This is a genomic window from Emticicia fluvialis, assembly GCF_024793945.1.
Taxonomy (GTDB): domain Bacteria; phylum Bacteroidota; class Bacteroidia; order Cytophagales; family Spirosomataceae; genus Emticicia; species Emticicia fluvialis.
Genome location: NZ_JANUSD010000014.1, coordinates 1 through 164,356 on the forward strand (window position 1 = coordinate 1; position 164,356 = coordinate 164,356).

The following is a 164,356-nucleotide window of genomic DNA, read 5'->3' on the forward strand; positions in this document are numbered from 1 at the left end:
ATCTTCATCTTCTCTTTGTGTTGCACCTCTAAGATAACACTTTTTAGAGGAACAAAGAAAAATCCCCGCGTCTTTTTTGACCGGGGATTCCTATTTTTTAGACCTTTTTAGACAGCCTCTTTTATTGTGTCAGGTTATTACGTTCTGTTTCCGGTTTACTTTACCAGTTCACCACTCAGGCGCAACAGTTGCAGTTCAGAAATCTTGATGTTAAACCGGGCATTGGTAAGGCGGTTTAAAGAGGTATTCAGGCTGCGTTGAGCTTCGTTTATTTCAAGAATGGTTGAGCCCCCCAATTTAAATTTCTCCAACGATATTTTCATGTTTTCATCAGCCACCTGATTATACTCTTCTTCCAGTTTCAGAATCTCCTTGTCAGTCTGGTATTGATTATAGGCTCTTATTAAATCGTTTTCCATTTGCACTATCCAATCCTGTTCCTGTGTTTTGGCAATTTCTGTATTAATCTTGGCTGTCTGTATCTGCCGGCGAACAATCTGACCGTTGAAAATATTCCAGGTTAAGCCTATACCGGTATTTAAACCGTAGTTCTGGTTATACAAAAACAAACCTGCATTGGTTTTGCTCAGTGAGTATCCCAGAGACGAATTAAGCGTTACGCGGGGTAACTTGAACGATTCTGCCTCTCTTTGCTGGATGATAGTAATATCTGTTGATTTTCTCAAAGCCTGCAAGTTTTTATTGGCTGTACGGGCTCTGCTTCTGAGTTCTTCCTGCGACGGGTCAAAAGTAAGTTCTACAACCTCCTGCACGTCAAAGTTCAGGTTTGGGTCTCTGGCCAGCAGGTTGTTCAGAGCAACCTTCGCATTTCTCATGTCTGTTTTAGCCTGTATTAACAAGCTGGTCTGTGTGCCTATATCAGTTTTAGACTGCAGATAATCCAGTTTAGAACCCTTACCGAATTCCCAGCGTTGCTGTGTAATGTTCAGGCGCTCTTCATAATACTTAATAATAGTTTCAAGAAAACGCACCGTTTGTTTCTGGCGCATTATTTCATAATAAGCTGCCATTACATTAGCCATTGTGTTTTCCATGGCAATGCGCGTCTGAATCTGGCTTAACTGGTTCTGGTTCTTCAGCCGGTCATAGATGGCATACATGCGTTTGCCGTCATAAAGTGTCCATGTAAAGGCCACGTTGGCAGAAGGCGTAAGGTTGGTACCAAAACGGTTGGTTTCACTACCGTTGGCCAGTTTCTGTTTAACTTCGTTAAAGGCAGTACCTGCATTGGTGTTTAGGTCTACTCTGGGTAGCATACCTGCATTGCCTTTAAAAACCTGTGTTTCTGCTGCTTTTTGTTGTAAAGCTGCAATTTTAACATCAAAGTTTTTTTCCAGCGCCAGGCTTACGGCGTTTTCCAGTGTCAGTACTTCCTGTGCAATTGATGATTGGGCAACGAATAATAGAAGAATAATAAAATTTTTCACGTTGTTATATTTTATCTGAGTTTCATTGGTTCAGGTTAAGTATTGGCTAATGAAACTATGGTAATGATGCTTCTGAAATTTAATGCTGGCCTCAGCCATTCATTAATAAATAGGCAATTGAATCTTAATAGTTGAAAATGGTTAGCCGGGGGGCTTACCCCCGGCTAATATCAAGCTACTTCATGTTCAGACTCGTAAGCGATTTTTTCAATCTGTTTCATGCGTTCGTAGTTTTTAGAACGCGACAAGAATGAATAGATGGCCGGAATTACATATAAAGTAAGAACCAGCGAGAACAACAGACCGCCCATAATAACAATACCCATCGACATCCGGCTTCTACCGGCGGCGCCCAATGCAAATGCAATTGGTGCAGCGCCCAGCACGGTGGCAAAGGTGGTCATCAGAATAGGGCGGAAACGCATGGCCGCTGCTTCAATAACGGCTTCTTTTATGCCCATGCCCTTTTCGCGTAGCTGATTGGCAAATTCTACAATCAGGATACCGTTTTTGGTTACAAGACCTATGAGCATAATCATACCAATCTGGCTGAAAATATTCAATGTCTGGTTAAAATACCACAAAGAGAACATTGCACCGGCCACGGCAAGTGGTACGGTAAGCATAATAATGAAAGGGTCAACGAAACTTTCAAATTGGGCAGCAAGAATCAGATAAACCAAAACAAGCGCAAGAATGAAGGTATATAATGTGTTGGATGAGCTTTCGGCGAAGTCACGGGATGAACCTGAAAGCGCTGTTCTGATTGATTCATCATTCAGCCGGTCTCTGATAGCATCCATTGCTTTAATACCGTCACCGATGGTTTTACCAGGCGCAAGGCCCGCAGAAACAGTGGCACTCATATACCGGTTAAAGTGGTATAATTGTGGCGGGCTGCTTTGCTCTTCTGTTTTAATGATGTTATCCAGCTGAATCATTTCACCCAGATTATTCTTTACGAAAGTACTCTTCAAATCAAGAGGTTCGTCACGATTGGCGCGGTCAAACTGACCAATAACCTGATACTGGCGGCCGTTCATGGTAAAGTACCCGAAACGCTGCCCTGCAAAAGACAATTGCATATTTTGCGCCACATCAGATACCGAAATGCCCATGCTTTTGGCTTTCTCGCGGTCAATGGTTACTTCCAGCTCTGGTTTATTAAATTTCAGGTTCATGTCAGACACCACAAAAGTAGGGTCTTTAGATACCTCATCCATAAACTTAGGCATGTATTCGCGCAGTTTCCCAAAATCAGGCGCCTGAATTACATATTGCACCGGCAACCCTCCGCGGGCATCAACCGAAATGGTTTGTTGCTGAATAGCAAAAGACCTGGCATCAGGCATACCTTTCAGCTTTTTGGTTACAAAATCTACTATTTCTTGCTGCGAGCGTTTCCTGTCTTTTTTGTCTTTCAATGCCACGCGTACCATACCTGTATTAGGTGAACCAGAACCCGAAAAGCCGGGTGCTGTAATGGTCATAATCCCTTTCGCTTCCGGAATAGAATCCTGCAACATTTTACCCATTTTCAACATGTAGTTGTCCATGTATTCAAAAGAAGAGCCTTCGGGGGCTGTGGCAGAAATACGGAACCAGTTGCGGTCGTCAAGTGGCGCCAACTCCTGCTGAATGTCTTTGCCGAAGAACCAGATAATCCCCATCGTTGCGAACAGAATAGGCACAGCCAGCCAACGCATTTTCATAAAGCCTTTCAGGCGTTCACGATAACTGTTAATCATGTTCTCAAAAAACGGCTCTGTTTTTTCATAAAACCACGAGCGTTTGTGGTCTTTTCTTACCAGATAAGCATTAAGCATCGGGGTAAGTGTTAAAGACACAAAGGCGGATATCAGAACCGCCGAGGCAAGCACAATACCAAATTCACGGAACAGCTTACCTACAAAACCCTGCATGAAAATAACCGGTAAGAATACCGACGCAAGCGTAATGGAAGTAGAGATAACGGCAAATATGATTTCATTAGACCCCTTAATGGCGGCCTCAACGGGTTTCATGCCTTCTTCAATCTTCTTATAGATGTTTTCAGTTACAACAATACCATCGTCAACCACAAGACCGGTTGCCAGTACGATAGCCAGTAGCGTTAGCACATTAACCGAGTAACCCAGCAGATACATCACGAAGAATGTACCTATCAATGAAACAGGTATGTCTATCAATGGTCTTACGGCAATAATCCAGTCGCGGAAGAAAAGGAAAATGATAATCACAACCAGCACAATGGCAATAATCAGGGTTTCGCCTACCTCTTCCACCGAGTTTTCTATGAAAACGGTATTGTCAAGCAATACGTCCATTTTATAATCTTTGGGCAGGTCGCGCTTAATTTCCTCTACTCTTTTCTTGATTTCTTTTGAAATCTCCAGGTAGTTAGAACCCGGCTGAGGGACAATAGCCAGACCAATCATCGGGATTCCGTTGAGGCGAAGAATCGTTTCTTCGTTCTCCGGCCCAAGCTGAATGGTGCCAATATCTTTAAAGCGGATGATTTTATCGCCAATTGTTTTTACAATCAGATTTTCAAAGTCAGTTTCGTTTTTAAAACGTCCAACTGTTTTTACGGTTAGTTCGGTGTTGTCACCTGCCAGCTTACCGCTAGGCAGCTCTACGTTTTCGCGGTCAAGCGCCTGCTTTACATCCTGGGTGGTTACACCCTGCGACGCCATACGGGTTGGGTCCATCCAAAGGCGCATGGCATATTTTTTCTGCCCCCATATCATTACCGAGCTAACACCTTGAATAGTTTGCAGACGTTGAGCTACCACGTTTTCGGCCATGTCACTCACCTCCAGGTGGGTACGGGCTTCACTCTGAAGCAACATACTCATGATAGGGTCTGAGTTGGCATCGGCTTTAGATACAACCGGAGGGGCATCAATATCTTGTGGTAACTGGCGCACAGCACCCGATACCTTGTCGCGTACGTCGTTGGCAGCACGTTCCATGTCTACGCCAAGCTCAAACTCAACCGTAATCTGGCTTGAGCCGACGTTTGAAGAAGAGCTGATAGATTTGATACCCTCAACGCTGTTCAGCGCTTTTTCAAGGGGTTCGGTAATCTGAGACTCAATGATATCTGCATTGGCTCCGGCATAGGCAGTTCTGACCGACACCACCGGCGGGTCAATAGACGGGTACTCACGTACACCCAGATAAGTATAACCAATAACACCAAATAAGATAATGATGAGGTTCATCACTATGGCTAAAACCGGGCGTTTAATGGATATGGTTGATATAGACATATTTTTACGAATTTCAATTCAATGCTAAAAACCTTATTTTACAACCTGTTTTACTTTTACAGGAGCATCTTTTTTCAATGCCATTATACCACTCACAATCAGCGAGTCTCCGGGTACCAGTCCGCTCGTAATCTGAATACTTTTGTCGGTACGCAAGCCTGTTTCAACCATTTTTTCGGTCACTTTTCCATCTTGCATTACATATACCTTTTTACCTTTCAGAATAGGAATGATGGCTTCTGTTGGAACCATAATTGCTTGCGATATATCAAGGTCTACGGTTACTTTTACAAACATACCGGGTATAAGTCTGTCGTTAGGGTTCTGAGCAATGGCTCTAACTTTCAGCGTGCGCAGGTTCGGGTCAATTTTAGGGTCAATGGCATTAATAGTGGCAGTGTAAATCTGGCTTTGCCCTTCTACTTCAAACTTAACCGCTGAGCCTAGCCTTAACTGAGTTGAGTATTTTTCAGGAACAGCAAAATCAATTTTTACCGGATTGGTCTGTACCAGTGTGGCAAGGCTGATACTTGGCGTTACATAAGCACCAAGGCTGACATTTTTGAAACTTATTTTACCTGCAAACGGGGCTTTAAGAACTGTTTTGTCCAGGCTGGTTTCTATAAATTCCTTATCGGCAGCAAGGGTATTCAAGGTGTTAGAAGTAATTTCATACTCCTCGCGGCTGATCGCATTAATTTCAAGTAATTTTTTCTGGCGGGCATCGGTTTGTTTAGCCAGCTCAATCTGGTAGTTTAGTTTCTTCAACTGTGCCTGTAAGTCGTTATCTCTTATTTTGGCAATTGTTTGCCCTGCGGCAACGCGGCCACCTTCTTTAATGGTAAGAGAAACGATTCTGCCAGATGCCTCGGGCATTAGCTGTACTTCTTCGTTTGGAAACACCGTACCCGGCGACGTAACGGCGTTGTCAAGCTGTGCAAAACCTGTTACAAAAATATTTACGGCTGTTGCAGGGCCACCACCACCGGGGCCTTTGGCACCTCCTTTGTCACCCCCTTTGCCGGCGCCACCGCCACCACCGGGCCCCCCGGCCATTTTATCATCAGGTTTGCTGAATAAGAAAATTTTGCCTAGCACTAAAACTACAATAATTGCAACAATGGTAAGTATGGTACGCATAGAACGCATTTTAAGATTTTTCTTTTTAGAGAGAGTTAGTAAATAAAAGGTATAAGTATTTAATAAACGGCTAGCGTATGTAAAAGGTTATGGATTATATTAATATGCCCAACTGAATTTCAACGCTATAATTCACGAAGTTAAATGATAAATGTCATTGTCTGATTAAATAAACGACAAATTAGTCTAATTTGACGACTATTCATTGAAAAACGTATCATAAGCATAAATGCCCGGTTTTAAGCATAAAATCAGTATTAAGAGAACATAAATAAATGCTTAAATTTAAAACTGAAAGGTGGCTTTTGAATAGCTTTTTTCAACCGGCAGATTTATTGGCCTGTAAGCCCCTTTATGTGGTTTTTGGCAGGCTACACTATAAAATACCGTATGGCCATTTCGTAACCTTTCAAGCCCAGGCCGCAAATCATGCCTTTGCATCGGCTGGTAAGGTAAGAATGATGCCTAAATGCCTCGCGGGCATGTATATTAGAGATGTGCACCTCTACTGCCGGGGTTTTAATGGCCGATAGGGCGTCGGCAATGGCAACTGATGTATGCGTGTAAGCGCCTGCATTGATAATGAGGCCATCAAATGCTACCTGACCATAGCCGGCTTCATGAATTTTGTCAATAATGCTGCCTTCGTGGTTAGACTGATAATAATGAAGTTCAATATCAGGAAATAACTGCTTTAGTTCGGCTAGATAATCCTCAAAAGTCTGGCTTCCATAAATATGTGGCTCTCTTTTACCAAGCAGATTCAGGTTGGGTCCGTTAATTATAATTATTTTCTTCATCAGAAAAACAATTGAATAGATGATTGAGTATTTTTATGGCAAGTTACGAAAACCATTCGTGTTTACTGTATAAAAATTACGGTTTTGAATTGGCCCATCTATATTCAACATTTTAAGAATTACCTTCGGCTGGAGCGGTCTATGTCCGAAAACTCCATTGAAGCCTACTTAAGAGATGTTGAAAAACTAAGCCAGTTTGCCGCCATGACCGACCATAATCCGGGTCCGGAGCAAATCAACGATCAGGATATTTCTGATTTTCTGGCCTACATCAATCAATTCGGGCTTACGGCCACTTCTCAGGCGCGCATTTTATCTGGTATCAAATCTTTCTACAAATATCTGGCGCTTGAAAACCTCATCAAAACAGACCCCACCCAGTTAATTGAAGGCCCTAAAACCGGCAGGAAACTTCCAGACACGCTGTCGTTTCCTGAAATTGAGCAAATGCTGGGCATAATTGATATGTCTACGAATGAAGGCACCCGAAACAGGGCAATTCTGGAAGTGCTATATAGTTGCGGCGTGAGGGTGTCTGAACTGGTTGATTTGAAACTAACCAATTGTTACTTTGATATTGGTTTTGTGCGTGTAATTGGTAAGGGCAATAAAATGAGACTGGTACCCATTGGGCGAGACGCCGTTAAGTTTACCAATATTTATCTTGAAACGGTAAGGAATCATCTGGATATCAAGCCTGACGCACAGGATGTGGTTTTTCTAAATCGGCGGGGACGGCCTTTAACTCGGGTAATGATTTTTCTGATAATAAAAGAACTGGCCGAACGTGCAGGTATTCATAAAAGTATTTCGCCACATACTTTCAGGCATTCTTTTGCTACGCATCTCATTGAGGGCGGGGCAGACCTCCGCGCCGTGCAGGAAATGCTGGGGCATGAGTCAATTACTACCACCGAGATATATACACACCTCGACAGAGCGTTTTTGCAAGAAACCCTACGGAGTTATCACCCCCGGGAGGATTTGCACCCCAAACAATAAGAAATGATTAAATCCGTAAAACAGATGAATATGAACCAACACAAAATTGTTACCCTTACAGCCAGCCCCGCTGTTGACAAAAGCACCAAATTCGCCGGCCTGGTGGCCGAGCAAAAAATAAGATGTGAAGCGCCACAGTATGACGCAGGCGGCGGAGGTATTAATGTGTCAAAGGCCATTAACCGGCTGGGTGGCAATAGCCTGGCCGTTTTTACTGCGGGCGGGGCCTCAGGCGATATGCTACAGGAATTGATAAAGCATGAAGGTATTGATTGCCATATTGTAAAAACCGCCAGCGAAACCCGTGAAAATTTTATTGCAGTAGATACCAACACCAATGCACAATATAGATTTGGCATGCCTGCACCAATGGTTACAGAAGCCGAAACGGCGGCATTATTAAAAGCCATTGAGGCTCTGAAACCCGATTATCTGGTGGCCAGCGGCAGCCTTCCGGCAGGGGTTGATAACGATTTCTACGAAAAAGTAGCAGCTATTGCAAAAAAAACCAACTCAAGGCTGGTAGCAGATACGTCTGGCATACCTTTAGAAAAAGCCATTGAAGAAGGCGTTTATCTGTTAAAACCGAACCTGAGCGAGCTTGCCAGGCTCGTAAAAACTGATAAACTGGAAATTAATGAGGTAGATGACGCAGCCACAGAAATTATAGCCAAAGGAAAATGTGAAATTGTGGTGGTGTCGCTGGGGCCGCAGGGGGCTATTCTGGTTACTGCTGATACCTGCAGGCACGTGCCTGCGCCATCTGTTCAGAAAAGAAGTACCGTAGGTGCCGGCGACAGCATGGTTGGGGGTATGGTATGGGCTTTGTCTGAGGGTAAAAGTGTAATAGAAATGTTGCTTTGGGGTGTAGCCTGTGGGTCGGCGGCTACTATGAACGATGGCACCCAACTGTTTAAAAAAGAAGACGCAAATAAATTATATAACTGGTTAGTAACTTATGAAAAAAAATATCAGACTCGCCATCATTAGTATGTTGCTTATGGCTAATCAGGCCTTCGGACAGCTCATGCACTCGCATAACGATTACGAACATGCAAGACCGTTTTATGATGCCTATGACCTGGGGTTTGACTCAATTGAGGCCGATTTGTATCTGAAAGACGGAGACCTGTATGTGGCCCATGACTGGAAAAACATTGCAGAAGACCGCACTTTCAAAGCTTTGTATCTGGAGCCCCTTCTGGCACGGATAAAAGCCAACAAAGGCTATGCCTACCCGGATAAGAAAAAGCTTTATCTGCTGCTGGATCTGAAAAAAGATGGCAGGTTGATAATGGCAGAACTGGAAAAACTGCTGAAACCACATAGAAAAGAACTGAAACACGTACAGATTACCATAAGTGGCGACATGCCCAAGCCGGAAGAATTTGAGCAGTACGACAAACTTTTTTACTTTGACGGCCGCAAAACAACGGTTTATTCTGATAAAGCCTACAAACGTGTAGACATGGTGAGCGCCAGCTTTACAGATTTTGGCAAGTACTGGCCCGGTAAGCAGGAGATGCCCGAAGAAACCTACCAGAAAATAAGTGAGTTTGTGATGTTTAACCATGCGAGAGGAAAAAGGGTAAGGTTATGGGGTACTGCCAATACATTGCTGACGTTTGAGACATTAAAAAAACTAGGTGTTGACTTTATCGGTACTGATGATTTGCAGTTACTGAATAATTTTGTATTAAAATAAGATTTTATTTCATTACTTTTGTATGCTGAAACACCAGGCGCTGGTAAGCTGCCCGGTTTTTTAGTTTAGCCTGATTGCTGGCTTTGAGTGAATAAGGGTTCAACCGGAGAGTTTTTCAACTTCTTCCGTTTCTGCTTGCTTATTCTTAAGCGATAAAACTATAAACTGTTAAAGATTATTAATTGCTAAACTTGAGTTAAGAATATTTAAACTACAGGTAAAGACATCATGCTTAACCGAATTCTACCCAGAATTTGATCGGTTACATGTTGCCCTATCTCAGCCCAAAATGATTACTAATGTCCGTTTTTACCAAACAGTTTAACATTCTGGTTGTTGAGGATAACCCGGATGACGTTTTCCGTGTAGAAAAATATCTTTCTGACGGCGTACTTAATAATCAGGTCTTTTATGTCAGAAGCCTGGCTGAAATGAAAGTTCAGCTGCTGGCAAGCAAACCCTTTGATATTATTCTGTTTGTTGTAGATGCCAATTGCTATAATGCTGAAGAAAGGCTGCAAGAGGCCCTGAGCTCGTCTATGGACCTGCCCGTTATCATTATCAGCGATTCGGTCGATAAAAACTTTAGTATCAGAAGCCTTTCTATGGGTGCCGCCGATTTTCTATTCAGACCCGAACTGAGCGCTTCGCTTCTTTACAAAAGCATTCTTTACAGCCTTGAACGCAAAAAAAATCTCATCTCACTCAGGGAGTCAGAAAAACGTTACAAAGAATTGTTTCATCTGAACCCGGTACCTATGTGGGTATATGAAATTAATTCATTTCAGTTTCTGGATGTAAACCAGGCGGCCATTGATTATTACGGGTATTCTAAAGAAGAGTTTCTGAAAATGAATATTCTTGACATCCGCCCTAAAGTAAACATACCAGAAGTAATTGCGCTCATAAACGACTTTAAGAATGAAGGGAAGCGGCTTAAGCGGATTACCCGACACCTGAAAAAGAACGGAGAGATTATTCATGTTGAAATTGCAGGTAACATGATTGATTTCTCGGGCAGAAAAGCAAGATTAGTGTTGTCGACAGACATAACAGAAAAGCTGAAAGCCGAAAACGCACTGCGTATCAGCGAACAACGTTTCAGGGCATTGGTACAGGAAGGTGCCGACCTGATGACAATTATTGACAACGACTTTACTTTTCAGTACGTAAGCCCTAATCATGAATCTATACTGGGCTATTCACCTGATACCTTAATACACCAGAATGCCTTCAGCTTTATACATCCTGATGATGCCCCCAGGGTTTCAGCCGCAGCTAAGGGGCTTAGGCTGCAAGGCAGCATTACAATTGCGCCTTACCGGGTTATGCATACCAATGGTAGCTGGGTCTGGATGGAAACCACCATTACTAATCTGCTGAAAGACCACACGGTGCGAGGAATTGTTTCCAATTCGAGAGACGTAGGAAAAAGACTGGAATATGAGCGAATGCTTCGCGAGTCTAACGAGCGTTATGCGGCTGTGGCTCAGGCAACAAGCGATGCCATCTGGGATTATGATTTACGGGTGAAACGTACTTTTGTTTCGGGCGACGGCTACCTGAAGTTATTCGGGTATCCGGTAGTAAATGATTACCTGGAAGCCAATTTCTGGGAAGACCACATACATCCTGATGATGCCTGCCGAGTGAAGAAGGAAATTGAGGTGGCTTTAACCGGAAAAAATGAGCAGTTTGCTGTTGAGTATCGTTTTCAACGTGCCGACGGCGACTACGTGTATGTATTAGAGAGGGCATTTGTTATTTACGAGCAAGACCAACCCATACGTATATACGGTGCCAAACAAGATATAACCAGCAGAAAGTACCACGAAACCATGCTGGAAATAGAGCGGGAAATTTTTGAGATTAATGCCACCGGAGACGTGCCATTTGAGCGCATTCTTGAAAAACTGACTGTTGAGATTGAGCGTCTTATTACCGGTGCCATTTGCTCTGTAGTAATGCTGGACGAAGAAAACAGAATCAACAAAGTTGCGGGTAGCTCTGTTCCTGCAGAATTCTCAAAGGCGATAGACGGGCTGGCCATCGGGCCACGTACAGGCTCGTGCGGTACTGCCATGTGGCGCGGCGAAAAAGTAATTGTTACAGATATTGAAACCGATGTACTTTGGGAAGATTTTCGGGTGCTGGCTGCTGCATTTAACTTTAAAGCGTGCTGGTCGGTGCCATGTAAAAAAAGCAATGGGGTGGTGTCAGGCAGTTTTGCTACTTACTATACTACCCCAAAGTCTCCGAAAGACCACGAAGTTAAATTCATTGAGAGAGCAGCCAACCTTGTAGGTATTTTGCTCGACAACCGCGAGGCCGGTGAAAAGCTGAGGAGGTCTAAAGAGAGATATGATATTGTGATGAAAGCCACCAGCGATACCATCTGGGATATGGACCTTACCAGAAACCGCATCACCTATAACAAAGGGATTAACAAGGTTTTTGGATACCCGCCAGAATATGTTCAGGTAAATGATGCCCGCCTGTGGTGGGAACAAACCGTACACCAGGAAGACAAGAAGAAAGTATATGATTTTCTTAATAATGTATTTGAAAAAAAACAATCAAACATAAAGTTAGAGTACCGTTTCCGCTGTGCCGACGGCTCATATAAATATGTATATGACCGCGGTTTTATTATGTTAGACGAAGAGAAGAACCCTGTAAGAATCATTGGCGCTATGCAGGATATAACCCGCCAGAAAGAAGAAGAAAACCGGTTGAGGCAATTGGAGTCTGTTATTACAAACACAAAAGATGCGGTTCTCATTGCCAATACAATTGGTAACGACAGCGCCAACCCAATTATAATATATGTAAACGATGCCTGCGCTCTGATGACAGGCCACACACCCGGCGAACTGATTGGTCAACCCCTGCTGGCTTTTTTGAGGCAGAGCCCAAGCGTAGCAGAGTTAAGCAAATTGGAAGAGGCATTTATTAAATGTGAACACTGTGAGGTTGAGCTGAAAAACCAAAGAAAAAACGGTGAAGATTTCTGGATGAATGTATCTGTGGCACCGGTGGCAGACCCCGGCGGAAGGTTTACCCACTGGATTTCTATACAGCGAGACATAACCGATAGAAAACAGCGGGAGCTTGAAAAAGAGCAGTTAATAAAGGAATTGAACCAAAGCAATGAAGATTTAAAACACTTTTCATATATAACTTCTCATAATTTTAAGGCACCTTTGTCAAATCTTATCGGATTTCTTAATATTGTTGACGAAATGTCTATCGATAACCCTGTATTGTTACAGATTATTCAGGGTTTCAGGGTTTCAACACATTTGCTGAATGATACCATCAGCGATCTTATTGATATTCTGGTTATCAGAGACAACGGTTCAATCGAGATTGGCCATGTGCGGTTCGATAAGATTATGAAAAAGGTATTAACACAACTGAATTATCAGGTGGAAGAATCAGAAGCAGAAATTACTACTGACTTCAGCATGGCACCCGCAGTGGTGTTCAACGATACTTACCTTGAAAGCATTTTGATGAATCTGACCACCAATGCAATCAGATATCGGTCATACTCCCGAAAAGTAAAAATAAACATTAAGACAAAATATGAAGGAGATTTTGTTATTTTGACTTTCGAAGACAATGGAATTGGTATTGACATGAAGCGACACCGTGAAAAAATGTTTGGTTTGTACCAGCGGTTTCATGACCGGCCCGATAGTAAAGGCATGGGTTTGTACCTGGTTAAATCACAACTTGAAGCATTGGGTGGCGCTATTGATGTTGAAAGCAAAATTGATTGCGGTACCATGTTTATTTTAAAATTTAAAGTTAGGTATGATAAACAAGCTACTTTGCATTGATGATGACATGACCACATTGATGCTCATTAAAATGGTGACTGAGAAATCAGCTTTTACGAAAGAGGTGATTACAGCATTAAGTGGTAAAGAAGCTCTTGACTACTATAAAACGCTGCTTGATAAGCCCGAAGAAGACACCTCAGACTACCCGAGCCTGGTCTTTCTTGATGTAAATATGCCTGTTATGAGCGGTTGGGAGTATCTTGATGAATTTGTGGCGGAGCTATACCCCAGGTTCCCGGATACGAAAGTAGTTATTTTGTCGTCGTCTACTAATCCTTTCGATAAAGAAAAAGCCAAGCAATATCCAATCATTATTGGTTATATATCTAAGCCTATCACCACCGACCTCCTCAGAAAACTGGTTAAGAAATAAGCATTATTTGTTAAATTTGCGGTGTTAATATCTGCCGGGTATGGGCAACCACCAAATTTATTCAGCAAATGATTGTCTTTTCTTCTATATCAGCCATACAGTCTTTCTTAAAAAATCAGCAAAAAGCTGGTAAAACAATTGGCTTTGTGCCAACCATGGGGGCGCTTCATACAGGTCATATCTCTTTGATTGAGGCTTCGAAACAAGAAAACAACCTGACGGTCTGTAGTATTTTTGTGAACCCCACACAATTTAATAATGCCGATGACCTTAAGAAATATCCGCGCACACTTGAGGCAGATAATGAGATGCTTGAGGCAGCAGGATGCGATGTTGTATTTGCTCCATCGGCCGATGAAATGTATCCGGTCTTACCTCAGATGAAGTTTGACTTTGGTATTCTGGAAACAGTAATGGAAGGCAAATTCCGTCCCGGTCATTTTAATGGCGTAGGAATAGTGGTTTCCAAACTTTTTAATATAGTAAAGCCAGATAAAGCCTATTTCGGGCTGAAAGACCTGCAACAAGTAGCGGTTATCAGAAGAATGGTAGCAGATTTGAGTTTCGACCTCGAGATTGTTCCCTGTGCAACACTTCGTGAGGCAGACGGTCTGGCTATGTCATCCAGAAACAGACGGCTGTCAGCCGAAGGCCGTCAATTAGCACCCAACATTTACAAGGCCTTGCAGTTGGCTAAAGAAAAACTTCAAGAAGGCGCATCTTCGTCAGAAACTCAGTACACCATTGACATTTTTTTTAAAACTATACCGGCCATTGAGCCTGAGTATTTTGAAATTGCTGATTTTGATACACTTGAACCAATAAGCCAGGCAGGCGAACCAGGAAAAACAGCCGTTTGTGTGGCGGCTTTTCTGGATGGAGTAAGGCTGATTGACAATATCGTGTTCTGATTCCAAAGACAATCAGTCTTCCGGAAACGGCACAAAAACAAAACCGGCAAATTCGTTTTCAATCACAAAAAGGCAACAGTATTCCTCAGGGTTTTTATAGTTTTCTTTAAACAACTCTACCGATTCTTCACCAATTAGATTGCGTTGCACAAATTCATCAAGAAATGAGGCTTTGTAATCAAACTGGGTCTTGAAGTCTCCCCGGCCAAAAAGTAACTGACCTACTTCAACAGGTGTGCGGGTTACTACAAAAACTGGGTGTTCAGAAAACCCACGTTTACGAATCTGATAAGATGCTTCTTTCAGGTGATCGGCCACAATGATAAAATCTTCTGAAATCTTACCCATTATTTTTTTGTCTAATTCGGGCGAATTAGCGTCGTCAAGTATTGTATTTTCGTTTGAATGGTTAATCATGTCTTTTTTTAACTGATTGATTGAACGGTTGCACTGATAAACAAAACTGCCTTTACCAACAATCTTTTACATTCTGGCCGCAATTAGCAGGCCAAGGTCTTTATAGCGCAGGTTAAACCTTTGCGCCAGCGGAAGGTTGGTAAGGCTGCCTTTGTAGCTATATACCCCTTTGGTAAACCATTGTTTGGCAAAAATCATTTCTTCAATGCCGCCTACTTTGCCTGTTTTAAGTAAAAAAGGTGTAAAAACATTGCTCAGGGCAATGCTGGCCGTATGCGCCACACGAGATGCAATGTTGGGTACACAATAATGTGTTACACCGTATTTCTGGAATGTAGGCTGCTTATGAGTTGTCATTTCTGAGGTTTCAAAACAACCGCCCTGGTCAATAGATACATCAATAATAATAGAGTTTTTTTTCATGGCCGAAACCATTTCTTCTGTTACAACTACCGGAGCTATGCCGTCTTCGGCGCGCATGGCGCCAATTACCACGTCAGCGCCCGACAATTCGGCACCCAGTGTTTCAGAATCAATAATAGAAGTGTAAATCTGTTGCCCAATGGTATATTTTATTCTTTGCAGTCTGTAAATGTGCTGGTCGAAAACCTTTATTTCTGCCCCAAGTGCATAAGCGGCACGTGCGGCATATTCGCCAACGGTGCCTGCCCCGAGTATAACCACCTTGGTAGGCGGCACGCCGGTAATACCACCCAGAATAATGCCTCTTCCGTTGTGTACGCTGCTTAGTAATTCTGCCGCAACCAGCATTACTGTGTTTCCGGCAATTTCGCTCATGGCCCTTATAATGGGCAAGCCGCCAACTTTGTCCTGAATTAGCTCAAAAGCAATACCGGTTATTTTTTTCTCATTCAGTCGTTCAAAATATTTCCTGTCAAGATTGGGTACATTCAATGCCGATATTACCGTCTGGTCTGTTTTCAGATACTCGGTTTCTTTTTCGGTAAGCGGCTCTATTTTAAGTATAATATTGGCCTCAAAAACTTCCGCCTGCGAGTAGACAATTCTGGCTCCGGCTTCGCTGTACTCGTTGTCGGTAAACTTGGCGGCATCGCCAGCGCCACTTTCCAGAATTACCTCATGGCCATTTCTTACAAGCAGGCTTACGGCATCGGGGGTAAGGGCAATGCGGCTTTCCTGCAGCGATGTCTCCCTTGGCAGGCCAATAAATAGGCTTTTATCTCCCTTTTTTATCATCTCGGGCGACTCCTGCGTGTAAAGCACCGATTGCCTTGCTAGTTCAGAAACAGATTGGCCTGTCATAGGTTAGTTATTATTTAGTTTGCTACGTTGTATTAATTCAACCACAAATTTCGGCTTTTTTCATCAATAACCGATAGCCGTATTGTATAACAATTTTCAGGCAGAAGAGATTCTACTTTTTCGGCCCATTCAAGCAGGCATATATTGCCCGAATCTAAATATTCTTCCACCCCGAAATCAAGCGCTTCCGATTCCTGTTTAAGTCGGTAGAAATCAAAGTGGTAAACGGTGTTACCTGTGGCAGTGAGGTATTCATTTACAATTGAGAAAGTAGGGCTTTGTACAGCCCCTGAAATGCCCATTCTGCCTGCTATAGCCTTAATGAGTGTGGTTTTACCGGCGCCCATTTCGCCTTCAAATATCCAGATAGTCCTTCCGTTTGCCTTGGCAATAATGGTGTCGGCAGTGTGGTCCAGATCATGAATGGTATATGTCATAAATTTAATACCCGTTAAGTAATCAATGCAAAAATCGCATAAATCCATGAAATATTCCAATCGGTTGGTATTTAATAAATTTCTGAAAGAAAATTTACTTTTTCTGGCTTCAAAAAATGTTTTTATGTTGTTTTTTGATGAACTTTGTTACACGAAAACTACGCCCCCGTGTGGTTATCCTTTCACTTTTTCCCAATTCCTTTTTTTGTAAGTTTTTTTTATGTTTCAGGACCGCAAGCAGGTAATCCTAGGCGTTTTCTTTGCTATTTGTGCTGTTTACCTGTCAAGGTTGTTATATCTGCAGGTGATAGACAAAACCTACCATTCGGTAGGGTCAACAAATGCCATCAGAAAAGAATGGCAGGTGCCTGTTCGCGGACAGATCTATGACCGTAACGGTAATTTGCTGGTGGCTAATGAAGACGTCTACGATATGTATGTGGTGCCGGGCAAAGTAAAAAAACTGGATACTTCTATGTTTTGTGCTTTGCTGGGTATAACCAAAAACTACATAGACAGCACCATGGCAGCGGCCCGGTCATATTCGCGCAACAGGGCGTCGTTGTTTCTACGGCAATTGTCTAAAGAAGATTACGCGAGGGTGTCTGATGCCATGCTTAATTTTCCGGGGTTTTCGTTTGAGTTGTCTTTTTTCCGGACCTATCCGGCGCATACGATGGCCAATGCCTTAGGGTATATTGGCGAAATAAGTAAAATGGCTTATGAGAATCAGGAAGTGGAGTATTACAGGCGTGGAGACTATGTGGGCATAACCGGCCTTGAAAAACAATATGAATTGGAATTGAGAGGAAGGCGAGGTGTAAAATTTACGATGATGAACGTAAAAGGAGAATTTAAAGGCTCTTATGCTGATGGCAAGTATGATACACTGGCTGTAATTGGTAAAAATTTATACACGTCTATTGATATAGAGGTACAGCAACTGGCCGATAGCCTTTTTAATGGTAAAACCGGCTGCGCTGTTGCCATTGAGCCATCAACAGGCGAGATTCTGGCTATGGGTTCTTACCCTTACTACGACCCCAACATACTGTCTGGAAAACAGTTTGCCAGAAATTTTAAAGAATTATACAGGAATCCGGACAAACCACTGAACGACCGTGTGGCAACCGGTTTTTTCAGGCCCGGCTCTACGTTTAAGCTTGTGCAGGCACTGGTAGCCCTGCAAATGGGAGCCATCAGTCCGTCAACCGCCTTTCCGCTAGGTGGCGCGCCGGTAAAATGCCATCCGCATGCCGGTTCACCCAACGACTTGCACAATGCTGTCCGGTTTTCATGTAATCCTTACTTTTATCATGTATTCCGCAAGACCATGGCCATGGGTACCGAGACCAACCCTTTCAGAGAAGCGCCGGTAATGCTTAGTAAATGGCAACAAATGGTGGCCAGATTCGGTTACGGAAGCAAACTGGGCATAGACCTGCCAACCGAATCAAGCGGTTTGCTGCCGGGTATAAAATATTATGACAAACGTTATGGTGCGCATCAGTGGAAATTCTCAAATATTTACTCTTTAAGCATAGGTGAAGGAGAAGTATCTGTAAATATGCTGAAAATGGCTAACTTAGCAGCCACAATTGCTAACCGGGGCTATTGGATAACCCCGCACCTTGTAAATGGAGTAGGGCAGCAGGCTAAAGGGGTGAATACGGCGCTGAAAGAGGTGCATAAAACAGATATTGACCCGAAGCACTTTGAAGCCATTATTGGGGGTATGCAGGATGCCGTAGAGCGCGGAACTGTATCTGGTGGCGCAGGAATTGTGCCGGGTATAGCAATATGTGGCAAAACAGGTACTTCTCAGAATAAAAAAGGGAAGGATAATTCGGTTTTTATAGCGTTTGCACCAAGAGAGAATCCTAAAATTGCCATTGCGGTAATGGTGCAGAATGCCGGTGCCGGAGGCTCTGTTGCTGCGCCGATTGCCACGTTGCTGATTGAGAAATACCTGAAAAGGAAAGTGGAACGTCAGGAACTAAAAGAAAGGATGGTTAACCTGTCAATAAAAACAGTTGAGGCCATGGCTGCCAGGAAGCAGGCCGGTGTACCGACAAAAACAAATAACCATGCGTTGGCATTGGCAGCGCAGCCCAAGCATTAAAATAATTACTAAGAAATTTTACAGCACCTAATAAATAATCAGCTAAGCATAATTAGAAAACATGGCACGTGACATTGACATCAGAGAAGGAATTGACTGGACAACCATCTGGCTTTATATAGCCCTGGTTTTTTTTGGCTGGCTGAACATCTACGCAGCGGTATATAACCCTGAAAACCCTATTGAAATTATTTCGTTATCACACAATGCAGGCAGGCAGCTGATATTTATTGGTACATCATTTTTTCTGATTCTCATCGTATTGTTTATAGATTATAAATTCTATGACTCCTTCGCCTATATATTTTATGGGTTTATTATTCTTGTTCTCATTGCCACCATATTTCTGGCCACTGAAATTAAGGGTTCTAAATCGTGGATTAAGATAGGCACCTTTTCGCTTCAACCCGCCGAAATATCCAAAGTTATTACGGCATTGGCTTTATCCCGGTTTCTGAGTACCCAGAACGTGAACATCACCCGTTTTAAAGATGCCCTGGTGGCTGCTGTAATAGTGCTGCTGCCGCCCATAATTATTATTTTACAAAAGGAAACCGGCTCGGCGCTTACTTTTGCTGCTTTTATAGCTGTTTTTTATCGCGAAGGCCTACCGGGTATCTATCCGGCATTGGGTATATCGCTGGCAATTTTGTTTGTGCTTACACTGTTTTTCTCTAAATTATACATCATACTGGGTATTGCGGTGCTTTGTGGGTTATTCTGGTATTTTTTCCTGAAACGCTACGAACGCACCACCCAGAATATCTTCAGGCTTGTGGCCGTGTTTGCCATAGGCTCAATATTTGTATTCAGTACCGATTTCTTTATAACCAAAGTGTTGAAACCACATCAGCAAAAGCGTATTCAGATATTGGTGAACCCGGACTCGGACCCGTTGGGTGATGGCTGGAACGTAACACAATCAAGAATTGCCATTAGTTCTGGTGGGTTAATTGGCAAAGGGTATTTACAGGGTACTCAAACCAAGTTTGATTTTGTACCTGAGCAGTCAACTGACTTTATTTTCTGTACCGTAGGCGAGGAGTGGGGCTTTCTGGGTAGTTTAATTGTAATACTGATTTTTGCAGCATTGCTTAACCGTATTATTAATCTGGCTGAAAAGCAACGAAGCAAATTTGCCAGGATTTACGGCTACTGCGTGGCCTCAATTCTGTTTTTTCACTTGCTGGTTAATATCGGTATGACCATCGGCCTGATGCCCGTTATTGGTATTCCGTTGCCTTTCTTAAGCTATGGGGGGTCGTCGCTTTGGTCGTTTACCATTCTTTTATTTATCTTCTTAAAGCTGGACGCCCACCGGAGCTACAGAGTATAAAAGTAAAAGGGCGAGTTAGTCGCCCTTTTGGTATATCCTTACGTAGTCTACTTCGTAGGTAATCAGGTCTTTTTGGGGTTTGCCGCCATTGCCGCCCAGTGCCTGGTTAAGCAACAGGTAATGTTCTTGCAAAAAGCCGTTGCTGCCGTCGGCATTAATTGTTTCGGTAAGCAAAGTGGTGTTGAGTAGCTCATCATCCAGATAAAGGCGGATGGCGTCTTTGTCCCAATCCATGCGCCAGATATGAAATTTCTTCACCCAGTCTTTATCTCTGGCGGTGAATTTCGCCAGCGGTATTTTCTCTTCATCCCATTTGGCCACATAAGGTTTGTCGGTTCCCCAGGCTACATTGGCCAGTATGGTTGGTATTCCTTTTACCCTATAAAACTCCATCAGGTCAACTTCACCGTTTGATGGCCAGGGTTTGCTGATGCCCAGGGTCCAGATGGCAGGCCATGAACCCAAAGAAGAGTCTATACGTGCTCTCACTTCAACTCTTCCAAATTGCCATTGTTTCAAGCCACGGGTCTGGATACTGGCAGAGGTATATTCAGAGTAGGCTCTGTTTTTTCGCCAATCAGTGCTGCCTGACTCATAGTTCGGGTTTTTGACAGCCTCTTTACGGCCTTCAATTAGCAGCACCCCATTTTTTATTGAGGCGTTGTCTGGCTGGTACCATTGTGTTTCCTGATTCCTCACAAACCCTTTTTCGTATTGCCAGTAATTAGGGTCTGGCTTGCCATTGCTGTTGAACTCATCATGCCAGATGAGTTTCATACCTGCTATTGCTTTGGGTTTGGTGTTGTCTGGCTTGTAAGCTGAAATACTTTGTGCATTTACACCAAAATGCGACAAGACAATGCCTGCCATAACCAATGATTTTTTCATAAGATACTGATGAGTGAATTTTGGGCAAAGTTCTCATCTTTTATTCAGAAAATCAGTAAGCGCCATTAAAATAATATTTCTGTTCCGGTGGGTTTAGAAGACGTTGAGCCTGGCACCTATAAACCCTCTGATACGTTGCATGGGGGCATAGTTATAGCTGGGGTCAAACTGTTCGCTGAAAGGAGCATCAGCTCTGAAAATCGGGTGCTGAGGTATAAAATTGGTTAAGTTTTTTAAACCCCCGTATAGTTGTAAACCGTTTTTCAGGCGTTTGGTCAGTTGTATGTTATGCAGCCCGAACCAGGGGGAGTATTCGGGGCGGGTGTCGCCGTATTCCCGAACCACCGGCAGGCGCATAGGGCTGTAAAGATTGCCGGTTAAATCTATTGTTAGCTGTGCTTTTTCTAAGGCATAGCTTAATGAATAATTGCCCGTAAAGTTGGGCGTCTGAATCTGATTGATTTTAGTGCCGTCTTTTTCAATCCGGTACACATCCATCAGCGTTGCGCCAATAAATGCTTTAATGCCTGAGGTAAAGGCGAATTCGCCATTCAGTGCTATTCCTTTAGAAATACCATGCCCTTTCAGGTTGTCGTACACTACCAACTCCGGGTCCTGGTCGTAATCGGCAATGATTTTATTGGCAAAATAGGTATAGAAGGTATTGAACTGAATATTACCATAACCGTTACTTAAGGCAAAGAATTTATGGTAGTCGAGGTTAGCATTGTAAGAGCGTTCAGGTTTTAGTTCATTTTTTATCACTACTTTGCGTGAGCCTGTCAGAGCGGCGTGGTCTTCTGAAAAGAGATTTACCACGCGGTAGCCATTACCAAGGCTTAATCTGAAAATATTGTCTTTGTCGGGCGTAAACTTCCAGTTGAAACGGGGTGAGAAAATGCCGCCATGTTTTGAGTTATAGTCGTAGCGCAGGCCAACCAGCATTTTGTTTTTGGCGCCAGCCGTAATTTCGTCTTGCACAAATATACCCGGCAGCCATATTTTATCTGGCGCATTGCCAATGCCAGGTGTCTGGGTAATTACGGTGTTGTCATCATAAAACGTATTTCGGAGCGTTGCTCCGAACAGTGCGTCATGGTTTTTGTGCAGTTTTTTGTCCCAAAGCAATTGCCCGAAAGCTATTTTTTGCACGGCTACATAGGCGGTTGTTCCATATACCGAGTTCTGGTCGTGCTGATTGATGGAGAAATTAAGCGTAACTTTTTCTTTGTCGAACGGCAGCTGATAATTACCCAGCAGCTCCCAGCGTTTAGTAAAGATAGACTCGCCGTAAACTTCACTGCCGCCTCTGTTTATTCTCTGCCACTGCATTTCTCCGCCAAATCGGTCTTCATACACATAGCGGGCAGCCAGATTAAAAGCCCTGTTTTGCGGTCTTTGAAATGACCACTTGTTGAATAACGATACTCTGTTCTGGAGCGTAACATCGGTAAAATTATCCTGATTGATATCTACTCTGTTGCCAAATACAAAATAGTTGCCGGAAAACAGCGTTGTAGCATTGCCGACTTTTGCCTTGATGCCGGCATCGAAATTGTTTTCCAGGTAACTGGTCGTGTTCCAGTCGAAACTCAGTTTAGGTGCCTTTGTCGGATTTTTGGTTATAACATTAATTAACCCACCAACTGCCTCAGAACCATAAAGGGTAGAGGCGGGGCCTTTCATTACCTCAATGCGTTCAACAATGGAATTGGGGATACCACTGAGCCCATAAACTGTTGACAAGGCCGAAACAATGGGCATGCCATCTATCAGCACCATTGTATAGGGACCTTCCATGCCATTGATATGGATGTCCCCGGTGTTGCAAACATTACAATTCAGTTGCGGACGAACCCCATTGACCATCGAAAGTGATTCAAATAGACTAGGTGTAGGGTTTTTTCTGAAAAACGTAGGATTCAGTATCTGTATCGGTGCCGGAGAATCATTTATGCCGGTTTCTTTCATAGTTCCGGTTACTACTACTTCATTCAGTTGTGCGTTTTCTTCTTCAATTTCAATTAGCAGATTCACGGCTTTATCGGCAGGTACATTAACGGTCAGTGTCTTTGTTTTATATCCAACACTTGATACCAGCAGCGTTTGTTTGCCCATTGGGGCATTCAATATTACAAATTTGCCATCTTCATTGGCCTGGGCGCCTACGGTTGTACGGGCTATGGTTATGCTGGCAAAACTCACAGGCTTGTCTTTAGATACCACAGTACCTCTTATTTCGCCTGCCATAACAGGTGTAATCCAGCAAAAAAGTGAATAAAAAATAAGTATATAAAAAAATCTCATATTGTTCTAATCAAAAATTTCAAAATTACATAATTCAAAATTAGAACTATAAAATTAAATTTCAAAATATTGCTAAATATATATTTAGATTAAGCTAAATATGTAACAATGTTGCAAGAATGAAAAATTGAATTTTTTGACCAACAAAAAAGCCACCCCGGCAGAGGTGGCTTTAAAAAATAAAATATTTATTGTCAGGCTGTAATCTTGACTGTTCCGCCAGATTGCGCTGCTTTATAAATTGCTTCAACTACAATTATATCTCTCAACCCTTCTTCGCCGGGGGCAATCAGTTTTGTGCCATTCATTAAGGCAAGGCAATCTTCGTCTAACTGTTTGGCCTGCTGGCTTTTGATGGGGTAATCTATTACTCCGCCCGAATGGCTGCCTTTATTACCATTATAGGCAGAGAAAGGCTCCATTTTCAACCAGCCCTTGTCATAATTTACCTGCAGGTAGTTCATCTGAATGCCAAAGCTGGTATGGCAGGCTGCAACGGCTCCACTCGGAAACTGCAATTGAAACAGCATGGTTTCTTCAACCTCTTTGTAGATTTCAGGCCTATGCACAATAGCCTGCGCCGAAACACTGATGGGCTCTTCGCCGGTTGCCAGTCTGGCACCTTGCAAGGCATAAACGCCCATATCTGGCATACAGCCTCCGCCAAGGGCTTTCTGCTGTTTCCAATGGGTGGTACGGCCGTCTACATAGCCTGCGCCGCAGGCAATCATGCGTGGCTTACCATATATTTTTTCACGGCCAATGCGCATAAACTCCTGGGTGTTGGGGTCATGCTGGCAGCGGTAGCCTATAGCCAGGCTCACTTTATTATCCTGGCAGGCTTTTATCATTGCTTTGCAGTCGGCAACGCTGGTTGCCATGGGTTTTTCGCAAAACACGTGTTTACCCGCTTTGGCGGCGCGTACTACGTATTCGCGGTGCATACTAGGGGGCAGTACCACATAAACTACGTCAATATCCGGGTTATTGGCTATTGAATCGAAGTTCTGATAATTATAAATGTTTTTATCAGGTATGTTGTATTTCTTTTTCCATTGTTCTGCTTTGGCAGGGGTTCCGGTTACGATTCCGGCCAGATAACATTTTTCGGTTATCTGTAAAGCCGGTGCCAGCAGGTCGGTGCTATAATAACCCAGACCCACCAGGGCAATGCCCAGTTTGTCTTTTTTAGGAGCCGTACCGGCCAGCAAAGTATGCGGCGAAAACAAGGTGGCCGCTCCACCTACAGCTAAAGATTTGATTGCGTCTCGACGGGTAAACATAGTTTTTGAGCGTTAAGATGAATACTGAAATTTTAATGGAATACACCGCAGTTATACACCTGCTGCGTATTAATATCGATCATAAAATCTTCTGATTCTACCGGTTACCTGGTCATAAATGGGTTTGGTAAACTCAATAAACAATTGTTGGGGTGGCGGTGGCATCAACTCGCGGCGTTCAGCCAATGCCCTTTCGGCGGGTGTCAGGGCGCGCTCATCTCCATTAAAGGTCGCCCATTCATTTACCCAGTTATATTCTCCCGGAATCTCCTCTCGTAACAATACTTTGTTGGTCTGAAAATCGAAAATTTCTAAAGCCAGTAAACCTCTTGAGCGCACCACCTTACGAGCGCGCGTAAGTTGTGCCGTTACTTTTCCGTAAACCGGTACTTTCTTGCCGTTAATGGTAGCTTCACCGGTTTTTACGCTGTCTTTGCTGGTAACGGTGGCACGGTCGTTGGTCAGGTTGGTTTCCCCAACTACAAAATCTACAATTTCAAGCCTTACTACCTGGTCTAGTTTGAGTTGCATTTTGGTGGCTTCATCAGGCGAGTAAAACTGCACAAAGCGGTTCATGCGTCTGTTGGTTCTTACAAATTCCTCAATTTTGTCCTGAAAATACTCATTACTGTATTGAAACAGGCGAGAGTTGATTTTCGGTTGCTCCAGCACTATATGGTAAGAGGCGGCATTCAGGGCGTCGTCCATGCGTTGCCCTGCATCTTTATAGTTGGGCGCATAAGTGGTAATGCGTTCCAGATGATTGTAAGCAGCTCTGGCTGCTTCGCGGCTCATTGGGCGGCTGTTTAATAAATCTGTTGCAAGGGCATAGCGTTCTGCTGCGGCTTTTTCACGGGCGCTTTGTTCCTCGCTGAAATAACTTTGCGGATTCACCAGTCTGCGGCATGCGGTGCAGCGGTCTATGGCGCGTTGCATGTCATTAAGCCTGATGTAGTAATTGAGCACCACTTCCCACCTGAACTGCTGGTTGGCCGCTTTGGTGCGTTCTATATCTCTTAAAAATTCTTGTTGCGCATGCCTGTAGGCTTCCGGCAATACAGCAGAAGCTTTTTTGTTATCTGTATCTTTTGATAATTTTTCTGTTGCCTGAAACACAGCCTCATAATAATTGCCCTGCTCTAATGCTTTTGTGCCACTTCTGGTACATGCGGTCAGCACAAAAAAAGAAATAGCTGTAATGAAATAAATAATGGTTCTCATTAAAAATCGGTTGATTCAAAGGTATTTATAATACGTGTGCAATATACACTTTTTCTTTACTTAAAGTTTTAGGTGCGCCCTAAAACAAAAAAAACGGGATGCATGAAAATCACGCATCACGTCTGGTCTCTATTGTGTTTTGTTTTTAGTTTTTCAATTCTGCCAGCGACTGCCCCTTTATTTTCTCCTGCAGTTTCAATATTCCACCAATCAGGGCTTCTGGCCTGGGTGGGCAGCCGGGTACGTACACATCTACCGGTATAACTCTGTCGACGCCTTTTACTACATGATACCCGTGTTCCCAATACGGACCACCGCAATTAGAGCAGCTACCCATTGATATTACATATTTAGGGTCGGGCATTTGTTCATACAAACGGCTGATGCGGTCGGCCATTTTGAAGGTTACCGTTCCTGAAATAATCATGAGGTCTGACTGACGGGGAGAGTTGCGGGGAAAAACCCCGAATCGCTCCAGATCATAACTTGAGGCATAGGTGGCCATCATTTCAATGGCACAACAGGCCAGGCCGAAACCCATAGGCCATATTGAATTGGCCCTTGCCCAGTTGGCCAGTTCATCAATCGACGTAAGTATTACTTCACTCTCGCCGGTTTTAATATGCGCGTCTTTTTCAAGCGATTCGAAATTCATTTTTCTTCGTACTTTTTATTCACGTTTTCGTACATGCTCATTGGTACCTTGCTGTCTATTCTGGGTTCTTTCATCTCAGGGCGTACCCATTCAAGATGGCCTTTTGCCCAAACATAAGCAAGCCCTAAAGCAAGCACTGCAATGAAAATAACCATTTCTGCTAAAGTAAACCATCCCCACTGTCCGTTTGTCTGTTCAATCAGTTCTTTATTACCAAAAACTGTAGCCCATGGAAACAGGAAAACCAATTCTACATCGAACAAAATGAAAATCAAAGCCACTACGTAGTATCTGACATTGAAGCGGATATTGGCATTGCCAATAGGGTCTTCGCCTGACTCGTAGGTCATCAGTTTCTCAACCGTTGGTCTTTTGGGTCGAAGCAACCTTGAAATGCCAAAAACCAGCATTACTGCCAGTGCCGCAAATATAAATGACAGCAGAATTATGCCGAAATCAGATAGCATAAGCTTAGTTTTCTAGCTGGCGGTAGGCCATAATGCCACCAATAACATTATGAACATCTTCAAAGCCTTGCGCAATCAGAAACGCTTTAGCCTTGCCACTGCGGGCGCCGCTGCGGCATTGCAGATAAATCGGCTGGCCTTTCAGGGCTTCCAGTTCTGCAATTCTTTCGGGTATTTCACCCAGCGGAATCAGTTGGCCGCCCAGGTTATCGTCTTCGTATTCATAATCTTCACGAACATCAATCAGGTTGATGGCTTGGCCACCTTCAAGCAGCTCTTTCAGTTGCCCGGCGGTAATGTCATAATTCTTGTCCATTGGTATTTCTTTATTTCGGATTTTACAAAAATAAGGATTGTTGCTAAATGCAAAACTACAATTGCTACAATTAAATTCTATCTGGTAAGAAATTTGAAAAAAAACAGGCTTAATGCAGTTATAAATCAGGTAGTTTAGCCTTTTACGAATAAAAAAGCAGACCTGCAATGCATACAGGTCTGCTTTGTATTTACGGGCAAGAATGGTACTGTTAATTAGGGATTACCGAATTAGGGTCCATTCCGGCTACTTCTACGTCTATTACATCACCTATACGGATTTTATTTCCTTCAGAGGCCGGCCGCTGTTTCACAATGGTGCCATCTGGCGTGCCATCAACCGGGCCAACATAATGAATGGTAATGTTCAGATTCTGGCCCGAAACCAATATTTCGGCCTCGTCTGCCAGCATACCTATCAGATTGGGTACTTCAACCATCTGGTCGCCCAGGCCATCGCCTACCACCAGTACTACCTTAGAGCCTTTAGGTACGGCATCGCCAGGTTTTACTTCTCTGCCGTTTACTTTTATTTTCAGTACCGAATTGCCTTCCAGCGCGGGTATGTATTCAGGGTTTCCGGCTATCAGCCCATTGCTCAGTAACTGGTTTTTAGCACTTGATAAAGACCTGTTGATGATATCTGGTATTTTAACCATTGGCGCCGTTTCTGACACAATGGTAAGGTATATTTTACGGCCTTCTTTTACGCTTGAACCCGCCTTCGGAAACTGCGTCAGTATAGTCAGCGGTTTGGCTCCTGCCACAAAAGTACAGTCGCTTACTTCGTATTCCAGGTCACGGTCATCAAGCGATTTCTCCATTTCTTCCAGGCTCATTCCTTTCAGTTCAGGCACGGTAATAGACTGCCCGTGGTTGGTGCTCCAGGGCAGATACAGAAAGAAAAAGCTAAAGAAAAGTATCAGACAAATTGCAATGATGATACCAATATGCGTGAAAATATCTGCACGTGAACTTGTACTAAATTTTGCCATTTGTATAGGTTTGCATTCAGGATTCTACTCCGGAAACGATTGTCGTTCTTATAGAATCAATGCAAAAAAAAGGGATTTATTGGAAAATGCAAAGACTTTTTATTTTATGCCGCCTGTCCAGTTTTTCAATGGCTTTTGTAATACCAGAATGATACCGCCAACAATCAAACAGAACCACACGATGCTCATGAACATCTGCGGCATTTGCTGTACGTTTTCTTCGTCAAAGCCACCTGCAAACAAGCCTGCAAATAAATTTCCTAAGGCAGTGGCTACAAACCAGATGCCCATCAGCTGGCTTAAATACTGTTTTGGAGCCAGCTTGGTGTATGCACTTAAGCCAACGGGGCTGAGGCAAAGCTCGCCAATGGTGTGAAACACATAGGTAAAAGTAAGCACAAAGGCAGAGGCTTTCAGGCCCTGAACGGCAACTTTGGCGCCTATAACCATTACATAGTAACCTACTGCCACCAGAAATAGCGCAATGGCAAATTTAACAAGCAGTGGCGGGTTGGCTTTGCGTTTTTCAAGAAAAACCCAGATACCGCCTACCATTGGTGCAAAAAGCAGTATAAAGAAAGCGTTGAAGTTCTGAAACCAACTGGATGGCATACCGAATGGTAATTCGGAGTAACGGTCGGCAAAAATCTGTAATGATGAGCCTTGTTGCTCAAAACCTGCCCAGAATAAAACTGCTCCCCAGAAAAGAATAAACAGAATAACCACTCTTTTCATTTCTATTTTTGAGAGGCCTGACGCAAACAGCAGATTTGCAAAGTAAACCAGTACAACAGCCACGCATATTACACCCATTGAGGTGGCAACGCCCTTTTTGCTATCCCAGGCAAAGGTACCGTTTAGCTGCATGGCTATAATAAATATTACCAGAGCTGCCAGTAGAATCCAGCTAAGGGGTTGTAGTTTAACCGGGGCTCCGGTTTCGGTAGTGGTTTTGGCAACTTTCGGATACAACCCTTTGTCTTGCAGGTATCTGGTAGCAAAAACGCGGTAGTTAATCAAGCCCAGAAACATGGCTACCGCTGCTGCTCCGAAACCATAATGCCAGCCAACTTTTTGTCCGAGATACCCAACGATGGTAATGCCCAGAAAAGACCCCAGGTTAATACCCATATAGAAAATAGAAAAGGCGGCATCTCGCACGGCGCCACCTTCGGGGTAAAGTTCACTAACAATAGAACTGATATTGGGTTTTAAAAGCCCGGTGCCAATAGCAACCAGAGCCAGACCTAAAAAAAACACGGCTTGTGAAGACGGGAACGCCAATACAATATGCCCCAGCATAATGGTTATGCCACCATACCATATTGCTTTGCGCTGGCCCAGCACGTTATCTGCCAGCCACCCGCCGGGTAACGAAAGTAAATAAACCGAAAAAGTGTATAAGCCATAAGTGGCGCCGCCTTCGCCCTCGTTCAGTCCCAGGCCGCCGCTGGTTTTGTCTAATAAAAAAAGTAGAAGAATGGCGCGCATTCCGTAATAAGAAAAACGCTCCCACATTTCGGTAAAGAATAATACAAACAACCCGCGGGGGTGCCCGAATAAAGTTTTATCGTTCATTAAGTTTAGAGTTTAGATGTGTTGTCAGTTGATGAATCAAGTTTAATTAATCCGCAAATTTATGGTAAGTAACGCACAATTTAGAAAATTTTATCTATACCGGTTCAAAAATCTTCTGCTAAAGGGGTAAGAGGGTTCATTCTTTAGACAATTGTAATGATGCGGGGCGGTTGCTTATGTGCCTGGCGGATTAGCGAAACAGACCGGGTATTAAGTGAAATGTATTATAGCGAAATTTCGCTGCTTTTACTTGTTTCGCATTAAGTATTTTTTTATTTTTGTGTGCTGGTACTTCTATTTGTGGGTTTGAACGCCAAAATGAGAGGATGATAACTAGGTATCGGCAGATGTTTAAGGTTTAATTTTGCTTAGAATAAAAGAATAAGAAAGGCCCTGCCAATGGCGGGGCTATTTTTTTAGCCAATTTATATGTAATAACACATAATTAATCTACACATTTTAGTTTTACATCGCCGATTATGTATATTGGCAATTGTATTTGCCGACAACGACAAAAAACAATTAACAAAAAAGCTCAATAACTGTTCTGTTATCAAATCAATCTAAACTTTATTCTGACCATGATTAAATCTTTCATTGTATTGCACGCGTTTCTATTGGGAGTGTGGGGTTTGTTCTTTTTCGGAAATACCGAAAAAACCACACCTGCTTCAGAAATTACAATATGCCATACCGCCCCGGAAAATGGCATGAAACAATTTGCGCTCGACCCCGCTTTTCAGGCTCTGCATCCTGCACCACTGGCTATTAATTATCAGGCAACCGGTACTGACATTACCTTTCAGACACCTGATGGCAAAGAAGCCCGTGGCTATTTAATTAAAGCTAAAGGCAAAAGCAACAAATGGTTGCTGGTGTATCAGGAGTGGTGGGGCCTGAACGACTACATCAAGCGCCAGTCAGACACCTACTACAAAGACCTGGGCGAAGACGTAAACGTATTGGCATTGGATATGTACGATGGCAAAGTTACTGCCAACCCACAAGAGGCGGGCAAGTTTATGTCTGAAACCAACGAGGCACGTCTGGAAGCCATCATGAAAGGTGGGATAGCGTTTGCTGGCAAAAATGCAAAAATTGCCAATGTTGGCTGGTGTTTTGGAGGCAGTTTGTCTTTGCAGTCGGCACTTTTGGGCGGTAAGCAAACGGTGGGCTCGGTAATGTATTACGGCATGCCTGTAAGAGACGTAGAAAAACTGAAAACCCTGAACAGCGATGTGCTGGGTTTGTTTGCTACCGAAACCCGTATCTCTAAAGAAGTAATTGAAGAGTTTGCTGCCAACATGAAAACCGCCGGTAAAACCCTTACTTACAAAATCTTTAACGGCGTGCACGGATTTGCCAACCCAAGTAACCCCAAGTATGACGAGGCCCTTGCCAAAGAAGCCTATGGCATGTCTTTAGCTTACCTTAAAAAGAAATTTTAATCTGGCGGGCACCTGATAAGTGCCCGTTTTTATTTAAATTCCGCCGTTTTTTAATCTTTACGACTCTAAACTATTATAAGCCTATGAAGTTGCTTGTTCCTGTCTTGTTTATCATTATCGGCATTTCGTCTTTTGTTACCATTGGTACCACCTCAAAAAAAGACAGTGAAGCCATTGTATGGAAAGATACATTGATGGCCGATCGCGAGAAATACCTGAAAGCCTACAAAGATTCTATCCGTGGCAAAGAAAATGTTGCGGCAGACTCGGTTTTTAAAAATATCAAGGTGCTGAAAGGGAAATCGGCCGAGCAGGTACTAAGTATCATGAACAGCTGGGGCCATGCTTTGGGTGTTACCTGCAAGTTTTGCCATGATTTGAACGACTTTGCCTCTGAAAAACCACGCCATTTTAATCAGACCCGCGAAATGTTTGACATGACCAACCGCCTGAACCGTGAGATACTGGCCAGCCTGAAGACCTTCCGCCAGCCGGTGGTAATGGGTTGTATATCTTGCCACAACGAGATGAAAGAACCCCCGCACGATGGCCCGAAAGTACAAGGTAATGGTGCAAGACCACGGCCGGGTAACTGATTTTCCTGAGCCTTTAAGTTATATTACCCTGTGTTTGCTTAGGCAGGCACAGGATTTTTTTTGTTTATTTGAAAAAAAACTATCGAAATAGTTTTGAAACTAAATTATTAGTTATACATTTGTTTCAGAGAAAGCCGAAAAAACATAATCAATTAGAAAATACGATGGAACTCAGAGAATTGACTCGTGCGGAAGAGGAAGTAATGCAAATATTATGGAATCGCGAACCCGCCTTTGTAAAAGATATTCTGGAAGAATTTCCTGAGCCTCGCCCGGCATACAACACGGTGTCAACCATTGTGCGTATTCTGGAGCAGAAGGGTTTTATTGGCCACAAGGCCTATGGTAAAACCCACGAGTATTACTCATTGGTAAGCAAAGAAGAATATAAATCTTTTGCCACCGGAAAACTGATGGAGGGATATTTTGAAAATTCGGTAGAAGAAATGTTCTCGTTTTTTGTGAGAGAAAAAAAGATTGATGTGAAAGAAGCAGACGAGATACTGAAACTGATTGAGAAAATGAAAAAGCATTAAGCCTCCTCAACCCGAAACAATATAAAAAACGGTAAAAAAATAGTGTTTATGTATAACTTTTAACGTGGCATTATATGAGCGTACTTATCTACCTTCTGAAAGTCAATCTGGTATTGGCAGCTTTTTTTGCTTTTTATTGGGTTTTTCTTCGTAGAAATACCTTTTTTCAGGCTAATAGATTTTATCTGTTATTATCAGTGCTGGCGTCTTTCATGATGCCCGTTCTGAAGGTCAGACATACCTATAATTTTGATGCCCCTTTACCACATACGCTTAACGAAATACCGACCGAATCACTAAAGGCGGTGGTATATCAGCCGGTTTTTCAGACAGCCCGAACCTTTACTTTTAACTGGATGGACCTGGTTACTGTGTTTTATCTGGTTGGGGCAGCCTATTTTTGTCTCAGGTTTATTGTGGCGCTGGTGAGTGTTTATATACTTCTACGCGAAAGCGAGCCTATAGGCAAGCCTGAAACCCGCAGCGGACAAAATTACTGGCTTTTGCGTACCAATAAATCTTATTCGTCATACTCGTTTTTTAATTTTCTGATTCTCAACCGTGACGACGTTTTTTATAACCGTGGCATTATTACAGACCACGAAGAGGTACATATTAGCCAGGGCCATAGCTGGGACATCTTCTTTATCGAAATCGCCCAGATTTTCTGCTGGTTTAATCCTATTCTGATACTTTATAAAAATTCGCTTCGTAAACTGCATGAGTTTCTGGCCGACAGCATAGTGGAAGGAGAAGAAAAAGTACCTTATGCCCAGTTTCTGTTCGAGTATAATTTCAGAGTGAATGCCAGTAACCTGGGCAATGATTTTTTCAGGGATTCGCTGCTGAAAGAGCGGATTCAGATGATGATGAAGGAGCGTAGCCCCATTTGGTTAGCCGGTAAGTATATTTTTTTAATTCCGCTGATTGTGTGCATGGGTTATTTTGTGGTGGCACAAGATGTAAGAAGAGTAAAAGATTCTGACCTGACCCCGGCAGAGTTCAAAGGTGGTAACAAAGCCTTTGAAAACTACATTGCCACAGAGTTTAAATATCCGGAAGGACCGTCTAAGGAAGGTGACATTTATGCGTCTTTTACGGTAGGCACCGATGGCGAGATAACCAATGTAGTGGTTGATAAAGGCATCAGGGCAGATTACAACGGCAGGGTTGGCAGCATATTGAAAGGCATGCCATACTGGATTCCGGCCGTAAAAAGAAAACAGGTGGTAGAGTCGAGAGTTTTTATGAGGTTAACCCTAGGTAAGCATAATAAAATTGTGGTAACCCAGACCAACGAAAACGCAACCCGGAAAAGTCAGGCTTTAACGGCTGAATGAGGGGCGCCTGGTGAAAGGCAATAACAGTATTTAAATATTAACAAATGTTCAACTATACAAATTTTATGAAAAAGCTATTTTTTATTTTAACTCTTGGCGTATTTTCTGCCACAGGTCTTTCTGCCCAAACCCAAAAGAATGAACCCCTTGCGCAGGTAGAACAAGTTGCCGAATACCCCGGAGGAATGAAAGGTCTGTTAGCGTTTGTGGGCACCCATCTTAAATATCCTAAAGCCGCTCGCGACAAGAATATTCAGGGGAAAGTGTTTATTAAATTAATTGTGGAAGAAGACGGAAGAATCAGCGAAACCGAGATTGTTAAAAGTCTGGGTTATGGTTGCGACGAAGAAGTTACCCGCGTGGTGAAGGCCATGCCCCGGTGGACACCCGGCCGCAACGGTAATACGGCTGTCCGTTCTTCTCTTGTTTTGCCAATTATGTTTGCATTAGGAGAAAAAACATCAAAATAATGGATTTTTTATTTTATCTGGTTCAGGTTAATCTGTACTTTATTCTCTTTTACGGTTTTTATCGCCTAATACTTTTTGGCGAAACATTCCATAACCTGAACCGGTTCTATCTGGTTTTATCAGCGCTGTTATCATTCGGCATTCCGCTTTGGTACTCCGAATATGTGCAGTCGTGGTTTATAACCAGAGAAATCAATTTGGTTTTTTATAACTTGTACAACCCCTCAGTGATTGGTATTCATCCGGCTGACGGAATAAATTTTACATGGGGCGATGTACTAAAGATACTCTATATTGCCGGTATCAGTCTTTTTACGGTAAGGCTATTGGTAACACTCATGCAGCTGATAGTTGTGCTGCGTAACAAGGATTTTGAGAAATTTACGGCGTTTTCGTTTTTTGGCTACAGCTTTGTTGACGAAACCCTGAAAAAACGAGATACCATTCTGGCGCATGAACACGTACACATGCAGCAGCTTCATTCGGCCGATGTAATGCTTTTTGAGATTATCGCTATTCTGAACTGGTTCAACCCTGTGGTGTACTTATATAAAAGAGATATTAAGCATATACACGAGTTTATTGCTGATGAGATTGCGTCTCTAAGCGAATCATCAAAGGCCGACTACGCCCTGCTGCTTTTTACGCAAGAGTTTGGCTTGCAGCCCGATTACCTCACCAATCGTTTTTTTACGCACTCAACGCTAAAACGCCGGATACAGATGCTTAGTAAGCCACGCTCTCGCAAGATTATGTTGTTGAAATACGGTATGTCTGTGCCTTTGTTTATTCTTATGCTTGTGTTGTCTTCGGCTACTATTGCCAAAAATGAAATGCTTGAAATTGTAGAAGTAAATTTCTCGGGTCTTAAAAATAGCAGTGTAAACTTAAACCCACTGGCAACGCCTCAGATAGTTATTACAGAAACCAAAAATATAGAAGTGAGCGGCAAGGTAATTTCAAAGTCAGGCGGCGTGGGGTTACCCGGTGTAAGTGTTTTGGTTGTTAACGCCAGCCACGGAACCATTACCGATGCAGAGGGGAAATACAGAATCAACGTGGCTGAAAACGATACACTACAGTTTAGTATGGCAGGTTTTGAAACAGTGGTTGTGCCTGTAGCAGCTAAAAATGTAATTGATGTTGTATTGAAAGAAAAAGCTCTTGCCAATATTGCCCTTGCAGAAGTAGAAATAAGTAAGCCCCAAACAACCACAGTTTTAACCTATGACCAGATTTTTGATGTTGTAGATGAGCATCCTGAATATCCCGGTGGTTTAAAAGCCATGTATGAGTTTATATCTGGTAATCTCCGTTATCCTATTGAAGCCCAGCGCAAGAATGTTTCCGGTAAAGTTTTTATTAAATTTGTGGTGCATACTGATGGCACCATCAGCGACTTTAAAGTGCTGAAAGGCGTTGGCTATGGTTGTGAAGAAGAGGCAATCAGGGTGATATCGCAAATGCCCCGCTGGAAACCCGGCAAAGTAAATGGCAAACCTGTTAATGTAATATTTACCATGCCAATTAGTTTTGTAACTGAGGCAAAGCCGGATATGAAAATGGTGTTTAGTTTACCAGCCAGAGACAATTCAGGCCAACTGAAGTTAAGCGGGCTTGAATCAGACAAAGATGTTTTGTTTGTTCTGGATGGCAAAGTAACAAATAAAGACGAACTGGCCAGAATAAACCACAATGATATAAGCGAAATAAGTGTTTTAAAAGACCAGCTGGCCATAAACAGTTACGGTAAGCGCGCAAAAGATGGTGCCGTAATTATACACACCATAGGTTATGCCGAACTGAAAAAGTAATGGCTTATTGATTATCTTCTCTGGTTTGCAGGTGTTCCTGGTGTTTCCAAAGTTCCTGAAAAATTGTGCTGTGCTCTTTCAGGTGGGTAAAAGTTCCTTCGTCTGCAATGCGGCCATTCTGTAAAATATATACGTAGTCAAACCTGGTAAGCAGGTGAAGGCGGTGTAATGACGACAAAACGGCCTTGTCTTTGAATTCCTTAAATAGTTTGTTATAAATCTGCACTTCTGTTTTGGGGTCAACGCTACTGGTTGGCTCGTCTAGCAGCACTATTTCGCTCAGACGCGCCGCCAGCACACCCCGAGCCAGTGCCAGCCGCTGTTTTTGTCCGCCAGACAGGTTCACACCTTTTTCCTGAATGCTAGATTCCAACCCCCGGGGCAGTTGCTGAATTACTTCCTTAAAGTGGGCCGTTTCACTTACCTTCATTATTTCTTCGGTTTCAAACGGCAGCCCCAGCGTAATGTTATAGGCAATGGTATTCTCAAAAATTTCCGGTTCTTGCGGAAACAGCGTAATGGTATCAGAAATTATAGCCAGCGAATCAGTTTCCACCCCGTCAACAGAAACCTTTACATCGGGTTCTGAGTCATACAATCCTCTCAGCAATTTCAGCAAGGTACTTTTACCGCTGCCGCTTTCACCAATAAAAGCTATCTTTTTGCCTCGCTCAATGCTGATATTCAGATTATGCAGGCTGTGAGCAACTTTGTTGGCTTCGTAAACTTCATTATGAGAGAAATTAAGGCCTTCAATTGTTATTTTTTTCCAGTCGGCTGGTAATGAGTTTTCGTCATCCGGCCTATGGTGTGTTGTATAGGCCGCACCTATGGTTCGGGCGGTCTGTACATCGGTGTTATACTGCACAATGTTGGTGTATTGCCAGGCTACATCATGAAAAACGCTGGTAAACTGAATAACATAGCCTAATAAAGTTACCAAACCGCCAATATAAAAAGGCTGGCCGGGTGTATAGTGCTGGTAAACGTACCCCACTGCAATAACGCAGTAAATGAGCGTTACCAGTGTGTCGGCCACAAACCATTTCCACTCGTTGATACGTACATTGCGCCTGAATGGAGGCAGTACTTCAAAAACCTTTTTCATCAGGCTGTTTTCCATTCGTTTTTCAAGGCGCAGGGTAATAACGGTAATAATATTGGAAAGACTATCAAAAAGTGTCGACGATACCACGTGCTCTTTCTCATTGGTTTCGTCAAGCGCTTTAATGAATGGTTTGTCAAATTTAAAAATTACCCAGATAGTGATAATACCCAACAGAACCCCGACACCCCCAAAAAGCGGAGAAAAGTAAAGCATGGCGCCAAAAGAAAACACAAACTTGAATATGGCATGCAGAAACATGAATCCATCCTGAAAGAAGTGTTTCAGGGCATCGTATGCTTTTCTGATTCGGCTAATGGTAGAGCCACTGTGGTTGTCCTGGTGCCAGCGGATAGGTAAATGCAGGGTCTGGTGGTAGAGTTCTTCCAGAAAATTACGGCTCAGGCTAAAGGCCAGGTCTCGCTCCATAATGCGGGCGGGCCCATGAAAACTCCACTCCAACAGTTTCAAAAACAAAAACAACCCGGCATACAACAAAACGTTGTTCCATATTTTAGAGCTGTCTTTCTGAATACTGTCAATAAACCAACCGTATAGCAGTGGGTTAAGCGCATTCATTACATTGGCCATTACAAAAAGGCTATATATGAAAACGTACTTTTTCTTTTCCTGACGGGCGTACTTCCAGGCGGTGCGCAGAAGTGATATATAGGGATTGTTCATGGGGTAATTCTAAACAACTGCAAAGGACGCTATTTTTTAGCTATTTTTATTTCAAAAGCGCTTTTTATTGAGCAAAACGTGCTTAATAAAGCATTTTTTGTTTTTAAGCGTTATCATTGCAATTCTATTCTGATTGAAACGCCCATGTCTAAAGTATTACGTATCGACTCGTTCGTCAGGCTCGATTTCACAGCCGCCAATACCGACTTAGCCACCCTTGATCTGGTAAATACAGCCGGTTTTTCTGATTATGTTTTCAACCGTATTTATGCGGCCGGAGCACAAATGGGAATAGGCGGTTATATGGAAAACCGGGTTATTTACCGGCGCAGCAGCCATTTTATGAAGTCTGGTGAGGTGCCAAGAAATATACATCTGGGGGTAGACCTTTGGGCTAAAGCCGGTACCCCTGTTTATGCGCCACTAAATGGCCAGGTGCACAGCTTTAAAAATAATGCCGGGTTTGGCGACTACGGGCCGACGATTATTCTGGAACATGAATATGAGGGTAAGCCATTGTTTACACTCTACGGGCATCTTTCTTTAAGCTCGTTAGAAAATCTTTATGAAGGTAAGCCCATAACTGCTGATGAAAAGATTGGCGAAATAGGTAATTACCCTGATAACGGCGATTGGCCGCCACATTTGCATTTTCAGGTGATGACAGATATGGTGGGGCATAGTGGAGATTTCCCCGGGGTGTGTGCTGAAGAAGACAAAGCGAAGTATGCAGCAATATGTTTAAACCCTAATTTTTTATTGGGGTTGTAACTGGTTTAAGAATACAAAAAATATTCCGTAGGGATAATATATCAGTAGAAATATCAATATTGGTAACAAAAAAAGTCCCGCAGGGACGGTATATTAATATACCATCCCTACGGGATATTAAACAACTCGTTAATGCTCGTTTTTCTACTTATATGGTATCCCTACGGGATATCAAAAACTCGTTAATCTTCCTTTTTCTACTGCTATAGCATCCCTAATTGGATATTCAATTCAAGTAATATAGGTATTGAATCCATCTTAACCTTTATAAAATATCCATTTACCAATTTCTTTAAATGTTGGTTTTTTGCCAAACATCAGAATACCTACACGGTAAATACGGCCAGCCAGCCAGGTGGTGCCAATAAAGCCCGCGCTCAGAATAACCATTGACAGGATGATCTGCCAGGTTGGTACGCCGAATGGTATACGAACCATCATAATAATTGGTGAGGTGAACGGAATCATGGAGGTCCAGAATGCCAGGGCTCCATCAGGTTCACGTATTACAAACTGGGCTATGGCAATAGAGAATATAATAGGCATGGTAATAGGGAACATAAACTGCTGGACGTCCGTCTCGCTATCTACTGCCGAACCGATAGCGCCAAACAAAGCACTGTACATGAGGTATCCGCCCAGGAAGTAGAAAATAAAACAAACCAGAATTGTAACCCAGGGAAGCGTTTGAATGGCATTCATTATTTTTACATAAGGGCTGCCACCGTTTGTTTCTTTTACAACCTGTTTTTCTATTTCTTGTGCCTGTGGCATCTTTTTAACCTGTTCCAGACGTTGTTCGGGCGAGGCTGAAAACTTCTCGCCGAACAATGAAGTTACAGCGGTTGTGATGGCAAACGTGAGCAGAATCCAGAGTGCAAACTGAGTAAGACCCACCAGCGCCACACCTATAATTTTACCCATCATCAATTCAAATGGTTTAATAGAAGAGATTATCACCTCAACAATACGGCTGGTTTTTTCTTCCATTACGCTACGCATTACCTGCACTCCAAAAATAAAAACGGTAATGTATATCAAAAAGGCACAAACATAGCCAATTACAGTTGCAGCCACCGAGCTGTTGCTTTTTTCTCCCTCGGCACTCAGGCTGATGGTCTCGCTGCTTACGTTCATTTTGGCATCTTCCAGCACTTTTTGCGTAATACCGGCTTCGGTTAGTTTAATCGTTTCTATTTCACGCTCAATATTCTTTTCAATACCCCTTTGCAGCTCAATTGAAAGACTCTTTTCTGAAAAAATCTTTACGCCCTTGGGGTTAGTCATGATGTCGTTGGGTATAAAAACAAGGGCATCATAGCCACTTTTGGCAAAGCTTTTTTTTGCATTTTCCAGCGCCTCTGCCGAAAAGGTATAATTCAGTTCTTCTGAATTCTTAAATTTTTCTTTGAACAGATTGCTCTGGTCAATTACCTCAATTTTTTTAAGGCTGATTGACGACATGGCCGTCCAGCCGATAATGCCGTAGAAGGCGGCTATCAACAGCGGGCCAAGGATGGTCATAACAATGAATGACTTCTTGCGGACTCTTGTCAGGTATTCTCTTTTCAGAACCAGGAAAATATTCTTCATAGTTGTTTGTGCTTTTTGATTTAAAACAAAATCGGCCAGATGGTTTATTGCGGAATCTCGTTCACGGCAGCAATGAAGATATCGTTCATGCTTGGTATGTTCTCGCCAAAGGTGCGCAGTTCTACGTTGTCTATCAGTTGTCTTACCAGCTTGTTAACAGGTACTTCAGGTTTTAGTTTTAACGTAGACTTCTTGTAGTTGTCTTCAATGGTCTGTGTCTCTAAAACTTCAAAGTCTTCAAACAGATTGGTAAGGTCGCCCGTATACTCAACATTATACGTATGGGTTTTAAACTGTTCTTTGATTTCTTTCTTGGGCCCGTCTAAAACCTTGTGCGATTTATTGATAAGCGCTACGTTGTCGCAGAGTTCTTCAACCGATTCCATGCGGTGAGTTGAAAATATAATGGTAGTGCCTTTCTTTTTCAGTTCAAGAATCTCGTCTTTTATGAGATTGGCGTTGATGGGGTCAAAACCGGAGAAAGGTTCGTCGAGAATAATCAACTGCGGTTCGTGCAGCACAGTAGCCACAAACTGAATTTTCTGCTGCATACCTTTTGAGAGGTCTTCTACGTTTTTTGTCCACCAGGTCTTGATGTCAAACTTAATGAACCACTCTTTCAGCTTTTCCATGGCGTGCTTTTCAGACAAACCCTTAAGCTGTGCCAGATACAGCAGTTGCTCGCCGACTTTCATTTTTTTGTAAAGCCCGCGTTCTTCCGGCAGGTACCCGATTTGCTTGATGTGTTCAGGATGGAGTTTCTGTCCGTCAAACAACACATACCCTTCGTCGGGAGCAGTAATCTGATTAATAATACGTATCAGTGAGGTCTTTCCGGCTCCGTTGGGCCCTAGCAAGCCAAAGATTACGCCTTTCGGAACATTAATGCTTACATCGTTGAGAGCCGTGTGCTGGGCATAGCGTTTCACAACATTGTGTACTTCTAAAATGTTATTCACGGTTGGTTTATTTGGTTTAGTGGCTCAAAAATAATGGTCAATTCAAAAGTAATAAAGAAATATATATAAATGGACTTATTCATTCATGAAAGGCACAAAAAATAAAGAATCCAATAAGAATTCTTAATGGATTCAGACGTAAGGCATAATTGAAAACCCTTCTGTACTTATTTATAATAACTGCGTATCTGAAAAAGCAGATACCCGAAAAACAAAAAACTGAGAATGGCCTCAATAAATTGCAGATAGAATAAATCTGCAGCCAGAGAAAACAGAAAAGCATAATAGTTGTAAACCCAGCCCTGACGCTGCCTTTTAAACATACCGCTAAGCGATAACAGATTGCAAATAAGGCCAAGGCAAACAAACAGCATGGCTAATGAGGCCAGCAAATGAGCAGAGAAAGCGCTGAAAAGGCTGCCAATGGAATTAAGGCCTATACTGATAATATAGATGGGTATCATAAGCACAAGCAGCCACGGAATAACCTTTACCAGAAAGTCTTTCCCGGTAGCAGGCATCTGAAATGAGATAGATTGTGTAAACAGCGGCAGCAATTCTTTTTCAAGCGGTTTGTCGGCAGGTATCAGATTCATAATAATTGATAAGTTTTATGTGGATATACACATCTTTAACAAGCATGCGCCTGGCTTTGTTGTAATTGCTTCGGCTTAAATACATAAATAACCATGCTTTTTTACTAAATGGTTAAGTATCTAAAAAACCTTTTCGGTTTGTTTGATTATTTGCATCAGAATTTAGTTATTTGTTGGGTTTTCGGCGAAATATTTAAATATGGAAGAAAAAAATAGAAAACGCCTTGACAGGCAATTTTTGACAGACGCAGCAGCAAAAATCAGCGATTCCTGGGGATGGTTGTTAGATCAGGTTTATCGTTTATTGAGCAAAATATTTGGTGAAAAACGAATTGAATGGGTTGTAGCTACTTTTTATAAAGTAATTGATGACCTGAAAAGCGCGTTTCAGTCAAAATTTGACCAGGAGGGTCAGTACTTTTTGGTTATCAAGCGTATTTATAAAATTACGGCCCGAGTTGTGCTGTTTGTGCTGTTTTACTGGTTCTGTATTGAAACCAATTTTTTGTGGTTGTGTGGCGGTATGCCCAGTATAGAGCAGCTGACTAACCCCAAAATTGCGCAGTCTTCTACTATTTATTCAAGCGATGGCGTTGAACTCGGCAAATTCTACACCGAAAACCGGCAGACAGTTGATAGCGCACAGATGTCGCCTTGGTTGTTTAAAGCCCTTATTGCCACCGAAGACAAACGTTTTTTTGAACACTCAGGTATCGACTTACGGTCGATGGGCGGTGTAGCCGTTGGTATCTTTAGCGGTGGCGAGCGTGGGGGTGGTAGTACGGTATCACAGCAATTGGCCAAAAACCTATATAATACACGCCGCAGCGAAATGCGCGGTTTGCTGTATTATGTGCCTGTGTTGCGCACCATTGTGTACAAAACCAAAGAGTGGTTTACGGCCATAAGGCTTGAAAGACGATTTACGAAAGGAGAAATTCTGACGATGTATCTGAATACTGTCGACTACGGAAATAATGCTTATGGTATCAGAACTGCCGCCCGTACGTATTTCAGTAAAGAGCCGGATAAGCTTACAGCCGAAGAAGCAGCCGTGCTGGTGGGGCTGCAAAAAGGTACTACTTTGTATAACCCGATCAGAAATCCAAAAAATGCTTTAAAACGCCGCAATACGGTTTTGCAGTTAATGGCCAATAACGGAGCATTAAGTAAGAAAGAAGCCGACGAACTGAGCAAAACAGATATTAAGCTGGTGGTAGACACAGAAATTGATGCCGACAGCCGTGGGAATTATTTTAAAACCGCCCTTGCCAGATATATTGAAAACTGGGCCAAAAATAATGAAATAGACCTGGATTTGTACAAAGATGGCCTGAAGATATATACCACTATTGACTCACGCATGCAAGACTACGCCGAAAATGCGGTCTCTAGCCACATGCGTCGTTTACAAAAGATTTTTGATACTGAGTGGAAAGGTAAAAACCCCTGGATATATGAGAACGGGCAGGAGATTCCGGGTTATATAGATACGGTAGCCAAACGAACACCAATTTACAAACGTCTGGTTCAGAAATTCGGTAATAATGCCGACTCGATTCATTACTATATGTATGAAAAGAAAAAAATGACCAAGGTTTTTGTGTGGGGTAAAGAGGGTGCGTCAGAAGAAGATATGCTCATGAGCCCTATTGACTCAATTGTGCACTATAAACGGTTTTTACAGACTGGCATGATGGCCATGGACCCTTACAATGGTTATATTAAAGCCTGGGTTGGTGGCATAGATTATAATTATTTTAAATATGACCACGTTCGGCAGGGGCGTCGCCAGCCGGGGTCAACCTTTAAGCCATTTGTGTATGTATCGGCCATTGATGGGCCGCTGAATCTGTCGCCTTGCGATAGACGCATTGATGAACCGTTTAAAAAAGAATGGATTGAAAAAGGCGAACCCAAAACCTGGGCTCCCAGAAATGCGGACGGCGTGTTTACTTATGCCAGTATGACTCTGCGACGAGCGATGGCCAAGTCAATTAACTCAATAGCCGCCAAACTTACCGACGAAGTAAAACCATCAACGGTGGTTTCTTACGCCCGCAAGCTGGGTATTACCACCCCGCTAGACCCTGTGGCCTCTATCGGGCTTGGGTCGTCAGACGTGTCATTATATGAACTGGTTGCTGCCTATGGTGTTTTTGCCAACGGCGGCGAATACGTTGAGCCTACCCTGGTAGCTAAAATAGAAGATGCAAAGGGCAAGGTTATCTTTGAAACCGAAATAAAGAAACGTGAGGTAATAAGCCCGGAGTCAGGATTTCTGATGCAATATATGCTACGCGGTGGTATAGAAGAGCCGGGGGGAACATCGCAGGGCTTATGGGAATACAGCAGTGCCTTGTTTGCCAACGGCGGGCAGGCAGGCGGAAAAACCGGAACAACCTCTAACTATTCAGACGCCTGGTATATGGGCTTTACCAAAGACCTGGTTTGCGGCGTGTGGGTAGGAGGCGACGACCGAAGTATCCATTTCCGTTCGCGTATGGGTGAGGGCTCTCGTTCTGCGCTTCCTATTTTCGGTAAGTTTATGCAAAGCGTTTATACCGACAGAAAACTGGGGTATGTGCCGGGGCCATTTCCAAAACCAAGAGTAACAATCAACAAGAAATATCAGAATTGCGGAGGTGATATTGGCGGTATTCTGGAGTCTGATTCTTTAGATATCAACCCCGACACAACCAACACCATTCAGCAGGATGTGATTACGTTTCCGCCTAAAGATACCACCAAAAATAATTAAGCGGTGGTATCTTGATTATTTTAATAATTTTATTGGTTTTGTTACAACTATTGAGAGAAATTAGGAGTCTTTAAGATAAAAAGCTAAAAATCTCAATAACTATGGAAACAAATCTACACAAAAATGCCTCAATAAAACTGGCAGGAAAAAAGAAGGTAAATCCGGCACAGGTTCTTTACCTGAAAGCAGATGTAAACTATACAGAAGTGTTTTTGCAGGACGGCGAAAAACTGCTGGTGTCAAAAACGCTGAAAGAACTGGAAAAGCGTTTCAGTTGCTATGATTTTTTCCGCACCCATAAATCGTACATGGTTAATTTAAACTTTGTAACGGGTTACCAGATACACGAAGGGCTGCTGGTGAAACTACAGGAAGACCACCAGGTGAGCCTTTCGCGCCGCAGAAAAGAAATTTTTCTGGATACAGTTTCTAAATTTATGAAAGCCGGCTGATTAACTGGTGTGGTCTGATACAATAAGCCATTTTCCTTTGATTTTTTTCATTATCAGCGTAAAATAACCTTCTGCATCTCCTTTCTCAGGGCGTGTAAGATGAAATTTGCCCAACACCCAGCAGGTTGTGGGTGAGTAAAACTCAGTTTTCTGAATATCAAACTTCAGTTTACCCATGGTAGCCAGGTCGGGGTATGTTTTGTTATAGCGCTCCAGCGTTGCTTTCCAGCCATATATTACCCCGTTTTTTCCGATAAACATCAGCGAGTCAGACTTCCAGTAATCTTCCATAAAAGCCCTGATGTCTCCTTTGTTCCAGTTTTCATTCTGGCGGCTCAGCACCTTTAAAACTTCCTGACGATTTTTTTGATTTTGTGCCGATACCTGTAACGACAGTAGAAGGCAAAACAGAGCTGCAATAATTGTTTTCATACCTTTGGTTGAGTAGTTTTTATAATGTTAGATACTTGGCAGACATTTTGCTGCCCTTGTTACTATATTTGCACTAAAATATAAATTTATTTTAATAATTGTGAACAGGCAGGAAATCTGGTTTGTGGTTAACCCGTTTTCGGGTAGGGTGAAGAACCATCAGAAGGTGGTGAATCTGATTGAAAGCCTTTTAGATAAACAAAGATATAAGCACCGTATTATTGAGACCCGTGCGGCTGGTCATGCTACCGATATAGCTGCCGAAGCTGCTGCTAAGGAGGTGCCCTATATAGTGGCTATGGGAGGCGACGGCACCGTGAACGAAACCGCAAAGGCATTGGTTGGCAGCTCATCAGCCCTGGGTATTTTGCCTATGGGTTCTGGTAATGGGCTGGCTCGGGAGTTGCGCATTTCAATGAATGCCGCAAAAGCTATTCAGCAATTGAATAATGCTTCTTTAAGAGCCATTGACACCTGCTATGCCAACGAAATGCCATTTTTTTGCACGGCCGGGCTGGGCTTTGATGCCCAATGCGCTTATGTATTTGCCGGAATGAAAGGCAGGGGGTTGATGAATTATGTAAAAGCGGGGTTTAGCGAGTTCTGGTCTTATAAGCCAGTGGCCTGCCATTTTGGAGGAAATGAATATGAGGTGTTCAGTATCACTTTCGGTAATGCCAGGCAATTTGGCAATAACGCATATATAGCCCCCATTGCACAAATAGACGACGGTTTTATTGACTGCACCCTCATTAACCCTATGCCTTTGTGGGGGGTGCCGGGCATGGTAAACAGCTTGTTCAATCAAACCATACATGAGTCGGCCTTTACTGAAAGCTACCGTAGCACCTTGTTCAGGTTAAAAGGTAAAGACCGATTACTGATTCATTTTGACGGAGAACCCCGCCAACTGGGAACAGACGAATTAACGATATCTATTAAGCAGAAAAGTCTGCTGGTAATGACATGAAAAACAAGAAACAAAGAGAAGGGGTGGTGTACTCGACAGACCCTGACTTTACCTTTAACTTTGGCGAAGATGAAGAGCCGGAGACACTGGCACCGCAACAACAGAATCTGAAAATCTGGCTTGACAGAAAAGGCGGTAATAAAGTAGTAAGCCGGATAGATGGCGTGATAGCCAAAGATGATGACCTGCAAGCCTTAAAAAAGAAGCTACAGAATCTTTGTGGCAGCGGTGGTACGGCCAAAGACGGAGAAATTCTGATTCAGGGAGACCACCGGGATAAAATTCTGGCCTTTTTGTTGAAAGAGGGTTATAAAGCTAAAAAAGCAGGGGGCTGAACCCAGGCAATGGTTTTACTTGGTCGCCTGTTTTTATTCTTCCGCCTTTTACTACCATACAGGTTATGCCGCCGTGGCCTCTCATGGCATTGTACCCGCCGGTTCCCAGGGCTTCTTCCATCTGGCTGCAGGGATGGCAATAGCCTGTCATTTGCAGAATTGCTTCGCCAATCTGAAAAGCGGCATCGTTAAAGGCCAGCAGATTAATGCCCGATACCACAATGTTTCGGCGCAGCAGAGCCGGGTCAATGCGCTCTTTTTGCAGCAATCCGGCTACGGCGTTTATGTGTTCGGCCTGTATCAGCGTTACCTGTCTCTTGCGCGACGTCCCCCTGTATCTGTCGCCCACAATGCCCTGTTTTTCCGTTACTTCAATGCTGTCTGCAACTACCAGTGGTTTTCTGGAAGTAGGCCCGGGACGATAGCTAATCCATTCAACTTTGCCATGATGGGCAAAAGTCTGAATCAGTTTTTTAATTTCCATTGGCTAATATCAGGTATTTCTTTCTTAAAGCGATGGGGTCTTGAAATCTCCGGTTTCGTATGCCCTGCAAAAACTCTTCAGGTCGCACTCACCGCATTTGGGTGTTCTTGCAATGCAAATGTACCGGCCATGCAGAATAAGCCAGTGGTGGGCAACGGCAATTTTTTCTTCCGGCAGATACTTGACCAGTTCTTTTTCAACCATTAAAGGCGTTTTGGAGGTTTTAGGTACCAGCCCTAACCGGTGCGACACCCTGAACACGTGCGTGTCAACCGCTATTGCAGGTTGGTTATAAATAACCGACACAATTACATTGGCTGTTTTGCGCCCCACGCCCGGCATTTTTTGCAGGGCTTCAATGGTATTGGGTACTTCAGAGTTAAACTCGTTTACCAATATACGCGCCATACCTACCAGATGCTTACTTTTGTTGTTAGGGTAGCTTACGGTTCTGATGTACTCAAACACTTCGTCTGCTGTTGAAACGGCAAGGCTCTCAGGTGTAGGGTATCGCTCAAACAACCTGGGGGTTATCATATTAATACGTTTGTCGGTACATTGGGCAGATAGTATAACGGCTACCAGTAATTCATAAGGGTTGCTGTAATGCAGTTCGGTTTCGGCCGTCGGGTAATGTTCTGTAAAGTAAGAAACCAGCGCTTTATAGCGTTCTTTTGTTCTCATTCTATCAATTCAATTTATAAACAAAGGCCTAAAATAGATAAGAAAAGGCAAAAATCCTCTATTTTAGTTTTTTGCGGCGGTTTCTCTGGAAATCCTCCAGTACAAAACCACCCAACCCGTTCAGGTTACTGTAATAAGCCCTGCCATTATTTACCTCGGTAAACTGTTGCACAAACTGTTTAAGGTAGGGGTCTGAGGCGATCATAAAAGTAGTAACCGGAATATCCATCCGGCGAGCCTGTGCGGCCAGGGTAAGGGTTTTGTTTACAATTTTGCGGTCAAGGCCAAAGCTGTTTTTGTAGTATTTAATTCCCTCTTTCAGGCAGGTAGGTTTGCCGTCGGTAATCATAAACACCTGCTTGTTTTTGGTTTTTCTGCGGCGCAGCAAATCCATGGCCAGTTCAAGGCCTGCAACGGTGTTGGTATGATACGGGCCTACTTCCAGGTACGGTATATCTTTCAGCTGTATCTGCCAGGCATCGTTGCCAAATACTAAAATATCAAGGGTATCTTTTGGATATTTGGTTCTGATTAACTCCGCCAATGCCAGCGCTACTTTTTTGGCAGGGGTAATGCGGTCTTCACCATAAAGAATCATAGAGTGAGAAATATCTATCATCAAAACGGTTGAGGTCTGTATTTTCGACTCCCTGTCTACCACTTCCAGGTCGCTTTCCAGCAACATAAAATCATCAATGCCACTATTAATCTGCGCGTTTTTAAGAGATTCTGTCATGCTGATTTGCTCAAGCGAATCGCCGAACTGAAATGCTCTTACATCGCTGCTCATCTCGTCGCCTGTGCCGGTGTAGGGGGTATGATGGCTGCCGCTCGACTTTGTTCTTTTCAGTTTGCCGAAAATCTCTTCTAAAGACTGCTTCCTTATTCCCTGCTCGCTTTTAGCTGTCATGCGGTATTGCTGCCCTTCCTGATTCTCTTCTGTTATGTAACCTTTTTGTTTCAGGTCTTCAATAAAATCAGCCATACCGTATGTGTCGTCAGTTAGTTGATACTGGCGGTCCAGGTCGCTCATATAACTTAGCGCCTGGCTAACGTCTCCGGCGGTTATTAGCAGCAATTGCTGAAAAATATTGAGCAGCTGCTCAAATTTGGTATTGCCCTTCATATCGGGCTTAAATTCTGAAAAACGGAAACCGGGCATGGCAATCTGAATGGGTTAAGATACTCTATTGGTAATAACGTTTTTTACCTGCTGAAAGTTTGGCAGAACAAACAATCATCAATTTTAAGAACTATTAAGAGTGGGCTTGTCTAAAATCCGAAGATTTGCCGTAAATTGCATCGATTTTATAGTAATTGGCGGCACATGAGCTTAAAAAAGATATACTCCACTGTTTTATTGACTTTTTTCTACGGCCTTTGCCATGCTCAAATCCTGGATGATTCAACCAGGCAGATTTACGGCCTGAAAACCACCCGCTTTGTACTGGAAGAAGATATCCTTAATAACCGTAAGACATACTATAATCCTGATTCAACGGTTGAGGGTTTCCATTTGTCTTTCGACAGGAATCTGCGTAGCGGCTGGCTGTATCAGGACCTGGGCCTGATTGGCTCCGCCATTAAACCCTTGTATTTTCAGCCGGCAGAAGAAATTGGCAAGCAACTGGGTTTTAATACCTACGGCTTTTATGCCTTTGATGCCCGCAAGGCCAAATATTACAATACCAAGTCGCCTTATACTAACATGCACTACGCGCAGTCGGGCGGGGGAATGCTCTACCTTGATTTCACGCATTCGCAGAATATAAAGCCCAGGCTAAATGCTACTTTTGATGTTAAACGCCTTACTACCTCTAAACAATACGGAGCCCCCACCTCCCGTGAAGACAGGCTGGTAGATAGCTGGGCTGCCCTGGTAAGTGTTAATTATGAGTCAAAAGATGGCAGGTACACCGTTTTAGGCTCTTACAACCATTTTAATCATGCACCAGTTGAGCAGGGAGGCATAAAGCCGCTTGTAGACAGCATAGGCTATGTAGAGGTTGGAGACCTGGGTAATTACCGGAGTTACCTGCCCAGAATAACCAGCGGCGTAGCCCGCGACTGGCGCAACGAATTTCATATTTATCAGCAATACCAGCTTTCAAATGGGTTTCAGGTGTATCATACCATTGATTACCAGCATCGAACCGATTATTATCATGATTACAGTTTCAAAGCTGATACCATTAATAAACGTACCTATTACCGACAATTACTGCCAACCAATGCAGATGCCCTCAGTGCTATTAAAGACACCCTGGCTTTAGCATTAAGATACAGGCTGATAGAAAACAAGGTCGGCATCAAGGGCATTTATCGTGGGTTTTCATACCGGCTGCATTTGCGACACCGGCTATACAATCTGACGTCTGATTTTAACGATAATCTGAATGGGTATGCCACTTTCAGGCACAAATACAACCATGAGATAATTACAGGTGCGTGGGCGAATTACTTTTTTCCTGACAGCCTGAAACGTGCCTATGCTGAAATTGAGTTTGGTAATGTGCAAAGCAACCTGAATGTACGTATCAAGTCAGAATATATCGGCCCTCGTTTGAAGGCCGGCGTAACTATTCTTTCTATACCTGCTACCATTCTGGATGAATATCTCATTAATAACGACGGAAACTGGTACAGGGCCAGCAGCACTGCCTTAAGCACCGGTTCAACCCGGCTTTTAAATCAGAATTCCTCCAACTTCTATGCTTCCACTGCCATCGGGTCTAAAAGATTAACGGTGTCGCCGGCGGCCTATTTATCTTTGGTAGATAACTACCTGTATTATGACAAAAACGCGCAGGTGCAGCAACTGTCGGCGCCTGTATATATAGCCAGAGCAGGCCTTGGACTGGAGTACCGCTGGAAACGGTTAACCATTGCCAACCAGATTTACCTGGCTGCTACCGATAAAAAAGATATTGTGCGTATGCCTGTTATTGCCAACAATACCACCATTACGCACGACTTTGTTTATGCCAAAAAACTGCATATCAATCTGGGTGCGGATATTTATTATCGTTCGGCGTATCTGGCAGACAACTACATGCCTCTTAACCGTCAGTTTTACCTGCAGGATGCCGCCACCGGACGAAAAGCCTGGGGGTATCCGGTAGTAGACTTGTTCGCCAATCTTAAAATAAGTAAGGTTCGCGTTTTTCTTAAGTTTGCTCATGCCAATCAGGGTTTCCCGGCACAGGGATATTTTGTGGGGTCGGTGTATCCTGGTATGAGACGCACTTTCTTTTTAGGCGCCAACTGGCCTTTGTTCGACTAAAAACTGCTATTTACCCTGTTTATTAAGAGCTTAAGAGTGAAATCGTATTTGATTTATTTATTTTTAGCTAAGAAACTGTTCAATTAAAGAATTTGTATCTTTGCATACTTTAAAACCTAAACTCTTGATTCATGGTGTTTTGGCAGTATTTACTACCGATTCTCTTTTTCTCGGCTGTTGTTGTCCAACTCGTTTTCATTCTTGGGGTGTTTACACGTCTGGCTTCACACGTTGATACAGAACCCGAAACTAATGAAATCGGCAAACCCGGTGTGTCAATTGTTGTAGCTGCCTGGAACGAACTGGAGAATCTGAAAGAATTACTGCCATTGCTTGAAGCACAAGAGTATCCGGACTTTGAGGTGATTGTGGCCGATGACCGCTCTCATGACGGTACTTACGACTATCTGCTTTTCAATGAGGGGGTGTATTCAAAAGTTAATTTTGTAAGAATTGAGTCTTTGCCTTCGCACTTTACAGCCAAGAAATTTGCTGTAACGATGGGTATCAAGAAGGCATCGAAAGAAATAATTCTGCTGACAGATGCCGACTGCCGCCCAACCAGCAACCGCTGGATTGATCTGATGGTGGCACAAATGACAGGTGATAAAAAAATTGTACTTGGGTTTTCTCCTTACAGTTACGACAGCTCAGGACTTAATTCGCTTATTCGTTACGAGACTTTTCAGACCGCCCTTCAATACCTTTCTTTTGCCCTTGCCGGAATACCCTACATGGGTGTTGGCAGAAACCTGATGTACAGAAAAGATTTATTCTGGGCAAGTAACGGGTTTGCGAGCCATCATGGCTTATTAAGCGGCGATGACGATTTGTTTGTAAATGAGGTGTCTGACAAACGGAATGTTGCCGTTTGTGTAAGCGAAGAAGCCCAGATGGTTTCGGAGCCTAAAAAGACATGGAGTTCGTGGATTCAACAAAAGCGCAGGCACTTATCAGTTGGCAAACGCTATAAGCTCAGAGATAAACTATTACTTGGCCTCATAGCTATGAGCCACATGCTTTGCTGGTTTATGCTTGTGCCTGTAATATTGCTTAAGCCTGATTGGTTTGTAGCGCCTGAGTGGTCTAGAATACCCGCAGAATGGCTTGAAAAATATAATTATCAGGACTTTTACCTTTTTTCTGACTGGATGCGCCTGATAGCCGGAGTGTTTTTTTACTGGTTATTGGTTAGATGGATTGTGCTGGCCAGAATAAATAAAAAGCTCAGTTACACCATCCGCTCATTTAAGATACCATATTATGACTTGCTATACGCGGTATATTATTTAATCTTCGGTGTTGTTACTGTTTTCTCGAACCCTAAAAAAATTAAGTGGAGATAAGAAAACTTTTTCTAATTGCCTTTTGCCATGCCCTCAGACATAACTTTAATAACCAGATATTTTCCTAAAATCACTGACTCTCAAAGAGCTCAGTTTGAACAATTACAGGACCTATACACTTTCTGGAACAGCCAGATAAATGTAATATCGAGACAAGACATTGAAAACCTGTACGAAAAACACATTCTGCATTCGCTGGGCATTGCCAAAGTGATTCAGTTTAAGCCCGGTACCGAAATTCTGGATGTTGGTACAGGAGGAGGCTTTCCGGGTATTCCTTTGGCTATTTTATTCCCTGACTGCCAGTTTCATCTGGTAGATTCAATCGGGAAAAAAATAAAAGTGGTTACCGAGGTAGCCGCGGCACTGGGCCTGAAAAATCTGACAGCCCAGCACGAAAGAGCCGAAAACGTGGCCAGCGATTTTGATTTTATTGTAAGCAGAGCTGTAACAAGGCTTAAACCCTTTTATGGCTGGGTGCAGAACAAAGTAACCCGAAACCAGTTTAATGAATTAAGAAACGGGATTTTGTACCTGAAAGGGGGAGACCTTGATGAAGAGCTGGCAGAGTTTGGTGGTAAATATAAGCTCTATAACTTGTCTGATTATTTTGAGGAAGAGTTTTTTGAAACCAAAAAAGTAGTTTACGTGCCGTTTTAAACCGGGTGTCTGGCTACTATTTAAACGATCCAATACCATGAATGAACGCTTTACGGCCAGTAGTTTTAGAAACCCTTTGCTGCCTGACGAAGTTGTTTTCAGCGAAAAGGGGGTTACTTTTAAGGAAAAAAAGGTTCTTAGCAGCAGCGAGAGTTTTGTTTTTTATAACGACATAGCCGGTGTTGAGATTGACTCAGGCGTGTTTTTTGCAACTATCAGAATTAAAGCCCGTGCCAGAGAGCAGGAAATTATTGTAGAGAACTTTACAAAAGATGATGCCCGCACCATTAAAGAACTGATTGTGGCGCGCGCATTTAACTAAGCAACATATACATGCTCAATTTAGGTGTTAAAAATACTTTAAGGATTCTGAGAGGTACAAGTGTAGGAATGTATCTGGGAGATAAGGACGGCAACGATGTTTTGCTTCCGAAAAAATATATTCCGGATGATGTGATTGTGGGCGATGACATTGAGGTGTTTATTTATAAGGATTCTGAAGATCGTATTATTGCCACTACACTTGAGCCCAAAGTAAAACTCAACGAATTTGCCTATTTACAGGTAATGGCTGTTACAGGCATCGGGGCATTTCTGGACTGGGGTCTTGAAAAAGACCTGTTTGTGCCCTTTAAAGAGCAGAATAGAAAGCTGGAGGTAGGCGACTGGAGCGCCGTTTATGTTTATCTGGATGAAGACACCGAAAGACTGGTGGGTTCGTGTAAGGTAAACCGGTTTTTTGAAAAAGAAAACATTGAACTGGAAGAAGGGCAGGAAGTAGACCTGCTGGTTTTTGAAGAAACCAACCTGGGCCTGAATGTGGTTATTAACCAGAAATACAAAGGCCTTATTTATGAAAATGAGGTTTTTCAGCGTATAAAACTGGGTAGTAAGGTGAAAGGCTTTATTAAGCAGCTAAGAGAAGACAGCCGTATTGATGTAAGCCTGCAAAAACAAGGGTATGCCAACGTAGAACCCAATGCAGAGCGGATTTTGGAAAAGTTGAAAGCCAGCGACGGGTTTCTGGACCTGACAGACAAGAGCGATGCCAACTATGTGATGTATCAGCTTGAGATGAGCAAGAAAACCTTTAAAAAAGCAATAGGAAGCCTGTATAAACAACGATTAATTAGAATAGAAGAAGACGGTATTTATCTGGTCTGAAATTAAAATTGACTATATGAAACAGATTATTTTTACTGAGAAAGCGCCCGCTGCCATAGGGCCATACAGCCAGGCAGTGCTGGCAGGAGACACCTTGTATATGTCGGGGCAGATAGCCCTTGAGCTGGCAGCAGCAGGAGACGTGCGTGCAGAAGCTGCAAAGATTATGGAGAACATCGGGCATATTCTGGCAGAAGCCGGAATGGACTACACGAATATAGTAAAATCAAGCATTTTTCTTAAGAATATGGACGATTTCGCCGTTATCAATGAAGTCTACGGCAGCTACTTTAAGGCAGATCCGCCAGCCAGAGAAACGGTGCAGGTGGCCCGTTTACCTAAAGATGTAAACGTTGAAATATCAGTTATTGCAGTCAGGTAAAATTTAATAATTTTTTCATTTGAGGGTAACTGCTATTATATTGGCAGGCATTCGGGTGATAACGGTATGGTTTGTTTCAAAGGCTTGAAACAATTCCCAACCGTAAAATAATTTTCGCCGGTAACAATTAGACTTAAATCAATAAATTATTATATATTTACGTCAAAGAAAATCCTCCCATTTATACTAAAACTAAAATAGTTTGGCTATGAGAAAAAATTACTTTCTATCTCTATTATTGTTGATGTTTGCTTTTTGGAACGTTGAGGCAAAAGGTAGAGAATTTTCAGGAAGTGCTCCTGCGGTTGCCGATTCAGTAAATCCTTTGAATACTTCAACTAATTTGGTTAAGACATTTGTACCTGGTTCGGGGTCTCAACTGGATGTGGGTTGGAAAACAAATAATACTGAATCTGTTAAGTATCAGATTGCTTTCTCAACCGACGGCGTGAACTTTAACTATTTCACAACTGAGGCTTTCACAACGTATGGTGCCTACCATTTTAATGGTCTTATCCCCAATAAGAAATACTGGTTTTCAGTACGTGCAGCCAAAGATACACTGTATGCGCACACACGCTTTGCTACCTGTGCAACAGATTCTATCCGTACGGGTGTACCGAACGACAGCCTTCACAGATATTCTTGCTGGTCGCCGCTTTTTGCAGTAACCACCATGCAGGAATTACCAGTAGCGCCGAGCATAGTAGGTGTAGCCGATGGCTGGACACAAACTACTGCAACCATTGTTTTCAAGGATGTTTCTGATAACGAAAACAAGTTTATCATTAAACGTAGTATGAATGACGGCCCATGGACTGACGTGGCCTTTATAAATACCCCTGATAGTACAGGTAAAGAATATAATGTTACCTATGTTGATAATACCTTAATGCAAAATTCCAAAGTCCAGTATCAGGTAGCATCCTGGAATAGAACAGGGTTTTCACCTACTGCAACTTTCGGACCGGTTTTCTTTACATTGCCTTATCCTCCGCAAGCTCCAATTCTGTTGATTTCGCCCTATCAGACTTTGAATGAGGTTCGTCTTGAATGGACAAACCGCGATCCAATCGTTTGGGATTTCCAGGTTGAACGTTCAGTAAATAATACAGATTGGTCTATTATTGCCACCGGTGTGCCCTTTTACGCACCTTTCTATAATGACCTTGATGCATGGGAAGGTACCACTTATTACTACCGTGTAAGAGGCAGAAACAGAGGTGGATTAGGTGAGGCTTCAATTCCATTGAAAGTTACTACCCCGGCGAGAGTGGGTCCTCCTGCGCCGCTAGGTCTGAAAGGTAAAAGCATTACGCCTAACAGAGTAGATTTAACCTGGAAAAACCCAACGTTTGGTCCTTATGAAATACCAAAACAAATTATGGTGTATCGTTCGGCAACAGGTGCTGGTGAAGGTTATACTCAATTAGCTACTCTTGCGCCATCAGATACTTCATATACAGATAACACTACTTTACCTAAAGTAACTTACTGGTATAAAGTAATGGCATCTAATGATCAGGGCCCATCACCTTATTCAAATATAGTATCTCTATTAACCTTAGGACCTCCAACGGCGCCATCAGGTTTAGAGTCTGAAAAGAGCGTTGATAATCTTGGTTACAATAATATAAAAGTTAAATGGGTTGATAATTCAAACGATGAAGAATTCTTCGTTCTTGAAAGAGCTCAAGATAACACCTTTACTATTGACCTTACCATTATGAAGGTACTTGCCAATAAAACTGATGTACTGAGTATACCGATTGAAGAAGGTGTAACTTATTATTTCAGAGTAAAGTCTACCAACCAATATGGTGAATCAAGTTATTCAAGTGTTTCTTCTGTAGAAACAGTTTATACCATGGCACCAAACAAACCTTACGCTTTGAAAGCAACTGCCAGCTCTGCTACTAAAGTAGCTTTGAAATGGGGTGATGACTCAAACAAAGAAGAGAACTTTGTTGTGGAGCGTTCGGTAGATGGTACTGCGTTTACTGGTTTAGTTACACTGGGCCGTAATACTACTACCTTTACTGACTCAACAGTAACTGCCAATAAGAAATTCTGGTACCGTGTGAAAGCCGTTAACAATAAAGGTAACTCAGACTATTCAGATGTGGCCTCTGTAACAACACCGGCAGCTTCTGCAGCTGTAGTAGCCGTGGCGGCGGTGTCAACAAGTACTGCTGACAACTGGGTGGTTTATCCTAACCCAACTAATGACGCGGTTAAATTGGTTATACCTGAAGCTATGCAGAATAACGCTGTTGTGATAACGGTAATTGATAAAATGAACAGAGAAGTTATTAAAACCAAGATTGATGCCCGTCAGAAAGAGCATATCCTTGATTTGAGTAACTTTGTAGAGGGTACTTATACAATCAGTATCCGTACTGCCGATAAACAGGTTACGAAACGTGTTTATAAGTACTGAGAATATTAAATGGGAATATAAAATTAAAGCCGGGCTTCTGAGAAGTCCGGCTTTAATTTTATGTTTATGTTTCAGATTCCTGATTCAATAAATAAATGTCTGTGAATTAAATCATCAGATGGCCTTTGAAAATGTTTTGTTTAGTGGCTGGCCCGCACTGCTGATGTACTTATCAAAAACAGTGCATACGTTTCTGATAAACGTTTTGCCTTCTGCAGTTACTTTAACTTTATTATCTTCTAAAAGTATAATGCCATCGTTTTTCAATGCCAGCAATTGTTCTATCTGGTGTTGGTCTAAATCATCGAACGAAAACTCAGTTTCAAAGCGGCACATCAGGTTTTGTATGTAGTTTCTCCAGAGCATATCTTCATCTGTCTGAATGTGGCCTCTGAGCAATGGAAAAATGTTGTTTTTTGTCAGATGTATGTACTCATCAAGACTTTTGGTGTTTTGCGAAAGGGCTGTCCAGCTATCACTGATGGCTGATACGCCCAGGCCCAACATGCATTTAGACTGTGTGGTCGTATAACCCATAAAGTTGCGGTTAAGTAAACCTTCTTCTCCGGCTTTAAAAAGCGAGTCGCTTGGCAGGGCAAAGTGATCCATGCCTATTTCGTGGTAGCCGTTTTCTTCAAAGATGGCACGGCCCAGTTCATATAGCTGGCGTTTAGTTGTAGCGCTGGGCAGGTTGTTTTCATCAAAACCTCTCTGGCCGTTACCTTTTAACCAGGGCACATGGGCGTATGAGTATAAAGAAAGGCGGTCTGGGGCAAGCTCCAGGGTTTTTCTGATGGTTTTTTCAAACTGCTCTACATTTTGAAAAGGAAGGCCAAAAACGAGGTCATGGCTGATAGAGGTATAGCCTATCTTGCGAGCCAGTTCGGTTACTTTCTTTACGTTTTCGAATGGTTGCAGGCGGTTAATAGCTACCTGTACGGTGTGGTCGTAGTCTTGCACACCGAAACTAACCCTCCGGAAACCTAAATCATACAAGGTTTGCAGGTGGGTTTCGCTGGTATTGTTGGGGTGGCCTTCAAAACTGAATTCTGCCGTTGGGCTTACTTTAGAACCCGATAAGATGCCTTCAATGAGTTCTTTCAGGTTTTCGGCAGAGAAAAAGCTGGGTGTACCACCGCCCAGGTGAATTTCTTCAATGAGAGGTGCTTCTCTCAGCAGATTGCGGTACAGGTTCCATTCTTTCAGAACGGCCTCAATATAAGGAACCTCAAACTGATGATTGAGCGTAATGCGTTTATGGCAGGCACAAAAAGTGCATAGGCTTTCGCAAAATGGAAGATGAATATATAGACTTAGTTTCTTCTGATTTTTATAGCTTTTTATGAAGCTTTCTTTCCATTGGGCTTCGGTAAAATTGCTGTTGTCCCAATAAGGAACTGTCGGATAACTGGTATATCGCGGTGCAGAAGTGTTGTATTTTTCAATAAGTGCTGACTGTATCATCTCATCTTTTTTTTGTAAACAAAGGTAGATGCCTTACAAAAAAAGAAATATGATAGCGGTCATATTTGCTAGTTTCTGAGTTTTTTTAGTTTTTCGGGATTAACAATCGTTATTTTGCCTGATTCAATTTCTACCAGTTTCTCGTCTTTAAAGTCAGACAAGGTGCGAATGGCCGTTTCCAGAGAGGTTCCTGCGGCGCTGGCCAGGTCTTCACGGCTGATTTTCATAGACGCCTGGTTGTCTGGAAAAAACTTGAGCAATGCCTCAGAAACACGTTTACGCACCGAATTATAGGCCAGTTTTAACAAGCTGCTTTCGTTGTCTTTGATGTTTTTTGAGAGCAGCTGAATAAACTTCTGTGCCACCTGCGGGTTTTGTAATAAAAGGTTGTTAAAGTCTTTTTTGGGTATCAGGCAAATTTCTGAGTCTTCCAGGGTTTCAATGGTATCGGTAAAATTGGTTTCCTGAATCAGGTCAACGTAACCAACAAAGTCGCCGGGATGGTAGAGGTTTACAATAAACTCTTTGCCATCATCATTAGTTTTAAAGGCTTTCAGCTTGCCTTTCAGTACATAATACAGATAAAGGGGGAAGTCTCCCTCTCTGTAAATTTCAGTTTTTTTCTTAAAGTATCTTATCTCGCGGTTTTCAGTCAGTTTCTTTAACTCCTGTTCCCCGTTGGCATCGGCAATGAGCTGGTCAAGGCCGGTTATATCCTGCGCGTATTGCTTTTTAGATAATTCTTTTTTTCTGAGGCGGCTTTCAATGGCGCTAAGCAGTTCTACATCGTCAAAAGGTTTAGTGATGTAGTCATCGGCGCCCATATCCATTCCTTTTCGTAAATCAGAGCGTTCTGCTTTGGCAGTAAGAAAAATAAACGGTATTGAGGCTGTTTTTTCTTGCTTTGATAGTAAATGCAAAACACCGTAGCCATCAAGCACAGGCATCATGATATCGCAAATAATCAGGTCTGGTTGTTCTTTTATGGCAATGTCAACCCCAACTTTTCCATTCTCGGCTGTCAGAACTTCATATCCGTCCAGTTCAAGTATTTCAGATGTGTTTTCTCTTATTTCAGCGTTGTCTTCAATTAATAATATTTTTTTCATAGCTTTTCGCTTATAATTGTCTTGGTAGGGTAATAACAAATTCAGTGCCTTTGTTTTCCTGGCTTGAGTAATCAATTTTTCCTTTTAACAGATTTACGTACTGATTCACGATGCTGAGGCCTAAGCCAGTACCCTGTATTTCGCCGGCGTTGCTCATTCTGTAAAACCGCTCAAACAGGTGTTTTTTCTCAGCCTCCGGTATACCAATGCCTTCATCTTGTACCCGAAGCGTTACGCTGTTTTCGTCCAGGCGTACGCTTACAAACACTTGTGCGCCCTCAGGCGAAAACTTGATGGCGTTAGAAACAAGGTTTATTAAAATGTTTTTGATGATCTTGGGGTCGATTCTTACCTGGTGCGAGTCGTCTCCTGAAATGCAGTCGTACAATATCTTTTGCCCTTTTTTTGCAATGCCCTGCATCTGCTGGCAAATTTCGTCAATCAGCTCGCTGATGTCAAATGTTTCAGGCGATACAATTACTTTGCCTTCTTCCAGTTTATTGAGCGATAGAAAATCATTCAGAATTTCGGTCAGCATTCGTACCGACGATTTGATGCGACTAATGTGCTTGTCGCGTTTTTCGTTCTCGTCAAGGTCGGCGTATTTTTCAACCAGTGATAATGACGACAAAACTGTAGCCAATGGTGTGCGGAATTCATGAGAGGCAAGTGTAATAAACCTGGATTTCATCAGGTTCAGTTCCTGCTCGCGCTTTAGTGCTTTATCAAGTTCATCTTTGGTTTTTTCCAGTTTCTGAATGGCCTCTTTTAATACAAGCGTGCGTTCTTCCACCTCCACTTCCAGTTCGTTTTTATAAGAAACCAATCTGTTTTCGGCTTTTTTACGAATGGTAATGTCAATAACAAAGGCTATCACATACGCGCCTTTGCTGTTGTGATAAGGGCTGAGGCTGATTTCAACCGGAAACTCACTGCCATCTTTACGGCGGGCGTACAAATCCATGCCGCTGCCCATCGAGCGCGCATGTGGATGCTCGTTAAATGCTCTGCGGTGTTCGGTATGGGTATGGCGGAATCTGCCGGGAATCAGATCTTCAATAGACAGGTTCTCCAGTTCTTCAGGCTCGTACCCAAACATTGCCGCACCGCTTGGGTTTACTCTTACAATTTTCCCTTGCTTATCCGCTATTAAAATTCCTTCAGTGGCAAACAAGAAAATAGCCTCCGACTGGTGTAATATATCCATTTCCGCAACTGTTGACCTCGTACCTGGGTTGTTTTTCATCAGCAAAGAAGAGAAGTTTTGTAAGCTAAAAATATGACAAATATCAGTTTTCTGAAACCGCCCAAATGTTTTTTTTTTGAGTTTATCATAGCTACTTATGATGAAACTCATATTCAATGGCCCGAAAAATATAGAATTTTGTTGCAATGAAACTATCCAGATTCCGCATTATGAAAACTATACTACTGGCTACCGATTTTTCAAGGGCAGGCAATAAGGCTGCACATCTGGCTGCAAATATAGCAATAAAGCAGCAGGCGCGCCTGGTATTGTTTCATGCATACCGTTTTTTGAATACCTATGATGATAATTACGGGCTGCCTATTGATGAAGTGAAAAGAATTAGTGCCAAAAAACTGAGTGATTTAAAAAAAAGAGTGATGGCCAGGGTTAATCAGCCACTAGAAATAGAGGTTTGTTACAGGCACGGTTCTGTAATTGATACCATTAAAACCGCAACTAAAGAATTTGAAGTTGACCTGATTGTGATGAGTAGCGTGGGGGACTCTCCGCTTGGCGCTGGTTTTTTTGGTAGTGCGGCCACCGAAATGATTGATTCATTGAAAATACCAATGCTGGTTTTACCGCCCAACTACACAATTAAGCATTTTGAAAATGCCGTGATGGGGGTTGACCTGAGCAAACCCATAGATGCCGCCGTATTAGGAAAAGCTATTTATTTTTTAAGAGACCTTGACACCGTGGTTGATGTAATTTATGTAGCCCCCAATACACCGGCATTACCAATAGAAGATATTAAAAAAGCAGAATTAAGCTTGCGTGAGTTACTGAAGAATGTGCCGCATACGTTTCAGACAGTGACTGGTAAAAATCAGGTTGAGACCATTAACAGTTTTGTTAAAAGCAGAAATGCTCAACTTTTGATTACGTTTCCGAAGCATCATGGGTTTCTTGAGAAGATTTTCTTTGCAGGTAATACCCGTCGACTGGTTTTTGATGCCGAGGTTCCGGTTTTGGCAATACAGTAAATTTAACGCTGAAAAATACTATACATGAAGATTGTTGTTGATAAGGAAATGTCAGTTAATCAGTTAGCAAGGGCATTTAACGAAATTTACCCTTTTCTGAAGATAGAGGTGTATCATAGAGGAAATGAAATGAGCACTGACGCCTTCCATACTCTGAACGATATCTCAAGCCTGAAGAATCCTTCGGTGTTTATTATATCACCGAATATGACAATTGAGCAGATTGAAGAGTATTTCTGGGAAAAACTAGGGTTACAGATTAGTGTTTTCAGGAAAGTGGGAAACTCCTGGATACATACCGCATTTACTAACAAATGGACACTTGAACGCCAGAATGATATTGGACGCAATATCTACAGTTCTATTGTGTAGGTAAACACTTTTACCTGCCAATAGAACTGCCAGCAATGGTATTTTATACATGTGCAATTGTTTATGTACTGCCTTAAAGATTTATCTGCCACTATTTTACTTTTCTCTTTAAAGTAATAAAGAATTTACCCGAAAAGTGTGATTTTTCGGTTTTTTTTCTTTTAAATTTCCGTTGCTGCGTAGTTTTTAATACGATTAACAGAATCAATAAGTTTTAGGTGTTTATTCTATCTGGCTTTCAGATACTCCAGCCTTTTGGTGGCATCAGACCTGTACTGCTTTACGGTGTCTGACGACAACAGGTATTTATTATAGAACTCAACAGCGTGGTTTTTGTCGTTTTTCCAGTCGTAAGTTCGGGCCATTAAAAAAAGCAGGTAGGGGCGGTCATCGAACAGATAAGCGTTATTATAGGCATCAATGGCTTCACTATAGTTTTTCTCTTTCTCGTTTATATAGCCCAGGGTATAATAATAATCGGCTATGTTTTCTGATACACCCATGGCAATGGCTTTTTCGAAATGTATTTTGGCTTTGGCCATATTGTTTTCTTTCATATAGGCAAGCCCCAGAAAATAGTCTATCCCTTCTTCCGGCTCGCCTTTTTGCGTGTATTTTTCTAATACTTCTATGCATTGTCTGGTGCTGTCGGTTCGGTAATAGGCAAAGCCCAGCATGCGTTGATAAGCAAGGCTGGAGTCTCCCAGAGCCATCAGGGTTCGAATGGCCGGAATCACCTCCTGAAACTTCATCTCTTTATATAGCGCTTTAACTTTCAGCTGATGCAAAGGCAGGTAGGCAGAATCATACTTCAGGTGTCTTTCTACCAGATTAAGACAATTTTTGGTCATGTTTCTGCGCATATATACTTTGCCCAGTTCGTTTGCGCAATCAAGGTCGTTCAACGAAATGGCTTTGCGAAGTAAAACCATGGCCAGCGAATCGTTCCCTAGTTTAGTGTAAACCACCCCCAGTAGTTTGAGGTACGTAGCATTGGTTGAATCTACCTTTAACAGCTTAGTGTAATAGGTTTTTGCTTTCTTGTAATTGCCAGTGCTTTCGGCATTATTAGCAATCTGAAATAAGGCTGTACGATTGCTGGAATCGGCAACCAGCACTTTTCCGTAGAAGGTATCGCTTTGTTTGTAATCGCCGGTTTTTGCATAGCAAAAGCCTTTTTCAAGCAGGCAGGGTTGGGTATTACAGCCAGCCAGCATCTGAATGGCCTCGCCGAAACGGTAATCATTCATAAGTGCTTTGGCTTTGCTGAGTGTATTGTCGGCAGTGGTTTGGGCCAAAGTTTGGCCGTAAAAAAGAATAACAAAAAGATAAATGAAGTTTTTCATGATTGCTTTAAAATTATGAGTGAATAGATTTCAGGCAAAAAATTAATTGTTCAGGAGCTTATCAAACATCCGCTTCACTTCAGGGTCAGATGGCCTTGGGGCATTGTCAGATATTATCTGTGCATGGGCATCAATGAGAAGATATCGGGGAATAGAGCTGATATTGAATCTTTTGGCAATTGCCGAAGCATTGCCGCTTGGCAATAGATAAGATTCGCCTGGGGCAATGCCCAATTGTTGCATAGCGTTGCTCCAGGCGTTAGGGTCTTCATCGGTTGAGATATAAACAAAACCAATGTCTTTCTGCGCATATTCTGCTTTCAGTTTATGCGAGGCCGGCATTTCTGCCCGGCATGGCCCACACCAGCTGGCCCAGAAATCTACATAGTAAAAGCGCTTACCCGATTTTTTGAAAATGTCGTTCAATTCGCCCGCTTCATACTTACCGTTTAGCAAGGGCAGGTTGTTTCCTATTTGTTGAGTGGTTTTATAAAAAGGCAGGAGGTTATCAGTTGCAAAAGAACGAATGAATGGATTTTGGGCAATTGATGCCAGTTTTTCTGCAATACGAAGATTAATAGATTTATCGGTGTTCTGTTTATTAAGGTTGATGATGTCTAGCAGAACAGCCTCAAGCGTAGGACCTGATAAGGTGTTCAGGGCAATTTCTGCCATTTTCTTATAATCAGTTCCGGTTTTTTCAAGGTCTTGGCCAGACTTAAGCAATACGTAACTCAGCACAGCGGCCCGATAGCTGGATTCATAGAAGAACTGGTCGCTGCTAATGAAGTTATTCTCGAACGCGGCTGTTATTTCCTTGTTTTGCGGTAATCGCTTTTGTTCGTATGGCGAAAAGTAAGGTGCAGCAAGGGTAACGAGGTAATCGTTCAGAAAAAGGGCTTTCAGGTATTGGTAATAGGTGTCTCGTATTGGTTTTCGGCTTCTGTATTCATTTAAAAAAGCTATTCTTTTGTTGTAATTGGCTTCAAGCTGTTTGTATCTGGCTATTCCTGAAATTTTGACAGGTATTTGCATAACGGCGAATCCCTCAAACTGGCCACATATTTTTTCGAACTCGTTGAAAAAATCAAGTTCGTTGTTTCTGGTGCTGTCAGAAAGACTTCTGATGTAAGTTACATTGTCTTTGTTTTTAGATAGATAGAGTTTTTCGCCGGGGTATATTACAAAAGATAGCTGACGCCCGAACCGGTACTTTTTGTCGGTGTCGTTTGATATCAATCTAATTGGGTAAGGTTCTTTAATTACCAGGGTTTCGGTTTTATTTTCATTGAGTTCTAAAACCTTATAGCCACCAAAATTGCCGTTGTATTGCACAAAAATGGGCGTATGTGCTTTCTTTTTGTCGACTATTATAATGGTTGAGTCTTGTTTGGCGTAAACAGTTGCGCATAAACCCATAAAAAATGAAAGAAACCGGAAGTGAGTTTTCATAAAAGTTAGTTTTGAACATTGTTAGTTTATGGAATGGTATAGTAAGTTGAACTAACCTACTCTGCCGAATAGGCGTACAATAGCCTGAAGACTAATAAGGCATTAAAATAGATAAGTATAAAAGTGCCAACAGGCCGCTCCGTCAATTTTTACTTTGGCTAAGCCATCATAAAATGTTTGTGCTGTAAAAATGCAGGCAGGCAAAGGCTGCGACCAAAGCCGGTAAAGCAGCCAGAAAAAAGTTTAAGGTTTTTCATGTGTTGAATGGTTTAAAAACCAGTAATAAGTTTAATTGAACATTAGTACTACAAAAATAATGTTTTCTACCGTTTAGCAAAATTTCTGGATTCAGATTTTGAATCGGCTTCTAAAAAAAATGATATCTATCAGTTTTTTTATTGGCGTTTGGTCATAATTGTGGTTTGGAACGATACCTAATTTTGGGCTTTAAAATAACCACAATTCTTAATGGCAATCTTAATTTTTTTCCTGGCCCACTGGTACCTATCATTGTTTTCACAAACTTTCTTTTTACACCGCTATGCTGCCCACCAGATGTTTACGATGACGAAGGGTTGGGAGAGGTTTTTCTACGTGGTTACGTATGTAACACAGGGGTCGTCGTTTCTCAGCCCTAAAGCTTACGGTATTATGCACCGCCTGCACCATGCTTATGCCGACACCGAGCAAGACCCGCATTCGCCGAGCTACTCAGATAACTTGTTTCACATGATGTGGAAAACCAAAAATTACTATAACGATATTCTGAACGACAAAGCCAACATTGAGCCCAAGTTTAAGAAAGGTGTACCTAACTGGATGTTTATGGAGCGCCTGGGTGACGCCTGGGTGTCGAGAATAGGCTGGGGGGTATTGTATACCTTGTTTTATATGTATTTTGCAACCAGTGCCTGGGAGTATCTGTTGTTGCCGATCCATTACCTGATGGGCCCGGTGCACGGGGTTATTATTAACTGGTTTGCACATAAATATGGCTACACCAACTTTAAGGTGAACGACACCGCAAGAAATCTGTTGCCCTTTGATTTTCTGATGATGGGCGAATCTTACCACAACAACCATCATAAATTGGGCGGTAGGGCGAACTTCGGCGTAAAATGGCATGAGTTTGACCCTACGTACCCAATTATTCTGCTGCTGAACAAACTTAAAATTGTGAAGCTGAAACTGAACAACGACCTGAACTATATGTAGTCTGATAAACGATACAGCTATGACACTGAACGAAACAAAAACAACGTGCTACCATTGTGGTGAAGATTGTGCCGACAGCCCGATTGTGTTGGAAGACAAACACTTTTGTTGTCATGGCTGTAAAACAGTTTATGAGATACTGCAAGACAATAATCTTTGTTCTTATTATGACCTTAACCAGCATGCCGGGGTTAGCCTGAAAGCGGCTAACTTTAAGGGCAGGTTTGATTATCTGGCCGACGACAAAATTCAGGCGCAATTGCTTGATTTCAGCAGCGAGACCATTCATAAGGTTACACTTTTTGTTCCGGCCATTCATTGCAGTTCTTGCGTATGGTTGTTAGAAAACTTCAACAAAATTCAGGACGGGGTATTTACAGCCCGGCTCAATTTTCTGAAAAAGGAGCTGTCGCTTAGCTATGACCCAGCCAAAGTAAGCCTGAAAACCATAGTGGAACTACTGGCAACACTGGGGTATGAGCCACTGATAAACCTGCAAAGCGCTGAGCATCAGCCCGGGCAAAACCGTGTGCAACGCCGCCTGATTATGCAGATAGGGGTGGTGGGCTTTTGCATGGGTAATATCATGCTGTTGAGTTTTCCGGAGTATTTCCGGCTTGATTTAAACAACCTGGTGGATGCCACGTATCAGAGGTTTTTTCTGTATCTCAACTTTCTGTTATCGTTGCCGGTGTTTTTCTTTGGGGCTTCAGATTACCTGAAAGGTGCCATTGTGTCTATCAAAGAGAATATCCGGAACAAAACCCATGTGTTAAGCGTAGATATTCCTATTGCGCTGGGTATTACCGCCTTGTTTGTACGCAGTAGTTTCGAGACCTTCGTTAACCATTCAGCAGGGTATTGGGATAGCCTCGCCGGGCTGGTTTTTTTCCTGCTTACCGGCAAATGGGTTCAACAGGTAACTTATAACTACCTGTCTTTTGAACGAAACTACAAATCGTATTTCCCGCTGGCGGTTAAAGTAAACGGAGGTTATAAAAACGTAACTGAGGTTCAGAAAGGCGATGTACTGGAGATTCACCATCAGGAGCTGATTCCGGCCGATACGCTGTTGCTGTCGGGGCGAGCCTACGTTGATTATAGTTTTGTAACGGGGGAATCGGAACCGATAAAAAAAGAGAAAGGCGAATTGATATATGCAGGTGGCCGACTGATTGGCGAAAAGGTAACACTGGCCGTGCAAAAGAAGGTGTCGCAAAGCTACCTGACCGAATTATGGAACAACGAGGCCTTTAAAAAAGAAAAAAAGACACCTGCTACAGATCTGGCCAATGCCTTTAGTAAATATTTTACCTATACCACTTTACTGATTGCGCTTGTAACAGGCATTTACTGGTATAATGTACAGCCCGATATTGTTTGGAAAAGCGTAACCGCTGTGCTGATGGTGGCCTGCCCATGTGCCCTGACACTATCAATGCCATTTACCATGAACACCACCATGGGTATTTTTGGGCGCAATAAGTTTTTTGTTAAAAATCAGAATGTAATTCAACTGCTTACAGAGATTAATGAGGTGGTGTTTGACAAAACCGGAACCCTTACCGAAAACAAAAACGGGCAGCTGCACTTTGAAGACGGCCAACTTACCGAAGAAGAAAAAGGGTGGGTTAGCCAGCTAACGGCACAGTCGGTGCACCCGCTGAGCAAAATGATAAGCCGCCACCTGGGTGCAGGAAGCAGCGAAATCAGCTATTTTAATGAAATAAAAGGCATGGGTATTGAAGGGGCAGTAGCCGGTAATTTTATAAGGCTGGGTAATGCAGAGTTTTTAGGTTTGCATACCCATACCCTGCGCACCGGGCAGGTAAATGTAGAGATTAATAAGGAGTACCGGGGGTATTTTACCATCAAAGCCAATTATAGAAAAAACTGGCGCGAAGTGTTGACCCGGTTGAAATCTGGCTTTAAGCTCGCTTTATTATCGGGCGATAACGATGAAGAGAAAGAAAGCCTGAGCCCTTATTTTGATAAAAACCGCTTGCTGTTTAATCAGAAACCACAGGATAAACTTGATTTTATAAGAATAGAGCAGGAGACTGGCCGCCACGTGCTAATGATTGGCGACGGCCTGAACGACGCCGGAGCCTTGCGCCAAAGTAATGTGGGCATTGCCATGAGCGAAGACGTTCAGGCGTTTTCGCCGGCTTGTGATGCCATTCTGGATGCCACAAAGTTTGACAGGCTGACCGACTTTCTCCGTTTTAGTAAAACGGCGCTTAATATTGTAAAAGCCAGCTTTGTGTTGTCGCTGGTCTATAATTTTATAGGTATTGGCTGGGCGGTTTCGGGGCAATTATCACCAGTAATGGCGGCAATATTTATGCCCTTAAGCTCGCTTTCTGTAGTATTGTTTGCCGTAGGCATGACCTACCTCTTTGCACGCATCAAAAAACTGATTTAAAATGGCTGTTATTATATTTCTGGTTGTGGCGGCCCTGCTGGTAGCGGGCGGCTTCTTGTTCTCGTTTATCTGGGCTACTAACGATGGCCAGTTTGACGACACCTATACGCCCTCGGTAAGGATTTTGTTTGATGAAGAAAAACCTGCCGAAAATCATAAAGTTTGATGAGGCACAATAGATTTTGGTTGGCAGCGCTTACCTAGTTTTGCTTATCAATTTAACCTGTCTATGAAAACAAAAGTACATAGAAACCTGATTGCGTACGTTCGTAAATCTATTGTGTTTGTCCTTGAGTCCGGGGCGTTAGCCGGTGTTATATTGTTGGTGATTCTATTCTTTGTTGCCCGTAATTGTGAGGCGCAGGTTGATTTTGCGGGGATTCCGGAAACAGAGAAATTCATAAACAATAAAGCACAGATAACCGTGAAAAACGTAAAGTACGTGCAACGGGAAGATGACATTGACTGCACCTGGAAAACGTCTCACGCAGTGCTGGACGGAATGCTTGACATCCGCACGCAGGATTTCCTGAACGATTGGTTGTCTGGTATGACAGCCTTCGGAAATTGTGAAGGAGACAAAGAATGCTATGATTTTGAGCTGTATCATTATTTCTATAAATCAACCCGGGTGAGCTACCTGAAGAACGATTTTCTGGGTTTTTATCTGCATGAGGGTAACTGCAAAACTGAAAGAAGTTATTGTCTTGAAAATCAGGACTGGGAGATATATGACCTGAGAGGCAAGCGTTTTTTGCAGGAAAGCGATATCATTAATCAGGATGAAAAATCGCAGAAGATATTTTATAGCCTGATTGAAAACCGGGTAAAAAAACTAAAGCAGAATCTGGTGAGCGACTGGAAAGCCTATACCAGACAGATAGGTCTTGATAAAAATATGCTGGTGGTGTATCTGAACAACGATATGATGAATAACACCAGAGGTGTGCTACTGAAATTCAGAATAGAAGAAATTGAAAAAGTATTAGTGCCTTGCTTTGCAAACCGCCTCAATAACCGCGGATGCGAAAAAATAACAGAAGCCCCGGGCATTACGCAACAATTTATAAAAAATTAAAAAACTGTCAGTTTTGTTAAGGTTTAAGGCAGTTTTTTAATTTGCTAGGGTAAAGTATTTAGGTTCAAATGCTGAAAAAAGACAGGTTTTGCCTGTCTTTTTTTTCTGACATCAATCATGTTTGTACCTATATACGCTCATAAAAAAATGATGATGGCTGATATAGCTTTGTTTCGTTAAAATAAATTTCAACCATCATGAAAAAAGTACTTCTTCCGACCGATTTCTCGAAAGCTTCAGAAAAGGCCATACGATACGCCATTCAATTGTTTGGCGATACCCCCTGCGAGTTTACGCTGATGCATGCTTACGATACTTTTCCGACAGGAGGGTCTCCTGAAATTGCGTATTCAATGATAGAAGAGTTGTTCTCCCGTGCCAAAGAAGAAATCCTGGAGCATCTGGAAGAAGTAAAACAATGGGATACCCGCAAGATACATACATTTAAAACAGATTTGATGCCAACATCGCCGGGTAGTGCCATTCAGGTGCTTAACCAGAAAAATCAGTATGATTTTGTAGTGGTAGGCGCTACAGGCAAGGGTAATGACATTCTATTTGGCAGTACTGCTACCGATGTGGTAAGAAACGTAATGACCAATTCTATTGTAGTACCCGTTAAATCTGAAATAAGACCAGTAAGAAATGTGGTGCTTGCGGTTGACTACAAACCGGTTCAGTCTTTTCATGAGCTGGATGAACTGAAAGCGTTGCTGATTAACAATAACGCTACGCTTACTTTATTGAATGTATTGAAAGAAAACCAGGTTCCGACAGATATAAACAGCCTTACCAGATACGAATACCATGATTATTTTAAAGGCGTGAATCTGGTGGATTATCAGATAATAGGTGATACGGCTGAGGAAGGAATAATTGAGTATCTGAATAACCACGAGGCAGATATGCTGGTAATGGTTACACGCCGCCATACATTTTTTGATGTGCTGTTTAACCGTTCAGTTACCCGCCGGTTTGCCTATAACCCAACTATACCTTTGTTTAGCATTTATGACGAAGCGAACGTTACAGTGCCAGAACATGAAGTAGTTACTTTTTAAAATATGGCAGGGTCAGCGCAATCAGTCCGGCCATTCTGGTAAAATAAAGCCCGGCTTAGCCTTGATATCAGCCAGAAAAGGCCCCTTTGTCTGCTAAAGGCAAAGGGGCTTTTGCTAAAAACCTGCCAGCGGAGAAGCCCTTTCAAAAAAAGATATTCTATAAATAAAACAGACCATTTTCAGGTCTGAAAATCTACCTGAATCATTCAAATATTTAAACACACCAGACAATGAAAAAGTACTCAGAACTAAGCCATAGTCATTTTCAGAACAGGATATGGCGCAATGAACTGGAAATGATGCAAAAGGAAACAGATTTTTTTCTGACCGTAGTACAGGAAATTGACACCCTTGACAACAAAGAGCTCAATAACAGGCAGGAGTGGTTCATAAACCAGTTTCATCATTTCGAAAGGCTTATTAAACAGTTATCGACCGAACTGACTGACATTGAAAAGGGGTTGGCTGTGGGCGTACAGGAAGATAACATTCTTGATAAAGAGCAAAGGCTGGACCAGAGCTATTTCAGAGAAAGGATGGATTATTTTGAGCAGGACTACCGCAGCGTGAAAGCCAGATTCAGGGCTTTTATTGCTAATTCAGATACCGAAGGCATTGATTAGGCCGGGAAATACTACCCCGCCTGAATTATGATTAATGTCATGTTTTCTTAAAGCCTATGTCATGTTTTCAGCATAGTGCCGAAAGTAATTTTACGCCATCAAAGTTTCTAAACTTAATTTTACTATGCAGCATATTACGCAGCCCGAGTCAGTTGGGACATTAGAACGATTTGAATATGATAATAAAATCGTCAAAGCCTTTCTTGTTGTAACGGTCATTTTTGGTTTGGTTGGCATGTTAGCCGGCTTAACCCTGGCTGTACAACTCTTTTGGCCTGGAGCCAATTTTGAAACCCCCCACGTTACCTTTGGGCGGTTAAGACCTTTACACACCAATGCCATTATTTTTGCCTTTGTAGGTAATGCCATGTTTGCAGGTATTTACTACTCTATGCCCAGGCTGCTTAAAACCGCCATGTTCAGCAAGGCGCTATCGTGGATACACTTCTGGGGCTGGCAGCTTATTATTCTGGCAGCGGCTATTACGCTTCCTCTTGGTATAACAACCAGTAAAGAATACGCCGAGCTGGAATGGCCAATAGACATTGCCATTGCTTTAATATGGGTAGTATTTGCCATTAATATGTTTGGCACTATTATACGCCGCCGCGAGCGCCACATGTATGTAGCTGTTTGGTTTTACATAGCCACTGTGGTTACGGTTGCTTTGCTACACATTGTAAACTCTTTTGAGTTGCCAATTTCATTAACCAAAAGCTATTCGCTATACGCCGGTGTGCAAGATGCCCTGGTACAATGGTGGTACGGCCACAACGCGGTTGCGTTCTTCCTCACCACGCCTTATCTGGGTTTAATGTACTACTTCCTGCCTAAGGCAGCCAACAGACCCGTATATTCATATAAGTTATCAATTATCCACTTCTGGTCGCTCATATTTATTTATATCTGGGCGGGGCCTCACCACTTGTTGTACTCTTCATTGCCAGACTGGGCACAAAGCCTTGGTACGGTGTTCTCAATTATGCTTATTGCTCCATCATGGGGTGGTATGCTTAATGGTCTGCTAACCTTGCGCGGCGCCTGGGACAAAGTTCGTGAAGACCCTGTTCTTAAATTCTTTGTGGTAGCAGTAACTGCCTATGGTATGGCTACTTTTGAAGGCCCGATGTTGTCTTTGAAAAACGTGAATGCTATTTCGCACTTTACAGACTGGACCATCGCCCACGTGCACGTTGGTGCCCTTGGCTGGAACGGTTTCATGATATTCGGTATCCTTTATTATCTGATACCACGTATGTATAAAACCCAGCTTTACTCTAAAGGATTAACCAATACGCACTTCTGGTTAGGTACATTAGGTATTATATTCTATGCGTTGCCTATGTACTGGGCGGGTTTCACACAAAGTTTAATGTGGAAAGAGTTTACACAAGATGGGTTCCTTGCTTACCCTAACTTCCTTGAAACCGTTACACAGATTGTGCCTCTTTATATGATCAGAGCCGTGGGTGGTACCATGTATCTGATTGGTACCCTGGTAATGATATATAACCTGATTCAGACAGCCAAACAAGGAACTTTTGTTGCGGTAGAATACGGCGAGGCACCAGCGCTTGAAAAACACGTAAAAGTTATAGGTGGCGGCTGGCACTCAGTTTTAGAGCGTAAACCGGTTGTTTTTACAGCTTTGGCAATTATAGCCGTGGCTATTGGCGGGGTGGTAGAGTTTGTGCCTACTGCGCTGATTGACTCTAACGTACCTACTATTGCGGCAGTGAAACCTTACACACCGCTTGAACTGGAAGGCCGCGATATCTACATCAAAGAAGGTTGTGTGGGCTGTCACTCGCAGATGGTTCGTCCGTTCCGTTCAGAAACCGAGCGCTACGGCGAGTACTCTAAAGCCGGTGAGTTTGTGTATGACCACCCGTTCCTGTGGGGTTCTAAACGTACCGGTCCTGACTTGCACCGTGTTGGTAAAAAATACCCCGACAGCTGGCACTATAACCACATGATGGACCCCACCACTATGTCGCCCGGTTCAATTATGCCTCCGTACCCGTGGTTGCTTGAAAACGATTACGATAAAGAGATGATTCCGGCAAAAATTAAAGCCATGCGTACCCTGGGTGTGCCGTATCCGGAAGGTTATGAAAACATTGCGGTTGCTGATGCAGAAAAACAAGCTGCAGAAATTGCGAAGCGTCTGGCTGATGCCAAAATTAAAACAAGCGGCGATAAGGAAATAGTAGCCCTGATTGCTTATCTGCAGAGACTAGGTACTGATATTAAACAATAATTATTTACGACCATGTTTAAACATTATTTCGAACAAATAGACGGCGTGAGCATCTACCCGGTTTTTTCTCTGCTTGTTTTCTTTTTCTTTTTTCTGGGTCTTGGCTGGTATGTCATAAAACTTGATAAAAAGAAACAAAGCTACATAGAGAAGCTGCCATTAGATTAACCGGCTCAGAGCCAAATATCCAGGTTTAAAGAAAATTAAAATATACTCATTTATGGGAACATTCATTAAATCAGGCGATGAACTCATTCAACTCCTGGTGCTTATTATACTGATTCTTACAGCTATCGTTCTGCTGGTTGTGGTTTTAAATATGTATCGGGTTATCAGCAGGATTATCGCCGAAAAAGAAGGCCGTACTATTGAAACTTTCAGTTTTCAGAAATGGTGGCAAAGAGAGGCTGGCACGGCCATTCCGTTAGAAAAAGAAGAGTCTATCATGCTTGGCCATAACTATGACGGCATTCAGGAGCTCGACAACCACCTGCCACCGTGGTGGGTTAAGTTATTCTATATTACCATTGTGTTTGCCGTTGTGTATTTAGGTTTGTATCATATCTGGAACATCACGCCTTTGCAGGAAGAAGAGTATCAGATAGCAATGGATGAGGCCAAGAAAGAGGTAGAACTGTATCAGTCTAAAATGGCTAATACCATTGACGAGAAATCGGTTAAACTGTTGAAAGACGACAAAACCCTTAGCCAGGGTAAACAGATTTTTACCTCAAAATGCGCCGCTTGCCACGGGCAGGCAGGTGAAGGCGGTGTAGGGCCAAACCTTACTGACGAATACTGGCTGCATGGTGGTACTATTAATGATGTTTTTAAAACCGTTAAATACGGTGTACCTGAAAAGGGTATGATTGCCTGGCAGGCAACCATGAAACCCGCAGAGATACAAGAGGTAAGTAACTACATTTTGTCTATACAAGGTACTAATCCGCCTAATGCAAAGGCACCTCAGGGAGAAAAAGCCTCAGCCGGGGCTGATTCAACCGCAACTAAGTAACAAACATTTCGGATGGTGGCTGGCAGTAAAATTCCGGCCGCCATCAGAAAGAAATAAATATCCGGAACAGTGAGCAATTTAGATTTTATAGATGAGGCCTACCGTGACAGCATTGCCACCGTAGACAGTGAGGGGAAGAGAATTTGGGTGTTTCCGAAAAAACCGAGTGGTAAGTATCATAATTACCGGATACTGACAACCATTGTTTTTCTGACGCTTTTTTTTGCGGGCCCATTTGTGAAAATCAACGGACAGCCCCTATTGATGATTAATGTGTTTGAGCGGAAATTTGTGTTGTTCGGCCAGTTGTTTCTGCCACAAGACTCTGTTATTTTTAGCGTGGGTCTGATTACGTTCTTTATTTTTATTACCTTGTTTACGGTAGTTTATGGCCGGTTCTGGTGTGGCTGGGCCTGCCCTCAGACAGTTTTTATGGAAATGGTTTTCCGTAAAATTGAATACTGGATTGAAGGAGACCGCAAACAGCAGCTGGCACTGAGCAAAGCGCCCTGGACAACCGAAAAGATTCTGAAAAAGGGCGCCAAAAGGTTAATATATCTGCTTATATCTATTTTGATAGCCCATACCACTATGGCGTATCTGATAGGTTTAGATGCAACGGTTGGCATCATTTCGCAGTCGCCGGCAAATCATTTACCCGGATTTATCGGTCTTTTAGCTTTTACAGCGGTGTTTTATTATGTTTTTGCCAAATTAAGAGAGCAGGTTTGTGTGGCTATTTGCCCTTACGGCCGTTTGCAGGGGGTGTTAATGGGGCGCAATACCATTAATATTATTTATGACTGGGTGCGCGGCGAACCCCGTGGTAAACTGAATAAGCACGAGCCAGCCAACCAGGTAGCCGCGCCTAAAGGAGACTGCATAGATTGCAAATTATGTGTTCAGGTATGCCCAACGGGAATTGATATCAGAAACGGGTCTCAACTGGAGTGTATTAATTGCACCGCCTGTATTGACGTTTGCGATGACGTAATGACCAAGATAAACAAACCCACAGGTTTGATAAAATACGGGTCGGCAGAAAGTGTCGAAAAACGCATTCCATATAAGATGTCGCCACGGGCTTATGCTTATTCGGTAGTTTTATTGTTGCTGGTTGGGGTAGAGGTGTTTCTGCTGATGAGCCGCTCGGTTATTGAAACCACCATTATGCGTGTGCCGGGGCAAATGTATCAGGAGCAGGCCAATAACAAAATCAGTAACCTGTATAACGCCCAGATTGTGAATAAAAGTAATGAAGACCTGGTAGTAACCTTAAAAGTGGGCGACAACGCAGGGAACATCAGATTGATAGACGGCAAAAAAAGTATCAGAATAAAAAAAGAAGGCAAGGCTGATGTGGTTTTCTTTCTGGATATGAACAAAGCCGATATTAAAAAAATAAAAACCAGTCTTGAAATTGAAGTTTGGGAAGGAGAAGAAAAACTGGAGACCATCAAGACTAATTTTTTGGGATTCAAAGATAATTGAGTGATTGGGCGAATGAGTGATTTAAGGTATCCGGAAGAGGGTTGTCAATGTTATTGGTAAATAATCATGAAGGGAATCAAAAAAACATTGAGTCAGTTAAATCGACAGTTCAAAATTTAAGAAATAGGAGCTATAATCGCTCAATTGCTTTAATACATTAGTTCATAAAATAATATACCATGAATTTTGGACATAAAATCGGAATATTCTACGGGTTGTTTGTAGTCTTTATGATTACAATGGTGGTGCTTTGTGTGCAGCAGAAAGATATTTCGCTGGTGAGCAACGACTACTACAAAAAAGAAATTGCGTATCAGGATGAGATTATCAAGCAACGGAATGTGGCGCAGCTGGCGGCCCCTGTAGTGATAAGTTACACTGGCGAAAAACAACAGGTGAGTATCAGTTTTCCTGAAGAGTTGAAAGGGGCAACAGGTACGGTACAGTTCTATCGTCCGTCTGATGCCAAAAAAGATTATTCGCTTGCCCTGAGCATCAATGAAAATACGGTACAGAGCATTCCGGTGAATCAGCTGGCTAAAGGACTTTGGGTTGTAAAGCTGGAATGGCAAAAAGCCGGAAGGGCTTATCTGAAAGAAGAGAAAATAGTTTTATAAGATGTTGTATTCTGCATTGATGATAGGGTTTGCCGGAAGTTTGCACTGCATGGGTATGTGCGGCCCTATTTCCATGCTTTTGCCCGGCGATAAATCCAGACGCGGAAGGTATATTCTGGGCAGGCTCATTTACAATGCCGGACGCATTTTAACCTACAGCCTGCTGGGGCTGCTGGTTGGCTTTGCCGGAGAACAGGTGGCATTGCTGGCCTCACAAAAAACATTATTTGTGGTAGTAGGATGCCTGATATTGCTGGCGTTTATTCTGCCTGCCCGCTGGACCAAATCAATAGACGTATTACCTTATGTAAGCCGTTTCAATAACTTTATCAAGTCTTCACTGTCTGCTTTCTACAAAAGACATTCTTTGTTTTCGCAGTTTATTTTCGGGGTTCTCAATGGCCTGTTACCTTGCGGGCTGGTTTATGCCGCACTGAGTGGGGCTTTTCTGATGAGTGAGGCCTGGGAGAGTGTGCTGTTTATGGCATTGTTCGGGTTGGGTACTCTACCCATGATGCTCGGCTTTGCTTTTTTGGGTAATGGTATCCGTAAATATGTCAGTTTTCAGCCTAAGGCTGTTTATAGATTCTCTTATATTGCACTGGCCGTTTGGCTCATCTTCAAAGGTGTTAATTTATCTTCAAATCACTTAACCGGGCATGACGCACACGGCATTTCGGTTTGCAGAGGTAAATAAGGAAATTACCCGGCTACCTCGCTCTTCAGATACTGCTTTTTATATTCCAGTGGTGTAGTGCCTTTCACTTTTCTGAAATGCCTGTAGAAATTAGAAAGGTTATTAAAGCCGCTGTCAAAGCATATTATCTCAATGCTCAGCTTATTTTCTATTAATGCCCGGCAGGCATGGCTTACTCTTACTTCCGTCAGAAAATCGTTATAAGTTTTGTGGGTCATTAATTTAAAGTATCTGCAAAACGAGGTGGTGCTCAGGTTGGCTATAGCGGCTATGTCTTCCAGGCTGATGTCTTTGGCATAATTGGCCAGTGTATAACTGCATACATTATTAAGCCTGACGGTTTCCATTTCGTTCGACTGGTAAAAGGCATTGGCGGCGGTTATCATCTCCAACTCGTCAGACTCTGTCAGCAATTCAAGAACAGATAACAGAATCACCAGCCTTTGCAAAGGGCCGGCAGTAACGGCACCTTCCATCAGGGTTTTCAGACGCTGTGCTGTATTACCTTTAATAAGCAGGCCTTGCTTGGCTTTTTCGTACAGTTTCCGGATGGCATAGGCTTCATTTAAGTTCAGGAAGTCGCCCCCCAGGCAATCGGGCATAAACTGCATTACTATGGCCTCTACCTGCAAATCTGCATTACCCTGAAAATACTCTTTATTGCAGCGCCAGGTATGGGGCAGATTCTCTCCCAGTAGCAATACCTCGCCCGATGAAAAATTACTTACGTTGTCGCCAATAAACCGAACCCCTTCACCCTTTATTACATAATGAAGCTCAAGTTCGGGATGATAATGCCATATAGAACCGAAGTTAGGTTTTATGTCGTGTCTGATACTGAACGAATGCCCTGTGTTGGTGGGTACTTTATGAAAATGAGGTTTCATCGACTAAAAAACTAAATGCTAATATTGTACAATGATTGGGAAAGAGTATATAAAAAACCTGTATTTTTATCTTCTATCTTTGTAAAGTTAAATAAAATATTTGTCAGATTATAAAAAACAGCCATTGGCTTAAAAATCAATGTATGTTTTTATCATAATACTGAAAAGTGTACAAATTAGCCTATTGCATCTTTCAACCCTAACTCATGAATATTTCCAAGCTTCCTGTAATTGACCTGCTTATCATTTTTGGCTATCTGGTCGGAATGGTAGTGATAGGTATTTATTTCTCACGAAAAAACAAAGACGCCGACCAGTTTACCACGGCCTCGGGCAAAATACCGGGCTGGGCCATTGGTCTTTCTATCTATGCCACATTCCTGAGCAGTAATACTTTTCTGGGTGTGCCGGGCAAGGCATTTGGCAGTAACTGGAACTCGTTCGTTTTTAGTCTTTCTATGCCCGTAGCTGCCTGGGTGGCAGCTCGTTTCTTTGTGCCTTTTTACAGAAACACCGGAGAGGTATCAGCCTACACCCATCTTGAAAATCGGTTTGGAGCCTGGGCCAGAACCTACGCCGTTGTCTGTTTCCTGCTTACGCAGCTGGCTCGTATGGGTTCTATTTTCTTTGGCATTGCGCTTAGCTTGCAGGCACTTACCGGTTATTCAATGGAAAGCGTCATGGTAGTGGTGGGTATCTGTATCATTATTTATACCGTAATGGGGGGTATGGAGGCCGTTATCTGGACAGAAGTGGTGCAGGGCATTATAAAGACCATCGGAGCGCTTATTATTCTGGCGCTGATAATTAAAGGTATGCCGGGTGGTGTAAGTAAGATAATTGAAATTGGCCAGGCAGACGGCAAGTTCAGCCTGGGTAGTTTTGCACCTGATTTTACGCAGTCTACTTTCTGGGTTGTATTGTTATATGGATTTTTCATGAACCTTAACAACTTCGGGATGGACCAAAACTATGTGCAACGTTATCATACAACGTCATCTATCAAAGAGGCTACACGTTCTATCTGGTTGTGTGTGTATCTGTACCTGCCTGTTTCGCTTATATTTTTTGTAATTGGCTCTTGTTTATATGCGTATTATCAGGCCAACCCCGATATGCTTAATCAGGTGCGTATGCAAGTAGCAACCGAACGCCTGCCGGGGGGCAGTGCCGAGGCCATCAAACAGTTAGCGGCCTCATTGTCACCAGCCGATTTCGGCGACAAGGTTATGCCACATTTTATGGTCAACAAAATACCGGCTGGTCTGGTAGGTCTTATTGTGGCGGCCATTATGTCGGCAGCTATGAGTACCATCAGTTCGGGTATGAATGCCTCAGCCACCGTTTTTTCAGTTGATATTTATCAGCGTTACATCAAGTCAGACTTAACCTCTAAGCAGTCACTCAGATTGCTATACATTGCCACTACGGTTTTTGGCCTTTTAGGTATGTTTACGGGCGTGGCCATGATAGGCGTAAAAAGTGTGCTTGACATCTGGTGGATGCTATCGGGTATTTTTGCCGGAGGTATGCTGGGTCTTTTTCTGCTGGGTATGATAGCCCGCAAAGCTAAAAATGCAGAAGCAGTAATTGCAACCATTGTTGGTATTCTGGTAATATGCTGGATGACCTTCTCTAAACAGATACCAGACCAATACGCCGCCTTGCGTAGTCCGTTTCATCAGAATATGATTATGATTGTGGGTACACTAAGTATCTTCCTGACTGGCCTGCTCTTAAGCAGGCTAAAAAAAGCAAATGATTAACCTCTCAATTTTGAATAATTTATAACATTATGTTGTCTTCCACCAATACTTTGCCACAGGGTTTTATACCTGTAATGCTAACGCCGTTTACAGATTCAGGAGCTGTTGACTATGATGGGCTGAAAGTCCTGACAGAATATTACATCAATGCCGGTTCGGCCGGTTTGTTTGCCAACTGTTTGTCGAGCGAGATGTATGAGTTGACGGAAGAAGAGCGGCTGGCTGTTACAAGCCAGGTTGTAAAACAGGCCGCGGGTGTTATTCCGGTTGTAGCTACAGGCACGCTGGGTGGTACTATTGCCGAGCAGGCCGAATTTGTTAAGAAAATTTATGCCACAGGCGTGCAGGCTGTTATTGTTATTACAAGCCTGATTGCAGAGGCAGACGAGTCGGACGAAGTATTTTTGGAGCGCATCGAAGAGCTGATGAGTCTTACCCCTGGTATTCCGTTGGGCTTTTATGAATGCCCTGTACCCTACAAACGCCTGATAAGCGCCGAAATACTGGCCAGATTGCTGCCAACCGGGCGTTTGATTTATCATAAAGATACCTGCCTTGATGCTGTAGAGGTAAAACGCAGAATTGATGCGGGCCAGGGCTATAATTTTGGTTTGTATGATGCCTACATGGTAAATGCCAGGTCTTCTTTGCAGGCTGGTGCGGCCGGACTGTCGTGTATACAGGGTAATATTTTCCCCGAATTGATAGTTTGGTTCTGCAAACATTTTAACGACGAAACCCGCGTTGCAGAGGTAGAAAAAGTACAGCAGTTTTTTAATGACTCTATGGATATAGTGCATTCGGCTTATCCTACAATTGCCAAATACAGCCTGGTAAAAAGAGGCTTTCCGATATCAACCTATACCCGCCGCGATGTTGGTGTGCTGACAGACACCCTGAAAGCTGGTATGGACGACCTGCTGGTTACCATTGATAACCTGCAGAAAGAACTAGGGATAACCCCCGCCTACCTAAATGCAGTGGCTTTAGCTTAGAATTTTTTTTTCTTTAGTAATTGTTTCATACGCAGAATCTCCGGCAAATATCTGTCGGAGATTTTTTTGTTACTATCTTCCGGTATAGCAACTATATGCCTTCTATTGGTAACGAAAGCAGGGTTTATTGTGTTAAGCCTATTAGAAAACAGAATACAATAATGCTAAAATTAGGAATACTTGATCAGTCGATAGTACCCACTGGCAAAACCGCTGTTGATGCTATTGAAGAAACCATAGCCACAGTAAAACTTGCCGAAAGGCTGGGGTATAGCCGCTTTTGGGTGTCAGAACACCATAATTCAACTTTTATTGCCGGCTCTACGCCAGAGATACTGATGGTAAAACTGGCCGATGTAACACAACATATCAGAATAGGGTCGGGGGGTGTAATGCTGCCCAACCACAGCGCACTAAAGGTAGCCGAGAATTTCAGAATGCTTGAAACTCTTTTCCCGGGGCGAATTGACCTGGGTATTGGCCGTGCACCCGGCGGCGACAGAATAACGGCTGCCTTGTTGAATCCGTCTAATGATTTTAGTGAAGAGAGCTATTTAAAACAGCTGGAATACCTGCAAAGGTTTTTTACTGATACCGCCGCCACCAAATATGGCCCTCTGCTGGCTGTTCCGCAGGCGCCAACTATTCCGGCCCAATGGGTGCTTAGCTCAAGCGGGGGCAGTAGTAAAATAGCAGCCCGGTTTGGTATGGGGCTGGCCGTAGCCCGATTCATCAACGGTTTTGCTCAGCCAGATATAGTTGAGGTGTATAAAAAGAACTTTGAGGCGTCGTCGCAGATGGCAAAGCCGCAAGCCTTGCTTTCTATTTCGGTGCTTTGCGGCGAAACCGAAGAGCAGGCACACGATATGCGCAAGTTTATTGATTATGTGCTGGTACAATTTGAACAGGGCAGGTTTGATAACTTTGGAGACGAAAACTATATCAGAAAGTACCAGTTTACACTGGCAGAGCAGGAGCGTATCCATCGTAACCGTGGCAGGGTTATTTCTGGTACTAAAGATGAGGTAAAAGAAAAACTTCTGGCACTTGCCAGCGACTTTGGGGTAGATGAGGTAATTGTTTCTACAATGGCCAACAATACAAGCAGCAGACGCCGCTCTTTTGAATTGCTGGCCGAGGCTTTTGACCTGAAACCCGGCGAATAATTGTAACCCGGCCAGTGGGGGACACCCCTGGCACGGTTGTCGTATGATTAACAATGGCGCGGTAGTAGTATTAAGGTTTACAAAGGTGCGGTTTTATTAGTATTTCATTAAAATTGGAATCTGATTGCGGTTAACTAAAGTTTACTGATTAAATTGTGCCTGATAACATTTTGCTACTACCTGCCTGAAATCGAATGTCGTACGTACAAAAATTACCTATTATGTCCTCTAAATTTTTTCGGGTAGCGTTTATCATTATTGGTGTGCTTGTATTGCTTCTGGCTGGAGTAGGCCTGCTGGCCTATTTAAATCAGGATAAAATTTTTGACCGCCTTAAGTCTGCTGCCAATGAAAAAATAGACGGCACCCTTGAGATACGGAGTTTTAAATTTACTCCGTTCAATAATGGTGTAGGGTTCACCTTCTCGTTAATGGGTGTAAAACTGAGCGACAAAGATTTCGCAAAGCATAAAACACCTCTGATTGATGCCGGTACTATCAGCATAACTTTAAAAACCACAGCGCTTTTACAAGGGAAGGCAGAAATACATGCCCTTAAGTTTACCAACGGCAGCCTCAATATTTTCAGACGAAAAGACGGTACAACCAATCTTGCTGTTTTTGCAAATCAATCCGGAAACAAACCCAATCAGAATAAGAAAGAAGATAACCAGATGCTGGAGCAATTGGATGAAATCGTGTTCCGCGATTTCCACGTGCAGTACATTGATTCGCTTCAGGATAAATCTTTTAATGTTGATTTCCATGATTTTGTAAACAAAATTGATTTTGATAAGGGAATATGGAATGTGAAATCACGTGGGAATACTTACTTCAAAGGGTTGGTTTTTAACAAAGAGAGGGGTGGTTTTCTGACAGACCAGGAAGTGGAACTGAAACTGGATGTTGCTTACAGGCAGCAGGAGAAACAACTGGTTATTAATCCGTCGGAGATTGAAACGGCAACCAGAGACAAGATTCAGCTATCGGGCATGTTTGATTTCAGCGAGAGCGCCCGTACTATACAGCTTGATTTTTCAACCAATAAACTCCGGCTTGCCAATGCCAGAAAACTGCTGACAAGGCATTTGTCGAATGTTCTTGAAAAAATAAAAATTGACCCCATCGTAACTGCCGATGTTCACCTGAAAGGCAAACTGGGCGAACGGATACCTAAAGTTGATATCAATTTTGATGCGCGCTCGTTTCAGTATCAACTGCGTGTAGGTTTGCTCAGAGACTTAAGCACGCAGGGTATTTTTACCAACCATTACGACGATAAACTGCCTGCAAATGATGATAACACCCGCATTACGGGCAACAATATCAGAGGTATGTTTGAAACCGTACCTCTGGAAGCAAAATTGGTAATTACGAATCTGGATCAGGCTCTTGCCGAAATTGAGTGTACATTGAAGGCTGACCCTGATGCGCTGAATGGCCTGCTAGACCCAGACCGCTACAAAGTAAAGGATGGGCTGGCTGTTATGAAAATGAATTATAAAGGGAATATAAAGACGCTATTTGACGAAAAAAAACGTAAAATTAACGGGCTGTTGTTTGGTAATGTATCATTACAGAATCTGGCAATTACGTATCTTCCCAAGAAAATCAGTATACAGCAAATAAGAGGAGATGTGGCCTTTACAGGCGAAGAAGTTCGGATACCCAACATACAAGTGTTTGACGGCCGCAACAAACTGTTTATTAATGGCGATATCGTGGGGCTGGTTCCTTATCTTTATCTGGATAATTACCCGTTAAAAGCACGGGTAAATATAAATATACCCGACTGGGAGCTTAACTGGCTGAAGGTGCTCTTAAACCTGGATAACAACAAACCCAAACGCAGCAGTGATAGTAAATTTACATTGTCTGGGTTTCTTGACAATGCCATTGATAACATAGAGGTTGATGCCACGCTTCAGGCCGGCCGCTTTAAATACAACCGCCTCATGGCCCAAAATCTGAAAGGGAAAGTAACGCTCAGTTCTAATAAAATAAACCTGAACAGCTTTTCTATGAATGCCTTTGGCGGAACGTTTCAGATATCAGGCGATATCAATAATTTACGTGCCAATGGAAGGCCCATGCAATTGAATGTAAACGCAAGTGTAGATAATACAGACGTGAAGTCGGTGTTTTCTTCTTTCAATAATTTTGGGCAGTACACCATAACAGACAGAAACCTTCAGGGTAAACTAACCAGCAGGTTTAAATTCAGTGCATTGCTGAAAAACGACGCGTCGCTGGTGTCTAATTCGGTACGAGGTGTTTTGTCTGTTGATTTACGTGATGCCGAAATTATTGATTTTGACCCTTTTCTGAAAATGAAACGCTTGGTTTTCAGAAATCGTCAGCTTGAACATGTGCAGTTTGCTCCTATTGTGCATGAGTTTACCATAAACGGGCAGGAAGTGGAAGTGAAAAAAATGCAGATAGAAAGCAATGTAATTACTTTCTTTATGGACGGCGTTTATAGCCTGGGTAATAAGACCGACCTCAATATACAGATACCGTTCAGTAATCTGCGGAAGCGAGACAGCACCTACCAGTTTCGTGAATATGACCCCAACGTAGGTTCAAACATCTACCTGAAAGCTATTGACGAAAATGGTAAGGTGAATCTCAAACTAATGTTTAAAAGACCAAGAAAGCTGCCTTTTAGAGCTTTCCGGTAAATATCTGTTTAGCGTTACCGATTAATCTGTTAAAGGCAATGGTTTTGCCGTCGTGCGAAATAACCAGATTGGTTGGTGAGGGTGCCGATGGTTTGGTAAGCAGCTGGTATCGTTTTTCAAATGATTCGCTGCCGGTTTTACACTCAACAATGCTGCCGTTCCAGACGTAAAAAAGACTCTTGCCAGACGGATGCCAACGCACATAGCCCTCAACGGGGCTGTCATGATGCGTAACCTGTGTCAGGTTTTTACCGTAGGGGTCAATGGTAAATATTTGTAGAATACCCCTGGTGTCTTTAGCAAGAAAAGCCAGCGACTGGCCATCTGGTGCGCTGCGCACAATACCTACGCAACCTGGTTGCGCAGTATTGGCGGTAAATGTCAGTCTTCTCTGCACGGTGCCTTCAGGCGGTGCAGGCATGGCTGTTTCTGTACCTGCCAGCGGGCCTGAGTTTCCTTCTTTCGTAATATCGTCCGGTATGTCTACAATAAAAACTTCATCTACTTTTTTGCCGTTTTTATCAATCACCGAGCCAATAAAAGCACGCGCCATTTGTGGGCTGCCGTCGGGTTTTTTATAGCCGTTTGTACCTACCCAGCTATCACCTGCCGCATGGCTTATTTCATCAGTGCCGGGTTTGGGTTCCGGTGTTACTTTAACTACCAGCGCACTGAACCATTCGCCAGATACATTATCACCTTTACTATCTTTTTCAACCTTTACCGCACCAATTCGTTTAGAAACACCAATGGTACGCAGGTTATGCTTTTGGCCGGTTGAATCTTCCAACGCTTTCAGTACGGCATCGTTGTAAGTGTAGCCAATCCACTGGCCGTCGCCACTCCATTCGTGGCGGTGGGTACCGCCACGCAGGGCTCCTTTGGTGTAAGGGGCTGTAATGTCGCGCGCGTCCATAAAAATGGGTTTTCCGGGTTGGTCTGTATTGATAATTACTCCGGTGCGCCGCCATTGCTGATACGGATTGGCTTCAGTTACGCTCATCAGGCCATGAATAAAAACCACGGCGTTTTCTACAGGCGAGTAGCTTACCGCCCCTGCACCCGGGCCCCATGCCTGATTGTTGGGCAATTGGTAAACAATGTTTTTTTCACCCGTTGAAATATTTACTTTTTCAATGCGGCCAGAAGCCGCAATGCCGCCTTCATCGGTTCGGGTATCGTACACCAGCCATTCGTTATCCGGTGAGAAATTATCGTTGTTGTCTAAATCGTGATGATACGCCAGGTCATTCGTAATTTGTTTCTCTTCCAGATATTCCATAGTTGTGCAAGCTGATAAAATTGATACAATAAAGGTCAAAAGTAAATATTTCATTGGGTTTGCTGTTAATTTTTGGTCCGAATTACTTCGTCGTAGCCGGTGCGCTTATTACGCCAAGATATCTGCCCATCCAGTAAGGCAGTAACCAGATGTCTCCGGCACTATGCTCTGACGTACCGTTGCCACCACGGCGGTCAAGGTTGAAAGTATTACCATTGTGGCGTTGAATCGGGCCTTCGTCAGGTGGTAGCACTTCTTTAATGGTCTGGTTACGGAAATTAGGCGCTACTTTCTCAATATCCTTACGGTGGCTGTTCATAATTACCCAGTCTATCATATCAAGCGGATACTCTCTTAAATACCAGGCTGCTTCGTTCAGGTCAAAATTCTTAACGCCTGTTAACGCCGTAAAAATATTCCATGCGCCTTCTTTTTCAGGACGTTCTGCCTGCCAGTGGTCAAGAATTGCTTTTTTGTAGGCGGCTTTCAGTGTGTCATTTAATGCATAGCGGTATAAACCCCAGTAGCCAACAAAATACATTTCATCGTCTGAGTGATTCCAGCCGTCTGACATGTGCTTGCTATGTTCATCGGCATCTGCAGGCGCTTTACCGATGATGCTCATGGGGCGCATCAGGTTTTCGTAGTACCCGTATTTATTCATCAGCTCAAAAGCCTTTTGTTTATATTTCTCCTTTTTAGTGAAGTGATACGCCGTTTGCAACATAGCTACGATGTTCGAAGAATTCAGTTTTCTGTCGCCCACATTTATCGGGAAAGCATTCACATATTCAGGATTCCAGCGGCCCCATTGTGTTGGTTTACCGTTGTAGTCAATCATATACATATTATTTTTGATGATATGGCTCATCATGGTATCTATCAGGGTAATGGCACGTTTTTTAAGAGTTGGCTCCTGAATCAGCTCTGCCATTGCACCATAAGCAAATATATGACCGATGGCCTCGTCACTACTGGTAGTTGCTTTCCAGTCCCACTCAGGGTCAGCTGAATGCTGCCAGCGCTCAGGGTCTGATAATTGTTCGATATACCCTCTTCTTTCAAAAGAACGTGACGGGAAACCCGGAATGCCGTTAACGGTAAATAAACGCTCCATGGCATCTAACGACTCCACGCAGTTTTGCAGTGCTTCAGGGTCTTTGGTTACCGCATATCTGAAAACTTCACCGCCCAGATACATGGATGTCCACAAGCCGTCGTTGTCTGAGTCAGACAGATAACCGGTACTTAAGTTGCCTTTTTGCATATTGCTGAGAGAGGCATTGAAACCATTGCGGATATGGCGGCTGCGCACTTGTTTGTCGAAATAAACGGCTTTATCTTGCAAGGTCATTTTCTTAAAACAAATCTGGCCTAAACCGGCAGTAGTAAGTATCAGAGCCGAGTTTTCTGGGCCTTCAGCAATGTTGGTAACTTCGTTGCCCGGCAACCAGCGTTCGCCGTTGTAGTAATCAAATTTGCCATCGGCACGAGAAGCAAACGCACCATTAACTGTACCAAACCAGAATTTGTCGCCGATAGCCTTCACTGCTGTAATTTCGGTAACCGGCAGTTTCTGATTTTTAGCGCCTGTTTGTTTTTTGGTGGCAGCATCTAAGGTAATAATGCCGTCGGTTGTACCAATGATTACTTTTTTGCCGTCGGTATCGAAAGCCGTAAAGCCTGCGCCATCAAATACTTTGGTTAGCTTGGCGCCCGATAGGGTTGATAAAGATTTTTTACCCAGAATCCAGTAGGTATCGGTACCTGCCTGATAGCGTAGTGCAACTACGTCGTCTCCGGCCAGTGTGCCTTTCCAGATACTTTTTGAATCTTTTACAAGTTGCAGCGACTTGCCGTCTGAAACCAGAAATGCAAAGTCTTTGCCACCTACAAACAATCTGGCACCGCCTAGCTCATGTTTGTTGAACAATTTACCTGCCCAGGCATTGCTTAGTACAGATTTGTCGTCCAGCAACACAAACTGATTCTCATAACTGCCCAAACCTTTCAGGTTTTTGTGGCCGATAGTGCGGTAAGTTTTATCTGCTTCCAGTGAGCCAGGATACAGGAATTGACCGTCGTGCGGGATAAGGAGGCCTTCAGATGAAAAAATTTTGATAGCTCCGTTTCTGTCGGCGGCTACATCCATCAGTTTTGTATTGGCAGATTTTGCATAAAACTTAATGGCATAGTCTTGCATAAAAGGCTTGTCGGCGTACACGGGCTGTGTTTTGGCTGTGGTTTTTTGTGCAAAGGATGCAAACCCCGCCAAAGCCAAACCAATGAAAACGTAAGATGATAATCTCATAAGAATGTAAGGTAATTGATTAGTATTTTGTGTGAAACGGAAATTTACTTGATTTTCTGTGGGTCTACCACGGCATATTTAATTGATTTTTGTTTGCTTTCCGGATGATACGAATAAGTGAGGTGCAGTAGCCCGTCTTTGGTTTGTATCATAGATGGGTAGGAGTATCCACCGTCATTCTTTGGGTCGTGGTCTTCCATTTTTATTTTCCATTTCCAGGTTTTGCCTTCATCGTCTGACAGATACAGGCTTAGCTTGTATCGGCCATCATCAATATCGTTTCCTAAAAATGCCCAGCGGCCGTCGTTCAAAACCAGTAGTTCTACGCTGGCTGTGTTGGGTATATCTGTTTTAACAGAGGCCGACCAGCTTTCGCCTTTATCGGTCGACTCGCTGATGTGCACACGTGTGGGGCCGTCGCCGCTGTCGCGCATGTAGGCAACCAGATTCCCGTTTTTCTTTTGTACAACGGCAGGTTGTATAGGGCCACGGCCAACCAGTGGTAAGCCCGGGTGCCAGGTTGTGCCGTTGTCGTTAGAGATTGCCATCATTGACATATTGTAACCGTCTGAATACAAAGGCAGTACAATGCGTCCGCCGGGCATTAACAATGGTTTAATGCGGGTCATCCAGCCTATGCTGCGTTTGGTGGCATCAGTAGCGGCTTTAATGATCATGTCGTCATATTTTGGGGCATAACCGGCCCAGCCTGCGTGGGTTTCAGGCATGTTTTTGAAACGGCTGGCCACTTCTTTGGCAAAGTCGTCGCCGGGTTTCAGCAGAATGTTATCCTGCCAGTTCCAGACCGGAGCGCCGGGTTTGCTGTAATCGGTAGAGGTTCTGACTCTCAGAATGGATTGTTCCCACTGATTGGCCTGCACGGCTATCCATACCAGAAAAAGTTTGTTTTCCTGATTAAGAAAAACAACCGGGTTGCAGTCGGGTATGTTGGGGGTATCGGCCATCAGAAAAGGTTCGCTCCAGGTTTTTTCACCTTTGCGTAATCTGGCTCCCATAATTTTTACGTCGTCGGCTGTGCGTTCTCCACTTCCCTGAAACCATACTGCCAGAAAGTCGCCGTTAGGCAGGCTTACAATGCTGCTGCCATGCACGTGCTGTGGTTGTACAGGAAATATAATACCCGCATGCAATATGGCCGGATGCTGTGCGATAGCCTGCCAGCTGCTGATAGATAATAATAAAAGTAATGTTAGTGTTTTTTTCATTAAGGCGTTATCAGTTTTTTTATTGGTAGAGACGCATTGCAATGCGTCTTATCGTAGAATTGGGGTATCAACTAATGTGATTTGCAATTCAAATGGCTGAATAATGATTTTATTGTTCGCATCTGCCCCTGAAGCCGCATGCAATGCGGCTCTACGTGTTTGCTGTGTTATTTTACCTTCTTACGTCTCTCGGCCAACTCGCGGAAGGTAGTCAGAATAATGCCTTCTTTTTCAATGTAGGCTTTTAGTTCCGGATTCATCATTGAAAGCATATCGGCATATCGTGAGCCGCCTGAACCGCTGATGTACCGAAATGCGTCTGTTATATCGCTACTGTGTACAATCAGCATGGCTACGCCGGGCTGCATGTTTTTCAGGGTTTCTATAAATTTCTGAGCTTTATATTTGCCCCATGCTTCGGCAGTTATGTTGCTGCCTTCCGGTTTCCAGTCGCCACTAATGGTGTGCAGGTCGTCAAGTACAGGTAAACCGGCTTTCCATATCATTTCACCAACGGCTTTGGTTTGTTTTACAAGCGCCGGTACTGGTAACTGCATGCCTTCTTTCCATTGCCCTTTGGCTTTCAGGTTTTTAATGACCGGCGCGTTGAGGCATTCAATGAGTAGTTTATTATTGCCACCCGGGAACATAACCGGAATGCCGTTTTCAATACCTACTTTAATGTATCTTTCCAGAAACGGCTGATGCGCAAAGAGAGTACCCATGTGCGAGTCCAGGTGTGTTGGCTTTAAGCCTATTTTGTGGGCACGCGCCAGCTGCGCTCTGATTTCTTTTTCTACCTCATCGGCCGAAGCATTTTTTACTACCTGCTCAACTGTATGCCACATGCAGGCTTCTTCGTCTACAAGGCCGGGTGCGTGTTCGAAACCGGCAACCGGAGCCCAGCGGTAGTCTTTCCATTCAGAGGTAAGGGTGAGGTGCAAGCCTGCATCCAGGTTCGGGTTTTTCTTCTGAATATAGTTTTTAATGAAGCTGGGCGCCCAGGGGCAGGGCATCATAATACTGCATGAAGTTGCCACGCCTTGTTCAATTGATTTAATAGCGCCCTGGTTAGATGAGTACGACATACCGCAGTCGTCCACATGGAAAATCACAACTTTTTTACCTTTCGGGAAACCCAGTTTTTCGGCGTATGTTTCCTGTGCCTGTGCAAAAGCGGCAGAGGCTAAAAACAGGCCTGCCAGGAGGGTTGATTTGAGCTTTATCATTTATATGGTAATTTATTTATTGAATCATGTTAGTGTACCGGCCCATCCAGTAGGGTAGTAGCCAGAAAACGGGTTCTCTTTCCACTTGAGGGTCTCCGCCACGGGCATCAAAAGGGTTTTTGTCCCACCGGACGGTTTTTCTGATACTGGCAGGTGGTAGTTCAGAAACCTGCAGTTCATCAAGCACTATGTTTCTTACCAGTTGTATGTCTTCCCGTTTGGTGTGGTCAATGTGCCAGTCTACCAAATCAAGCGGAGTATCTTTCAGGAAATCAACCGAATTGGTTACTTCTTGTTTTTTGCCTCTTGAATAACAGTAAATAAAGTTAATAAGCGGATTATGGTCTGCCTTACGGATCTCAAACCAATGGTCAATGTGTTTTTCATAAAAAGCCAGCCGCTCAGGGTCGGTTTCGCATTTTAAAAGTATGGGGTAAAGATATGCCTGAAGGATGGCGTCAAAATAGATAAACCATGCTCTGTTCTGGTTGGGTACCTGCGCCATGTTTTCGAGGTAATGCTCTTCATTAATCAGCCTCAGGTATTGTTGCTGATACTTTTCATTGTTGGTAATATGATGCGCAAATTTAAGAAAAGCCAGCATCTCCATCGAATTCTGGTTTCTGTCGGGTGCCCATTCAGGGTCACGGTTCAGTTGATCCGGCGACCAGACCGACCAGCGGGTTGGTTTGCCATCTATGTCAATAAAGTTAAAATTATGCTTGATAAGATAGTCTACAATGCGTGATACGTGCTGCCGGACGATGGCTTTTTCGGCCTCGTCGGCCACTAATTCATAGTAGAAAAAGTAACCAAACATGTGCCCGCACATTTCGTCGCTGCTGGTGTCGCCTTTCCAGAGCCATTTCCCATCTTTTGATTTGCGCCAGCGCACTTCAACCGGTTTAAAGCGAGGTTCTTTTACCAGTTCGTCTGCCAGTTGGCGCGGTGTAAAAGTACGGTTGCCGTCATGCAATGTACTCCAGCTGGCCGGAACAACGGTACGTGCAAAAAAACCTTCGGTATCTGTTACTTCCTGTAGCAGTTTCAGGAAACCAAAGGCCTTGCGGGCGTTTTCTTTTGCTTCCGGACTTTTGGTAACGGCATACCTGAAAGATTCCATGGCTAAATAATTGCCTGTGTATTCGCCATCATTGTCATCATCTTCCGGTTGCCATGTTGTGGTGTCTCCGGGTATGCGCAGATGCGCCTGCCCGGCTATCCAGGGGGCACGGATGTGGCGTTTCATAAGCACATCCATAAAGTAATCGTTTTTCTGCGCCAATGTCATTTGTCGGCGTTTAATGGCGCTTACCCCTTTTGCAGTAGCTACCCAGGCGTTGCCTTGGGCATCAAAGGCAATGTCATTCACGTGGTCATCCAGCAACCATCTGCGACTGAAAAGCATTGAATATGAACTGTAGGGCGTTGAGGTATGTGGCTGATAACGAACCAGGCCTTGTTCTGTACCCACCCACAAAGTGCCATTAGGCGCTTTTGCTACACAGGTAACAAATACGGTAGGTAAGCCTTGTTTCGGAGTTATTTCTCTGATTTTTTTATCAGCCTGAATAATACTCACTCCGCCTAAACCTCCTGCCCATAGGTGCTGATTGCTATCAATGGCTATACCTTTGATGTAGCCGCTGATAACATCTTCTTTATTGCGGAAGACCCTTGTTTCGTGGTTGTTAGTATGGTATAAACCCACATCGCTGGCAATCCACAAACCGCCTTTATTATCTGAAATAACGTCTCTTACAGAACGCGGAAGCTGATAGCCTTCTTTATCGGATTGTGGTTTTTTAAATGCCTGTCCGTCAAATAGCCAGATGCCATGTGGCCCTAAGGCATAAACGCCTTCTTTGGCTGTACAAATAGCAGAAACGGGAGGGTTTACTCCTTGCAGTTTTTCGAGTTGGTTATTTTTAAAGCGATATATGCCATTCCAGGTGCCTAACCATACTGTTCCTTCATTATCAGTATTTACGGCAAAAGCAGGACCTTTGTCAGTTGCGTTTTGAATGGATGCCCAGTTCGATTCATTGGCTTTTTTCATAAAAATGCCTGAGGCTGTGGCTACCCAAACATTATTTGCTTTGTCGATAACTATGCTTCTTACGTTATTTTCTTCGGCATTTTCACTGATGGGATATGCCTCGTGGTATTCTTGCCAGAAAGGAGCGTCTTTATAAGTAGCGGCAGATTCGTGCTGTTCAGTAGATTTGCAGGCATACATAAAAAAGGTGATGGTTAATCCCAAAAAAGAGAAAAACCATAGTTTTTTGTATGTGCTGAACAATCCTCTGGTTGTCATGTGCTTGTCTACTTTATAAGTAATGTAAATACTTTCAATTTTTATTCACTAATTCATCATTCACTCATTCGCCATTCATTATTTCGTCAACGAATATGGCACGGCGTCTTTCCCAACTCCCCAGCCTTTGTTAGGTGTTGCGCCCATTTCAAAAACCAGTTCTCCGCCTGCTGTAATTTCAGACTGGTCAATAAAGCAACGGTTGAAAGGTTTGCCATTTAGTGTGGCCGATTGTATGTATTTATTGTTAGTGCTATTGTTATTGGCCTTAATGGTAAACTTCTTGTTATCTTTTACATTGATTTCAACGGCATCAAACAAGGGGCTACCAATGGCATACTGGCTGCTGCCAGGTGTAACCGGATAAATACCCATACTGCTGAGCACATACCAGGACGACAACGAGCCCATGTCTTCATTACCACTTAAACCACCCGGGCCGGTGCGATAAAATTTCTGCATGATTTCACGCGTTCTGGCCTGTGTTTTCCAGGGTGCAGAGGCGTAATTATATAAGTAAGCCACATGGTGCGACGGCTGATTGCCATGCACATACTGGCCGATGGTACCCACTACACCCACATATTTTGGTTCGCTGATGGATGCATCCATTTCAAAAAAGGTATCCAGACGTTTATTAAAGGCTTCATTGCCGCCCATCAGGTTAATCAGCCCTTTTACATCATGTTGTACCGACCAGAGGTACTGCCAGGCATTAGATTCGGTATAATGGCGGTTAGGGCGGCGGCCTACCAGTAGTGGGTCAAAATATTTATAGTAACTGTGTTCTCCTACGGTTACTATTTCTTGTTCATTAGTGCCTTTTTCTGGCAGCCAAGAGCCGTTTTTCAGACGCGGGCGCATGAATTGCGTGGTGGTATCATATACATTGCGGTAGTTCTGGGCACGTTTGTAAAACAAGGCTGCATCTTCTTTTTTACCCAGGGCATCAGCCAGTTGGGCAATACACCAGTCGTTGTAGGCCAGTTCAAGCGTGTTCGGTACTGATTCTGTTACTACGTCGCATGGAGCATAGCCCAAACTCATGTATTGTGCAAGACCTGATCGGCCATTAGAGGCAGGCAATGGAGCCGGTGGGGCTTCAAGCGCCTTTTTACGCATGGCATTGTAAAGCCCTTCAATATCCCAGTCGCGGTATCCTTTTTTATAAGCATCAACAATAACCGGCACCAGGTGGTCGCCTACCATGCCTTGCCCGAAAACGTTTCTGAAATGCTGGGCCGGTAACCAGCCATATTCAGTTGTTTTGGCTGCTATTGATTTCACGAGGTCGTTTACGTGGTCAGGTGCAATAATGGTAAGTAAAGGATGCTGGCTGCGGTAAGTGTCCCAGCACGAGAAATTCGGGTAGAAATCGTAGCCTTTGGCAGTATGCACCTTTTTGTCCATTCCCATATATTGTCCGTCGGCATCCTGCCCGGTATATTGCGCCAGCAAGCTACGGTAAACTGCTGTATAAAATACCTGTTTTTTGGCGGCGTCAGTAGTTGTTACCGATACCTTTTTCAGTTCGTTGTTCCAGGCCTGGTACGCATTTTCTTTCACCTGGTTGAAATCCCAGTGAGGCAATTCGGTTTGCAGGTTATTGCGCGCGCCTTCAAGGCTCACAAATGAAATACCCACTTTTACCAGTATCTGTTCAGCTTCTTTGGTTGCATAGCTGACAAAAACCCCAACATTGCGGCCTTTTTCTTCATTTTTGTATGGCCAGAAACCCGCTGACGACTCAGGCGTGTTGTAGTCAGCATCCCAGGTGCCGTAGTAATCAAATGGCCGGCTGAATTTGGCTACAAAATAGACCATTGTACCGTTGGCATCTTTATAACCTTCAATGGTGCTGTCGCTTACTATTTTTAGGGCAGATAAACCACTTTTATCATCGTTGCCTATTTCATGGCCCAGGTCCAGCAATATGTTGGAGCGCCTGGCTTTCGGGAAAGTATAACGGTGCATGCCTACATGCTTGGTGGTAGTTAGTTCTGCTTTGATGTTCTCATCTTTCAGCACCACGCTATAATAGCCCGGCACGGCTTTTTCGTCATCCTTATTATATCTTGACCTGTAGCCTGCATCGGGGTTTTCTTTGGTGCCGGGGCTGGTTTGAATTTTGTCTTTAACGGTGGGCATCAGCAGGATATCTCCGCCGGAGTTCATGCCCACACCGCTGAAATGCGTATGGCTGAAACCAACAATAGAGCTGTCGGAGTAACTGTATCCGCTGCTGTAGGTCCAGCCCTGGGTATCGTGGTCGGGGCTTAGCTGTACCATTCCGTAAGGCACAACTGCACCGGGGAAAGTATGCCCAAAATAATCGGTGCCAATGAACGGGTCAACCATGTCGGCGGGTTCTTCTTTGCGCGCACATGATTGGGTAACCCAAATCAAAATCAGGCCTAATGCAAAAAGGTTAAATCGGAATTGGCGGTTTGGGGTTGAATATTTATATAGACACTTGTTCATACTTTCAGCAGGGCTCAGATTGGTTATGATGTACAGTGTAAGTACTTCAATACTGTGTTTCAAGACTATTGCCCGAAGAAAAAAAACAATAATCAGGGCTTTTTTGAGTTGGTACAAAACATACCTTATAGCGTATTAATAATCAGAACTGTAAAGAAATGAAAACCATGCATTTGTTATTAGCTTTTTTGTGTCTGGTAAGTGTGGCTCCGGTGCAAGCCGGAAGCAAAAGCCATTCAGCGCAGGATTCCACCTATAAGCAGTATGTGGATCTGCGTTACGGGCCAGCAGAAGGAACCGCAAACCTGTTGGATCTGTATCTGCCCAAAAATAATTCATCAACCACAAAACTGATTGTTTATGTGCACGGTGGTTCCTGGAAATGGGGCAGTAAAAACGATTTCCCGAAATTGCTTGTCGGCACACTTACCGCCAAAGGCTATGGAGTAGTGGCTTTAAATTACAGATTGTTAAAAGAGGGGAGTAACCGTTTCCCTGCGCAAATGGAAGATTTAACAAACGCATTTGCTTTTCTTACCGTTAAAGCTGGCCAATATGGGTTTAATGGCCGTGAGTTTGCTTTGCTGGGTGTAAGCGCAGGGGCGCATTTATCATTATTATATACCTATAAGCACGACAAAGACAGGCAGATTAAAACCGTTATTGATATAGTTGGCCCGACCGACCTGACGGATGCGGATTTCAGGAAGGGCAAGAACAGCGGAGATATAATAAACCAGTTTTTAGGTAATGCCAACCCCGATGCTCCTGTGGCCGTTGAGGCAAGTCCGATTCTTCAAATAAATAAAGATAATGCTGTGCCTGTAATTATTTTTCATGGTGAAAGCGATGAACTGGTGCCGGTGCAACAGGCAAAAGCTTTGCACAAAAAATATCAGGATTTAGGAGGGCAGTCGCAATTGGTGCTGTATCCTGGCGAAACCCACGAAATGCGGAAAAGCCTTTTTGATGTTTACACAAAGCTGGCGGTTTGGTTGCAGCGTGTTTTTCCTGCCAGGTAAACTATACTATTAACAGTGAAACTCTGTGTTTTAGCTCTGAACAACTCAATGGTATAAAACTTGTTTAGAACCTTTTCGCGGAGAATCACTGAGTTTTGCACGGAGTTTCACCGGGTGACTAAGTTGTATTACTCTTTTAACCGATTAAATTTCTTCATCGCAGCCTTTAGCTTGTCATGCGGAATGGCGAAGTATTTGTTTCCGTTGATTCCCTCCATGTCTTCGGCTGCTATCAGGGCATTGATGATGGCCTCTTCTGTGGCCTCAACGGTAGCTTTAAAAAGAGGGTCCAGATGTCCTTTTGGTATCACCTTCCATTGCTCTTCCGTATTATCCTTATTATATATAGGCGAAGCCGTTGAAAAAGCCAGGAAAATTTCTCCTGAACCGTGGTGCGAGTAAGTGCCTGTACGGGCTATGCCGTGTGTTACCCGTTTGGCCAGTAATTTAAGCTGGCCGGCCAGCAAAGGCGCATCAGTGGCCACTATGGCAATAATAGAACCATCCTTTCTTTTGTCGCGGTTGAGTATGGGCATAAAATCCTGTATTTCTTTACCTATAGGTACACCTGCTACGGTCAGTTCGTCTCTTCTACCAAAGTTGGCCTGTACAAAAACTCCCAGGGTGTATTGTCTGGATGCAATCGTAAAAACCCTTGATGCCGTTCCGCTGCCCCCTTTAAAACTGTAAAGCGCCATGCCGGTGCCGCCACCCACGTTGCCTTCTGCCAGGCTGCCTGTTTTGGCGTTGTCGAGTGCCTCCCAGACGTGTTCTTTTTTTACGTGCAGGCCGTTGATGTCGTTCAGTATACCATCATACGTTTCACCCACTACGGGTAGCCCAAAAGAATAGTCAACAAAATCTCCTTTCGAAAATCTTTTAAAGCACCATTCGCCTATGGCGTCTTTTACTATACCCACACTGTTGGTGTTGGTAATGCCTATAGGGCCATAACCCAGGCCAAAGTCTTCGATAGAGGGCAGGCCGGTAAGTTCGCCATCGCCATTCAAAGAAAACCATGCGGCAGGATAACCCGCATCTGTTTTACCTTTGGGTAGTATTACGGTTACTCCGGTACGAACAGGCCCTTTCCCTGTTTGCAGTTCGCCTTTTCCGGTTATAAGTGTTTTGTAGCCTACTTCTACACCTGGCACGTCGGTAATGGCATTAAAGGCACCCGGGTTACCATTAAATGGTATGCCTAATTGGCGGGCACGGGGTTTCTGTGCTGCAATGGGCAGGCTTAATAAAATAAAGGCAAAAAGTAGTTTACTCATCGGGGTTAATGTTTAGCGGCAATAAAGATAGCAGAAATGTTGAGGCTCTGAAAAAAAACGCAAATTGAGGATGTGCGACGACGCAATTTTATAAAACTGTTAATAAAATATAGCCCAATTTTAGCGTAAAGTTAATAAATAGAGGCCTTGCGCTTTTTGAGGATTATTTTACGTAATATGCGAATATAATGTTACGAAATCCTTGTACATTTATTTCATAATTATTCAGCCATACAATTTCAGAATGTCTCAGCAGCTTTTGAACTGCCGGTTCAGGAGTCAGAATAAGAATTAATCAACAATTTTTTTGCTTGTATTTTAGAATTTTGCGTTAGCACGGAGCAGCAAAAATACGGCTTTTTCTGATTGGTATTATTGGACGAATAATTTGCATTTATTAATGTTTCTTTTTTTACCTGAAATTACAATCTATCCTAACTTTAGCTAACATTATGGAAGCACTCGATCACATAATTATGAAAGTCGCGGCCGGAGACAGCAAGGCTTTTACTAAATTATATAATCACTATAAAGAGCCGGGCATCCGGTTTTCTATGGCCATTATAAAAGATGAGGAAGAGGCAGAAAATATGTTACACGAAGTTTTTATCAAGATTTGGAACCGCCGTGAGCAGATTAATCCGGAGCTGAACTTCAACTCTTACATTTTCACCTGCCTGCGAAACATGGCTTTTGACTACCTTAAAAAAATGGAGCGCAACCAGTTGCTTCAGCATCAGTATATGCAAATGATGGCCGATGACCACGGGAGCGATACTGACGCCGAAGAGGCCAAGATAGTTTTGCTCCGCAATGCAATGAACAGCCTTCCCGCTAAACGAAAGATGATTCTGAAGCTGAACGTAGAAGACGGTAAATCTTATCAGGAGATTGCTGAAATGATGCGTATATCAAAAAATACAGTTAAAAATCAGCTTGTGAAAGCCAAACAGTTTTTGCGCGGTAGCATTGATATGACATTGGCACTTTAGTATATCCACCTTCTTCATAATTAAAAATTTAATAATTTAAACAGAATAGTACATTTCACCACTTGATGAGTAATTCAGTAAAAACTAATTAAAACTTGAGTTACAATTCAATCTTCACTTAAAAAACACATATTATGAAGTTAAACTTTACTCTCCGAAGCATGCTTAGGGGTTTGGTTCTTTATGGATTCCTGTTGGGGGTATGTGCTCCGGCGGTTTGGGCACAAACCCGGGTCGTAACAGGTAAGGTAACCGCCAAAGAAGACGGTACGGCCATGCCCGGTGTTAACATTGCATTAAAAGGAACCCAGCGCGGAACAAGCTCTAATGCCAATGGTACTTACTCTATTGAAGTAAGCGGTAGCAATGCAGTTCTGGTTTTCTCGTTCGTGGGTTATCAGGCCATTGATGTGCCTGTGGGCAACAGAAGTACAGTAGATGTAGCGCTTGAACTTAGCTCTGAAAGCCTGAAAGAGGTGGTAGTTACCGCCCTTGGTATCAAACGCGAAGAGAAATCGCTTGGTTACTCAATAGGTAAGGTAGATGGCAAAGACCTGGGCCGTATCTCAAACGAAAACGTTTTGAACGCCATGGCCGGTAAAGTGGCCGGTGTGGCTATTAATGCCACTGGTGGTACGGGTTCGTCTGTGAGTATGGTTATCAGAGGTGCCAAGTCTTTGAGCAACGACAACCAGCCACTATTTGTAATTGACGGTGTACCTATCATTAACACCCTTAACAACGTAAGCCAGATTGGTGGCGACAACCGTGTTGACTACGGTAACGCAATATCTGACTTAAACCCTGACAACGTAGAGAGCGTGTCTATCCTGAAAGGGCCAAGTGCAGCTGCGCTGTATGGTTCAAGAGCGGGTAATGGTGTGGTGCTTATTACAACCAAGAACGGTTCAAAAGCTAAGAAACTGACAGTTAACCTTACTACCAATACCGTTTTTGACCAACCGTACCGTTTCCTTGATTTCCACCACAAATTTGCTACGGGTATCCTTCCTTTCACGCCAGACAAAAACCCGTATCCGGGTGGTATCCTTCAGATTGAGGAAGGTGGCGCAGGCGGTGTAGGCCCAGAGCTTGACAAAGGTTACAAGGCTATTCAATGGAACAGCCCTAAAGATGCCAATGGCAAGTCTATTCCGACCGAACTGGTTTCTCACCCTAACAACGTAAGAGATTTCGTTCAAACAGGTATTACAACTACCAATGGTATTTCAATCTCTAACAGTAATGATTTTATTAACTACCGTGTGGCGTATTCAAATATGACCAACCGTGGTATCATTCCTGGTTCAGACTTATTTAAAAACTCATTGGCGGTTGCTACTTCAATGAAGTTAAGCAATAAATTAAGATTAAGCACTAACATCGATTTGAGCCGTAACAACTCTAACAACCGCCCTGCCGGTGAAAGAGGCTCCAACCCATTGCAATGGGCGTATGCGTTATCTCCTCATATTGATATCAACGAGCTGAAAGACTACTGGGTGCCGGGTCAGGAAGGTCTGCAACAAAAATCGCAGTCGGCCAAAAACTTCAATAACCCATGGTTCCTAGCTCATGAAGTGAAAAACGCTTTTGAAAGAAATCGTTTGTTCGGAAACATGAAAGCTGATTACCAGATTACTCCTGAGTTGAGTTTGATGGCCAGATATTCATTAGACAGCTATGGTGAAAACCGTGAAACCAAAATTGCTAACAGCTACACAGCTGAGCCTCGCGGTGCTTATGGTATCAACAACCTTAGACGTTTTGAAAGTAATGCTGACTTTTTGGCTACATATAACAAAAATGTAAACGACCTTTCGTTAACATTCTCTGCCGGTGGTAACGTTCGTAACACCAAGTACTCAGACGTAGTCAACCAAAGCCGCAACGGTACCGGCCTTATTATTCCGGGCTTGTTTACGCTTCAGAATATTGCTCCTGCAAACTTATTGTACACCAGCTATTATTCAAAAAAGATGGTGTATAGCCTTTACGGTACTGCAACTGTTGGTTTCAAAGACCTTGTATTTGTTGACCTGACAGGTAGAAATGACTGGTCAAGTACCTTGCCTTCTGCAAACCGTTCTTATTTCTACCCTGCTGCTTCGGTGAGCTTATTGGCCAACGAATTGTTTGCCAACTCGTCGCCAAACCTGAATATGTTGAAACTGAGAGCCGGTGTAGCACAGGTAGGTAATGACACCAACCCTTATGCCTTGCTAAACACTTTGGGTAGTAACGAAGCATGGAATGGTATCACCCGTTTGTCTAAATCAGGTACTATCCTGTTACCAGACCTGAAACCAGAGATTGCTACTTCTTATGACCTGGGTGTTGACCTGACCATGTTTAAAAACAAATTGCGTGTTTCGGGTACTTACTACATGGTTGAGAACAGAAACCAGATTATACCAACCAAATTGCCTCCGTCGTCTGGTTATACGTCTAAAAACATCAACGCTGGTTTGTTAGTTAGTAGAGGTACCGAAATTACTGTGGGTGGCACGCCACTTGAAAGAAACGGCTGGAGATTGGATCTGACAGCTAACTTCTACAGAAACAGAACAGTTATTAAAGAATTGTCGCCGGGTATTGACTTCTATACCTTGTGGACAGATGCTAAAGGTGGTGCCTGGACATACGTAGGTGAAACCGTTGGTGATATTTATGACTCAGAACTTGTTACAGTAAAAGACAAATCGTCTCCATACTACGGATATCCGATTCTTGATTCTGACGGTTCATGGCAGGCAGTAAGTGCCAGCAACAGCCGTAACAAAATCGGTAACTTCAACCCTGATTTCATCCTTGGTCTTCAAACTTCATTGAGCTACAAAAACTTTAGCCTGAACATGACGTTCGACTGGAGACAAGGTGGCGACTTTGTTTCGCAAACGTATCGTTATGCTGAATCTGACCTTAAATCACAACGTTTCCTTGATAACCTGATTAACCCTAACGGTTTATCTGGCCAGGCGCTTCGCGACTACCTGGTTAACAACGACCTTGTGCGTGTAGTAGGTAACAAATTCAACATTGTGGGTGGTCCTACTGCCGAGTATGGTGGTTTTCCTTTCACTTACGGTGGCAATACCTACCCTTATGGTGTGTTTAACCCTGGTGTAATTGCACAGTATGACGAGTCTGGCAAAGTAGTAGGTTACACAGAAAACCTGGGTGGCCCTGGTACCAAAATTATTCCTTACGGCGACAACTACCCTTGGGATTTCACAAGAGCTGCCATGTTTGATGCATCGTTTATCAAATTAAGAGAAGTGTCTTTGGGCTATGAGCTTCCATCTGGCTTTGTAAAAAGATTAGGTCTGCAAAGTGCCAATGTATCAGTTTACAGCCGTAACATCATGCTTTGGACAGCCGCGAAAATCGGTGTAGACCCAGAGATGGCGTACCAGCCACAAGCTAGTGCACAGGCAGGTACTCAATTCAAACAAGGTATAGAAAGATATAACGTAATGCCTTGGGTTATGCCGGTAGGCTTTAAGTTAGGGTTGACTTTCTAAAAAACTTAAACTCTGAAATCAATGAAAACCAGTTACAAAAAAATAATAGCATTAGTCTTTCTTTTTACGGGCTTCTTTTCGTGCGAAGATTTGACAGAAGTAAACAAAAACCCCAACGGGGTGCAGCCTGATTTGGTAAACCCTAACCTGGTATTGCCAACGGTGCTTACAGAAGCCGCAAAAATTTATGTTAACCTTGGGTATCAGGATATCGCCGGTGTGGTTCAACACACGCAAAAAGATGCCTGGTCGTCTGGTCATAATGATTATGACTGGGGTGGTAACCAAAGCTGGAGTGCCTACTACGACATACTACGCAACAACCAGTTGGTGTATGACCGCGCCGTAGCGCTTAACCTGGAGTATCATCAGGGTGTGGCACTGGTAATGAAGTCGTTCATGTTTGGCTTAATTACCGACTTGTGGGGTGATGCACCTTATACCTCTGCCCTAAAAGGTGAGTTAGGTAAAACAGAAGATATTCTTCCTTCGTATGATAGCCAGGAGGCTATTTACACAGGTATTCTGGCCGATTTGGAAAAAGCCAATACCTTGTTGTCGAAAACCAAAGCTGAGTACTCAAGCATAGTTGATAACGTTGACGTTTATTATGGCGGAGACCCAACCAAATGGAGAAAATTTGCCAATTCGCTTGCTCTACGTTATTATATGCGTATCTCATCAAAAAAACCAGATGTAGCTAAAGCGGGTATCGAGAAAATTGCAGGTAATGCAAGCCAGTACCCAATCATTACATCTAACTCTGACGATGCCACTATGGGCTTCCCTGGTACCAGTGATGCAACCTCTTGGCCTGCCAACACCGTTTATGATGTGAGTGGAAGTAACTACCGCCGTATTAAAATGGCTGCTACATTGGTAGAGTCATTGCAGGCAAAGAAAGATCCTCGTCTGGCTGTATGGGCTAATAAAGTTGAGATTCCGTTGGTGGTTGATGCAAGCTTACCTGCAGGAACCGATAAAATTGAAGGTGGTAAAAGATATTTGTCACCGGATAAAGTTGGTAATACGCTTATTGACACCGATCCTGATTATGTAGGTATACCTACCAGTTTCTCAGCATTGCCGTCTGCTTATAACCTGAACCCGACACCGGGCCAGACATCGTTCAACCCACATGTTTCGTTCCTGAACGATATCTATAAAGCAGCAACAGGCTCTTTGTTGAAAGCACGTTTGATTTCTGCAGCGGAAGTAAACTTTATATTGGCTGAGGCCGCATTGAAAGGCTGGTCGGCAGGTGATGCAAAATCACGTTACGAAGCAGGTGTAAAAGCTTCATTAGCTACCTGGGGTGTAAGTGGTGCTGCCACTACTTACCTTACCAATGCAGGTGTTGCCTACGACGGTACTTTGAAACAGGTATTAGAACAAAAATGGATTGCCAGCTGGACAGCCGCTACAGAAGCATGGTTTGATTTCAGAAGAACAGGCTTCCCGGCTCTTAAACCAGGCCCGGCAGCTAAACGCCAGGCAATGCCTTTAAGATTCTACTACATGCAGGACGAATTGAATATTAATAAAGCCAATGCCAATGCTGCACTTGACAGACTTGAAACTACAAGTTTTTCTCAGGCAGACGGTAAAAACAGTGCGTGGTCAAAACCATGGGTTGTTCAGGGAACAGGTAAACCCTGGTAATTATAGATTGTTTTGAAAAGAAGTGGATTAGGGGTGGTTTTTTATAACCGCCTCTAATTTTTAATTATTTAACACAAACCTCTCAGATATGCATAGTATCAGAAAAAATGTGGTAAAGGCTCTTTGTTTTTTTATTTGCAGTAATACTTTCCATACGGCTTTTTCACAGACACACAAGCATCCACACGACCACGCGAGGTCGTTGAATATGGACGTAAAAGTCCTTTTTCCTTCTGCCACGCCAGACAGAATTATCCTGAATCTGACAGCAACGCCTGAAACCTCAGTAGCAGTAAACTGGCGCACAGATTCAACCATTAACAAAGGCGAAATACAGTTTGCCCAGGCTACAGATGGTACGCAGTTTCAGAAAAACATCCGCACCATTAATGCCATTTCAGAAAATCTGAAAGTTAAATACCCGAACGAACCCGAAATAAATGCTTATTACCACTCGGGCGTTATTGAAAACCTTCAACCGGGTGCCTTGTATGTTTACCGGGTTGGTTATGACAAGCACTGGTCAGAGTGGTTTCAGATGCGTATGCCTGGTAATAAGCCCGGCAGGCCGCTCTCGTTTCTTTATTTTGGCGATGCCCAGAATGACGTAAAGTCGCAATGGTCTCGTGTTATCAGAGAAGCCTACAAAACCATGCCTGAGGTATCGTTTATGTTGCATGCCGGAGACCTGATAAACCGCCACGACCACGATGTTGAGTGGGGTGAATGGTTCTATGCGGGTTCTTATATTCATGCTACCGTACCTAGTGTAATGACACCCGGTAACCACGAATATGGCAAAGGGAAACTGTCGCCGCAATGGAGACCCCAGTTTAACCTGCCTGTTAATGGCCCGAAAGGCCTGGAAGAAACCTGCTATGAAGTAAATTATTCAGACCTGAAGGTGATTTCGCTGAACGCCGAAGAAATTGATGAGTCGGAACACTTTGCTAATGCACAGGCCAAATGGCTTGATTCGGTACTTACCAATAATCCTCGTAAATGGACCGCCATTACCTTGCACTATCCGTTTTATTCAACCAAGCCTAACCGCGATAACATTGAGCTGCGCAAGCGTTTCAAACCCATTATTGACAAACATAAAGTTGATATTGTATTGCAAGGCCACGACCACGCCTACGGACGCGGCGTAATAAGTAATTCGGTAAACGGACAGGGCAATAAAAATCAGGCATCAGGAACGGTGTATGTGGTTTCGGTTTCAGGGCCAAAGATGTATGATATATCTAACGACCCCTGGATGAACCGCAAAGCCAGCAATACACAGTTGTTTCAGATATTAACAGTTGAGGGTAACTCGCTTTTATATAAAGCCTTTACCGCAACCGGAGAGCTTTACGATTCTTTTGAATTGAAAAAACAACCCGGCAAACCCAATGTACTGGTTAATAAAATTCCGAAAACACCAGAGAAGAACTAACCCAAGAAGTGATGTTAAAAACAGGGGATAGGCCATTGGCTTATCCTTTTTTTATTTCAGAAAAGTAAGCGTTTTGTCAAAAAATATATGCCGGTTAATAGCCTTTTTAAATAGCAGGGTAGTATATTGAATGGTTTGTTATCAGAGCTGGAAAATATTGTAAATCAGCCTGATACTCACCGCCCGAAAGAACTTAATGCCTATGATTAACATGAAAAAAATTGCCATCTGTTCAACCCTTTTTATAATTTGTTTTTTAAGTTTATCTGCAGCCATTGGGCAGACCCTGAAAGTGGGCGCTGCTCTGCGGGTAATTACCCCCAACCCTTTGTTGCCGGTGTCGGGTGGTATTGGTACACCAAAACCGAGTACCCAGAAAAAAGGTGATTTATATGCGCGTGTCATGGTGTTTGAAAAAGGAACAACCCGCATTGCCATAGTAAACGTTGACAACCTGGGCTGGAGCTCTATTTTGGGTAATAAATCACGCGCTTTAATTAAGGGCATACCTGCTGAAAACATTCTCATTGGCGCAACTCACACACATAGTGCGCCTGATGCCTATGCTTTTCCGGATGCATCCGGAAAATCTTATGCTGATTTGAAATACCTGGACTGGTGCGTGCAGCAAATAGCAGATGCCGTAAATGAGGCCATCAGCAAGCTGGAACCCGCCTCATTAAAAATAGCGGTTGACGAGGCCAAAGGTAAAATTGCTTATAATTATTATGCACCGGCTTTATATGACCCACGATGTGGCGTAATACAGGCCATTGCTACCACCGGCAGCCGGCAAGGCAAAGCCATAGCGACCTTGGTGAATTATGCAGTTCACCCCGAAGTGATAGGCTCAGGTAGGGGTATCCTGAGCCCTGACCTTTGTGGCCCTCTTTATGACCGTATTGAGGCCAAAGCCGGGGGCATTGCTTTGTTTATGAATGGCGCACAGGGGGGAATGGTAACTGCAGATACCCGCCTGGAATATGGCAAGGAAGGCGAGGGCCAGAAGGAAGCCAACACCTGGGACGAATGCATAAGAATAGGAGAGTTGCTGGCAGATGAAGCACTACGCATTGTTGATAAGGCGGCTGTATTGCCTAATCCTGATATTTACTGCGTGGCCAGGAAAATTGAGTTTCCTGTCGATTCTCAGATGATGAGGTTTATTCTGAAAAACTCTCCATTGAAGTTTACATTTGAAAAAGAAAACATAGTAAGTACACAGTTGAACCTGCTCAATATTGGCCCTGCGCAGATACTGACTATACCCGGTGAGGCCCTGCCTAATATTGGTTATTATGTAAAACGCAATATGAATACCCGGCTTCCGTTTTTGTTCGGGCTTACCAACGACGCCTTCGGTTATATGCTTACCAAGGTTGATTTCAACAGTTTTAAAAGATATGAATACGTGAGCCGCACCAGCCTGGGCGAAATGACCGCCGAAATTTATATGGAGCAGGCCATTAAATTAGTAAAAGAAAGTCCAAAACCTCAATAAATATATTAACAGGAATTTAAACAAGCTCTAAAAACCTAAAATATGAAAAGCACCTTTCTGAAATTTGTTACTCTTTTTACTCTTGCTGTTGTAACTACCGCAGGTGTGTACGCTCAGGGTTCTGTTACCCCCGAAACTGCCTTGAAAAGCTATGTGAATAATGGCGACAAAACCTATAAGTGGGAAGTAAAAGACTCACTTACCAAAGACAACGTTACTATGTATAATCTGGTGTTGACGTCACAGACCTGGAGAAAAATTACCTGGCGACACCAGTTGACTATTTTTGTACCAAAAGTAAAGCAATATGATGGTGCCCTGTTGTTTATTACAGGTGGCTCAAATAAAGACGAGCAACCCAACTGGTCGAAAGACGACAGATTGTGGCCGTCGTTATCAGCAACTGCCGAAAAAACCAAAGCCATTGTGGCTTTGATAAAGCAGGTGCCTAACCAACCTTTGTATGGCGACCTGACCGAAGACGCACTGATATCTTATACCCTGCATAATTTCAAAAAAGACAACGATTACACCTGGCCATTGTTGTTTCCGATGGTGAAGTCGGCTGTTAAGGCAATGGACGCCGTTCAGGAATTTGCCAGGAAAAACAATAACTTTGCAGTAAATCGCTTTGTGATTTCGGGGGCTTCGAAACGCGGATGGACTACCTGGTTGTCTAGCGCTATTGAAGACAAACGCGTTGTAGGTATAGGCCCAATGGTAATTGATATGCTGAATATGCCTGCCACACTCGACTACCAGTTTAAATCTTATGGCGAATACAGTATCCAGATTGAAGATTACACCAAGCTGGGTATTCCGCAAAGTACAGATTCAAAAGAAGGCAGAGCGCTTACAACCATGATAGACCCTTACTCGTATCGTAAGAAACTGACCATACCAAAAATTATCTTTATTGGTACGAACGATGAATACTGGACGGTAGACGCTATCAAACATTATTATGACCAGATTCCGGGTAAGAACATGATTCATTATACGCCAAATGCAGGGCATGACCTGGCCGGTGGCAAACAGGCTTTTGAATCACTTACTGCCTTTTTTGGTCTTACATTAATGAACAAGGAGTATCCGGCAAGCACCTGGACCACCACCAACGGTAAAGAGGGCGTAGAACTTTCAATTAACGCTTTGCAAACAGACCTGGTTGGTGCAACGGTATGGTACACAACGTCGTCAGACCTTGATTTTCGTAATAATCTGTGGCAAAGCCACAACCTGAAACTGGCCAAAGAACCGGTTATTAAAGCAACCCTTCCTTATGCCAAAAAAGGTTATGCTGCTTATTATGTAGACTTAAAGTACAAAGACCCCAACGGGGGCACTTATACGGTTAGTACCAGAGTGTTTCTGGTAGATAGCAGCAAAGTGTTATAATAAGCATGAAGATTAAATGGGTACATAGTATAAAGCCCCTTCCTTAATTAGGAAGGGGCCATTTCACCGGTCATTAACTGCCGGAGGGAACGCAGGTAAACAAAATTGAAGTACCTTAAATAATCGCAAAATCATTTTCAACCGTCAGATGTAGGTATGGAGCGTTCACGTCCGGAATACTTAATGGATAGATTACTAAACAGTAAACTCACACAACCGGAGTTGGAAGAACTACTGGCGGGTATTGGTGAACACGAGATGTCGCCCGAGTATTCTGTTATTCTTGAGCGGTTTTTTAATCAACTTCTGAAAGATTCCCACACGCTTCAAATCATTGATTCTGAAAAAGACACAGAAATTTCTTCATGAAATCATCGTTATTAATTCTGTCTTTGTCGCTTAGCCTGTCAGTTAGCGCCAAAGATTTTTCATTAACTCACAAGACAGGCAATGCGCAGTCTGACTCATCAAAAATTCTGAAAGAAAAATACCAGTTGCACCTTTCAGCACACAGGGGTAACTCGGCTCTGGCACCAGAAAACACCCTGGCGAGTTTTAAAGCCGTAATGGAAATGGGAGTAGATTACATAGAAATTGATGTAAGAACCACCAAAGACGGCCAACTGGCTATTCTGCATGACGGAACACTGAACCGCACCACCAATGGTACCGGACCCATGAAGAATTATACACTCGACGAATTAAAGCAGCTTTCGGCAGGTAAAGGCTGGAAAGAAGCGTTTAAAGATGAGCGTATACCAACACTTACCGAAACCGCTGCTTTAGTGGCGCAGTGGAACAAGGCACATAAGCACAAAACCCATTTGTACGTTGATTGCAAAGACGTAGCACCTGAGCCTTTGGTAAAAGAACTAAAAGCCTATAATTTATTAAAGGATGCGGTATTTTATGGGTCAGACGATTTCCTGCTGGCACTAAAGACGGTGTATCCGAAAGCTAAACTGATGCCCTCTCTTGATAAACCGGAGGAGATTGCAGATAAAGTTGCAAAACTGAAACCCTATGCCTTTGATGTTCGCTGGACAACCCTGAACGAAACCTTGGTAGCAGAAATACACAAGCATGGTGTAAAGGTCTTCTCTGATGTGCTGGGTTTGTTAGATACCCCTGCCAACTACAAAAAAGCCACAGCTATGAAAGTAGACCTGATTCAGACTGACTACGTCCGTAAGGTTTACAAAACCCTGTTAGAAAACAATTAATTAAATTTCGGCCGGCTCTGGTTTCTTCCAATTAAAATTAGTACCAGGCCGGCTGCCACGCATACCAGATGCAAAGGGTGAAGCATTTCAATCATAATTACCTGAATGGTAATCCAGGTGCAAAGAATAACTCCCTGAACCCAAACTGCCCAGGCGAATTTCCGGGGGTTGGCTAACATACCCACAAAAGCAATTAAACTAGGCAGCCCGTTAAAAACAAGCAGGCCTAAACCGGGTATCAGAAAGTCCTGAAAGGGGCTTTGCTCTAAAAGGCTAACCCATATCCGCATACTGCTTCCGTCCGGGCGGGTAATTAATTTCCACCCGCCATAGATGGCGCCAAGGCCGTTAAGCAATAATAGTATCGAGGCTATAGTACTCTGAAAAGCTTTCATAACTTCTTTTTTCAAATTTGCCTGAAGGCATTTGAAAACGTTATGAGTAAGCTCAGACCTGTACCTGATAATAAGTAGAATTTAAGAATCTATCGTAGGCCGTCAAGGGCAAATAAAAATTCTGAAGAGTTAACCAGTGTATGCACCAGCGCTGCATAAAAAACATTTCGGGTTTTCAGATAAGTATATCCATAAAACCAGCCCGCAATACTTGCCAGCCCTACAAAAATAATTGAACCGGCATGAAAATGCACCAGCCCGAAAAAAATGCTGGTTATAGCCAGCGCAGTATAAGTGCCTTGTGATGTTTTACCCGATTTCTCAATCAGATAAGCCGCTACAAACAGTAAGCCGGTAATCAACAAGGGTAGCCAGAACAGGCTTTTGTCCATCAGATACCCCGTTAAAAATGCCAGCGCGGCAAAAAGCACCAGACTCCATTGCCAGAATGGTCTCCAGTTTTTATACTGCCCTATTTTCTTTGCCAGCATATTCTGTATCAATCCTCTGAAAAACAATTCTTCAAACAAAGCTGTGCCTAAAAAAACGCGTATCATGTTTCTGAGCCCCTGGGCAAAACCTTCTTCTGCGAACGCCTCTGCACCTGATAAATTCAGGAAACCCGAAGCATAGGCAATGAGCCATACCAAACCCAGAAAACCCAGCCAGCATACCAGGGCTATGCCCAGTGCTCGCCATTGAAAAACCGGATAAAAGCCAATGTCTTTTATGCCCCTTACAATGCCAAATGCATAAAACGCCAGCAACATAATTACCAGCTTATAAACAGAGCTGAAACCATTGCCATGCACTGGCAGGCTGGTATTGCTTTTAAAAGATATAGAAACCGACGGTATAAGCAACAGAAGCAGAAATACAAAATCAGACCAGACGATATAAGTCTTTTTAAATGCCAGAAAACCAAGAACAGGAAATAACGCAAAAAAAGGAAACAGCGCTGCTGAACCCTCAAGCGGTGAACCGCCATGATAAATGATGTAAATGTATAGCAGGGCAATCAGACAGTTCGGAAACAGCAGGGTTTTTTCGGTGCCAGCCTTCAAATCGGTGGTAAGTTGTGCAGCTACGCCCTCGTTTCCCAAAGTAAACAGCAGCAGGTGCAGCAGCACAAAACACACGCTTGCCATCAGCAATTCGTTCAGGGGTTGGTCTTTGTTGAAATACAAAAACAGCGCGAACAAAATGCCCGTAATAATAAACCCTGAACGAATATGCTGAATATAATTTTTCATTTTTATTTGGCAGTTTCTTCAACTACTTCTTCTCCAAATCTTTTGTGGGCTCCTTTCAGTTCATCATGCGAGCTTTTGGCAATAAATGCCAGCACGGCAATAAATAAGGCCACCCATACCATTTTAACAGCCCATTTACTGCCGTCAATGTTTCTGTTGCTGAACGTCGGCTGTGTTTTGCCTATCAGCAGTATAATGGCTATCAGGTTAAGGGTGTATAAATATTGCTCAACGCGGTAAGTACTAAAAAACGCACCTGTAATTATATAGCTGAACACAATATAAATGCCCAGATAAACCACAAAAAAGGTTTGAATTTCTTTGTAAGTATAGGTAACCGAAGCAGGCCTGTGGTTATAGTACTGATAAAAGCTGAACACCGCCAGAATCAACACCAATACAAGACCGCTCCATTCGGTAACGGCAAATAGCGGGCTGCCATCTATTATACCAATCTCAATCAGGGTTGCATAAATGCGTTTGGTGTCAAAATTCTGTTGCCAGACGGTAAACGGAATAATGAGTGAGAGCATCAGTATCGGAAAAAACTGATTGGCTTTCTTTTGTTGTGGTTCTGATGTCTCCCATTTAGAAGTAAGTGTTCCGTATGCCATGCCTAGCCCGCCGAAGAAACCCAGGGTGTATTCCATCACATTCCAGAAATTAAATTTAATGCCAGAAACCCCGCCTAAAACCTGAAAGAAATTACCGAGTGCAAACCCAAACCCACCGCCTAAACCAGAAAAAACAGCCACTCTGATGGCCGAGGTCTGCTGGTGGCGAATCATAAACCAGGTAAGCGCAACAGCCATACCAAAGCACACCGCCCACATTTCAGAGCGCGGTGGAGTCATAAACCACTCAAACTCATAAATCATGAAGTAGTAAAACATAATTCCGCCTACCACCATTTCAATAGTCAGGTTTACCCATTTAACTGGGTTTTTGGCGGTACTCGATAACGACAGCCCGAACAGCCCGCCACCGATGTATCCATAAAGGCCACCTATAACAAAAAGCATCATGAGGCCGTAATAGGTGTTTATAAAATCAGAAGCTCTGCCATAGCCTACTACTATGCCGTAGCTCATAATACCACCAATACCCCAACCGAGGGCACCTGCCAGGGTGGCACTAAATACTTTGCTGTACCAGTCGCCTCTTTTGGCTACCATTATCAGGCTCAGGCATCCGATACCTCCGGCCCAGGCGGCGCCATGCTCATGCCCGAACTGCCCACGGATAGCCCAGGCTGTTCCGAGCGATAGGGCAACAACCAGCATGCTGAAATATAATTGTCTGTCTTTCATTTGTTTAGGTTAATATTGAAGGTTGTACAGAATTCTTTTACTATACGATACAAGCCATTGAAAAGACTATTACAGACCATATATTTTGCATGGCAATAGTCCGAAACCTAATTTTACAAGTATAAATCAGAAAGTAAATCAAGCACAAACAATATGAATAAAAGATGGAGTTTGCTTTTGGGTATGCTGGGCAGCGTCTGGTTGGCCGGTTGCAGCCCTAAAGTAAAAGTGGAAGAAAGAACACTGACCGACAACTGGTCTATTGCCTCAACCAAAGAGACTGCTGCCGATGCCAAAAGTGTGTCGGAGCAATTAATAAACCCCGATAAGTGGGTGAAAGCCACCGTGCCCACCACGGTTTTAGGTGCATTGGTAGAAGCCGGCGTTTATAAAGACCCTTTTATGGGCAAAAACCTGGAAAACATACCCCGTGCACCTTTCGAAAACCCCTGGTGGTTTAGAAATACATTTACTATTGACGACCTGGACACCGCAGAAGAACAACTGGCCTTGCATGTAGATGGTGTAAACTATCGTGCCAATTTCTGGCTGAATGGGGTGAAGATAGCATCGCAGGATACCCTTTTCGGCGCTTTTCGTCAGTTTGAAATTGACATCACCAAAGCAGCCAAAGATGGCGAGAATACCCTTCTGGTAGAGGTGTTTCCGCCTAAAGTAAGAAATTTCTACATGGGTTTTGTTGACTGGGCGCCTACACCACCCGACCATTATATGGGTATTTACCGCGATATAAGGCTGAGACGCTCAGGCAAGGTATCTATGAACGCCACATTTGTTGCCCCAGACCTTGACCCTAAAGATTTAAGCAAAGCCAGCCTTACGGTAAGCACAGAGTTAACCAACCATACCAACGACGCTAAAACGGTAGAAGTAACCGGTACGATTGAGAACATCAGTTTCAGCAAAAGTGTAAAGCTGGCCCCTAAAGAGCGCAAAGAAGTGAGGTTCAGCGCGGCTGATACCAAAGAACTGCTCATTAAAAACCCTAAACTCTGGTGGCCTAACGGGCTGGGTAACCCTGATTTGTATACACTGAATATGGAAGTGAAAGAGCAGGGCAAATTATCAGACAAGCAATCGACCAGATTTGGTATCAGAAAGATAGAAACCTACCTGAACGATAAAAACGTGCGGGGCTATAAAGTGAACGGCCGTGAAGTATTGATTAAAAGTGCTGGATGGGTAGACGATTTGTTTTTGCGTTACATGCCTGAAAAGGATGCAGCGCAGATACGATACGTGAAAGAAATGAACCTGAACTCGCTCAGATTTGAGGGCGTATGGGGGAATAACCATCATATATATGATTTGTGTGACGAAAACGGTATTTTGTTGATGGTGGGCTGGAGCTGCCAGTGGGAATGGCCTGATTACCTGGGGCTGGAATTGAAAATAAAACCCGGCGATGAAAACTTGCCGATTAACGAAGGAGTAGATTTGTATTCGGTAAAACTTACACCTGATGAAGAAACGTTGTTGTCAAACTACCTGCGCGACCAGGTGAAGTGGCTGCGTAATCACCCAAGTATTTTTACATGGGCAGGCGGTAGCGATGCCATGCCGAAACCTTCGCTTGAAAAACGTTACCATGAAACCCTGAAACAATATGACCCTACACGTCCGTTCTTGATTTCGTCGGGCGAGTTTACCAGTACCATTACCGGTAAATCGGGTATGAAAATGAATGGCCCTTACGAATACGTGCCACCGGTTTACTGGTTTGAAGATAAAAAGCTGGGTGGGGCATTCGGGTTTAATAGCGAAACAGGCCCCGGGCCACAGGTGCCGCCTGTAAGCAGTATTAAAAAGATGATACCAACGGCTGATTTATGGCCACCGGATAACAAGATGTGGAACTACCACTCTGGTCGTAAAGATTTTAATACAATTGGTGTTTACCTAAACGCCATGAACAAACGATATGGCGCACCTGCTAATCTGGACGAACTGGCTCTGAAAGCGCAGGTAATGAATTATGAAGCCATAAGGCCTATGTTTGAAGCCTTTGTAATTAACCGCCCTGTGGCAACGGGTGTGGTGCAGTGGATGCTTAACTCGCCCTGGCCAGAGTTTTACTGGCAGTTGTACGACTACTACCTGATGCCAACCGGCGCTTATTATGGTACCAAAAAGGCCTCTCAGCCGGTTAACATCATTTACGATTACTATAATCATACGGTGCATCTGAGTAATGATACCCGCACAGCTTTAGATGGCGTATCTGCCGAAATCAGATTGTTCAATAAAGATTCAAAACAGGTATTTGCTAAGACAGAAAAGGTAGCAATGGGCGAAAACTCGACCAGAAAATGGTTGAATGTACCAGAACTGACCGGAAAGAACGAAGTGTTTTTCCTTGACCTGAAATTGAAAAACAGTAAGGGTGAGGTAATTGCAGATAATTTCTACTGGCTTGCCTCACAGAAAGACCAGTTAGACTGGTCGAAGTACTTCTGGTTCTATACGCCTCAGAAACAATATGCTGACTTTAATCCATTAAATACCTTGCCGAAAGTTCAGCTGACAGCCGAGAAGACTGTAAAAGAACTGAAAGACGGAGAATTTGAAGTAACGCTTAAATTGACTAATGCCACAGATAAGCTGGCTTTCTTTACAGAAGCAGAACTGACCGATGGCAAAGAGGCGGTTACACCCGTTTTCTGGTCAGACAATTACGTGTCTGTTCCTCCAAAAGAGAGCAAAACTATTACTGTGAAATACAATAAAAAAGACCTGAAAGGCGGTAACCCGGTTATAAAAATACAAGGTTACAACCTGTCTAAATCAATCACCCTTTAAAACTTATGAATCGTCCATCTATTCGCCTTTTTACTTTTTTGTGGCTGCTTTGTGTGGCAGCCACAGCCCAGACCATCACCATTAAGAATGCAGGTATTGCCGCTTCGGGTTCTATCCCGTCGCCGGTACGCGAAACCACCCTGCGAATGCTTACCGAAGAAATTCAGAAGCGCACATCTATTGCTTTAAAGCCGATAGCAGCGTTACCTAAAAACAACGAATATGCCATTGCATTGGTCTTGTCGGGCGATAAAACCTGGCAAGGCAGAGCCATTCCGGTTGGGGCAGACAAAAACGGACCGGAGTTTAAGCCTGAAGGTTTCAGGGTTGTATCTGAACTGACCGACAAAGGAGGTATCTTGTGGGTAATAGGCGCCGACGCCCGTGGTGTATTGTTTGGGTCTGGCTGGGTGTTGCGCAAGGGCATATTTGCCCCTAAAAGCATTCAGTTGCAACAAAAAATTAATGTGGCGTCTTCACCGTCCTACCCAATCAGAGGGCATCAGCTGGGGTACAGACACACTGCCAATTCTTACGATGCCTGGACAGTGGCACAGTTTGAGCAGTATATCAGAGAACTGGCCATTTTTGGTTCTAATGCCGTTGAGGGTATTCCGTTTCATGAAGACGAAAACCCAAGCCCGCACTTCAAGATATCTGCCGCCGAAATGCGCGTCAAAATAAGTGAGATTTGTAAAGCCTATGACCAGGATTACTGGGTATGGACTCCCGTTACCTTTGATTTGCATGATACCCAGAAACGCACAGCTGAACTGAAAATGCACGAGACATTCTATAAAGAATGCCCAAGGCTTGATCATATTTTTGTACCGGGCGGAGACCCCGGCGATAACCACCCGAGAGAAGTTTTGCCTTTTCTGAAAGAACTGCACGAACGCCTGGTAAAATACCATCCCAAAGCTAAAATATGGCTTTCGTTGCAAGGCTTTAGTGTAGAGCAGGTAGATTATTTTTATCAGTATCTGAAAGACAAGAAACCAACCTGGTTGCAGGGGGTGGTATCTGGCCCGGGCAGCCCGTCTATGGCAGAAACCCGCTACCGCCTGCCCAAAAATTACCAACACCGCGAATACCCCGACCTTACCCATAACGTAAGAAGTGAGTTTCCGGTAAGACAATGGGACCAGGCCTATGCCCTTACCCTGGGCAGAGAAGCCTGCAACCCGCGCCCTTATGAATTTGCGGCTATTCAGTCTGCTTATGCACCTTTTACAGATGGCTTTGTGTCATATTCTGACGGTTGCCATGACGACATCAACAAAATGGTGTGGAGCATGAAAGCCTGGGACGCACAGGCAGATGTAAGAGATATTCTGGTTGATTACAGTAACTTTTTCTTCGGTAATAACCTGGCAGATAACATGGCCGATGGCATTGCCGCCCTTGAAAATAACTGGAAAGGCCCACTGGCGCAGAATGGTGGTGTAGAAGCCACATTTTCATTCTGGAAAAGCATGGAGGCTTCGGCCACACCTCAACTTTCTGAAAACTGGCGCTGGCAGATGTTACTGCTACGTGCTTACTATGACACCTACACGCGCCGCAGATTAATTTACGAACAAGGGCTTGAAAAACAGGCCAACACTTTGCTGGCCGATGCACCTAAAACCGGAGCAGACAAAGCCATGAACGCCGCCCTGGAGGTGCTTGCAAAGGCTGACAATGCTCCGCAGAATACTGATTTGCGCAAAAAAATTGAGCAATTGTGCGAGACTTTGTATGCTTCTATCGGCTTGCAGACCAGCGTACCCAAACACAAAGCCAAAGGCTATGAGCGTGGGTGTTTGCTTGATTTTGTAGACTACCCGCTTAACAACCGCTGGTGGGTGGAAGACGAGTTTAAAAAACTGAAACCACAGCTTGCCGACAGCAGTGCCAAGGTATTGGCCAGGCTTTACGTTATCAGTAAATGGGAGAACCCGGGTGCAGGTAGTTTCTATGACGATGTGTCGAGCATCAGCAAGGGCCCCCGCGTTAAAACAATTATTGACGACGCCACCGATGTTGCCTGGTGGGATAACGGCTTCAGCCGCACACGTCTTTCTTCGCAAACTTTCCAGAAAGCACCAGAACTGACTTATGATAACCTATCGCCGGATGCGCGTTACATCATCAGAATTGCAGGTTCAGGCGAAGCTCTTCTGAGGGTAGACGGAAAAAGACTGGACCCAGTACTTTATAACCGTGAAAATGAGACATTTAAAGAATGGATTGTGCCGTTGAATCTGAGCCAGGACGGAATTATTAATGTTTCTTTTGATGTACCGGAAGAGTCTCACCTCAACTGGCGTAAACACTCGAAGATTTCAGACATCTGGTTGCTGAAACAATAAACGCAAGATAGCCTTAAGGGGCAGGCTTATAATGACGAGAATCCCGCAGGGAGCGTATATTAAGAAAACGATTTTTTAATATACAATCCCTGCGGGATATTGTTTTTATTCAGATACTAATGAGCAATTTTAAAAAACAGGAATAGATTGATATCTAATAAGGTAAAACCAGCTACTTCTACTTACCGGCCAGATACCGGTTACGGTACTCAATGGGTGTGCAACCTTTCACTTGCCTGAACTGCCGGGCAATATTTTTGCTGTCTGTAAGGCCCATATCCAGCGCAATTTCAAACACAGTCATGTCTGTTTCGCGTAGTTTCTGGGTTAGCTTCTCAATTCGCAAATTGAAAATATACTTGTAGATGGGTAATCCGGTTATGTACTGAAAGCGTTTCTCTAATGCACGCCTTGACAACGGTACCTGTTTTACAACATCGTCTACCTGCAGGTTTTTATCTATATTCTGGTGAATAAATTTGAGCGATGCCGCTATGTAGTCATCATTGGTAGCGTAAATGTCTGTCGACTGGCGAGTAACTACCTGTGTAGGCTTCACAACAATATCGTAGTAGTTAGCCGTGCCGTTTTTTATCATGTGTTCCAGCAGCCGGGCGGCGTCGTAACCGCCTTTTTCGGCATCCTGGCCAATGCTTGATAGCGGGGGGTCAGAGAACTCACAAATCATTTCATCGTTATCTACTCCTAACACAGCCACTTCTTCCGGAATACGTATTTGCGAGTGCCTGCATGCTTCAGTAATGTGCTGCCCCTGGTTATCGTCGCAGGCCATCAGGGCAATGGGTTTGGGCAAAGATTTAAGCCACTGGCTCAGCGAGCTGGGCTTGTAGTACCAGATTTCGGTAGAACGAGCCATGGCGTGTTCAAAATAATGAACCTTGTAACCAGCTCTGCTGATGCGCTCTTCATAGCCTTCAGCACGCTCGCGCGACCATACAATGTCTTTAAATCCATAAAAAGCAAAGTTCTTGAAACCCTTCCGCAGAAAATACTCGGCACCCATTTCTCCGGCTTCCTTGTGCGCCCCGGTTATATTGGGTATATCGGGGAAGCGTTCCTTGAAGTCCTGTGCAATAACCGGAATACCCGCCTCAATGAATTTTTCAACGGCGGGGTCATTGTAGAGCTGCCCGATAATACCATCGGCGCCCCATTCAAGGGCCCATTCCAATATCCCTTCCATCCCGATGGTTTCACGCTGAAAGAGCGGCATCCGGCAGAAAATCCAGGGGCCGTGGTCTTTAGAGTATTTGGCAATGCCTTTCAAAAGAGCCTTGCTATACTCTTCAGCAAAGTCAATTAAAAGTATGATTTTATACATAGTAATAAATTTCCCTAATCCACAAATCTAATGTATCTGCTCCGGTAATCAGCACAATCTCTACTAAAAACTAAAGAGACGCAAGAAATGCGTCTCTGGCATAGTAAAAATATATCCACCAATCATAATTTCAAAGTTAAATGCCCTTACTATTTAAGTAAATCTTTCCAGCTTTTAATTGTGGCATTAGTAACCAGCGGTTTGGCCCAGAAACCAATGCTTAATATATAGCCCAGGGTTATCAATAGAAACAGCATTCCGAAGCGCAGCCCGAATATTTCGCCCAGGCCACCGATAATCACCGGTACAACGGCTCCACCGGCAATACCTGTACATAAAATGCCCGATAACGTGCCATGATGATACGGCACCGAATTAAGCGCAAGAGAGACCACAATTGACCACATAACCGAGGCAAAGAATCCGGCTGCCGGGAATGCATACAGGGCAACTTCAAGTGGGCCGAATAAGCCTGCAAGTAATGAGATAATGGCACCAAGCGTAAAAAATATAAGAACCTTGCGGCTGTCGATAAATTTCAGAAGAACCAACCCTAAAAAGCAACCGATGGTAAGCAGACCCCAGAAGTAAGAAATAACTGACGCCCCAAGCGTTGTAGGGTCTACATTATGGTATATCTGCAAGAACTTGGATGTCCAGTTGGCAATTCCCTGCTCGGTGCCTACATAACTGAATATGCCCAGAAAAAACAGCCACACATATTTATTACTCAGCAGCTCTTTAAATGCCTTACCGGTGTCTATTCTCTCGTCGTCTTTCAGTTCTACTTCCGGAAATTTAACAAACCAGACAATGATAACCATCAGAAGTGCAATGATGGAGAAGGTCCAGTAAACAGATACCCACTTTAAATCGGGGCTTACAAGGCCATTAAGTGTTGATACAATAAAGTTAGGATTTGGGTTGGTGTGCACATTCTGCACATAATAGCTGTAAAGCATAGGGCTCAGGAATGACGCACCACCAAAAAACAACTGGCCCATTACCGAGTTGAAAGCAAAGTTTTCTTCACCGCCCGAAACTCTTAGAAGCGGGTTAATTACCACCTGTAGCATAGCCATGCCAAGGCCAATAATAAACAAAGAAACAAGCGCTACCGAAAAAGTGGGGTTTATGGCAAACAAAAGAGCACCTGCAAAGGCCAGAAAAAACGCCAGTAGCAGAATGCGTTTTTCGCGATATTTTTCAACGAGGATTCCGGACGGAATAGAAGCAACGGCATAAGAAACAAAAAAAGCAAACGGCAAAAAACCCGACCAGCCGAGGCTGAGGCTGAAACTCTTGGCGATGTCTGGTATGATAGCCCCAAGAATATTACTCAGAAAAGAGATAACAAAGAATATAAATAGAATCAGAACTACAATAAATGTTTTACTTTTCATACGGGTGCCTTGTGTTTGTCAAATTGTGGTTTTTAAAGGTAAGCATTTGCCTTTGAAAACAAAAATCAAATGCCTGTACCTATGAGCAGATAAGCTAACCAATGTCCGCTTTTCTGTTATCTGTCTTTCAGCAAAACGTTGTCGTAGTTGTTCGGAATCAAAGCTGCTGCGCCCAGTAATGAGATGTTTTCATCTTGTGAAACAAATATTTTCAGGCGTTTGAGTGATTCCGGAAAAGAGAAGTCGCCCAATGCATGGTACATGCCCTTTTCAAAGAATGGATAAGCCTTTGACAGCGAGCCACCCAGCACAATAGCCTGGGGGTCGTAGGCATACATAATGGTTTTAATGGCCGTACCCAAGTGTTTGCCGAACTGGTCCCAGAGGTCAATGGCTATTTTATTGCCTGCCATTGCAGCATGGTTGGCTTCAAGGGCAGTTATGCCATGAATGGCCTCAAAGAAATTGTTACTGGTGTAATATTCCAGATTCTGGTCCAGATAAGGCAGCAGGCCTATTTCTCCGGCACCGCAGTTATTACCCACATACAACTGGTTATTGATAATAATACCCGAACCCAGACCCGTACCTGTTGTAACGCCAACTACTGAGCTAAAACCCTGAGCCAACCCGAAGCGGCTTTCGCCCAGCGTAAAGCAGTTTACGTCATTGTTAACAAAAACCGGAACGTTAAATTCTTGCTGAAGAATATCTTTTAAGTCTACCTTTTTCCATGACGGAATATTGGTTACGTCATAAACTATTCCTTTTTCTGTGTCTACTACAGAGGGCACTCCGATGCCGATACTGTTTACGGAATAAGCCATCAGCGGCTTAATCAGGTCAATTAATTGTTGTAGTGTGGAAGAAAGAGAATCTTTGTCTTGCAGCAAAATTGTTTCCTGCTTAATAACCGCGCCATTCATTTCGACACCGGCTTTAATTTTTGTTCCTCCCAAGTCAACCCCTATATTCATAGTCTTTAGATTTTAATTTCCATTGGTTTAATTTTCTGTGGTTTAATGTAAGTTTCTCCAATGGCTTATAGTTTTTTTATGGCGTGTGCTTGTAGAATTTACATACAGTTACAATACTTTATACCTTAAAAAAGATACCATTGTAAAACGGGGGAATTTTATTTTTTTGTTGAGAGGTTTGCCTGTAAAATAACCTGTCTTTTTTGTAAAGTGCATAAATACAGGCGGTTGGGGTTGGTTTGTTGCTCGGAATCTTTTTTTTGAATGTTAAGTATAAATTAAATCTGCCGTAATAACTCATTCAAATTTTATTATTTTTGAGAACTCTATTCAATTCAAACAAAATCGCGCTATGGCCAATCTTTTGCCAGTACCAAGGCAAAAGTGTAAAACAATATGCCCGATGGTTTTACCCTATAAACAATGAAACGAAATCCTCACCTTTACAAAAGGCTTTTGGTGCCTGTCCGCCTGCTTATGGTTCTGCCGGGCATAGTAGCCCTGATGCTTCATGCAACTCCGGATGCTGTGCCTGATATCGACTGGACAGAATACAACGGCGGGCCCGACAAAAATCACTTTTCTTCTCTTACCCAGATTAACACCGAAAACGTAAAACAACTAAAAGTAGCCTGGGAGTATGCCTCAGGCGGGGCAGACACCCTGAAAAACACCACCCAGATGCAGTGTAACCCGATTGTTATTAAAGGGATATTGTATGGGGTTTCGGCGGGGGCGCAGGCTTTTGCGGTTGATGCCGCCACCGGAAGAGAAATCTGGAAGACACGCCTGAATGATGATACCTTTAACATGACCAGCCGTGGGGTAACTTATTGGTCAGACGGCAAAGAAGCCCGTATTTTCTTTGCCTACGGCGCTTTGATGTATGCTTTGAATGCCGCCGACGGCAAGCCTGTGCCAACTTTTGGCACGGGCGGGAAAATCAATCTGAAAGAAGGGATTGTACGACCCGGCGCTGATGATTACGTGGTGGCCAACACACCTCCCTCGGTTTATAAAAACGTGCTCATAGTGGGCACAAGAGTGTCTGAAAGTGCTACGGCTCTGCTGGGCGATGTAAGAGCTTATGATGTGATATCCGGGCGATTAATCTGGACATTCAGAACCATACCCCGTCCGGGTGAATACGGATATAATACCTGGGAAAAAGATAATTACAAAAACGTAGGCGGCGCCAATAGCTGGATGGGCATGGCTGTTGACCAGAAACGCGGGATAGTGTTTATACCGACGGGTTCGGCAGCTTTTGATTTTTACGGTGGAAACCGAAAAGGTGATAACTTGTTTGCGAATTGCCTGATTGCCCTGAACGCCAGTACCGGAAAACGGCTTTGGCATTTTCAGACGGTGCATCATGATATCTGGGACAGAGATATTCCGGCTCCGCCTAATTTGTTTACTATTACCCTGAATGGCAAAAAGACAGATGTGGTGTCGGTAGTAAGTAAGCAGGGTTTTACGTTTGTATTTGACCGCGTAACAGGTAAGCCTGTTTTCCCGATTGAAGAGAAGCCTTTTCCGGCCTCTGATATCCCGGGCGAATTGGCCTCCAAAACACAACCCATACCTTTGTTACCCGAACCTTTTACCAGGCAGCGGTTTACTGTTGATGATGTAAACAGCTTTGCATCAAACAAAGAAGAAATTATTGAGACCTTGAAAAAATCTAAAACCGGAAACCCCTTTATTCCTTTGGGCAGAGAGAGAACACTCTTTTTTCCGGGCAGTGACGGTGGGGCGCAATGGGGTGGGGCATCGGTAGACGAAAACAGTATTCTGTATGTGCCGGCCAAAGAAAATCCGGTTTTCAGCTCATTGATAGACTCCCCTCATTCTGCAAGCGGTAAGGCGGAGGTGTCAGGAAAGCAATTGTACCAGACCTATTGCGCTGCCTGCCACGGCACCGACCGCGAAGGGAATCATGACGGAACCATACCGGGTTTACTGGGGGTAACCACCAGGTACACGAATGAGGGTATTTTGCAGATTCTGGCCAAGGGCAGGGGAATGATGCCGGCCTTTACCCAGATAAAAGAGACCGACAAAAAAGCCATAATAGATTATCTGAGCGGTAAAAATTCAAGTTCTCAAACTTCCGGAAAGACAGGGCTGTCAACCGTGGCCTATACCCATACAGGGTATAACCGCTGGTATGATACCAACGGATATCCTGTAAGTACACCTCCGTGGGGTACACTAACTGCCATAAACATGAACACCGGCAAACGCCAGTGGCAGGTGCCTTTGGGCGAATACCCTGAACTAACTGCTAAAGGCATACCGCCTACCGGTACTGATAACTACGGTGGTTCAGCAGTAACTGCCGGAGGATTGCTGTTCATTGCGGCTTCAAAAGATGAGCAGTTCAGGGCATTTGACCGCCACACAGGCAAAGTACTGTGGCAAACCAAACTACCTGCTGCCGGATACGCATCGCCCAGTGTTTATGCAGTTAATGGCAAACAATACGTAGTAATAGCTTGTGGCGGCGGCAAACTGAAAAGTAAATCTGGCGATAAATATGTGGCTTTTGCATTGCCCTGATATTCTATATGATTTTAGAAAAGAAATTATATGCAATTCAATGCTTGAAACGGTTCGCCGTAGAGTTCATCAGTTAGCAAAAAGAAGGTTTTTTTTACAAGTCTTACCGACTTAGGTAGGTAGTTAAATGCAAGTTTGTTGCTCAATTTAATTAGTAGTTGTATTTATTCAATTGGTTGCTCTTCAATTAAACATAAATCAAATGCGGTTATCTCTGTTTATTGCCCTGTTATGTATTTCAATCAGCACCCTGGCGCAGATTTCTGAAAATGCCATTGGCTTGCAGTTTAATCAATTACCAAAGCGGTGGGATGAGGGGCTGCCGCTAGGCAATGGCTTGATAGGAGAATTAATCTGGCAGAAAGGGAATAGGTTGCGATTTTCGCTCGACCATGCCGAATTATGGGATTTACGCCCCATGAAAGACCTGCATACACCCGGTTTTAATTACGCCTGGGTAAAAGAACAGGTGTTGAAAGATAACCTGAAGGCCATACAAAAAATTGGTGATGAACCCTACGAGAGCGAACCCGCCCCAAGCAAACTGCCCGGTGCAGCCCTTGAATTTGACATGACCGGCTGGGGAGATGTAAAGCGCGTTGCCCTGAACATTGAAAAAGCCGAAGCAGAAATTGAATGGGAAAGCGGCACAAGGCTTACCTCTTTTGTACATGCTGCTAAACCCGTAGGGTATTTCAGATTTGAGAACCTGAAAGGTTTCAATATGGAGCTTCTGGCACCTGAATATGAAGGTGAAATAGATAAAACTGCCGGTGGCTCAGTGGCAGGTGATGACCTGGCGCGGCTGGGCTATAAACAGGGAAAGGTATTGGCACACCGCCAATCTTTTGTATATGAGCAAGAAGGTTGGGGCGGGTTCAGTTATCAGGTATGTGTACAATGGCAGCAGGTTTCAGCCAGTGTGGTAGAAGGCCGGTGGGCCATTTCGGCGCATTATCCGCAAAAGCCCAAGGTAAAAGCAGTAACGCTGTTGTCTGTTGCGCAGCCCTACAAGGCATCGTTTGCCAGCCATCAGGCCTGGTGGAAAAACTTCTGGGGCAGGTCGTCTATCAACCTGCCTGACTCAGTTCTTGAAAAACAATGGTACCTTGAACAATACAAGTTTGGGAGCGTGGCGCGTGCCAATACACCGCCTGTTTCTTTACAAGCGGTATGGACAGCCGACAATGGCCGTTTACCACCCTGGAAGGGTGATTTTCATCATGACCTCAACACCCAGCTAAGTTACTGGCCAGCCTATAGCGGCAACCATCTGGACGAAGCAATGGGGTATCTGAATCACCTTGACCAGAACAGAGCGCAATATAAAAAGTACACCCAATGGTTTTTTGGTACAGATGGCCTCAATGTACCGGGTGTAACAACCCTAAACGGTGAAGAAATGGGCGGCTGGATTCAGTATTCTTTATCGCCTACGGTTTCTTCATGGCTGGCACAGCATTACTACCTGCAATGGCGGTACAGCATGGACAGGGCTTTTCTTGAAAAGCGGGCGTATCCGTGGTTTAAAGAGGTAGCGCGGCATCTGGAACAAATCACCTATAAAGATGCAGCCGGTAAAAGGCAATTACCACTAAGCACCAGCCCGGAGATTAATGAAAATAGCAGAGGGTCCTGGTTCAGCGAAAATACCAATTATGACCTCGCCCTGATGAAATATGTTTTTGCCAAAGCGGCAGAGCTGGCCAAAGAATTGAAACTAACTGCCGAGGCCAGGCATTATGAACAGATTCACGCGGAGTTTTCTGATTATTATCTGAGCGAAAATAATGAGTTGAAGTTTGCCCGAAATTTGCCCTATAACCAGTCGCACAGGCATTTTTCTCATTTGATGGCCATTCATCCGCTGAGCGAAATCCGCTGGGAAAATGGTGTAAAAGAGCAGGCAATTATCAAAAACACCATACAACTACTTGAAAAAACAGGCCCCGGTTTGTGGTGTGGTTATTCTTACGCGTGGCTGGGTAATCTTAAAACCAGAGCCAAAGACGGAGAAGGAGCCGCCAGGGCTTTAAAAGACTTTGCTACCGCTTTTTGTTCTGTCAACTCTTTTCATCTCAACGGCGACCAGACCAAGACAGGTAAGTCTACCTTTACTTACAGGCCGTTTACATTAGAAGGTAACTTTGCATTTGCAGCCGGTGTTCAGGAAATGCTTCTACATAGCTACGCAGGATTTATTGAGGTTTTTCCGGCCATACCCAATGGCTGGCAGCAAGTAAGTTTTGAACAGCTAAGGGCAGAAGGGGCATTTCTGGTGAGTGCAAGTAAGGAAGCCGGGCAGGTAGATGCCATTAAAATAGTAGCCGAAAAAGGTGGTAAAGCCCTTTTAAAGTTACCTTTTAAAACCCATTATTTCCAGACCCGCAAGGGTGTGGTAGTTAAAACACTGCCAGGTAATATGATGGAGCTGACCTTTGCAAAAGGGGGAGAAATAGTGGTAAGAAATGGTTACGAATAAATACCAAAAGGGAGTTTCTGTAACAGAAACATCCCCCGATTTATAATAGATTAGTACAATATTTTTTTACTTATTTTATTTTTCTGTAAAGATACGCAGGCGCATCAAAGGCCATGCCGTTATCGATCATCAGTTCTGTTGGGCAAAGTCTGATAGTTCCTCTTATGTAGTTATAGCTACCATCGGCAAAGGTTTCAAAGTCTGGTTTAAGGTTTACCCAATATAGCTTATCTACTTGCCCTTGTGTAAAGTCGAAGGTCATGGTTTTGGCCAGTTTACCATTTTCAAATATCTCAACCAGTTGTTTGCCGGTGCTTTTTTCTGATATCTTAAGTCGAATATCCGGTAGGTCTTCTGGCAGCGGAGTAAATTGAATGGTGCCTTTCAGTTGCCATTCGCCATAAATTCCTTTTTTCGCATCTGCAATGGTTAACGGCACATCGGCTGAGTTGCGGACGCAGTCAAAATCGAGAATTGATTCTGCCTTAACGCGGTTCAAAGCCGGTACCTCATCGGCTGAGGTCTTACATGAGCTTAAATAAAGCAGCGAAAGAATGCCAAAACCAAAGAGAGTTTTTTTCATGATTTGTATCAGAAATTTTGTAAAAGAGTTAGAGAACCTTTATACCAATGATGCTTCAAATTGCAAAATGGTTGTAAGGTATTTATGAAATTAATAAAATTTAACATTTCCTATAATCGATACCCAATCGTAAAAGAAACATTACGGTTCTTATAGCTGTACACATCGGGGCCTGCCATATACTTATATTGCAGGTCTCTCAATCCTGATTCGTAATTTACTCCAACAGTCCAAACCTTGTATTCTATCCCAAATCCGGTGCTTATGCCATGATCAAATCTGTTGATGACTGAATACTCAAAGGTTTTACGGGTTTGCGTCTCCTCAGATTTGTCAATTCCTATATATTGGCTTTTCAATTTATCGTTTCCGCCAGCTCCGTAAGCAGCATAGTAGCCGCCATTAACAAACAAGCGCATGCCAGGGCTCAGGCTTAATTTATAAGCCAGCTTTATCGGCACTTGTACGTAGAGCTGGTCAATTGTGTTTTTATATTGGGTAGTGGGCGGGTTTGCAGACCCAACCCAAATTTCTTCCCCTTTGTAAACCACACCTTTGGTGGTAAACATCAGCTCAGACTGAACATAAATGCCTCCTTTAAGTTGGTATTCGCCGGTTATACCTGCCTGAAACCCGGCCTTTGGATTATTCTCACTATAAGCATAAGGTGTAAAAGTAGATGTTGAAAGGTTAAGCCCTGCTTTGACACCGTAACTGGGTTTTTTCTGCGCCCGGGCATCAAATGAATAACTGAAACCTGCCAGTAAAAACAGGCTGATTAGTAAAAGAATTTTTTGCTTTTTCATAAATGATTGTGAAAGTGAGTTATGCAGAAAGTGAAGCCTGAAATTGCGTTCAGAAGGTATCAGGTAATTCATCAAAGTTAACGCAATTTTCAGGATTTAACCTATACATTGAATTATACCTGATGATTACGCCATTTAACAGATGATTATTGCCTGTTGACCTAAAATTGTTTCATCCTGAAATCTGTAATCTTAGTTTTGAGTAAACAAAAGAAGCTATTATGACCACTATTCAAGTATCTAATGTGTCGCATCAGTTTGCCAATCGCGAATATGTGCTGAACGACATCAGCCTGAGCGTAAAAGAGGGTAGTATCTATGGTTTTCTGGGGCCAAACGGAGCCGGAAAGACCACCACCCTCAGGCTTATTCTCGGGCTGTTGAAAAAACAGAAGGGAGAAATTGAAATTTTCGGAAAACCCTTTGAAGCCAACCGGCTGGATATACTGGCCAGGCTGGGTTCGCTCATTGAGAGTCCGTCTTTGTACGGGCATCTTTCCGCTACCGAAAACCTGAAGGTATGGCAGAGGGTGTATCAGTCGCCTGAAAACCGTATTCCCGAAGTGCTGCAACTGGTAGGGCTGGGGCATACCGGCAGTAAGAAAGCCGGTCAGTTCTCGTTGGGTATGAAACAACGGCTGGGTATTGCCGTTGCCTTGTTGCACAGCCCGTCTTTATTGATTCTCGACGAACCCACCAACGGCCTGGACCCCAGCGGTATTGTTGAAATGCGTGAGCTTTTGCGCACACTGAACCAGAATCAGGGTATTACCATTATTATTTCAAGCCACTTGCTGGCAGAAATTGAAAAACTGGTAACAGATGTAGGTATTATTCATAAAGGCAAAATGCTGTTTGAAAGCTCACTGGCCGACCTCATGAAACGCCAGCAACAGGCATCCGTCATTTATTTTGATACCGATAACAACACCGGCGCCTTGCAATTGTTACAAGAGCGCAACATGGCCGCCCGTATTGTAAAAGACCGCCTGGAGGTAGACAACCTGGCAAAACCAGGTATTGCGCAAATTAACCGGGCATTGGTTGAAAACAGCATAGAGGTTTATGGTATACAGACCTATGCGAATGACCTTGAAAGTATTTTTATGAACCTAACCAGTAACTGATAATGCAAATATTTATACATAGTTTTCAGAGCGAATGGCTCAAAAAGAAAGGTACGCTGGCGTTTTGGCTGGTATTTGTGGGGGCATTCTTTATTCCGCTCATTTTTACGTGCAGAGGGTTGTTTTATCCTGCAGATTTTCTGGCAGAGGCCAAAACGCCGGTTTTCTGGGATGTGCTGCAAAGACGCAGCTGGCAGTTTATGGCCATATTTTTGCTGCCCATGGGTGTTATTCTTTCTACAAGCCTGATAACCCAGCTGGAGTTCAGAAACAATACCTGGAAACAACTACACACCACTCCGCAGAGCTACACAACCGTTTTCTTCAGCAAGTTTGCAGTAATAATTGTAATGCTCTTGCAGTTTTTTGTGCTCTTCAATATTGGTATTTATCTGTCGGCGCTTATTCCTTCTTTAGTTCGTGGCAATACCGATTTTTTCAAGCATGACTTTCCATTGCTTACCATGCTTGAGAACACCTCCTTTTATTTTCTTGACTGCCTGCCTATTGTGGCCATTCAGTATCTGGTAAGTTTGCAGTTTAAAAATTTTCTGGTGCCTTTTAGTGTGGGTATAGGTCTATTGCTGACAGCCTTAATTGGTCTGCAATGGAAATACGGTTATACCATACCATATACTTACACGCAATATTACCTGTTTTCGGGCGGTAACCAGGGCAGCCCCAGGCCTCCACAGGTAAATTTTCATTACTGGGCATTAGGATATTTTATTGGGTTTACTTTGTTGGGATATTTACTGTATATTTCAAAAAAAGAAAAAGGCTGAGCCAATGAAAAAAATAGTGGTAATGGCTTTACACGCAGGCTATTGGATATTGTATCTTTTCCTGTTGTTTATCATTATTTTGTGCTTGCAGGTGGGCGCAAAAATGAAAACCATACCACTTTTTACCGATTTCTCTTTTACTGTTTTTATGGCATCTTTTACCTTATTGCCTGCCATTTTGGGCTTTTATGTCTTTTATCACCTGTTGTTTGATAAATTTCTGATACGCCGGAATATCCTGCTTCTCTTTGTAACGGGTATTCTGGCGGCCATTGGTATCAGCTTTTTTAGTGCTGCGGTTATGTCTGTTTTGCACAACTATAAAATAGGACCCGGGGTTTTTAGCGAAAACTACGTGGCCATAGTTACGATACTAACCGTGATCACAATAATTGCTATTCTCAACGGCGGAATGGGGCTGCTGACCAGAGGGTTTATCAGGTGGTATGCCGAACTGAAATGGAAAGAAGAACTGACACGCAAGCACTTTGAGATGGAGCTTGCCCTGATAAAGTCTCAGATAAGCCCGCATTTTTTGTTCAATACCCTTAATAATATAGACGTACTCATAACCAAAAATGCCGGCCAGGCCTCATTATACCTCAATAAGTTGTCGGGCATTATGCGCTTTATGCTTTACGAAACCAAGACCGAAAGGATTTTGCTGAGCAGAGAACTGATTAACATTGAGCAGTATATTGACTTGCAGAGGATAAGAACTGCCAACCCGAATTATGTCATTTTCAGGGTTGCGGGTAGGGCAGACCAGGTTGAAATATCACCGATGATTCTGCTGCCTTTTATTGAGAATGCATTTAAACATGCCGACAATAAGAAAAATGAAAATGTAATCAGAATCAGTATTGAGGTAAAGGAACAGGCACTGATTTTTGATTGCGAAAACAGGTACTCAGTTTCCGGGCTGAAGCAGGAGTACGGGGGCTTGGGTAATGAGTTAATCAGTAAAAGGCTGGAATTGCTGTATCCCGGCAGGCATACCCTGGCAATCAATAAAACCACCGATATTTATTCTGTAAAATTGGAATTGAGTATTTATGAAGATTAGCTGTATAATAGTTGAAGACGAGCCACTGGCCGCAGAGCGGTTGCAAAATTATGTGAAAAAACTGCCATTTTTGCATTTGTCGGGTATGTTTGACAATGCCCTTGATGCACTGGTTTTTCTGAAATCGCAATCGGTTGACCTCTTGTTTCTGGATATTAATCTGGGCGATTTTTCGGGGATACGTCTACTGGAAACCGCTAATCTAAAAAGCCGTGTAATTTTGACCACAGCCTACCATGAATACGCCATTAAGGGCTTCGACCTGAAAGTGTCTGACTACCTCTTGAAACCTTTTACTTTTGAGCGCTTTGTGCAGGCCGTTGAACGTGTGCAGGAATATTTTACAAAGCAGGAGCCGCCTCAACCCATAAAGTTTATCTTTGTTAAAACTGAATACAGGCTTGAAAAAATTATGTTCGATGAGCTATTGTTTATAGAAGGCAAAGGAGATTACAGGCAGATTCATACCAAAACCAGAAAGATTATGACCTTACAGACTTTTACTGATTTTGAACAGGACATACCGCCTGCCATTGTCTGTCGCGTGCATAAGTCGTATATGGTTGCTATTGACAAAATAGATTCAATTGAAAAAGACCGAATCAGGATACAAAACACCCTTATTCCGATTTCAGATAGTTATCGTCAGGGTTTTTATGAGCTTATTCATCAGTCTATAAAGTAGGTTAATGTAAGTAAACTATGGGTTTCTAAAATGGCATTTTTCTTTCTGGCTCAAAATGTCAGCAACTTGTCTGTTTCATTCCAATTCTTTGGCATAATTTTGCTGCTGTAATGAAGGTTTTATGGCTGCTACAAAAATTGTTTTTCTGATTATACCCGAAAGCTATAATAGTATTTTAAAGGAATCAATCACATACAAAAAATGACAAAAGCTGAAATTTACCCAATGCCCGAGTTTTTTGACAGATACATTCATCTGGCCGATGATGTGGAATTGAACGAAGCCCTGGAGACCAGCCGGGATGAACTCGATAATCTTCCCATAGACTTATGGAAAAGCATTGGCGACAAGGTGTATGCGCCCGGCAAATGGACAATCAGAGATATTCTGCAACACATGATAGACACTGAAAGGATTTTTGCCTGCCGTGCCTTATGCTTTGCACGTGGAGAAACCGCCCGGATGCCGTCTTTTGACGAAGAAGAATATGCAAGAAATACGATAGCCAATGAGCGCAGCTTTGATGACCTGCTAACCGAGTTTAAGTTGGTGAGAGAAACTTCTATTATGCTTTTCAAATCATTTACCGACGAGATGCTGCTCCGTTCAGGGTTATCATTCAGAGGTACATACTCTGTGCTGGCCATTGGGTTTATTATGGTTGGGCACCAGCGCTGGCATTTGAATATCATAAAAGAACGTTACGAAACCTTGTAGTCGGGCGGGTAAAAAGGGGGCTTCAATGCGCTTGTTCAATTTTCGGGCTGGTTTTATAAATGGTTTCTACCAGATGTTTGATAACAACGGGGGCATTATGTTCATCCAGCATATCTAAATGCCCGCCAATCAGGCTGATGGTATGTATTTCGCTAAAATAGGGTTTCCAGGGCGAGCCACTTGGGTCGTAGTAAGAGCCATCACAGCCATAATACCATAAAGGAGCATCTATCGGGCTTGCCTCCAGTTGGTAATAATGGTACCATAAAAGCGATGGAATAAAGATTTTGATATTCAGGCGCTCTTCCAGCCCATAAACCAGTTTTCTTGCCAGTGCTGAGCGAACATACACCATTCTTAAACCATACTGTATAAAATCGCCCCTTTCCAGAAAATCTTTTGTTCTTTTAAAGAAACTGTCTTTGGGGAACACCGTATTCATTTTTGGCAAGCCTTCTACGACTCCCAGGTAAAGATAGTTTTGCAGCTGTCGGGCGGTGATGATTTTATTCATTAAAAGCCCCCCGGTACAAATACCCAGATACCCCACATTGGGTTGGTTGTAGTCAGGCATCTGCTCAAATATTTTCTTAATGGCGTAGTCCCAGTTGCGGTCTCTGGCAGCTAACAATGAAAAATCAGGATAGCTTATGATATTGATGCTTACGTGTTCAGACAAATTATTGAGAAATACCCTTGTGCTTTCCGTTATTCCGATAACCGCCGGAAAAACATAAATACGATAAACAGATTTGTCTTTTATCTGAATATCCATCGCCTTTAAAATACCATAAATCTCGCCGGGTGTCATAGCTCCATGAATCCAGTCGGTGGGTAGGTTAGTATTTAAATCAGACTCTAACTGCACCAGAAAGTTAACGGCATTTACCGAATCACCACCTGCATTCTTCCACGAAACATCGTTATCGAACGATTTTTTGTCCAGAATTTTACACCAGGTTTGTTTAAGCGTTTGGTACAGAAAATCTTCATTGGTGCCGGATGCATCCGTTTCACTAGCTTGTGTTGCATATTTTTCAGCCAATGCTTTCAGCGCTTTGCTGTCGTTTTTAAAATTATGCAATGTGGGTAGATCATTAACCTGAATACACCTTTGAGGAATCATATATGCGGGTAATTGCTCTGCCAGCCATTCTTTCAGTATCGGTTCGGCGAGAATAGTTTTGCTGATAAAAAAAGCAAACAGCGCATTGTGCTGGCTTTGGGTGTGTACTATCACACCGCAACGGTCAATGGCGGGGTGTTTCATTAATGCCCCTTCAATTTCGCTCAATTCAACTCGGTATCCGTTTATTTTAACCTGGTTATCCTTGCGACCAATAAATTCAAGCAATCCGTCCTGATTAATTCTTCCCAGGTCTCCGGTTCTGTAAGTTCTTATTTCCGGATGGGTGGGATCTGTGCTGAATGATGTTCTGGTTTGATCAGCATTTTTCCAGTACCCCAACGATATGTAAGGGCTGCTAACGGTTATTTCTCCGGGTTCTCCATCAGGTACGGGTGTATTGCCTTCACCAACCAACAGCATTTTTCTGTCCTCAACAGAATACCCAAGTGGTATAAGTTCCTGACCGATAACCGTCTGATGATTAATAAACCACTGCCTGTAAATGGTAGCAATTTCGGTAGCGCCAATGCCTACGTAAAGCAGGCAGTCAGCACCAAAAAATGACTTGTACAATGCTACATCGGCATTATAAATACGGTCTCCTGCCAGATAAATCAGCCGAACCGAGGAAAGGTCATCCTGTGCCGGATTCAGTTTCAGAAAAGTTCTGAAAATATTGGGGATGGAGTGGTAAACCGTGATGCCTTCCTGACGGATGAATTGGCTCAAATCATACAAGCCACCTTTTTTCAGGTTTTTGATAATCAGGGTGGTGCCGTTCAGTAAAGCGCCGTAAATGTCTCTGATGGCTCCGTTTACACTTGGCGAATACAGCAGCGTCAGGCGGTCGTTTTCGTTCAGATGCACAGAGTTGGTATATTGCATTACATCGTGCAGCAGATTTCGCTGGTTCTGATACACCCCTTTGGGTACACCTGTAGAACCGGAAGTGTAAATAATATATGCCAGGTCTTCTGCCTTGGCCGTGCATACAAACGTTTCTTCGGTTTTTGCCGTAAGCGCATCCATACAGATTGGATGGAATGCCCGATAAGAATCTGCCAGTTCAGCTAAAGTAATGACAGATTTTACCCCTGATTGTTCTATAATCAGACGGTTGCGGGCTTCAGGCAGGTCTATATCAAGTGGTACATACCCACAACCCGCCGCCAATGCGGCCAGCATGGCCACCGGAAAAAACACATCATTAGGCAAGGCGATGCCAATGGGCTCTTTTTGGGTGCTTTGGCCTTTGATAACCCCTGCAAGCGTACAAGCTAACTGGTAGGTTGCCCGATAGCTTAACTGAGCAGCATCTGATTGAAGCGCAATTTTATCAGGATTCCTTCTTACAACTTCTTCAAAGATTTTGAAAACTGGTAAGTCTAGCCAGGTTTGTTCAAATTTCCTGAACTGTACATCTTCCGGGCCCTGGAAATCTAAGCTCATAAACTTTTTATTGTTTTGGCAACGGCCATCCATTGTCTGATGCTTTCATCGGCGAAATCAAGCGGCAAAACGCAGCCGCAGGTAACTATATCGCCAGTACTTTTTTCATTAATGAGTTGCAGCATTTCGCTTTCTGTTTGGCATAGTGCCATTTCTGATGCAGGCAGCCCACATAATAAGCGGTTTGCTAATGGTTGCTTCCATGTTTCATCAATGTGGGTCTGGGTACTGTATTCGTAATGAATGTAACAATTGGCAGGTATATTGCTCAGTGAAAAGTAAACATCTTCGCCATGAATATGAAAAAAACTGAACTGAAGGTCTTTACAGGCATTGAGGCATTGGGTATCATAAGGCTCACCGAATAGTTTATAGGTTTCTTTAGGCAAAGCGCCATTGCGCATGTGCTGGGTAACAAAATAAATTCCTTTAGAACCCGCCGCAATCAGTTCATTAATTACATAGAGGGTGTTTTGGGTAATTCTTTCCAGACCTGCCTGTACCTCATCCGGGTTTGTTGCTACATGCTGCAGAAAGACAGGCAGCCCGGCCATTTGCACGGCCTGAGAAACCGGACAGAAAACCGTAGAAACAACTGGTGTGCCATTGGTGGTTTTATTGTAAACCTGGCGGCAGGCGCCTGCTATTTCTTGCAGCAACTGGGGTTTTGTTTGGGAGAAATCAGGAAGCCGGAGCCAGTCCTGCGGGCTGTTAATTATGGTTTTGGTAATAATGCGTCTACCCAGGTAGTCGCCATTCCAGATGTCTTCTACACCGTGGCATACAGCCTGCCAGCTACCGGCCGGGGTAATTTTTATAAAATCGCAATTAAATTTTTGTTGAAACTCAAGCGTGCTTTGCGCCAGCGTTTCGGCCTTCTGGTCGGCAACCGGATGATGCTTCCAAAACGAAACAAGACTTTGCATGATATTTGGCTCGGAATAGGTTAAAGAGGCCTCAATAGTTTATAAAAGTGGCTAATTGCAAAAGTAGAAATAATAAGGATTATTAAAAACTGAAAAGTAAAGCGGTAATACTGCATAAAAGCAGGCCTTTGGCCGATTAAAATAAATAATATCTTAGGCTTTTACTTTTATTTGTTGTAATGCATTATTTTTGCCTGATTGCGTATCCAATAAAAAATAAACCTCCTTCGTTTGCTGTTATGAAAAAAGTATGGGTTCTACTGTTTATACCAGTTGTTTTTTGTGGTTGTAGAGTTACACTTACCCGCCCGCTGAAAGGCAATTACCCCAGTGAATATACAGTAAACATTAATAAAACACCCGACGAGGTATGGAATAAGGTAATTGCTTATTGCAGAGACCACAGGATCAGCCTGAAACTAACGGATAAAAAGAGCGGTGTTATTCTTTCAGACCCCTATGAAGTAACTACGTACTCATTCGAGAATCCGGATGGTACCCCAGAGTTGCCAAGCGCCATTGCTATTGTGGGTTGCGAAACCATCAGGTCGTTCAGAAATGACTGCCAGAGGCCAACTGCTATATGGGGTAAGCTGGTTTTTAAGCTAAAAAAAGAAGAAAACGTCACCACTTTAATGGTGATGTTGACAGACCTGGCAGCGTGGTATAACCGTGGCGGCAGTTGTTTAAGAGACGTCAAATCAACTGGGTTTTTAGAAAAACAGCTACTCGAACACATTAGGTAGAACTTTACCATACCGCTTATAGTGGCTTAAGATTGGGCAGGTGCGCTCTTAATGTTTCTAGTGTCTCATTGAATTTGCGGTCGCTCCAGTCAGTTTTCTGTATCAGTTTAAGCGCTTCTTCTCTTGTGCCTGATACAAATTTGGTTTTGCTGAAATGAAACCCCTGGATATAGTATTTCTTTGCGCCGGTTTCAAGTAACCTTTGCGCAAATGTTGTTGCGTTTTCAACTGGAAGCAGGGGCGATAACGAAATACAGGTATTGATGCCTGCCTCCTGCACCTCTTTGATAGCTTTTAAACGAGCATTGATTGACGAACACACCGGCTCAAAGGTCTTGCGGACCTCTTCGCTGTCGGTTGTGATACTCATATTTACCTGAATTGACTCAAATTGCTTAAAAAGGTCTATATCGCGCGTTACCAGGGGGCTGCGGGTTTGCACCACCAACCGCACTTTATGATACTTTACAAGCTCTTGCACCAGGCTTCGGGTAAGCTCCAGTTCTCTTTCAAGCGGTTGGTAGGGGTCTGTGGCGCTGCTCATGTAAATTGATTTGTTTATCATGGGCGCTTTTCTGTGTTTCATAAGAAGCTGCAACGCATTTTCTTTTACTCTTACCCAATATCCCCAGTTATTTTGTTCTTCCTCCGACCGCGTAAAGAATGCGGCATAGCAGTAGCTGCAGGCAAATGAGCAACCCGAGTAGGGGTTTAGGGTGTAGTCGAAGCTCTTTAAAGCGCCTTTGCCTTCGGTAAGTATTGACGATGCCTGCTGATAAGCAATGTGCGCATGGCCCAGTTTGCTGCGCTTTTCTTTTGTATCTGCGGGTTCAAACAATTCAAACTGAATGGGTTTCATGTTTTTTTTCTTAAAAGAACCTGTTTATGCACTTATTTTACTTGCTACACAAAATGTATAGACAATATTACACAAAATGAATAGAATATGAATAACCACCAGCAAATTTTTTTATTTTACCAATTGAATAAACGATAAGCGGCATACATTGGCAACTGCCGCCCAGTAAAGGCAAAAAAAAACAACCCGAACCATAGGCCCGGGCTGTTGCATCAATTAATTCAGTATTAGTTAAATAACGGAAATGGGTCTTTGAATCTGCTACCCTTTTCCATCTGCTGTATTTCTTCTTCAGTGCAAAGGCAAAATTCCAGCTCGGCCTCTATCAGGCCTCTGTTCAAATCCTGCCCTATAAAAACCAGTTCGTTTTGTCTGTCGCCGAAACGCTTATCCCAGCGGCTTTCAATTACAGACTGGTTATGTACAAAAGAGGCATAGCGTATCCGCTGTTTAAAGGGCATACTTGCCCACCAAACTCCCGCACTTTCGGCACGGAGCGAGCCACCGGCCTGGCTCCAGTTAAGAGCTTCGTCGGGGCGTGATGCAATCCAGAATAAACCCTTCGAACGGATAATACCCGCGTGCCAGTTGTCTGAAAGGTAGTTCCAGAATCGTTCAGGGTGAAATGGGCGCTTATCTCTGAAAACAAAACTGCTGATACCGTACTCTTCAGTTTCGGGCACGTGGTCCTTGCCGTTTTTCCGGTTTTCAAGTTCCTGAATCCATCCGGCAGATGCCTCCGCTTTGTCATAATCAAACAAACCGGTATTGATGATTTCGCCGGGATTTACTTTGCTAAACGCCGATTGAATGATTTTTGCCCCCGGATTGAGCGAATGTATAACTGCTTTTAGCTCGCCCAGCTGATAAGGCGTAATGAGGTCTGTCTTGTTCAGAATTATTACATCCGCAAATTCTATCTGGTCTGTCAGCAGGTTAACAATGGTTCGGTGGTCAGGTTCATTTTCATTCATATTCCTGGTGGTTACTGTATCGGCCGACCCGAAATCTTTACCAAAATTGAAGGCATCAACTACTGTTACCATGCAATCAATATAAGCCCAGTCAGACAAATTAATGCCGTTCTGTTCGTCAACAAAACTGAAGGTCTGCGCTACCGGAACCGGCTCTGAAATACCCGTCGATTCTATGAGCAGGTAATCAAAACGTTTTTCTTTGGCCAGTTTTTCAACTTCTATCATTAAATCTTCACGCAGGGTACAACAGATACATCCGTTCGACATCTCCACCAGTCTTTCTTCAGTGCGCGACAACGTGTTTTCTTTTTCAACCAGTTGTGCATCAATGTTTACTTCGCTCATGTCGTTCACAATAACGGCTACTTTTAGCCCTTCTTTATTGTGCAATATATGGTTAAGCAGGGTAGTTTTACCGGCGCCTAAAAAGCCAGATAAAACAGTAACGGGTAATTTCTTCATCGTAAATCTGTTTTTGCAATATTGTTGCAAATGTAAATAATCTATCTTTTAAATGCAACAGTGTTGCATTTAAAAGATAGATTATTTTAACTTAATTCATTTTAAGACCAGCCGTTAAAACGGGCAGGCGTTATAAAAAATCAAGGATAGTGTACTTTGCCTGTTCAAATGCCCTGGGGTTTAACAGAGTGCATTTAACGGTATGTTAAATATTTAAAATGAGGTTTTTGCTCTAAAAAAAGCAGCAGGTTTGTGGAGAATTAAAAGATTAACACGGGCATTGAGCTACTAAAGGTAAAATTTCTAGTACCGAATTTGATTTTACTATTCGTTTGTAAGTATTTCTAAAATTTTATATAATTGCAATTAATCATGTTCTTAATCCGGGTATTTAGTGGATTAATAAACTCAGCTGATATTCTAAAAAAATAGCATAATATTTATTATATGGTGCAATTTTTGCTTTGATCCTTAAAACATCATGTGACTTCTTATAATTAACTTATTGTTAAAGTCTAAAATCCGCTCAGATGTATTGAAAGTATTTTGAGTTTCTGATTTCAATTTATTTGACAATGATTGATAAAAGTTTACTGGAAAAAAGAAGGGTTGAAGCCGTACATCAATTGCTAGAAATTGAGTTTGACAAACAAAAAGATTATCAGGAAATAGTTGATTTGGTTGCTGAATTATGTGAGGTTCCCGTTTCTATGATATCCTTATTGGATGAGAAGTCTAACTGGCTAAAGGTTAGGTCTGGTTATAACGCTGAAGTAATGCCCCGTGAAACTGCATTCTGTAATTTGGTTGTTGATTCAAGCCAGATGCAGATTGTACAAGACACCACCAATGATAGCCGTTTAAACAATAATCCTTTGGTTTATTCTGAACCATTTGTGAGATTCTACGCAGGCGCACCGCTTATATTAAGTAATAATCTGGTGGTGGGTTCTCTCTGTTTGTACGACCTGAAGCCCAACTCTTTAAATGCAACCCAGCAAAAGACTTTGGCTTTATTGGCCAAACAGATAACGAACCTGATGGAGCTTGAATTGAGCAACAGGATTCTAAATTATAAAATTGCTGAAATTGAGCAAAGGAATAAATCACTGCTTAAAATTGCCCAGATTCAGTCGCACGAGGTAAGGCATCCTCTCACTACTATTATGGGTTTGGTGAATCTGATTAAAGAGGGTTACCAGACAGTTGACAAGGAATGGATAGAAATGATTCAGGAAGCAACGAGCATTCTGGATAAAAAAATTTCGGCAATTGTGAATGAAACCATTCCTGAAAAAGACCTGAGAATGGTAAGGTTTAATAAAATGGTAGAAGAGATTGAAGACTATGCCATAATTTTGCTCGACAGAGACGGAAAGATAGAAAACTGGAACACCGGGGCTGCAAAAATAAAGGGCTATAAAGCCATTGATATAATTGGTAGGCATTTCTCAACGTTTTACACCCCCGAAGACCGGCAGGCGGAACGTCCGCAATATTTATTAAACCAGGCCATAGATAAAGGGTTTGTGAAAGATGAAGGCTGGCGCGTACGTAAAGATGGGTCACGGTTTTGGGGAAGCGTGGTTATTACAGCCATACATGATGATAAACATGAAGTAATTGGGTTTACAAAGGTAACAAGAGACCTGACTGATATGAAAACAGCTGTTGCTGACAATTGAAATTAAATAACACAACAGAAGACAGATATAGTAAACTGCTTAATTTTTTTTGACTTTTTAAAGTAGACGGAAGATAAAACAGAGTGATTATTTCAGTTTGAAATAGTAAGTTGAAAACTTTATTAAGTTCTAGCCATGATGAACAATATAGAAAAAAATGAACAAAAACGATGTGTTTTGCTGGTTGATGATGACAAGATTATCAACTTTATGCATCAGAAGTTAATAAAAAACTGCGAACTGGCATACCCGGTTGAAGTGGTAATGTCTGGGCAAGAGGCACTTGACTACCTGACAGGCAAAGGCGCATTTGAAGGCCTAGAAAACAGATTGTTGCCAGGGTTGGTCTTGCTTGATATCAATATGCCTGTTATGGATGGGTGGGCCTTTCTTGAAAATTACTGTACAATTGATGAAAAGTTGAGAAAGGGTGTTTTTATTGTTATGCTTACGTCGTCAATAGACCCTGCAGACAAGCGGCGGGCAGAACAAAACAAAGACGTCAGACTGTATGTAAATAAACCGCTCACCAAGGGCAATCTGCTAAAAATAATTGAAAGTTACAACCAGCATCTTTCAAACCAGATATCCGTATAATGTTATAAACGCTTCTTCTACAGGTTTACTATTAACAGGTTCTGACGTTTTTCAGTACCTTAAATCAGGTTTGTAGTATCTTTCGTTGATTTTCTTTGCTCTTGTGTTTTTTCATATAAAGAATAAACTAGCTTTGTTCTTTATTCATTAGGGTGTTTATTCCTCTGCCGCTTAAATTTAAGACAATTATGGTAACCATTGACAATTACTTAGACAGCCATTACATACACCGTAGCAACTGGTTAAGAGCAGCGGTTTTGGGTGCTAATGATGGCATTATATCTATTTCGAGCCTTGCTATTGGTGTTTCAGCCGCAAGTATAACCAGAGAGCCCATCGTATTGGCCACTGTTGCAGGGTTAGTTGCCGGTGCATTGTCTATGGCAGCAGGCGAGTATGTATCGGTTAGTTCTCAGACAGACACAGAAAAAGCTGATATAGAAAGAGAAAAGCAGGAACTGGCCGAAATGCCAGAAGAGGAATTGAAAATTCTGGCTCAGATTTATGAAAGACGAGGCCTGAAAAAAGAAACAGCCATGCAGGTTGCTATTGAACTAACCGAAAAAGATGCTTTGGGTACACACATGAGAGATGAGTTAGGCATTAACGAAATCAGTCAGGCTAATCCTATACAGGCTGCATTGGCTTCTGGCGCTTCTTTTTGTGTTGGTGGCGTATTACCATTGCTGGTTATCCTATTTGCGCCTGTAAAGGGCATGGAATACTGGCTTTACGGATTTACTATTGTTTTTCTGGTTTTACTTGGGGCAACCGCAGCAAAAACGGGCGGGTCTGGTATTGCCAAGGCTATTTTGCGCATTACGGTGTGGGGTACCATTGCCATGGCGCTCTCTGCTTTTGTTGGATATCTTTTTGGCGTTAATGTGTAACACTTAAACATTTGTATTATGAACGGAGCACACTGGCATTTAGTAGTCAATCATTTACCAATAGTTTTCCCTATTGTTGGTATAATAGTATTGATAACGGGCATTATTTCTAAATCTGAGGCTGTTAAACGTACAGGTCTGATGATTTTTGTTCTGGGCGCATTTGCTGCCATGGCGGCAATGGCAACCGGTGAAGGCGCAGAAGAAGTGGCAGAGAAAATTAGCGGGGTGACAGAAAATGACATTAAGAGCCATGAGGAAATAGCAGAATCCTTTGCCTTGCTCGCCTATGTTTTGGGTGGCTTGTCGGTTTTGGGTCTATGGGCTAGCTTTAAGGGTAAGAGCTTTGCTTCAATGGTGTCAAATGGCGCTTTGGTGCTGGCTTTAATAGTAATATACTTTGGCAGACAAACCGGAACAACAGGCGGAGAAATACGTCATACTGAAATAAGAAAAGGTTACCAACAACCAGCTGAAGATAAATAACAGAAAAGTAAACAAGCCGGGCAGGTAAAATGATAAAAACTGAAAAGGATGGCCTACTTCAATTGTTGAAAATCGCTTCGCCATTTATTGTGCTTACAACGGTGTATGCAATTTTGGTGCTTGTTATTGAAGAATATTTTGGAGACCATATTTACAAAATTTCGGGGCAAATCGGTTCTGTATTTGGATTGGCCGTGGCGTTTTTCTTGGGATTCAGAATGAATTCGGCCTATGACAGGTGGTGGGAAGCGAGAAAGATTTTTGGTGAGTTGACCAACAACACCCGAAGTTTTGTTACAAAAATATACATTTATTTTGGGAATCCTGAGAATCTGCGCGAAACCGCCAGAACTGACGGTACTCTTCAGGCAGCGAAATTGATTGACATGGCGGTCTTGTATATCCGGCAGTTAAAGAATGAAATGCATCATAATTTCAAGCCAATCTTTAGCGCGGAATCAAAACAAATACTTGATGAGTTTAAGGTTGATACAGGAAATAAAATTTCAAATGAAATACTGGTTGCACTGGCAGTAAGTATTGAAGCCCGTTTTTCTGAAAAAGCAAACGTAGAAAAAGGCGATTTAATGCAACACATTAACCGGTTTTATGAGATTCAGGGGAAAGCTGAGAGAATCAGGAATACGCCATTTTTAATGATTTATAGTGCTTTTACAAGGATTATTGTCAGCTTTTATGTGGTACTGATTCCGGTATTTATAGGAGACATTGACCTGGGTGGAGAAAATAGTGGATTTGAGTTGCTGGCCATTCCGATTATGGTTATTATCAGTTCAGCTTTTCTGACTATCAATAAACTGGCCAACTTGTTTGGAGAACCCTTCTCTGAAAATAAAACCTCTGTAACAATTAACGAAATCTGCCAAACAATTGAACAAAATTGTAACGAGGTAAGAAACAAAATAAAGCCGTGATTGCCCCGGTTTAATTAGAATATCTTTACAAATTTTGGGTAGAAAAAAAGCACCTAACATTGCTGCTAAGTGCTTTACTTGATGCTCCCGAAGCTGGGCTCGAACCAGCGACCCTCTGATTAACAGTCAGATGCTCTAACCGACTGAGCTATTCGGGAATCTTTGCCGCGATTCCTTTTTCTGAAATCGTGGTGCAAAATTAGGCGTTTCAGGTATATGTGTCAAATAAAATCTGAAAAATATTTTAAATTATTGCTGAACAATAGGTTTTTTATGGACTGAAACTTCTTATGGTCAATGTTTTAGGGTGTTGATAAGTTTTGCCGTCTTTTTGTGTTTTCTACGGCAAATAAGTGCTTTGGCAGCGTTGCTGCTATTCTACAGCCAGCCGAACCAGCTCTGCAGTGTTTCTAACGTGGGTTTTACGCAAAATATTTGCCCGGTGGTTAGAGACCGTTCTTACGCTCAGGTTGAGTTTTTCTGATATTTCCTGGCTGCTCAACCCTTCTACTATATAGCTAAGAATTACTTTTTCCTGTTTCGACAACGAATCTACTATCGCTGAGGCCTCTTTCCTTATGGCTGATGCACTGTTTTTTCGCTCGTTCATCAGTCCATCGATAATCATGGCCGACACAGTAGGGGGGAAGTACTTTTGCCCAGCTGCCACTGTACTAATGGCTTTTAAGATTTCTTCCTTGCTGGTGTCTTTCAGCAAATAACCCATTGCGCCGTTTTCAACTGCTGATACCATGTACTCCTGATTATTATGCATAGAAAAAATGAGTGGCTTTACTGTGGGGTATTTCTGCGATATAATCCGGGTCACTTCCAGGCCTGTCATTTTGGGCATAGACAAATCAAGCAGTACTACATCCGGTTTCAGTTCTTTTATTCCCTCCAGGGCTTCGGTGCCGTCAGAGGCTTCTCCTGCAATTTCAATGTTTTCTTCTTCTTCCAGCAAATTGATAATGCCCCTGCGTACAATCGCGTGGTCATCAACAACCAACAGTTTAATTTTGTTTAGCATATTGTTTGGGTATTTTTACTATTATTTGGGTTCCTTTGGTTGGTATTGAATGGATTTTTAGCTGTCCGCCCGACAAATGTACGCGTGTTTGCATATTAGACAGCCCGTTGTTAATGGCAGATTCATTTTTTATACTTTTTGGGTCAAATCCAATTCCGTTATCTGTAATTAACAGATCAATTTCGGTCTTGGTTTTGTTGAGCGATATGAACACTTCGGTGGCTTTGGCATGCTTCATTATATTATTGAGAGCCTCCTGTACTATTCTGTACAGATTTACTTCTAAATTGCTGTTGAGCCTAAGGTTGTCCAGATTGCTTTCAAAGGTCAGTTTTATTCCGGTACTTCTTGTGGTATTTTCAGCCAGTAACCTGATAGCAGCACCCAATCCGAAATCAGTCAGTATGGGCGGCATAAGATTGAACGACACCTCGCGGGTTGCGCCAATGGTTTCGTCTATCAATTTATTATGCTCTTCAAGTATGCGCTTCTGTTTTTCGTTTGTGGGCAATACATCTTTCAGCCTTTCGCTATTCAGTTTCAGGCCGGTTAACATTTGGCCGATGCCATCATGCAGCTCTCTTGATAGCCTCCGGCGTTCTTCTTCCTGTCCTTCCAGCAGCGCGCCAGAGCGCACGTTGTCTTCTTTTCTTATCAGTTCATATTTTTCGGCCGTTATCTTTACAATATTCTCTTGTGCTTCCAGTAGTTTCTGATTGGCCATACTCAGCTCAAGATTTTTTTGTTGAAGGGCTTCTTCTGAATCAAGAAGTTTCTTTATAACCTGTTTTATATAATGGGTAAGGGGTCTGAAAATAAGCAGGCCTTCTAAAACCAGTATGCTGATTGTTACAACAAAAAGCAGTAATTCAATATTTTGTACCCGTTTTACTCTTGCTTCTGCCTCCTGGTCATATTGAAACACAATTTTATCCATCTGGTTCAGGTACAGTCGTTCGTTCAGAAGTACCTCATCCAGTATTTTATGTTTGTTGGCTGTTTTTTCGTTGCCAATCAGTTCCATTCTGTTTTTTATCAACCTGAAAACCGGGTCAAGTTCCTGCAGCATGGCAACCGTACTTGCTGAGTTTTTTACGGCTACTTCCTGCGAAAACTGCACGCTGCCTTTCATAAAGCCTTCGTGGCATTTAGTCCAGAGTGTCAGGGTTTCAGCAAAGTCTTTTTCGTAGTAATGGGCTTCGTCCGAAAAACGGTCGGTACTGGTAAGCAGAATAGCCATTTTAGATAAACGCTGGCTGAGCATTCGCTGGCGTCCTGCAATGTTTACTACGTGGGCGTCGTCAAGGGTTTCTTTTAATGAATGCTGAATCAGCATTTGCCCTGTAATTGAAAGAACGGCTACGGCTGTCAGAGCAAGTATATAAAATTTTGTCAGACGCTTTGTTACCTGTCGCTCCAGTGTAGACATTTTAATATTTTATTACTTTTTGAGATTCACCATAAAACTAATGCAAAAAAAAGTTTTTTCAGATGTTAATTCACAAATTGAGTTTAGTTTTTATCTATTATTTCCAAAAAAGTTAAACTTCTTAATAGAAATGGATTGGAATGGCACCTGATTAATAAAAAATCAAGTCGAAACACACCAGTTGTAGTTAGCGTTATATAAAAATCTATTAATGCCGACTTTGAACTGATAAAAATGATAAGACTGATTTTTATGATAGTGCTCATAGCCGCCCAAGGCTCAACCAGGGCGCAGATACAGCCGGCAGAGGTAAAAGACAGTATAAACAGCAAGCCTGTAGTAGCAAAGGCATTTGCTGAAAACATCAGCGTGCGTTTGTTTAAAACGCTCAGTCATTTACCTGTTCGTATTGTTTACGATAGCCTCAATGCCGTTTTATATACCTGCAACACAGACGGCAACGTGTTCAGGATTCCGATTATTAATGGTACCGCAGGCGACGAAACGGTCTTTATTAATTCAGACGAACACAAGATTAATTACCTTCAGGGAATGGTGTTTTTTGAAAATACATTAATTCTGGTAGGCAATAATAACGATTCAGAAAGCTCGGTGGGTTATGGCCTGGTAGAAAAATGTACTATCAGGCCGGATGGCTCAAAAGATTGGATTACCATGCTGGTAACAGAGGCTTACCCGTCTTCCGGTACTTTGTATGACCACGCCTTTGCCGGGGTGTGTTTGTCACCAGCTAAAGACTCATTGTATATTGCCAGCGGCTCAAGAACCGACCACGGAGAAATAAAAGACGCAGGCATATATACCGGACTGAGGGAGGTGCCGCTTACTGCCAAAATTTTCAGAATCCCGGTCAATGCTGTTAATGTATATCTACCCAATAATGACGAGGCCTTATATGCCAGTGGGTATGTTTTTGCCAGCGGCGTAAGAAATGAATTCGACATGGCCTTTGCTGGTAACGGGCATTTGTTTGGGGTAGAGAACTCTGGCGATAGAGATGACCCCGAAGAACTGAACTGGCTTCGGCACCATCATCATTATGGGTTTCCTTGGAGGATGGGTGGAAATGATACCCCAATGCAGTTTGCTGGTTTCAGGCCTGAAAAAGATAAGCTGATACCCGCAGATGCGCTAAAAAGAAATATTTTTTATAATGACGCGGCGTATCCGCAAAGACCCGGTAATGTTTTTTTTACAGAGCCTGTAAAAAATCTGGGCCCGGATGCTAACTGGTTACGGGACCCGACCAGCGGAAAAATGTACCAGTGTGCCTCAATCACTACTTTTACGGGTCATCGGTCTCCGGTGGGTTTGGTTTTTGATGTTGATAGCTCTTTTAAAGCGCCTTTTAAGGGTGCCGGTTTTGTATTGGCGTATTCACCCGAGGAGGCAATTGGTGGATATAGCCCAGAACAGGACAGAGGCGGCGATTTGTGTTGGTTACAATTAATTTTTAACACCGCAGACAATAATTACCTGGTAAAGACCACCCGGCTGGTAAGCGGTTTTTTTAAGCTGACAGACGCAGAAAAAGTAGGAAATGAATTGTTTATTACCGACCTTACAGGGAAAGTGTGGAGAGTTGCATTTCGCTGATTATCAGTTAATTGAAGGCCTGTCTTGTTGCTATTAAACTTTAATAAGCATACTGCCTGCGGGCAATAGGGTAATTGAAAAATAACAGGTAACAAATGCTGCTTGTTTTACGTTATTAAATGGCAGCAGTACATGCCGGCGTGGCTGGGAATGTGCCGGGGTCTTAAATCGGAATTAATTTTGGTGGGTGATTGTACCACATCTGTAAAAACAAATTACATTTGTATTGTATTCAGTTTAATTATTAAAATTTCCTGTCCGGAAACCAAGGTCATGTTTAAATACATTCTGATTTTTATTCTTCTGATAGTTTTTGTACCTGTATTCAGAAACTTTCTTTTTGAACTACTGGTGGGCAAACAAATTGCCAAGGAGCAAAAACGCTACAATGATATTATGGAGAAACAACGCGGAAAAGAGGGGGACGTAAAAGTAAAGCAAACGCCGCCAGCCGCTAAAAAGGGTGGCTACGAAGGTGGCCAGTATGTAGATTATGAAGAAATTAAATAGTTAAATATGCTTAGAAATTTTGTTACCCCTTTAGACCTGAACCGCCAGGTTAGTTTTGCTATCCTATTATTAAGAGTTGTATTTGCCGGTTTTCTGCTTACGCACGGTTATGGTAAATTACAGAGTTTCATCAATGGCGACCACGACTTCCCTGATCCACTGCACGTTTCTCCGGTTGTGTCGCAGGCACTTACTATATTCGCCGAGTTTTTCTGTTCTATACTCATTCTTCTGGGCTTGCTTACGCGCCCGGCCGCAGTTATTCTGGTAGTTTGTATGGCAGTTATTGCGTTTGTGGTTCACGGCCCAGACCCCATCGGCGATAAAGAACATGGTATTTTGTTTCTGGTTGGGTTTCTGGTAATTTTATTGACTGGCCCCGGCAGATATTCAGTAGACTTCCGCTTGTTCAGATAATAGCTGTGATTAAAATCGCCTACGATTCTATTTATACACACCCGCTACCGGAAGGCCATCGTTTTCCGATGATGAAATATGAGCTTATACACGAGCAGTTGCTGTATGAAGGAACCTGCACGGCTGAAAATTTCTTTTCTCCTGCTTCTGTAGACCCTGAATGGGTGCTGGGCGTGCATAACAAACAGTATTTTGATGACCTGCTTAACCTCAGGATTGATGCGCGCATGGAACGCCGCATTGGTTTTCCGGTTACTGAAAGGCTCGTTCAGCGTGAACTGATAATTACCCAGGGAACCATTGATTGCTGTCAGTATGCGTTTGAATATGGAGTTTCAATGAACATTGCCGGAGGTACGCACCATGCGTATGCCGACAGGGGAGAGGGATTCTGCCTGCTGAACGATGTGGCTGTAGCAGCACATTATCTACTTGCCAGTCAACTGACGAAGCAGATTCTGGTGGTAGACCTCGATGTGCATCAGGGCAATGGAACGGCTGTTATATTTGAGAATGAGCCACGGGTTTTTACTTTCTCTATGCACGGCAAAGAGAATTATCCGCTGAAAAAAGAACGTTCTGACCTTGATATTGAATTGCCCACCTATTGCGAAGACAGCCATTACCTGAATCTTCTTTTCGATACCCTGCCCCGATTGATAGAAGAGGTAAAACCACAGTTTATCTTTTACATTTCTGGTGTTGATATTCTGGCTTCTGACAAACTGGGCAAATTGAAGGTTTCTATGGAAGGTTGCGCCCGCCGCGATGCCTTTGTGTTTGAGCAGGCCAGGCAACATAATATTCCGGTTGTGGTTTCGATGGGAGGAGGGTATTCGCCACGCATTGCCGATATTATTGAGGCACACTGTAATACTTTCAGGCTGGCTGAAAAAATGTTTTTTTAGCTTACATTTACTATAATTTCATTTACCCTCTGGTAATTAAAACCCCGGACTACCAGTCCGGGATACGCATATAATGAATAACCTTGCCCAGTACATAGACCATACCTTACTGAAACCCACCGCTACCGAAATGGATTTCAGGAAGCTGTGTGAAGAAATTTATCAGAACCAATTTTATGCGGCCTGCGTGCCTCCGCATTATGTATCTTTTGTGAAAGACATACTGGTTTACAGCGAGGCTAAGGTTTGTACGGTAATAGGTTTCCCGTTAGGCTATAACACAACAGCTACCAAGTTGGCTGAAGCAGAAAAAGCGCTGGCTGACGGAGCCGACGAACTGGATATGGTCATGAACATCAATGCCTTTAAGTCGATGGCCTATATCACGGTAAAAGAAGAGATTAAGGCATTGGCAGAGCTGGCGCATAGCCGCGACGCTGTGTTGAAAGTAATTATAGAAACAGCGTATCTGGACAATTTTGATTTGAGCATTGCCTGTGAAATATGTGAAGAAGCCGGTGCTGATTTCGTAAAGACCTCCACAGGGTTTGCCCCCAAAGGCGCAGATTTGGAGCAGGTAAAAATCATGAGACAGATATTGCCCGAAAACGTGAAAATAAAGGCATCAGGCGGTTTACAAACTTATGAACAAGCCATAGCCTTCGTAGAAGCAGGCGCTGCAAGATTAGGAACATCATCAGGTGTTGCTATTCTGAAGGGATTAGAGGGAGTGGGAGGGTATTGAAGAATGAATGCTACTGGAACCGGAAAATAAATTTTTAGCCTTCGTACATCATCAATTTCAGAAATGTAGTATTTTAGTGAAAGCAAATAGTGCTGACTCTTATCTGATTGTTATATGTTCAACCAGGAAGTTATAGCCCAGATTAAAAAATTTAAACGTGGTGCTACTTATAATGAAGTAAAAGCGGAATTAAAAGAAGCATATACTGACACTGATACGGTGCTGATTGTTACGCAGGCTTTTAAAGAATATAATCGGGGCAAGGCTAACAGATTTATTCTCTATGCCATTGCAGTCGTCATTTTCACTGGATTATATGTCCTATTTTATGAGCAATTAAAGCCTATTAGATGGATAATGGTAGGCGTTATTAGCGTCGTGGCTTTAGCACAAGGTATATATCTGAAATATAAATACAGAAAGAAGAAGTAGATAGAATTAAATCTCAAATCTTACTTCTCCGGCAAATGCACTTCAGCCATCATGCAGCGGGCCGAGCCTCCACCGCAGGTTTCTATAGTGTTTAAGTCAAAATCTAGTATATCGGCGTATTCACTTAATTGGTTTTTCTGTGCTTGCGTGAGAGACTCACAGGCTTTGGTAGACATTACCAGAAAACGATGCTCTTTCTGATTTAGCACAAACAACATATTGCCAGCAAAGGCATTCATCTGCTCAAGCGTAATCTCAATTACATTTTTGCCTGTGCTTTCAAGGCTTTCTTTTACCATCAGTCGCTCGTCAAGGTCTTTAATGGCTTGCAGGCAAATCACGGCAAAGTTATCACCGATGCACATCATTACATTAGTATGGTAAATCTCTTTATCGTTTGCATCTACGGCACCAAACTTCACAATCTTGTAGCCATTCATTTGTTTTTCCCAGGCTGCTAAGACCTCTTCGTTGGTACGCGGTGAAATACAGGCATAAGCAATGCGGTGCATGCGGTCTAGCACCAGGCTGCCGGTTCCTTCCAGAAACTTACCCTCATGCTCAAAGTGGGTTAAATCTATAATTGTCTCAACATGGTATTTGGCACTCAAATCATCAATAATATCAGGTCTTCGCTCTAATCGGCGGTTTTCTGCCTGCATGGGGTACAGGCACACCTTACCGCTATGGTGAAACGATACCCAGTTATTCGGGAAAATACTATCAGGGGTAAAAGGCTGAGGGGTATCTTCGTACACCATCACATTCACGCCAATGGCACGCAAACGGCTTACCATTGCATCAAATTCTTTCAGTGCGTTTTCTTGTGTTAAAGCCAAATCTAACGCCTGTGTGTCGGTATCCTGAAAAGCATTACTTTCGGCAGTTTGCAGATTAAAAGCAAAGTTGACAGGGCGAATCATCAATATGTTTGAAGTTGCTTGCGCTTGCATAGTAAGTTTATTGAGTGAATTGGTAAATGAGTGATTAATTAATTACGAATGGTGAATTGCGAATTAGTGAATAGTGAAGCATAGCGACCAATTACGTGCATCAGAATTTCTTTTGCCCTTCGGCACAAATATTGAATCAATTCAAATGGTGCAAGCTCAGGATAACGTTCATAATCATTCACCATTCGCTAATTCATTATTCGCGATTACCATCACCGCAGCGGCAATCACTCATTCACTAAATCACTCAATAGGTTTTCACGCCAGTTCCAGTTCTTCCAGTTTTACTCGGTGGCCTTCCAGAAAAAGTCTGATTCGGTTAGAGGCTGTTTCCAGTTCTTCTGCTGAGGGCAGAAACACAATCCGGAAGTGGTCGCCTTTGCTATAATTGAATCCGGTACCAGACACCACCAGCACTTTTTGTTCTGACAGCAGGTCGAAAACAAACTGTTCGTCGTCTTTCAGTGTAAATTTCTTCAGGTCAATTTTCGGGAACAGATACAAAGCCCCTTTGGGTTTTACACAAGTAATGCCCGGAATATCAGTAATGCGGTAATGAATCAAATCGCGTTGTTTACACAGGCGGCCTTCAGGCGCAACGAGGTCGTTGATACTCTGGTAACCACCCAGTGCAGTTTGTATGGCATATTGTGTAGGCACATTGGCGCACAAACGCATACTGGCCAGCAGATTAAAGCCCTCTACAAAAGATTTTGCCTTTTGTACAGCACCGCTCAGAATCACCCAGCCACCACGGAAACCCGCCGCACGATAGTTTTTAGACAAGCCTCCGTAGGTCATAATAAATACGTCGTCGGTCAGGGTAGCAATTGGTATATGCTTGTTGCCGTCGTAGAGTATTTTATCATAAATCTCGTCTGAGAAGATAATCAGGTTATGCTCAGCAGCCAGTTTTACAATGCCTTCCAGCACTTCGCGGCTATATACGGCACCAGTAGGGTTATTCGGGTTTATAATAACAATACCTTTGGTTTTGCGGGTTATTTTACGCCTCATATCTTCCAGATCCGGGTTCCAGTCAGACTCTTCGTCACAAACATAATGCACCGGCTTGCCGCCTGATAGCGCCACTGAAGTGGTCCACAACGGATAGTCGGGCGATGGGATAAGGATTTCATCTCCCTCGTTAAGCAATGCCTGCATGGTCATCACAATCAGCTCGCTAACGCCGTTGCCAATAAAGATGTCGTCAATGGTTACACCATGTATACCAATCTGCTGTGTGTAGTGCATAATGGCCTTACGTGCCGGAAAAATACCCAGATGATGCGAATACCCCTGTGCATTGCGGATATTCATGATCATATCGTGCACAATTTCGTCGGGTACATCAAAGCCGAAAGGCGCCGGGTTACCGATGTTCAGATTAATGATTTTTTGCCCCAGGGCTTCCAGTTGCTGTGCTTTATCAAACACAGGGCCACGGATGGCATAACTCAGGTTATTAAGACGGTTACTTTTATTGATTTGTTGCGACATACTTGCGGGCGATAAATACTACACAAAAATATAGAAAATTTGTGCGTATGGAAGTTAATTGTAATAAAAAAGGTCGGTGAGTATGCGCTCACCGACCTTTTTTTGTTTTTTTAATGCTTATTCGTGCAGTTTTTCCAATAATTTTTTGTTGAAATTCTGCTCTGTACGTTTCAGTTCAGCATATTGCTTGGGGGTAATGGTTTTTAATAATTTACCCATGTATTCTTCTTCCAGCTCTATTTCTTTCTTTTTGTAGGCAATTGCCTGCCTTTGAGAAGCGGTAATTTTATCGTCGGAGGCGGTCAGCGAATTGGCCTCATCAAGCGTTTTTTTTATGCTTCGGCGCAGCTCAAACTTCTTGCTCTGGTATTCGTTATAGACCGACCAGAACTGCGGAGCCTGCTCTGTAGTAAGATTGAGTTTTTCTGTAATTAAACCTATTTTGGCACTTTGGATTTTCTCAAACCTGTCGCCGACCACGCCATGGCGGTTTTGCGAAAAAGAAAGCATAGGTAATGCCAGAATAATTATAAGGATATGTTTCATAAAGTTTGTTTGTTCATTAGGAATGGCAGAGCGCAGATAACTATCAGATATCTTCGATGTCCTGGCTTTCAAGATGCTCGCGGATATCAGCTTTGTTAACTCCCAGATTATCAATAATTCCGGTTTCTATTTCTTTGGGCAAAGCCTTTTCGGTAGACGACGCCACTTCGTATTCCAGATAGCTCAGGTCTTGCGAAGCCAGATAATTGTTAATGTCTTCTTTGCTTAGTTTGTTAAAAGCCGCTTCAGATTCTGACTCTGAGAACTGAGGCACCGCAAACCCCAAGCCAACCATTAGTACCAGGCTGGCGGCGGCTGTCCAGACCGTACGGCTTTTTTGCCACCAGTTTACCTGTATGGTTTTGGTTTCTTTGGCTGTCTGGCGCATTATGCGTGCCGGAAGCGCATCAAAGTAATTGGCTGGTACTTCAAAAATATTCTTCTTCTCAATGCTTTGCAGTCGCGCATCGGCGGTTATGGTTCCGGCTGCATTTTCAAAGTAGCCTTCAGGTACTTTAAATATGTTTACTTTCGGCAGGCTTTCCAGTTTAATAGCCCGTGTTTCAAGATTGGCAATGCGACCCATGATTCTTGACGAAAGCGTATCAAAATAGTTGGCGGGTACAGCCATCTGCTGCCGTTTGCCAAAACTTACAGCCGGCTCTTCTTCTTCTTCCAGGCTCACCCTATGCTGAATAACCCCAGGCAAGGCGTTAAAGTATCCTTCGGGTACTTTAAAAACATTGGTTTTGGGTATGTCTGCTATTTTGATAGAATTTTTCATCACATTTTCATAAGTCGGTGAGTTAAACTGTTCTTTATAACCTTTTTAAGATTTTAGAATTGTGTTTTTGACAAGTCAATTTTTAAAAGGTTTAAATAATCAGGACTCTTTATTTAAAAATTCTTCAATTTTTTTCACTGCCAGGTGATATGACGCCTTCAAAGCCCCTACAGATGTGCCTGTTATTTCAGCAATATCTTCATATTTCAGGTCGTCGTAATATTTCATATTAAACACGAGCCTTTGCTTGTCGGGCAATTGAAGCAGGGCTTTTTGCAGTTTTAATTGAATTTCATCGCCCGAAATATAATCTTGCGACACCGCGCTTTCAAGCGTGTTCAGCAGGTCAGTGCTGTCTTCGTTTTCAAGCGGCACATGATTCTGTCTACGTTTTTTCTGTAAGAAGTTTAATGATTCGTTGGTGGCTATCCTGTATATCCAGGTGTAGAGTTGGGCGTCGCCTCTGAAATTCAGCAAGCCCTGCCAGATTTTTATGAAGGTTTCCTGAAGCACATCGTCGGCGTCGTCGTGGTCAATCACCATTTTACGGATATGCCAGTAAATTTTTTGCTGATATTTTTTTATCAGCATTTCAAACGCATGATTACGCTGCTCCGGATCTTGTATTAAACCGACTAACTCTTGATCGGAAATCTGCATTTTTACGGATTATTGGTTTATTTGTTGTTTTCAGTAAACCCACCACTACCCGTGTTATGCGGGTTGTGGTGGGTTTAACTTCCTATTTTAACAAACAACCTGGTGGTTTTATTGTTTTCGTTGAATTACTTTTAATGCTTTCTCTATAATATTTTTAGCAGAAAGACCATATTTCTCCATCAACTGAGCTGGCGTGCCTGATTCACCGAATGAGTTATTAACGGCCACGTACTCTTGCGGAGCCAGGAAGTTTCTAACCAGTGTTTGAGCAACAGCATCGCCTAAACCGCCGTTAGCCTGGTGTTCTTCGCAAGTAACCACACATCTGGTTTTGCGCACACTCTTTATGATGGCTTTTTCGTCTAAAGGTTTAATGGTATGTATGTTCAGGATTTCGGCGCTGATACCCTGTGCTTCCAGTTGCTCTGCTGCCTGAATGGCTTCCCAAACCAGGTGGCCGGTAGCAATTATGGTTACATCTTTACCCTCACTTACCATCCATGCTTTACCAATTTCAAAAACCTGGTCGGGCGCTGTGAAAACAGGCACAACCGGACGGCCGAATCGCAAATAAACCGGACCCTTCCAGTTAGCGGCTGCTATGGTAGCAGCTTTAGTCTGGTTAAAATCGCAAGGGTTTAGTACGGTCATGTTAGGCAATGAACGCATCATGGCCAGGTCTTCCAGAATCTGGTGCGTGGCGCCGTCTTCACCCAAGGTAAGACCCGCGTGCGACACCGCAATTTTTACGTTTTTATCTGAATAAGCAACCGACTGGCGAATCTGGTCATATACCCTGCTTGAGCCAAAGTTGGCAAAAGTTGTGGCAAACGGTATTTTGCCGCCAATAGTAAGCCCAGCGGCTACGCCTATCATGTTGGCTTCGGCAATACCGCACTGAATGAAACGTTCAGGGTTTTCTTTAATGAAAGTATCTATTTTAAGAGAGCCAACCAGGTCGGCACAGAGCGTTACTACATTGGGGTTGGTTCGGCCTAACTCGGTCATACCGGCACCAAAGCCCGAACGTGTGTCTTTTTTCTCGGTAAAAGTGTATTTTGTCATAACGATGTTATTCTTTAACTATGTGTTCTACTTAATGATTGTAACTTATTAATAAAATACTTTGCACTCGGGCAATTGGGGTGGTTAGCGGCGTTTTCTATTGAGAAATTTGCTCTCAGCATTTTTCTGGCTAAAAGCGGCTTGCTTTTACCTAGGGCTGTACCTTTATTGATAGAGACCATTTCCTTAAATGGTTCCTGAATATTTTCAGGATGCGTTATGCAAATTTCAATATTTAAAACTTTGCTGAGCGCATCACTATCTGCCAAATACCATGATTCAAATTCTTTTACAGCAACCGCAACAATGTCGGTTTCTTTCGCATTAACTTTGTTCTTATGTTGTACTAGACATGGCTCTTTATCCAAATCTATTAAAGCCACTATGAAGTCAACGCCTTTCTTGAGCATCAATGCTCTGTGAGATTCGAATCTTCCATCAAAAAATTGATTGATAGAGCCAGTTTCCTGAACACTCGCTAGTTCAATATTGAATGAACTTAGCCAATTTTTGAAAATATCAGAATTAAAGATAATTGTCTCAGATTCACCTTCGCATATAATTCCAAGCTTTACCATGGTAAACCTCCTCCTAATGCGTTCGATAACCAGGCTTCGTCCATTGGTAATCCATATAGGTTAAAGTCTTTACCAAATTGCTTGATTTGGGTTTGTCCTTCAATTTTATTTACCAGAATAATCTCTTTAGGCTCTAGAACTGAAGCTAAAGATTGAGAATGTGTATTTAACCAAATATAATGTCCCTTTTCTTCACAAGCATCTCTGAAGAAATTAACCAATTGTTTCACAACTTTCGGATGAAGACCATTTTCTGGTTCTTCAATACAAAGAAATTGAGGTTCGTCAGATTGAAAAACAGCCGTAAGCAAGCAAAGAATATTGAAGGTACCATTAGAGATTAATTCTTTGCCAAAGGGCTTTTTATAATGCTTCTGATAAATTAGAAGATCTTCATTACTGCTGAATTCACTTTTTTTAATTTCAATATCCTCAAATTCGGGGATAAATAAATCTAGCCATTCAACAATTTCCTCTTTAATTAAAGGGAAATTTAACAAACGTTTTAAAACTTTTTCAAGATTATCGCCCGACGGGTTTAACTTTGTTCCATCAGTATAATTATGTCTATTTTTGTTCTGTAATATTCTTGAAAAGTTTTTAATTATTTTAAATCTCTCTTCATTTTCGTAGTTTACAGATGGAGACATAGGACTATTAGGTGGTTGAAATTCTAAAGAAAGTTTCGCTTTTTCTTCTGAATTAAAAAGATCCATTCTTATCCTAATTGTATCGTATTCTTCTGTGTTTTTATTTTTTATATCTTGATAATCACCAAACAGAGACAATACTTTCCAAAGGTCGGGGTTGCCATGAAATATAGAATTCTTACCACCAAAATTTAATATTGATTGAGGGTATTTAAAGCATTCTGCTCCAAACTCCAAAGCCTCAAAAATATTAGATTTACCGCTTCCATTGGGTCCAACGAAAACGGTAAAAGGATTCGGCTCGTTGATAGTTATATCAACAATCGATTTGAAGTTCTTAATATTCAGAGATTTTATTTTCAAAGCAAAATGATTTATCAATAATCCCCAATGGTTCCGGTGTTTACCAGCTGGTCAAGCGCTACTTTCAGTTGCTCGTCGTTTGGTGCTACACCATGCCATTTGTGGCTACCCATCATGTAGTCTACTCCGGCACCCATTTCTGTTTTGAGCAAAATCATAATTGGTTGCCCTTTGCCTGTCAGGCGTTTGGCTTTACGAAGCCCCGCAACTACCTGATCCATATCATTACCGTCTTTTATATCTATAACGTTCCAGCCAAAAGCCTTGTATTTGGCTTTCAAGTCGCGGTTGCTCATTACTTTTTCAGTAGGGCCGTCAATCTGCTGGCCGTTCAGGTCTATCACGGCAATCAGGCTGTCCAGCTTGTGGTGTGGAGCGGCCTGTGCTGCTTCCCAAACCTGGCCTTCCTGTTGCTCGCCGTCACCCATCAGGCAATAAACCAGATTTTTGTCGCCGTTCAGGCGTTTGGCCAGTGCAGCGCCAATGGCTACAGATAAGCCCTGGCCTAACGAACCAGAGGCCACACGTATACCCGGAAGGTGCTCGTGCGTGGTAGGGTGCCCTTGCAGCCTTGAATCAATTTTACGGAAAGTTGCCAGTTCTTTTACGTCGAAATACCCTCTGCGGGCCAGGGTGGAATAAAACACCGGCGAAATGTGCCCGTTAGAAAGAAAGAAGAGGTCTTCTCCGGTACCGTCCATATTAAATGAAAGATAGCCGCCTTTACCTTTTCTGTTATTGATTTTCATTTGCTGGAAATATAGCGCAACAAATAAATCAGCGCAGCCTAGCGAACCGCCCGGATGGCCGGACTGGCAGGCATGCACCATTCTAACAATATCCCGGCGTACTTGTACCGCAATTGCTCGTAATTCTTGGTTCTGCATTTAAAAGATTTATTAAGTGTCAAAAAAACAATTAATACAAATATAGCTGAGAAATTTAAAAAAAAATGCTTTTGTATTAATTTTTACAAAAGTACATAATACATCTTGGTTTTTAAATAGATGCAAGGCGCAATACTTAGGTATTTATGGCTGATACTAAAAAACGCCGGGTATGAATGATGACACCTGTTTCATATATCTGGCATATTCGGGCTTGGTTTCGGCCAGCCGTTTCTCAAGCAGTGACACACCAGAAACCCTCACGAGCAGGAATGTCATCAATAAAGGGCTGAAAACATACAGAAACTGCCCGGTGGTGCAGGCAAACAGATAATAACCCCACCATTGCAGGGCGTCTCCAAAATAATTAGGGTGCCGGGTAAGTCCCCAAAGGCCGGTTTGTAGTACTTTGCCTTTGTTTTCGGGATTTTTTTTGAAAGTGGCCAGTTGCCAGTCGCCGATAGACTCAAACAAGAAACCAACCGACCACACGGCAAGCCCCAGATAATCGGCCAGCTTTAAAGATGTAAAATTAGATGACATGGCCGGTGCAAACAGCGTAGACATAACCCAGAGCAAAAAGCCCTGCAGCAAAAAAACCTGAAAGAACGATACCAGTGGCCATTTACTGCCTTTTTCTTTCCTCCATTCTTTGTACCGGTAGTCTTCATCTTTTCCAATGTTTCTGGAAGCCAGATAAAGCGTAAGCCTTACACCCCACACAGTAACCATAATACAGAACACCATTGAACGGTGGTCGTGAAGACCCATGTATGCCCTGTAGAACCACGCCATGGCCATAAAACTGAATCCCCAGAAAATATCTACAATAGCAGTGTTTTTTAAAACCAGACTTAGTACCCAAAGAACCGTAAAAAACGGAATAACAGCAACCAGACTTTGCCAGAAAGGGTAATTTTGGAGCATGAGCATAACGGCCATAATTATGGCAGCCAATAGCAAAACAATACGTTTCATAATTTCTTTGATTTATTTAAGTATCTGCTGTGCGTGGTTTTTTGATTCTACCTTTTCTATAATCTCTTCAATAATACCGTTGGCATCAATGATAAAAGTAGTACGAAACACCCCCATGTACTTTCTGCCATACAGTTGTTTTTCGCCCCATACCCCAAATGCTTTAGCTATTTCATTGTCTGTATCGGTGAGCAGGTCAAATGGCAGGTCATATTTTTTTATAAAATTCTGATGCGTTTTCTGTTTGTCTGCGCTAATACCCAACACCACATAGCCCTGCGCCAGCAAAGCCTGGTAATTATCTCTTAAATTACATGCCTCAGCAGTGCAGGTGGGTGTATTGTCTTTCGGGTAAAAATATAAAACCACTTTTCTACCAATATAATGGCTCAGGCTTACTTCAACGCCGTTTTGATTTTTTGCGCTTAGCTCCGGAGCCGGACTTCCTTTTTGCAGGTGCATGTCTCTTTCTCGATTTTTTTAATTGTTGTTTTTTCTGTTTTACGTACTCTTCAATGTTGGTTTCATACGAAGCTACATTGCCCACGTTATCTGTTACTTCCAGTCTTAAATCTCCACTGAATGTCTGTGTTTCATTTAGCCTTATCGACCATATCCGGCCATTTTTATATTCATAATCCATCAACACCCACACGCCATTTACATAGCAATTGAAAGATTTTATACCTGAAAGGTTATCTGATATAACAAAGCTGAGATAGGTGGAGTCTATCTGAGACGGCCTGATGGAAGGTGACTGGTTGTCTGCTAATAACTGGAAATCGCCCAGGCGCCTGGTTTTAAACTGGATGGCGTTGCCTATCCATACACCCCCCAGATACGAGCGCCCGTTGTTAATATCGTAAACACCTGTTTTAGGAGACATCGACATGCCCGAGGGTGTCCAGAGCACCGTCAGCATATCTTTCAGCGGAATTTTCTCAGTGTTAATTGTCAGGCGTGTACCCATTACCGAGGTGGTCAGGTAAAGTGTGTCATACAGCGCATTCGTGAAATCGAGTTTCAGGTTTGGCTCGGCATAAAACTGTCCGAACTGAGGCAGAATTTCTTTCTTGATGCCCAGGAATGCCGAACTGTTATCTACCTGCACGAAGTCGGCAATGCCGCGGTTCAGGTCATGTAAATAAACGGCATCTTTATTGGCCTTGTAAGATAACGGCAGCTTGGTAGGTACGCCTTTGTTTTGCAGCACCGCAAATGGTGCCGTGGTATTTTTTGTCCTCACCATCAGCGTGTTTTCGGTAATAGAGGTAGAAATATTACCAGAAAAATTGCCTTCTTCCGACTCCGAGGCTCCTTCGGGGGTTTCCTGCAGCACAGGCGCTTCGCCCTGAATAGCAAACGTAAGAACGGTAGTATTGCCGTAGCTGTCTTTTACTTTAACATAAACACTGTGCAACTGATTGTCGTTAATAACAATTCTGCCCTTGTTTTTATCGGTTTGATACACCGTTATTCGGTTGCCATCAGCTACATAGCATTTCTGAATACGCACGCCGTTGGTTTGAGATAAATCATAATCAATATGCACGTTAATGTCTTTAGATACATCAAAAGGCATTTTTTCAAGATTCAGCTTATAGGTGCTTTTGCCGTCTACCTCCACTTCCAGTTCGGTGATTCCCATCCGGAAAGGTGATGTCTGGCTGCGGTCGTAGGTGTTTAGTTCCAGCCCGATGGTTCCTTGAGCTTTCACGGTAGTAGACAGCACATAATCGCCTGAGCTGGTTCTTTTGGGTGTCATAGAAACCCGGCCGAATTCGCCATTCACGCGTGAGTAGGCGTTCAGTGTTTTCAGAATAACTTTTTCAATTACCGGCGGCTGAGAATCTTCTACCTCTGCAAAACCGAATAAAAGTGGATTGATGGCGTTTTCAAGTGCGTCGCGTATCTCAAAATGCAGGTGTGGCCCACCAGATGCCCCGGTGTTACCTGAAATACCAATTACCTCGCCTTTTTTTACTTTTAGCTCATTAGGCCCGGGTGTTAGCTCAATTTCCCATACTTTCTGGGCGTATTCTCGACCCCGCAGATACGCTTCTATGGCAGGGTTATAATTTTTTAAGTGGCCATAAACGGTAGTAAACCCATTGGGATGCGTTATGTACAATACATTGCCGTAGCCACCCTTCATGACCCTGACACGCGACACGTAGCCATCGGCGGCGGCGTAAACATTGTAGCCTTCTACAGCGCCGGTGCGGATGTCGAGCCCGGCATGAAAGTGGTTGGTACGCAGGTCGGCAAATCCTCCCGAAAGCGAGGCCTGTTTACCTGGCTCAATCGGAAACATAAAGTAGCCCTTCGGGTAATTATCGCGGTTGTTACTGTTGTCTTTCTGTGCATAGCTCAGGCAGGTGTCTGACACCAGCGCCACAATCAGCAACAAAGTACTCAGAATTCTCTTTAATATGATAGAATGTAGATGCATCTTCATGTAAGGATTTGAGTGGATAAAGGCACCATTGGGCCTTAGATAGAAAGAATAAACCAATGAACTGCCGGTGTGTTCCCCTGACCGGAATACTGGCAGCAAGCAATTGTCTTACGGCTATAAATGTAAATTCACATAAATAGATTAATACTGTATATTTCAGAGGTGCAATGCGTTTGTATTCAATGGCATTAACGCATCAGATAAAAATGCACTGCGCCTCAGGCGGCATTACTTTACATCAAATTCGAGCATTTTTTCTCCTTCAATAAAGGCGCTTAACTTGTCGCCTACTTTAACGGGTCCTACACCTGCCGGCGTGCCGGTAAAAATAATATCGCCCGTTTTTAGCGTAAAATATCTTGATACAAAGGCTATGATGTAATCAAAAGAGAACAGCATCATAGACGTATTGCCCTGCTGGCGCGTTTGTGTTTCTCCGTTAGCGTCTGTTAGGTCTAAACTGAAATTGAGGTTCTGTAAATCTGCATATTTAGATTTTGATACAAACTCTGAAACCGGAGCAGAGCCGTTGAATCCCTTGGCCAGGTCCCAGGGTAAACCTTTTGCCTTTAGCTTTGCCTGTATGTCTCTGGCAGTGAAATCAATTCCTATGCCTATCTCGTCATAGTATTTATGGGCAAATTTTTCCTCAATATTTTTTCCCATTTTGTTGATTTTTAACACGATTTCAACTTCATGATGAATATCCTGAGAAAAATCAGGGTAATAAAAAGACTCTCCGTTTTTTAAAATAGCAGTTTCCGGCTTGGTAAATATAACAGGTTCGTCGGGGCGTTCGTTATTTAGTTCCTTGATATGTTCAGCGTAATTACGACCGATAGCGATGATTTTCATACGTTAAAGACTGGCCTCAAAGATTAAGTATTGATTGAGCGTAATGATTTTTTCTGTACTTTTGAGGCGGATAAAAGTTTAGAAATTTCGCAAAAATAGGGAATTTTCATAGTTCAGCAGCAGATAATGGTCTGATTTTTTAGTCTTTATCTGAAATTCTTCTTTTGTGAGAACCGGGAGTATTTTGAGAATTTCTGAATTGAAATCCAACAGATAAACATTAATTATAACAGTATTATACAATGAAAACCTTTTTCAAATCTACTTTAGTAGCAAGTGCATTATTTGTGCTGATTTGGTCTTGCCAGAAAGTTCCTCTTACGGGCCGTAATCAGTTCGTCGGGCTGGTATCAAACGAGCAAATGATACAGATGAGTTTCGCCGAGTACAAAGGGTTTATGGACACCTCAAAGGTGGTGTCGGCCAATACGCGTGACGCCGAAATGATTGCCAGAGTAGGGGGTAGAATTAAAACTGCCGTAGAAAATTATCTGATACAGAACAACTACAGCCAGGTAATAAACGGGTACCAGTGGGAGTTTAAACTGGTACAAAGTAAAGAAGTAAACGCCTGGTGTATGCCCGGTGGAAAAGTATGTTTTTACACTGGCATTTTGCCTATTTGTAAAGACGAAGCCGGCGTGGCCGTTGTAATGGGGCATGAGATTGCCCATGCTATTGCCAGCCACGGCCGTGAGCGTATGAGCCAGGCAATGGCTGCACAGGGTATAACCAGCCTTGGGGCCATTGGCGCAGGTGTTTATACCGGTAATCAGCAAACCATGGAAATGGTGGGTCAGGTTTTAGGTGTGGGTGCTTCGGTGGGTTATGTATTGCCTAACAGCCGCAAGCAGGAGTCGGAAGCTGATAAGCTGGGGCTGATTTTTATGGCTATGGCGGGCTATGACCCACAAAATGCGGTGGCTTTCTGGCAGCGCATGGCCGATGCCGGTAAGAATTCTCAGAAACCACCGAAATTGTTATCAACCCACCCTGCTGACGAAGACCGTATTGCAGACCTGCAAAAGCAAATGCCGCAGGCGCAAAAATACTATACTACTTACGCAACCAAAAAATAGAATCTGCCAAATTCTGGATTCAAAAGAGGCTGTCCAAAAAGGGGCAGCTTCTTTTTTTAGTTTAGATCGAAAGGATTCGGGTTTTACTAAGCGGCGTAGCGATATTTTATCTGGTAAGATTCAAAAAGTACATAAATAGTCCTATTTT

At 43.1% G+C, this 164,356-nt stretch carries 139 protein-coding genes and 1 tRNA gene; 75 read left to right on the forward strand and 65 right to left on the reverse strand.

The features are described from left to right. Positions 1–155: 155 nt before the first annotated feature. The 4 genes from NZ848_RS15935 to aroQ all read right to left on the reverse strand — a co-directional run bounded on the left by NZ848_RS15935 (position 156) and on the right by aroQ (position 6,663). The gene (locus tag NZ848_RS15935; protein ID WP_253528020.1) at positions 156–1,448 is read right to left on the reverse strand and encodes a TolC family protein; all 1,293 of its coding nucleotides are present in this window, start codon (positions 1,446–1,448) and stop codon (positions 156–158) included. Positions 1,449–1,618: 170 nt separating this feature from the next. After that, entirely contained in the window at positions 1,619–4,723 is a 3,105-nt protein-coding gene (locus tag NZ848_RS15940) for an efflux RND transporter permease subunit (protein ID WP_259016351.1), read from the reverse strand. A gap of 33 nt (positions 4,724–4,756) precedes the next feature. Beyond that, positions 4,757–5,863 (reverse strand): efflux RND transporter periplasmic adaptor subunit, encoded by a 1,107-nt coding sequence (locus NZ848_RS15945; protein WP_253527991.1) that lies wholly within the window; start codon positions 5,861–5,863, stop codon positions 4,757–4,759. A gap of 371 nt (positions 5,864–6,234) precedes the next feature. Next, complete coding sequence (aroQ, locus tag NZ848_RS15950) at positions 6,235–6,663, reverse strand: type II 3-dehydroquinate dehydratase (RefSeq protein ID WP_253527960.1); 429 nt, start codon at positions 6,661–6,663, stop codon at positions 6,235–6,237. Positions 6,664–6,747: 84 nt separating this feature from the next. Here aroQ and xerD point away from each other — a divergent pair, with 84 nt between their 5' ends. The 6 genes from xerD to panC all read left to right on the forward strand — a co-directional run bounded on the left by xerD (position 6,748) and on the right by panC (position 14,502). Further along, on the forward strand, positions 6,748–7,665 hold the full coding sequence (gene xerD, locus NZ848_RS15955) for a site-specific tyrosine recombinase XerD (RefSeq protein ID WP_259016352.1): 918 nt from the start codon (positions 6,748–6,750) through the stop codon (positions 7,663–7,665). A 30-nt stretch (positions 7,666–7,695) separates the two neighbouring features. Continuing rightward, the gene (locus NZ848_RS15960; protein ID WP_259016353.1) at positions 7,696–8,655 is read left to right on the forward strand and encodes a 1-phosphofructokinase family hexose kinase; all 960 of its coding nucleotides are present in this window, start codon (positions 7,696–7,698) and stop codon (positions 8,653–8,655) included. Next, positions 8,624–9,370 carry an alkaline phosphatase gene (locus NZ848_RS15965; RefSeq protein WP_253527925.1) on the forward strand — a complete coding sequence of 249 codons (747 nt, stop codon included), beginning with the start codon at positions 8,624–8,626 and terminating at the stop codon, positions 9,368–9,370. Before NZ848_RS15960 ends, NZ848_RS15965 begins: the two co-directional genes overlap by 32 nt. A 299-nt stretch (positions 9,371–9,669) precedes the next feature. Beyond that, entirely contained in the window at positions 9,670–13,215 is a 3,546-nt protein-coding gene (locus NZ848_RS15970; protein WP_253527922.1) for a PAS domain S-box protein, read from the forward strand. After that, the gene (locus tag NZ848_RS15975; RefSeq protein WP_253527919.1) at positions 13,190–13,591 is read left to right on the forward strand and encodes a response regulator; all 402 of its coding nucleotides are present in this window, start codon (positions 13,190–13,192) and stop codon (positions 13,589–13,591) included. The genes NZ848_RS15970 and NZ848_RS15975 overlap by 26 nt, the downstream gene beginning before the upstream one ends. Before the next feature lie 68 nt (positions 13,592–13,659). Next, complete coding sequence (gene panC, locus NZ848_RS15980) at positions 13,660–14,502, forward strand: pantoate--beta-alanine ligase (protein ID WP_259016354.1); 843 nt, start codon at positions 13,660–13,662, stop codon at positions 14,500–14,502. A gap of 12 nt (positions 14,503–14,514) precedes the next feature. Here panC and NZ848_RS15985 read toward each other — a convergent pair whose 3' ends face one another. The 3 genes from NZ848_RS15985 to tsaE all read right to left on the reverse strand — a co-directional run bounded on the left by NZ848_RS15985 (position 14,515) and on the right by tsaE (position 16,640). Then, a complete protein-coding gene (locus NZ848_RS15985; protein ID WP_259016355.1) occupies positions 14,515–14,919 on the reverse strand; it encodes a hypothetical protein in 405 nt (134 codons plus the stop codon). A gap of 66 nt (positions 14,920–14,985) precedes the next feature. Then, complete coding sequence (locus NZ848_RS15990) at positions 14,986–16,203, reverse strand: alanine dehydrogenase (protein WP_101725855.1); 1,218 nt, start codon at positions 16,201–16,203, stop codon at positions 14,986–14,988. A gap of 32 nt (positions 16,204–16,235) precedes the next feature. Next, positions 16,236–16,640, reverse strand: a complete 405-nt coding sequence (tsaE, locus tag NZ848_RS15995) for a tRNA (adenosine(37)-N6)-threonylcarbamoyltransferase complex ATPase subunit type 1 TsaE (RefSeq protein ID WP_259016356.1) — start codon at positions 16,638–16,640, stop codon at positions 16,236–16,238. Between the two features lie 220 nt (positions 16,641–16,860). Between tsaE and NZ848_RS16000 the strand changes: the two genes are divergently transcribed. Beyond that, a complete protein-coding gene (locus tag NZ848_RS16000; RefSeq protein WP_259016357.1) occupies positions 16,861–18,762 on the forward strand; it encodes a penicillin-binding transpeptidase domain-containing protein in 1,902 nt (633 codons plus the stop codon). A gap of 61 nt (positions 18,763–18,823) precedes the next feature. Beyond that, positions 18,824–20,098, forward strand: a complete 1,275-nt coding sequence (rodA, locus tag NZ848_RS16005) for a rod shape-determining protein RodA (protein ID WP_259016358.1) — start codon at positions 18,824–18,826, stop codon at positions 20,096–20,098. A 15-nt stretch (positions 20,099–20,113) separates the two neighbouring features. On the opposite strand, the gene NZ848_RS16010 is transcribed toward rodA, so the two are convergent. The 9 genes from NZ848_RS16010 to NZ848_RS16050 form a co-directional block, all read right to left on the reverse strand. Beyond that, positions 20,114–20,986: a glycoside hydrolase family 16 protein gene (locus tag NZ848_RS16010; RefSeq protein WP_259016359.1), complete on the reverse strand. Its 873-nt coding sequence runs from the start codon at positions 20,984–20,986 to the stop codon at positions 20,114–20,116. A 93-nt stretch (positions 20,987–21,079) separates the two neighbouring features. Then, the gene (locus tag NZ848_RS16015) at positions 21,080–23,236 is read right to left on the reverse strand and encodes a TonB-dependent receptor (RefSeq protein ID WP_259016360.1); all 2,157 of its coding nucleotides are present in this window, start codon (positions 23,234–23,236) and stop codon (positions 21,080–21,082) included. Between the two features lie 251 nt (positions 23,237–23,487). Continuing rightward, the gene (locus tag NZ848_RS16020) at positions 23,488–24,576 is read right to left on the reverse strand and encodes a Gfo/Idh/MocA family protein (RefSeq protein WP_101725851.1); all 1,089 of its coding nucleotides are present in this window, start codon (positions 24,574–24,576) and stop codon (positions 23,488–23,490) included. 69 nt (positions 24,577–24,645) lie between these two features. Continuing rightward, on the reverse strand, positions 24,646–25,797 hold the full coding sequence (locus NZ848_RS16025; RefSeq protein WP_259016361.1) for a hypothetical protein: 1,152 nt from the start codon (positions 25,795–25,797) through the stop codon (positions 24,646–24,648). A 145-nt stretch (positions 25,798–25,942) separates the two neighbouring features. Further along, entirely contained in the window at positions 25,943–26,452 is a 510-nt protein-coding gene (locus tag NZ848_RS16030; protein ID WP_259016362.1) for an NADH-quinone oxidoreductase subunit B, read from the reverse strand. Beyond that, on the reverse strand, positions 26,449–26,919 hold the full coding sequence (locus NZ848_RS16035; protein WP_259016363.1) for an NADH-quinone oxidoreductase subunit A: 471 nt from the start codon (positions 26,917–26,919) through the stop codon (positions 26,449–26,451). Before NZ848_RS16035 ends, NZ848_RS16030 begins: the two co-directional genes overlap by 4 nt. A gap of 4 nt (positions 26,920–26,923) precedes the next feature. Continuing rightward, positions 26,924–27,235 (reverse strand): rhodanese-like domain-containing protein, encoded by a 312-nt coding sequence (locus NZ848_RS16040; protein WP_259016364.1) that lies wholly within the window; start codon positions 27,233–27,235, stop codon positions 26,924–26,926. Positions 27,236–27,446: 211 nt separating this feature from the next. Beyond that, the gene (locus NZ848_RS16045) at positions 27,447–28,229 is read right to left on the reverse strand and encodes a PASTA domain-containing protein (protein ID WP_253527806.1); all 783 of its coding nucleotides are present in this window, start codon (positions 28,227–28,229) and stop codon (positions 27,447–27,449) included. A 99-nt stretch (positions 28,230–28,328) separates the two neighbouring features. Continuing rightward, positions 28,329–29,807, reverse strand: coding sequence for a peptide MFS transporter (locus NZ848_RS16050; protein ID WP_253527791.1), 1,479 nt, complete (start codon positions 29,805–29,807; stop codon positions 28,329–28,331). Positions 29,808–30,388: 581 nt separating this feature from the next. Between NZ848_RS16050 and NZ848_RS16055 the strand changes: the two genes are divergently transcribed. The 6 genes from NZ848_RS16055 to NZ848_RS16080 all read left to right on the forward strand — a co-directional run bounded on the left by NZ848_RS16055 (position 30,389) and on the right by NZ848_RS16080 (position 36,011). Then, positions 30,389–31,255, forward strand: coding sequence for a dienelactone hydrolase family protein (locus NZ848_RS16055; RefSeq protein ID WP_259016365.1), 867 nt, complete (start codon positions 30,389–30,391; stop codon positions 31,253–31,255). An 83-nt stretch (positions 31,256–31,338) separates the two neighbouring features. After that, positions 31,339–31,851 carry a photosynthetic reaction center cytochrome c subunit family protein gene (locus NZ848_RS16060; protein ID WP_253527753.1) on the forward strand — a complete coding sequence of 171 codons (513 nt, stop codon included), beginning with the start codon at positions 31,339–31,341 and terminating at the stop codon, positions 31,849–31,851. A gap of 164 nt (positions 31,852–32,015) precedes the next feature. Beyond that, entirely contained in the window at positions 32,016–32,387 is a 372-nt protein-coding gene (locus NZ848_RS16065) for a BlaI/MecI/CopY family transcriptional regulator (RefSeq protein ID WP_253527750.1), read from the forward strand. Between the two features lie 74 nt (positions 32,388–32,461). Next, positions 32,462–33,727, forward strand: coding sequence for a M56 family metallopeptidase (locus NZ848_RS16070; RefSeq protein WP_259016366.1), 1,266 nt, complete (start codon positions 32,462–32,464; stop codon positions 33,725–33,727). Positions 33,728–33,792: 65 nt separating this feature from the next. Next, positions 33,793–34,197: an energy transducer TonB gene (locus tag NZ848_RS16075; protein ID WP_259016367.1), complete on the forward strand. Its 405-nt coding sequence runs from the start codon at positions 33,793–33,795 to the stop codon at positions 34,195–34,197. Further along, positions 34,197–36,011, forward strand: coding sequence for a TonB family protein (locus tag NZ848_RS16080; protein WP_259016368.1), 1,815 nt, complete (start codon positions 34,197–34,199; stop codon positions 36,009–36,011). Before NZ848_RS16075 ends, NZ848_RS16080 begins: the two co-directional genes overlap by 1 nt. Before the next feature lie 4 nt (positions 36,012–36,015). Here NZ848_RS16080 and NZ848_RS16085 read toward each other — a convergent pair whose 3' ends face one another. After that, positions 36,016–37,800 carry an ABC transporter ATP-binding protein gene (locus NZ848_RS16085; protein WP_259016369.1) on the reverse strand — a complete coding sequence of 595 codons (1,785 nt, stop codon included), beginning with the start codon at positions 37,798–37,800 and terminating at the stop codon, positions 36,016–36,018. A 144-nt stretch (positions 37,801–37,944) separates the two neighbouring features. Between NZ848_RS16085 and NZ848_RS16090 the strand changes: the two genes are divergently transcribed. Next, positions 37,945–38,571 (forward strand): peptidoglycan DD-metalloendopeptidase family protein, encoded by a 627-nt coding sequence (locus tag NZ848_RS16090; protein ID WP_259016453.1) that lies wholly within the window; start codon positions 37,945–37,947, stop codon positions 38,569–38,571. A gap of 258 nt (positions 38,572–38,829) precedes the next feature. On the opposite strand, the gene NZ848_RS16095 is transcribed toward NZ848_RS16090, so the two are convergent. The 3 genes from NZ848_RS16095 to NZ848_RS16105 all read right to left on the reverse strand — a co-directional run bounded on the left by NZ848_RS16095 (position 38,830) and on the right by NZ848_RS16105 (position 41,719). Continuing rightward, positions 38,830–40,164 carry an ABC transporter permease gene (locus tag NZ848_RS16095; RefSeq protein ID WP_259016370.1) on the reverse strand — a complete coding sequence of 445 codons (1,335 nt, stop codon included), beginning with the start codon at positions 40,162–40,164 and terminating at the stop codon, positions 38,830–38,832. A gap of 44 nt (positions 40,165–40,208) precedes the next feature. Beyond that, entirely contained in the window at positions 40,209–41,123 is a 915-nt protein-coding gene (locus NZ848_RS16100; RefSeq protein ID WP_259016371.1) for an ABC transporter ATP-binding protein, read from the reverse strand. Between the two features lie 167 nt (positions 41,124–41,290). Continuing rightward, positions 41,291–41,719, reverse strand: coding sequence for a hypothetical protein (locus NZ848_RS16105; protein ID WP_259016372.1), 429 nt, complete (start codon positions 41,717–41,719; stop codon positions 41,291–41,293). Between the two features lie 199 nt (positions 41,720–41,918). Between NZ848_RS16105 and NZ848_RS16110 the strand changes: the two genes are divergently transcribed. Together NZ848_RS16110 and NZ848_RS16115 are read left to right on the forward strand one after the other, a co-directional pair. Continuing rightward, positions 41,919–44,480 (forward strand): transglycosylase domain-containing protein, encoded by a 2,562-nt coding sequence (locus tag NZ848_RS16110; RefSeq protein WP_259016373.1) that lies wholly within the window; start codon positions 41,919–41,921, stop codon positions 44,478–44,480. Between the two features lie 101 nt (positions 44,481–44,581). Beyond that, a complete protein-coding gene (locus tag NZ848_RS16115) occupies positions 44,582–44,932 on the forward strand; it encodes a LytR/AlgR family response regulator transcription factor (RefSeq protein WP_259016374.1) in 351 nt (116 codons plus the stop codon). On the opposite strand, the gene NZ848_RS16120 is transcribed toward NZ848_RS16115, so the two are convergent. Further along, positions 44,933–45,364: a YybH family protein gene (locus NZ848_RS16120; RefSeq protein ID WP_259016376.1), complete on the reverse strand. Its 432-nt coding sequence runs from the start codon at positions 45,362–45,364 to the stop codon at positions 44,933–44,935. Positions 45,365–45,464: 100 nt separating this feature from the next. On the opposite strand from NZ848_RS16120, the gene NZ848_RS16125 reads away from it, so the two are divergent. Beyond that, positions 45,465–46,334: a diacylglycerol/lipid kinase family protein gene (locus NZ848_RS16125; protein ID WP_259016377.1), complete on the forward strand. Its 870-nt coding sequence runs from the start codon at positions 45,465–45,467 to the stop codon at positions 46,332–46,334. Further along, positions 46,331–46,669 carry a translation initiation factor gene (locus NZ848_RS16130; protein WP_253527625.1) on the forward strand — a complete coding sequence of 113 codons (339 nt, stop codon included), beginning with the start codon at positions 46,331–46,333 and terminating at the stop codon, positions 46,667–46,669. The genes NZ848_RS16125 and NZ848_RS16130 overlap by 4 nt, the downstream gene beginning before the upstream one ends. Here NZ848_RS16130 and NZ848_RS16135 read toward each other — a convergent pair. The 3 genes from NZ848_RS16135 to NZ848_RS16145 are packed head-to-tail and all read right to left on the reverse strand — an operon-like array spanning position 46,650 to position 48,999. Further along, positions 46,650–47,153, reverse strand: coding sequence for an MOSC domain-containing protein (locus tag NZ848_RS16135; RefSeq protein WP_259016380.1), 504 nt, complete (start codon positions 47,151–47,153; stop codon positions 46,650–46,652). The two genes, NZ848_RS16130 and NZ848_RS16135, sit on opposite strands and share 20 nt — an antisense overlap. 24 nt (positions 47,154–47,177) lie before the next feature. Next, positions 47,178–47,837: an endonuclease III gene (nth, locus tag NZ848_RS16140; protein WP_259016381.1), complete on the reverse strand. Its 660-nt coding sequence runs from the start codon at positions 47,835–47,837 to the stop codon at positions 47,178–47,180. Between the two features lie 58 nt (positions 47,838–47,895). Further along, complete coding sequence (locus NZ848_RS16145) at positions 47,896–48,999, reverse strand: vWA domain-containing protein (protein WP_253527617.1); 1,104 nt, start codon at positions 48,997–48,999, stop codon at positions 47,896–47,898. 198 nt (positions 49,000–49,197) lie between these two features. Here NZ848_RS16145 and NZ848_RS16150 point away from each other — a divergent pair, with 198 nt between their 5' ends. The 7 genes from NZ848_RS16150 (at position 49,198) to NZ848_RS16180 (ending at position 57,112) form a co-directional block, all read left to right on the forward strand. Beyond that, positions 49,198–51,120: a putative porin gene (locus tag NZ848_RS16150; RefSeq protein WP_259016382.1), complete on the forward strand. Its 1,923-nt coding sequence runs from the start codon at positions 49,198–49,200 to the stop codon at positions 51,118–51,120. Positions 51,121–51,251: 131 nt separating this feature from the next. Next, a complete protein-coding gene (locus NZ848_RS16155; RefSeq protein ID WP_253527614.1) occupies positions 51,252–52,466 on the forward strand; it encodes a glycosyltransferase in 1,215 nt (404 codons plus the stop codon). Between the two features lie 27 nt (positions 52,467–52,493). Then, entirely contained in the window at positions 52,494–53,126 is a 633-nt protein-coding gene (rsmG, locus tag NZ848_RS16160; RefSeq protein ID WP_259016383.1) for a 16S rRNA (guanine(527)-N(7))-methyltransferase RsmG, read from the forward strand. A 37-nt stretch (positions 53,127–53,163) separates the two neighbouring features. Next, entirely contained in the window at positions 53,164–53,448 is a 285-nt protein-coding gene (locus NZ848_RS16165) for a PH domain-containing protein (RefSeq protein WP_259016385.1), read from the forward strand. An 11-nt stretch (positions 53,449–53,459) separates the two neighbouring features. Then, positions 53,460–54,290: a CvfB family protein gene (locus tag NZ848_RS16170; protein WP_259016386.1), complete on the forward strand. Its 831-nt coding sequence runs from the start codon at positions 53,460–53,462 to the stop codon at positions 54,288–54,290. A gap of 16 nt (positions 54,291–54,306) precedes the next feature. Then, entirely contained in the window at positions 54,307–54,672 is a 366-nt protein-coding gene (locus NZ848_RS16175) for a Rid family detoxifying hydrolase (RefSeq protein ID WP_101725822.1), read from the forward strand. A gap of 208 nt (positions 54,673–54,880) precedes the next feature. After that, on the forward strand, positions 54,881–57,112 hold the full coding sequence (locus tag NZ848_RS16180; protein ID WP_253527571.1) for a T9SS type A sorting domain-containing protein: 2,232 nt from the start codon (positions 54,881–54,883) through the stop codon (positions 57,110–57,112). Positions 57,113–57,226: 114 nt separating this feature from the next. On the opposite strand, the gene hemN is transcribed toward NZ848_RS16180, so the two are convergent. From hemN to NZ848_RS16195, 3 genes are all read right to left on the reverse strand, one after another. After that, entirely contained in the window at positions 57,227–58,576 is a 1,350-nt protein-coding gene (hemN, locus tag NZ848_RS16185) for an oxygen-independent coproporphyrinogen III oxidase (RefSeq protein WP_259016387.1), read from the reverse strand. 68 nt (positions 58,577–58,644) lie between these two features. Beyond that, positions 58,645–59,685: a response regulator gene (locus tag NZ848_RS16190; RefSeq protein ID WP_101725819.1), complete on the reverse strand. Its 1,041-nt coding sequence runs from the start codon at positions 59,683–59,685 to the stop codon at positions 58,645–58,647. Between the two features lie 10 nt (positions 59,686–59,695). Beyond that, a complete protein-coding gene (locus NZ848_RS16195) occupies positions 59,696–60,931 on the reverse strand; it encodes a PAS domain-containing sensor histidine kinase (RefSeq protein WP_259016388.1) in 1,236 nt (411 codons plus the stop codon). Between the two features lie 170 nt (positions 60,932–61,101). On the opposite strand from NZ848_RS16195, the gene NZ848_RS16200 reads away from it, so the two are divergent. Together NZ848_RS16200 and NZ848_RS16205 are read left to right on the forward strand one after the other, a co-directional pair. Then, a complete protein-coding gene (locus tag NZ848_RS16200; protein ID WP_259016389.1) occupies positions 61,102–61,920 on the forward strand; it encodes a universal stress protein in 819 nt (272 codons plus the stop codon). 24 nt (positions 61,921–61,944) lie between these two features. After that, positions 61,945–62,292 carry a hypothetical protein gene (locus tag NZ848_RS16205; protein WP_101725816.1) on the forward strand — a complete coding sequence of 116 codons (348 nt, stop codon included), beginning with the start codon at positions 61,945–61,947 and terminating at the stop codon, positions 62,290–62,292. A 227-nt stretch (positions 62,293–62,519) separates the two neighbouring features. Here NZ848_RS16205 and NZ848_RS16210 read toward each other — a convergent pair whose 3' ends face one another. Together NZ848_RS16210 and NZ848_RS16215 are read right to left on the reverse strand one after the other, a co-directional pair. Beyond that, positions 62,520–63,638 carry a tetratricopeptide repeat protein gene (locus NZ848_RS16210; RefSeq protein WP_259016390.1) on the reverse strand — a complete coding sequence of 373 codons (1,119 nt, stop codon included), beginning with the start codon at positions 63,636–63,638 and terminating at the stop codon, positions 62,520–62,522. 42 nt (positions 63,639–63,680) lie between these two features. Next, the gene (locus NZ848_RS16215) at positions 63,681–65,090 is read right to left on the reverse strand and encodes a TlpA family protein disulfide reductase (RefSeq protein WP_259016391.1); all 1,410 of its coding nucleotides are present in this window, start codon (positions 65,088–65,090) and stop codon (positions 63,681–63,683) included. 468 nt (positions 65,091–65,558) lie between these two features. Between NZ848_RS16215 and NZ848_RS16220 the strand changes: the two genes are divergently transcribed. The 12 genes from NZ848_RS16220 to NZ848_RS16275 all read left to right on the forward strand — a co-directional run bounded on the left by NZ848_RS16220 (position 65,559) and on the right by NZ848_RS16275 (position 77,572). Then, positions 65,559–66,305, forward strand: coding sequence for an acyl-CoA desaturase (locus tag NZ848_RS16220; RefSeq protein ID WP_253527477.1), 747 nt, complete (start codon positions 65,559–65,561; stop codon positions 66,303–66,305). Between the two features lie 19 nt (positions 66,306–66,324). Continuing rightward, complete coding sequence (locus NZ848_RS16225) at positions 66,325–68,730, forward strand: heavy metal translocating P-type ATPase (protein WP_259016393.1); 2,406 nt, start codon at positions 66,325–66,327, stop codon at positions 68,728–68,730. 1 nt (position 68,731) lies between these two features. Further along, a complete protein-coding gene (gene ccoS, locus NZ848_RS16230) occupies positions 68,732–68,896 on the forward strand; it encodes a cbb3-type cytochrome oxidase assembly protein CcoS (protein ID WP_259016394.1) in 165 nt (54 codons plus the stop codon). 63 nt (positions 68,897–68,959) lie between these two features. Continuing rightward, positions 68,960–69,808, forward strand: coding sequence for a hypothetical protein (locus NZ848_RS16235; RefSeq protein ID WP_101725810.1), 849 nt, complete (start codon positions 68,960–68,962; stop codon positions 69,806–69,808). A 197-nt stretch (positions 69,809–70,005) separates the two neighbouring features. Then, on the forward strand, positions 70,006–70,869 hold the full coding sequence (locus NZ848_RS16240) for a universal stress protein (protein WP_259016395.1): 864 nt from the start codon (positions 70,006–70,008) through the stop codon (positions 70,867–70,869). A 230-nt stretch (positions 70,870–71,099) separates the two neighbouring features. Continuing rightward, positions 71,100–71,492 (forward strand): hypothetical protein, encoded by a 393-nt coding sequence (locus tag NZ848_RS16245; RefSeq protein ID WP_253527466.1) that lies wholly within the window; start codon positions 71,100–71,102, stop codon positions 71,490–71,492. A gap of 124 nt (positions 71,493–71,616) precedes the next feature. Further along, positions 71,617–73,752 (forward strand): cytochrome-c oxidase, cbb3-type subunit I, encoded by a 2,136-nt coding sequence (ccoN, locus tag NZ848_RS16250; RefSeq protein WP_259016396.1) that lies wholly within the window; start codon positions 71,617–71,619, stop codon positions 73,750–73,752. Between the two features lie 12 nt (positions 73,753–73,764). Beyond that, positions 73,765–73,920: a CcoQ/FixQ family Cbb3-type cytochrome c oxidase assembly chaperone gene (locus NZ848_RS16255; RefSeq protein WP_101725806.1), complete on the forward strand. Its 156-nt coding sequence runs from the start codon at positions 73,765–73,767 to the stop codon at positions 73,918–73,920. Positions 73,921–73,972: 52 nt separating this feature from the next. After that, positions 73,973–74,767, forward strand: a complete 795-nt coding sequence (locus tag NZ848_RS16260; RefSeq protein ID WP_259016397.1) for a cbb3-type cytochrome c oxidase N-terminal domain-containing protein — start codon at positions 73,973–73,975, stop codon at positions 74,765–74,767. Positions 74,768–74,836: 69 nt separating this feature from the next. Next, positions 74,837–76,258 (forward strand): cytochrome c oxidase accessory protein CcoG, encoded by a 1,422-nt coding sequence (gene ccoG / locus NZ848_RS16265; RefSeq protein ID WP_259016398.1) that lies wholly within the window; start codon positions 74,837–74,839, stop codon positions 76,256–76,258. A gap of 179 nt (positions 76,259–76,437) precedes the next feature. Next, the gene (locus NZ848_RS16270) at positions 76,438–76,875 is read left to right on the forward strand and encodes a FixH family protein (protein WP_259016399.1); all 438 of its coding nucleotides are present in this window, start codon (positions 76,438–76,440) and stop codon (positions 76,873–76,875) included. Between the two features lies 1 nt (position 76,876). Beyond that, positions 76,877–77,572, forward strand: coding sequence for a sulfite exporter TauE/SafE family protein (locus NZ848_RS16275; protein WP_253527372.1), 696 nt, complete (start codon positions 76,877–76,879; stop codon positions 77,570–77,572). 5 nt (positions 77,573–77,577) lie between these two features. On the opposite strand, the gene NZ848_RS16280 is transcribed toward NZ848_RS16275, so the two are convergent. Then, on the reverse strand, positions 77,578–78,459 hold the full coding sequence (locus NZ848_RS16280; protein WP_101725801.1) for an AraC family transcriptional regulator: 882 nt from the start codon (positions 78,457–78,459) through the stop codon (positions 77,578–77,580). Between the two features lie 212 nt (positions 78,460–78,671). Here NZ848_RS16280 and NZ848_RS16285 point away from each other — a divergent pair, with 212 nt between their 5' ends. The 4 genes from NZ848_RS16285 to NZ848_RS16300 all read left to right on the forward strand — a co-directional run bounded on the left by NZ848_RS16285 (position 78,672) and on the right by NZ848_RS16300 (position 85,067). Continuing rightward, the gene (locus NZ848_RS16285) at positions 78,672–80,225 is read left to right on the forward strand and encodes a sodium:solute symporter (protein WP_253535594.1); all 1,554 of its coding nucleotides are present in this window, start codon (positions 78,672–78,674) and stop codon (positions 80,223–80,225) included. Between the two features lie 29 nt (positions 80,226–80,254). Continuing rightward, on the forward strand, positions 80,255–81,220 hold the full coding sequence (locus NZ848_RS16290; protein WP_259016400.1) for a dihydrodipicolinate synthase family protein: 966 nt from the start codon (positions 80,255–80,257) through the stop codon (positions 81,218–81,220). Positions 81,221–81,381: 161 nt separating this feature from the next. Next, positions 81,382–82,386, forward strand: coding sequence for an LLM class flavin-dependent oxidoreductase (locus NZ848_RS16295; protein WP_259016401.1), 1,005 nt, complete (start codon positions 81,382–81,384; stop codon positions 82,384–82,386). 221 nt (positions 82,387–82,607) lie between these two features. Next, a complete protein-coding gene (locus tag NZ848_RS16300) occupies positions 82,608–85,067 on the forward strand; it encodes a DUF3971 domain-containing protein (RefSeq protein WP_259016402.1) in 2,460 nt (819 codons plus the stop codon). On the opposite strand, the gene NZ848_RS16305 is transcribed toward NZ848_RS16300, so the two are convergent. The 6 genes from NZ848_RS16305 to NZ848_RS16330 all read right to left on the reverse strand — a co-directional run bounded on the left by NZ848_RS16305 (position 85,051) and on the right by NZ848_RS16330 (position 95,913). Then, on the reverse strand, positions 85,051–86,403 hold the full coding sequence (locus tag NZ848_RS16305; RefSeq protein WP_259016403.1) for a DUF3748 domain-containing protein: 1,353 nt from the start codon (positions 86,401–86,403) through the stop codon (positions 85,051–85,053). The two genes, NZ848_RS16300 and NZ848_RS16305, sit on opposite strands and share 17 nt — an antisense overlap. A gap of 28 nt (positions 86,404–86,431) precedes the next feature. After that, complete coding sequence (locus NZ848_RS16310; RefSeq protein WP_259016405.1) at positions 86,432–88,660, reverse strand: hypothetical protein; 2,229 nt, start codon at positions 88,658–88,660, stop codon at positions 86,432–86,434. A 44-nt stretch (positions 88,661–88,704) separates the two neighbouring features. Next, positions 88,705–89,886, reverse strand: coding sequence for a sialidase family protein (locus NZ848_RS16315; protein WP_253527289.1), 1,182 nt, complete (start codon positions 89,884–89,886; stop codon positions 88,705–88,707). 167 nt (positions 89,887–90,053) lie between these two features. After that, positions 90,054–91,115: a polysaccharide deacetylase family protein gene (locus tag NZ848_RS16320; RefSeq protein ID WP_259016406.1), complete on the reverse strand. Its 1,062-nt coding sequence runs from the start codon at positions 91,113–91,115 to the stop codon at positions 90,054–90,056. Positions 91,116–91,131: 16 nt separating this feature from the next. Beyond that, entirely contained in the window at positions 91,132–93,432 is a 2,301-nt protein-coding gene (locus tag NZ848_RS16325) for a ligand-binding sensor domain-containing protein (protein ID WP_259016407.1), read from the reverse strand. A gap of 78 nt (positions 93,433–93,510) precedes the next feature. Beyond that, entirely contained in the window at positions 93,511–95,913 is a 2,403-nt protein-coding gene (locus NZ848_RS16330) for a GH92 family glycosyl hydrolase (RefSeq protein ID WP_259016408.1), read from the reverse strand. A 158-nt stretch (positions 95,914–96,071) separates the two neighbouring features. Between NZ848_RS16330 and NZ848_RS16335 the strand changes: the two genes are divergently transcribed. Next, positions 96,072–96,935, forward strand: coding sequence for an alpha/beta hydrolase (locus NZ848_RS16335; RefSeq protein WP_259016409.1), 864 nt, complete (start codon positions 96,072–96,074; stop codon positions 96,933–96,935). Between the two features lie 128 nt (positions 96,936–97,063). On the opposite strand, the gene NZ848_RS16340 is transcribed toward NZ848_RS16335, so the two are convergent. Continuing rightward, on the reverse strand, positions 97,064–98,212 hold the full coding sequence (locus NZ848_RS16340; protein WP_259016410.1) for a DmpA family aminopeptidase: 1,149 nt from the start codon (positions 98,210–98,212) through the stop codon (positions 97,064–97,066). Positions 98,213–98,664: 452 nt separating this feature from the next. Here NZ848_RS16340 and NZ848_RS16345 point away from each other — a divergent pair, with 452 nt between their 5' ends. The 8 genes from NZ848_RS16345 (at position 98,665) to NZ848_RS16380 (ending at position 109,953) form a co-directional block, all read left to right on the forward strand. Further along, positions 98,665–99,204, forward strand: a complete 540-nt coding sequence (locus tag NZ848_RS16345; protein ID WP_101725791.1) for an RNA polymerase sigma factor — start codon at positions 98,665–98,667, stop codon at positions 99,202–99,204. Positions 99,205–99,338: 134 nt separating this feature from the next. Next, positions 99,339–102,728 (forward strand): SusC/RagA family TonB-linked outer membrane protein, encoded by a 3,390-nt coding sequence (locus NZ848_RS16350; RefSeq protein WP_259016411.1) that lies wholly within the window; start codon positions 99,339–99,341, stop codon positions 102,726–102,728. A gap of 21 nt (positions 102,729–102,749) precedes the next feature. Next, positions 102,750–104,390, forward strand: a complete 1,641-nt coding sequence (locus NZ848_RS16355; protein WP_259016412.1) for a SusD/RagB family nutrient-binding outer membrane lipoprotein — start codon at positions 102,750–102,752, stop codon at positions 104,388–104,390. Positions 104,391–104,478: 88 nt separating this feature from the next. Further along, the gene (locus NZ848_RS16360) at positions 104,479–105,831 is read left to right on the forward strand and encodes a purple acid phosphatase family protein (protein WP_259016413.1); all 1,353 of its coding nucleotides are present in this window, start codon (positions 104,479–104,481) and stop codon (positions 105,829–105,831) included. 211 nt (positions 105,832–106,042) lie between these two features. Further along, complete coding sequence (locus tag NZ848_RS16365; RefSeq protein ID WP_259016414.1) at positions 106,043–107,332, forward strand: hypothetical protein; 1,290 nt, start codon at positions 106,043–106,045, stop codon at positions 107,330–107,332. A 42-nt stretch (positions 107,333–107,374) separates the two neighbouring features. Beyond that, positions 107,375–108,730 (forward strand): PhoPQ-activated pathogenicity-related family protein, encoded by a 1,356-nt coding sequence (locus NZ848_RS16370; protein ID WP_259016415.1) that lies wholly within the window; start codon positions 107,375–107,377, stop codon positions 108,728–108,730. 156 nt (positions 108,731–108,886) lie between these two features. Continuing rightward, a complete protein-coding gene (locus tag NZ848_RS16375; protein WP_259016416.1) occupies positions 108,887–109,099 on the forward strand; it encodes a hypothetical protein in 213 nt (70 codons plus the stop codon). Further along, complete coding sequence (locus tag NZ848_RS16380) at positions 109,096–109,953, forward strand: glycerophosphodiester phosphodiesterase (protein WP_253527229.1); 858 nt, start codon at positions 109,096–109,098, stop codon at positions 109,951–109,953. The genes NZ848_RS16375 and NZ848_RS16380 overlap by 4 nt, the downstream gene beginning before the upstream one ends. On the opposite strand, the gene NZ848_RS16385 is transcribed toward NZ848_RS16380, so the two are convergent. The 3 genes from NZ848_RS16385 to NZ848_RS16395 form a co-directional block, all read right to left on the reverse strand. After that, positions 109,950–110,348 carry a hypothetical protein gene (locus NZ848_RS16385; protein ID WP_259016417.1) on the reverse strand — a complete coding sequence of 133 codons (399 nt, stop codon included), beginning with the start codon at positions 110,346–110,348 and terminating at the stop codon, positions 109,950–109,952. The two genes, NZ848_RS16380 and NZ848_RS16385, sit on opposite strands and share 4 nt — an antisense overlap. Before the next feature lie 89 nt (positions 110,349–110,437). Continuing rightward, positions 110,438–111,601: a CPBP family intramembrane glutamic endopeptidase gene (locus NZ848_RS16390; protein WP_259016418.1), complete on the reverse strand. Its 1,164-nt coding sequence runs from the start codon at positions 111,599–111,601 to the stop codon at positions 110,438–110,440. Between the two features lie 2 nt (positions 111,602–111,603). Continuing rightward, a complete protein-coding gene (locus NZ848_RS16395) occupies positions 111,604–112,911 on the reverse strand; it encodes a photosystem II biosynthesis protein (RefSeq protein WP_259016419.1) in 1,308 nt (435 codons plus the stop codon). A gap of 153 nt (positions 112,912–113,064) precedes the next feature. On the opposite strand from NZ848_RS16395, the gene NZ848_RS16400 reads away from it, so the two are divergent. Together NZ848_RS16400 and NZ848_RS16405 are read left to right on the forward strand one after the other, a co-directional pair. Further along, entirely contained in the window at positions 113,065–115,731 is a 2,667-nt protein-coding gene (locus NZ848_RS16400; RefSeq protein WP_259016420.1) for a glycoside hydrolase family 2 protein, read from the forward strand. A 5-nt stretch (positions 115,732–115,736) separates the two neighbouring features. Beyond that, positions 115,737–118,085 (forward strand): hypothetical protein, encoded by a 2,349-nt coding sequence (locus NZ848_RS16405; RefSeq protein ID WP_259016421.1) that lies wholly within the window; start codon positions 115,737–115,739, stop codon positions 118,083–118,085. Between the two features lie 178 nt (positions 118,086–118,263). Here NZ848_RS16405 and NZ848_RS16410 read toward each other — a convergent pair whose 3' ends face one another. From NZ848_RS16410 to NZ848_RS16420, 3 genes are all read right to left on the reverse strand, one after another. Further along, positions 118,264–119,427 (reverse strand): AraC family transcriptional regulator, encoded by a 1,164-nt coding sequence (locus NZ848_RS16410; RefSeq protein WP_253527199.1) that lies wholly within the window; start codon positions 119,425–119,427, stop codon positions 118,264–118,266. Between the two features lie 149 nt (positions 119,428–119,576). After that, positions 119,577–120,830 (reverse strand): MFS transporter, encoded by a 1,254-nt coding sequence (locus tag NZ848_RS16415; protein ID WP_253527196.1) that lies wholly within the window; start codon positions 120,828–120,830, stop codon positions 119,577–119,579. Between the two features lie 116 nt (positions 120,831–120,946). Continuing rightward, a complete protein-coding gene (locus tag NZ848_RS16420; RefSeq protein ID WP_253527174.1) occupies positions 120,947–121,807 on the reverse strand; it encodes an ROK family protein in 861 nt (286 codons plus the stop codon). A 423-nt stretch (positions 121,808–122,230) separates the two neighbouring features. Here NZ848_RS16420 and NZ848_RS16425 point away from each other — a divergent pair, with 423 nt between their 5' ends. Both NZ848_RS16425 and NZ848_RS16430 read left to right on the forward strand, forming a co-directional pair. After that, the gene (locus NZ848_RS16425) at positions 122,231–124,372 is read left to right on the forward strand and encodes an outer membrane protein assembly factor BamB family protein (protein WP_390890891.1); all 2,142 of its coding nucleotides are present in this window, start codon (positions 122,231–122,233) and stop codon (positions 124,370–124,372) included. A 202-nt stretch (positions 124,373–124,574) separates the two neighbouring features. Next, complete coding sequence (locus NZ848_RS16430; RefSeq protein WP_259016422.1) at positions 124,575–126,854, forward strand: glycosyl hydrolase family 95 catalytic domain-containing protein; 2,280 nt, start codon at positions 124,575–124,577, stop codon at positions 126,852–126,854. A gap of 70 nt (positions 126,855–126,924) precedes the next feature. Here NZ848_RS16430 and NZ848_RS16435 read toward each other — a convergent pair whose 3' ends face one another. Further along, positions 126,925–127,437 carry a hypothetical protein gene (locus NZ848_RS16435; RefSeq protein WP_101725774.1) on the reverse strand — a complete coding sequence of 171 codons (513 nt, stop codon included), beginning with the start codon at positions 127,435–127,437 and terminating at the stop codon, positions 126,925–126,927. Between the two features lie 110 nt (positions 127,438–127,547). Beyond that, a complete protein-coding gene (locus NZ848_RS16440; protein ID WP_259016424.1) occupies positions 127,548–128,243 on the reverse strand; it encodes a porin family protein in 696 nt (231 codons plus the stop codon). Between the two features lie 221 nt (positions 128,244–128,464). Between NZ848_RS16440 and NZ848_RS16445 the strand changes: the two genes are divergently transcribed. From NZ848_RS16445 to NZ848_RS16465, 5 genes are all read left to right on the forward strand, one after another. Then, on the forward strand, positions 128,465–129,370 hold the full coding sequence (locus NZ848_RS16445; protein WP_259016425.1) for an ABC transporter ATP-binding protein: 906 nt from the start codon (positions 128,465–128,467) through the stop codon (positions 129,368–129,370). 2 nt (positions 129,371–129,372) lie between these two features. After that, positions 129,373–130,155 (forward strand): ABC transporter permease, encoded by a 783-nt coding sequence (locus tag NZ848_RS16450; protein WP_259016426.1) that lies wholly within the window; start codon positions 129,373–129,375, stop codon positions 130,153–130,155. 4 nt (positions 130,156–130,159) lie between these two features. Next, a complete protein-coding gene (locus tag NZ848_RS16455) occupies positions 130,160–131,221 on the forward strand; it encodes a sensor histidine kinase (RefSeq protein WP_259016427.1) in 1,062 nt (353 codons plus the stop codon). Beyond that, positions 131,211–131,906: a LytR/AlgR family response regulator transcription factor gene (locus tag NZ848_RS16460; protein ID WP_259016428.1), complete on the forward strand. Its 696-nt coding sequence runs from the start codon at positions 131,211–131,213 to the stop codon at positions 131,904–131,906. Before NZ848_RS16455 ends, NZ848_RS16460 begins: the two co-directional genes overlap by 11 nt. A gap of 201 nt (positions 131,907–132,107) precedes the next feature. Next, positions 132,108–132,623 carry a DinB family protein gene (locus NZ848_RS16465; RefSeq protein WP_259016429.1) on the forward strand — a complete coding sequence of 172 codons (516 nt, stop codon included), beginning with the start codon at positions 132,108–132,110 and terminating at the stop codon, positions 132,621–132,623. Positions 132,624–132,645: 22 nt separating this feature from the next. Here NZ848_RS16465 and NZ848_RS16470 read toward each other — a convergent pair whose 3' ends face one another. Together NZ848_RS16470 and NZ848_RS16475 are read right to left on the reverse strand one after the other, a co-directional pair. Further along, positions 132,646–135,201 (reverse strand): non-ribosomal peptide synthetase, encoded by a 2,556-nt coding sequence (locus NZ848_RS16470; RefSeq protein ID WP_259016430.1) that lies wholly within the window; start codon positions 135,199–135,201, stop codon positions 132,646–132,648. Continuing rightward, positions 135,198–136,127, reverse strand: coding sequence for a uroporphyrinogen decarboxylase family protein (locus NZ848_RS16475; RefSeq protein ID WP_259016431.1), 930 nt, complete (start codon positions 136,125–136,127; stop codon positions 135,198–135,200). The genes NZ848_RS16470 and NZ848_RS16475 overlap by 4 nt, the downstream gene beginning before the upstream one ends. Before the next feature lie 239 nt (positions 136,128–136,366). Here NZ848_RS16475 and NZ848_RS16480 point away from each other — a divergent pair, with 239 nt between their 5' ends. Beyond that, positions 136,367–136,873: a hypothetical protein gene (locus NZ848_RS16480; protein ID WP_259016432.1), complete on the forward strand. Its 507-nt coding sequence runs from the start codon at positions 136,367–136,369 to the stop codon at positions 136,871–136,873. A 16-nt stretch (positions 136,874–136,889) separates the two neighbouring features. On the opposite strand, the gene NZ848_RS16485 is transcribed toward NZ848_RS16480, so the two are convergent. Both NZ848_RS16485 and NZ848_RS16490 read right to left on the reverse strand, forming a co-directional pair. Next, positions 136,890–137,732 (reverse strand): SPL family radical SAM protein, encoded by an 843-nt coding sequence (locus NZ848_RS16485; protein ID WP_259016433.1) that lies wholly within the window; start codon positions 137,730–137,732, stop codon positions 136,890–136,892. A 227-nt stretch (positions 137,733–137,959) separates the two neighbouring features. After that, positions 137,960–139,171, reverse strand: a complete 1,212-nt coding sequence (locus NZ848_RS16490; RefSeq protein WP_259016434.1) for a GTP-binding protein — start codon at positions 139,169–139,171, stop codon at positions 137,960–137,962. A 575-nt stretch (positions 139,172–139,746) separates the two neighbouring features. On the opposite strand from NZ848_RS16490, the gene NZ848_RS16495 reads away from it, so the two are divergent. The 5 genes from NZ848_RS16495 to NZ848_RS16515 all read left to right on the forward strand — a co-directional run bounded on the left by NZ848_RS16495 (position 139,747) and on the right by NZ848_RS16515 (position 143,764). Beyond that, positions 139,747–140,856 (forward strand): PAS domain S-box protein, encoded by a 1,110-nt coding sequence (locus tag NZ848_RS16495; RefSeq protein ID WP_259016435.1) that lies wholly within the window; start codon positions 139,747–139,749, stop codon positions 140,854–140,856. Between the two features lie 138 nt (positions 140,857–140,994). Then, complete coding sequence (locus tag NZ848_RS16500) at positions 140,995–141,453, forward strand: response regulator (RefSeq protein WP_259016436.1); 459 nt, start codon at positions 140,995–140,997, stop codon at positions 141,451–141,453. A gap of 188 nt (positions 141,454–141,641) precedes the next feature. After that, the gene (locus NZ848_RS16505; protein WP_253527115.1) at positions 141,642–142,343 is read left to right on the forward strand and encodes a VIT1/CCC1 transporter family protein; all 702 of its coding nucleotides are present in this window, start codon (positions 141,642–141,644) and stop codon (positions 142,341–142,343) included. Positions 142,344–142,361: 18 nt separating this feature from the next. Beyond that, on the forward strand, positions 142,362–142,829 hold the full coding sequence (locus NZ848_RS16510; protein WP_259016437.1) for a hypothetical protein: 468 nt from the start codon (positions 142,362–142,364) through the stop codon (positions 142,827–142,829). A 29-nt stretch (positions 142,830–142,858) separates the two neighbouring features. Continuing rightward, positions 142,859–143,764 (forward strand): bestrophin family protein, encoded by a 906-nt coding sequence (locus tag NZ848_RS16515; RefSeq protein ID WP_259016438.1) that lies wholly within the window; start codon positions 142,859–142,861, stop codon positions 143,762–143,764. An 84-nt stretch (positions 143,765–143,848) separates the two neighbouring features. On the opposite strand, the gene NZ848_RS16520 is transcribed toward NZ848_RS16515, so the two are convergent. The 3 genes from NZ848_RS16520 to NZ848_RS16530 form a co-directional block, all read right to left on the reverse strand. Then, positions 143,849–143,922, reverse strand: a tRNA-Asn gene (locus tag NZ848_RS16520). A 215-nt stretch (positions 143,923–144,137) separates the two neighbouring features. Further along, complete coding sequence (locus tag NZ848_RS16525; RefSeq protein ID WP_253527095.1) at positions 144,138–144,794, reverse strand: response regulator transcription factor; 657 nt, start codon at positions 144,792–144,794, stop codon at positions 144,138–144,140. Then, on the reverse strand, positions 144,778–146,223 hold the full coding sequence (locus NZ848_RS16530; RefSeq protein ID WP_259016439.1) for an ATP-binding protein: 1,446 nt from the start codon (positions 146,221–146,223) through the stop codon (positions 144,778–144,780). The genes NZ848_RS16525 and NZ848_RS16530 overlap by 17 nt, the downstream gene beginning before the upstream one ends. 234 nt (positions 146,224–146,457) lie before the next feature. Between NZ848_RS16530 and NZ848_RS16535 the strand changes: the two genes are divergently transcribed. From NZ848_RS16535 to NZ848_RS16560, 6 genes are all read left to right on the forward strand, one after another. Continuing rightward, positions 146,458–147,840, forward strand: a complete 1,383-nt coding sequence (locus NZ848_RS16535; protein WP_259016440.1) for a hypothetical protein — start codon at positions 146,458–146,460, stop codon at positions 147,838–147,840. Between the two features lie 273 nt (positions 147,841–148,113). Then, positions 148,114–148,350 (forward strand): DUF4834 domain-containing protein, encoded by a 237-nt coding sequence (locus tag NZ848_RS16540; RefSeq protein ID WP_101725947.1) that lies wholly within the window; start codon positions 148,114–148,116, stop codon positions 148,348–148,350. 6 nt (positions 148,351–148,356) lie between these two features. Continuing rightward, positions 148,357–148,767 (forward strand): DoxX family protein, encoded by a 411-nt coding sequence (locus NZ848_RS16545; RefSeq protein WP_259016441.1) that lies wholly within the window; start codon positions 148,357–148,359, stop codon positions 148,765–148,767. 5 nt (positions 148,768–148,772) lie between these two features. Beyond that, positions 148,773–149,675, forward strand: a complete 903-nt coding sequence (locus tag NZ848_RS16550) for a histone deacetylase family protein (RefSeq protein ID WP_259016442.1) — start codon at positions 148,773–148,775, stop codon at positions 149,673–149,675. Between the two features lie 73 nt (positions 149,676–149,748). Continuing rightward, positions 149,749–150,420, forward strand: coding sequence for a deoxyribose-phosphate aldolase (gene deoC / locus NZ848_RS16555; protein WP_259016443.1), 672 nt, complete (start codon positions 149,749–149,751; stop codon positions 150,418–150,420). A gap of 114 nt (positions 150,421–150,534) precedes the next feature. Further along, positions 150,535–150,852: a hypothetical protein gene (locus NZ848_RS16560; protein ID WP_259016444.1), complete on the forward strand. Its 318-nt coding sequence runs from the start codon at positions 150,535–150,537 to the stop codon at positions 150,850–150,852. A gap of 20 nt (positions 150,853–150,872) precedes the next feature. Here the strand turns inward: NZ848_RS16560 and ctlX are convergent, their stop codons facing one another. The 13 genes from ctlX to NZ848_RS16625 form a co-directional block, all read right to left on the reverse strand. Further along, complete coding sequence (gene ctlX / locus NZ848_RS16565; protein ID WP_259016445.1) at positions 150,873–151,805, reverse strand: citrulline utilization hydrolase CtlX; 933 nt, start codon at positions 151,803–151,805, stop codon at positions 150,873–150,875. A gap of 258 nt (positions 151,806–152,063) precedes the next feature. Then, positions 152,064–153,305 (reverse strand): pyridoxal phosphate-dependent aminotransferase, encoded by a 1,242-nt coding sequence (locus NZ848_RS16570; RefSeq protein WP_253527016.1) that lies wholly within the window; start codon positions 153,303–153,305, stop codon positions 152,064–152,066. 117 nt (positions 153,306–153,422) lie between these two features. Then, positions 153,423–153,851, reverse strand: coding sequence for a hypothetical protein (locus NZ848_RS16575; protein ID WP_229236229.1), 429 nt, complete (start codon positions 153,849–153,851; stop codon positions 153,423–153,425). A gap of 43 nt (positions 153,852–153,894) precedes the next feature. Further along, positions 153,895–154,635, reverse strand: a complete 741-nt coding sequence (locus NZ848_RS16580; RefSeq protein ID WP_259016446.1) for a hypothetical protein — start codon at positions 154,633–154,635, stop codon at positions 153,895–153,897. Positions 154,636–154,734: 99 nt separating this feature from the next. Further along, on the reverse strand, positions 154,735–155,295 hold the full coding sequence (locus NZ848_RS16585; RefSeq protein ID WP_390890892.1) for an RNA polymerase sigma factor: 561 nt from the start codon (positions 155,293–155,295) through the stop codon (positions 154,735–154,737). A gap of 108 nt (positions 155,296–155,403) precedes the next feature. After that, the gene (locus NZ848_RS16590) at positions 155,404–156,360 is read right to left on the reverse strand and encodes a transketolase family protein (RefSeq protein WP_259016447.1); all 957 of its coding nucleotides are present in this window, start codon (positions 156,358–156,360) and stop codon (positions 155,404–155,406) included. 14 nt (positions 156,361–156,374) lie between these two features. Next, positions 156,375–156,938 carry a DUF4276 family protein gene (locus NZ848_RS16595; RefSeq protein ID WP_253527007.1) on the reverse strand — a complete coding sequence of 188 codons (564 nt, stop codon included), beginning with the start codon at positions 156,936–156,938 and terminating at the stop codon, positions 156,375–156,377. Further along, the gene (locus NZ848_RS16600; protein WP_253526997.1) at positions 156,932–157,951 is read right to left on the reverse strand and encodes an AAA family ATPase; all 1,020 of its coding nucleotides are present in this window, start codon (positions 157,949–157,951) and stop codon (positions 156,932–156,934) included. The genes NZ848_RS16595 and NZ848_RS16600 overlap by 7 nt, the downstream gene beginning before the upstream one ends. Before the next feature lie 14 nt (positions 157,952–157,965). Beyond that, entirely contained in the window at positions 157,966–158,838 is an 873-nt protein-coding gene (locus NZ848_RS16605; RefSeq protein WP_259016448.1) for a transketolase, read from the reverse strand. 156 nt (positions 158,839–158,994) lie between these two features. Continuing rightward, on the reverse strand, positions 158,995–159,816 hold the full coding sequence (locus NZ848_RS16610) for a DUF1295 domain-containing protein (RefSeq protein WP_259016449.1): 822 nt from the start codon (positions 159,814–159,816) through the stop codon (positions 158,995–158,997). Positions 159,817–159,828: 12 nt separating this feature from the next. Next, complete coding sequence (gene bcp / locus NZ848_RS16615) at positions 159,829–160,278, reverse strand: thioredoxin-dependent thiol peroxidase (protein WP_259016450.1); 450 nt, start codon at positions 160,276–160,278, stop codon at positions 159,829–159,831. Next, on the reverse strand, positions 160,217–162,274 hold the full coding sequence (locus NZ848_RS16620) for a M23 family metallopeptidase (protein ID WP_259016451.1): 2,058 nt from the start codon (positions 162,272–162,274) through the stop codon (positions 160,217–160,219). The genes bcp and NZ848_RS16620 overlap by 62 nt, the downstream gene beginning before the upstream one ends. Before the next feature lie 228 nt (positions 162,275–162,502). Continuing rightward, complete coding sequence (locus tag NZ848_RS16625) at positions 162,503–163,129, reverse strand: fumarylacetoacetate hydrolase family protein (RefSeq protein ID WP_259016452.1); 627 nt, start codon at positions 163,127–163,129, stop codon at positions 162,503–162,505. A 242-nt stretch (positions 163,130–163,371) separates the two neighbouring features. Between NZ848_RS16625 and NZ848_RS16630 the strand changes: the two genes are divergently transcribed. After that, positions 163,372–164,208, forward strand: a complete 837-nt coding sequence (locus tag NZ848_RS16630) for a M48 family metallopeptidase (RefSeq protein WP_253526957.1) — start codon at positions 163,372–163,374, stop codon at positions 164,206–164,208. Positions 164,209–164,356 lie beyond the last annotated feature (148 nt).

What these genes read in the sequence shown, in the direction of transcription:
- NZ848_RS15940 (WP_259016351.1), bottom strand. Translation starts at nt 4,723, where the DNA reads ATGTCTATATCAACCATATCCATTAAACGCCCGGTTTTAGCCATAGTG.
- NZ848_RS15945 (WP_253527991.1), bottom strand. Translation starts at nt 5,863, where the DNA reads ATGCGTACCATACTTACCATTGTTGCAATTATTGTAGTTTTAGTGCTA.
- aroQ (WP_253527960.1), bottom strand. Translation starts at nt 6,663, where the DNA reads ATGAAGAAAATAATTATAATTAACGGACCCAACCTGAATCTGCTTGGT.
- NZ848_RS15960 (WP_259016353.1), top strand. Translation starts at nt 7,696, where the DNA reads ATGAACCAACACAAAATTGTTACCCTTACAGCCAGCCCCGCTGTTGAC.
- NZ848_RS15965 (WP_253527925.1), top strand. Translation starts at nt 8,624, where the DNA reads ATGAAAAAAAATATCAGACTCGCCATCATTAGTATGTTGCTTATGGCT.
- NZ848_RS15970 (WP_253527922.1), top strand. Translation starts at nt 9,670, where the DNA reads ATGTCCGTTTTTACCAAACAGTTTAACATTCTGGTTGTTGAGGATAAC.
- NZ848_RS15975 (WP_253527919.1), top strand. Translation starts at nt 13,190, where the DNA reads ATGATAAACAAGCTACTTTGCATTGATGATGACATGACCACATTGATG.
- panC (WP_259016354.1), top strand. Translation starts at nt 13,660, where the DNA reads ATGATTGTCTTTTCTTCTATATCAGCCATACAGTCTTTCTTAAAAAAT.
- NZ848_RS15985 (WP_259016355.1), bottom strand. Translation starts at nt 14,919, where the DNA reads ATGATTAACCATTCAAACGAAAATACAATACTTGACGACGCTAATTCG.
- NZ848_RS15990 (WP_101725855.1), bottom strand. Translation starts at nt 16,203, where the DNA reads ATGACAGGCCAATCTGTTTCTGAACTAGCAAGGCAATCGGTGCTTTAC.
- tsaE (WP_259016356.1), bottom strand. Translation starts at nt 16,640, where the DNA reads ATGACATATACCATTCATGATCTGGACCACACTGCCGACACCATTATT.
- NZ848_RS16000 (WP_259016357.1), top strand. Translation starts at nt 16,861, where the DNA reads ATGTTTCAGGACCGCAAGCAGGTAATCCTAGGCGTTTTCTTTGCTATT.
- rodA (WP_259016358.1), top strand. Translation starts at nt 18,824, where the DNA reads ATGGCACGTGACATTGACATCAGAGAAGGAATTGACTGGACAACCATC.
- NZ848_RS16010 (WP_259016359.1), bottom strand. Translation starts at nt 20,986, where the DNA reads ATGAAAAAATCATTGGTTATGGCAGGCATTGTCTTGTCGCATTTTGGT.
- NZ848_RS16015 (WP_259016360.1), bottom strand. Translation starts at nt 23,236, where the DNA reads ATGGCAGGCGAAATAAGAGGTACTGTGGTATCTAAAGACAAGCCTGTG.
- NZ848_RS16020 (WP_101725851.1), bottom strand. Translation starts at nt 24,576, where the DNA reads ATGTTTACCCGTCGAGACGCAATCAAATCTTTAGCTGTAGGTGGAGCG.
- NZ848_RS16025 (WP_259016361.1), bottom strand. Translation starts at nt 25,797, where the DNA reads ATGAGAACCATTATTTATTTCATTACAGCTATTTCTTTTTTTGTGCTG.
- NZ848_RS16030 (WP_259016362.1), bottom strand. Translation starts at nt 26,452, where the DNA reads ATGAATTTCGAATCGCTTGAAAAAGACGCGCATATTAAAACCGGCGAG.
- NZ848_RS16035 (WP_259016363.1), bottom strand. Translation starts at nt 26,919, where the DNA reads ATGCTATCTGATTTCGGCATAATTCTGCTGTCATTTATATTTGCGGCA.
- NZ848_RS16040 (WP_259016364.1), bottom strand. Translation starts at nt 27,235, where the DNA reads ATGGACAAGAATTATGACATTACCGCCGGGCAACTGAAAGAGCTGCTT.
- NZ848_RS16045 (WP_253527806.1), bottom strand. Translation starts at nt 28,229, where the DNA reads ATGGCAAAATTTAGTACAAGTTCACGTGCAGATATTTTCACGCATATT.
- NZ848_RS16050 (WP_253527791.1), bottom strand. Translation starts at nt 29,807, where the DNA reads ATGAACGATAAAACTTTATTCGGGCACCCCCGCGGGTTGTTTGTATTA.
- NZ848_RS16055 (WP_259016365.1), top strand. Translation starts at nt 30,389, where the DNA reads ATGATTAAATCTTTCATTGTATTGCACGCGTTTCTATTGGGAGTGTGG.
- NZ848_RS16060 (WP_253527753.1), top strand. Translation starts at nt 31,339, where the DNA reads ATGAAGTTGCTTGTTCCTGTCTTGTTTATCATTATCGGCATTTCGTCT.
- NZ848_RS16065 (WP_253527750.1), top strand. Translation starts at nt 32,016, where the DNA reads ATGGAACTCAGAGAATTGACTCGTGCGGAAGAGGAAGTAATGCAAATA.
- NZ848_RS16070 (WP_259016366.1), top strand. Translation starts at nt 32,462, where the DNA reads ATGAGCGTACTTATCTACCTTCTGAAAGTCAATCTGGTATTGGCAGCT.
- NZ848_RS16075 (WP_259016367.1), top strand. Translation starts at nt 33,793, where the DNA reads ATGAAAAAGCTATTTTTTATTTTAACTCTTGGCGTATTTTCTGCCACA.
- NZ848_RS16080 (WP_259016368.1), top strand. Translation starts at nt 34,197, where the DNA reads ATGGATTTTTTATTTTATCTGGTTCAGGTTAATCTGTACTTTATTCTC.
- NZ848_RS16085 (WP_259016369.1), bottom strand. Translation starts at nt 37,800, where the DNA reads ATGAACAATCCCTATATATCACTTCTGCGCACCGCCTGGAAGTACGCC.
- NZ848_RS16090 (WP_259016453.1), top strand. Translation starts at nt 37,945, where the DNA reads ATGTCTAAAGTATTACGTATCGACTCGTTCGTCAGGCTCGATTTCACA.
- NZ848_RS16095 (WP_259016370.1), bottom strand. Translation starts at nt 40,164, where the DNA reads ATGAAGAATATTTTCCTGGTTCTGAAAAGAGAATACCTGACAAGAGTC.
- NZ848_RS16105 (WP_259016372.1), bottom strand. Translation starts at nt 41,719, where the DNA reads ATGAATCTGATACCTGCCGACAAACCGCTTGAAAAAGAATTGCTGCCG.
- NZ848_RS16110 (WP_259016373.1), top strand. Translation starts at nt 41,919, where the DNA reads ATGGAAGAAAAAAATAGAAAACGCCTTGACAGGCAATTTTTGACAGAC.
- NZ848_RS16115 (WP_259016374.1), top strand. Translation starts at nt 44,582, where the DNA reads ATGGAAACAAATCTACACAAAAATGCCTCAATAAAACTGGCAGGAAAA.
- NZ848_RS16120 (WP_259016376.1), bottom strand. Translation starts at nt 45,364, where the DNA reads ATGAAAACAATTATTGCAGCTCTGTTTTGCCTTCTACTGTCGTTACAG.
- NZ848_RS16130 (WP_253527625.1), top strand. Translation starts at nt 46,331, where the DNA reads ATGAAAAACAAGAAACAAAGAGAAGGGGTGGTGTACTCGACAGACCCT.
- NZ848_RS16135 (WP_259016380.1), bottom strand. Translation starts at nt 47,153, where the DNA reads ATGGAAATTAAAAAACTGATTCAGACTTTTGCCCATCATGGCAAAGTT.
- nth (WP_259016381.1), bottom strand. Translation starts at nt 47,837, where the DNA reads ATGAGAACAAAAGAACGCTATAAAGCGCTGGTTTCTTACTTTACAGAA.
- NZ848_RS16145 (WP_253527617.1), bottom strand. Translation starts at nt 48,999, where the DNA reads ATGCCCGGTTTCCGTTTTTCAGAATTTAAGCCCGATATGAAGGGCAAT.
- NZ848_RS16155 (WP_253527614.1), top strand. Translation starts at nt 51,252, where the DNA reads ATGGTGTTTTGGCAGTATTTACTACCGATTCTCTTTTTCTCGGCTGTT.
- rsmG (WP_259016383.1), top strand. Translation starts at nt 52,494, where the DNA reads ATGCCCTCAGACATAACTTTAATAACCAGATATTTTCCTAAAATCACT.
- NZ848_RS16165 (WP_259016385.1), top strand. Translation starts at nt 53,164, where the DNA reads ATGAATGAACGCTTTACGGCCAGTAGTTTTAGAAACCCTTTGCTGCCT.
- NZ848_RS16170 (WP_259016386.1), top strand. Translation starts at nt 53,460, where the DNA reads ATGCTCAATTTAGGTGTTAAAAATACTTTAAGGATTCTGAGAGGTACA.
- NZ848_RS16175 (WP_101725822.1), top strand. Translation starts at nt 54,307, where the DNA reads ATGAAACAGATTATTTTTACTGAGAAAGCGCCCGCTGCCATAGGGCCA.
- NZ848_RS16180 (WP_253527571.1), top strand. Translation starts at nt 54,881, where the DNA reads ATGAGAAAAAATTACTTTCTATCTCTATTATTGTTGATGTTTGCTTTT.
- hemN (WP_259016387.1), bottom strand. Translation starts at nt 58,576, where the DNA reads ATGATACAGTCAGCACTTATTGAAAAATACAACACTTCTGCACCGCGA.
- NZ848_RS16190 (WP_101725819.1), bottom strand. Translation starts at nt 59,685, where the DNA reads ATGAAAAAAATATTATTAATTGAAGACAACGCTGAAATAAGAGAAAAC.
- NZ848_RS16195 (WP_259016388.1), bottom strand. Translation starts at nt 60,931, where the DNA reads ATGAAAAACAACCCAGGTACGAGGTCAACAGTTGCGGAAATGGATATA.
- NZ848_RS16200 (WP_259016389.1), top strand. Translation starts at nt 61,102, where the DNA reads ATGAAAACTATACTACTGGCTACCGATTTTTCAAGGGCAGGCAATAAG.
- NZ848_RS16205 (WP_101725816.1), top strand. Translation starts at nt 61,945, where the DNA reads ATGAAGATTGTTGTTGATAAGGAAATGTCAGTTAATCAGTTAGCAAGG.
- NZ848_RS16210 (WP_259016390.1), bottom strand. Translation starts at nt 63,638, where the DNA reads ATGAAAAACTTCATTTATCTTTTTGTTATTCTTTTTTACGGCCAAACT.
- NZ848_RS16215 (WP_259016391.1), bottom strand. Translation starts at nt 65,090, where the DNA reads ATGAAAACTCACTTCCGGTTTCTTTCATTTTTTATGGGTTTATGCGCA.
- NZ848_RS16220 (WP_253527477.1), top strand. Translation starts at nt 65,559, where the DNA reads ATGGCAATCTTAATTTTTTTCCTGGCCCACTGGTACCTATCATTGTTT.
- NZ848_RS16225 (WP_259016393.1), top strand. Translation starts at nt 66,325, where the DNA reads ATGACACTGAACGAAACAAAAACAACGTGCTACCATTGTGGTGAAGAT.
- ccoS (WP_259016394.1), top strand. Translation starts at nt 68,732, where the DNA reads ATGGCTGTTATTATATTTCTGGTTGTGGCGGCCCTGCTGGTAGCGGGC.
- NZ848_RS16235 (WP_101725810.1), top strand. Translation starts at nt 68,960, where the DNA reads ATGAAAACAAAAGTACATAGAAACCTGATTGCGTACGTTCGTAAATCT.
- NZ848_RS16240 (WP_259016395.1), top strand. Translation starts at nt 70,006, where the DNA reads ATGAAAAAAGTACTTCTTCCGACCGATTTCTCGAAAGCTTCAGAAAAG.
- NZ848_RS16245 (WP_253527466.1), top strand. Translation starts at nt 71,100, where the DNA reads ATGAAAAAGTACTCAGAACTAAGCCATAGTCATTTTCAGAACAGGATA.
- ccoN (WP_259016396.1), top strand. Translation starts at nt 71,617, where the DNA reads ATGCAGCATATTACGCAGCCCGAGTCAGTTGGGACATTAGAACGATTT.
- NZ848_RS16255 (WP_101725806.1), top strand. Translation starts at nt 73,765, where the DNA reads ATGTTTAAACATTATTTCGAACAAATAGACGGCGTGAGCATCTACCCG.
- NZ848_RS16260 (WP_259016397.1), top strand. Translation starts at nt 73,973, where the DNA reads ATGGGAACATTCATTAAATCAGGCGATGAACTCATTCAACTCCTGGTG.
- NZ848_RS16270 (WP_259016399.1), top strand. Translation starts at nt 76,438, where the DNA reads ATGAATTTTGGACATAAAATCGGAATATTCTACGGGTTGTTTGTAGTC.
- NZ848_RS16275 (WP_253527372.1), top strand. Translation starts at nt 76,877, where the DNA reads ATGTTGTATTCTGCATTGATGATAGGGTTTGCCGGAAGTTTGCACTGC.
- NZ848_RS16280 (WP_101725801.1), bottom strand. Translation starts at nt 78,459, where the DNA reads ATGAAACCTCATTTTCATAAAGTACCCACCAACACAGGGCATTCGTTC.
- NZ848_RS16290 (WP_259016400.1), top strand. Translation starts at nt 80,255, where the DNA reads ATGTTGTCTTCCACCAATACTTTGCCACAGGGTTTTATACCTGTAATG.
- NZ848_RS16295 (WP_259016401.1), top strand. Translation starts at nt 81,382, where the DNA reads ATGCTAAAATTAGGAATACTTGATCAGTCGATAGTACCCACTGGCAAA.
- NZ848_RS16300 (WP_259016402.1), top strand. Translation starts at nt 82,608, where the DNA reads ATGTCCTCTAAATTTTTTCGGGTAGCGTTTATCATTATTGGTGTGCTT.
- NZ848_RS16305 (WP_259016403.1), bottom strand. Translation starts at nt 86,403, where the DNA reads ATGAAATATTTACTTTTGACCTTTATTGTATCAATTTTATCAGCTTGC.
- NZ848_RS16310 (WP_259016405.1), bottom strand. Translation starts at nt 88,660, where the DNA reads ATGAGATTATCATCTTACGTTTTCATTGGTTTGGCTTTGGCGGGGTTT.
- NZ848_RS16315 (WP_253527289.1), bottom strand. Translation starts at nt 89,886, where the DNA reads ATGAAAAAAACACTAACATTACTTTTATTATTATCTATCAGCAGCTGG.
- NZ848_RS16320 (WP_259016406.1), bottom strand. Translation starts at nt 91,115, where the DNA reads ATGATAAAGCTCAAATCAACCCTCCTGGCAGGCCTGTTTTTAGCCTCT.
- NZ848_RS16325 (WP_259016407.1), bottom strand. Translation starts at nt 93,432, where the DNA reads ATGACAACCAGAGGATTGTTCAGCACATACAAAAAACTATGGTTTTTC.
- NZ848_RS16330 (WP_259016408.1), bottom strand. Translation starts at nt 95,913, where the DNA reads ATGAACAAGTGTCTATATAAATATTCAACCCCAAACCGCCAATTCCGA.
- NZ848_RS16335 (WP_259016409.1), top strand. Translation starts at nt 96,072, where the DNA reads ATGAAAACCATGCATTTGTTATTAGCTTTTTTGTGTCTGGTAAGTGTG.
- NZ848_RS16340 (WP_259016410.1), bottom strand. Translation starts at nt 98,212, where the DNA reads ATGAGTAAACTACTTTTTGCCTTTATTTTATTAAGCCTGCCCATTGCA.
- NZ848_RS16345 (WP_101725791.1), top strand. Translation starts at nt 98,665, where the DNA reads ATGGAAGCACTCGATCACATAATTATGAAAGTCGCGGCCGGAGACAGC.
- NZ848_RS16350 (WP_259016411.1), top strand. Translation starts at nt 99,339, where the DNA reads ATGAAGTTAAACTTTACTCTCCGAAGCATGCTTAGGGGTTTGGTTCTT.
- NZ848_RS16355 (WP_259016412.1), top strand. Translation starts at nt 102,750, where the DNA reads ATGAAAACCAGTTACAAAAAAATAATAGCATTAGTCTTTCTTTTTACG.
- NZ848_RS16360 (WP_259016413.1), top strand. Translation starts at nt 104,479, where the DNA reads ATGCATAGTATCAGAAAAAATGTGGTAAAGGCTCTTTGTTTTTTTATT.
- NZ848_RS16365 (WP_259016414.1), top strand. Translation starts at nt 106,043, where the DNA reads ATGAAAAAAATTGCCATCTGTTCAACCCTTTTTATAATTTGTTTTTTA.
- NZ848_RS16370 (WP_259016415.1), top strand. Translation starts at nt 107,375, where the DNA reads ATGAAAAGCACCTTTCTGAAATTTGTTACTCTTTTTACTCTTGCTGTT.
- NZ848_RS16375 (WP_259016416.1), top strand. Translation starts at nt 108,887, where the DNA reads ATGGAGCGTTCACGTCCGGAATACTTAATGGATAGATTACTAAACAGT.
- NZ848_RS16380 (WP_253527229.1), top strand. Translation starts at nt 109,096, where the DNA reads ATGAAATCATCGTTATTAATTCTGTCTTTGTCGCTTAGCCTGTCAGTT.
- NZ848_RS16385 (WP_259016417.1), bottom strand. Translation starts at nt 110,348, where the DNA reads ATGAAAGCTTTTCAGAGTACTATAGCCTCGATACTATTATTGCTTAAC.
- NZ848_RS16390 (WP_259016418.1), bottom strand. Translation starts at nt 111,601, where the DNA reads ATGAAAAATTATATTCAGCATATTCGTTCAGGGTTTATTATTACGGGC.
- NZ848_RS16395 (WP_259016419.1), bottom strand. Translation starts at nt 112,911, where the DNA reads ATGAAAGACAGACAATTATATTTCAGCATGCTGGTTGTTGCCCTATCG.
- NZ848_RS16400 (WP_259016420.1), top strand. Translation starts at nt 113,065, where the DNA reads ATGAATAAAAGATGGAGTTTGCTTTTGGGTATGCTGGGCAGCGTCTGG.
- NZ848_RS16405 (WP_259016421.1), top strand. Translation starts at nt 115,737, where the DNA reads ATGAATCGTCCATCTATTCGCCTTTTTACTTTTTTGTGGCTGCTTTGT.
- NZ848_RS16410 (WP_253527199.1), bottom strand. Translation starts at nt 119,427, where the DNA reads ATGTATAAAATCATACTTTTAATTGACTTTGCTGAAGAGTATAGCAAG.
- NZ848_RS16415 (WP_253527196.1), bottom strand. Translation starts at nt 120,830, where the DNA reads ATGAAAAGTAAAACATTTATTGTAGTTCTGATTCTATTTATATTCTTT.
- NZ848_RS16420 (WP_253527174.1), bottom strand. Translation starts at nt 121,807, where the DNA reads ATGAATATAGGGGTTGACTTGGGAGGAACAAAAATTAAAGCCGGTGTC.
- NZ848_RS16425 (WP_390890891.1), top strand. Translation starts at nt 122,231, where the DNA reads ATGAAACGAAATCCTCACCTTTACAAAAGGCTTTTGGTGCCTGTCCGC.
- NZ848_RS16430 (WP_259016422.1), top strand. Translation starts at nt 124,575, where the DNA reads ATGCGGTTATCTCTGTTTATTGCCCTGTTATGTATTTCAATCAGCACC.
- NZ848_RS16435 (WP_101725774.1), bottom strand. Translation starts at nt 127,437, where the DNA reads ATGAAAAAAACTCTCTTTGGTTTTGGCATTCTTTCGCTGCTTTATTTA.
- NZ848_RS16440 (WP_259016424.1), bottom strand. Translation starts at nt 128,243, where the DNA reads ATGAAAAAGCAAAAAATTCTTTTACTAATCAGCCTGTTTTTACTGGCA.
- NZ848_RS16445 (WP_259016425.1), top strand. Translation starts at nt 128,465, where the DNA reads ATGACCACTATTCAAGTATCTAATGTGTCGCATCAGTTTGCCAATCGC.
- NZ848_RS16450 (WP_259016426.1), top strand. Translation starts at nt 129,373, where the DNA reads ATGCAAATATTTATACATAGTTTTCAGAGCGAATGGCTCAAAAAGAAA.
- NZ848_RS16455 (WP_259016427.1), top strand. Translation starts at nt 130,160, where the DNA reads ATGAAAAAAATAGTGGTAATGGCTTTACACGCAGGCTATTGGATATTG.
- NZ848_RS16460 (WP_259016428.1), top strand. Translation starts at nt 131,211, where the DNA reads ATGAAGATTAGCTGTATAATAGTTGAAGACGAGCCACTGGCCGCAGAG.
- NZ848_RS16465 (WP_259016429.1), top strand. Translation starts at nt 132,108, where the DNA reads ATGACAAAAGCTGAAATTTACCCAATGCCCGAGTTTTTTGACAGATAC.
- NZ848_RS16470 (WP_259016430.1), bottom strand. Translation starts at nt 135,201, where the DNA reads ATGAGCTTAGATTTCCAGGGCCCGGAAGATGTACAGTTCAGGAAATTT.
- NZ848_RS16475 (WP_259016431.1), bottom strand. Translation starts at nt 136,127, where the DNA reads ATGCAAAGTCTTGTTTCGTTTTGGAAGCATCATCCGGTTGCCGACCAG.
- NZ848_RS16480 (WP_259016432.1), top strand. Translation starts at nt 136,367, where the DNA reads ATGAAAAAAGTATGGGTTCTACTGTTTATACCAGTTGTTTTTTGTGGT.
- NZ848_RS16485 (WP_259016433.1), bottom strand. Translation starts at nt 137,732, where the DNA reads ATGAAACCCATTCAGTTTGAATTGTTTGAACCCGCAGATACAAAAGAA.
- NZ848_RS16490 (WP_259016434.1), bottom strand. Translation starts at nt 139,171, where the DNA reads ATGAAGAAATTACCCGTTACTGTTTTATCTGGCTTTTTAGGCGCCGGT.
- NZ848_RS16495 (WP_259016435.1), top strand. Translation starts at nt 139,747, where the DNA reads ATGATTGATAAAAGTTTACTGGAAAAAAGAAGGGTTGAAGCCGTACAT.
- NZ848_RS16500 (WP_259016436.1), top strand. Translation starts at nt 140,995, where the DNA reads ATGAACAATATAGAAAAAAATGAACAAAAACGATGTGTTTTGCTGGTT.
- NZ848_RS16505 (WP_253527115.1), top strand. Translation starts at nt 141,642, where the DNA reads ATGGTAACCATTGACAATTACTTAGACAGCCATTACATACACCGTAGC.
- NZ848_RS16510 (WP_259016437.1), top strand. Translation starts at nt 142,362, where the DNA reads ATGAACGGAGCACACTGGCATTTAGTAGTCAATCATTTACCAATAGTT.
- NZ848_RS16515 (WP_259016438.1), top strand. Translation starts at nt 142,859, where the DNA reads ATGATAAAAACTGAAAAGGATGGCCTACTTCAATTGTTGAAAATCGCT.
- NZ848_RS16525 (WP_253527095.1), bottom strand. Translation starts at nt 144,794, where the DNA reads ATGCTAAACAAAATTAAACTGTTGGTTGTTGATGACCACGCGATTGTA.
- NZ848_RS16530 (WP_259016439.1), bottom strand. Translation starts at nt 146,223, where the DNA reads ATGTCTACACTGGAGCGACAGGTAACAAAGCGTCTGACAAAATTTTAT.
- NZ848_RS16535 (WP_259016440.1), top strand. Translation starts at nt 146,458, where the DNA reads ATGATAAGACTGATTTTTATGATAGTGCTCATAGCCGCCCAAGGCTCA.
- NZ848_RS16540 (WP_101725947.1), top strand. Translation starts at nt 148,114, where the DNA reads ATGTTTAAATACATTCTGATTTTTATTCTTCTGATAGTTTTTGTACCT.
- NZ848_RS16545 (WP_259016441.1), top strand. Translation starts at nt 148,357, where the DNA reads ATGCTTAGAAATTTTGTTACCCCTTTAGACCTGAACCGCCAGGTTAGT.
- deoC (WP_259016443.1), top strand. Translation starts at nt 149,749, where the DNA reads ATGAATAACCTTGCCCAGTACATAGACCATACCTTACTGAAACCCACC.
- NZ848_RS16560 (WP_259016444.1), top strand. Translation starts at nt 150,535, where the DNA reads ATGTTCAACCAGGAAGTTATAGCCCAGATTAAAAAATTTAAACGTGGT.
- ctlX (WP_259016445.1), bottom strand. Translation starts at nt 151,805, where the DNA reads ATGCAAGCGCAAGCAACTTCAAACATATTGATGATTCGCCCTGTCAAC.
- NZ848_RS16570 (WP_253527016.1), bottom strand. Translation starts at nt 153,305, where the DNA reads ATGTCGCAACAAATCAATAAAAGTAACCGTCTTAATAACCTGAGTTAT.
- NZ848_RS16575 (WP_229236229.1), bottom strand. Translation starts at nt 153,851, where the DNA reads ATGAAACATATCCTTATAATTATTCTGGCATTACCTATGCTTTCTTTT.
- NZ848_RS16580 (WP_259016446.1), bottom strand. Translation starts at nt 154,635, where the DNA reads ATGAAAAATTCTATCAAAATAGCAGACATACCCAAAACCAATGTTTTT.
- NZ848_RS16585 (WP_390890892.1), bottom strand. Translation starts at nt 155,295, where the DNA reads ATGCAGATTTCCGATCAAGAGTTAGTCGGTTTAATACAAGATCCGGAG.
- NZ848_RS16590 (WP_259016447.1), bottom strand. Translation starts at nt 156,360, where the DNA reads ATGACAAAATACACTTTTACCGAGAAAAAAGACACACGTTCGGGCTTT.
- NZ848_RS16595 (WP_253527007.1), bottom strand. Translation starts at nt 156,938, where the DNA reads ATGGTAAAGCTTGGAATTATATGCGAAGGTGAATCTGAGACAATTATC.
- NZ848_RS16605 (WP_259016448.1), bottom strand. Translation starts at nt 158,838, where the DNA reads ATGCAGAACCAAGAATTACGAGCAATTGCGGTACAAGTACGCCGGGAT.
- NZ848_RS16610 (WP_259016449.1), bottom strand. Translation starts at nt 159,816, where the DNA reads ATGAAACGTATTGTTTTGCTATTGGCTGCCATAATTATGGCCGTTATG.
- bcp (WP_259016450.1), bottom strand. Translation starts at nt 160,278, where the DNA reads ATGCACCTGCAAAAAGGAAGTCCGGCTCCGGAGCTAAGCGCAAAAAAT.
- NZ848_RS16620 (WP_259016451.1), bottom strand. Translation starts at nt 162,274, where the DNA reads ATGAAGATGCATCTACATTCTATCATATTAAAGAGAATTCTGAGTACT.
- NZ848_RS16625 (WP_259016452.1), bottom strand. Translation starts at nt 163,129, where the DNA reads ATGAAAATCATCGCTATCGGTCGTAATTACGCTGAACATATCAAGGAA.
- NZ848_RS16630 (WP_253526957.1), top strand. Translation starts at nt 163,372, where the DNA reads ATGAAAACCTTTTTCAAATCTACTTTAGTAGCAAGTGCATTATTTGTG.